At 55.9% G+C, this 223,958-nt stretch carries 242 protein-coding genes, 1 tRNA gene and 6 pseudogenes (1 of these 249 cut by a window edge); 132 read left to right on the forward strand and 117 right to left on the reverse strand.

Annotated features, from left to right (window positions below; translation table 11 throughout):
* Nucleotides 1-63: 63 nt before the first annotated feature.
* Nucleotides 64-660: an N-acetylmuramoyl-L-alanine amidase CwlD gene (locus THINI_RS10300; RefSeq protein WP_040839368.1), complete on the forward strand. Its 597-nt coding sequence runs from the start codon at nt 64-66 to the stop codon at nt 658-660.
* Nucleotides 661-931: 271 nt separating this feature from the next.
* Here the strand turns inward: THINI_RS10300 and ubiD are convergent, their stop codons facing one another.
* Nucleotides 932-2,395, reverse strand: a complete 1,464-nt coding sequence (gene ubiD, locus THINI_RS10305; RefSeq protein WP_002708535.1) for a 4-hydroxy-3-polyprenylbenzoate decarboxylase — start codon at nt 2,393-2,395, stop codon at nt 932-934.
* 131 nt (nt 2,396-2,526) lie between these two features.
* On the opposite strand from ubiD, the gene truD reads away from it, so the two are divergent.
* Nucleotides 2,527-3,573: a tRNA pseudouridine(13) synthase TruD gene (truD, locus tag THINI_RS10310; protein ID WP_002708536.1), complete on the forward strand. Its 1,047-nt coding sequence runs from the start codon at nt 2,527-2,529 to the stop codon at nt 3,571-3,573.
* On the opposite strand, the gene bioF is transcribed toward truD, so the two are convergent.
* Nucleotides 3,570-4,784 carry an 8-amino-7-oxononanoate synthase gene (gene bioF, locus THINI_RS10315; protein ID WP_002708537.1) on the reverse strand — a complete coding sequence of 405 codons (1,215 nt, stop codon included), beginning with the start codon at nt 4,782-4,784 and terminating at the stop codon, nt 3,570-3,572. The two genes, truD and bioF, sit on opposite strands and share 4 nt — an antisense overlap.
* A gap of 51 nt (nt 4,785-4,835) precedes the next feature.
* The gene (locus tag THINI_RS10320; protein ID WP_002708538.1) at nt 4,836-5,066 is read right to left on the reverse strand and encodes a sulfurtransferase TusA family protein; all 231 of its coding nucleotides are present in this window, start codon (nt 5,064-5,066) and stop codon (nt 4,836-4,838) included.
* Nucleotides 5,067-5,193: 127 nt separating this feature from the next.
* Here THINI_RS10320 and dapF point away from each other — a divergent pair, with 127 nt between their 5' ends.
* The 3 genes from dapF to xerC are packed head-to-tail and all read left to right on the forward strand — an operon-like array spanning nt 5,194 to nt 7,662.
* On the forward strand, nt 5,194-6,033 hold the full coding sequence (gene dapF, locus THINI_RS10325) for a diaminopimelate epimerase (protein WP_002708539.1): 840 nt from the start codon (nt 5,194-5,196) through the stop codon (nt 6,031-6,033).
* Nucleotides 6,030-6,752, forward strand: coding sequence for a DUF484 family protein (locus tag THINI_RS10330; RefSeq protein ID WP_002708540.1), 723 nt, complete (start codon nt 6,030-6,032; stop codon nt 6,750-6,752). The genes dapF and THINI_RS10330 overlap by 4 nt, the downstream gene beginning before the upstream one ends.
* Before the next feature lie 4 nt (nt 6,753-6,756).
* On the forward strand, nt 6,757-7,662 hold the full coding sequence (gene xerC / locus THINI_RS10335; RefSeq protein ID WP_002708541.1) for a tyrosine recombinase XerC: 906 nt from the start codon (nt 6,757-6,759) through the stop codon (nt 7,660-7,662).
* Here xerC and THINI_RS10340 read toward each other — a convergent pair whose 3' ends face one another.
* Genes THINI_RS10340 through THINI_RS10355 form a run of 4 tightly spaced genes read right to left on the reverse strand, consistent with a single transcriptional unit; the run spans nt 7,663 to nt 10,195 of the window.
* Nucleotides 7,663-8,259 (reverse strand): hypothetical protein, encoded by a 597-nt coding sequence (locus tag THINI_RS10340; protein WP_002708542.1) that lies wholly within the window; start codon nt 8,257-8,259, stop codon nt 7,663-7,665.
* Nucleotides 8,260-8,314: 55 nt separating this feature from the next.
* Nucleotides 8,315-8,656, reverse strand: a complete 342-nt coding sequence (locus THINI_RS10345) for a hypothetical protein (RefSeq protein WP_002708543.1) — start codon at nt 8,654-8,656, stop codon at nt 8,315-8,317.
* Nucleotides 8,657-8,675: 19 nt separating this feature from the next.
* The gene (locus THINI_RS23390; RefSeq protein WP_002708544.1) at nt 8,676-9,413 is read right to left on the reverse strand and encodes an ankyrin repeat domain-containing protein; all 738 of its coding nucleotides are present in this window, start codon (nt 9,411-9,413) and stop codon (nt 8,676-8,678) included.
* The gene (locus tag THINI_RS10355; protein ID WP_002708545.1) at nt 9,413-10,195 is read right to left on the reverse strand and encodes an ATP-binding protein; all 783 of its coding nucleotides are present in this window, start codon (nt 10,193-10,195) and stop codon (nt 9,413-9,415) included. The genes THINI_RS23390 and THINI_RS10355 overlap by 1 nt, the downstream gene beginning before the upstream one ends.
* Nucleotides 10,196-10,461: 266 nt before the next feature.
* Between THINI_RS10355 and THINI_RS10360 the strand changes: the two genes are divergently transcribed.
* Nucleotides 10,462-11,874: a hypothetical protein gene (locus tag THINI_RS10360; RefSeq protein WP_002708546.1), complete on the forward strand. Its 1,413-nt coding sequence runs from the start codon at nt 10,462-10,464 to the stop codon at nt 11,872-11,874.
* A 31-nt stretch (nt 11,875-11,905) separates the two neighbouring features.
* On the opposite strand, the gene THINI_RS10365 is transcribed toward THINI_RS10360, so the two are convergent.
* Both THINI_RS10365 and lipA read right to left on the reverse strand, forming a co-directional pair.
* Entirely contained in the window at nt 11,906-12,649 is a 744-nt protein-coding gene (locus THINI_RS10365; protein WP_002708547.1) for a YdcF family protein, read from the reverse strand.
* On the reverse strand, nt 12,646-13,605 hold the full coding sequence (lipA, locus tag THINI_RS10370; protein WP_002708548.1) for a lipoyl synthase: 960 nt from the start codon (nt 13,603-13,605) through the stop codon (nt 12,646-12,648). The genes THINI_RS10365 and lipA overlap by 4 nt, the downstream gene beginning before the upstream one ends.
* Before the next feature lie 235 nt (nt 13,606-13,840).
* Here lipA and THINI_RS10375 point away from each other — a divergent pair, with 235 nt between their 5' ends.
* The 9 genes from THINI_RS10375 to THINI_RS10410 all read left to right on the forward strand — a co-directional run bounded on the left by THINI_RS10375 (nt 13,841) and on the right by THINI_RS10410 (nt 21,652).
* Nucleotides 13,841-14,146, forward strand: a complete 306-nt coding sequence (locus THINI_RS10375) for a hypothetical protein (RefSeq protein ID WP_002708549.1) — start codon at nt 13,841-13,843, stop codon at nt 14,144-14,146.
* Nucleotides 14,147-14,271: 125 nt separating this feature from the next.
* Nucleotides 14,272-16,521 carry a hypothetical protein gene (locus THINI_RS10380; protein WP_002708550.1) on the forward strand — a complete coding sequence of 750 codons (2,250 nt, stop codon included), beginning with the start codon at nt 14,272-14,274 and terminating at the stop codon, nt 16,519-16,521.
* Between the two features lie 159 nt (nt 16,522-16,680).
* Nucleotides 16,681-17,235 carry a hypothetical protein gene (locus tag THINI_RS10385; protein WP_169314613.1) on the forward strand — a complete coding sequence of 185 codons (555 nt, stop codon included), beginning with the start codon at nt 16,681-16,683 and terminating at the stop codon, nt 17,233-17,235.
* Between the two features lie 13 nt (nt 17,236-17,248).
* Nucleotides 17,249-17,953 (forward strand): hypothetical protein, encoded by a 705-nt coding sequence (locus THINI_RS10390; RefSeq protein ID WP_002708552.1) that lies wholly within the window; start codon nt 17,249-17,251, stop codon nt 17,951-17,953.
* Nucleotides 17,950-18,468: a hypothetical protein gene (locus THINI_RS10395; protein WP_002708553.1), complete on the forward strand. Its 519-nt coding sequence runs from the start codon at nt 17,950-17,952 to the stop codon at nt 18,466-18,468. Before THINI_RS10390 ends, THINI_RS10395 begins: the two co-directional genes overlap by 4 nt.
* A complete protein-coding gene (locus THINI_RS25985) occupies nt 18,465-18,860 on the forward strand; it encodes a fimbrial biogenesis chaperone (protein ID WP_211206973.1) in 396 nt (131 codons plus the stop codon). The genes THINI_RS10395 and THINI_RS25985 overlap by 4 nt, the downstream gene beginning before the upstream one ends.
* Nucleotides 18,847-19,284 (forward strand): hypothetical protein, encoded by a 438-nt coding sequence (locus THINI_RS25990; RefSeq protein WP_211206974.1) that lies wholly within the window; start codon nt 18,847-18,849, stop codon nt 19,282-19,284. The genes THINI_RS25985 and THINI_RS25990 overlap by 14 nt, the downstream gene beginning before the upstream one ends.
* Nucleotides 19,284-19,931, forward strand: coding sequence for a hypothetical protein (locus tag THINI_RS10405; RefSeq protein ID WP_002708555.1), 648 nt, complete (start codon nt 19,284-19,286; stop codon nt 19,929-19,931). The genes THINI_RS25990 and THINI_RS10405 overlap by 1 nt, the downstream gene beginning before the upstream one ends.
* A 104-nt stretch (nt 19,932-20,035) precedes the next feature.
* Nucleotides 20,036-21,652, forward strand: a complete 1,617-nt coding sequence (locus THINI_RS10410; protein ID WP_002708556.1) for a flotillin family protein — start codon at nt 20,036-20,038, stop codon at nt 21,650-21,652.
* A gap of 10 nt (nt 21,653-21,662) precedes the next feature.
* On the opposite strand, the gene THINI_RS10415 is transcribed toward THINI_RS10410, so the two are convergent.
* On the reverse strand, nt 21,663-22,538 hold the full coding sequence (locus tag THINI_RS10415; RefSeq protein WP_002708557.1) for a fumarylacetoacetate hydrolase family protein: 876 nt from the start codon (nt 22,536-22,538) through the stop codon (nt 21,663-21,665).
* A gap of 98 nt (nt 22,539-22,636) precedes the next feature.
* Between THINI_RS10415 and THINI_RS10420 the strand changes: the two genes are divergently transcribed.
* Nucleotides 22,637-23,953 (forward strand): hemolysin family protein, encoded by a 1,317-nt coding sequence (locus THINI_RS10420; RefSeq protein ID WP_002708558.1) that lies wholly within the window; start codon nt 22,637-22,639, stop codon nt 23,951-23,953.
* A 3-nt stretch (nt 23,954-23,956) separates the two neighbouring features.
* On the opposite strand, the gene THINI_RS10425 is transcribed toward THINI_RS10420, so the two are convergent.
* Both THINI_RS10425 and THINI_RS10430 read right to left on the reverse strand, forming a co-directional pair.
* Entirely contained in the window at nt 23,957-25,138 is a 1,182-nt protein-coding gene (locus THINI_RS10425; protein ID WP_002708559.1) for a hypothetical protein, read from the reverse strand.
* A 48-nt stretch (nt 25,139-25,186) separates the two neighbouring features.
* On the reverse strand, nt 25,187-25,576 hold the full coding sequence (locus tag THINI_RS10430) for a FliH/SctL family protein (RefSeq protein ID WP_154724391.1): 390 nt from the start codon (nt 25,574-25,576) through the stop codon (nt 25,187-25,189).
* Nucleotides 25,577-25,789: 213 nt separating this feature from the next.
* Here THINI_RS10430 and THINI_RS10435 point away from each other — a divergent pair, with 213 nt between their 5' ends.
* Nucleotides 25,790-25,954, forward strand: a complete 165-nt coding sequence (locus tag THINI_RS10435) for a rubredoxin (RefSeq protein ID WP_002708561.1) — start codon at nt 25,790-25,792, stop codon at nt 25,952-25,954.
* Nucleotides 25,955-25,968: 14 nt separating this feature from the next.
* On the opposite strand, the gene THINI_RS10440 is transcribed toward THINI_RS10435, so the two are convergent.
* The gene (locus THINI_RS10440; protein WP_002708562.1) at nt 25,969-26,898 is read right to left on the reverse strand and encodes a phosphoribulokinase; all 930 of its coding nucleotides are present in this window, start codon (nt 26,896-26,898) and stop codon (nt 25,969-25,971) included.
* A gap of 185 nt (nt 26,899-27,083) precedes the next feature.
* Between THINI_RS10440 and THINI_RS10445 the strand changes: the two genes are divergently transcribed.
* Genes THINI_RS10445 through ruvA form a run of 3 tightly spaced genes read left to right on the forward strand, consistent with a single transcriptional unit; the run spans nt 27,084 to nt 28,979 of the window.
* Entirely contained in the window at nt 27,084-27,833 is a 750-nt protein-coding gene (locus THINI_RS10445) for a YebC/PmpR family DNA-binding transcriptional regulator (RefSeq protein WP_002708563.1), read from the forward strand.
* The gene (gene ruvC, locus THINI_RS10450; protein WP_154724392.1) at nt 27,808-28,383 is read left to right on the forward strand and encodes a crossover junction endodeoxyribonuclease RuvC; all 576 of its coding nucleotides are present in this window, start codon (nt 27,808-27,810) and stop codon (nt 28,381-28,383) included. Before THINI_RS10445 ends, ruvC begins: the two co-directional genes overlap by 26 nt.
* A complete protein-coding gene (gene ruvA, locus THINI_RS10455; protein WP_002708565.1) occupies nt 28,380-28,979 on the forward strand; it encodes a Holliday junction branch migration protein RuvA in 600 nt (199 codons plus the stop codon). Before ruvC ends, ruvA begins: the two co-directional genes overlap by 4 nt.
* A gap of 475 nt (nt 28,980-29,454) precedes the next feature.
* Here ruvA and mazG read toward each other — a convergent pair whose 3' ends face one another.
* Nucleotides 29,455-30,261, reverse strand: a complete 807-nt coding sequence (gene mazG, locus THINI_RS10460; RefSeq protein ID WP_002708566.1) for a nucleoside triphosphate pyrophosphohydrolase — start codon at nt 30,259-30,261, stop codon at nt 29,455-29,457.
* Between the two features lie 152 nt (nt 30,262-30,413).
* Here mazG and THINI_RS25995 point away from each other — a divergent pair, with 152 nt between their 5' ends.
* The 10 genes from THINI_RS25995 (at nt 30,414) to THINI_RS10510 (ending at nt 39,885) form a co-directional block, all read left to right on the forward strand.
* On the forward strand, nt 30,414-30,746 hold the full coding sequence (locus tag THINI_RS25995; protein WP_002708567.1) for a hypothetical protein: 333 nt from the start codon (nt 30,414-30,416) through the stop codon (nt 30,744-30,746).
* A 263-nt stretch (nt 30,747-31,009) separates the two neighbouring features.
* The gene (locus tag THINI_RS10470) at nt 31,010-31,603 is read left to right on the forward strand and encodes an OmpA family protein (protein ID WP_002708568.1); all 594 of its coding nucleotides are present in this window, start codon (nt 31,010-31,012) and stop codon (nt 31,601-31,603) included.
* Nucleotides 31,604-31,797: 194 nt separating this feature from the next.
* A complete protein-coding gene (locus tag THINI_RS10475) occupies nt 31,798-32,928 on the forward strand; it encodes a Re/Si-specific NAD(P)(+) transhydrogenase subunit alpha (protein WP_002708569.1) in 1,131 nt (376 codons plus the stop codon).
* The gene (locus THINI_RS10480) at nt 32,928-33,215 is read left to right on the forward strand and encodes an NAD(P) transhydrogenase subunit alpha part 2 (RefSeq protein ID WP_002708570.1); all 288 of its coding nucleotides are present in this window, start codon (nt 32,928-32,930) and stop codon (nt 33,213-33,215) included. Before THINI_RS10475 ends, THINI_RS10480 begins: the two co-directional genes overlap by 1 nt.
* Nucleotides 33,216-33,218: 3 nt before the next feature.
* Entirely contained in the window at nt 33,219-34,595 is a 1,377-nt protein-coding gene (locus THINI_RS10485) for an NAD(P)(+) transhydrogenase (Re/Si-specific) subunit beta (protein WP_002708571.1), read from the forward strand.
* Between the two features lie 370 nt (nt 34,596-34,965).
* Nucleotides 34,966-37,002, forward strand: coding sequence for a primosomal protein N' (locus tag THINI_RS10490; RefSeq protein ID WP_002708572.1), 2,037 nt, complete (start codon nt 34,966-34,968; stop codon nt 37,000-37,002).
* An 88-nt stretch (nt 37,003-37,090) separates the two neighbouring features.
* Nucleotides 37,091-37,747, forward strand: a complete 657-nt coding sequence (locus THINI_RS10495) for an SPOR domain-containing protein (RefSeq protein WP_002708573.1) — start codon at nt 37,091-37,093, stop codon at nt 37,745-37,747.
* A 42-nt stretch (nt 37,748-37,789) separates the two neighbouring features.
* The gene (locus tag THINI_RS10500; protein WP_002708574.1) at nt 37,790-38,500 is read left to right on the forward strand and encodes a Bax inhibitor-1/YccA family protein; all 711 of its coding nucleotides are present in this window, start codon (nt 37,790-37,792) and stop codon (nt 38,498-38,500) included.
* 70 nt (nt 38,501-38,570) lie between these two features.
* Nucleotides 38,571-39,431: a symmetrical bis(5'-nucleosyl)-tetraphosphatase gene (locus THINI_RS10505; RefSeq protein ID WP_002708575.1), complete on the forward strand. Its 861-nt coding sequence runs from the start codon at nt 38,571-38,573 to the stop codon at nt 39,429-39,431.
* Complete coding sequence (locus THINI_RS10510) at nt 39,397-39,885, forward strand: hypothetical protein (protein ID WP_002708576.1); 489 nt, start codon at nt 39,397-39,399, stop codon at nt 39,883-39,885. Before THINI_RS10505 ends, THINI_RS10510 begins: the two co-directional genes overlap by 35 nt.
* On the opposite strand, the gene THINI_RS10515 is transcribed toward THINI_RS10510, so the two are convergent.
* The 11 genes from THINI_RS10515 to THINI_RS10565 all read right to left on the reverse strand — a co-directional run bounded on the left by THINI_RS10515 (nt 39,877) and on the right by THINI_RS10565 (nt 50,736).
* On the reverse strand, nt 39,877-40,374 hold the full coding sequence (locus THINI_RS10515) for a chemotaxis protein CheW (RefSeq protein WP_002708577.1): 498 nt from the start codon (nt 40,372-40,374) through the stop codon (nt 39,877-39,879). The two genes, THINI_RS10510 and THINI_RS10515, sit on opposite strands and share 9 nt — an antisense overlap.
* A complete protein-coding gene (locus THINI_RS10520) occupies nt 40,371-43,703 on the reverse strand; it encodes a response regulator (RefSeq protein ID WP_002708578.1) in 3,333 nt (1,110 codons plus the stop codon). The genes THINI_RS10515 and THINI_RS10520 overlap by 4 nt, the downstream gene beginning before the upstream one ends.
* A gap of 35 nt (nt 43,704-43,738) precedes the next feature.
* Complete coding sequence (locus THINI_RS10525) at nt 43,739-45,514, reverse strand: FimL-related protein (RefSeq protein ID WP_154724393.1); 1,776 nt, start codon at nt 45,512-45,514, stop codon at nt 43,739-43,741.
* A 58-nt stretch (nt 45,515-45,572) separates the two neighbouring features.
* Complete coding sequence (locus tag THINI_RS10530; protein WP_002708580.1) at nt 45,573-46,709, reverse strand: methyl-accepting chemotaxis protein; 1,137 nt, start codon at nt 46,707-46,709, stop codon at nt 45,573-45,575.
* Nucleotides 46,706-47,236: a chemotaxis protein CheW gene (locus tag THINI_RS10535; RefSeq protein ID WP_002708581.1), complete on the reverse strand. Its 531-nt coding sequence runs from the start codon at nt 47,234-47,236 to the stop codon at nt 46,706-46,708. The genes THINI_RS10530 and THINI_RS10535 overlap by 4 nt, the downstream gene beginning before the upstream one ends.
* Complete coding sequence (locus THINI_RS10540) at nt 47,236-47,616, reverse strand: response regulator (protein ID WP_002708582.1); 381 nt, start codon at nt 47,614-47,616, stop codon at nt 47,236-47,238. The genes THINI_RS10535 and THINI_RS10540 overlap by 1 nt, the downstream gene beginning before the upstream one ends.
* Before the next feature lie 11 nt (nt 47,617-47,627).
* Nucleotides 47,628-48,110: a response regulator gene (locus THINI_RS10545; protein ID WP_002708583.1), complete on the reverse strand. Its 483-nt coding sequence runs from the start codon at nt 48,108-48,110 to the stop codon at nt 47,628-47,630.
* 174 nt (nt 48,111-48,284) lie between these two features.
* A complete protein-coding gene (locus THINI_RS10550) occupies nt 48,285-49,148 on the reverse strand; it encodes a metallophosphoesterase (RefSeq protein ID WP_002708584.1) in 864 nt (287 codons plus the stop codon).
* A gap of 15 nt (nt 49,149-49,163) precedes the next feature.
* On the reverse strand, nt 49,164-49,778 hold the full coding sequence (locus THINI_RS10555) for an NAD(P)H-dependent oxidoreductase (protein WP_002708585.1): 615 nt from the start codon (nt 49,776-49,778) through the stop codon (nt 49,164-49,166).
* A gap of 72 nt (nt 49,779-49,850) precedes the next feature.
* Nucleotides 49,851-50,312, reverse strand: a complete 462-nt coding sequence (gene dsrE2, locus THINI_RS10560) for a sulfur carrier protein DsrE2 (RefSeq protein WP_002708586.1) — start codon at nt 50,310-50,312, stop codon at nt 49,851-49,853.
* Between the two features lie 91 nt (nt 50,313-50,403).
* Entirely contained in the window at nt 50,404-50,736 is a 333-nt protein-coding gene (locus THINI_RS10565; RefSeq protein WP_002708587.1) for a rhodanese-like domain-containing protein, read from the reverse strand.
* 96 nt (nt 50,737-50,832) lie between these two features.
* Here THINI_RS10565 and THINI_RS23395 point away from each other — a divergent pair, with 96 nt between their 5' ends.
* The 5 genes from THINI_RS23395 (at nt 50,833) to soxA (ending at nt 54,527) form a co-directional block, all read left to right on the forward strand.
* Nucleotides 50,833-52,260, forward strand: a complete 1,428-nt coding sequence (locus tag THINI_RS23395; protein WP_002708588.1) for a M48 family metalloprotease — start codon at nt 50,833-50,835, stop codon at nt 52,258-52,260.
* A gap of 203 nt (nt 52,261-52,463) precedes the next feature.
* Entirely contained in the window at nt 52,464-52,853 is a 390-nt protein-coding gene (gene soxX / locus THINI_RS10575) for a sulfur oxidation c-type cytochrome SoxX (protein WP_002708589.1), read from the forward strand.
* A 38-nt stretch (nt 52,854-52,891) separates the two neighbouring features.
* Nucleotides 52,892-53,341, forward strand: a complete 450-nt coding sequence (gene soxY, locus THINI_RS10580) for a thiosulfate oxidation carrier protein SoxY (RefSeq protein WP_002708590.1) — start codon at nt 52,892-52,894, stop codon at nt 53,339-53,341.
* A gap of 18 nt (nt 53,342-53,359) precedes the next feature.
* On the forward strand, nt 53,360-53,668 hold the full coding sequence (gene soxZ / locus THINI_RS10585) for a thiosulfate oxidation carrier complex protein SoxZ (RefSeq protein WP_002708591.1): 309 nt from the start codon (nt 53,360-53,362) through the stop codon (nt 53,666-53,668).
* Between the two features lie 13 nt (nt 53,669-53,681).
* The gene (gene soxA / locus THINI_RS10590; protein WP_002708592.1) at nt 53,682-54,527 is read left to right on the forward strand and encodes a sulfur oxidation c-type cytochrome SoxA; all 846 of its coding nucleotides are present in this window, start codon (nt 53,682-53,684) and stop codon (nt 54,525-54,527) included.
* A gap of 77 nt (nt 54,528-54,604) precedes the next feature.
* Here soxA and THINI_RS10595 read toward each other — a convergent pair whose 3' ends face one another.
* The gene (locus THINI_RS10595; RefSeq protein ID WP_002708593.1) at nt 54,605-56,077 is read right to left on the reverse strand and encodes an oligosaccharide flippase family protein; all 1,473 of its coding nucleotides are present in this window, start codon (nt 56,075-56,077) and stop codon (nt 54,605-54,607) included.
* Between the two features lie 419 nt (nt 56,078-56,496).
* On the opposite strand from THINI_RS10595, the gene soxY (THINI_RS10600) reads away from it, so the two are divergent.
* The 4 genes from soxY (THINI_RS10600) to THINI_RS10615 all read left to right on the forward strand — a co-directional run bounded on the left by soxY (THINI_RS10600) (nt 56,497) and on the right by THINI_RS10615 (nt 58,816).
* Complete coding sequence (gene soxY / locus THINI_RS10600; RefSeq protein WP_002708590.1) at nt 56,497-56,946, forward strand: thiosulfate oxidation carrier protein SoxY; 450 nt, start codon at nt 56,497-56,499, stop codon at nt 56,944-56,946.
* An 18-nt stretch (nt 56,947-56,964) separates the two neighbouring features.
* Nucleotides 56,965-57,273, forward strand: coding sequence for a thiosulfate oxidation carrier complex protein SoxZ (gene soxZ, locus THINI_RS10605; protein ID WP_002708591.1), 309 nt, complete (start codon nt 56,965-56,967; stop codon nt 57,271-57,273).
* A gap of 141 nt (nt 57,274-57,414) precedes the next feature.
* The gene (locus tag THINI_RS10610; protein WP_002708594.1) at nt 57,415-57,957 is read left to right on the forward strand and encodes a DsrE family protein; all 543 of its coding nucleotides are present in this window, start codon (nt 57,415-57,417) and stop codon (nt 57,955-57,957) included.
* Nucleotides 57,958-58,057: 100 nt separating this feature from the next.
* The gene (locus tag THINI_RS10615) at nt 58,058-58,816 is read left to right on the forward strand and encodes a DUF4395 domain-containing protein (protein ID WP_002708595.1); all 759 of its coding nucleotides are present in this window, start codon (nt 58,058-58,060) and stop codon (nt 58,814-58,816) included.
* A 13-nt stretch (nt 58,817-58,829) separates the two neighbouring features.
* Here THINI_RS10615 and THINI_RS10620 read toward each other — a convergent pair whose 3' ends face one another.
* A complete protein-coding gene (locus THINI_RS10620) occupies nt 58,830-59,537 on the reverse strand; it encodes a hypothetical protein (protein ID WP_002708596.1) in 708 nt (235 codons plus the stop codon).
* On the reverse strand, nt 59,534-60,073 hold the full coding sequence (locus THINI_RS10625) for an RNA polymerase sigma factor (RefSeq protein WP_002708597.1): 540 nt from the start codon (nt 60,071-60,073) through the stop codon (nt 59,534-59,536). Before THINI_RS10625 ends, THINI_RS10620 begins: the two co-directional genes overlap by 4 nt.
* 135 nt (nt 60,074-60,208) lie before the next feature.
* Between THINI_RS10625 and soxB the strand changes: the two genes are divergently transcribed.
* Nucleotides 60,209-61,957 (forward strand): thiosulfohydrolase SoxB, encoded by a 1,749-nt coding sequence (gene soxB / locus THINI_RS10630; protein WP_002708598.1) that lies wholly within the window; start codon nt 60,209-60,211, stop codon nt 61,955-61,957.
* 93 nt (nt 61,958-62,050) lie between these two features.
* Here soxB and THINI_RS10635 read toward each other — a convergent pair whose 3' ends face one another.
* Nucleotides 62,051-62,350: a hypothetical protein gene (locus THINI_RS10635; RefSeq protein WP_002708599.1), complete on the reverse strand. Its 300-nt coding sequence runs from the start codon at nt 62,348-62,350 to the stop codon at nt 62,051-62,053.
* A gap of 111 nt (nt 62,351-62,461) precedes the next feature.
* Here THINI_RS10635 and THINI_RS10640 point away from each other — a divergent pair, with 111 nt between their 5' ends.
* The 3 genes from THINI_RS10640 to THINI_RS10650 all read left to right on the forward strand — a co-directional run bounded on the left by THINI_RS10640 (nt 62,462) and on the right by THINI_RS10650 (nt 65,142).
* On the forward strand, nt 62,462-63,121 hold the full coding sequence (locus THINI_RS10640; RefSeq protein ID WP_002708600.1) for a protein-L-isoaspartate O-methyltransferase family protein: 660 nt from the start codon (nt 62,462-62,464) through the stop codon (nt 63,119-63,121).
* Between the two features lie 2 nt (nt 63,122-63,123).
* Nucleotides 63,124-63,441 (forward strand): rhodanese-like domain-containing protein, encoded by a 318-nt coding sequence (locus THINI_RS10645; RefSeq protein WP_002708601.1) that lies wholly within the window; start codon nt 63,124-63,126, stop codon nt 63,439-63,441.
* Between the two features lie 81 nt (nt 63,442-63,522).
* Complete coding sequence (locus THINI_RS10650) at nt 63,523-65,142, forward strand: TolC family outer membrane protein (protein WP_002708602.1); 1,620 nt, start codon at nt 63,523-63,525, stop codon at nt 65,140-65,142.
* Between the two features lie 3 nt (nt 65,143-65,145).
* On the opposite strand, the gene THINI_RS10655 is transcribed toward THINI_RS10650, so the two are convergent.
* The gene (locus THINI_RS10655; RefSeq protein WP_002708603.1) at nt 65,146-65,550 is read right to left on the reverse strand and encodes a hypothetical protein; all 405 of its coding nucleotides are present in this window, start codon (nt 65,548-65,550) and stop codon (nt 65,146-65,148) included.
* A gap of 120 nt (nt 65,551-65,670) precedes the next feature.
* Between THINI_RS10655 and THINI_RS10660 the strand changes: the two genes are divergently transcribed.
* Genes THINI_RS10660 through THINI_RS10680 form a run of 5 tightly spaced genes read left to right on the forward strand, consistent with a single transcriptional unit; the run spans nt 65,671 to nt 74,990 of the window.
* Nucleotides 65,671-67,170, forward strand: a complete 1,500-nt coding sequence (locus THINI_RS10660) for a complex I subunit 4 family protein (protein ID WP_002708604.1) — start codon at nt 65,671-65,673, stop codon at nt 67,168-67,170.
* A complete protein-coding gene (locus THINI_RS10665; RefSeq protein ID WP_002708606.1) occupies nt 67,167-70,400 on the forward strand; it encodes a putative inorganic carbon transporter subunit DabA in 3,234 nt (1,077 codons plus the stop codon). Before THINI_RS10660 ends, THINI_RS10665 begins: the two co-directional genes overlap by 4 nt.
* Entirely contained in the window at nt 70,393-71,952 is a 1,560-nt protein-coding gene (locus THINI_RS10670) for a proton-conducting transporter transmembrane domain-containing protein (protein ID WP_002708607.1), read from the forward strand. The genes THINI_RS10665 and THINI_RS10670 overlap by 8 nt, the downstream gene beginning before the upstream one ends.
* A 9-nt stretch (nt 71,953-71,961) precedes the next feature.
* Entirely contained in the window at nt 71,962-73,497 is a 1,536-nt protein-coding gene (locus THINI_RS10675) for a complex I subunit 4 family protein (RefSeq protein WP_002708608.1), read from the forward strand.
* Entirely contained in the window at nt 73,497-74,990 is a 1,494-nt protein-coding gene (locus THINI_RS10680) for a complex I subunit 4 family protein (protein WP_002708609.1), read from the forward strand. The genes THINI_RS10675 and THINI_RS10680 overlap by 1 nt, the downstream gene beginning before the upstream one ends.
* On the opposite strand, the gene THINI_RS23400 is transcribed toward THINI_RS10680, so the two are convergent.
* Nucleotides 74,982-75,497, reverse strand: a complete 516-nt coding sequence (locus THINI_RS23400) for an Lcl C-terminal domain-containing protein (RefSeq protein WP_002708610.1) — start codon at nt 75,495-75,497, stop codon at nt 74,982-74,984. The two genes, THINI_RS10680 and THINI_RS23400, sit on opposite strands and share 9 nt — an antisense overlap.
* 291 nt (nt 75,498-75,788) lie before the next feature.
* On the opposite strand from THINI_RS23400, the gene bioD reads away from it, so the two are divergent.
* Nucleotides 75,789-76,472, forward strand: coding sequence for a dethiobiotin synthase (gene bioD / locus THINI_RS10690; RefSeq protein ID WP_002708612.1), 684 nt, complete (start codon nt 75,789-75,791; stop codon nt 76,470-76,472).
* Here the strand turns inward: bioD and THINI_RS10695 are convergent.
* From THINI_RS10695 to THINI_RS10705, 3 genes are read right to left on the reverse strand one after another with little or no spacing between them, the layout of a single operon-like run.
* Nucleotides 76,469-77,602: a PilT/PilU family type 4a pilus ATPase gene (locus tag THINI_RS10695; RefSeq protein ID WP_002708613.1), complete on the reverse strand. Its 1,134-nt coding sequence runs from the start codon at nt 77,600-77,602 to the stop codon at nt 76,469-76,471. The two genes, bioD and THINI_RS10695, sit on opposite strands and share 4 nt — an antisense overlap.
* Nucleotides 77,602-78,756: a PilT/PilU family type 4a pilus ATPase gene (locus THINI_RS10700; RefSeq protein ID WP_002708614.1), complete on the reverse strand. Its 1,155-nt coding sequence runs from the start codon at nt 78,754-78,756 to the stop codon at nt 77,602-77,604. The genes THINI_RS10695 and THINI_RS10700 overlap by 1 nt, the downstream gene beginning before the upstream one ends.
* A gap of 9 nt (nt 78,757-78,765) precedes the next feature.
* The gene (locus THINI_RS10705; protein ID WP_002708615.1) at nt 78,766-79,800 is read right to left on the reverse strand and encodes a type IV pilus twitching motility protein PilT; all 1,035 of its coding nucleotides are present in this window, start codon (nt 79,798-79,800) and stop codon (nt 78,766-78,768) included.
* Between the two features lie 106 nt (nt 79,801-79,906).
* On the opposite strand from THINI_RS10705, the pseudogene THINI_RS27250 reads away from it, so the two are divergent.
* Together THINI_RS27250 and THINI_RS10720 are read left to right on the forward strand one after the other, a co-directional pair.
* A pseudogene (locus THINI_RS27250) lies at nt 79,907-80,843 on the forward strand (IS1595 family transposase).
* A gap of 79 nt (nt 80,844-80,922) precedes the next feature.
* Nucleotides 80,923-81,603, forward strand: coding sequence for a YggS family pyridoxal phosphate-dependent enzyme (locus tag THINI_RS10720; protein WP_002708616.1), 681 nt, complete (start codon nt 80,923-80,925; stop codon nt 81,601-81,603).
* 24 nt (nt 81,604-81,627) lie between these two features.
* Here the strand turns inward: THINI_RS10720 and THINI_RS25165 are convergent, their stop codons facing one another.
* The 3 genes from THINI_RS25165 to THINI_RS10730 all read right to left on the reverse strand — a co-directional run bounded on the left by THINI_RS25165 (nt 81,628) and on the right by THINI_RS10730 (nt 83,502).
* The gene (locus THINI_RS25165) at nt 81,628-81,789 is read right to left on the reverse strand and encodes a hypothetical protein (RefSeq protein WP_002708617.1); all 162 of its coding nucleotides are present in this window, start codon (nt 81,787-81,789) and stop codon (nt 81,628-81,630) included.
* Between the two features lie 128 nt (nt 81,790-81,917).
* Nucleotides 81,918-82,211: a helix-turn-helix domain-containing protein gene (locus tag THINI_RS10725; RefSeq protein WP_002708618.1), complete on the reverse strand. Its 294-nt coding sequence runs from the start codon at nt 82,209-82,211 to the stop codon at nt 81,918-81,920.
* Nucleotides 82,204-83,502, reverse strand: a complete 1,299-nt coding sequence (locus tag THINI_RS10730) for a type II toxin-antitoxin system HipA family toxin (protein WP_002708619.1) — start codon at nt 83,500-83,502, stop codon at nt 82,204-82,206. The genes THINI_RS10725 and THINI_RS10730 overlap by 8 nt, the downstream gene beginning before the upstream one ends.
* Before the next feature lie 315 nt (nt 83,503-83,817).
* On the opposite strand from THINI_RS10730, the gene THINI_RS10735 reads away from it, so the two are divergent.
* The 9 genes from THINI_RS10735 (at nt 83,818) to THINI_RS10765 (ending at nt 87,887) form a co-directional block, all read left to right on the forward strand.
* Nucleotides 83,818-85,155, forward strand: coding sequence for a tyrosine-type recombinase/integrase (locus tag THINI_RS10735; protein WP_002708620.1), 1,338 nt, complete (start codon nt 83,818-83,820; stop codon nt 85,153-85,155).
* A 34-nt stretch (nt 85,156-85,189) separates the two neighbouring features.
* Entirely contained in the window at nt 85,190-85,489 is a 300-nt protein-coding gene (locus THINI_RS10740; RefSeq protein ID WP_002708621.1) for a BrnT family toxin, read from the forward strand.
* Nucleotides 85,479-85,763: a hypothetical protein gene (locus THINI_RS10745; protein ID WP_002708622.1), complete on the forward strand. Its 285-nt coding sequence runs from the start codon at nt 85,479-85,481 to the stop codon at nt 85,761-85,763. The genes THINI_RS10740 and THINI_RS10745 overlap by 11 nt, the downstream gene beginning before the upstream one ends.
* Before the next feature lie 4 nt (nt 85,764-85,767).
* Entirely contained in the window at nt 85,768-85,935 is a 168-nt protein-coding gene (locus tag THINI_RS10750; protein ID WP_169314614.1) for a hypothetical protein, read from the forward strand.
* A 104-nt stretch (nt 85,936-86,039) separates the two neighbouring features.
* The gene (locus THINI_RS10755) at nt 86,040-86,420 is read left to right on the forward strand and encodes a hypothetical protein (RefSeq protein ID WP_040839380.1); all 381 of its coding nucleotides are present in this window, start codon (nt 86,040-86,042) and stop codon (nt 86,418-86,420) included.
* Nucleotides 86,421-86,456: 36 nt separating this feature from the next.
* Entirely contained in the window at nt 86,457-86,822 is a 366-nt protein-coding gene (locus tag THINI_RS25170; protein WP_154724394.1) for a hypothetical protein, read from the forward strand.
* Nucleotides 86,823-86,898: 76 nt separating this feature from the next.
* A complete protein-coding gene (locus THINI_RS10760) occupies nt 86,899-87,147 on the forward strand; it encodes a helix-turn-helix transcriptional regulator (RefSeq protein WP_002708625.1) in 249 nt (82 codons plus the stop codon).
* Nucleotides 87,137-87,508 carry a hypothetical protein gene (locus THINI_RS25175; RefSeq protein WP_002708626.1) on the forward strand — a complete coding sequence of 124 codons (372 nt, stop codon included), beginning with the start codon at nt 87,137-87,139 and terminating at the stop codon, nt 87,506-87,508. The genes THINI_RS10760 and THINI_RS25175 overlap by 11 nt, the downstream gene beginning before the upstream one ends.
* 43 nt (nt 87,509-87,551) lie before the next feature.
* Entirely contained in the window at nt 87,552-87,887 is a 336-nt protein-coding gene (locus THINI_RS10765) for a hypothetical protein (RefSeq protein ID WP_154724395.1), read from the forward strand.
* 39 nt (nt 87,888-87,926) lie between these two features.
* On the opposite strand, the pseudogene THINI_RS27255 reads toward THINI_RS10765, so the two are convergent.
* Nucleotides 87,927-89,266: pseudogene (locus tag THINI_RS27255) on the reverse strand (ISAzo13 family transposase).
* A gap of 242 nt (nt 89,267-89,508) precedes the next feature.
* On the opposite strand from THINI_RS27255, the gene tnpA (THINI_RS25660) reads away from it, so the two are divergent.
* The 4 genes and pseudogenes from tnpA (THINI_RS25660) to THINI_RS10795 all read left to right on the forward strand — a co-directional run bounded on the left by tnpA (THINI_RS25660) (nt 89,509) and on the right by THINI_RS10795 (nt 93,282).
* Nucleotides 89,509-89,856: an IS66 family insertion sequence element accessory protein TnpA gene (tnpA, locus tag THINI_RS25660; protein WP_002706643.1), complete on the forward strand. Its 348-nt coding sequence runs from the start codon at nt 89,509-89,511 to the stop codon at nt 89,854-89,856.
* Entirely contained in the window at nt 89,856-90,224 is a 369-nt protein-coding gene (gene tnpB / locus THINI_RS25665) for an IS66 family insertion sequence element accessory protein TnpB (protein ID WP_002706841.1), read from the forward strand. The genes tnpA (THINI_RS25660) and tnpB (THINI_RS25665) overlap by 1 nt, the downstream gene beginning before the upstream one ends.
* 35 nt (nt 90,225-90,259) lie before the next feature.
* A pseudogene (gene tnpC / locus THINI_RS10790) lies at nt 90,260-91,887 on the forward strand (IS66 family transposase).
* A gap of 1,047 nt (nt 91,888-92,934) precedes the next feature.
* Nucleotides 92,935-93,282 carry a hypothetical protein gene (locus THINI_RS10795; RefSeq protein WP_002708628.1) on the forward strand — a complete coding sequence of 116 codons (348 nt, stop codon included), beginning with the start codon at nt 92,935-92,937 and terminating at the stop codon, nt 93,280-93,282.
* Between the two features lie 16 nt (nt 93,283-93,298).
* On the opposite strand, the pseudogene tnpC (THINI_RS10800) reads toward THINI_RS10795, so the two are convergent.
* The 3 genes and pseudogenes from tnpC (THINI_RS10800) to tnpA (THINI_RS25185) form a co-directional block, all read right to left on the reverse strand.
* Nucleotides 93,299-94,925, reverse strand: a pseudogene (gene tnpC, locus THINI_RS10800) (IS66 family transposase).
* 133 nt (nt 94,926-95,058) lie between these two features.
* The gene (gene tnpB, locus THINI_RS10805) at nt 95,059-95,328 is read right to left on the reverse strand and encodes an IS66 family insertion sequence element accessory protein TnpB (protein WP_154724396.1); all 270 of its coding nucleotides are present in this window, start codon (nt 95,326-95,328) and stop codon (nt 95,059-95,061) included.
* Nucleotides 95,264-95,674, reverse strand: a complete 411-nt coding sequence (gene tnpA, locus THINI_RS25185) for an IS66 family insertion sequence element accessory protein TnpA (protein ID WP_154724397.1) — start codon at nt 95,672-95,674, stop codon at nt 95,264-95,266. Before tnpA (THINI_RS25185) ends, tnpB (THINI_RS10805) begins: the two co-directional genes overlap by 65 nt.
* 371 nt (nt 95,675-96,045) lie before the next feature.
* Between tnpA (THINI_RS25185) and THINI_RS25670 the strand changes: the two genes are divergently transcribed.
* On the forward strand, nt 96,046-96,594 hold the full coding sequence (locus THINI_RS25670; RefSeq protein ID WP_169314615.1) for a hypothetical protein: 549 nt from the start codon (nt 96,046-96,048) through the stop codon (nt 96,592-96,594).
* Nucleotides 96,595-96,664: 70 nt separating this feature from the next.
* Complete coding sequence (locus THINI_RS25675; RefSeq protein WP_169314616.1) at nt 96,665-96,868, forward strand: hypothetical protein; 204 nt, start codon at nt 96,665-96,667, stop codon at nt 96,866-96,868.
* Nucleotides 96,869-97,099: 231 nt separating this feature from the next.
* Here the strand turns inward: THINI_RS25675 and THINI_RS27260 are convergent, their stop codons facing one another.
* Complete coding sequence (locus THINI_RS27260; protein WP_002708630.1) at nt 97,100-97,324, reverse strand: Arc family DNA-binding protein; 225 nt, start codon at nt 97,322-97,324, stop codon at nt 97,100-97,102.
* A 92-nt stretch (nt 97,325-97,416) separates the two neighbouring features.
* On the opposite strand from THINI_RS27260, the gene THINI_RS25190 reads away from it, so the two are divergent.
* The 8 genes from THINI_RS25190 (at nt 97,417) to THINI_RS10850 (ending at nt 102,608) form a co-directional block, all read left to right on the forward strand.
* Nucleotides 97,417-97,578 carry a hypothetical protein gene (locus THINI_RS25190; protein WP_002708631.1) on the forward strand — a complete coding sequence of 54 codons (162 nt, stop codon included), beginning with the start codon at nt 97,417-97,419 and terminating at the stop codon, nt 97,576-97,578.
* 125 nt (nt 97,579-97,703) lie between these two features.
* On the forward strand, nt 97,704-97,883 hold the full coding sequence (locus tag THINI_RS10825; RefSeq protein ID WP_002708632.1) for a hypothetical protein: 180 nt from the start codon (nt 97,704-97,706) through the stop codon (nt 97,881-97,883).
* Complete coding sequence (locus tag THINI_RS10830; protein WP_002708633.1) at nt 97,880-99,625, forward strand: replication endonuclease; 1,746 nt, start codon at nt 97,880-97,882, stop codon at nt 99,623-99,625. The genes THINI_RS10825 and THINI_RS10830 overlap by 4 nt, the downstream gene beginning before the upstream one ends.
* Nucleotides 99,622-99,747, forward strand: coding sequence for a hypothetical protein (locus THINI_RS27010; protein WP_281054672.1), 126 nt, complete (start codon nt 99,622-99,624; stop codon nt 99,745-99,747). Before THINI_RS10830 ends, THINI_RS27010 begins: the two co-directional genes overlap by 4 nt.
* Nucleotides 99,744-100,106 (forward strand): hypothetical protein, encoded by a 363-nt coding sequence (locus tag THINI_RS10835; protein ID WP_002707317.1) that lies wholly within the window; start codon nt 99,744-99,746, stop codon nt 100,104-100,106. Before THINI_RS27010 ends, THINI_RS10835 begins: the two co-directional genes overlap by 4 nt.
* Nucleotides 100,103-100,450 (forward strand): hypothetical protein, encoded by a 348-nt coding sequence (locus THINI_RS10840; RefSeq protein WP_002707316.1) that lies wholly within the window; start codon nt 100,103-100,105, stop codon nt 100,448-100,450. The genes THINI_RS10835 and THINI_RS10840 overlap by 4 nt, the downstream gene beginning before the upstream one ends.
* Nucleotides 100,451-100,461: 11 nt before the next feature.
* Nucleotides 100,462-102,282, forward strand: a complete 1,821-nt coding sequence (locus THINI_RS10845) for a hypothetical protein (protein ID WP_002708635.1) — start codon at nt 100,462-100,464, stop codon at nt 102,280-102,282.
* A 128-nt stretch (nt 102,283-102,410) separates the two neighbouring features.
* The gene (locus THINI_RS10850) at nt 102,411-102,608 is read left to right on the forward strand and encodes a hypothetical protein (RefSeq protein ID WP_002708636.1); all 198 of its coding nucleotides are present in this window, start codon (nt 102,411-102,413) and stop codon (nt 102,606-102,608) included.
* A gap of 327 nt (nt 102,609-102,935) precedes the next feature.
* Here the strand turns inward: THINI_RS10850 and THINI_RS10855 are convergent.
* From THINI_RS10855 to glnE, 3 genes are all read right to left on the reverse strand, one after another.
* Nucleotides 102,936-103,007 (reverse strand) — tRNA-Thr (locus tag THINI_RS10855).
* A 30-nt stretch (nt 103,008-103,037) separates the two neighbouring features.
* Nucleotides 103,038-103,562 (reverse strand): DUF4124 domain-containing protein, encoded by a 525-nt coding sequence (locus THINI_RS10860; protein WP_002708638.1) that lies wholly within the window; start codon nt 103,560-103,562, stop codon nt 103,038-103,040.
* A gap of 78 nt (nt 103,563-103,640) precedes the next feature.
* On the reverse strand, nt 103,641-106,409 hold the full coding sequence (gene glnE, locus THINI_RS10865) for a bifunctional [glutamate--ammonia ligase]-adenylyl-L-tyrosine phosphorylase/[glutamate--ammonia-ligase] adenylyltransferase (protein ID WP_342610127.1): 2,769 nt from the start codon (nt 106,407-106,409) through the stop codon (nt 103,641-103,643).
* A gap of 118 nt (nt 106,410-106,527) precedes the next feature.
* Between glnE and katG the strand changes: the two genes are divergently transcribed.
* From katG to THINI_RS10880, 3 genes are all read left to right on the forward strand, one after another.
* Entirely contained in the window at nt 106,528-108,708 is a 2,181-nt protein-coding gene (gene katG / locus THINI_RS10870; protein WP_002708640.1) for a catalase/peroxidase HPI, read from the forward strand.
* A 336-nt stretch (nt 108,709-109,044) separates the two neighbouring features.
* A complete protein-coding gene (locus THINI_RS10875) occupies nt 109,045-109,521 on the forward strand; it encodes a PAS domain-containing protein (RefSeq protein WP_169314617.1) in 477 nt (158 codons plus the stop codon).
* A gap of 108 nt (nt 109,522-109,629) precedes the next feature.
* Nucleotides 109,630-109,851 (forward strand): hypothetical protein, encoded by a 222-nt coding sequence (locus THINI_RS10880; protein WP_002708643.1) that lies wholly within the window; start codon nt 109,630-109,632, stop codon nt 109,849-109,851.
* Here THINI_RS10880 and THINI_RS10885 read toward each other — a convergent pair.
* The 6 genes from THINI_RS10885 to THINI_RS10910 all read right to left on the reverse strand — a co-directional run bounded on the left by THINI_RS10885 (nt 109,810) and on the right by THINI_RS10910 (nt 117,027).
* Complete coding sequence (locus tag THINI_RS10885) at nt 109,810-110,589, reverse strand: methyltransferase domain-containing protein (RefSeq protein WP_002708644.1); 780 nt, start codon at nt 110,587-110,589, stop codon at nt 109,810-109,812. The genes THINI_RS10880 and THINI_RS10885 overlap by 42 nt on opposite strands.
* Before the next feature lie 326 nt (nt 110,590-110,915).
* Nucleotides 110,916-112,709 carry an ATP-binding cassette domain-containing protein gene (locus THINI_RS10890; protein WP_002708645.1) on the reverse strand — a complete coding sequence of 598 codons (1,794 nt, stop codon included), beginning with the start codon at nt 112,707-112,709 and terminating at the stop codon, nt 110,916-110,918.
* 59 nt (nt 112,710-112,768) lie between these two features.
* Nucleotides 112,769-114,496 (reverse strand): ATP-binding protein, encoded by a 1,728-nt coding sequence (locus tag THINI_RS10895; protein ID WP_002708646.1) that lies wholly within the window; start codon nt 114,494-114,496, stop codon nt 112,769-112,771.
* Nucleotides 114,497-114,642: 146 nt separating this feature from the next.
* Nucleotides 114,643-116,247 (reverse strand): hypothetical protein, encoded by a 1,605-nt coding sequence (locus THINI_RS10900; RefSeq protein WP_002708647.1) that lies wholly within the window; start codon nt 116,245-116,247, stop codon nt 114,643-114,645.
* A 109-nt stretch (nt 116,248-116,356) separates the two neighbouring features.
* Nucleotides 116,357-116,734, reverse strand: a complete 378-nt coding sequence (locus THINI_RS10905) for a hypothetical protein (protein WP_002708648.1) — start codon at nt 116,732-116,734, stop codon at nt 116,357-116,359.
* Between the two features lie 5 nt (nt 116,735-116,739).
* Entirely contained in the window at nt 116,740-117,027 is a 288-nt protein-coding gene (locus THINI_RS10910) for a heavy-metal-associated domain-containing protein (protein ID WP_002708649.1), read from the reverse strand.
* Nucleotides 117,028-117,209: 182 nt separating this feature from the next.
* Here THINI_RS10910 and THINI_RS10915 point away from each other — a divergent pair, with 182 nt between their 5' ends.
* Nucleotides 117,210-118,886, forward strand: coding sequence for a hypothetical protein (locus tag THINI_RS10915; protein ID WP_002708650.1), 1,677 nt, complete (start codon nt 117,210-117,212; stop codon nt 118,884-118,886).
* On the opposite strand, the gene THINI_RS10920 is transcribed toward THINI_RS10915, so the two are convergent.
* Complete coding sequence (locus tag THINI_RS10920) at nt 118,883-119,230, reverse strand: FUN14 domain-containing protein (protein WP_002708651.1); 348 nt, start codon at nt 119,228-119,230, stop codon at nt 118,883-118,885. The two genes, THINI_RS10915 and THINI_RS10920, sit on opposite strands and share 4 nt — an antisense overlap.
* A gap of 104 nt (nt 119,231-119,334) precedes the next feature.
* Between THINI_RS10920 and THINI_RS10925 the strand changes: the two genes are divergently transcribed.
* The 4 genes from THINI_RS10925 to THINI_RS10940 all read left to right on the forward strand — a co-directional run bounded on the left by THINI_RS10925 (nt 119,335) and on the right by THINI_RS10940 (nt 124,655).
* Nucleotides 119,335-120,609, forward strand: a complete 1,275-nt coding sequence (locus THINI_RS10925) for a hypothetical protein (RefSeq protein WP_002708652.1) — start codon at nt 119,335-119,337, stop codon at nt 120,607-120,609.
* Nucleotides 120,610-120,620: 11 nt separating this feature from the next.
* A complete protein-coding gene (locus tag THINI_RS10930; protein WP_002708653.1) occupies nt 120,621-122,399 on the forward strand; it encodes a trypsin-like serine peptidase in 1,779 nt (592 codons plus the stop codon).
* 301 nt (nt 122,400-122,700) lie between these two features.
* Nucleotides 122,701-123,843 carry a ribonuclease D gene (gene rnd / locus THINI_RS10935; protein ID WP_002708654.1) on the forward strand — a complete coding sequence of 381 codons (1,143 nt, stop codon included), beginning with the start codon at nt 122,701-122,703 and terminating at the stop codon, nt 123,841-123,843.
* A gap of 26 nt (nt 123,844-123,869) precedes the next feature.
* Nucleotides 123,870-124,655 (forward strand): sulfite exporter TauE/SafE family protein, encoded by a 786-nt coding sequence (locus tag THINI_RS10940; protein ID WP_002708655.1) that lies wholly within the window; start codon nt 123,870-123,872, stop codon nt 124,653-124,655.
* A 13-nt stretch (nt 124,656-124,668) separates the two neighbouring features.
* On the opposite strand, the gene THINI_RS10945 is transcribed toward THINI_RS10940, so the two are convergent.
* The 8 genes from THINI_RS10945 to THINI_RS10980 form a co-directional block, all read right to left on the reverse strand.
* Entirely contained in the window at nt 124,669-125,418 is a 750-nt protein-coding gene (locus THINI_RS10945; RefSeq protein WP_245536614.1) for a LutC/YkgG family protein, read from the reverse strand.
* Nucleotides 125,408-126,817, reverse strand: a complete 1,410-nt coding sequence (locus THINI_RS10950; RefSeq protein ID WP_002708657.1) for a LutB/LldF family L-lactate oxidation iron-sulfur protein — start codon at nt 126,815-126,817, stop codon at nt 125,408-125,410. Before THINI_RS10950 ends, THINI_RS10945 begins: the two co-directional genes overlap by 11 nt.
* On the reverse strand, nt 126,814-127,560 hold the full coding sequence (locus tag THINI_RS10955; RefSeq protein WP_002708658.1) for a (Fe-S)-binding protein: 747 nt from the start codon (nt 127,558-127,560) through the stop codon (nt 126,814-126,816). Before THINI_RS10955 ends, THINI_RS10950 begins: the two co-directional genes overlap by 4 nt.
* Before the next feature lie 97 nt (nt 127,561-127,657).
* Nucleotides 127,658-128,554: a CoB--CoM heterodisulfide reductase iron-sulfur subunit B family protein gene (locus tag THINI_RS10960; protein WP_002708659.1), complete on the reverse strand. Its 897-nt coding sequence runs from the start codon at nt 128,552-128,554 to the stop codon at nt 127,658-127,660.
* Between the two features lie 12 nt (nt 128,555-128,566).
* Nucleotides 128,567-129,202 carry a 4Fe-4S dicluster domain-containing protein gene (locus tag THINI_RS10965; protein ID WP_002708660.1) on the reverse strand — a complete coding sequence of 212 codons (636 nt, stop codon included), beginning with the start codon at nt 129,200-129,202 and terminating at the stop codon, nt 128,567-128,569.
* A 12-nt stretch (nt 129,203-129,214) separates the two neighbouring features.
* Complete coding sequence (locus THINI_RS10970) at nt 129,215-131,425, reverse strand: hydrogenase iron-sulfur subunit (protein WP_002708661.1); 2,211 nt, start codon at nt 131,423-131,425, stop codon at nt 129,215-129,217.
* Nucleotide 131,426: 1 nt separating this feature from the next.
* Nucleotides 131,427-132,704 (reverse strand): CoB--CoM heterodisulfide reductase iron-sulfur subunit A family protein, encoded by a 1,278-nt coding sequence (locus THINI_RS10975; RefSeq protein WP_002708662.1) that lies wholly within the window; start codon nt 132,702-132,704, stop codon nt 131,427-131,429.
* Between the two features lie 258 nt (nt 132,705-132,962).
* Nucleotides 132,963-133,892 (reverse strand): histone deacetylase family protein, encoded by a 930-nt coding sequence (locus THINI_RS10980; RefSeq protein WP_002708663.1) that lies wholly within the window; start codon nt 133,890-133,892, stop codon nt 132,963-132,965.
* A 93-nt stretch (nt 133,893-133,985) separates the two neighbouring features.
* Between THINI_RS10980 and THINI_RS10985 the strand changes: the two genes are divergently transcribed.
* The 5 genes from THINI_RS10985 to THINI_RS26000 are packed head-to-tail and all read left to right on the forward strand — an operon-like array spanning nt 133,986 to nt 138,544.
* The gene (locus tag THINI_RS10985; protein WP_002708664.1) at nt 133,986-136,697 is read left to right on the forward strand and encodes a bifunctional acetate--CoA ligase family protein/GNAT family N-acetyltransferase; all 2,712 of its coding nucleotides are present in this window, start codon (nt 133,986-133,988) and stop codon (nt 136,695-136,697) included.
* A complete protein-coding gene (thiD, locus tag THINI_RS10990) occupies nt 136,691-137,497 on the forward strand; it encodes a bifunctional hydroxymethylpyrimidine kinase/phosphomethylpyrimidine kinase (RefSeq protein WP_002708665.1) in 807 nt (268 codons plus the stop codon). The genes THINI_RS10985 and thiD overlap by 7 nt, the downstream gene beginning before the upstream one ends.
* On the forward strand, nt 137,497-138,126 hold the full coding sequence (thiE, locus tag THINI_RS10995; RefSeq protein WP_002708666.1) for a thiamine phosphate synthase: 630 nt from the start codon (nt 137,497-137,499) through the stop codon (nt 138,124-138,126). The genes thiD and thiE overlap by 1 nt, the downstream gene beginning before the upstream one ends.
* 3 nt (nt 138,127-138,129) lie before the next feature.
* Entirely contained in the window at nt 138,130-138,366 is a 237-nt protein-coding gene (locus THINI_RS25195; RefSeq protein ID WP_342610128.1) for a UPF0149 family protein, read from the forward strand.
* Nucleotides 138,323-138,544 carry an SEC-C metal-binding domain-containing protein gene (locus tag THINI_RS26000; protein WP_050988031.1) on the forward strand — a complete coding sequence of 74 codons (222 nt, stop codon included), beginning with the start codon at nt 138,323-138,325 and terminating at the stop codon, nt 138,542-138,544. Before THINI_RS25195 ends, THINI_RS26000 begins: the two co-directional genes overlap by 44 nt.
* Nucleotides 138,545-138,571: 27 nt before the next feature.
* On the opposite strand, the gene THINI_RS11005 is transcribed toward THINI_RS26000, so the two are convergent.
* Nucleotides 138,572-139,477, reverse strand: a complete 906-nt coding sequence (locus THINI_RS11005; RefSeq protein ID WP_169314618.1) for an apurinic/apyrimidinic endonuclease family protein — start codon at nt 139,475-139,477, stop codon at nt 138,572-138,574.
* Between the two features lie 124 nt (nt 139,478-139,601).
* On the opposite strand from THINI_RS11005, the gene THINI_RS11010 reads away from it, so the two are divergent.
* From THINI_RS11010 to THINI_RS11035, 6 genes and pseudogenes are all read left to right on the forward strand, one after another.
* Nucleotides 139,602-139,916 (forward strand): hypothetical protein, encoded by a 315-nt coding sequence (locus THINI_RS11010; protein WP_002708668.1) that lies wholly within the window; start codon nt 139,602-139,604, stop codon nt 139,914-139,916.
* Entirely contained in the window at nt 139,903-141,030 is a 1,128-nt protein-coding gene (locus tag THINI_RS11015) for a hypothetical protein (protein ID WP_002708669.1), read from the forward strand. The genes THINI_RS11010 and THINI_RS11015 overlap by 14 nt, the downstream gene beginning before the upstream one ends.
* Before the next feature lie 3 nt (nt 141,031-141,033).
* Nucleotides 141,034-142,167 (forward strand): ATP-binding protein, encoded by a 1,134-nt coding sequence (locus THINI_RS11020; protein WP_002708670.1) that lies wholly within the window; start codon nt 141,034-141,036, stop codon nt 142,165-142,167.
* Between the two features lie 3 nt (nt 142,168-142,170).
* Nucleotides 142,171-144,576 (forward strand): DUF5682 family protein, encoded by a 2,406-nt coding sequence (locus THINI_RS11025; RefSeq protein ID WP_002708671.1) that lies wholly within the window; start codon nt 142,171-142,173, stop codon nt 144,574-144,576.
* Nucleotides 144,573-145,700, forward strand: coding sequence for a VWA domain-containing protein (locus tag THINI_RS11030; RefSeq protein ID WP_002708672.1), 1,128 nt, complete (start codon nt 144,573-144,575; stop codon nt 145,698-145,700). The genes THINI_RS11025 and THINI_RS11030 overlap by 4 nt, the downstream gene beginning before the upstream one ends.
* A gap of 83 nt (nt 145,701-145,783) precedes the next feature.
* A pseudogene (locus tag THINI_RS11035) lies at nt 145,784-146,825 on the forward strand (IS701 family transposase).
* Nucleotides 146,826-146,828: 3 nt separating this feature from the next.
* Here the strand turns inward: THINI_RS11035 and THINI_RS11040 are convergent.
* A complete protein-coding gene (locus THINI_RS11040; protein WP_002708673.1) occupies nt 146,829-147,881 on the reverse strand; it encodes a BRCT domain-containing protein in 1,053 nt (350 codons plus the stop codon).
* Nucleotides 147,882-148,205: 324 nt separating this feature from the next.
* Between THINI_RS11040 and THINI_RS11045 the strand changes: the two genes are divergently transcribed.
* Together THINI_RS11045 and THINI_RS11050 are read left to right on the forward strand one after the other, a co-directional pair.
* Nucleotides 148,206-149,384: an acetylornithine transaminase gene (locus THINI_RS11045; RefSeq protein ID WP_002708674.1), complete on the forward strand. Its 1,179-nt coding sequence runs from the start codon at nt 148,206-148,208 to the stop codon at nt 149,382-149,384.
* A gap of 168 nt (nt 149,385-149,552) precedes the next feature.
* A complete protein-coding gene (locus THINI_RS11050) occupies nt 149,553-149,804 on the forward strand; it encodes a hypothetical protein (RefSeq protein WP_002708675.1) in 252 nt (83 codons plus the stop codon).
* A gap of 33 nt (nt 149,805-149,837) precedes the next feature.
* On the opposite strand, the gene THINI_RS11055 is transcribed toward THINI_RS11050, so the two are convergent.
* The 3 genes from THINI_RS11055 to THINI_RS11065 form a co-directional block, all read right to left on the reverse strand.
* The gene (locus THINI_RS11055) at nt 149,838-150,251 is read right to left on the reverse strand and encodes a GFA family protein (RefSeq protein ID WP_040839392.1); all 414 of its coding nucleotides are present in this window, start codon (nt 150,249-150,251) and stop codon (nt 149,838-149,840) included.
* Nucleotides 150,244-150,642 (reverse strand): rhodanese-like domain-containing protein, encoded by a 399-nt coding sequence (locus THINI_RS11060; protein WP_002708677.1) that lies wholly within the window; start codon nt 150,640-150,642, stop codon nt 150,244-150,246. The genes THINI_RS11055 and THINI_RS11060 overlap by 8 nt, the downstream gene beginning before the upstream one ends.
* A gap of 72 nt (nt 150,643-150,714) precedes the next feature.
* Nucleotides 150,715-151,380, reverse strand: coding sequence for a Crp/Fnr family transcriptional regulator (locus THINI_RS11065; RefSeq protein ID WP_002708678.1), 666 nt, complete (start codon nt 151,378-151,380; stop codon nt 150,715-150,717).
* Between the two features lie 133 nt (nt 151,381-151,513).
* On the opposite strand from THINI_RS11065, the gene hcp reads away from it, so the two are divergent.
* Nucleotides 151,514-153,181 carry a hydroxylamine reductase gene (gene hcp, locus THINI_RS11070; RefSeq protein ID WP_002708679.1) on the forward strand — a complete coding sequence of 556 codons (1,668 nt, stop codon included), beginning with the start codon at nt 151,514-151,516 and terminating at the stop codon, nt 153,179-153,181.
* Nucleotides 153,182-153,280: 99 nt separating this feature from the next.
* Nucleotides 153,281-154,381 (forward strand): 2Fe-2S iron-sulfur cluster-binding protein, encoded by a 1,101-nt coding sequence (locus THINI_RS11075; RefSeq protein ID WP_002708680.1) that lies wholly within the window; start codon nt 153,281-153,283, stop codon nt 154,379-154,381.
* Between the two features lie 77 nt (nt 154,382-154,458).
* Here THINI_RS11075 and THINI_RS11080 read toward each other — a convergent pair whose 3' ends face one another.
* The 10 genes from THINI_RS11080 to THINI_RS11125 form a co-directional block, all read right to left on the reverse strand.
* Entirely contained in the window at nt 154,459-155,013 is a 555-nt protein-coding gene (locus tag THINI_RS11080) for a carboxymuconolactone decarboxylase family protein (protein ID WP_002708681.1), read from the reverse strand.
* Between the two features lie 24 nt (nt 155,014-155,037).
* The gene (locus THINI_RS11085; RefSeq protein ID WP_002708682.1) at nt 155,038-155,508 is read right to left on the reverse strand and encodes a cupin domain-containing protein; all 471 of its coding nucleotides are present in this window, start codon (nt 155,506-155,508) and stop codon (nt 155,038-155,040) included.
* Nucleotides 155,509-155,521: 13 nt separating this feature from the next.
* Entirely contained in the window at nt 155,522-156,076 is a 555-nt protein-coding gene (locus THINI_RS11090) for a YbhB/YbcL family Raf kinase inhibitor-like protein (protein ID WP_002708683.1), read from the reverse strand.
* Nucleotides 156,077-156,170: 94 nt separating this feature from the next.
* Nucleotides 156,171-156,959 (reverse strand): AraC family transcriptional regulator, encoded by a 789-nt coding sequence (locus THINI_RS23415; RefSeq protein ID WP_002708684.1) that lies wholly within the window; start codon nt 156,957-156,959, stop codon nt 156,171-156,173.
* Between the two features lie 40 nt (nt 156,960-156,999).
* The gene (locus THINI_RS11100) at nt 157,000-157,443 is read right to left on the reverse strand and encodes a protein tyrosine phosphatase family protein (RefSeq protein ID WP_002708685.1); all 444 of its coding nucleotides are present in this window, start codon (nt 157,441-157,443) and stop codon (nt 157,000-157,002) included.
* Nucleotide 157,444: 1 nt separating this feature from the next.
* On the reverse strand, nt 157,445-158,317 hold the full coding sequence (gene ilvE, locus THINI_RS11105) for a branched-chain-amino-acid transaminase (RefSeq protein WP_002708686.1): 873 nt from the start codon (nt 158,315-158,317) through the stop codon (nt 157,445-157,447).
* A gap of 184 nt (nt 158,318-158,501) precedes the next feature.
* Nucleotides 158,502-159,227 carry a hypothetical protein gene (locus THINI_RS11110; protein ID WP_002708687.1) on the reverse strand — a complete coding sequence of 242 codons (726 nt, stop codon included), beginning with the start codon at nt 159,225-159,227 and terminating at the stop codon, nt 158,502-158,504.
* A gap of 103 nt (nt 159,228-159,330) precedes the next feature.
* Complete coding sequence (locus THINI_RS11115; RefSeq protein ID WP_002708688.1) at nt 159,331-160,635, reverse strand: ABC1 kinase family protein; 1,305 nt, start codon at nt 160,633-160,635, stop codon at nt 159,331-159,333.
* Nucleotides 160,635-161,372, reverse strand: a complete 738-nt coding sequence (locus THINI_RS11120; RefSeq protein ID WP_002708689.1) for a TetR/AcrR family transcriptional regulator — start codon at nt 161,370-161,372, stop codon at nt 160,635-160,637. Before THINI_RS11120 ends, THINI_RS11115 begins: the two co-directional genes overlap by 1 nt.
* Nucleotides 161,373-161,653: 281 nt before the next feature.
* Nucleotides 161,654-162,214 (reverse strand): hypothetical protein, encoded by a 561-nt coding sequence (locus THINI_RS11125; RefSeq protein WP_002708690.1) that lies wholly within the window; start codon nt 162,212-162,214, stop codon nt 161,654-161,656.
* Between the two features lie 94 nt (nt 162,215-162,308).
* Between THINI_RS11125 and THINI_RS11130 the strand changes: the two genes are divergently transcribed.
* Together THINI_RS11130 and THINI_RS11135 are read left to right on the forward strand one after the other, a co-directional pair.
* Entirely contained in the window at nt 162,309-162,842 is a 534-nt protein-coding gene (locus tag THINI_RS11130) for a DUF2975 domain-containing protein (protein ID WP_002708691.1), read from the forward strand.
* 5 nt (nt 162,843-162,847) lie between these two features.
* Nucleotides 162,848-163,069: a helix-turn-helix domain-containing protein gene (locus tag THINI_RS11135; protein WP_002708692.1), complete on the forward strand. Its 222-nt coding sequence runs from the start codon at nt 162,848-162,850 to the stop codon at nt 163,067-163,069.
* 43 nt (nt 163,070-163,112) lie between these two features.
* Here THINI_RS11135 and THINI_RS11140 read toward each other — a convergent pair whose 3' ends face one another.
* On the reverse strand, nt 163,113-163,988 hold the full coding sequence (locus THINI_RS11140; RefSeq protein ID WP_002708693.1) for a LysR family transcriptional regulator: 876 nt from the start codon (nt 163,986-163,988) through the stop codon (nt 163,113-163,115).
* A 99-nt stretch (nt 163,989-164,087) separates the two neighbouring features.
* Between THINI_RS11140 and THINI_RS11145 the strand changes: the two genes are divergently transcribed.
* Entirely contained in the window at nt 164,088-165,035 is a 948-nt protein-coding gene (locus THINI_RS11145) for an NAD-dependent epimerase/dehydratase family protein (protein WP_002708694.1), read from the forward strand.
* Here the strand turns inward: THINI_RS11145 and THINI_RS25680 are convergent.
* Nucleotides 165,009-165,164: a hypothetical protein gene (locus THINI_RS25680; protein WP_169314570.1), complete on the reverse strand. Its 156-nt coding sequence runs from the start codon at nt 165,162-165,164 to the stop codon at nt 165,009-165,011. The genes THINI_RS11145 and THINI_RS25680 overlap by 27 nt on opposite strands.
* 4 nt (nt 165,165-165,168) lie before the next feature.
* On the opposite strand from THINI_RS25680, the gene THINI_RS27265 reads away from it, so the two are divergent.
* The gene (locus tag THINI_RS27265; protein ID WP_425358296.1) at nt 165,169-165,300 is read left to right on the forward strand and encodes a TfoX/Sxy family DNA transformation protein; all 132 of its coding nucleotides are present in this window, start codon (nt 165,169-165,171) and stop codon (nt 165,298-165,300) included.
* 84 nt (nt 165,301-165,384) lie between these two features.
* Here the strand turns inward: THINI_RS27265 and THINI_RS11155 are convergent, their stop codons facing one another.
* Genes THINI_RS11155 through THINI_RS11170 form a run of 4 tightly spaced genes read right to left on the reverse strand, consistent with a single transcriptional unit; the run spans nt 165,385 to nt 167,574 of the window.
* Nucleotides 165,385-165,990 (reverse strand): histidine phosphatase family protein, encoded by a 606-nt coding sequence (locus THINI_RS11155; RefSeq protein WP_002708696.1) that lies wholly within the window; start codon nt 165,988-165,990, stop codon nt 165,385-165,387.
* Entirely contained in the window at nt 165,980-166,603 is a 624-nt protein-coding gene (locus THINI_RS11160) for an FMN-binding negative transcriptional regulator (protein ID WP_002708697.1), read from the reverse strand. Before THINI_RS11160 ends, THINI_RS11155 begins: the two co-directional genes overlap by 11 nt.
* Nucleotides 166,604-166,637: 34 nt before the next feature.
* Nucleotides 166,638-167,051 carry a GNAT family N-acetyltransferase gene (locus THINI_RS11165; RefSeq protein ID WP_002708698.1) on the reverse strand — a complete coding sequence of 138 codons (414 nt, stop codon included), beginning with the start codon at nt 167,049-167,051 and terminating at the stop codon, nt 166,638-166,640.
* A 13-nt stretch (nt 167,052-167,064) separates the two neighbouring features.
* Nucleotides 167,065-167,574: an HPP family protein gene (locus tag THINI_RS11170; RefSeq protein ID WP_002708699.1), complete on the reverse strand. Its 510-nt coding sequence runs from the start codon at nt 167,572-167,574 to the stop codon at nt 167,065-167,067.
* 112 nt (nt 167,575-167,686) lie between these two features.
* Between THINI_RS11170 and THINI_RS11175 the strand changes: the two genes are divergently transcribed.
* Complete coding sequence (locus tag THINI_RS11175) at nt 167,687-168,244, forward strand: TetR/AcrR family transcriptional regulator (RefSeq protein WP_002708700.1); 558 nt, start codon at nt 167,687-167,689, stop codon at nt 168,242-168,244.
* Nucleotides 168,245-168,251: 7 nt separating this feature from the next.
* Here THINI_RS11175 and THINI_RS11180 read toward each other — a convergent pair whose 3' ends face one another.
* The 3 genes from THINI_RS11180 to THINI_RS11190 are packed head-to-tail and all read right to left on the reverse strand — an operon-like array spanning nt 168,252 to nt 169,433.
* A complete protein-coding gene (locus THINI_RS11180) occupies nt 168,252-168,548 on the reverse strand; it encodes an antibiotic biosynthesis monooxygenase family protein (protein WP_002708701.1) in 297 nt (98 codons plus the stop codon).
* A gap of 9 nt (nt 168,549-168,557) precedes the next feature.
* On the reverse strand, nt 168,558-168,983 hold the full coding sequence (locus THINI_RS11185; protein WP_002708702.1) for a PaaI family thioesterase: 426 nt from the start codon (nt 168,981-168,983) through the stop codon (nt 168,558-168,560).
* Nucleotides 168,984-169,004: 21 nt separating this feature from the next.
* Nucleotides 169,005-169,433, reverse strand: a complete 429-nt coding sequence (locus THINI_RS11190; protein ID WP_002708703.1) for a GFA family protein — start codon at nt 169,431-169,433, stop codon at nt 169,005-169,007.
* Nucleotides 169,434-169,800: 367 nt separating this feature from the next.
* Between THINI_RS11190 and THINI_RS11195 the strand changes: the two genes are divergently transcribed.
* On the forward strand, nt 169,801-170,331 hold the full coding sequence (locus THINI_RS11195) for a carboxymuconolactone decarboxylase family protein (RefSeq protein WP_002708704.1): 531 nt from the start codon (nt 169,801-169,803) through the stop codon (nt 170,329-170,331).
* A 33-nt stretch (nt 170,332-170,364) separates the two neighbouring features.
* Here THINI_RS11195 and THINI_RS11200 read toward each other — a convergent pair whose 3' ends face one another.
* Genes THINI_RS11200 through THINI_RS11210 form a run of 3 tightly spaced genes read right to left on the reverse strand, consistent with a single transcriptional unit; the run spans nt 170,365 to nt 172,028 of the window.
* Nucleotides 170,365-170,970, reverse strand: coding sequence for a transglutaminase-like domain-containing protein (locus THINI_RS11200; RefSeq protein ID WP_002708705.1), 606 nt, complete (start codon nt 170,968-170,970; stop codon nt 170,365-170,367).
* Nucleotides 170,971-170,986: 16 nt separating this feature from the next.
* A complete protein-coding gene (locus THINI_RS11205; RefSeq protein WP_002708706.1) occupies nt 170,987-171,586 on the reverse strand; it encodes a glutathione S-transferase family protein in 600 nt (199 codons plus the stop codon).
* 55 nt (nt 171,587-171,641) lie between these two features.
* Complete coding sequence (locus THINI_RS11210; RefSeq protein WP_002708707.1) at nt 171,642-172,028, reverse strand: tautomerase family protein; 387 nt, start codon at nt 172,026-172,028, stop codon at nt 171,642-171,644.
* A gap of 112 nt (nt 172,029-172,140) precedes the next feature.
* Here THINI_RS11210 and THINI_RS11215 point away from each other — a divergent pair, with 112 nt between their 5' ends.
* Nucleotides 172,141-172,995, forward strand: coding sequence for a LysR substrate-binding domain-containing protein (locus THINI_RS11215; RefSeq protein ID WP_002708708.1), 855 nt, complete (start codon nt 172,141-172,143; stop codon nt 172,993-172,995).
* Between the two features lie 9 nt (nt 172,996-173,004).
* On the opposite strand, the gene THINI_RS27015 is transcribed toward THINI_RS11215, so the two are convergent.
* The 3 genes from THINI_RS27015 to THINI_RS11220 form a co-directional block, all read right to left on the reverse strand.
* Nucleotides 173,005-173,136, reverse strand: coding sequence for a hypothetical protein (locus THINI_RS27015; RefSeq protein WP_281054673.1), 132 nt, complete (start codon nt 173,134-173,136; stop codon nt 173,005-173,007).
* A 217-nt stretch (nt 173,137-173,353) separates the two neighbouring features.
* The gene (locus THINI_RS24280) at nt 173,354-173,596 is read right to left on the reverse strand and encodes a hypothetical protein (RefSeq protein ID WP_211206975.1); all 243 of its coding nucleotides are present in this window, start codon (nt 173,594-173,596) and stop codon (nt 173,354-173,356) included.
* A complete protein-coding gene (locus tag THINI_RS11220) occupies nt 173,580-174,341 on the reverse strand; it encodes an arylamine N-acetyltransferase family protein (RefSeq protein ID WP_002708709.1) in 762 nt (253 codons plus the stop codon). Before THINI_RS11220 ends, THINI_RS24280 begins: the two co-directional genes overlap by 17 nt.
* Nucleotides 174,342-174,599: 258 nt before the next feature.
* Here THINI_RS11220 and THINI_RS11225 point away from each other — a divergent pair, with 258 nt between their 5' ends.
* Nucleotides 174,600-175,736 carry a Fic family protein gene (locus THINI_RS11225; RefSeq protein WP_002708710.1) on the forward strand — a complete coding sequence of 379 codons (1,137 nt, stop codon included), beginning with the start codon at nt 174,600-174,602 and terminating at the stop codon, nt 175,734-175,736.
* Between the two features lie 53 nt (nt 175,737-175,789).
* On the opposite strand, the gene THINI_RS11230 is transcribed toward THINI_RS11225, so the two are convergent.
* From THINI_RS11230 to THINI_RS11250, 5 genes are all read right to left on the reverse strand, one after another.
* Nucleotides 175,790-177,721, reverse strand: a complete 1,932-nt coding sequence (locus THINI_RS11230; RefSeq protein ID WP_002708711.1) for a hypothetical protein — start codon at nt 177,719-177,721, stop codon at nt 175,790-175,792.
* 14 nt (nt 177,722-177,735) lie between these two features.
* Nucleotides 177,736-178,383, reverse strand: coding sequence for a hypothetical protein (locus tag THINI_RS11235; protein WP_002708712.1), 648 nt, complete (start codon nt 178,381-178,383; stop codon nt 177,736-177,738).
* Complete coding sequence (locus tag THINI_RS11240) at nt 178,367-180,034, reverse strand: VPA1262 family N-terminal domain-containing protein (protein WP_002708713.1); 1,668 nt, start codon at nt 180,032-180,034, stop codon at nt 178,367-178,369. Before THINI_RS11240 ends, THINI_RS11235 begins: the two co-directional genes overlap by 17 nt.
* A 193-nt stretch (nt 180,035-180,227) precedes the next feature.
* Nucleotides 180,228-180,656: a type II toxin-antitoxin system VapC family toxin gene (locus THINI_RS11245; protein ID WP_002708714.1), complete on the reverse strand. Its 429-nt coding sequence runs from the start codon at nt 180,654-180,656 to the stop codon at nt 180,228-180,230.
* Nucleotides 180,653-180,889 (reverse strand): FitA-like ribbon-helix-helix domain-containing protein, encoded by a 237-nt coding sequence (locus THINI_RS11250; RefSeq protein WP_002708715.1) that lies wholly within the window; start codon nt 180,887-180,889, stop codon nt 180,653-180,655. The genes THINI_RS11245 and THINI_RS11250 overlap by 4 nt, the downstream gene beginning before the upstream one ends.
* 146 nt (nt 180,890-181,035) lie before the next feature.
* Between THINI_RS11250 and THINI_RS11255 the strand changes: the two genes are divergently transcribed.
* From THINI_RS11255 to THINI_RS11265, 4 genes are all read left to right on the forward strand, one after another.
* Complete coding sequence (locus THINI_RS11255; protein ID WP_040839394.1) at nt 181,036-181,233, forward strand: hypothetical protein; 198 nt, start codon at nt 181,036-181,038, stop codon at nt 181,231-181,233.
* A complete protein-coding gene (locus tag THINI_RS26010) occupies nt 181,220-181,429 on the forward strand; it encodes a PIN domain-containing protein (protein WP_211206976.1) in 210 nt (69 codons plus the stop codon). The genes THINI_RS11255 and THINI_RS26010 overlap by 14 nt, the downstream gene beginning before the upstream one ends.
* Nucleotides 181,430-181,630: 201 nt before the next feature.
* Nucleotides 181,631-182,692: a helix-turn-helix domain-containing protein gene (locus tag THINI_RS11260; protein ID WP_002708717.1), complete on the forward strand. Its 1,062-nt coding sequence runs from the start codon at nt 181,631-181,633 to the stop codon at nt 182,690-182,692.
* Nucleotides 182,680-183,171 (forward strand): PIN domain-containing protein, encoded by a 492-nt coding sequence (locus THINI_RS11265; RefSeq protein ID WP_002708718.1) that lies wholly within the window; start codon nt 182,680-182,682, stop codon nt 183,169-183,171. Before THINI_RS11260 ends, THINI_RS11265 begins: the two co-directional genes overlap by 13 nt.
* Before the next feature lie 189 nt (nt 183,172-183,360).
* Here the strand turns inward: THINI_RS11265 and THINI_RS11270 are convergent, their stop codons facing one another.
* The 11 genes from THINI_RS11270 to THINI_RS11320 all read right to left on the reverse strand — a co-directional run bounded on the left by THINI_RS11270 (nt 183,361) and on the right by THINI_RS11320 (nt 187,353).
* The gene (locus THINI_RS11270; RefSeq protein WP_002708719.1) at nt 183,361-183,744 is read right to left on the reverse strand and encodes a type II toxin-antitoxin system VapC family toxin; all 384 of its coding nucleotides are present in this window, start codon (nt 183,742-183,744) and stop codon (nt 183,361-183,363) included.
* Nucleotides 183,741-183,977, reverse strand: a complete 237-nt coding sequence (locus THINI_RS11275; protein ID WP_002708720.1) for a FitA-like ribbon-helix-helix domain-containing protein — start codon at nt 183,975-183,977, stop codon at nt 183,741-183,743. Before THINI_RS11275 ends, THINI_RS11270 begins: the two co-directional genes overlap by 4 nt.
* A 53-nt stretch (nt 183,978-184,030) precedes the next feature.
* Complete coding sequence (locus tag THINI_RS11280) at nt 184,031-184,258, reverse strand: PIN domain-containing protein (protein ID WP_050988034.1); 228 nt, start codon at nt 184,256-184,258, stop codon at nt 184,031-184,033.
* Between the two features lie 51 nt (nt 184,259-184,309).
* Nucleotides 184,310-184,564: a UPF0175 family protein gene (locus THINI_RS11285; protein WP_002708721.1), complete on the reverse strand. Its 255-nt coding sequence runs from the start codon at nt 184,562-184,564 to the stop codon at nt 184,310-184,312.
* 58 nt (nt 184,565-184,622) lie between these two features.
* Nucleotides 184,623-185,012, reverse strand: coding sequence for a type II toxin-antitoxin system VapC family toxin (locus THINI_RS11290; RefSeq protein ID WP_002708722.1), 390 nt, complete (start codon nt 185,010-185,012; stop codon nt 184,623-184,625).
* A complete protein-coding gene (locus THINI_RS11295) occupies nt 185,005-185,250 on the reverse strand; it encodes an AbrB/MazE/SpoVT family DNA-binding domain-containing protein (RefSeq protein ID WP_002708723.1) in 246 nt (81 codons plus the stop codon). Before THINI_RS11295 ends, THINI_RS11290 begins: the two co-directional genes overlap by 8 nt.
* Nucleotides 185,251-185,327: 77 nt before the next feature.
* On the reverse strand, nt 185,328-185,750 hold the full coding sequence (locus tag THINI_RS11300) for a type II toxin-antitoxin system VapC family toxin (protein ID WP_002708724.1): 423 nt from the start codon (nt 185,748-185,750) through the stop codon (nt 185,328-185,330).
* Entirely contained in the window at nt 185,747-185,977 is a 231-nt protein-coding gene (locus THINI_RS11305) for a FitA-like ribbon-helix-helix domain-containing protein (RefSeq protein WP_002708725.1), read from the reverse strand. Before THINI_RS11305 ends, THINI_RS11300 begins: the two co-directional genes overlap by 4 nt.
* Nucleotides 185,978-186,171: 194 nt before the next feature.
* Nucleotides 186,172-186,498, reverse strand: coding sequence for a DNA polymerase beta superfamily protein (locus THINI_RS11310; RefSeq protein WP_040839395.1), 327 nt, complete (start codon nt 186,496-186,498; stop codon nt 186,172-186,174).
* Nucleotides 186,489-186,782: a nucleotidyltransferase domain-containing protein gene (locus THINI_RS11315; RefSeq protein ID WP_002708726.1), complete on the reverse strand. Its 294-nt coding sequence runs from the start codon at nt 186,780-186,782 to the stop codon at nt 186,489-186,491. The genes THINI_RS11310 and THINI_RS11315 overlap by 10 nt, the downstream gene beginning before the upstream one ends.
* Nucleotides 186,775-187,353: a TetR/AcrR family transcriptional regulator gene (locus tag THINI_RS11320; RefSeq protein ID WP_002708727.1), complete on the reverse strand. Its 579-nt coding sequence runs from the start codon at nt 187,351-187,353 to the stop codon at nt 186,775-186,777. Before THINI_RS11320 ends, THINI_RS11315 begins: the two co-directional genes overlap by 8 nt.
* 77 nt (nt 187,354-187,430) lie before the next feature.
* On the opposite strand from THINI_RS11320, the gene THINI_RS11325 reads away from it, so the two are divergent.
* Together THINI_RS11325 and THINI_RS11330 are read left to right on the forward strand one after the other, a co-directional pair.
* Complete coding sequence (locus THINI_RS11325) at nt 187,431-187,859, forward strand: MAPEG family protein (RefSeq protein ID WP_002708728.1); 429 nt, start codon at nt 187,431-187,433, stop codon at nt 187,857-187,859.
* Between the two features lie 61 nt (nt 187,860-187,920).
* Nucleotides 187,921-189,357, forward strand: a complete 1,437-nt coding sequence (locus THINI_RS11330) for an aminotransferase-like domain-containing protein (RefSeq protein ID WP_002708729.1) — start codon at nt 187,921-187,923, stop codon at nt 189,355-189,357.
* A gap of 17 nt (nt 189,358-189,374) precedes the next feature.
* Here THINI_RS11330 and THINI_RS11335 read toward each other — a convergent pair whose 3' ends face one another.
* Nucleotides 189,375-192,920, reverse strand: coding sequence for a YhaN family protein (locus THINI_RS11335; protein ID WP_002708730.1), 3,546 nt, complete (start codon nt 192,918-192,920; stop codon nt 189,375-189,377).
* A complete protein-coding gene (locus THINI_RS11340) occupies nt 192,917-194,182 on the reverse strand; it encodes a metallophosphoesterase family protein (protein WP_002708731.1) in 1,266 nt (421 codons plus the stop codon). The genes THINI_RS11335 and THINI_RS11340 overlap by 4 nt, the downstream gene beginning before the upstream one ends.
* Nucleotides 194,183-194,475: 293 nt before the next feature.
* On the opposite strand from THINI_RS11340, the gene THINI_RS11345 reads away from it, so the two are divergent.
* The 5 genes from THINI_RS11345 to THINI_RS11365 all read left to right on the forward strand — a co-directional run bounded on the left by THINI_RS11345 (nt 194,476) and on the right by THINI_RS11365 (nt 199,755).
* Nucleotides 194,476-194,916 (forward strand): SDR family NAD(P)-dependent oxidoreductase, encoded by a 441-nt coding sequence (locus tag THINI_RS11345; protein WP_281054674.1) that lies wholly within the window; start codon nt 194,476-194,478, stop codon nt 194,914-194,916.
* A 69-nt stretch (nt 194,917-194,985) separates the two neighbouring features.
* Entirely contained in the window at nt 194,986-196,425 is a 1,440-nt protein-coding gene (locus THINI_RS11350; RefSeq protein ID WP_002708732.1) for a TldD/PmbA family protein, read from the forward strand.
* A 1-nt stretch (nt 196,426) separates the two neighbouring features.
* Nucleotides 196,427-197,743 (forward strand): metallopeptidase TldD-related protein, encoded by a 1,317-nt coding sequence (locus THINI_RS11355; protein WP_002708733.1) that lies wholly within the window; start codon nt 196,427-196,429, stop codon nt 197,741-197,743.
* 186 nt (nt 197,744-197,929) lie between these two features.
* Nucleotides 197,930-198,403: a hypothetical protein gene (locus tag THINI_RS11360; protein ID WP_002708734.1), complete on the forward strand. Its 474-nt coding sequence runs from the start codon at nt 197,930-197,932 to the stop codon at nt 198,401-198,403.
* Nucleotides 198,404-198,411: 8 nt separating this feature from the next.
* The gene (locus THINI_RS11365; protein ID WP_002708735.1) at nt 198,412-199,755 is read left to right on the forward strand and encodes a radical SAM/SPASM domain-containing protein; all 1,344 of its coding nucleotides are present in this window, start codon (nt 198,412-198,414) and stop codon (nt 199,753-199,755) included.
* Nucleotides 199,756-199,766: 11 nt separating this feature from the next.
* Here THINI_RS11365 and THINI_RS11370 read toward each other — a convergent pair whose 3' ends face one another.
* Nucleotides 199,767-200,396, reverse strand: a complete 630-nt coding sequence (locus THINI_RS11370; protein ID WP_002708736.1) for a hypothetical protein — start codon at nt 200,394-200,396, stop codon at nt 199,767-199,769.
* Between the two features lie 131 nt (nt 200,397-200,527).
* Here THINI_RS11370 and THINI_RS11375 point away from each other — a divergent pair, with 131 nt between their 5' ends.
* From THINI_RS11375 to THINI_RS11400, 6 genes are all read left to right on the forward strand, one after another.
* A complete protein-coding gene (locus tag THINI_RS11375) occupies nt 200,528-201,133 on the forward strand; it encodes a TetR/AcrR family transcriptional regulator (RefSeq protein WP_002708737.1) in 606 nt (201 codons plus the stop codon).
* Between the two features lie 67 nt (nt 201,134-201,200).
* Complete coding sequence (locus THINI_RS11380) at nt 201,201-201,431, forward strand: sulfurtransferase TusA family protein (protein ID WP_002708738.1); 231 nt, start codon at nt 201,201-201,203, stop codon at nt 201,429-201,431.
* Between the two features lie 11 nt (nt 201,432-201,442).
* Complete coding sequence (dsrE2, locus tag THINI_RS11385; protein ID WP_002708739.1) at nt 201,443-202,054, forward strand: sulfur carrier protein DsrE2; 612 nt, start codon at nt 201,443-201,445, stop codon at nt 202,052-202,054.
* Between the two features lie 204 nt (nt 202,055-202,258).
* Nucleotides 202,259-204,712, forward strand: a complete 2,454-nt coding sequence (locus tag THINI_RS11390) for a DNA topoisomerase I (protein WP_002708740.1) — start codon at nt 202,259-202,261, stop codon at nt 204,710-204,712.
* Between the two features lie 8 nt (nt 204,713-204,720).
* Nucleotides 204,721-205,284 carry an L-threonylcarbamoyladenylate synthase type 1 TsaC gene (tsaC, locus tag THINI_RS11395; protein WP_002708741.1) on the forward strand — a complete coding sequence of 188 codons (564 nt, stop codon included), beginning with the start codon at nt 204,721-204,723 and terminating at the stop codon, nt 205,282-205,284.
* Nucleotides 205,281-206,438 carry a GNAT family N-acetyltransferase gene (locus THINI_RS11400; RefSeq protein ID WP_245536615.1) on the forward strand — a complete coding sequence of 386 codons (1,158 nt, stop codon included), beginning with the start codon at nt 205,281-205,283 and terminating at the stop codon, nt 206,436-206,438. Before tsaC ends, THINI_RS11400 begins: the two co-directional genes overlap by 4 nt.
* A gap of 69 nt (nt 206,439-206,507) precedes the next feature.
* Here THINI_RS11400 and THINI_RS11405 read toward each other — a convergent pair whose 3' ends face one another.
* From THINI_RS11405 to THINI_RS11420, 5 genes and pseudogenes are all read right to left on the reverse strand, one after another.
* On the reverse strand, nt 206,508-207,767 hold the full coding sequence (locus THINI_RS11405) for an N-acetylmuramoyl-L-alanine amidase (protein WP_040839398.1): 1,260 nt from the start codon (nt 207,765-207,767) through the stop codon (nt 206,508-206,510).
* Between the two features lie 169 nt (nt 207,768-207,936).
* On the reverse strand, nt 207,937-208,350 hold the full coding sequence (gene tsaE, locus THINI_RS11410) for a tRNA (adenosine(37)-N6)-threonylcarbamoyltransferase complex ATPase subunit type 1 TsaE (protein ID WP_002708744.1): 414 nt from the start codon (nt 208,348-208,350) through the stop codon (nt 207,937-207,939).
* Entirely contained in the window at nt 208,347-209,819 is a 1,473-nt protein-coding gene (locus THINI_RS11415; RefSeq protein WP_002708745.1) for a bifunctional ADP-dependent NAD(P)H-hydrate dehydratase/NAD(P)H-hydrate epimerase, read from the reverse strand. The genes tsaE and THINI_RS11415 overlap by 4 nt, the downstream gene beginning before the upstream one ends.
* 98 nt (nt 209,820-209,917) lie before the next feature.
* Nucleotides 209,918-210,157, reverse strand: a pseudogene (locus tag THINI_RS27270) (ISAzo13-like element transposase-related protein); the annotation flags it as partial.
* Nucleotides 210,158-210,282: 125 nt separating this feature from the next.
* The gene (locus THINI_RS11420) at nt 210,283-211,659 is read right to left on the reverse strand and encodes a hypothetical protein (protein WP_154724401.1); all 1,377 of its coding nucleotides are present in this window, start codon (nt 211,657-211,659) and stop codon (nt 210,283-210,285) included.
* A 240-nt stretch (nt 211,660-211,899) separates the two neighbouring features.
* Between THINI_RS11420 and hemL the strand changes: the two genes are divergently transcribed.
* The 3 genes from hemL to THINI_RS11435 are packed head-to-tail and all read left to right on the forward strand — an operon-like array spanning nt 211,900 to nt 215,403.
* Nucleotides 211,900-213,198: a glutamate-1-semialdehyde 2,1-aminomutase gene (hemL, locus tag THINI_RS11425; protein WP_002708747.1), complete on the forward strand. Its 1,299-nt coding sequence runs from the start codon at nt 211,900-211,902 to the stop codon at nt 213,196-213,198.
* A 4-nt stretch (nt 213,199-213,202) separates the two neighbouring features.
* Nucleotides 213,203-214,459: a S1 family peptidase gene (locus THINI_RS11430; RefSeq protein WP_002708748.1), complete on the forward strand. Its 1,257-nt coding sequence runs from the start codon at nt 213,203-213,205 to the stop codon at nt 214,457-214,459.
* On the forward strand, nt 214,447-215,403 hold the full coding sequence (locus THINI_RS11435) for an FHA domain-containing protein (protein WP_002708749.1): 957 nt from the start codon (nt 214,447-214,449) through the stop codon (nt 215,401-215,403). The genes THINI_RS11430 and THINI_RS11435 overlap by 13 nt, the downstream gene beginning before the upstream one ends.
* 23 nt (nt 215,404-215,426) lie before the next feature.
* On the opposite strand, the gene THINI_RS11440 is transcribed toward THINI_RS11435, so the two are convergent.
* A complete protein-coding gene (locus THINI_RS11440; RefSeq protein ID WP_002708750.1) occupies nt 215,427-216,158 on the reverse strand; it encodes a 16S rRNA (uracil(1498)-N(3))-methyltransferase in 732 nt (243 codons plus the stop codon).
* Nucleotides 216,159-216,182: 24 nt separating this feature from the next.
* Nucleotides 216,183-217,220, reverse strand: a complete 1,038-nt coding sequence (locus tag THINI_RS11445; protein WP_050988036.1) for a trypsin-like peptidase domain-containing protein — start codon at nt 217,218-217,220, stop codon at nt 216,183-216,185.
* Between the two features lie 291 nt (nt 217,221-217,511).
* Here THINI_RS11445 and THINI_RS11450 point away from each other — a divergent pair, with 291 nt between their 5' ends.
* From THINI_RS11450 to THINI_RS11480, 7 genes are all read left to right on the forward strand, one after another.
* Nucleotides 217,512-218,363 carry an ABC transporter substrate-binding protein gene (locus THINI_RS11450; protein WP_002708752.1) on the forward strand — a complete coding sequence of 284 codons (852 nt, stop codon included), beginning with the start codon at nt 217,512-217,514 and terminating at the stop codon, nt 218,361-218,363.
* 6 nt (nt 218,364-218,369) lie between these two features.
* Complete coding sequence (locus tag THINI_RS11455; protein ID WP_002708753.1) at nt 218,370-219,071, forward strand: ABC transporter permease; 702 nt, start codon at nt 218,370-218,372, stop codon at nt 219,069-219,071.
* The gene (locus THINI_RS11460; RefSeq protein ID WP_002708754.1) at nt 219,068-219,766 is read left to right on the forward strand and encodes an ABC transporter ATP-binding protein; all 699 of its coding nucleotides are present in this window, start codon (nt 219,068-219,070) and stop codon (nt 219,764-219,766) included. The genes THINI_RS11455 and THINI_RS11460 overlap by 4 nt, the downstream gene beginning before the upstream one ends.
* A 19-nt stretch (nt 219,767-219,785) precedes the next feature.
* Nucleotides 219,786-221,054 carry a molybdopterin molybdotransferase MoeA gene (gene moeA / locus THINI_RS11465; protein ID WP_002708755.1) on the forward strand — a complete coding sequence of 423 codons (1,269 nt, stop codon included), beginning with the start codon at nt 219,786-219,788 and terminating at the stop codon, nt 221,052-221,054.
* Nucleotides 221,055-221,178: 124 nt separating this feature from the next.
* Nucleotides 221,179-221,427 (forward strand): AbrB/MazE/SpoVT family DNA-binding domain-containing protein, encoded by a 249-nt coding sequence (locus THINI_RS11470; protein ID WP_002708756.1) that lies wholly within the window; start codon nt 221,179-221,181, stop codon nt 221,425-221,427.
* Nucleotides 221,414-221,803 carry a type II toxin-antitoxin system VapC family toxin gene (locus THINI_RS11475; RefSeq protein ID WP_002708757.1) on the forward strand — a complete coding sequence of 130 codons (390 nt, stop codon included), beginning with the start codon at nt 221,414-221,416 and terminating at the stop codon, nt 221,801-221,803. The genes THINI_RS11470 and THINI_RS11475 overlap by 14 nt, the downstream gene beginning before the upstream one ends.
* Before the next feature lie 176 nt (nt 221,804-221,979).
* Nucleotides 221,980-223,074 carry a hypothetical protein gene (locus THINI_RS11480; protein WP_002708758.1) on the forward strand — a complete coding sequence of 365 codons (1,095 nt, stop codon included), beginning with the start codon at nt 221,980-221,982 and terminating at the stop codon, nt 223,072-223,074.
* A 67-nt stretch (nt 223,075-223,141) separates the two neighbouring features.
* Here THINI_RS11480 and THINI_RS11485 read toward each other — a convergent pair whose 3' ends face one another.
* Nucleotides 223,142-223,958: the 3' portion of a helix-turn-helix domain-containing protein gene (locus THINI_RS11485; RefSeq protein WP_002708759.1), read on the reverse strand. The gene runs 365 nt beyond the window's last position; 817 of the gene's 1,182 nt are visible here — the last part of the coding sequence; its start codon lies beyond the right edge, outside the window — the gene reads right to left on this strand; it ends in the stop codon at nt 223,142-223,144.

Raw genomic sequence — 223,958 nt, forward strand, 5'->3', positions numbered from 1 at the left:
TATATTTATCGCCCAGAATGATTTTTTTCGTGTTTTATTCGGATAAGGAATAGGAGAGTTGTCATGACAATGAAAAAAGCTGATGTTCTAATTCAGGCAGGACATGAAGGACGAACAACCGGTGCAACTGGGGCGTCATCAAACTGGGGTAGTGAATTGAAGTGGACTCCTATAGTTGCAGATTCTGCTACAAAAATTTTAAGAGGAGTTGGTGTTAATGTAATTAGAGAGGATGCTTATTTGGATGAAAGTAAATATCAAGTAAAAATTGCTATATTTATACATTTTGATGGCTCAAACCCTCCTGGAAGGAGTGGCCCATCAATTGGTTATAATGATGAGACTGACAAGCCAGCTGCCGATGCCTGGAAAAAGCTTTATGAGCAATATTGCCCCTTCGGATTTATGGAGGATAATTTTACAAATAATTTAAAAAATTATTATGGATATTATTATACAGTGACTTCTGATGCGGAATTAGTATTAGAACTTGGCGACTTAAGTAGTGCTAAACAAGCTATATGGTTAAGGCCACGTCTTGAATGGTTGGGTTTATTAATTGCACATTTTATTGGGGTGCGTCTTGGACTTAATAGCATTCCTGCTCCTGGGCGGTTCCATGCAGAAAAAGTTGAAAAGGAAAAGAAATTCAAATCTTAATTGAAAGTAATTCGAGTTCTATTAATTATGGCTTGCTTTAATAGTTGCCATTTTTTACAGCAAGTGTTAGCCATAGAATTGTGGGCTAATGCAAGTTATCAGTGGAGGAGTCTCTGTATTGGGAAGCGACTTTACAAGAGCTATTATCTTTTGCTCTATACCGTTGGCAATTCAGTTTTCGGTTATTCAATTGTTCAAAAAATTTTGACATCAATGGCTTGTGCATTTTAGTAGAATCGATCGATTCTTGAATTGCCTTGGGTATATTTTCCTATAGACCGAGCTTTTTCCACATGGTATCGACCTTTTCTTTGACCGCCGCATCCATCACAATCGGCGTCCCCCATTCCCGCGTGGTTTCCCCCGGCCACTTGTTGGTCGCATCCAGCCCCATCTTCGACCCCAGCCCCGATACCGGCGAGGCGAAATCCAGATAGTCAATCGGCGTATGCTCCACCAGCGTGGTATCCCGCGCCGGATCCATGCGGGTGGTCATTGCCCAGATCACATCCTCCCACTTGCGGGTATCCACGTCGTCGTCCACCACGATGATAAACTTGGTGTACATGAACTGGCGCAGGAACGACCACACGCCCATCATCACCCGCTTGGCGTGCCCCGGATACTGCTTTTTGATGCTGACCACAGCCATGCGGTAGGAGCAGCCTTCCGGTGGCAGGTAGAAATCGACAATCTCAGGGAACTGCTTCTGCAGGATCGGCACGAACACCTCGTTCAGCGCCACGCCCAGAATCGCCGGTTCATCCGGCGGACGCCCGGTGTAAGTGCTATGGTAAATCGGGTCTTTGCGGTGGGTAATGCGCTCGATGGTGAAAACCGGGAAGCTGTCGATCTCGTTGTAGTAACCGGTGTGATCGCCGTAAGGCCCTTCGGGAGCCATGTCATCCGGGTAAATATGCCCTTCCAGCACAAATTCCGCCGACGCCGGAACTTGCAAATCCACGCCGATGGCTTGCACCAGTTCCGTCCGCGAACCGCGCAACAGCCCGGCAAACGCATATTCGGACAGCGTATCGGGAACCGGCGTCACCGCCCCCAGGATCGTCGCCGGGTCAGTGCCAATCGCCACCGCCACCGGAAACGGCCTGCCCGGATGCGCCTGCTGGAACTCGCGGAAATCCAACGCCCCGCCGCGATGCGACAGCCAGCGCATGATCACGCGGTTTTTGCCGATCACCTGCTGGCGGTAAATGCCCAGATTCTGCCGTTTCTGGTTCGGCCCTTTGGTGATGACCAGACCCCAGGTAATCAGCGGCGCTGCATCCCCTGGCCAGCAATGCTGGATCGGTAGCCTGCTTAAATCCACCTTGTCGCCTTCCACCACCACCTGCTGGCAGGCTGCCTTGCTCACCACCTTGGGAGCCATGTCCAGCACCTTGCGGAAAATCGGCAGGGCACTCATGGCATCCTTGAAACCTTTCGGCGGGTCGGGCTGTTTCAGCAATGCCAGCAGCTTGCCGACTTCACGTAGCGCTTCAGTCGATTCCTCACCCATCCCCAATGCCACCCGGCGCGGCGTGCCGAACAGGTTGGCCAGCACCGGCACACCATGCCCCTTCGGCTTTTCAAACAGCAACGCAGGGCCACCGGCGCGCAGCACGCGGTCGGCAATTTCGGTCATTTCCAGATACGGGTCGACTTCGATGCTGATGCGTTTCAGCTCGCCCATTTTTTCCAGTTGCTGGATAAAGTCGCGCAGGTCGTGGTATTTCATGGGCAGGATGATAACGGAAATGCCCGTAGGGGCAAGCCCCCGTGCTTGCCCTTTTTTCGGGGTATCGGCAAAACAGGGCAGGCACAGGGGCCTGCCCCTACCGTATAATCCGGTATTTGCCCGGAAACCCCATGACCGATTACGCCAGCACCCGCTTCGCCCAAGCCTACCCCGCGCCGCTGACAGGCCAGTTCCGCACCCTGCCGGAAGATTTCATTGTCGATGAGCAGATGGAAATAGCTCTGAGCGGCACTGGCGAACATCTGTGGCTGCAAGTGCGCAAAACTGGCGCGAACACCGACTGGGTGGCAGGCCAGCTTGCCCGTTGCGCAGGTATCCCGGCCAAGGAGGTGGGTTATGCTGGCCTCAAGGATCGTCATGCCATCACCACCCAATGGTTCAGCCTGCAACTGCCCGGTATGGCCGACCCGGATTTTTCCAGCCTGCCGCCGGAAATCGAAATCCTCCAACAGCAGCGCCACGACAAGAAGTTGCGGCGCGGCGCGCTGGCGGCCAACCGTTTCATCCTCACCTTGCGCGAATGCAGCGGTGATTTCGTTGAGGCGCAAACTATTTGCCAGCAGATCGCCCAACACGGCATCCCCAACTACTACGGCGCACAGCGTTTCGGCCACAACTTCGGCAACCTGAAAAAAGCGGCAAGCTGGTTCAAGGGTGAATCCAAACCCAAACAGCGTAATCAGCGTAGCCTCTACCTCTCCGCTGCCCGTTCGTGGATTTTCAACCACATCCTTTCTGAAAGGGTGCGGCAAGGTAACTGGAACCAGCGCTTGCCCGGCGACGTGTTCACCTTCTCTGACGGCAATAGCTGGTTTGCCGACGATGCCAGTCCGGCACTGGAACAGCGGTTGGCAGTGCAGGATATTCATCCAACCGGCGCATTGTGGGGCAGGGGTGAGCTGGCGACGCAAGCACAAACAGGCGAGCTGGAAGCAGAACAAGCAGCGCTATTTCCGATCTTCTGCGCCGGGCTGGAAAAGCAGGGGTTGAAGCAGGAACGCCGCGCCCTGCGCATCAAGGTCGGGGAAATCGGCTTTGAAGTGGTGGACAACAGCACATTGCGACTGGCGTTTGAACTGCCACCGGGAGCCTACGCCACCGTATTGCTGGATCAACTGGGGACATTTCTTGTTCCTCCCCTGACAAGGGGAGGTTAGGAGGGGTTTCTTCCCAGCGCTTCCAACAACCGCTCTACATCCTCAACCGTATGCGCAGCCGATAACGTAACCCGTAACCGCGCCGTATCCGCCGGAACCGTCGGTGGGCGTATGGCGGTAACCAAAATGCCACTCTTTTCTAATCTGCTGCTCATGGCCATCGCCTGTTCACTGCTGCCGACCAAAATGGGCTGGATAGGCGTATCAGATGCCATCAGCGGCAAACCCAGCTGTTCCGCCCCCTGCCGGAATTGCCGGATCAGCACCTGCAAATGTTCCCGCCGCCAGCTTTCCGTCTGCACCAGATGCAGGCTAGCCAGCGTGGCGGCGGCTACAGCAGGCGGTTGCGCCGTGGTGTAAATCCACGTCCGCGCTGTCTGGATCAGGTATTCGATCAGGTCATGGCTACCCGCCACAAACGCGCCTGCCGTACCCAGCGCCTTGCCCAGCGTACCCATCAGGATCGGCACATCCATTTGGTTAAGACCTTCGGCTTCCAACAAGCCAGCACCGGTTTCCCCCAGCACACCAATGCCATGCGCATCATCCACCATCAGCCACGCATCATGCTCCCGCGCCAGCCGCGCCAATTCACGCACCGGCGCAACATCCCCATCCATGCTGAACACGCCATCCGTCATGATCAGCCGCGTGCGCGCAGCACTGCCTTCTTGTCCCTCCCCTGATAAGGGGAGGTTAGGAGGGGTTTCTTTCAACCGCTTGCCCAGCGAGGAGGTGTCATTATGCGGATAACGCACCAGTTTCGCCCCCGCAAGCAAACCCGCATCCACCAGAGAAGCATGGTTAAGCCGGTCTGCATAAACCACATCATGACGGCTGGCCAACAGCGCATTCGCCACCCCTAGGTTGGCCATGTAACCGGTGGAAAACAGCAACGCCCGTTCCCGCCCGGTAAATTCCGCCAGCGCTTCCTCCAGTTGCTGGTGTGGGCGCGAATGCCCATTAACCAGGTGCGCCGCCCCACTGCCAACACCGTAAGTATTGGCAGCCTGCTGAAAAGCGCGGATCATGTCCGGATGGTTGGCCAGCCCGAGATAGTCGTTGCTGCAAAACACCAGCATCGGCTTGCCGTCGATGGTCATATGCGGTTGTTGCGGGGAATCGGCTACGCGGGTGTGGCGGTAAAGATGCCGGGAGCGGCGGGAATCGAGTTCAGTGAGGATGCGGGAAAATTTGCGTTCGGAAGCCATGCAGGGCATTTACACGGGGGCGAAAGAGGGTATTTTCGCCCCCGCCGGATATTACGCTTTCTTGATCATGAAAGTGTATTCGCCGCCCGCTTCAGCGCTGCTGACCATTTCATTGCCAGTCTGCTTGCAGAAAGCTTCCATATCCTTGACGGAACCTGGGTCAGTGGCGATGACTTTCAGCACTTCGCCGGAAGCCAGACCATTGATGGCCTTCTTGGTGCGAAGGATTGGCAGTGGGCAATTTAGGCCACGTGCGTCCAGTTCCTGTTTAAAATCAGACATGTTTCCTCTCCTGATCTCAGATTAATGTGATGCGATCCAAAAATGTGAAGGGCTGTAACATATCATCAAAATTGCTGAATCGCCATATCTTTGTATACTGGCGTCTTTGCTTGACAGGATTTCGGGTATGACGGGCAGTGAGCTTCATTTCACCAAGATGCAGGGTATCGGCAACGATTTCGTGGTGCTGGACGGCATCCGCCAGCAAGTCCGGCTGGATGCGGCACAAATCCGCTGGATTGCCGACCGCCATTTCGGGGTGGGCTGTGATCAGGTGTTGCTGGTGGAAGCATATGCGGGTGAGGATGCTGATTTTCGCTACCGTATTTTCAATGCCGATGGTGGCGAGGTGGAACAATGCGGCAATGGCGCGCGCTGTTTCGCCAGATTCGTGTATGATCAGGGTTTGACGCACAAAACCACCATCCCGGTGATGACGGCGGCGGGGCGTATCCTGCTGCAAATCCAACCCGATGGGCAGGTCACGGTCAACATGGGTGTGCCGGAACTGGAGCCTGCGCGCATCCCGTTCATTTCCGAACGGCGGCAAACGCTCTATAATCTGGAAATGGCTGGAAAAACAGTGTCATTTGCGGCAGTTTCGATGGGCAACCCACATGCCGTGCTGCAAGTTGAAAATGTTGATATAGCACCAGTTACCATGCTTGGCTCCCAACTGGAATCACACCCGGCATTTCCCAGGCGGGTCAATGTCGGTTTCATGCAGGTCATGGGGCGCGACAGCATACGTTTGCGGGTGTTTGAGCGCGGTTCGGGTGAAACGCTGGCCTGCGGCACGGGTGCTTGCGCCGCCGTGGTGGCAGGCCGGATTCAGGGCTTGCTGGACGGGCAGGCAACAGTCACGTTGGCGGGCGGCTGTTTACAGATCGAATGGCAGGGTGAAGGGCAGCCGGTGTGGATGACCGGCCCGGCAGAAACGGTATTCAGGGGTACACTCACGATATGAGCACACAAGACGGACAGGGCAGCAAAGACATCAGCGCGGAGCAGGTGGCTGCGTGGTTGCGGACTCACCCTGACTTTTTCCGCAAGCATGAGGATTTGCTGGATCATTTAACCCTGCCACACCCTAATACGGGGGGAGCGGTTTCCCTGCTGGAACGGCTGGTGCAGCGCCAGCGCGACCGTTACCAGGAATTGCAGGAACGCCAAAGCGACATGCTGAAAGCCGCGCGTGACAGCGAACATGTGATCGCCCGCCTGCACCATCTGGCACTGGAGCTGATGACCTGCGACAGCCTGGATGACGTGGTGGGAACCTGCAACAACATGTTGCGCGGCGATTTCAAGGCCGATAGCGTGGTGCTGCGCCTGATCGGGCGGGGGCGCTCACGTGACGGGCTGCATTTCATTGACCCGGATGACAAATCCCTCAAGCAGCTGGCCACCCTGTTCCGCAAGCGCCTGCCAGTGTGCGGCAGGTTGCGCCCACGCCAGCAGATGTTTTTGTTTGGTGAGGATGGGGCTTCCATCAAGTCCGCCGTACTGATCCCACTGTACGAAGCGCGCGAAATTGGCGTGCTGGCACTGGGCAGCGAAAACGAAGCGCGTTTTTATCCGGGCATGGGTACGCTGTTCATCGGCCAGCTTGGCGATCTGGTGGCGCGGGCGCTGGCGCGCTACCTGGAGCCGCCACTGCATTCGGTGGATGAGGCTGGCGCCTGAGTTGATGGATACCCTCGATTCCATCCTGTCCCGCTACCACTACCATCTGGCCAGCGAAAAACGCTACTCGCCGCGCACGGTCACCAGCTACGAACGCGACCTGCACGACTTCATCCAGTGGCTGGAAAAGCAGGCAGCAGACGCCGATATTTCCCTCGACAGCGTACAAACCTGGCAAATCCGCCACTGGATCAGCCAGTTACACCGCAAAGGATTATCCGGCAAAAGCCTGCAACGCAAGCTGTCTTCCATCCGCCGCTGTTACCGTTTCCTGCTACGTGAAGGGCTGGTTGAACACAACCCGGTGGTGGATGTGCAATCCCCCAAACAGGCACGCAAGCTGCCGGATACGCTGGATGCCGAAACCCTCGACCGCCTGCTGGACATTGATGCCGATGATACGCTGGCGGTACGCGACCGGGCGCTGATGGAACTGCTGTATTCTTCCGGCCTGCGCCTGTCGGAACTGGCAGGGCTGGATGTGCAGGATGTGGACTACCGCCAGCAACAGGTGCGGGTACTGGGTAAGGGCAACAAGCAACGCGACGTGCCGGTAGGCCGGATGGCGCTGGACGCCCTGCAAGTATGGCTAAAGCAACGCGGCTTACTGGCAGCGTATGGTGAAACGGCCTTGTTCGTCAGCAAGCGCGGAACCCGCCTGCACCCACGCAGCATCCAGTTCCGCCTCAGCCACTGGCGATTACAGCAGGGGCTGGAACAGCACGTGCACCCGCACAAGTTACGCCACTCCTGCGCCAGCCACATGCTGGAATCATCGGGGGATTTACGCGCGGTGCAGGAAATGCTCGGTCATGCCGACATCAGCACCACTCAGATTTACACCCATCTGGATTTTCAGCATTTGGCTAGCGTATACGACCAAGCGCACCCGCGCGCGCGGAAGAAATAATCACTCCGCCATCAGCCAGATGGAATGGATAGTGGCGGAAGCCGACGCGATAGTCGTGGTGGTTTCGCTGTTACTGTAAACACCCGCCGTACCGTCGCCCCCAATAACCTGAAACACCATAGAAGCCGGCGCGTTGGCGAAAGTGGCGAATTCGCGGGACTCGATTTCAGTCCACTGAATTTCAGTCAGGCCACCCAGCTTTTCCCCCGCGCTTTGCAGGTTTTCGCCCACCTTGACGCCCTCTTCCGTGGTGAAACGCGGGCTAAGGACGCGGATCAGGCTGGCAGCGTGGGTATTCTTGTCCAGCATGACGTTCATCAGCGTTTCACCGTTCAGGCGCAGGGTCATCCATTCGATGCCTTCACCATCCAGCTCGACCCCCGCAGTGACTCCCGGCATGGCGGCCAAGATTTCAGGCGAAGGCATCCCGAGTTGCACCGGGCCAGCCGAACCAGAGGTAATGGTGTAATTGCTCAGGGCTGGCGCTGCCTGCTCGGCTAGAGGCGGCTGTTTATTGGCACTGCCATCCCTGTCACCGCACCCCATCAGCCACAAGGGCAACAGTAAAATACCAACGCATAATCCTGTGCGTAGCATGTCCTCCCTCCTTTTACCGATGTGCTGCTGGCGGCTGCTCCCGCCGCCCGTTTGCTCAGGCCGGATTTTCAAAGAACACATACGGTGTCGAGTAATCACTGAATTCGAAATAGACTTTCTTTTCACCCGCATCCACAACGCCGTTCAGGTTGGCATCAAGCACGCCATAGCCGAAACGGTAAGGCCGCTCGGCATTGCTGCCAGTGCCAGATGCGGTAGTCAGTTTATCAACCCTGATGAAACGCCTGACCAACTTGTCGCCAGCGTAGACTTCCAGTACGCCATTGACGCCCGTCCAGTTATTGATTTCGCGCCCGATCTTGTTTTGGGTTTCCTGTGTGCAGGCACCCAACCCCATCAGCAGGGCGAATGCCAGAAAAAGAGTCGTCCATTTCATGCTTGATCCTCAAAATTTATCAATAACCCAGGATACGCGCCGTGCGCAAGTCACCCTGATCCAGTGCCATCTGCACTGGCGTTTTAGGCGATGCCCCGCTGGTGGCCGCTTTGGGGTCAGCACCTTTCTGCAACAAGAAGTTGGCAATATCCGGGCGGCTGAAACGGGCGGCATGGTGCAAGGGCCTCCAGCCACTGCTGGTAGCGGCGTTGACATTGGCACCGTGGCTAACCAGCTGGTTGACCGTCGCCAGGGAACCCGCCGCAACGGCAGCGTGCAGGGCTGTTTCCCCAGAAACCGTTGCTGTCTGGGCATCAGCGCCTTGTAGCAGCAGACTGGCAGCCGTGGTGGCATCACCGGCGCGGGCGGCGTCCCACAGTTGTGAGTTCAGCTCGGCCTGGGAGGGAGCTGGCGCAGTTTCAGCCGATGCCTCCGGTATTTCGCTAGCGGTTGCCGGTGTATCTGTTGTTTCAGCTGGGGCAATAGATGCTGCTTCCTGTCGTGGGGCTTCCGCTGTGATTACATCCGACCCCAGCGTAGCCACCGCAGTAGCGGGCAGTTCTGCCGCTTCCGCCTGCGTGGCTGTCACAGCAGTGGCTTCTGCGCTGGCAGCTGGTTTCTCCGCCAGACTGCTTTCCTTTGCTGGTGTACTGGCACCGCAGCCACCAACAGCCAGACCCAGCAAACCTGCCAGCAAAATGTGGGGTAATGGGCCGGGCATGGCAATGCCCATGGTCTTGCTTTGGTATGTTGTCATTAGTTCAGACCAGTTTGACAATGGTTAAAAAAGTGCCGCGCTGTACGCCCACTGGTGCCGCCACGTTCAATGGCGAAGGTCAGCGCCTCCTGGTGCAGCAGTTCCTGGTCTTGTACCCGCCCCTTGAACAGCTTGTCCACGATGTCGAGATAAGTATCCTTATGCATGGGGCGGAAAGACAGCGACAGGCCGAAGCGGTCAGCCAACGAAAGCTTGTCCTCAACCGCTTCGCCGGGGTGGATTTCACCGTCTATGTAGTTGGTGGCGAGGTTATCGGACATGCGTTCCGGCATCAGGTGGCGGCGGTTGGAGGTGGCGTAAATCAGCACGTTTTCCGGCGGCTTTTCCAGCGTGCCTTCCATAGTGCTTTTCAACAGGCGGTATTCGCCCTTGCCTTCCTCAAACGTCAGGTCGTCGCAATAAATAATGAAACGGTGGTGGGAATCGACAATTTCATCGGTGATGTCGACCAATACGCCCAGGTCATCCTTGGAAATCTGGATCATGCGCAAACCATAAGTGTGGTAACGGCTAAGGACGGCCTTGATCAGGGATGACTTGCCAACACCGCGCGCACCCCACAGCAATACATGGCTGGCCGGCTTACCGCGCAGGAAATGTTCGGTATTGCGGAAGATGGCGTCTTTTTGCTCATCGATACCCAACAGGGTATCCGGGTTGACCAGATCCACGTTACGGATCGGCTTCAGAAAATGCCGGTTGGAACGCCATACCGCCGCGATGGTGCTACGCCAGTCAATCGTCAGTTTGCCAAAAGCCATTGTTTCTCCCTTGGGTCGTTGTGCTCGCAAGTCTGCTAGACTCACCGAGTTTAGCCGGTTCCGCAAAAATTTTCCGCTGCTTTGTGACGGCAGGCCCCTCTACCCGACCAGAACACGGGATGCTGGTTGACCCTAGCGCGAAATATGATCAATATTTAACCTGATTCTATCTATTCGCTTAAGGCTGTGGTAAATAAGCTAATTCGATTATTAGAAAATACTAATATTCAAAGCTGAATAGTAATACGCGAGGAAGGTTTGCAACCATGAAACAAAGCACCACACCTGAGGCGAGTTTCAAGCTTAAGGCCATCAGCCTGCTGATTGGCGTCTTCATCATTTTTCTGGCAGCGGCCAACGGTATTTTTACCTACTCGGGCGCTTACCTGTATCTGGAAGAACAGCTCTACGCCATCCTGTTCGCAGTGGCTGTCCAGTTTGCAATCGCCATTTCCCTGATCGCCCTGCCCTATGTTCATGGCATCGGCAAGCTGTCGCTGGCGATTGTGTATGCAGCTGCCTTGCTGCTGTCGACCCTGAGCGCCTACACCTATATCTACAACAGCAGTTTGCCGGGGTACAACACCGCCTTCACGGTCGACACCGGCATGAAGGCGACCCTGGGCACCGGCCTAAGCGACGTGCTGGCAGCGGAACAGCAGTTTTTACGTGATTCCGATACCAAAATAGCTGACACCAAACGCTTGATGGATGAGGAGGCCAGCAGCGGCGGGCGCTCTGGTCTGGGGCCAGGCAAAGGGGCGGAATATTACCGCAAGGTCGACGCTTACGAACAAGCACTGGCTGCTAACGGCGTGGCGCAGGAAAATTTCCAAGCATTACAAACACAATTGGCAGCGGTCAACCATCAGCTGGCGACTGCCAGTGACGAGCAGTTGCGTGACAGCCTGCTGGTGGAATTATCCAAACTGCGCTCATTCACCAACACGGAAAACAGCCGTGAGGCGCTAACCAGCCTGATCAAGCACGATCTGGGCGACCTGCAAAATCCGGTGGAAAAAGCCATGGCGACCCTGCTGAACCACGGGGATTATTCCATTTCCGTGATTGTTGGCGTGATCTGGGCGGCAGTATTTGACCTGGTGGCGCTGTTCCTCGGTATCGTGCGTTACTACTTGCTGCGCCCCGGCAAGCCGTTTTTCCAGAGCATTTACGACGGCTTGCTGGGCAGTGCCGTATTTGTGATGAAACTGCTCCACCTGCGCAAGGAAGCGGCCTTCCAGTTCAACAAAGCGCCCGGTTACCAGCAGCACAAGCATGAGATCCCGCTCAATTCGCCGGAAATGCAGACCTTTGCCACCCGCTTGCTGGTCGGCAGCCAGATGGCCTCACAGGATGATGCAGACCCTGCCGAACCCTTGCGCACCCTGATCAGCCACATCCAGCCCTTGCATATGGAAGGCGAAGAACATCAGGTTGGTATCCCGTTCACCGTGGTTGAGGAAGAGTCCCGCCTCAAAACCTTGCTGGCGATGCTGATCCAGAGCGGGGTACTGCTGCATCGGCGCGATGCCGACTGCTACGTGCTGAATCCGGCGGAAAACATGGCACAGAAAGTCATGGTTTTCATCCGCATGGGCTTGCGTAATAGCCCGGAAGACCTGCTGTCGCCAGCAGCTTTCCTGCTCAGCCCGGAACAGCGCCAGGCTTTGGCGTGATCCTGTAGGGGCGTATTGCATACGCCCTGCCTCAATGCCGCCACTCATACGCCAACAGCCCCAACCATTCGTGCAGGGCTGTCTGGCTGCGTGAAAGCGCGGTCGCTTGCGGAACCCACCACATCCATTCATGCCGCCAGAAATTGCAGCAGCCGTAGGTGGTGGAGGCAGGAAAATACTGCACCTGCCGGTTGCTGAAAGCCTGCATGGCACGCGGCATGTGCCACGCCTGCGTCACCACCCAGGCGGAACGGATACCTGCCCGCGTCAGAATCCGGTCGGAAAACTGCGCGTTTTCCCAAGTTGTGTGGCTGTCGCTATCCTGCCAGCGTACCGGAACCTGAAAGGTATTCTGCATCACTTCCAGCATGAAGGCCGCCTCCCGGTCAGTGCCTGACACCAGGATGGGCAAACCGGTTTTGCGGTGCAGGAAAGCGGCGTAATTGAGGCGTTCCAGTTCGACGCTGGCGCTCATCCTGCCTTCATACTCCACTGCCTCTGGGTTACGCCCTGCCCCCAGCACCACGATGGCTTCGGGCAGCGGCTGCTGAAGCCAGAGATTGGGAACCGGGGGATATTGCCGCCCCAACCCGCCCATCAGTTTTTCCGCCACCACCGGCAGGCTGAAGGCAGCACCTTGCAAAATTCCCATGACCAAGATGGCCAACATGGCGCCGCGCCATCGGTACAGCAACAATGCCAACAGCAGGAATGCCAGCAGGTTGCCGGGCGGGAACAGCAGGAATTCGAGCGTGCGGCTGAGTGCAGCGCTCATTCGCCGGACAACACGCCTGCCGCCTGCTGGTCAGCGTGGTAGGAAGAGCGCACCATCGGCCCACTGGCCACCTGGGTAAAGCCCATGGCCTTGCCAATTTCCGCCAGTTCGGCAAACTCATCCGGGGTCACGAAACGGTCTACCGGCAAGTGGTGGCGGCTGGGTTGCAGGTATTGCCCCAGCGTCAGCATATCGCAGTCATGGCCGCGCAAGTCCCGCATGGTGGCGATAACTTCTTCCTTGGTTTCGCCCAGCCCCAGCATCAAGCCAGATTTGCTGGGAATGGCCGGAAACAGCTGTTTGAATTCGCGGATCAGGTTGAGCGAATACTGGTAATCTGCGCCGGGGCGGGACTGTTTGTAGAGGCGTGGCACGGTTTCCAGGTTGTGGTTGAACACGTCTGGCGGCGCGGTTTCGAGGATTTGCAGGGCAATTTCCATACGGCCACGGAAGTCGGGGGTAAGGATTTCGATCTTGAGGTCAGGGTTGAGCGCACGGGCTTGCTGAATGCATTTGACGAAATGTTCTGCGCCGCCGTCGCGCAAATCATCGCGGTCAACCGAGGTAATGACGACGTACCTCAGCCCCATGGCACGGATGGTTTCGGCCATGTTGATCGGCTCGTTTTCATCCAGCGGCAGCGGCTTGCCGTGGGATACGTCACAGAACGGGCAGCGGCGGGTACAAATGTCGCCCATGATCATAAAAGTGGCAGTACCGTGGGTGAAGCATTCGCCAAGATTGGGGCAGGCGGCCTCCTCACACACCGTGTGTAGTTTTTGTTCGCGTAGAATGGCTTTGAGGCGTTTGACTTCCGGCGTGGTGGGCGCTTTGGCCTTGATCCAGGCAGGTTTGCGGCGGAATTCGGTGGTCGGCTCGACCTTGATGGGGATGCGCGCTACTTTGTCCGCGCCGCGTTCTTTGTGACCGGGTTCTCTGCGTTCCATAATCGGCATTGTGTCTCTTCTGGTGGATTGTCGACACATTATATGCCTGATTTCGTCCATTTGTATCAGGCGTTTGTCCGTACAGGTCTTTGCTGGCTATGCAGCTTTATTAGGATTGACCCATGTCAAGAAAGGGTAAACCCACATTTACTAAAAAATGACATCCGCTCTATTTAATGGTAACATATATTAGACAATTCCAAAGAGGGGCGTGAAGGGCTCATTAATATAGAGGAATTGCGAAATGAACAGCAGTTTTCAAAATTTCCTTTCGAGTATTTTTGTTGTTACGTTTCTGCTTGGTAGTACAAATTTGATGGCGGAAAGTTCAGGTAAGCACAGCCTGAGAGAGGATAAAGCCAGTACTGCCGCGAGTGTCAAAATTAAAGTTATGATTCCCGTCAGCATCTCCCTGAGTATAACTGCCGACGGCGTTTCCAGTCAGGCCAATGTTGAAAGCGGAGCCTTTGTTGACCTAACCAGTTGTGATGATGAGCAAATAAATTATGCCTGCGCGGGAACAGATACCGTTACCGCAACCGCATTATAAAATCCGTTGGTTACCTCTACCTGCCTGATGGGGTGATGTTTTTTGCCGTTAGGGTGACTAAGCTGCCATTAAGTATTAATCGCTAGAATGGCTGCCTTGACTGGTTAAAATCAAGTGAATTCAAAATGTTCACATGGGGCTACAAGCATTTCAGGGGCGACGCCCGCCGGTATGCGCGGGGGGATTGTTTCCTTGCGTCCGGCATTTTTTTATTGTCGCTGCCAGCCATTGCCAAGCCGCCGGGTGACGGCAAGCTTGTGGTAGAACAGGAATCCGTAAGCGCTGAAATTGAGGGGCTTGATTCCTTTCAGGCTGAGCAGGAGCGCCTGAAACGCCTGTTGGCGGATAAGCCGAAAGCCTATCAGGACAAATTCATGGACACCAACCAAGCTCCGGCTATAGATTTTATCCGCGAAGAAAATCCTGAACCAGAACCTGAGGGCTTAAGGACTTTCTCCCTGGAAAGCCGGGTAGATGTTGCTGATTCCACGGCCACCAATACAGAAGGGAGCAAGGTTTCCACTGGCGGCATCCGTACCGAATACCGGTTGGAGACCGCCAATCATGGTGAAATTATCTTTCAATTGGACGCCAGAGGGCGGAACACGACGGACACACCAGGCAGCTTCACCGTTCTTGAAACGGAAGGTAAGCAAAAAAATGCCAAGGCTACCGTCCGCAACCTGGGTTTACCCGTCACAACCGAGATCCAGGCAGATACTTCCGCAGGCGTCATTAACAGCGAGATAACGAATTCTCTGGGGCGGAGTTACCGTCTCGCCTTGGGAACCAGCCCAGTACAGGGCGTGGGAACGCGGGTTTACAGCAAGGGCTTTGATTTACGGGCGGGTTACGGGCAACTGGGGGAACTAAGGGGCAGCCCTTACCCCGGATTTGAAGCGACGGGGGGCAAGCTGTCCTGGTTGGGTTATAGCCATAAAATTGGCGACAACATGCAGGCGGGCATCCAGCTCAACCAGGCGCAGGATGTCCCGGTGCTGAACTTGGATGATGATGCTTTTTCGGGTGAAACGGAAAATATCACCAGTTTGGCCGCATCATTGGGATATGGGCAGGAACAACTGGATCACGATGGCTTGAAAGTGCGGGCAACCGCCATTGGCAGCAAGGTTTCAGGCAAGTCAGCCGAGCATGGGCAGAATGCAAACGGGGTATTCCTTGAGGCTGGTTTTCGCAAGGGGCGTTACCGTAACGAGCTGGGTACGTATGCTGCTGAACCCGGTTTGCATTTTGGTGACGGTTTGTTACTGGCCAACAACCGGGGAGCATACTGGCGCATCGACCGGGAAGGCTCCCGCTTCAATGCCGGTGGGGGCGTGGACATTGAACAAACCAATCCGTCAGAAAGCTCAGGGGAGATTGCCTCCAAACGTATTGGCATGAATGCCAATGCCCTTTACCAGTTCAACGCTGACAGGCAATTGGGCGGCAACATCCACGTGAGCCATACTGGTACTTCCACGAACCCAGCCTCTGATGAAAAAACAAGTAAATCCCGTAGCACTACCGCCAGCCTCAATTACCAGACACGTTTTAGCAACATGGGGCACAGCCGCTTCAATGCCATTTTGCGGCGTAATGAATCCCTGGTAAGCAACGGGGTGACTGCAACAGGCGACGAAATCCAGTGGGAGCAGGAGTGGGTCACCGGCAAATACGAAACCATGCGTCCGGAGCTGACAACCACGCTGGGTGTTGCCCATGACCGTAGCGCCGGAAACACACAGACTTACCCGACAGCGGCCATTAATGCCCTTTACTGGCTGGATGCCGACTGGAACATCAGCGGTAACCTGCGCTACACCTCACGTGATGGCAACCTGTCCACCAGCCAGGGGTTGGCAGGCACCGTAGCGACTGAATACAAGCTTGGCAAAGAGTGGCAGTTGGGGGCTTCCGCGAGTGTCAATGAGGCCCAGGTAAACTACCAGGGAAGCTCACTTATGGAGCCGGAATTGTTCCGGACTCAGGATAAACATATGTATGCCTATCTCCGTTGGCAAAAAACCAGCGGCAAACCTTATAGCGTATTGGGAAACAAAACACCGGGGGTTGCTGGCAGCGGTGACATCAGCGGGGTGGTATTCTTTGATGAAAACCGGGATGGAGTACAACAAGCCAGTGAAGCGGGCGCCCCCAGTGTAGAAGTGTTGCTGGATGGGCATTACCAGATGGCAACCGGAGCCAAAGGGGAATTCCGTTTTGCCCAGGTGGCTACAGGCTCCCATCAGTTAGGGCTTAACCTGGATAGCATTCCTTTGCCATGGGGCGTATCGGATACAGCGGGGCAGGAGGTAAATGTACCTTTGCGTGGACAAGCCAGGTCAAATATCCCCCTAATTAAAATAAATTGATAAATGGTTGACTTTGGAACTATTATCGATAAATGAAATCTATGATAATACCAACTTGGTTGATCCATTTAATCATAAAAAAAGAGGTCTATTATTATGATGGTCAGAAAAATAACAATTGCTACGGCAATTGGCCTTTTATTCATCGGCAGTGGCGTCTTGGCTGAAAGCCAATACGGTTACAAGGATGACGCCACTGGTAACGTAACAGCGACAGCACAAGCTAAAGTGCAGGTCACTGTCCCCAAGCTTATTCTTCTGCGGGTAGGTACGGCGGGTACAACGGTTGACCAATTGACATTTGATGCCTCCCCCACCGTCAACTCGGCTCCCGGCAGCACGCTGGCGGATGGCAGTAATCAGGAAGCCACGTGGGATGGCGTAGCCCCATTATTTGCGGATACCGGAGGCCAGGATTTGAACGCCTTTGTCTGGACTAATGCCTTAAATGGCGCCAACCTGACATGCGCGACAACAGCAGACGCCATGTTTACCGCAGGTGAAGGCTTGACATCCTCTAATGTGGAAGTTGCCCGTAGTGCCGGTACCCTGAATCATCCGGGCGCAACTACTGCCTGTGGAACAACAGTCCCTGTCACCAGAAATACCCTGATGACTGCCACTTGGACATACTCCATTAAGGGCACTACCTTGGCCCAGGCGGCGGCAGGCGTCCATACACAGACAACCACCTATACGGCAACTACCCTGTAATACCGGGATTATGATGAAACAGCGTACACGTCACTTACCCTACATCAGTTGGTTTTCCACAAAGTTGAAGTGGCGTGTATTGCTAGGAGCGGTGCTGGCCTCCTCCAGTGGAGGGGCCAGCGCCGTTTTCACTTTTACCAGTAATCTGGGCAATAACGACCCACGAGTTATCACCATGACCGTTGGCTCCCCCTTGTCTGGGGTTGTCAACCGGGTGACATTCGATGTTTCTGGCAGCAATGTCAGTTCCAGCAGCTCATCCATAACAGGGTCAACAGACGCCCCTGCCACTTCGGTGGCCGATGGCGTGCTGGTCGAAGTGGCTACCTTGTCCCCCAAGGTAACGGGCGGTGGCGGGGGAAGTGGGGTAACGGTTACGCTGGTGGCTAATTCATCAGCAGGATTTACCTGCGTCGCTGGCAGTGGCTGTGGCGCAACCATCATTCCGGCTACCAGCGTCAGTTGGGTGTCCTATTTGCAGGAAACCAGCTCACTGGCGGGCCAGGATATTCAGGATGGGGCTTTTACGGGTTCCGGTTCCCAACTGTTGGCCCAATTCCAGACAGGTACGCCCGGCAATAATGGCAATGGCTCCTCCTCCAACAGCAAGGGAAGCGCCACCCTGTCCAACATCCTGGTGTTCAGTTATGACAACGCCACCCTGTATCCGGCAGGACAATACAGCGGGCGGGTTACTTTTACAGCGACTATCCCATGAACGATACATTTACACGACGCAGGTTGTTGCTCTGGCTGGCATTGTGCATATCCGCGCAGGCTTGCCCTGTGCATGCAGGGAGTGAGCGCCTGGATGATTCAACATCACCGAGCAGCCGGGTCGAGGCTCCGGTAGTGTTGGGCAATAACGGTGGCTTACTGGCGGACAGCCCGGATGCAACCCAGGCAATTGTGAAATTTGGCCGGGTTGATTACCGCTTGGCGACCGCACCGTATGTGGGTAAACAGGCGCGTATTTATTATGTGGCGCCTGCTGCTATCCCCGGTCTGGTGTCGCCGAGTGGGCTGCGGCTGGAATGGCGCGGTAACGGGCTATTTTCTGATGGAAGCGCCCGCCCTGGCGAGCGGGTACTGGTCTGGTCTGGCAAGGTTGATGACGCCTGGATGAGTGAGGGGCTGGATTTGACGCTCTATGTTGAACTGGCTTCCATCCGCTTGTCACCGGGGGAAAGTTTTGGCTTTGAATCATGGTTTGAAATTGAGGTGTTACCGTGAAATATAAAAATAAATGGCTATGGTCATGCCTGCTATTGCTGGCGGGCTTGGCTTCCACAACAGCAATGGCGAAATCTTTTGAAATTGCGGTCAGCCCGTCACGATTTGAAATTTCAGGGGATGGCGGCAAGCGGATTGGCCAGTCCATCGAGATCCAGAATGTTGGTTCTACCGCCACGGAAGTAACTTTGCGGACACTGGACTGGAGTTATACGCCAGATGGCCGCATTACCTATTACGATGAGCTACGCCCGGGCAGCTGCCGCCCCTGGATTACACTGGAACGCAGTTCCGTCAAGATTGGCGCCAAAGGCAAGAAGTCTTTCCGGTTTCAGGCGGAAATCCCCCCCCAACACGCCACGTACCGAGTGCCGTTTCATGCTGGCAGTTGAGGGAATTGAGCCAGCCCACAAAACCATTGTCGAATCCGGCGGGGCAAGTCTGAGCCTACCCGTCAGTGGGCGTATTGCAGTCGCGGTCTACCTGGCTGTTAATGGGGCTGAACCCAAGCTGGGCATGACCCAGGTTGCGATGCAGGATGTGGGTGGAAAGCGCACGCCAGTTGTCACAGTCAACAATACCGGCGATGCCCATGGGCGTTTGGGGGGTAGCCTGGAGGCGGTAGACAGCAACGGGCAGGCATTCGAATTGGTTCCGGAGGGTACACCAATCATGCCTGGGCAAACCCGTGTTTTACCACTTTCCGCCCGCGCGATTGGTGGGGGGAAAACGCCACTCATGGCTTTTCCGGTCAAGGCGACAGGCGCTATTGATTGGGAAAAGGGCAGTTTCAAAGTGAACGCGGAGTTCCGGTGATGCCGTCCCCTAGCCTGCGGGTGGGCATGGTGCTGTCTTGCGCGCTTGCTGTTGCAGCAGGCACAAGGCCAGCCATGGCTGATAGCCAGACAACCACAGCACCGCTTTCTGCCCCGGAACAAACGGTTTCGGCCAGTGCCGCACTTGACTTCAACATCAATATCGGCAAGTTCATCTTTTTTCGGGTCGGTTCCGGCGCTTTTCCCGTCGCCAGCGGTACAGTCGATACTGTGACGCTCGATACTTCAGCCTCGTTTCCCGCCAGCGTGACGAATGGCGCTGCCATGCCGCTAAGCTGGGATGGCAGCGTGCCGCTCTTTGCCTCCACGGCAAATGCGACGCTGCCAGTGGAAGTCAGGAGCAATGCCGGGCAAATAGCCTTACGCACTACAGTTGTCAGCCCCCTAAGCAATGGCTCGGCAAGCATACCGTTCTCTGCTATCCATATTGTTTCCAGTGACAGCAATTTGCCTGCGCCGCCGGTGCCAGATAACGGCACTGGCGCAGCCGTCAATGTAACGGGGACAGCGTTCGCCAACTTGGTAACGGAAAGGGCGGCTGACTGGACGTTCTCCTATGCCGACAGCAGTGATTCAACTGCCGGTTCCTATACGGGGGTACTTATGTTTACGGCCAGTGCTTTGTGACCCTGTTGGCCGCACGCTTGGCTGGACAGGGAAGAGGGCTTTAAGCGTACTCGCAAAATTTTGCGTATAATCACCCCTATACACGTTTCGCATGGGGTAAATTCATGCCGTTGAACCTTTATATCTACCTGTCCATTGGCATTCTGGCGCTGGTGCTGCTGGGGGGCTTCCTGTTTTCCGCCTTTTACAAGCGGGCGCAGAAGGATACTTCCTACGTCCGCACCGGTTTTGGCGGGGAAAAGGTCATCATGGGGGGTGGTGCTTTTGTCCTGCCCATCCTGCATGAAGCCTTGCCCATCAACATGCAGACCATGAAAATCGAAATCGCCCGCGAACAGGAACTGGCGCTGGTGACAAAAGACCCGTTGCGGGTGGATGTCACGGCAGAGTTTTTCCTGCGGGTCGCGCCGGACGGAAACGCCATCAGCACCGCTGCCCGCGCCTTGGGCCGACGCACCATGGGGCAAGACCAGATCAAAGAATTGTTTGAAGCCCCCTGCGTGGCCGCCCTGCGTTCGGTGGCGTCCGGCATGGAACTGGACGAACTGCACCAGAAACGCGCCGATTTCGAGCACAACGTGGAAGAAGCCGTCAACGCCGAATTCCGCAAAAACGGCTTGGAACTGGTATCCGTTTCCCTGACCCGCCTTGACCAGACCGACAAAAGCTATTTCGACCCCAACAACTCGTTCGACTCGCGCGGCCTGACCATCCTGGAGCAGATCGTTTCCGAAAACGAAAAGCGCCGCAACAACGTCGCCCAGGAAACCTCGATCGCTATCAAGCAAAAAAACCTGGAAACCACCATCAAGAAAGAGGAGATGGAATACAAGGAAACCGTCGCCCAAAACGAGCGCAAGCGCCAGAAAGCCGAAAACGAAGCCGAAACCCAGCGCAAAATCGAAGAAATCAACATCGAAAAGGAACTGCTGATCGAACGCGCCCAGCAGTCCATGAACATCCAGCAGGCATCGATGGAACGCGAAGTCTCGCAAGCCTGGATCGAAACCAACAAGGTCAAGGCTGAATTCGAGAAGATTTCCGAAGAAATCCGCACCGCCCGCGAACGCGCCGAAGCCGAACGCGCCCGCATTGTCGAGCTGATCAGCGCCGAAAAGGAAGCCCGCCGCCAGCGCATCATCGCCGAAGCCAATGCCGATGTGGAAAAACTGGCCGCGCAGGCCGCGCAAATCCGCTACGAAATCGAAGCGGCAGGCAAGAAGGCGCTCAACCAAGCCTCCAACCTGCTTTCCAACGAACAGATCGCCATGCAGGTTAAGCTGGAAATCGTCAAGCAACTGCCCAACATCATCCGCGAAAGCGTGCGCCCGATCGAAAACATCGAAGGCATCAAGATCATGCACATCGACGGCCTCAACAACGCCATGGGTGGTGGGCGCAACGGTTCCGGCGGCAATGGCGGCACATCATCTGCTGGTGGCGGCAACGGCGGTGGTAGCAGCCTGGCGGATCAGGTGGTGGACAGCGCCTTGCGTTACCGTGCGCAAGTGCCACTGATTGAAACCCTGCTGGGTGAAGTCGGTTTAAAAGGTGGCTCCATCCACGACATGACCCGCGAATTGCGTGACGACATCCGCAGCGAGGAGCAGCGCAAGCAGGCCGCATCCAGCAGCAAACCCTCCCCTAACCCCGCCCGTGAAAGTGAGCGCCCAGTGATGGAGGAGGAGGATGACGGCTATTACCGCGATGGCCGCGAGTAAGGCTGGGCGATCAGACGATTTTGTTGCGTAACACACCAACGCTTTTCACCTCGCACTCCACCACATCCCCCGGCAACAGGAATTCCGGCGGTTCCCGCACAAAGCCAACCCCGCTGGGCGTGCCGGTAGCAATCACGTCCCCCGCTTCCAGCGTCATCCCGCGCGATAACCATTCGATAATGGTACTAACGTCGAAAATCATGTTGCAGGTGTTGGAAGCCTGCTTGGTCACACCATTCACCCGACAGCTAATATCGAGATTCTGCGGATCAGCGATTTCATCCGCCGTCACAATCCACGGCCCCATTGGGCAGCCACCATCCAGGCTTTTTCCCAGAAAATACTGCTTGTGGTTGAGCTGGATGTCGCGCGCGCTCAGGTCGTTGATCACGGTATAGCCGAATACGTGTGACAGCGCCTGATCGCGGGAAATTTTCTTGCCGCCCTTGCCCAACACTAGGCCGAGTTCCGCTTCCCAGTCCAATTGCGAACAGGTGTCCGGGTCAAACGGGATTTCAGTTTCATGCCCGGTGACGCTGGTGGGGCATTTGGTGAAAACAATCGGGTATTGCGGCGCCTTGCCGGTGCGCCCAATCTGGTTGGCAGTTTCTTCCGCATGTTCCAGATAGTTGAGGCCGAGGCACATAACGTTTTTGCGCGGGCGCGGAATCGGGGCAAGCAGGGTAATGTTGGCGGCATCCACCCGCATGGCATCCGTTGCAGCAGCCTGCACGACAGTAAGATCGGTTCCGCTATCGATCAGCGTCAGCATGTCACGCCATGCCGGTTGGTCAAAACCCGGTTCCAGCGCCGGGATCAATACCCCGTCACCTTCAGCGATACAGACATAGGTTTGGTCGTTATACAAACAGGTTCCAAGTTTCATACGTTCCTCAAAACGGGTAATGGCAAGGTAACTCCTCAATAGCGCGGCTACTGATAGTACAATGCTCGCGTGTTTTTCAATAACAGGATTTTTCAAGCGTGGATATTGCCATACTGTTTGGCCTGATTTTGCTTAACGGATTTTTCGCCATGTCGGAAATTGCGCTGGTTGCCGCCCGCAAGGCGCGCCTGCAAAACCTGGCCGAACAGGGGGATAGCGCCGCTGCCACGGCCATCCGCCTGCGTGAAGACCCGACCTTTTTCATGTCCGCCATCCAGATTGGCATCACCTCCATCAGCATCCTCAACGGCATCGTGGGTGAAGCGGCTCTCAGCCCGCCCTTGAGCGTCTGGCTGCAAAGCTGGGGTATGGAAACCCATTACGCAGACCTGCTTGCCACTGGACTGGTCGTGGTCAGCATCACCTATTTTTCCATCGTGTTGGGCGAACTCGTACCCAAGCGCATGGGGCAAATCCACCCCGAAACCATTGCCCGACTGGCCGCCCGCCCGATGCTGTGGTTAGCCGTGATCGCCAAACCGTTTGTGGTGCTGCTGGCCGCCTCCACCCGCCTGTTGCTGCGCTTGCTGGGCATAAAAAACGACAAGCTGGTGAGCGTCACCGAGGAAGACATCCACCTATTGCTGAACGAAAGTTCCGAAGCTGGCGTGATCGAAGCACAGGAACACCAGATGGTACGCAACGTCTTCCGCCTCGACGACCGCCAGATTGCCTCCTTCATGGTTCCACGTAGCGATGTGGCCTATCTGGATGTGGAAAAATCGCTGGAAGACAACCTTAGCCACATCGAAAACCACCGCCATTCGCGCTTCCCGGTAGTGCGCGGCAACTGGAAGGAAGTGCTGGGCGTCGTCAGCACCAGCCACCTGCTCAACCAGATGCTGCGGGATGAAAAACCCAACCTGACAGCAACCCTCAAACCGGCGGTATTCGTGCCCGAATCCCTCACTGGCATGGAACTGCTGGAAAACCTCAAGGACTCCGGCGGGCAAATGGTGTTCGTGATCGACGAATACGGCGAAGTGCAAGGCATCGTCACCCTGTATGACCTGATGGAAGCGATTACTGGTGAGTTCAAGCCACAACGCCAAGAAGACGCCTGGGCAGTCAGGCGGGATGACGGCAGCTGGCTGCTGGATGGGCTAATCCCTGTCCCCGAACTGAAAGACCGGCTGGGTTTACGCACCGTCCCCGAAGAAGACAAAGGCCGTTACCACACCCTCAGCGGCATGTTGATGCTACTGCTGGGGCGCTTGCCGGAAACCGCCGACACCTGCGAATGGGAAAACTGGCGGCTGGAAGTGGTGGACATGGATGGAACCCGCATCGACAAGGTGCTGGCTATGCCCCTCCACGCTGTTACAGACGCAGAGGGCACAGAAACAGAGGGATAAGGTTTAACGGCAGGACTGGTAACGCCCGTTCGGCCAGCACGGCGCTGACAGCGACTCACCCAGATTGGCCGCCTGCAAACGCGCGCGCGCTTCCAGCAAACGGCTGACCAGCCCCTCTTCCACCGCAGCATAGGCATCGGAATCCACCTGACGCTTGACCACGATCCCCAGCAACTCGGTGATGGCGTTACCCACCGAGTTCTGAGAAATCGTCACCACCAGACGCCCCTTGTCGTCACGGAACAGGATTTGCTTGTAGGCAGGCCGCCAACGGATGTCATTGGCAAACTGCGGGTCTTGAATGACTTTTTCCCGCAAATCCCGCGCTACCCGCTGGAAGCGCTGATTGCCCAGTAGCACATCGTCAATCTGATTGGGGAAATTGGCGCTTCCCGGCACCCGCGCTTCCCCGGTCGCCACCAGCGAGAAGAAGGTCTGGTAGAAATCCAGGAAACCACGCAACACCTGCTCGTATTCGTACCAGAAATACTGGTCTTTCAGGCGCTCCGCCCCACCCAACACTTCCCAGCACGGCAAGCCTTGCGGGTAGCCGGTCAGATTCAGCGCCGCCTCTTCCGCTGGCAGCAACTGGAGAATCTGCAAATCCAGCACTTCCAGAAACTTGCGGTAAGACTCGCTCAACTGGCGCAGGAACAGGGTGTTGTGGCCGCTGTCAGTCAGGTTCGGGTTACTGGGGTCGGCCTCTTTGGCATCACGCAGCAATTCCATCGGGAAGGCCATGAAATGGTTGTGGATCATGCGGATACTGGGCACGCCCGGTTTGTTCAGCGGCCAAGTGGAATCGAGGCTGGCCTCCCCGCACAGGATCAGGTGATCCGCCGGGTCGGGGTATTTTTCAAACATGTAATCGCACAGGATTTGGGTCATTTTCGACCAGGTTTTCTTTTCCTGCCGCTTCATCTGGTCACGGCGCACCGGGCGGCCTAGAGGATCAAGGATGCGCCGCGAAGTGTCGAGGATGATGGAGGTGTCGAATTCCACGCTATGCCCGACCAGCTTGCGGTACATCAGCAAGTCTTCGGGGGTGCGGAACAGGCCGTTTTCTTCCGCCAGGTTTTTCAGGTTGGCCGGGCTGTTGAAGAATTCCACCTGGGTCATGCCTTCGGGAACCTTCAGCGACATTTGCGGGCAAGGGGTAGCGATTTCGCGTGGTGCTGTTTTCATGGGGCTAGCTTCTGTTGGTGTTGTGGGAAGGAAAATACCACAGCTTTTTTACCCTGATCGGAACAGGTATACAAGCAGCAATACGAACCCGAGCACCAATACCCAACCGCCGTACTCCTGCCACATCGTCGACATAAAACTGGTCTTGGGCAGAGCCGAGGGTTTCGCCGCCGGTTTGGTATTGAGTACCTTGAGGATTTCCTCACGTGCCTGCTGGTGCAGGTCGGCGTGGATGCCGGGGACTTCGGGAATTTCTGCCAGCGTGCTGATCATGTGCTCCTTGATGCCTGCCTTGAGGCCCGCTTTCATGCCGTCCTCCTTGCCCTGTTTCAGCCCGGCTTTTTCGCCAGTGTCGTAACCCTCCTGCCAACCCTTGCTGAAACCGAGCTTAAAGGCCGCCCAGCCAACGAACACCACCACCATTGCGAATATTAACAAGATACTTCCCATGCTACGCCCTGACACGCTTGCTGCTATACCGCGATTTTAACAAACGCCCGTCCACGCGCCCCAGTAATTAATCAGCAAGCACCCTGTTTCTGATTACTGGTGGCCAATACCCGCAGGATTACTGGCATTGATTGAGCAGGAAAACCGGCTGATCGGATAATTAAGAACCCTTCATGCTCAACAAGAGGAGTCAACCGTCTCATGAAACAGTGGATGTGCCTGGTATGTGGCTGGATTTACGACGAGGAACAGGGCTGGCCGGAAGAAGGCATCCCCCCAGGCACGCGCTGGGAGGATATACCCGACGGCTGGCGCTGCCCCGAATGCGGGGTCAGCAAACAGGATTTCGAGATGATCGAAGTTTAACTGCCAGGCAAGGCTTACGCCAGCACCCCCAGCACGCCCGCGCCCCGCTCTTTGGGTACGTCGGTGATATTGCGCAACTGGCGGCTACGCTGGATCAGGTCATGGATCAGCGGCAGCAGGATGGTCTCAACCGCCAGCAGCATTTTCTTTCCCGGCACGATCAGGGTGCTGCGGCGTGACATCACCGCCCCGGGGATCACTTCCAGCAGACTCGGGAAATGAGGCAACTTCACCCCCTGCTGGAAGTGGATGACCAGCGAACACTCATCCACGCTGGGGGTTAGTTCCGCCCCGAAAGGGTCTGACGTATCCACCAATGGGATCATCTGGAAATTGATATGGGTGCGGCTGAACTGCGGGGTAATGTAATCCACGTAATCACGCAGACGGCTGAGGATCATTTGCATGACCTCTTCCCGCGAATACCCGCGCAACTGGCTGTCGCGGTCAATTTTGCGCATCCACTCCAGGTTGGCGTTGGGTGCCATGCCGATATGCAGATCCGGGTACTGGGCGATGTTGATGTCCCCGGCCAGCACCGCGCCATGCAGGCCACGGTACAACAGCAGGTCGCTGTCGCTGTCCATTGGCTCCCAGGCGGTGAAAGTACCCGGCTCCTGCCCCCAATGCCCTGCCTGTTCACAGGTATGCAGGTAATGGCGCGACAAGCCAGTACCGGTAGCGCCGTACTGGAAAAACAGCGTTTCCAGCTTGTCGAGATGATTGCCCTCTGGGCCGAAATGGGTCAGGTTGCGCCCCGCCTCTTGTGCCTTGCGCACCTCCTCCCGCATGGTTTTGCGGTCGTAACGGTGGAAGGCGCTGCCCTCGACATACACTGCCTTGACCCGTTCGCGCCAGAAAATGTGTTCCAGCGCCGTGATGACGGCAGAAGACCCTGCCCCCGAAGAACCTGTAATAGCAACAATGGGATATTCTGCCGACATCTGTGTTTCTCCTCAAAAAAACGTGGTGCGTGTATGGCGTGCTCATCATACGGTAATCTCCAGCCATATCAGAGCATAAAGCAAAATTGGGGCAAGAAAAAAGGGGCTGGACGTATCAGGACAGGCAGCTTTTTTCCATGCTAAACTACGCCGCATTTTTCAGGATAAACTGACGAGAGTTCGACATGGCCGGTCATAGTAAATGGGCAAACATCAAACACAAGAAAGCTGCTGTTGACAAAAAACGGGGCAAAATCTGGACTAAACTGATCCGTGAAATCACGGTGGCGGCGAAGGAAGGCAAAACTTCCGACCCCAACGCCCACCCGCGCCTGCGCCTGGCGGTCGACAAGGCGCTCGGCGCGAACATGCCGAAAGACACCATTGACAAGGCGTGCAAGCGCGGCGCAGGCGAAACCGGTGCGGAAAACTACTCCGAAGTGCGTTATGAAGGTTACGGCCCCGGCGGCATTGCGGTCATCATCGAAACCATGACCGATAACGTCAACCGCACTGTCGGTGAAGTGCGCCACGCCCTCACCAAACATGGCGGCAACCTCGGCACCAACGGCTCGGTCGCATTCCAGTTCAAAAAAATAGGCGTAATGAACTTCGCCCCCGGCATTGATGAGGAAAAGCTGATGGAAGCCGCCCTCGAAGCTGGCGCGGAAGACATCCAGATGGATGATGACGGTTCCGCTGAAATCATCACCGCGCCGGAAGATTTCACCGCAGTCAAGGATGCCCTGATCGCCGCCGGTTTCACCCCGGATCTGGATGAAGTCACCATGCGCGCAGACAACCTGACGGAAGTGGAAGGCGAAGTAGCCGAAAAATTGCTGAAAATGATCGACATGCTGGAAGACCTCGACGACGTGCAGGAAGTCTTCACCAATGCCGATTTCAGCGATGAAGCCCTGGAGGCGCACGGTTAAGGTGGCGCTGCGCCGCATCCTCGGCATAGACCCCGGCTCCCGCCAGACGGGCGTTGGGGTGATCGAAACCGATGGCCAGCACACCCGGCATGTTTTCAGCACTTGCCTGCGCTTGGGCGATGCCCCCCTACCCGAACGCCTCGGCGTCATTTTCCGCGAACTGACCCACATCATCTGCCAACACCAACCGGTGGAAATGGCGGTTGAAGACGTCTTCGTCTCCAATAATGCCGCTTCCGCGCTAAAATTGGGGCAGGCGCGCGGTGCAGCCATTTGCGCGGGTGTTACCTGCGGCCTGCCGGTTGCCGAATACAGCCCCAAGGAAGTCAAGCAGGCCACCGTCGGCAAAGGTGGTGCTGACAAGACCCAGGTACAGCACATGGTAAAAATCCTGCTGGGGCTGCACGGGCGCTTGCAAGCTGATACGGCGGATGCGTTGGCGGTGGCGCTGTGCCATGCGCACGCCAGCCATTTGCAGAGCCGGATTGCGCGGGCGATAGAATTTTCCCCCGCCCCCCCCCTGGGAGGGAGTCAGAGGAATCCACCATGATTGGACTGCTGCGTGGCAAACTGCTGGTTAAACAGCCCCCCGACCTGATGCTGGATGTGAATGGCGTCGGTTATGAAGTGCAAGCGTCCATGACCACGTTTTACGACCTGCCGGAATTGCAGGCAGACGTAACCCTCTACACCCATTTTGTGGTGCGGGAAGACGCTCAACTGCTGTTCGGCTTCAGTTCCCAGACCGAGCGCGAACTATTCCGTCACCTGCTGAAAGTGAACGGGGTCGGCCCCAAGATGGCGCTAGCGATTGTTTCCGGCATGAACCCGCTGGAATTCCGTCAGGTCATCCACGCCAGCGACATTGCCCGCCTGAGCCGCATCCCCGGTGTTGGCAAGAAAACCGCCGAACGCTTGGTCATCGAATTGCGTGACCGCCTGCCTAAAAGCGAAGGCGGCAACACCGCCAGCATCCCGGCAGCCACCAGCGCCCCTGCAACCTCCGCCAGCGACGAGGCCATCAACGCGCTATTGGCGCTTGGCTACAAACCCGCGCAAGCCAGCCAGATGATTGCGGCTTACGAGAACCAAGGGTTAGGCGTGGAAGAGATGATCCGCCAGGCACTGCGTGCCAGCCTCAAGTGACAACCGACCGCCCCAAGATTGTCACCTGCCCCCCCCGCCTGTCACGCCCAAACTGTCAATACTGTCACTTTTTGACAGCCTAGCCAGTTATTACCCCGGTTCGTCCCATTAGCAAACACTCGATATTAATTAATAAAATTAATTATATAGAGGCACGATTAATCGTTTGGCACAGGGGTTGCAACTACCATAGCACAGGCTGAGACGGCATGAAGACCTGAATGTCTGCAAGGGACGACAAAAACAACAAGAAAGGGTTAAGGAAAGCATTTACCAGCAAGCCCCAAGAGGTAGAGAGCAGGCATAAGCATTAACAACAATAAAGCGCCTGGCCATACCTCGACTCTTCTGCCCCCCGCGGATAACGCGGGGCGCTTTATCCGGAGTCAGGTGGTTGAGAACAATAATAACAATAAATCCATAATAATAATTTTAGCCCGTGTTGACTGCCCCCGTTCATCGGGGGCGTTGTTTTTCATGCGGTTTTACCCGCCGCTTGTCGCTTTTCTTCCAGCTTGGCCATATTCCACGCACTTTCCATTTGTTCCAGACGCGCATCCTCAAGGGTAAACCCCTGCGCCAACAACAGGCTTTCCACCCGCTGGAAACGCTGCTCGAACTTACGGTTGGAAAGGCGCAAGGCATTTTCCGCATTTACCCCCAACAGGCGCGCCAGATTGGTTGCCCCCATCAGTACATCACCCACTTCTTCCTCAATGCGGCTGAAAGGATCGCCGGTGTCCACAGCATCCACGACTTCATCGAGTTCCTCATGAATTTTGGGGATTACCTGCCGCCAATCATCCCAGTCGAAACCCACCCTGGCAGCCCGCTGCTGGATTTTCTGGCTACGACGCAAGGCTGGCATGGCTGCCGGGATACCGGCAAAAAAACCGGATTCCGACTCTTTGCCGGAGCGCTCATCCTGCTTGATGCTTTCCCACGCCTGCTTCTGCTCGCCTTCATCGGCAAACACCGCATTGCCAAAAACATGCGGATGACGCCGGATCATCTTGTCCGTAATCCCTTGCGCCACATCGTTGAAATCAAATAAACCCTGCTCGCTGGCAATTTGTGCCATGAACACGACCTGGAACAGCAAATCGCCCAACTCGTCGCGCAAGGCGGCAGCATCACCCCGATCCACCGCATCCGCCACCTCATACACCTCCTCCAGCGTATGCGGCAAAATGGTCTGCCAAGTTTGCTTAATGTCCCATGGGCAACCCGTCTGAGGGTCGCGCAAACGTACCATAAGATTCAGCAATTCATTGATACCCATATAACTTCATCCGTTTTTGCCTTGCATCACATTAACCTGTAGCGTATTGTGCGTTTGTCGTGCAATATACACAATTGTGGTATGAATGCTACGCTTAAAGATAAAGCACAACCCGACTTATTGAACTCAAAACAGACTTGAAGGAGCTCAACATGACTCTGAAAACAATTATTGGCAGCAGCATGGTTGCTATGATGATGACAACAACTGCCCAGGCTCACGATGGCAAATACCTCCAGAACGGTGATGGCCAAGCCGTCAAAAACAGCGTGGAAGAAAGCTGCGTATTGGCCATGTATGGCAACATGGTAGACGGCTGCGAAGCCGCCCCAGCAGCCCCAGCACCTGTGGCCGCGCCAGCGCCAGTGCCAACCCCGCGCGCGCATGTGCCTGTAGTCCCTAAAGTCAAGGCAAAAGGCAACTACAAAGGCAGGGTACAGATGGATCCGGCTTCCCGTGCCACCATGCAACAGTACCAGAAGTAATAAACCTGTCGGATATTCCGTTATTTACGCAGGGTTCCAGCCCCTCTCCACCGCACAGGGGGAGGGGCTGTTTACCTGTTCCAAGAAAAATCCTGCCAAACTATGGTCACTTAACACCAAAGTAACCTATAATCGGGGCGGTTGTTGTATATTTAAGACACTCTGTCACGAATTAGCTTCCTGCAATCAGAATCAATATTCCGGGCTTGCGGAAGCATTAAGACTCAACAATGTAAACCATAATTAGGCTTAAGGAGATCACAATGACTCTGAAGAAAGTTGCAGGCATCAGCATTGCTGCCCTGATGGCAGCCATGATGGCCACCACTGCATACGCAGAAGACGGCAAATACGTCCAGAACGGTTCCGGCGAAGCCGTCAAGAACAGCGTTGAAGGCACTTGCGTCAAGGCTCAATACGGCAGTATGCCAGAAGGCTGCGAAGCGGCTCCTGAGCCAGCCCCAGCTCCTCCGCCCCCCCCACCTCCTGCCCCGGCTCCTGCGCCAATCCAGCGTTTGAGCCTGAGCGCTGACACCAACTTCGACTTCGACAAGGCAGACCTGAAACCAGCCGGTAAAGCCAGCTTGGATCAGTTCCTCGGTAGCCTGGCAGGCGCGAAAGTGACCGGTATCAGCGTGGTCGGCCACACTGACAGCGTTGGTTCCGACGCTTACAACCAGACCCTGTCTGAAAAGCGCGCTGCTTCTGTCGCCAACTATCTGGTTAGCAAAGGTGTTCCGGCTGCTGCCATCCAGGCATCTGGCCGTGGCGAATCCCAGCCAATTGCGGACAACAGCACCAAGGCTGGCCGCGCTGCCAACCGCCGTGTTGACGTGACTGCTTCCGGTACTCGCTAAGCACCATCATCAATCAGTTTCTATATGAAGCTGCATTGATGCAAAAAAGTCGGGCTTGACCCGGCTTTTTTGCGCCCGCATGAAACATTTCATTCTTTTCTAATATTCAGCTAATATACTTGCCTTTATTTTTTGGCCGGGTCGCGCTTTTTCCCGTCCGCATGTTCACCACATCCTTCTGGAGAAGATACATTATGTCAATCAAAGTGGCTGTGCCCAGGGAAACTGCCGAGGGCGAGCGCCGGGTTGCCATGGAATCCAGTGTCATCGCCAAGCTCGGCAAACTGGGGGCGGAAGTCCTGGTCGAAGCCGGGGCAGGCAGTGCGGCGCACATTCCTGATGCTGCCTTCACGGGCGCAACCATTGTCCCTTCCGCTGCGGAACTCTACCAACAGGCGGACATCGTGCTAAAAGTACAACCACCTTCCGCCGAGGAAATCGCCCTACTGAAAGAAGGCGATGTGCTGATCGGTTCCTTGCAGCCGTACAAGTTCCCGGAACTGGTAGCGGCGCTCAAAGCCAAAAACATTACTGCCTACGCTATGGAACTGATCCCGCGTATTTCCCGCGCGCAGGCGATGGATGTGTTGTCTTCCCAGGCTGCCGTCGCCGGTTACAAAGCGGCCATCATGGGTTCAGACCTGTGCCCACGCTTTTTCCCGATGCTGACGACCGCTGCCGGCACCATCCGCCCATCCAAGGTGATCGTGATCGGGGCAGGCGTGGCAGGCTTGCAGGCCATCGCCACCGCCCGTCGTCTGGGCGCAGTGGTGGAAGGCTATGACGTGCGTTCCGCCACCAAGGAACAGGTGCAATCGCTCGGCGCAAAATTCATCGAACTGGGCATCAAGGCCGAAGGTGCAGGCGGTTACGCCCGCGAACTGACCGCCGAAGAAAAACAGCAGCAGCAGGATGAACTGGCGAAACACATTGCCACTGCCGACGTGCTGATCACCACGGCTGCCGTGCCGGGCCGCCCTTCGCCGAAAATCATTCCGGAATCTACCGTTGACGGCATGAAATCCGGCGCGATCATCATTGACCTGGCGGCAGAAGGTGGCGGTAACTGCACCCTGACCCAGCCGGGACAAACCATTGTCCATAACGGCGTCACCATCCATGCCCCCTTGAACGTACCCAGTCAGGTGCCGGTACATGCTTCCGAAATGTACGCCAAAAACCTGTTCAATTTCCTCAGCCCGATGCTGAAAGACGGCCAATACCAGCCGGATTTCGAGGATGAGGTCATTGCAGGCGCACTGCTGACGCATGGGGGCAAAATCATGAACGAATCCATCCGCCAACTGGTTGAAGGAGCAGCATAATGGACGGTTTTATCGCGCTTTACATCTTCATGCTGGCGGCTTTCACCGGCTATGAAGTGATTTCCAAAGTACCGGTCATCCTGCACACCCCGCTGATGTCGGGTTCCAACTTTGTCCACGGCATCGTGCTGGTCGGCGCAATGGTAGTGCTGGGGCAAGCAGAAGATGGCATGGAGCAACTGGTCGGTTTCATCGCCGTGGTGCTGGCGGCAGGCAACGCCGTCGGTGGCTACGTCGTCACCGAGCGGATGCTGGACATGTTCAAAAGCAGCAAGGGGGAGAAATAAGCCATGAACCTGTTTGTGGAAATCTTTTATTTCGCCGCTGCGGTGTTGTTTATTATCGGCCTGAAGCAAATGTCCTCACCGGTTACGGCGCGGCGCGGCATCGTCTGGGCAGGCGTGGGCATGGTGCTGGCCACCTTGATTACCTTCGCCCACCCACATGTCAACAGCAACTACCTGCTGATTTTCCTCGGCATCGCCATTGGTGGCGGGCTGGCATGGAAAACCGGCAAGGAAGTCGCCATGACCGACATGCCGCAGATGATTGCGCTCTACAACGGCATGGGCGGCGGCGCGGCGGCAGCGATTGCGGCGGTGGAACTGATCAAGCGCGAACCGATGGATCCGCTGGTGCAACTGCTGGCCATTTTCGGCGCGCTGATCGGTTCGGTGGCCTTCTCCGGCTCGCTGATCGCATTTGGTAAACTGCAAGGTATCAAACAGTTGCGTGGCGCTATCCGCTTCAAAAACCAGCAGCGTATCAATGCCGCCATATTCGTGGTAGTCGCGTGGATGGGTTTAGGCATTGCCACCAGCGGCACGGATTATGGCATGTTCACCCTGTTCCTGTTCTTCGCGCTGGCACTGGCTTTCGGCGTAATGATGACGCTGCCCATCGGGGGCGCGGATATGCCGGTGGTCATTTCCCTCTACAACGCCTTCACCGGCCTTGCGGTTGGCTTTGAAGGCTTCGTACTGGAAAACCCTGCCATGATGATTGCTGGGATCGTGGTCGGCTCCGCCGGTACGCTGCTGACGCAACTGATGGCCAAAGCCATGAACCGCCCGATTTCCAACGTGCTGTTCAGCAACTTTGGCGAAGGCGGCGGCGAAGCCCAGGAAGTCACCGGCAGCATGAAAGCCATCGAAGCGCCGGATGCCGCCATCATGATGGCGTTCTCTGAAAAAGTCATCATCATTCCTGGCTACGGCATGGCGGTCGCGCAAGCCCAGCACAAGATTTGGGAAATGACCAAGCAGTTGCAGGAACGCGGCGTCACGGTCAAATTCGCCATCCACCCGGTCGCAGGCCGTATGCCGGGTCATATGAACGTATTGCTGGCGGAAGCGGGTGTGCCGTATGACATCATCTATGACCTCGACGAAATCAACGAAGAGTTCAAGACTGCTGATGTGGCACTGGTCATCGGCGCGAACGACGTGGTGAACCCGGTAGCACGTACCGACCCCAGCAGCCCGATTTACGGGATGCCGATCCTCAACGCTGATTACGCCAAAAACGTGATCGTGGTCAAGCGTGGCCAGGGGGCTGGTTTCTCCGGCATTGAGAACCACCTGTTCTTCGCCGACAACTGCCGGATGCTGTATGGTGATGGCCAAGCAGTTGCGAACGAATTGATTACAAATATTAAGGAATTATGAACGTCAAGTCTTGACAATCAGGAAAAAAGCCCGGTTTATCCGGGCTTTTTTATGAGTTGTCCACACCATAACCGTATATTCATATTTTTCTTATAGCCATTCATACACACCCGGGCATTAATAAATAAATTATTGATTTTAAAATATAAATAGTAACTGATTAATAATTAATCAATTCGGAAAAGTGCTTGCCACACAAGGGCTACAGGCATCTTTCCGCAGTTCTTCCACAGAGTTATCCACAGGTTCTGTGTATAACCGGAATTTCTACTGATACAGCAAGGGTTTGTTAAGGTTTTGCCTAAAACGCGGCAACTTCTACCCACAAAACCCCCGCCCCTCCCATTGGCAATTCCGTTACACTTGAGGCATGAACCAAAACCACCTTGTTGCACAAATTGCTATCCCGCGCCCACTGCCCTCCCTGCTCACGTATTCGCTCCCAGACGGGCAAACCCTGGCTCCCGGCATCCGCACAGTTGTGCCACTGGGAAAGCAACAGGTCGTTGGCATGGTCATCAAGACAGAAACATGGGAGGAACCAACCGACAACGCTTTCGCACTTAAGCCCATCACCGCCACCCTTGACCAGCTCCCCTTACCCGACACACACTTGCTGGAATTGCTGCAATGGGCTACCCGTTATTACCATCACCCGCCAGGCGAAGTGATCTTCAACGCCCTGCCAGTTGCCTTGCGCAAGCCCAAGCCGCTGTCCAGCCGGATGCAGAAACTCCTGCTCCCCGCCGCACAAAAGCCGACAGCCATCGCCGTGCCGGAAAGCGTTTTCCCCCTCACCAATGAACAAGAACAGTGCCTGCTCAGCATCCAGCAATGGAACCAACACAAAAAGCCGTACCCCGTTCTGTTACACGGCATCACCGGTAGCGGCAAGACCGAAATCTACCTGCGCCTGATCGCGCCCCTGGTCACCGCCGGCCAGCAAGCGCTGGTAATCGTGCCGGAAATCGGCCTGACCCCACAGCTGCTGCTACGCTTCCGGCAATTTTTCGGTACGCTGCCACTGGTTTGCCTGCATTCCGGCCTCAGTGACGGCGAGCGCCTGCAAGCCTGGCTGCAAGCGCGCAGCGGGCAAGCACGCATCATCATCGGCACACGCTCAGCCATTTTCACCCCAGCGCCCCAACTCGGCCTGATCGTGATTGATGAGGAACACGACACCTCCCTCAAACAACAGGAAGGCTTCCGCTATCATGGCCGCGACCTCGCCATCAAGCGGGCGCAAATGCTCGGCATCCCCATCATTCTCGGTAGTGCCACCCCCGCGCTGGAAACGCTTTACAATGCCCAGGCGGGGCGCTTCCATTACATCCGCCTCAACCAACGCCCCGGAGCCACGCTCACACCGGAACTGCAAATCCAGGACACGCGCCCGTTTGAACTACAGGCTGGGCTGACGCCAGCCAGCTTGCAGGCCATCCGCCAAACCCTGGCACGCGGTGAGCAAGCCATGGTGTTCCTCAACCGGCGCGGTTTCGCCCCCGCGCTGTTCTGCCCCGCCTGCGGCTGGCAGGCCAGTTGCAAACATTGCAGCGTCAACATGACCTGGCACGCCCGCCGCAACAAGCTGGTTTGTCACCATTGTGGCGCGGAACAAGCCACCCCGGCGCAATGCCCGACCTGCCACAACCCCAAGCTCACCACCCAGGGGCAAGGCACCGAACGGCTGGAACTGAGCCTGCAAAGCACGTTCCCGGAATTCCAAGTGGTACGCATCGACCGCGACACCACCAGCCGCAAGGGCGAACTCGAAGACAAGCTCGCCACCGTGCGCGGCAATGAACCGCTGATCCTGGTGGGAACCCAGATGCTGGCCAAGGGGCATGATTTCCCCAACCTGACCCTGGTGGTGATCCTCGACATCGACCATTCGTTGCTCAGCACTGACTACCGGGCGCTGGAACGCCTCGGCCAGTTACTGGTACAAGTCGCCGGGCGGGCCGGGCGGGCGCAAAAACCGGGCAAGGTCATCCTACAAACCAGCCAGCCGGACAACCCCCTGTTGCACCAACTGATCGGCCACGGTTACACGCCTTTCGCCCGGCAACTGCTGGAAGACCGTAAACGCTGGCATTTTCCGCCGTTCGGCCATCAAGCATTGATCCGCGCCAGCAGCACTGCCAGCATGGAAAAAGCCTTGCAATTCTTGGAACGGGTCAGCCAGTTGCTGACTGGTACTGACGTTTCAGGTGTGCAACGGCTAGGGCCAATACCTGCTCCGGTCGAGAAACGCGCCAACCGCTATCGCGCCCAGTTACTGCTCACCAGCCGCCAGCGGGCGCGGCTACATACGGCCTTGCAGCACCTGCTACACGCAGAAGGCAATATTCCGGGCCGTTCCAGTGTGCGCTGGTCTGTAGACGTTGACCCCATTGATTTTAGCTAGATATTACTTAAAAGTTATCACTTAAGTTATTAATACTTAGAGTTTTTGCTATACTGGCAAATATACTCCAACGATCGAGGCTCCGACGATGACCAAAGATTTCAAAAAACAGGCGGTATCCGAAAGCGTTTTTGGACAATACGGCATGGGCTGGATGGCAGGCGGCATAGCCATCGGCCTGCTGGTTGGCGCAGGCATGTATGCCCTTGCCCATAAAGAAGATGCGCCCACCACAACCGCATTACAACCCAGCGCCGATATGAGTATCGCCGCCGCTGACGCGGGTTCCGGGATACAACCTGCCCAGCCTGGTGAAACCAGCCAGATGGACACACCTGCCACTGCTGACGAAGCAACCACAGATGAAATCCCCGGTTTCAGCTACCATGCCGTGCTGCCGCAGCTGGAAATTGACATTCCCGCGTCCGTGCAGGCCGAACAACAGGCTGCCGCCAAACAGGCCAGCAGCAAGGCGGATAAAAAAGCGGAAAACCAGCCTGCCCCGGCAGTTCCGACCGGCTTCAACGGCTTCCAGATCGGCTCCTACAAAACCGCTGATCAAGCCAGCGACATACAAAAACGCCTGAAACGCAGCGGCCTCACTACCCGCGTGGAACAAGCCAGCGTGAATGGCACTGTCTGGTTCCGGGTACGCCTTGGCCCCGCCAGTTCGCCTGACATGATGCAGAAATGGCAACAAACCCTGTCTGGAATGGGAATTAGCCCGATGGCCGTGCGTATGTAATCATGTTACCCGTGATTTGAACAACTTCAAGGGAGTCAAACAATGGCGCATTTGGACATCCATTCTGGCGTAGTGGTCGCCAATGCAAGCGAAAGCGAACGCGCGGGCTTCATCCGCCGCACCTATCTGCACCTGGGCGGTGCCATCCTGGCATTTGTCGGGGTCGAAACCCTGCTGATCCAGTCCGGCATCGCCGAATCCTTCACGCACCTGCTGAGTGGCAGCATGTGGATGTGGCTAGTGGTAATGGGGTTGTTTATGGCGGTTTCCTACGTCGCCAATAACTGGGCACATTCCGCCATCTCCAAAGAAATGCAGTACGCCGGGCTGGGTCTGTTCGTGGTGGCGGAAGCCGTTGTCTTCATGCCGCTGATTTACATCGCCCTCGCCAGAGCGCCTGATGTGCTGAGCCATGCCGGCTTGCTGACGCTGATGCTGGTCGGCGGCCTCACCTTCACCGCTTTCACCACCCGCAAGAACTTCTCGTTCCTGGGGCCGGCCCTCAGTATCGGCGGCTGGATTGCGCTGGGTGTCATTGCCACCAGCATCCTGTTTGGTTTCACCCTCGGCGCGCTATTCTCCGGCATCATGATTATATTTGCCGCTGCATCGGTGCTGTACACCACCTCCAACATCATCCATGAATACAATAGCGGGCAACACGTGGCCGCTTCGCTGGCGCTGTTCTCCAGCGTCGGTTTGATGTTCTGGTATATTGTCCAGTTCCTGATGAGCCTGACAGGCCAAGAATAAATATTCTCCATTGGACATTTATTGATTGACAGGCATCCTTCGGGATGCCTTTTTTATTTGGAAAAGCACTATGGCGATTTACGCAATTGGCGACCTGCAAGGCTGTTACGACCCCTTCATGCGCCTGCTGGACAAGCTGCGCTTCGACCCCTTCCGCGACACCCTGTGGATCTGCGGCGATCTGGTCAACCGTGGCAAGCAATCGCTGGAAACCTTGCGTTTTGTACGCTCCCTGCGCGATGCCGCCATCTGTGTGCTAGGCAACCACGACATCAGCCTGATTGCCGCCTTTTACGGCTTGCGCAAACCACACAGAAGTATGCAAACGCTGGTGGAAGCCCCCGATTACGCCGACCTGATCCAGTGGCTGCGCCAACAGCCCATCTTTTACGTCGACCAGACGCTGGGCTATGCCATGAGCCATGCCGGCATTCCACCCGTGTGGGATTTGGCCACCGCACAAGCCTGTGCACGGGAAGTCGAGCAGGAACTCCGCAGCCCCACTGTCGCCACCTGGCTGCCCCAGGTTTACGGCGACCAGCCAGATGACTGGAGCCCAAACCTGTCTGGCCATGACCGCCACCGCTACATCCTCAACGCCTTTACCCGTATGCGCTACTGCCGCCCGGATGGCAGCCTGGAATTCCAGGCCAAGGGCAGGCCACCTGCCCAAGAAGGCCATGCCATACCCGCCACGGAACTTATTCCCTGGTTCCAGTATCCAAACCGATACGACTTAAATTTGACCACAATCTTTGGACATTGGTCTACATTGGGTTATTATCAGGCAAATCAAGTCATTGCGCTGGATACTGGCTGTGTATGGGGTGGCCAGTTAAGCGCCTTCAGAATCGATAGCAATAACAACCAACTTATCTGTATTGAATGTGACGACTATGGGCGAGAAGAAAGAAACAAGCCTTCCGGGTAATTACGCTGGCACTGTCAAGGTCACCGTGCGTGACAGGGACTATTATGTCCATTCCAGCGCCCCGATGCCGATGATGCCGCTGGATGATTTGCTGAAAGCCCTCGAAACCAACCGTGCCATCCTCAAGACCTGCCAAGAAAAACTACGCGAAAATTTTATCAAGGAAGCTTTTGAATACGCCGCCCCCTGGTTACTCAATTACGATAGCCCTACCCAGGACGCCATCCAGGCTCACCTCAACATCAATATGCTGATCCCGCTGATCAACCTGAAAGGTGGTGAAGCCCACTTTGAAAAGCCCGAAACCCTCAATGTCCAGACCCGGGTGGAACTGATGCGCAACATCGCCGAAAAAAGCGCGTTCATGGATCAGCTTTCCACCCACAACAGCTTCCACACCGGCGTCGCTATGAGCTTTATCCTGATAGTGCTACTGGCGCTGGTGTTACTCTGACAGCAACGGCTCCCGCTGTTCCGCCGTCAGTTGCAGCACTTCCGCCACCGCCGCCTCAATCGCGGGCAAATCCGGAATAAAGCACAGCAGATGCGAAGCCCTCACTTGCCTCGCTACGTAAGGGCAGCGTTGCACATTGCCACTGTGGTCATCACGCAAGGTATCAGGCAGGATTTCCAGCGTATTCAGCCCACCCTGTACCCGCAAGGCGATGAAAGGCAGACCCGGCAAGGCTGACACCGTATGCAGGATCAGGCACTTGCCCTCATCCGACTCCCCCGCCTCCTCCGCCATGCACAGGGACTCCAGCGACACCACCGGAATCTGCCGGTTACGCCAGTGCAGCCAACCCTCCACCCCCGGATGCATGGATGGGGCCAGCTCGCTGCCTGTCACCAGTTCCGCCATCAAGTTGAGGGGCAACACCAGATTACCCTTATGCAAACGCACAATCAGGCTCTTGATGGCCGGTTCGTAGCTGTGTTTCATGCAGTAACATCCTCCCAGGCATGTGAATTGTCAGGCTCATGGCCGCTTGCCAGCACATCCCCGATTGCATCCAGCAGCACCTCGTTCTGGTAAGGTTTGCCGAGGAAACCGGTAGCCCCCAGCGCGCCCGCATGTTCGCGGTGCTTCTGCGCAGTACGGGAACTGATCATGATCACCGGCAAACGCGCCCACTGCGGGTCGCGCCGCAAATGCCCCAGCAGTTCAAACCCATCCATGCGCGGCATTTCAATATCCAGCAACACCACATCTGGCTGGAATTCAGCCATCCTCTCCAGCGCCTCCATGCCATCTTTGGCCGTAAAGACCTGATATTCGCGGCTACTGAGGAATTTTTCCGTCACCCGCCGCACGGTAATGGAATCATCCACCACCAAAACCCGGGGAGGCCCTGATGGCTCCTGCGGCTCTTCCAGCACAACCGTCTCCTCCGGTGGGGTGATTTGCTCGTCAGTGCTCAGGCGCGCCAGTTCCGCCATATCCGGTACTAAGAAGACTCTACCATCCGGCGCAACCGTGGCCGCCGAATACAGGCGGCAGTCCTTGAACAGGCCACCCAACGGCTGCAACACCACCTCGCGTCGCCCACGGATGCGGTCGATCACCCAAGCCACCGCCTGCCCCTGCATTTGCACAAACACTGTCGGGAAGCGCTCATCCACTGCCCAGGGCTGATCCCCGTGCGGCGTCCCCAGCCAGTCGGCCAGATGGCGCAACCGATATTGTTCGCCAGCAAACTCCAACGTGGCATCTTTCGCCTGCAACGCCGCCTGAACCTGCTGGCCTGACAGGCGCGCCAGACCCTGCACGCCATTGATGGGCAAGGCGAACACCTGTGCTTGTGCTTCCACCAGCAACACCGGGTTTACCACCAGCGTAAATGGCAGGCGCATAACAAACTCTACCCCCTCATTGGGGTGGGACTCGATTTGCAGGCTGCCGCCCAAGGCTTTCAGTTCCGAATACACCACATCCATGCCGATACCGCGCCCGGCAATCTGGCTGACCGTTGGCGCAGTGGAAAAACCAGGACGCAGGATCAACCGGTGCAACTCCTCATCCGGCAGCTCCTGACCAGCATCGGCAATGCCCATGGCGACAGCCTTTTCCAGCAGGCGCTGCCGGTTAAGACCGCAGCCGTCATCGCGGAAGCGGATCACAATTTCGGAATCATCGCGGCTTACGCTCAGGGTAATGTTGCCGGTGCGCGGCTTGCCCTGCTGCTCGCGTTGTTCCGGCATTTCGATGCCGTGGGAAATGGCATTGCGGATCAGGTGCTCCAGTGGGGCTGTCATGTGCTGTAGCAGATTGCGGTCTAGCTCGCATTCTTCACCCTGTACCTCCAGTGTTACTTGCTTGCCCAATTCACCTGCCACCTGCCGGGTGAGGCGGCGCAAGCGCGGCACCAACATGGTCACAGCCACGAGTCGGGTATTGAGCAATTCCTGTTGCAACTTGCGGGTGGTGCGCATGTCCCCTTGCAGCAATTGCTCGCCCTTGCGTACCTGCCCGGCCAGATCCGCTTCCAGGTTCACCAGATCGTTCAGGCTTTCCGCCAATGAGCGGGAAATACGCTGGACTTCGGCGTACTGATCCATTTCCAGCGGGTCGAAACCATCCCTGGCTGCGCGGCTCTGCAAACGTTTGCTGCGCCCGTCGTGAATCTGCGCTTCACTTTCCAGCTCCAGTGCACGGACTTGCTGGCGCAAACGGGCTACTGTGCGCACCAGTTCCTCCACATCCATACCCATGCTGCTGAGGTGTTCGGACATTTGCACCTGTTGCACATTGAGTTCGACCACCCGGTCAATCAGGCCATCCACAAACAGCGCTGACAGGCGGATAGTTTCGTGGCTGCCCACACTGGCTGGGCTGGCAGGTTCGGCTGCTTCACCAGCAGCAGATGGGCGGACGGCACTGTCGAGAACCGTGATATCCGGCAAGTTTTCCGCCTGTTCCAACAATAATTGTTCCAACATGCTGCCGGATTCGGTCTGGCCTGACCGCTGGCGTGCCCACGCCTCTGCCACCGGAACAGGCCCTTCAGCCTCCACGCCAGGTGCACTACTTTCTTCGGTATCATCCAGCGGTGGCCATTCAACCTCCTCAAGAATCGGCAGGTCGGCAGCGGGTACTGGTTTTGGTGATGGCGGTGCGGTTTGCTGCCGGTAACCATCTGCAAGGTTGTGTAACTGGTCAACTGCTTGCTGCAATTGCTCAATATCTGCAAAACTGACCTCCTGCCCCGCACCAGCCAACCCACACAACAGGTTTTCCGCTTCATGGCTGACATCCGCCATAACGGTCAGTTGCGCCATGCGTGCCCCACCTTTGAGGGTGTGGAATTCGCGCTCCAGCTCGCGGATCACCTCCATGTCATACGGTCTGTCACGCAGATTTTGCAAGTTCAGGTCGAGGGACTGGAGCTGTTCAGGCGCTTCCTCCCAGAACAATTGCCAGATGAGGCGTGATTCCGTGTCATCCTCTGGCTCTGGCTCTGGCTCTGGCTCTGGCTCTGGCTCTGGCTCTGGCTCTGGCTCTGGCTCCGGCTCCGGCTCCGGCTCCGGCTCCGGCTCCGGCTCCGGCTCCGGCTCCGGCTCCGGCTCCGGCTCCGGCTCCGGCTCCGGCTCCGGCTCCAGGGTGAAATCCGGCTCAATGGCTGGCAAGACTGCCGGTTCCTCAGCGACTGGCGAGAGAAAATCAAATACTTCCTCATCCTCGGCGGGCACTACCGGTGCAACAGCAGGCTCAAAATCCGCTGAGTTTTCGTCAGACAAAGCAACAACCGCGAAATCCGGCATTGCTATTTCCACCCGGTCAGCCGTCGGGGCAGCAGGCGTAACCGGCTCATCGGGCAGTGGAGCCAAAGAGAAATCCAGCACTTCCGGATCATCCGACCCGGCCATCTCTGCAAAATCGGTGATTTCCTCTCCAGCATCAGCGATGACCGCCTCGGCCTCCGCGATCAAGGCGCTAACCTGATCGGTTTTCTGCTGGGCCTGCAGGAATAAAGGTAACTGCGCCCGGAGTTCAGCGACAGCCTTGCCAATCTGCCGTGATACCCTGTCAGTGGCGGGTATCCCCCCCGACAGCACATGATTCAGCAAATCCTCGTGCACCCAGGCAAAATCGCCTAGCGCAAATGCGCCTGCCATCCGACCGCTACCTTTGAGGGTGTGGAAAGCACGCCGGATTTCAATCAGCAAGTTACGGTTTTCCCGCGCCTTATCCCACTGCGGGTGAAGAATTGTCAGATTCTGGCAAATGTCGGTCACTTCTTCTGTGAAAATCTCGAAGATTTCCTCCCCCAACGCATCACGCAGACCGGGAGAGGTATCCTCGGCAATCAGACTGTTGCCAGACTGGAAAGGTTCGGGTTCCGGAAGCGTTGGTAAAGGTTCGTCGACATCGACTGTTGCGCTTTTTTTTTTGCTTCGGCCTCGGCTTCCACTTCGTCCAGATCCACGTCGGCCAGCAAATCCAGTTGGCTAAACCCATCAAGTTCACGCAACTTGGCGAAACCGGTGGGCAACAACGACAGATAGTCTTCATTTTGCAGGCGGGCAGAAACCGATGCCTCAAACAAGGTTAAAATATCCGCAAACGTGGACAATTCTTCCTGTGACGGCTCCCGGTTCTGAGCCAGCAGATCCTCCCTGACGTAGCGTAGGGCGGTATCAACCATTGGCAGTAACTCGTCGGTATCAGCCACTTTTAACGCGCCACTGATATTTTCCAGCGAGGCAACCACCTCTTCCAGACAAACAAACGCCCACCCTTCCTTGTAGAAAGCCACCGTGCGTGACTGCGCCTTACCCAGCTCGGTCAGGGTGGTGCGTAACAGACTGCGCTCACCGGAAGGATCCTGGGTGTCGCCGTCCTGACTGAATACATTGTCGGTCAGGTCATGGCCGGTTTCTGCGTATTCAGCCAAAATTTTCTCCAGCTTGGCGTAGTGGGTACTGATTTGCAGCATGGCGTCAAAATCCTGCGCCTGGCCACTGGCCGCTTTGGCCTGCAAGGTTTCTACCAGGTCAGCCGTCAGCTCGGCAGCACGTCCCAAACCCAGCATCGCCAGGGTGCTGGTCAGGCTACCGGTCTTGTCCGCCAGTTTGCCCAACAGTTCCGGTTGCCGCGTTTTATCCTGCATACCGTCAAGAATGGTTTGCAAACCACGTAATTCATCTGTTACCGAAGTGGATACCGCGCGCCACAGATCACGCCCAGGTGTGGTGTAATACTGGCGCAATTCCGACAGGGTTTCACCACGGGGCAAATAGACATCCAAGTGGTAAGCAGCCTTGACCTGATCGGTGACCTCTTCGCCACTATCCGCCAAACCGATGTAATACAGCAGGTTTTTAATCAACTCATCCGGCAGGCCACGCTCATAACGCTCTTCACCCTGCTCGCCAAAACGGCGGATTTCCCGTTCCAGACGACCCATCAGCATCTTGACCGCCACACCGTGCTCCAGCCGCCCGTTTTCCAGCGCCGCGGCCAGACCAGCACTGATCCACCACAACGAACGCAAGCGCCGTGACTGGTTCAGGCGGATCATGTTATCGGCAACCTTGCCCACCGCTTGTAACATGCGCTGAGGCTGATCATTACGGAACCAGCCCAACAAGGCTTTTTGCAGGAAAAAGCGTAACTTGGTGCTGACCTGCTGCCGCTTTTCAGGTGGCAAGGCAATATATTCATCCGTGCCAATCAGGTCATTCCCGGCGTGCCCGCCTTCCGGCAGGAAAACCATGTGCTCGGACAATAACTCAACATCACGGGCAGCGCGCAGGTTGTTCAGCGTAGGCAGGATAATGACAGGCAAATCTGCATAGCCTTCCTGCAAATGCTTAAGGTATTCGGATAACTGCAACATGCCTTCGGCGACAGCATCCCTGGCGGCTAGCAGATTTTCCACCCGATCCTGGATCAATGCATCCAGCAGGCTGACGATTTCCTGGCAGAGTATATGCGCGCCATTGGCGCCCAACACTTCCAGTACGCCCTTGAGCTGGCGGCAGGTCTCACGGCTGGCGCTGAGTTCGCTTTTGTCTTCAGACTCTGCATAACGTCCAAACGCTTCGCGCCCACGCTCGATGGCCTGCTCAATATCAGCCATGATCCATCCGAGGCGGCTAGCCAAACTTGATTTGTCCGAAATCATATTTCACCTGTCGTTATTGTTTTTCTTCGGCCAGATTGAAGTCCGCGATTGCACCGCGCAAATCGGCAGCCGTTGCGTTCAGGTCAGCGACCAACGCCCTGGTTTCCTCACTGTAACGGGCGGTCTGTTGGGTAATTTCCTGGATGGCGTGCATGGTGGAACCCACCTTTTCCGCCATCCCCGCCTGTTTACCGGCAGCATCAGAAATATTGCCGATCAGGCGCGCCAACCCGACGCTTACATCTTCCACTTCATCCAGCGCAGCACCCGCAGATTCGGCATTGCGGGCACCATCGACCACCTTGGCCGTGGTTTCTTCCATGGAAGCCATGACCTCGCTGGTATCCGCCTGCATGGTGCGGATCAGCACATCAATCTTGCGTGATGCCTCCCCTGCCTGCTGGGCAAGTTGCTGCATCTCGTCCGCCAAACGCCGGAAACCACCCTGGCTGCTGCTGCCCGCAGCCACCTGGCTGGAGCCGCTCTGGATGGATGCATTCAGCGCCAGGATGTTGGTCTGTTCCGCGATGTCGTTCATCAAACGCACAATGTCACCCACTTCCTGCGAACTTTCCCCCAGGCGCTTCAGGCGCTTGGAAGTGGCCTGGATTTTTTCGCGGATAGCCACCATATCGGCAATCGCAGCTCGCACCGTATGCGCCCCCGCCTGCGAAATTTCCAGCGACTTGCGCGCCACTTCCGCCGAACTGGAGGCATTGCGCGACACCCGCTGGATGGATTTGGTCATGGTCGCGATTGCTGTTGTAGCCACCGCAATTTCATCGGCCTGACGCGAGGAGGAACCCGCCAGACTACTGACCCTGGTATCGGCATCCTGGGCAAAACCGGTCAGGCGGTTGGAGGTCAAATCCATCCGCACCACCAGGGTGCGCAGCGCATCCACCGCGTAATTGACAGCATCGGCAATCGCGCCGGTGACATCTTCGGTGACAGTCGCGCGCATGGTCAGGTCACCATCCGCCAGTGAACTCATTTCATCCAGCAGGCGCAATACTGCCTGCTGTTGCTGGCGGGCATTCCCCGCCATGCGGGTACTGGCTGCGCGTTTCATGCGGAACAACAGCCCCACCAGCACCAATACTGTCAGCAGCAACACCGCAACCACGATTTGGTAGATGAGCGGACTCATGGCCGGATCTCCCCGACTTCCAGCGCGCTCACCAGTTTGCCAGCATCCAGCACGGCTACCGGTTGGCCATCCAGCAGCAACCACTGGCGGATGTAACGCACCCAGTCACCAGACGTATCTTGCGGCGGGTCACAGGCAGGTGTATCCGACCAGATATGCCGAACCCCTTCAAACTGGCCAGCCTGCAAGCCGAACCATTCTTCGCTGCCGCGTACCACAAATGCCCGCCCCGGCAGGGCCGTTGCCCCCTTCCCCAGTAGCAGCGCAGCCATATCGACCAGTGTCACCAGTTGGGCTCGGCAGTAGATGACGCCACTGACCCAAGCTGGCACGCCCCGAACACTGGCGATGGAAGCCGGTGTCACCACCTCCTCCACCTGCCCACTGGGAATCAGGCAGGTAAACTTCCCCACCTGCACCTGGAAGCCTGACCATTCCTGCAATTCCAGATGGCTGTCCTGGTGGGCACGGCGTTTCTTTTCCCGTAACAGCGCAAGGCCAGCCAATAACTCATAAGGGCTTGCCATTACCGACGCGCCCCGGGCACAAACTGCTCAATCGTGCTGAGCAGCACCCTGGAATCCACCGGCTTGACCAAATAGGCTTTGGCTCCTTGGCGCAACGCCCACACCCGGTCAGTTTCCGTTGACTTGGAACTGCACACAACAATTGGGATATGCGCCGTCTCGGGTGCGCGCGTCAATTCGCGGGTAGCCTGAAAACCATTCAGCAACGGCATGACCACATCCATCAGGATCACGTCTGGTTGACGCGCCTTGGCGACCTCTATCCCTTCCTGACCGTTACAGGCAACACTGACTTTGTAGCCTTTCTTTTCCAGCAGGACAGTAAAAATGCGGGTCTCCGCCAGGGAATCGTCAATAATCAGCACGTGCGGCTCTGCCATATGTCCCCCTTTCAGTCATCCACAAGGTCGATCGGAGGGAGAGCCTGCTTGATCGGGGCATCTTTGCTTGGCTTGGCGCTGACTTCCGGAATCACGACGTGCGTATGGATAGCCGTCAGCAAATCTTCCTTGGTGAATGGTTTGGTAAGGTATTTGTCGGAACCGGCCAGACGCCCCCGCGCCATGTCGAAAATGCTGTCCTTACTGGACAGCAGAATGACCGGGGTATCCCGGTATTGCCGGTTGGCCTTGATCAGGGCGCAGGTCTGGTAACCATCCAGCCGTGGCATCATGATGTCGACGAAAATGACATCCGGCTTGAAAGAGGCGATTTTTGCCAATGACTCAAAACCATCACCTGCGGTCACGACCCAACAACCTTCCTCACTGAGCAAAACCTCAGCAGTACGCAGGATAGTCTTGCTGTCATCCACCACCACGACTTTCAGGCCGGTCAGGTCGCGTTTGGGCACATTGTTCTGGGAATCGGACATAATTTTTCACAGCTCGTTGTTTTTCTAATTATTTTCAGAGCATCCGGGCGACCGGGCAAGGGTGTGCTTACAGAAGGTGTGGAAGCCACGACGGGAAGCCTCCCTCAATGCTCTTAATCTACACACACAGTTTACTGAAACGGCGGCAATAGCCAAACCCTTTCAGATAAAACGTCATGCCGCCAGCGGATAATAATCGCCTGCCACCAGCGTGACATGGGTAATTTCCGGCGCGCAATTGCGGCGGATCGGTAAACCGGTAGAACCAATACCTCGGCTGGTGTAAATCCACGACTCATTGACCCGGTGCAAACCCTGCACGTATTTGCGGCCAAGATAGGGGCGAATGAACGGTTTGCCCGGCTTGATCTGTACCTGCCCACCGTGCGTATGCCCAGAGAGTTGCAGGGAAATACGGGTATCTCCTGCATACCAGTCAATCATGTCTGGCTCGTGCGCCAGCAGGATGACCGGCTTGTCGCCACGTAATTTATCCAGCGTTGCCCGGATGTCGGGCTTGCCCAGCCAGCCATCATCAATCCCGGCCAGATGTATGACGCCACTGCCGTGCTGGATATCCAGACCTTCATTGCGCAATACCGGAATGTCGTGCTTGACGAAGGTTTCCTCAATCAGCACAGGGTCAGTCTTGATGTCGTGATTACCCATGACGGCGAACACGCCATAACAGGCATTCAGCTTCGCCAATACCGGCACCAGATCAAGAATATCCTCTTCGTCGTGCCAAACGTAATCACCGGTCAGCACCACCAGGTCAGGCTTGAGGGCATTGGTTTTTTCCACAGCCCGTTCAATGTGCTCCACCTGGGTGTAAGGCCGCAGATGCATGTCGGTAAGCTGTACGATGGTAAAACCTTCCAGCGCAGGCGGCAGGTTTTTCACCGGAATTTCCACAAACTCCTCTACCAACCAGCGGATTTCGTTAGCCCGTTCGGCATGACGGTCATCGTGGAAATAGTTCATACGCCCAATTCGGTTCAATACCCGCTGTGGCGTCTTCGCTGCCGTTTTCAACATGTTGTTAGCCTCGTTTTACATGCCATTCCGGAACATTTCCGTATGGGTGACGCCACTGGCGCGCACTACCTTCAGCGCTTCGGCATAAGCACTCAAGATCCCCCCAGCATAGACAATACGCTGACGAAAATAATTGTCTGCATCCGGATTGTTCTTGTCTGTATCCGCATTTAGAACCGACTCTACATTGCGCACGATAATATGTTCAGGGATATAACACAGGCGGTTATTCTTGTAACTGCTCATTCGCAATTCCGCGACCGGATATGCACCGCCATCGCCGGAAGATACCGTCACAATCAGGGCAGGCTTATGCGCCAGTTCGCCTGCTCCCCACAACAAAAAGAAATTTTTCAATCCCGCCGGGACTTGCCCATGCCACTCGGGGGAGATAATCACGAAACCATCACTGGTGGCCAGTTTTTCCGACAAAGGGTTGAGTAGCGCTTGCCATTGTTCATCACCATTCCAGATGCCTTCATCCCACAACGGCAGTGGATTGCCTGCCAAGGTAAAAACTTCGGTTTCAGTCGCCTGCTGGTTGTCCAGCAATGACTGGGCAATATGGCGAGCCACTTTTTCACTTTGCGAGCTTTCGCGATGGCTGCCACTGATAAGCATGATTTTCATGATTCGATCCCTCCATGTAAAAAGCCGGGGTATACCCGGCTTTTTACTGACTGTCCAATAAGCCTTGCGGAATCAGATGAACAGGCAGATGTCAGATTCACCGGCGAATTCGAAGAATGCCGCAGCACCTGCGTATTCAACGCCATCAATGAACTCCTTGTGATCCATTTCGAACAGATCCACCGTCATCTGGCAAGCGATGAATTTGACATCAGCTTCCTGACACAGATCACGCAACTCTTTCAGGTCGGCAACGCCTTTGTCAGCCATCTTCTTTTTCATCATGGCGGTCATCATGCCCTGCATACCTGGCAGCGCCTGCAACAGGACTGGCATCGGCATCGGCATCGGCATACCGGGGTTGCCGAGGGAAGTGACTTGCAGGTCAGGCTCTTTCTTCAACAGTTGCAGGCCGTAGAAAGTGAAGAAAATCTGTACGTCATAACCAAGCGCCGCCGCTGTAGAGGCCAGAATAAATGGAGGGTAGCCCCAATCCAGGGTACCTTTGGTTGCGATGATAGCCAGCTTTTTCATGCTTCGTGTCTCACGGATAATTTACAATTCACAGGCCAGCGTAGGCCCACCTCTCTCAAATAGCGCCATCACTATATCAGAATTATCTGAATTAGGCAGCGTTCGGCAGCACAACCTTCATGCCGGACTGATACCAACCAAAAATGCCGCCACGCAGGTTGATGGCATCAATCCCGGTATTTTGTTTCAGGAACATGCACGCCTGCGCGGAACGCGCGCCACTGCGGCAATAGAAGACGATAGTTTCATCTTTCGGCAGATCATTCATTCGCATCGGCAGGGTGTGCAGGGGCATGAACTCGGAACCCTCAATAATCCCCTGCGCCACTTCAGAAGCGGAACGCACATCAATCAGACGCACTTTTTCATCCGAATCCAGCAACTTTTTCAAACCGGCGGCATCAACTTCACGAATCCCAAACATAAGAACCCTGCATCCCAATAAATATTAAAACTTGCTTATATTCTAATTGAGATGTATCAACTGTCAAGAACCCATGGCATGTAATATAGTGAATGCATGAAATACATCACCTTCCACAGCCTTTTGCTTTCCGGCCTGACCGCAGGCTCCTTGACAGTTGCCTCCGCTGGCCTTGACCTCAATATTCCGGACATGAACATCCCCGACCTCGGCGACCCGGCCAGCAGCACGCTCAGCAGCTCGGAAGAGTCTGCGCTTGGCTTAAAACTGCTGCGGGAATTGCGTGGCAGCCAACCTGTAGTAGAAGACCCGGAGCTGAGCGGCTGGTTGCGTGCGCTGGGCAACCGTCTGGCCACCCACGCCCCCGGCGGCGGCAATTACTATTTCCTGATCGTTAAAAACTCTGAAATCAATGCTTATGCCATGCCCGGCGGGGTGATCGTCATCCATTCTGGCTTGATCCTCAGCACCAGTTCTGAAAGCGAGCTGGCTGCCGTCATTGCCCACGAAATCGCCCATGTTTCCCAGCGCCACATTGCGCGGATGCTGACAGACCAACGAGGCAGCCCGCTACTGACCGGCCTTGGGGTACTGGCCGGGGCAGCCGCCGCCAGCAAAAGCCCGGATGCCGCCCAAGCCATCATTACCGGCACCATCGCCAGCCAGGCACAACGGCAACTGGCTTTCAGCCGCCAGATGGAAACGGAAGCCGACCGCAGTGGCCTGCGCATCCTTGCCGCCGCCGGGCTGAATCCACAAGCCATGCCTGCTTTCCTGGAAAAGCTTGACCGACGCACTTCCGACCTGCACGGCGACATCACCCAATACCTGCGCTCCCACCCATTAAGCATTGACCGGCTCAGTGACACCCGTTCCCGCGCCAACCAACTGGGGCAACGCGCGGCGCGCGAAGACAGCGACTACCTGTATGCCAGGGAAAAATTACGCGCACTGACTGCACCCGGCTCAACCGCCGTGACGGCAGACGATACCCAACTGGCGCAATACGCCCAGGCAATCCGCTTGTTGCGCAAAGGCAACAGTAATGCTGCCTTGCAAACGCTGGGGACGCGACCACGCCCACTACCGGCAACCCTCGCGCTGGCGGAAGCGCTGAATGCCGCCCAACGTCATGCTGAGACCGAAAAGCTGCTCACGCCACTGGCCAGCGCCTATCCGGGGCAGGAAGCCATCCTTGTCCTGCTGGCAGAAGCTTTGCTGGCCACCCAAAAGGCTACACAAGCCTGGCAATTGTTTAGCCGCAGCCATTTTTCTGAACAAACCAGCCTCGAATTTCTGGATATGCGCCAACGCGTTGCCGAACAGGCGGGCCAACCCGCTGAAGCTTACCGCTCCGCCGCTGAGCGCAGCATCCGTATGGGTGAATACAAGCACGCCCGTGCCATTCTGGAACAAGCGTCGCGGCTACCCGGCATTCCGGCACAAACAGCTGCCCGCCTGCAAGCCATGACCCTCGACATCAAGCGGATGGAAACTCAGGAAAAGCAGCTCGACAAATTTTGAGCTATTTGATAAATATCAATATATTATTATATACTTATAAATAGTTGGTTTTATTAAAGTTTTTTTGCGTGATTTACCACAATCGGTTAAGCTGCATGTCCGGCTATTGATATATCTCAAGACTCGGGGAGTGCGCCTTGCGCATTTGCCCGCAGTGCTTGAGCCATGTTTTTAGAGATGTTTCTGTTAGAGAGGAGGTAACCATGCGGAAATTTTTTCGCATCCTGGCGATTACTGCGTCAGTCTCGGTACTGGCGGTAAGCGCCGGTTTCCAGTCTGCTTACGCGGCTGATGACGCCAAGCAAGAAGAAAAGAAAATGACCCCGGCTGATGAGGGCAAGGAAATTGCGTTCGACCGCAAGCTGGGTAATTGCCTTGCCTGCCACATGATCGCTGGCGGTGACATGACTGGCAATATCGGCCCACCGCTGATTGGGATGGCCGCCCGTTTCCCTGACAAGGAAAAACTGCGTGCGCAAATCTATGACGCCCGCGTCGCCAACCCCGACACCATCATGATCCCGTTCGGGCCGATGGGCGTACTGAACGACGAACAGATTGACAAGGTCGTTGAATACATTTCAACACTTTAACGGACGAACTTGCCAATAAAATTCTGGAGAGAGGAACTATGAAACGCAGAACATTCTTGCAAGGCAGCCTGGCAGCAGGTGCTGCCGGCATGGCGGTCAGCGCAGGCTTGCTGACCCCGCGCATGGTGCTGGCCGATGGCAGCGCATTTGACGCCAAAACCCTGGATGACACCCTGAAAGCCATGGCCATTACCCCGGAAGAGTCCGGTGACGTCAAGATCAAGGCGCCGGAAATCGCTGAAAACGGCGCGGTTGTACCTGTCACCGTCACCGGCCCGGAAGGCACCACCGAACTGAGCATCCTGGTTGAAAACAACCCCAACCCGCTGGCCGCCACCTTCATCCTCGGTGAGGGCGCGAAGCCGGAGGCGTCCACCCGCATCAAGATGGGCAAGACCTCCAACGTCATCGCCCTCGCCAAAGTGGGCGACAAAACCCTTTCAGCCAAGCAGGAAGTCAAGGTCACCATCGGTGGCTGCGGCGGTTAACCACGGGAGAAATCATCAATGTCTAGCATTAAACTGAAAGCCAAAGCCGATGGCGACACTGTAGAAGTCAAGGCGCTCATGACCCACCCGATGGAAACCGGACAGCGCAAGGACAAGAAAACCGGCGAACTCGTCCCCGCCCATTTCATCAGTGAGATCGTGGTCACTGCCGGTGACAAGACCGTCATGACCGCCAACTGGGGGGCGTCCGTTTCCAAGAACCCTTACCTCGCCTTCAACTATGCAGGCAAGGCTGGCGACAAGGTCAAGCTGACCTGGAAGGACAACAAGGGCGAAACCGATTCCGCTGAAACTGATGCGGCTTGATCAGGAGGTTTTCATGAAACAAACAATTCTGGCAGGCACACTTGCGCTGTCACTGAGCGCATCTGTAGCCTACGCGGCTCCCGCTGAAGACCTGAAAGCCTTCCAGGACTACTTCGCCAAGCAGTTCAAGGATGTTCCGGCAGCCGACTTCAAGGATGGTGCTTATGCGCTGGACGCTGGCCTGAAAGAGCAATGGGAAGCCATGGAAGAATTCCCGCCGTATGAGGGCGACGTTGACGCAGGCAAAGAACTGTGGGAAACCGCGCTGAAAGATGGCAAAACCTACGCTGACTGCCTGGGCGATGTCAAAGGCGTGCGCACCAAGTTCCCACATTACGATGCCGAGAAAGATGATGTCATCACCCTGGAAGGCGCGCTGGAAGCCTGTAAGAAGGAGCATGACGGCGAAGGCTTCGTCAACAAGGATGGCAAGCCACAACTGGACAAAGGCAAGATCGTGCAATTGGCGGCGTACATCGGCATGGAAGGCCGTGGTGGCAAGATTGACCTTCCCGCACCAGAAGGCAAGGCCATGGACTGGTATGACATGGGCAAGAACTATTTCTACGCCAAACGCGGCCAGTTGAACATGTCCTGCGCTGACTGCCACGTCTACAACGCTGGCAAGAATATCCGCGCTGACCTGCTCAGCCCTGCCCTCGGCCACGTGACTCATTGGCCGGTATACCGCTCCGCCTGGGGTGAAACCCGTTCGCTGCACAACCGCTTCGTCGGCTGCAATGAGCAGGTACGTGCTGCCGGCCTCAAGCCTGAAAGCAAAGAGTACAAGGCGCTGGAATACTTCCTGACTTACATGAACAATGGCCAAGAATGGAACGGCCCTGGTTCACGCAAGTAAGCACCGTCCTTAACTGCGCATAAAAAACCCGGCTCTGCCGGGTTTTTTATTGACGGGGCATCATTGCAAAACTGCCGTCATTCCGCAGACCGCCGCTCCCGCAACCGTGCAAAAAACCACCCCAAAAATACCACCATCACCACAGCAGCAACGGCACCATTGGCAAAAATATGCATAAGCCTGCTAGTAATATGGCTATTCATGTAAGCCAGCAAATAAACAGCCAACGCCCCTAGCACAAATGTCAGTAACAAACCCAGCAAATATTGATGAATCCGGTGGCCAATATGGCGCGACACCCACATGAACAGCAGCGGGAATGGCAACAAGCCCAAGTACAAGGCAACCGCCACCCCGTTATAAGAGTAACGCTCACCCAAATAGAAAATCCCAAACCCATATGCAACCGCACTCAATACAATCACCAGCGCTGTCAGCTTGGCCTCCCCTGCACCCTGCGCAGCCCAATAAGCCACCACAAGATTGGAATTGAAGAAAGAAAACACGGCAATCAGCTGCAAGGTGATGGCAGTCTTCGCGGCAAACTCGGGGGAGATCCACAAACTCAGGAAGCTCTCCCCCGTCGTCACCAACATCACGGCGATAAATGCACTGATGAAAAACACCACGTGAGTTGCGTTTTTATACAGCCTTAGCAACTCCTGCCCACTACCAAGACTGGCCAACTCACTGAAACGCGGGAACATGATATGCACCAGGGTATTGACAATGCCATTCAACATCTGGGCAATCGTGAATGGAATCTGGTAATACGTGACTGCTTCTGTGCCAATAACCCCGCCAATCAGCAGCTTGTCAGCCCGGGAAGTTAAAGCAATGACGGAATTGCCAATAAACGTATACACACTGAAAGAAATCATGGCAGCAAAAATGCCGGCATCAAACGACAAGCCAAAGCGCAACCCCTCTGGCAATACCTGCCGACTAAACCAGAAACCACAGATCAGGGCAATGGACTGCACCAGCACATACCCCCACAGGACTTCCCTAAGCGAATACCCCATCACCAGCAAGATGGTCGCCAATACAATACCACCAATATTGGCCGAATTATGGATAAGGGCCGGAATGTCGAAACGGTGGTACGCACGACACACATTCAGGAAAAACTGGTTAACATAGCTCAGCAATAACGCCAGGCTGGTTATCCTGAGCGCTGCCTGCGCCATTTCGCGATTTTGCAGGTTATTGTCGTAAATAAAAGCACTCAATGCAGGCGCAAACCCATACAACAGCCCAACGGTCAATAACCCCAGCACAATATAACTCAGCAGCCCAATATCCAGCACCGGCTTGACTTTGTGGCGCTCACCGGTGACCTCGTATTCCGCTACGTATTTTACAATGGCCTGACCTACACCCAGGTCAATAAAATTCATGAACCCGATCAGGGATATGCAAATGATGTACAACCCATACACATCCGTCCCGAAATGCCGCAACATCAATGGAATGGTCAATAAGGACGCCAACAACGGCAGCACATAGCCGATGCCGGTAAAAATCACATTGCGTTGGATATTTTTCATTATCTTTTCTTTAAAAAATGACTACATATCTGGGCTGCCTGATTTTACATAGCCCACCCTGCCAATGCCACACAACCGCGCGCATTGGTTAATTTTTAAACCCAGCATAGTGCCGGAAGCATTATCTGATGGATTAGGATACTGGTGGGAAAGATTCCTCGGCGACCACAAAAGCAGGATATAATTATAGCAGCTCATTATGAAAGCAAATAACTAATTGATCGGCGGATAACCATCACAGACAAACCCGCCAGCGGGATAAAAAAATTTCCGAAAAATGGAATATTCCGGCCTTCCCAAGCGTCATACCCTAGCACGGGCAACTTGCCATGGCTGTGCCGTATAGCCGGAATCGGTACAGGCCAAGGCATCACCTGTTGCCCCTGAATGACAAAATACCCAGCTTATTGAGAGGAACTATGAAACGCAGAACATTCTTGCAAGGCAGCCTGGCAGCAGGTGCTGCCGGCATGGCGGTCAGCGCAGGCTTGCTGACCCCGCGCATGGTGCTGGCCGATGGCAGCGCATTTGACGCCAAAACCCTGGATGACACCCTGAAAGCCATGGCCATTACCCCGGAAGAGTCCGGTGACGTCAAGATCAAGGCGCCGGAAATCGCTGAAAACGGCGCGGTTGTACCTGTCACCGTCACCGGCCCGGAAGGCACCACCGAACTGAGCATCCTGGTTGAAAACAACCCCAACCCGCTGGCCGCCACCTTCATCCTCGGTGAGGGCGCGAAGCCGGAGGCGTCCACCCGCATCAAGATGGGCAAGACCTCCAACGTCATCGCCCTCGCCAAAGTGGGCGACAAAACCCTTTCAGCCAAGCAGGAAGTCAAGGTCACCATCGGTGGCTGCGGCGGTTAACCACGGGAGAAATCATCAATGTCTAGCATTAAACTGAAAGCCAAAGCCGATGGCGACACTGTAGAAGTCAAGGCGCTCATGACCCACCCGATGGAAACCGGACAGCGCAAGGACAAGAAAACCGGCGAACTCGTCCCCGCCCATTTCATCAGTGAGATCGTGGTCACTGCCGGTGACAAGACCGTCATGACCGCCAACTGGGGGGCGTCCGTTTCCAAGAACCCTTACCTCGCCTTCAACTATGCAGGCAAGGCTGGCGACAAGGTCAAGCTGACCTGGAAGGACAACAAGGGCGAAACCGATTCCGCTGAAACTGACGCGGCGTAACCCGCCCTACATTACCCTCCTTCTGCTGGAGGAGGGTAAACCAAACAATACCAACAAGAGGCATCCAATGCCCTAGAGCAACCGGCAAGCCATTGCCATTAAAGCACAAGATCAAAACATCCATCCGAGGAGGATACCCCCATGTTAAAACCCGTCATGCTCAGTTTCGCAATCATGCTCGGCAGCCTGGCAAATCTGGCGATAGCGGAAGACGCCAAGCCTGCTGAGGCTGCCGCTCCCGCCGACGCCAAATTTGACCCTGGCGTTCCCGCCCCCAAAGTAGCCGACAATTATTACGACGGCGCTGAAAAAGTCGTCGTGCATGTCAGCATGGATGGTGACGAAAAGAAATACATGGGCATCCTCGGCAATGTCAGCAACTATATCAAGGCACTCGACGCCACCGGCAAGAAAACCGAAGCCATCATCGTGATGAACGGCGATGGCGTTAACCTGCTACGCCAAGCCAAGGAAGTGGAAATGAATGCCGATGCCAAGCTGCCCGGCAAAATCACCGAACTGAAGGAAAAAGGCGTCAAGTTCGATGTGTGCTACAACACGCTGGCTGGGCGCAAAATCAAGTTTGAGGAACTCTACGATGCCAAACCGGAAGATGTCATCCCATCCGGCGTAGCTGAAGTAGGTCGGCTGGAATCACAAGGCTACCGCCTGCTGAAGCCCTGAAAGAGATAACAGCCAACAATCTTGCCCCTGAGTCGGGTAAGTAGTCACCCAAGACAGGGGCTTACCCGACAACCGCCGTTCACCGCTGGAGAAACTCAAGATGCCTACGCCTACGCACGGGGGAAACACCGGGATAGCCGCCATCATCAGCACCTGCAAAAACCTCTGGTTCCGCGACCTTGCTGAAACGCCAACTTACATCAATGACACCGCCGTGCGTATCCGCGCCGGATTATTGCTGGCCATCCCGATCTACATGGGCTTTACACTTTTCAACGCCATTTATGGCTCAAAGTGGGAAGTCACCGGGGAAATGATTCAGGATACCCTGGAAACCGACTGGGACGGGCATATCATTTACAGCGTCGAAGCCATTCGCCGTACCCTGGATTTTTCCCTCCAAACTCACCTGCTGTTTTACGCCTTATTTGAAATGCTGGCTGGCATGTTTGTGCTGACCTCACGCTTCTCCCCTACCATCCTGCTCAGCTGCTTTCTGGCCAGGGGCAAACGCCCAGTATGGAAACCGCTGGTTCCCAAACGCTTCGCTTGGTCTATTGGCGCAAGTTTTATCATCACCTGCCTGATTTTCTTTAACCCCGAAGTGTTTGCCGGTTGGGTCAACGCGCTGGTTGGTCACCCGGAATGGCTGCCAACCACCGAAAACTACATGCCACGCTGGATACCGCTGGTCATGGTCTGGGTCTGCTTTGGTTTCATGTGGCTGGAAACGGTGCTCGGCTTTTGCGCCGGCTGCAAAATACATGCATTGCTGGCATGGCTCGGCGTTTTCAAGGAAGAGTGCGAAGCCTGCAATAATATTGACTGGGAAGAAATCGCCCGCAAACAACAAATCTGAGGGCGACAACCCTTCAGATCGCAATATAGCGCCAGCCTTGGCGCAGGTGCTGCACCACGAATTCAACAGCGGAGGGCGCAATTTCAGTCCCGTCCACCAGTTCCACCATTTCACCACGCTGTTTGAAATTATACAGCGTATTGCTACAGGCCACGAAGCGCAGATGCGGGTATTCCTGGCTCATCTGGAAAATACGCCCCTCGTACTTGGTCGTACCCAACCTTAACAGGTCAATACCTTCCGAACTGGCAACCACGTAGACACTGCCAGCCTTGCTCTCAACCTGTTCCGCCAGATGTTCAGCTTGGCTCAATGCCCCTTCCAGTTTGGCGGGTTCGTGTGAATCAATAAACACGATGAAACGGTTGTCGTCAGCTGCCGCTGCATTATTCAGGGTAATGCCTTCACCAGCATGACGGTGGGACAGGTAGTAATCATTGCCTACCGCGCCCGCCACCAGAGTCAGGGAGAAGGCCAGCACATAACCGGCAGCATGACGCCACCCTGAGGACATCTGCCGTACAGGAGCCTTCCTGGCAGATTCAGGCTGCGGGTAAGCTATCTGCACCATATGCTTGATGCGCTGGATTTCACACAGCTCTTTTTGCAAGCTCAGGTCATTTTCCAGCAGTGACAGCACATGACGGCTCTGCTCCACGTCCAGCTGGCCATCAGCGAAGGCATGCAACACGTCAGAGGCGGAATACTGTTCCGGGTTCATTTCACTCTCCTCAGATAGTGAACGTTATCCATATTACGAACGCCTTGCAGGCGTTTTTTCATCGCTTCACGGGCGCGGCTCAAGCGGCTCATCACTGTGCCCACCGGAATATCGAGAATGAGGGCAACCTGTTCATAACCACAGCCTTCCAGATCAACCAACGTCATCACTTCCCTCTGCCCCAGGGGCAGGGAAGCAACGGCAGCCTGCACCTGTTCCACCAGTTGGTGTTCGGCAAATTTGCGTTCGGGGCAATCCGTACAAGTCAGTTCAATATCGTCAATGTCCATTTCAGGTTTGCGGGTGCGCAGGTACTCCATCCAGCAGTTATGCAGGATTTTGTATAACCATGCGCCAAGACGTTCCTCATCGCGCAATTGATCCTGTTTTTCCAGCGCCCGCGCCAACGCATCCTGGACCAGATCATCGGCCAACGCATGATCACCACACCACGCCAGAGCCATCCGGTGCAATTTCGCCCGCTGCTCTGCCAATTTGTAACCAAAACGATTGAAACGAAGATACTGGCCTAACATGCTACCCTCAGCTTGCTGTTACGGACGATGATGCAAAAAAACCGGAAAATATTCCAAAAAAATGGAATATTTCTGTTTCAGCTCCGTCACCTGACTTTGTGAGAGAAACATTGTACCGCACTTGAGGAGAGAAGAATGAGCCTAACCCGCCGTGAATTCATGCAAATGCTGGCGGCAGCCAGCGTCGCCGGCTTCAGCCTGAACAATGCCTTCGCTGCCGATGACGCCAGCAAGGAGGGTAATAAAACTGATACCAAAGCGCCGTCCAACCCCTATGAACTGCCTGCATTCGGTAATGTTTCCCTGCTGCATTACACCGACTGCCACGCCCAGTTGCTGCCGATCTATTTCCGTGAACCGAATGTCAATATTGGCATCGGCAGCATGAAAAACCAAGTTCCACATCTGGTCGGCGAACACTTCCTGAAAAAGTACGGCATTGAGCCGGGCACAATGGACGCTCACGCCTTCACCTATATCGACTTTGCGGAAGCCGCCAAAAAATACGGCAAGGTCGGCGGTTTCGCCCACCTAAAAACCCTGGTTGACCAAATCCGCGCACAACGCCCTGGCTCCCTGTTGCTGGACGGTGGTGATACCTGGCAAGGCTCCTGGACTTCCCTGAAGACCAACGCACAGGACATGGTTGACGCACAGCTGGCACTGGGCGTGGATGTCATGACCCCGCACTGGGAAATGACTTTCGGTGCTGACCGCGTAAAAGAAATCATCGAGAAGGATTTCGCCGGCAAACTGGATTTTGTTGCCCAGAACGTCATCAGCACCGACTTTGAAGAACCGGTATTCGACCCTTACGTTATCAAGGAAATCAACGGCGTGCCGGTCGCTATCGTCGGCCAGGCATTCCCGTACACCCCGGTCGCCAACCCGCGCCATCTGGTGCCTGACTGGAGCTTCGGCATCCGCGACGACCGTATGCAGGAAATGGTCGACGAAGCGCGTGGCAAAGGCGCGCAAGTCGTTATCGTCCTGTCCCACAACGGCATGGACGTTGATCTAAAAATGGCCAGCAAAGTCACTGGCATCGACGCCATCATGGGCGGCCACACCCACGACGGCGTGTTCCAGCCAGTCGTGGTAGAAAATGCCGGTGGCAAAACCCTGGTCACCAACGCAGGCTCCAACGGCAAGTTCCTCGGCGTGCTCGACCTCGACGTGAAAGACGGCAAAATTGCTGACTACCGTTACAAGCTGTTGCCGGTGTTCTCCAACCTGCTGGAAGCCGACAAGGGCATGACCGATCTGATCACCAAAATCCGCGAACCTTACAGCAAGGAACTGGCGGAAGAGCTGGCCGTGTGTGACGACACCCTGTACCGTCGCGGCAACTTCAACGGCACCTTCGACCAATTGATCTGTAACGCGCTGATGGAAGGGCTGGATGCGCCACTGGCATTCTCGCCGGGCTTCCGTTGGGGGACATCCGTACTACCAGGCCAGCCGATCACGTTTGAACACGTCGCCGACCAGACCGCCATCACTTACGGCACTGTTACCCGTAACGAAATGAGCGGCGAAATGATCAAGACCATTCTGGAAGACGTGGCTGATAACCTGTTCAACCCTGACCCTTACTACCAACAAGGTGGTGACATGGTGCGTGTAGGTGGCCTGAAATTCAGCTTCGACCCGACTGCCGAAATGGGCAAGCGCGTTTCCGATATGGAGCTGGACGGCAAACCACTGGACGCCGCCAAAAACTACCCGGTTGCAGGCTGGGCAAGCGTGCAGGAAGAGGTTCCGGAAAACAAACAGATCTGGGAAGTGGTCGCTGACTACCTGCGCGACAAGAAAACCATCGGCAAGGTCGAGCTGAACACGCCGAAGCTGAAAAACGCCGATGGCAACGAAGGCATGGCGTAAGCCTTAAACCATTCCTAACTCCTGCCGGGCGCAAGCCCCAGCAGCTTGGGCGGATTCCTCACCGAATCCGCCTTTTTTGTACCTACATCGCGCTTACGGGCATTGCCCCTTCACAAACCCCTGCACCTTGGGGTCAGCACACGCCTTACAATCATTGGCGTAAGTTGCCTGTATGTCGGAAGGGCACGGCGCTGTCACACAGCGGATGGTGGGATCCTGCAAGGTCGCACACACCGGCGCAAATTGCTCGTAGCAGATTTCCGGCCTTGGCTCCCTGCATGGCTGGAAGGCCCCCGCCATGACAGCATTTTCCCCTGCATCCGAACGGCTACACCCTGACAGGGCGGTGGCCAGCAACAACCCGCCCCCCAACAGCATTCCTGACATTTTCATAAAAACCTCGCACCAGATTGTTTTTGACAGTACTCAATAACTTGCGGCAACCCGCCTGAATCCGTACTCTTATCGCATTCTTAACGTCATTCCATCGTCAGGAGCCTGTACATGAACCTGGAACAAGCCCGCTTCAACATGATCGAACAACAGATACGCCCATGGGACGTACTGGATCAGACAGTTCTGGAAACCATTGGTTTTATCCAGCGTGAACATTTTGTTCCAAAAACCCACCGGGCACTGGCGTTTGCTGATGTGGAAATCCCCATCGGCCATGGCGAGCACATGATGTTCCCCCGCATGGAAGCCCGGATGCTGCAAACACTGGCCATTACCGCCGACGACACCTGCCTGGAAATCGGCACCGGCAGCGGCTATGTCACCGCCTGCATGGCCCATCTTAGCAAACATGTCGATAGTGTTGACATTTATGAGGATTTTACCCGCCAAGCAGAAGAACGGCTATTGCCCCTCAAGCTACGCAACCATACCCTGCATACCGGCGATGCCCTGCGTGACTGGACACCCGGCAAGCGTTATGACGCTATTGCCGTCACTGGCTCTGTGCCGGTTTACCTGAACCGCTTTGAAGAATGTTTGGCACCGGGCGGGCGCTTGTTCATGGTTGTCGGCCATGGCGCGGTGATGCAAGCAGTTCTCGTCAAACATGAAGAAGACGGTGAATTCAGCCACACCAAGCTGTTTGAAACCAGCCTGAAGCCCCTAGTCGGGGCAGACTCCGGGGCTGAGCACGCTTTCATTTTCTGAACATGCGTCAATGGACTCCCCAGGAACTGGCTGATAACCTGAAAAACCCCTTACAACCTCTACAAATACTGGATGTTAGGGAGCAGTGGGAATACGATATTGCCCATCTGCCAGGGTCATACCTGATGCCATTGGGGCAACTGGTGCACAAAATGGGCGAACTTGACACATCAATCACCTGGGTTGTGGTATGCCATCATGGCATCCGCAGCGCCCATGCGTGCTATTATCTGGAACGAAATGGCCTGAATGTGATCAACCTTTCTGGTGGCCTGGATCGCTGGGCCAAGGAAGTTGACCTTGATATGCCGCTTTACTAACCGCAAACGGGGCTATAATTTGCGGCGAATACCTGGCGAAACTGACGTATTGACAAATTTCTATCGTGGAACCGTTTTTTTATGAAACAACAGACACTGGCAATCCTGATTGCCGCTTCCCTGACACTGGCAGCCCAACAGGCGAATGCCGAAAACCTGTTGCAGGTATACCAGCAGGCCAAGGGCTATGATGCCCAGTTCAAGGCGCTGGAAAACAATTACCTGGCGATCCTGGAACGCAAGCCCCAGGCGCTGGCCGCGCTCAAGCCGCAGGTGTCCGTTTCCGGCTCAGTCACCGAAACCCGCCAACGTACCGAGTATGATGCCTCCCTGACCGACCCCAAGGACATCGGCAACGGCAGTAACGCCACTTACACCCTGGGCTTGAGCAAATCCCTCTACAACGGTGCATTGAACGCCCAGGTCAAGCAGGCCGATGCCATCATCTCCCAGGCCAGCGCAGGTCTGGAAGCAGAACGCGAGAACCTGATCCTGCGTACAGCGGAAGCCTATTTCAATTTCCTGTTGGCGCAGGACAACCTGGAATTTGCCCGTACCGAAAAAGACGCCATCAGCCGCCAACTTGAGCAAACCCGTGCCTACTTCGAGGCAGGCCGCTCCGCCATCACCGATGTCAAAGAAGCTGAATCCCGCTACGACCTCGCGATTGCCCAGGAAATCAACGCCATCAACCAACTTGACCTCAGCCGTGAACAACTGCGTGTACTGACCGGCGGCTTTTACCAGACCCTCAATGCTCCCGCAGCAAACATGCCCTTAGCCATGCCCGCCCCCGCTGACATTGAGCAATGGGTAAACACAGCCAAAGCCAACAATAAACAACTGACTGCCAGCAAATACAGCCTGGATGCCGCTCAGACCGAAATTGACCGTCAGCGCGCCGCCAAAAAGCCGGTGGTTGACCTAGTTGCTAAACAAACCGGCAGCAATACTGAAAGCAATGCGCTGCTGGATCCTCAAACCTACGGAGCCAGTGTCGGCGTACAAGTCAGTATGCCCCTCTACACGGGCGGAGCCATCTCTTCCAAAATCCGTGAAGCGCAACACAGTTTCCAGCAGGCGCAACAGCAATACGAATTTCAAGATCGCACCACCGAGCAGCAAGCCCGTAATGCTTTCCTGACCGTGCAATCCAGCATCAGCCAGGTCAAGGCCAACCAGCGCGCGCTGACTTCCGCCGAAACCGCCGCCGAAGCCACCCAGGCGGGCTTTGAAGTGGGCACGCGCACCGCTGTGGACGTGCTGACTGCACTGCGTAACGTGTTCAGCGCCCGCCGTGACTACGCCAGCGCCCGTTACACCTACTTGCTGAACACCCTGACACTGCGTCAGGCCGCTGGTACTTTGTCCGATCAGGACATTGCCAACATGAACCAATTCATGACGTCCACGCCCAAACAGCTTGCCGCCACCCTCCAAAAGGATATGGCTGCCTCTGGCGAAAAGCTCCCGGCGCAAACGGATAACGCAGACCAAGCGGCGCTTGAAGCCAACGACACCTTCCAATCCTATGCAGCGCCGGAAACCCTCAAGCCTGGCAGAACCGGCCAGCCCCTGAAACTGCCTGCCGCCGAAGAAGCTACCCAGCCAGCCAGCGCGGCGACAGCAGCAAAACCTGCCCCACCACAAACGGGCCAGCCACAATACTTCGTTATCCCCAGGGATGTTGGCAAGAAATAAGCCTCAACGCCGATAGGCGTATTTCCAGCGGCAACCGGATGCAGCTTCCAGCGCCTCAAACAGGGCTGTATCCGGCACCGCTTCCGCCTCATGGATATTACCGATCACCACCCAGCTTGCCGTGCTGACCACAGGCTTGCGGATCAACTGAAACGTGGTGGGCGCATCGGATTGCGGCAATTGCACATAGCAAAACGGCTTGCCTACCTGCGGCTCCAGCTCAATATCCGGCGAACACCCCAAAAAACACACCAGTGACAGGAAGGCATCCCCCGTCGCATACCTACCCTCCTCCAGCGCTATCCCCAGCAAGCCCAATGCCTGCAAACAAGCCGCCAGACGTTCCTTTACCAGACCGTTATCAGGCTGGGCCGGATAGAGCACCAGTTGATGGTTTGAAAACTGCATTTACTCACCCCAACATGCCCCAACAGCGGGCAATCAGCCAGTATAACACCTACACAATCCAGGGAAATCCCTGTATTCTCAAGCGCCAATTCCGGCTCAACTTAAAGGCGCAGCGGATACATGGCTCACCCACTCATCCTGCTTTTACTTTTGCCCATTTTCGGTGCCCTGGCCATAGCCCTGCTTCCCAACAAGCGCACTGCCCTCATCCGCAATACGGCCATTCTGGCTGCCGTATTAACGCTTGCTTATGCCGCCTTTCTTGCCACACAGGTTGATTTTTCCAGTTCAGCCATCCAGCTCAAAACCAGCATTGTCTGGAACAAGCAGTTAGGCACATCCTTTTCCCTCGGGGTCGACGGCCTCGCCTTCCCGCTGGTGCTACTGACCACCCTGCTGGTGCTGATGGCCTTGCTGGCCTCGCACATGATTACCCACCACATCAAAGGCTATTATTTGCTGATGTTGCTGCTGGAAGCGGCCACCCTGGGCGTGTTCATGGCGCAGGACTGGGGCTTGTTCTACGTATTCTGGGAACTGGTGCTAATCCCACTGTTCTTCCTGATCGACCGTTGGGGCGGCAAAAACCGGCAGACGGCTGCGCTCAATTTCGTCCTGTATACCATGGGCGGCTCCATCTTCATGCTGCTGGCACTACTGGTGCTGTTTGATGCTACCCCAACGCATTCCTTTACTTTCGAAGCAATGGCGGCTGGGGCGAAATCCGTTGGCCCGACCGAACAGATACTGATCTTCCTCGGCCTGTTGATCGGTTTAGGGGTGAAAATGCCGCTGTTCCCACTGCATGGTTGGCTACCGCTGGCGCATGTGGAAGCGCCTAGCCCGGTCAGTATCCTGCTGTCCGGCATCCTGCTGAAAATGGGCTCGTATGGCTTGCTGCGGGCGATTGAAATCCTGCCTACAGCGGCACTCGCCTTACAGGGCGTGCTGTTTACCCTGGGTACAATCAGCCTGCTGTACGGCGGCTTGCTGGCATGGCGGCAGAGCGACATGAAAAAAATGATCGCCTATTCCTCCGTCAGCCACATGGGGGTGGTGGTGATCGGCATTGCCACCCTGAACGTGTACGGCATGACTGGCGCGGTCTACCAGATGGTGGCACACGGGCTGGTGGCGGGCGCGACCTTCATGCTGATTGGCCTGCTGTATGAGCGTACCCATACCCGCGACATCAACGACTACGGCTCGCTGATCAAGGTGACGCCACGGTTCGCCTTCCTGATCATCCTCGCCTTTGTCGGCGGGGTAGGCTTACCGGGTACAGCCGGTTTCATTGCGGAACTGCATGTGCTGATTGGCGGCTTCAACGCCTGGGGCTGGGCCATCGTGCTGCTGTCACTGGGCGTGCTGGTAACAGCGGCTTACAGCATCCGCACCATCAAGCACCTGTACACCGGCCCGGTACGGCTGGACATGCAGCAGGTGGAAGACCTGCGCCTGCTGGAACTGGTGGCGGCAGGCAGCCTGATGACAGGTACCCTGCTGCTGGGTTTCTACCCCTTACCACTGCTGGATATGATGCATACTGCCGTACAGCAACTGGTCAGCCACTTTCCGCCTGAAACCAGCGCGCCACTGTCCGGAGGGTTCATGCCGTGAATCAGACACAGGCCGAGCAGCGTGAGTACCTGCGTGCAGCCATTGCCGGGCTGGAGGCGGTGCTGCCGATACAAGCGCCATTGCAGGATTTTGTCCATTTCAATCCCCTGATGCATTACGAGCACCTGCCGTTTGCGGAAGCACTGCGGCTGGCGCATAAGCACAGCGGTTCGCTGGGCTATTTGCCCGCCAGCGAATACCGGCGGTTTTTCCGTGCCGGGCGCATCACCCAACACGATGTCTTCAGCGTCCTCGCCAGCGAGCCGGACACATACGCCGACCGCGACATTTACCTCACCGCGCTGGCCAATGACATCAAGGCCATCAGCTTCCAGCAGATGCGCTGGCAAGTAGAGGAAAACCGCGCGCTGGAACGTTTCCAGTCCGACGTTGCCTACGAACAACGCGAAAAACTGCTGGCCAGCACCGGGCAGGATGAAACCAGCGCCATCCACAGCCTGTGGGAAGCCTGTCTGGTGAAGCTGGAATTGCATTACGACCTGCCTCATCCGGAAGCCCTGCTCAACCTGCGCCTGGCCGATGTCAACGAAGTCTGGGAACACATCCGCCAGCAGGGGCAAGCCGGTGAGGGAGTAGCAGATGCGGAAAGTTTCATCCACGCCGAAAGCCGCCACTTACTGCACAACCTGCTGGATCAGGTCGGTGAAACCCTCACCCTGCGTAGCCTGTTGCTGAGACTGACCAACACCGACGTGATGGAACAGGTATTGCCACTGCTGGAGCGTTATCTGGCCAGCTGGCTGGATCAAGGCATCGCCGCCATGCGTCCGGTTACGGCGGAAAATGAAGGCTTTTACCACTTCTGGCGCGCAGCCGTACAGCACGACCCCACCCCCTGGCTGGCTGGCATGGAAGACTGGGGCGATTACCTCGATTCCCTGCCTGATGACCCGCTGGAAATCATCCATCAGGAAATGGTACGCATCGGCATCCACAAACAGCACTGGGGCGGCTACCTGCGCGTGCTGGCGCTGGAACTGCCCGGCTGGTCGGGCATGTTCAACTGGCGCGCCAGCAACCCGCATTACCTCGGCATCCCCCGTCAGGCCAGCCTGGAAGACTACCTGGCCGTGCGGCTGGTACTGGAACACCTGTATTGCCGCCAGATCAGCAGCCGCCTGTGGCAAGTCAACGCCACCCTGCACACCATCCGTGGCTATTTCCATCACAACCAGGACGAATTCTTCGTCCGCTACCATGTGTGGAACACCAACCTGCCAGAACACCTGCAACAGCTTGCCCTGCAATTCCTGGATAGCCAGGAAGATGTGCAACCACCTGAATGGCATCAGCTCGCCCACCAGATCCTCACCTGGAACCTCGCCCCCGAAACCGTCATCCCGGTCGGCACCGACATTTACCGCAAGGCATGGCGGCTGTTCCACCTCGCCCAGCATCTCGGTATGGGCGCGCAAGCCTTCAGCTCGTTGGAACGCGGGCGCATCGACCGTCTGTTGGCCATCATGCAGGCACTCGACGACCCCAATACCAGCGGCTATTTATGGTTACGGGCGTATGAGCACCACTATCAGGAAGAAATTTTCAGCGCGGTGTTGAATAAAGGGGTTTCTCTTTCAACCCCTCCCGCCGCCCAACTGATTTTCTGCATGGATGACCGCGAGGAAAGCATCCGCCGTCATCTGGAAGAAATCGCCCCCGACCTCGCAACCCTGGGTGCTGCGGGCGTGTTCGGCCTGCCCAACAACTGGCGCGCGCTGGATGCCGACGGCCCGCTCAAGCTGGCGCAGCCGGTTGTTACCGCCGTGCATGAGTTTCGCGAGGTTCCGGCTGCTGTCGCAGCCGAGGGCGTATTCAATACGCCCCTACAACGACATCAGCAGCGGCAGCGCATTTTTAGGTGGCTGAAACGCCTGAAAAACCACCGGATGCGCCACAATATTGCCACCACCACGCTGGGCTTGCCGCTGCTGGCTGCGTTCGGCCTGCTGGAAATGCTCGGGCGCGGCCTGTTGCCTTCCACTTACCAGCGCTTCATCGGCAACATCCAACACAAACTCAGCGTGCCGCTCAAAACGCGCGTGGCTTACACCGCCAGCGGGGTGCTGGAATACCCCAGCAAGGAACACAACCAGATCGGTCTGAGCCAGGATGAAAAAGTAGAAAAAGTGGCAGCCTTCCTCAAGCTAACCGGCTTGACCAGCGGGTTCGCGCCACTGGTGGTGCTGATGGCGCACCGTTCCCGCCAGCTCAACAACCCGCATATCCTGGGCTACGGCTGTGGGGCGTGCAGCGGACGGTTCGGCGCACCCAACGCGCGTGCTTTCGCCAGCAGTGCCAACGAGCCAGCAGTACGCACGCGGCTGGAGGCTGAACACGGCATCCACATTCCGGACGGTTGCTGGTTCATGGCGGCTGACCACGACACCACCAGCGATGATGTCGACTGGCTGGATACCGACCTGATTCCAACCAACCATCACGCGCTATTCCAACGGGTAAGCCAGCTTACCGAGCAGGCGGCGCGGCAATCGGCGCACGAACGCTGCCGCAAGTTTGCTTCCGCCCCCCTGCATCTGACGCCAGAGCAGGCCAAGCGTCATGTGGAAGGCCGTGCCACCTCCCCCGACCAGACCCGCGCGGAACTGGGGCATCAGGGCTGCGCGGTCGCCTTCATCGGGCGACGTAGCCTCAGCCAAGGCGTGTTCTGGGATCGGCGTTCCTTCCTGATTTCCTACGACCCTCACCATGACCCGGATGGCAAGCTGCTGGAAGCGCAGTTGCAAGGCAACGGCGTGGTCGGGGTCGGCATCCAGATGGACTACTACTTTTCGCGGATGCAAAACGGCTATTTCGGCTCCGGCAGCAAGGCCACCCACAACCTCACCGGCCTGTTCGGGGTGATGGAAGGCGGCTCCAGCGACCTGCGCACCGGCTTTGCCCAGCAGATGGTGGAACTGCACGAACCGATGCGCCTGCTGGTCGTGGTTGAAGCCGGGGTCGACACGCTGGTGGCAATTTACCAACGGCACGCTTACCTACGGCAACTGCTCGACAACGGCTGGGTGCTGCTGGCGGCGAAACCACCCGAGCACAATGAAATTCACCTGTTTGAACCGGGCAAGGGTTTCGTGCAATGGCAGGGTTCCGTGCATCCGCTACCCCAGGCGGAACACTCGCTGGACTGGTACGGCGGGCAGCGGGGGTATTTGCCACCGGCGTGGATACAGGGGGATAAAACCCATGCCTGACATACTGCTACTCCTAATCCCCGCCCTGCCGCTACTGACAGCGGTTCTTATTGCCCTGCTGACGCTTTCCGGCTGGAACCGTGGCGATGGTGGCGAACGTTTCACCGCATGGTTGACGCAAACGGCGTGCTTCCTCAGCCTGCTGCTAGTGCTGGCGGCGGATGCAACTTACCTGCTGAACGGGGCTACCGAGCGGCATGTCATGCTGTTGCGATGGCTGCACAGTGGCATGTACAACGCCAGCATCAGTTTCACCCTCGATACCCTGAGCCTGAGCATGGCCACGCTGACAGCTCTGGTGGCGCTGTTGGTGACGCGCTTTTCGGTCAGTTACCTGCACCGCGAACCGGGTTTCCAGCGTTTTTTCATGGTAATGATGATATTCACGGCGGCGATGCAACTGATCGCGCTGGCAGGTAGCGCCATGCTGACTTTTATCGGCTGGGAACTGGCCGGGGCAAGTTCCTACCTGCTGATCGCTTACAACTGGCAAGGCAAGGTGGCGACCAACAACGCCACCCGCGCCTTCGTCACCAACCGGATTGGCGACGCCGGGTTCCTGCTGGGCATGTTCATGGCCTTCGCCCTGTTCCGCAGCACGGAATGGGATGTGCTGCTGGTTCCGCAACCGCAAGCTTCCGGCATGTTGGTCGGGGTAACGGCGCTGGGTTTCATGGCCGCAGCGCTGGTGAAATCGGCGCAGTTCCCGTTTTCAGCCTGGATCACGCGCGCGCTGGAAGGGCCAACCCCTTCCAGCGCGGTGTTCTATGGCTCCCTCATGGTACATGCCGGGGTTTACCTGTTGCTGCGTATCCAGCCACTGCTGGAACAGGCTCCGGCACTGCAATACCTGCTGCTGGCAGTGGGTGGGCTGACCCTCCTGTACGGCTGGCTGGGCGGGCTGGCGCAAACTGACATCAAGACTTCGCTGCTGTTTTCCACCCTGGCGCAAACCGGCTTGATGCTGGTGGAAATCGCCCTCGGCTGGTACACGCTGGCGCTGGTTCACCTGCTGCTGCACGCCGTGTGGAGGGCTTACCAGTTCCTGCATTCGCCGTCATTCGCGCTGCACACCAACTGGCAAACCGCACCTGCTGCGCCACGCTGGCTCAGTAAACGCCGTTGGCTGCACAATGCCGCCTTGCAACGCTTCTGGCTGGATCCGCTGGCCGACTGGCTGTTCGTCAAACCAACCATGGCGCTGTCACAGGAAGCGCAGGTATTCGACGGGCAAATCCTGGACAAGCTCAGCGGTACACCCTCTCATCACGGTGGCATTTCCACCCTGGCGGACATGCAGGCATTGCAACAGGGCAAACTGCGGCTGGAAAGCAGCATCGGACGTGGTTCCGGCCTGTTGGGCAAGCTGATGCAATGGGCTGCGGAACAACTGGAATGGTTGGAAGAGCGCCTGTTGCTGCAACAGCAAGGCGGCAACGCCACGGCCATGCTCAGTCGGCTGGGCCGTTATCTGGACCGGATTGAGCGCCTGCTCAACCAGCCCCGCTATCTGGTGCTATTGATAGCGGCCACCCTGGTGGTGATTTTTTAGGATGCCCACATGACCTTCAGCGAAATTCCAGCGCATTCACCCTTACTGGCCGTCTTGCAATGCCTGCCATTGCTGGCCGGGTTACTGCTGATCAGGGTACGTGGTGACGCCGCCGTCGCGCTGGCCAGCGTTGTTTCCCTGGCGCAACTGTTGCTGGCCGTGAACCTGTACTGGCAATTTGACCCCCACCAGCCAGCGGGCGTGATGCAGTTTGCGGAACGTTTGCCGCTGCTGGGCGCGTTCCATTATCACGCGGCGGTGGATGGCATCAGTGTCCTGTTCGTATTGCTGACCACCGTGGTCAACCTGTTGAGCGTGGCGTTCGTCCTGGTCAGGCAATTACACCAATCCTCCATGCTGGCAGTCATGATGGTTATCCAGGCGGTCATCATCAGCCTGTTTGTCACGGTGGATTTGCTGTGGTTCACCCTCATGTCGCTGCTGGAAATCCTGCTGGTCGGCTATTTGACCAAACGCTGGCCCACTTATCATGACATCCAGCCAACTTTGGCGCGTTACCTGCAATTCATGGCGGTAGGGCTGGGGTTAACCCTGTTCGGCACGCTGCTGCTGGGCTGGAATTATGCCGATGCGCACGCCGGGCGCTGGAGTTTCAACCTGTATGAACTGGCTGGCATGGAATTCGGGCAAAACAGCCGGGTGGCGACGCTGGTGTTTTTCGCGCTGTTCTATGGGCTGGGGATACGCACGCCGCTGTTCCCCCTGCATGGCTGGCTACCCAGTTTCATGCTGCATGGCAATGTAGCGACTGCGCCCATTTATCTGCTGGGGCTGAAAGTCGGGGTGTATGGCCTGTTGCGTTTCGTGTTTCCGATCGTCCCTCATGCGGTGTGGGAATGGCACACGGTCGCCACCATCTTTGCGGCAACCGGGGTGTTTTACGCCGCGTTTCTGGCCATGCGCCAGCAAACCCTGCGTGAACTGCTGGCGTTTGCGGTCATCAGCCATACCGGCATACTCACCATCGGCCTGTTTAGCTTGCACCGCATGGCCTTGCAAGGCACGGTGCTGCTGGCGCTGAATTTCGGGCTGGCGATTACCGGCCTGCTGCTGATGACCGGCATGGTGTGGCAGCGCACCCGCACCACCAACCTGGGTAAACTGGGCGGCTTACTGGATTACATCCCGATCGTAGGGCTGGCGTTTCTGGTGGCTGGCCTGGCGATTGTGGGGATGCCGGGGACCCCAGGGTTCGATGCCGTGCACTTTGTGCTGGAGGGTTCCATCAAACGTTTTGGGGCGCTGGTGACGGTAGCGGCGGCATTGGGCAACCTGGTGGCGGCAGGCTTCCTGCTGCGGGCTTTCCAGCGGGCATTCCTGGCGGAGCCGGGCATCGATACCCGCCGTTGGGACAAACACCCCGCTTATCGGGCGGAACAGGTGATGGCGGGAATCGTCATACTGGTCACGCTGATGGTGGGTTTCTATTCCGCACCGTGGATTGAGCTAATCAGCGAACCTGTCAATGGCCTGGGCAATCTGTTCACGGCATATACCGACCCGATGCAAGGGGGAAGCCACTGATGCAAGCTCTGGTAAACCTGAATTTTCCCTGGTTGAGCCTGATACTGCTGATGCTGCCCATGGGAGCCGTGCTGACAGCCCTGTTTCCAGGCAAGGAGGCGCGCTGGGCAGCGTTGACGACCGCCATCCTGACGCTGGGTGTGTCGTTGGTGGCAGTGGCAGGTTTCGACTCCGCACAGACCGGTTTCCAGTTGGTGGAAACCACGCCGTGGATGCCGGATCTGGGCATTGCCTACCGGCTGGGCATTGACGGCCTGTCGGTGCTGTTCCTGCCATTTACCGCACTGTTGTTCATTGGCGTGATCCTGGCGTCATGGAATGCGATCCGCACCTTGCCACGCCTGTATTTTGCGCTGCTGCTGGTGCTGGAATGCACCATCATGGGCATTTTCACCGCGCTGGATACCATCCTGTTCTTCCTGTTCTGGGAGCTGACGCTGCTGCCGCTGTTTTTCCTCATCAGCTTGTGGGGCAGTGGCGCGAACCGGCGTTATGCAGGGGTGAAATACAGCCTGTTCATGCTGGCGGGTGGCTTGCCGTTGCTGATCGGTTTTGTGGTGTTGGCGATCCATCATCCGGGCGGGATGAGTTTTGCCTACGTCGACCTGTTGCAGGAAAGCCGGGATTACGGGGTGCAGGTGACGGTGTTTTTCCTGTTGCTGGTGGGTTTCGGGGTGAAGATACCGCTGTTTCCGCTGCATACCTGGCTACCGGTGGTGGCGCAAGAAGGGCCGGCCACCACGGTGGCGCTGCTGACGGGGTTGAAAGTGGGCGCGTATGGCTTGCTGCGTTTCGCCTTGCCACTGGTACCGCAAGCAGCGCATGAGTTCCAGTGGGTGCTGGTGGGGCTGGGCATGATCGGCGTGCTGTATGGCGCGGTAGCGGCACTGAGCCAGACCAGTTTGCGGCGGATGCTGGCGTTTGCATCACTGAGCCATGTGGGGATGGTGGTGCTGGGGATGGCGTCATTCAGTCAGCAAGGCTTGCAAGGAGCCGTGTTCCAGTTGCTGAATTTTACGCTGGTGGCGGGCGGTTTGTTCCTGATCACCGGGTTCCTGCACCAGCGTACTGGCTCGACCGAAATCCTCAGTCTGGGTGGAGTGGCGAAATCCATGCCGTTGCTGGCATCGCTGTTCTTCTTTTTGGGGCTGGCGGGGATCGGGATGCCTGCCACCAGCGGTTTCCCGGCGGAATTCCTGCTGATCATGAGCGTGCTGGAAACGCATACCGGCGCGGGGCTGGTGGTGCTGTTTGTGGTAGTGCTGGGTGCTGCGTATTTCCTCAATTTCTACCGCAAGGCGTTTCTGGGGGAGGCGCGCCACGCCATTATCCGTGATGCGCCTGACCTGAAGCGGCGGGAACTGGGCGTCCTGCTGCTGATGGTGATACTGGTGCTGGTGTTCGGCTTCTACCCACAGGGGATTCTGGATATAACCGAAACCAGCAGCCAGTATTGGGTGAGCCTGATGCTGCCGGTGGATGTTTCACCGTGAGCTGCGCACCAAGCGAACATACTTGCCACCAACCTTGAGGTTCTGGTAAGAACGGCCTTTACTGAAATCCATGCTCCACGCTACCGGGTCGGACTGGTTGGCAGACCAGAGGCCAGCGGCGGGCATACTGGGGAAGACTTGCAGGTTGACTGCCGGTTCCTGGCAACTGGCATCGACGATGCTTTCCAGTTCCGCCAGGGTCGGCAAGCGCCAGCCAGGGTGGCCAGCAAACTTATCACCGCTGGCAAGCTGGGCGTAATTGGCCGCCAGCTCCCATGGCATCAGGTCGGGATGCCCGAAACAGGCGCTGCCTTCCTGCCCTTCCAAGCATTTTTTCCACATTAGATCAGTACGGGTATCCGTCACCGTGCCATTGCCGTGATCAAAGAAACGCTGGGATGGCGTCGTCGACGCCAGATTGATATTGCAGCTTTGCGCCATTGCCCAATTGGCGCAGACAAACAGCAGGCCACCGCCCATGATGAGGGTTATCGTTTTTTGATGCATATTTTTATACCTTCAAGCCCTATATTTTTGCAAATATCTATTATCAAAATTTATTAAAAAACTATATGATCTCTCTAATTAGATGAAAAATTAATCAATTTTATTCATACTTAATTAATTTAATTTATCATACTTTTCTTTCCATGGAAGTATCATTTGCCGCGTTACCTTCAACAATAAGTTAAAACTTATTCAACTGTTTTTTGTTTCCTTATCCACACAAGACTCTGCATGATGTCAAAAATATCCTAGACTTGGGTCACGTATCAAAAAGTAACAAAGGAAACTCGGATGGGAATGATCATTTCCGCGCTCGCGCACTGGCTGGAACATTCAGGCATTGGCAATGCGCGTGGCGTCTTCGTCACCGGTACCGACACCGGCGTAGGCAAAACCCGGGTTGGCGTCCAGCTAATCCAGACCCTGCGGGCGTTGGGGCATGAGGTCATTCCCCGTAAACCGGTGGAATCTGGCTGGCATGACAACCTCAGCCAGACCGACGCTTGGCAACTGGCGTGGGCGGCTGGCCTACCGGTAGCCCCTGACCAACCTACCCCGGCGCTCGATAGCGTATGCCCGCACCGCTTCAAGGCAGCGCTTTCCCCACCCCGGGCGGCGGAACGGGAAGGCAGGATACTGAAAATGCTGGACGTGGCCTCCGCCTGCCCCACCCGGCTAAAAGATCGGCAATATTTGTATGTGGAAGGCGCAGGCGGTTTCTATTCCCCGCTGGCGCATGACGGGCTGAATGCCGATCTGGCGCAAACCCTGGGGTTGCCCGTGGTGGTAGTGGCGGAAGACAAACTGGGCTGCCTGAACCACACCCTGCTGGTGGCAGAAGCGGTCAAACAGAAAGGCTTGAAACTGGCGGGTGTCATCCTCAACCAACGTCACCCCGCCCCGGAAGGCATGGATAACCTCGGCGACTTGCGCAAGCACCTGGATGCGCCTACCTTGGGTTACCCATTCCGCTAGCTGACTTCAGGCAGGGCATTAGCAGACGCTTCGGCGTTTTCCCGCTCCACCCCGCCGAAATTCATCTGCCATTCGAGATCGTTGCGTGAACCGGCATATTCCAGCGCCACCTGCTTGCTGATATGGCCGTTGGCGTAAAGCTGGTACAGCGCCTGGTCGAAGGTTTGCATCCCGTCCGCCGTACCTTTGGTAATGATTTCTTTCAGTTCACCAAACTGCCCTTTGCGGATCAGCTCCGCCACATAGGGGGTATTGATCAACACTTCCGCCGCCAGATGTAGACCATTTTTGTCATCCGGAATCAACCGTTGGGCGACGATGCCGCGCAGGTTCAGTGACAAATCCATCAGGATGCGGCTTTTGTTTTCACTCGGAAACAGGTACAGCATCCGCTCCAAAGCCTGGATCACATTGGTGGCGTGCAGGGTGGACAGCACCAGATGGCCAGTATCGGCAAAACCCAGCACTGCATCCATGGTTTCAGTGTCGCGCACCTCCCCGACCATGATCATGTCAGGTGCTTCGCGCATGGCCTCGCGCATGGCGTTGGCGTAACTGAGGGTATCAAACCCCACTTCGCGCTGGCCGATAATGGACTGGCCATGCCGGAAGGTGTATTCAATCGGGTCTTCAATGGTCAGGATATGCCCGCAGTGGCGTTGGTTACGGTACTGGATCAGCGACGCCATCGAGGTAGACTTGCCGGAACCGGTAGAACCCACGAATAACAGTAAACCTTCTTTGCCCATCACCAACTTTTTCAGCACTTCCGGCAGTTTCAGCTCCTCTGGCGAACGGATGTCGGAACGGATGTGGCGGATCACCATGGACACCTCCCCACGCTGGAAGTAGAAATTCATCCGAAAACGCCCCACCCCTTTCAGCGAAAACCCCTTGTTGAGTTCGCGGTCGGCAAAAAAGGCTTCGATCTCGGTTGCGGTGAGGATCTCTTCCGCCAACTGACGGATATTGCCCGGCTTCATCGGGTCGCGGCTGATGCGTTTCAACTGCCCACGCACCTTGATGGTGGCGTGCGCCCCCGTCGTCAGGTACAAATCTGAGGCAAGCTGTTTAACCATCATGTGCAGCAGCGGGGTGATGCGCATGTCGGTTTCGGTAATCGTGGTCATCAGCGCCCGTTCTCCATGGGTTCAATTGCCATATTGTCCAGCCCCTTGAAGAAATCATTGTCTTTGGCAAAGCGGCTTTCCAACTTAAGACGCAGGCGCAGGTCGTTTTGTGAATCGGCGTGGCGCAAGGCTTCGTGCACGGTAATCTGGCGGGCTTCGATCAGGTCGAACAGCGCCTGGTCGAACGTCCTCATGCCGTGTTCGCGTGACTTGGAAGTCAACACCTTCATGCCCGGTACGTCGCCTTTGTAGATCAGGTCAGCCATCAACGGTGTATTGATCATGACTTCCACCGCAGGCAACCGCCCTTCCCCCTTGGCCTTGCGCACCAGCCGCTGGGAAACTACCGCCTTCAGGTTGAGCGACAAATCCATCAGCAACTGCGGGCGGCGCTCTTCCGGGAAAAAGTTGATCACGCGGTCTAACGCCTGGTTGGAACTGTTGGCGTGCAGGGTGGACAGGCACAAATGCCCGGTTTCGGCATAAGCAATAGCGTAATCCATGGTCTCGCGGTCGCGGATTTCCCCCAGCAGGATCACGTCAGGTGCTTGCCGCAAGGTGTTTTTCATCGCAATCTCGTAACTGGCGGTATCCACGCCGATTTCACGCTGGGTGATCAGACAGCCCTTGTGCTGGTGGACGAATTCGATCGGGTCTTCGATGGTGACGATATGGCCTTTGGAATGATTATTACGGTAATCCAGCATCGACGCCAGGGTAGTGGATTTACCGGAACCGGTCGCACCCACCATGATCACCAACCCACGCTTGGTCATGGCAATGTCACGTAACACCGGCGGCAAACCCAATTCCTTAAGGGCAGGAATGTGGCCGGGAATGTGCCGCAACACCATGCCGGAACAGCCGCGCTGGGTGAAGGCGTTGACACGGAAACGCGCCTTGCCGGGCAGGCTGATGGAAAAGTTGCACTCCATCTCCTCCTCAAACTGTCTGAGCTGGCGGTCATTCATGATGGCGCGCACCAACATGCGCGAATTCTGCTCGTTCAGCGCCTGACCTGACAGCGGCACCATTTCGCTGTTGACCTTGGCGGAAGGGGGCGCGTCTGCCGTGATGTAGAGGTCGGATGCCTCCTTTTCCAGCATGGTGGCCAGCAGTTTGTGCACGTAACTGACGGCGGAATCACGATCCATACATCACCTCTAAATACTGTCCGGGTTATCGGCCTTGCGGCGGGCGGCTTCGCGGTCAACCACGCCTTTCACCACCAGGCTTTTCAGTGACTGGTCAAGAGTCATCATCCCATCCGCTTGCCCGGTCTGCATGGCGGAACGCATCTGCGCAATCTTATTTTCGCGGATCAGGTTGCGGATGGCGCGCGTACCGATGAGGATTTCGTGCGCGGCCACCCGCCCGCCACCCTTCTTTTTCAGCAGGGTCTGGGAAATGACCGCTTGCAGAGATTCCGACAGCATCGCCCGCACCATTTCCTTTTCCGCCGCCGGGAACACGTCGACGATACGGTCGATGGTTTTGGGCGCTGAGGTGGTGTGCAGGGTGCCGAAAACCAAATGGCCGGTTTCGGCGGCGGTCAGGGCGAGACGGATGGTTTCCAGGTCACGCATTTCCCCGACCAGAATCGTATCCGGGTCTTCACGCAGGGCAGAACGCAGCGCGGCCTCGAAACCCTTGGTATCACGGTGCACTTCGCGCTGGTTGACCAGGCTTTTTTTGCTTTGGTGGACGAATTCGATCGGGTCTTCGATGGTCAGGATATGCCCGTAATCGGTGTCATTCTTGTAGTCGATCATCGCCGCCAGCGTGGTGGATTTGCCGGAACCGGTCGGCCCCGTCACCAGCACCAGCCCGCGCGGGTTTTCGGCAATCTTGCGGAAACTGGCGGGGGCATCCAGTTGCTCCAGCGTCAGCACCTTGCTGGGGATGGTACGGAATACCGCGCCCGCCCCCCGGTTTTGGTTAAAGGCATTGACACGGAAACGCGCCACGCCGGGGATTTCAAACGAAAAGTCGCATTCCCAGTTTTCCTCATAACCCTTGCGCTGATGGTCATTCATGATGTCGTAGACCAGCGCGTGCACCTGCTTGTGGTCCAGCACCGGCAGGTTGATTTTGCGCATTTCGCCATCCACGCGGATCATGGGCGGCATCCCGCCTGACAGGTGCAAATCGGATGCGTTGTTTTTGACGCCAAAGGCGAGCAGTTGGGTGATGTCCATTTTTGTTATGGCTCAATATGCGTTTCAGGGTCTTGTTTTCCCCGGCATTGCAAACGTGATGGATAGCGGTAAAGTTAGTCATTTCCGATAGCCAAGGAGAGGCTTTATGACCTCGCTCATCAGTATTTCCAGCCTGACCAGTGATGCCGCCTGTTTCGAGCAAGTCCGTTCCGTGCGTTGGCCTAATGGGGTGATTTGTCCGCACTGCGGTTCACAGGACACTATCCGTCGAGGCAAGGATGACACCCAGCAGGAACGCCAGCGTTACCAGTGTAAGGATTGCCAAAAGCGTTTTGATGACCTGACGGGAACGGTGTTTGAAGGCCACCACCAGCCGCTGAAGGTGTGGGTGTTGTGCCTGTACCTGATGTCGTTGAACCTGTCCAACCAACAAATCGCCCGCGAATTGGGGTTGAACAAGGATGATGTTCAGGCGATGACGGAACAGTTACGGCGTGGTGTCGAGAAAAAAAACGCCAGTAAACCTGTTTGGGAATGTTGAATTTGATGAGGTTTATGTCAAGGCTGGACACAAGGGAAACCCCGAAGCCGTCGCGGATGCTGGGCGTGAAGGTCGCCGCCGCGCCCTGAAAGGTGCGCCGGGGCGTGGGACACTGGAAAAGGACAAACCACCCATTTTCGGCATGATCCAGCGTTCCGGGGAGGTCGTGATCCGTATGCTGGCGAATGTGAAACAGACGACGATCAAGCCGTTGATTGTGGAAACGGTGGCAGCAGGCACGCTGGTCTACACCGATGAGTACAACATTTACAGCCGATTGGAAGAATGGGGCTATGCCCACAAAACCGTCAACCATGGCGCAGGCGAATATGCCCGTGACGAAGATGGTGACGGTTTCCATGAAGTCCACGTCAATACGATGGAAGGTTTTTGGTCACTGTTACGCTCATGGTTACGACCTCATCGGGGGATCTCACAAGAAAAGCTACCGTGTTACCTTGCATTCTTCGAGTCTCTTCACAACATCAGGAAACGGGGGCAAGCTGCCTTACAGTCCTTGCTTTCGCTGCTGTTGGGATAAGACCCTGAAACGCATATTGAGCCTTTGTTATTATGCCGAGGATGCATTGTTTTACATTACTGGAAAACTACCACAAGCCATGACAATCCGTGACAATCTCCAGACAATCGGCGGGCGTATCCGCGCTGCGGAACAGCGTTACGGGCGGGAACCCGGTAGCGTGCGCCTGCTGGCCGTCAGCAAGAAGCACCCCGCCGCCGCCATCCGCGAAGCGTTAGCCTCGGGGCAAACCCTATTTGGTGAAAGCTATGCCCAGGAATTGGTGGAAAAAGCTAACGAACTGGCCGGTTCCAACATCGAATGGCATTTCATTGGCCCGATCCAGTCCAACAAGACCCACCTGATTGCGGAAACTGCCCGCTGGGTGCATTCGGTTGATCGCCTCAAAATTGCCCAGCGCCTGAGTGCACAAAAACCAGCCGATGCGCCAGACCTCAATCTGTGCCTGCAAGTGAATATCAGCGGTGAAAGCAGCAAATCCGGCGTGCAACCAGAGGCATTAGCGGAACTGGCGGAACAGGTAGCGGAGCTGCCCGGTTTACGGCTGCGCGGGCTGATGGCAATCCCCGCCCCCGAGGACGATTTCGCACTTCAGCGCGCTGTCTTTGCGCAAGTGCGGACATTGCAGGAAGTTCTGATTGCGCGCGGTTTCGCGCTGGATACGCTGTCGATGGGCATGACCGACGACATGGAAGCGGCGATAGCAGAAGGCGCGACCCTCGTGCGGATTGGCACGGCGATTTTCGGCTCCCGCCAGTAAGAAACCTGATAATCCCTTACCGATTCACTGGCAAGAAGCCGAATTCTTGATGGCGAACCATTCGGCCAGCAATTTCGCCAGATACTCACTGCGGTTAACGCCAGCTTTTTGCGCTTCGGCCAGTAACCGCTCGTAGACCTCCGCCGGTAACCGGAACTGCGCCATGTAGTTGAATGACTGTTTCATGATGATTGCCCATTTCGTTGTTGATTATTCATCCCTACCCATTATATTGGACACAAATAATCCGCAAAGGTTTAGCCGAAAAGGAAGCAACGGTTTGCTTGAGGAGCTGACCGGTTGTTTATGGCAACCTACCCGCCATCCACAGCAACGGACACCACCCCCAATCGCAAACCAAACGGCTGCAATAGCTTGTTGACCGTATTCATGGAAGGATTGGCCGCCCCAGCCTCAATACCCTGAATGGTTCGGGTGGCCACCCCTGTCAGGCGCGCATATTCCTCCACCGTCAGATACAGTCCTGTGCGCAGTTGGCGCACGACCTGCGCCAGCGGCATATCCGGTTGTTGCCTGATCCGCTCCAGTAAGGCAATACGCTGCTGGAGTTGTTCCGTGGGCGAAAGCGGTGTATAGCGCCTATCCATGACAACAAGCCTCCAGTTGCCTGCCCGCGGCAAGGCTCAAGGGGGCAAAGCGTCCTACCAGTTCCACCGGGACACCCGCCTGCCTCATTTTGTCAGGCAACGCAGCCAGCGATTCACCCAGTGGTTGCAACGCCGCTTGCAGAGCCTCCAGCGGTAGCCGCGCCGCCGCCGCCGCCTGACACATGGCCGACGCCCAATCCGGCACACCGTAATCATCCTGTTCCCAGCGCATCCGGCGGGCAATCCCATCCGGGTGCAGCGCCATAGGGGAAAAGTCAAACAGGGGAGTCAGGCCAATCCAGCCATTTTCCTGACGCTGGATCGCCGTATTACGGCCATGATTGTCCTTGTTACCCAACACCACATTGGCAATGTCGCGCCTGAGATATTCAGCAATTTCAGCCAGCGGATCACTGACCGCAGACGCTAATACCTTGCAGGCGGTATTGTGGCTGAGCTTTGCACCAAAACCACCGCACTGGCAGAGCGCGTACAGGCTTTCCTGGGCGTAACGTTGTACGCCAAGTGCCGTTACTGCACGGTCAAAGCGAGGAATGAACAGGGCGCGCTCCCGCAATAGCAGTTCACCATGCACCCTCAGCCCCAAAAAACGCGCCAACTCCACCCAGATGTTTTCCAGTTGCAGAATGGTGTTTAGGTATTGATCCTGCCCGCGAGCAAACTTGACCAGCCAATGCCGTTTGGCTTGCGCATCCGGCAACGTATGGTCAAGGAAAAATTGTCCCGAATAGTCTTCGGTCAGCAACAATTTCGGCCATTCCCCCTGCACCCCAGAAGAACCTGCGACGAACAGGCCATAATCCGCCAGATATTCGGTAAAATGCTCCCCACGCCACGCCACCTCAGCCAGAGGAAAACCTTGCGGCTGCCCCACGCTGCGGGTTTGTAACCACTCGTGAGCTTCCCGGATCCGGCAGTTGCCGATGGGATTGGCGGCTCCGGCCAGTAGTAGGCTCCAGTCTGCGCTGGCTTCTGCCCGTTCTGGCAAACCCAACTGGCGCAACAGCTCCAGCCGCCCGTACCCCTGCGGCAACAAATCCAGGACAAAACCCGGCCAGACAGCAGAGCGCTGAGGGGCAAGACTGACCGGAAATGTCCAAGAAAGCGCGGGGGCATCACACCGCCCGGCATAGTGGATGGCATGGTCAACGGCATAACCCAGATAAGCCGACCCTTGCCACCCTTTGTCAGGGGATTCCAGCAAGGCCATACTGCCAGCGCCATGCCATGCGCCGTCAAGGAACAACTCGAATGTGCAATCGGTTTTCATTACCGCATTATAATGCGGTTTAGGAATATTTTCAGGACATAGTTACGCAAAAGGATGCGTAAATATGCCGGTGAAGAGAATCGAACTCCCGACCCCATCATTACGAATGACGTGAATTGAATAAATCAATGACTTACATTAATCAGGATTGGACAAGCCAAGTCAAGAAAGAATGCGGGTTACAGAAGGTTTGGGGGAAATAACTTGTCCATTACTGCCCAATGCTCACCAATCCTAGCCAGCAAACCGCGTGACTAAGCGAGTGACTAAGGAATAGAATGATGTGAATTGACCACAAAACGGCGGTTTAGTCACATGGCTTTCACTATCAAATTGCTTGATTCACTCACCCCACAAGCAAAACCTTACCGCAAGTTTGAGGGTGGGCAGCGTCCCGGCTTTGGGATGCAGGTATCACCCGGCGGCAAGGTCACATTCATTTACCTGTACCGTGAACCAGTAGCCAATAAACAGCGTGTCATGACCCTGGGGGGCTATTACGGCGTAGACCGTGACGGTCAAGCCAGGAATGGCGGCTTGACCCTGAAAGAAGCCTATTCTGCGTATGCGGATGCAAAGCGTATCCGGGAAGAAGGCCGCGACCCGCAAATAGTCCGTGATGAAACCTTGCTGCTGGAAGAAGCAGGGCGACGCACGGAACGCGAACTGCGCAAGCGTGAAGCCTCTATGGGCAGCATCCAGCAATTGCTTGATGCCTACGTGGCTGACCTGAAAGCAGACGGAAAACGTTCATGGGCTGACGTAGAGCAATGTCTTACCGTGAATGTATATCCTGTCATTCCGCAGGCAACCAAGGCCAAGGACGTTACCCCGGCAGACATCCGGGCAGTGTTGGCGGCAATCATCCAGCGGAAAGCCATGACCATGGCAAACAAGGTACGGGCTTACCTGAGTGCGGCTTTTGCTTTCGGTATCGGCTGGGACAATGACCCAAACCGGCATTTTGAGCCGTTACGCTTTGGTATCAGTGCCAACCCCGCGCGGGATGTGCCGAAGCCTGACAAGCAAACCCATACGCGGAATAGGGCGTTATCTGCCGGGGAAGTGAAACAGCTTTGGGACTTGCTGGATGATTGCGGCCTGCACCCCAAAACGGCGGCGGCTATCCGGCTGCTGTTTGCCTTGGGTGGGCAGCGTGTTGAAGAAGTGCTGGGGCTTCATGCTGATGAAGTAGATATGCAGAATCGCTACGTGACCTTGCTCAATACCAAAAATGGCAGCACCCATGTAGTGCCATTCGGCGATGTGGCTGCACCGATCCTGCAAGAGCGGCTCGCGGCGGATACCAGCGGCCTGTTGTTCGACAAGGTGAGGGGTAGCGGCGAAATGGGCTACCACACCATCAGCAAGGCGATAAACCGCACCTGCCAGCGTACCGACATGCAGTCGTTTGTGCCAAGAGACATCCGGCGCACAGTGAAAACGTTGATGGGCTATGCCGGTATCAGCAAGGAAGATAAAGACCGCTTCCAGAACCATGCGCTGCATGATGTATCCAGCAAGCACTATGACCGTTACGACTACCTTGCAGAGAAACGGCAAACTATGGCGGTCTGGGATGCGTACCTGCAAACCATCCTCACAGGCGAACCACAAGCAACCGTGGTGCAGTTCCGGGCAGCAAACGCATGATGTGTATTTACAAATTAAATACGAAGGACTATAAATGATGGATGTAATCTACGCCCTGAACGGGATTACTTTTATCTGGAATGCTGACAAGGCGAACCGTAACAAAAACAAGCACGACGGCATTACTTTTGAACAGGCTGCACAAGCATTCTTTGACCCATTCCTGAAACTGGTGGACGCAAGCCGCAACGATGAAAGCCGGGACGCGATCATCGGAATGGATAAGGGGTGGAACCTGCTGTTTGTAGTACATATCCAGATTGAAGATGACCGCATCAGACTTGTATCGGCACGCAAGGCCACCAAGCAGGAACAGAAATATTATGAAGATTGACCAACTGAAAGCACGTCTCAATAAAGACCGACCCATGACCACTATCACCCTCAGAATGCCGGTGGACGTGGTGGAAGACCTTAAACGGGTTGCCCCAGTGCTGGGGTTCAGCGGCTATCAGGGCTTACTGAAAGCATACGTGGGGCAAGGGTTGCGCAGTGACCTTGAACGGCTGGATAATGACGCTGTGACCGCTCTTGTGTCCAGTCTCAAGCGGCATGGTGTGAGTGAAGATGTGATTACCGAAGCACTCAACGAAGTAACGCATGGGTGAAGACATGACCGAAAAGGCACTGATTGAACGCGACTCCAAGCGCGACCTTGGGGCGGAACTGCTGGAATCCATCCGGCAGATGAAAGCAGGCCAGAAAGGTGCTGTTCATCAAGTTGCAGTTTCAGAGGTGGTGGAGGAACGGCAAAAAGCAGGTTCTTCACAAAGACAATGACATGACCAGTTTTCCCGGCATCTACTCCGACGGGAGGAAAAGCGGACTCTTCAACCGCCTGATGCTGGGTTCTTATTTGAGGGAAGCACAGTGAAGGTGTGTTTATGGAGCTATTACCTCGATACAGCTTGAGTGAGGCTGCATATCATTTAGGAATGACAAAAGATGAAATAATAGGCTTCATTTCAAATGGTAGTTTAAGTATCGCTATTGATATTTCTTCTTTCTCTTTCGGCTTTCGTCATATTGCAACACGGCAGAAGTTCCAGCCAGATGATTGGCTTTGTGATTTTGAGGATGCCGTAGATGGTGATAGCACTGCTTACGCATATGTGTTGCTGACTGAATTGGAAAGATACGCGGGTTTCACAAACAAAAGATTCATAGTTGCAGAAAATGTATATCTTGGTGATGTAAAGACATTTTGCAAATACCCGTCTGGACATGAGTACGGTTTTACTTATGAATATTTTTATGAAAACTAGTGGTTTAGTGAGCGTCGGTTTCAATTAAATCAAGAAATGTCAGAGGATAATCTTAGAAGCTTTTATTCAGTTACAACTTATATAACAAGGGAGGCATTGTTAAATAGCAAGATAACGAAACATATTCCATTGTCACATTTAGACGATTTCTCTCAGAGAGAACTGGCGGCGGCGGAAAGGTTTATAAAAGCATTACGAGATATTTTAGGCGAAAATAATAGTATTCAAGTATCAGGACACTCGCAGATTATTCGCAATCTGTTGATTAGAATTTACCATCACCAAGATTTAATACCAAAAGCACCAGCGATCAAAAAAATGCTTGAAATAAGAGCGAATTGTTACATGGATGAAAAAACAATCAGGAATATTTTAGCTCGCTGCTTACCCTCAAAAAAATGAACTTCCCGATAACTTCCCTTTTTTGCTAGCTCCTGATTGCTAATCTGTGTCCATAATCAATCACACAGGATTAGTTATGGACAATCAGTCAGTTATCTACCAGGTCACACAGCAGCCAACCCGCAAAACGGGCATAGCCAACGTGCATCAGGCTATGGCACACGCTGGCGTATCCAGCCGCACCACATTGATTGCCTGGGAGCGTGAGGGCAAATTCCCCCCGCGTGTATCGCTGGGTGGTAATCGTGTCGGCTGGCGCTGGAGTGATCTGTATGCCTGGGCGGATAGCTTGACGGCAAAGGAGGGCACAAAAAATGGACAATAAAAAAGCCGACCCCGCCACAGGGTCGACTCCAAGTAATGCACCCGCCAATGATAGCAAAGTCCCATTAACATTGACACCGGAGCAGACGGCAAAACTTGTTAATCTGCTACCGCCACGTGCAAATACAGCGCGTCGCATGGTTAAGTTATTGGCGGAGCATCCCGATAGTATTACCGGCGACATTAACCGCGTATCCAGCGTTAATTTGGGTCATATTAAGCGCGTATACAACCCGATATTAAGTCAGGCAGGGTATATGCTGGATTGGCGTTATCCGCCAACGCCAATTAATAATGCCTATGGTGAGCCGTCAGGACAAGTATTATGGGGGATTTATCCGGCAGACGATAATTATGGGTAGACGGGCATATTATTGTTACCGCAACGAGTATGAGCTAACACACATGGGATTATTGACAATGGAGGGCGGTTTATTTGCCCTCTTATCTGATGATGCTGATTTTGACAATATGGTGCATTTGACCAAAGCCAAAAAGCTGGCATTTATGACCAAACTTGGCAGTAAATCAAAAAATCCTGATCGTGTCTGCAATAATGCTTTAGGTAAGTTGCTGGACAAAAACCTTATTGTCAGGGTTGGCACAAATGCCTACATGCTCAATCCGCAATATCGGGATAAGCAAAATAGCTCTACTTCGCAGGGAAAATTGATGGATAAATTCACCGGATACCGTGAAAAACATCACTCACCAGATGATAATTTATCATCCGTGGGGTGATAATCTGACACCTAGCTTAGGTGATTTACCTCAAAGACATTACCCAAAAACAGGGCGAATCAGAATGTCCCATTTTGGTAAAGCAGCATTTCTTTCCAGCCTCGCCTCAACAGCCTCCATAGCTTTTTTGCTGAGGGTCACACCCTTCTCATAAACCTTGCGACTGAATTCGACCATGGGGTTGATGCCTTTCCAGGTCATGGTTTTTGCCCATTCCAGCAGGGTTTCGGCATCCTTGAGCTGGGTGCCGTTCCAGTGTTGTTCCAGAATCCCCCAGCAGCGTTCAATCGGGTTGTACTTGCTGTGGTAAGGCGGGTAGTACAGCAGGTGGACTGTCTTACCGGTATGGTTGGCGAATTCCACCATGCGCTTGAGGAATTGCGTCCTGATCCCGCTGCTTTCCGGGCCATTGTCCGCTTTGATCTGGATGCACTGGCAGGCGTCCTTGTCAGCAGAAGGCATCTGTTCCCATACCCGGCACAGGGAATCCACGATGAAGTCACTGGTTTTGCTGGAACTGCCGAAGGTCAGGTAAACCTGCCCACTGTCCTCATCCAGTACGCCAAAAGGGATGTATTTCTCTTTGCAGCCCATCTCATGGTCAGCGGCTTTATTGTCACCCCGTGTTTTCCCGCCCCGTGAGTAGTCACCGATGTTGACGGTCGCCTTGCAGTCCATGCTCAGGCGTTTGACCGCCCCATCGGCAAACTGCCCATCGTTGGCCTGGATATTGGCGAAGATGGCGTCGGTTTCTGGAATTTTTTTTGCGGCTTGGCTTTCTCCACCTTGCGCAGGCGGTAGCCATTCCGGTTGAGTATCCGCGCCATGGTGCTGGGGGCGGGCACTTGTCCACCGCTGAAACCCATGGCCTGTAACTGCCGGATGGCTTCCGCCGCCGTCAGGCGGGTGTAGGCGATGCTGCTGCGGAATGTCGGGTCTTGCTGGCTATGTGCTTCCGCCAGCGCCAGCAAGGCGGCTGCCGCTTCCGGCTGGGTTTCCTCCCAGCGCTTCTGGCCACAATACGCCGCCTGCGCACCCACGCAAACCATGCCGCTGCGCTGTTCCTCCAAACCCAACTGCACCCCCTCCCGACCCCAGCCAAAACACCTTTCAGTCTGGCGGGCGTTGCCTGCACAATATTTCCGGCTCATGTCCGCCTGGAACGCACGGCGGGTGCTGCCAGACATTTTCGAGGCCGCCAGTTTCAGGTCGGCTATCTGGGATTCACTCAGGATCGGGTTAGCTGTTTGGGGTTCGGGGGGCATGGGGATAGGGACTCCGCTTGTCGATAAGACAAGTGTAGCCATTGCGGGGGAATCTTTCAGGGAAATCCCCTTAGATGGCAAATTATCACCGCATGGGTGATACTGATTTTTCATTAAATAACTGTTTATTAAGTGATTTTCAGCAAATTGATTGCAAAAAGTGCTTATATAAAACAATACACATAAACCTCTCTACGGAGTGGGAATGCTTTGAGGCAAAAAACCAATGACCAAACCACCAAGAAACCTACCGCCTGAATTGAAAGACGGTAAGCGCTTCTAAATCCCCCTCCTTTCAGCGCCCACGTAATCCCGGACACTCAGCCCATCAGCAACAGATTGCATGGGAGAACACGATGAATCCAGGTCAAGATGGGCGTCTGGCGTACTGGCAAGCCCAGCTCCAACGCTTCCAGTCCTCCGGCCTTTCCGGAGTCCAGTATTGTGAACAGGAACAGTTGAGTTACCACGGCTTTGTCTACTGGCGGCGCAAATTATGCGGTACGGCGGGCAAGCCGCCCGGGGATGGCAAACGCCCGGTATTGCCAGAGCCTTCCGGTTTCGTGACTGTCCGCCCGGCGCAGCCGGGGACAGACGCCCGGACGGGCGATGGCCTGGAGCTGTCCCTGCCGAATGGCCTGGTGATCAGGAATATCCACCCCGGCAATGTGGCCTTGCTGCGCCGGTTGCTGGGGCAGTTGTAATGGCCCGTTATTTCCGCCCCGCCGGGGAGATGCCGGACATTTACCTTTACCGCCCGCCCATTGATTTCCGCAAGGCCGCCCAGGGGCTGGCGGCGATCGTGGCGCAGGAATTGGGCCACGACCCGTTTGCCGGGGCGCTGTACGCCTTCACCAACCGCCAGCGCACGAAAATCAAATGCCTGTATTGGGAAGACAATGGCTTTGTGCTGTATTACAAAGCCCTGGCGGAAGAGAAGTTCCATTGGCCGCAAACGGGGGATGGCGGGGTGATGGCGCTGACGGCCCAGCAGATCAACTGGCTGCTGGACGGTTATGACATCAGCCTGCTCAAAGGGCATAAAAAGTTGTGCTACGGGGCGCTGTTTTAGCGACTTATCCTGATGATTTTGTTATCATTTAACCCATGGATTTAGCACCGCCGCCAGCCCCCAAAACCACATCCCATAGCGACCTGGACGCTGCCCGCCTGCGCCAGTTGCTGGCGCAGCAAGAGGCGGAATTTGCCGCCGTCCTGAAACAGCGTGACCACCATATCCAGCTCCTGGAAGAAATGCTGCGCCTGGCCAAAATACAGCGGTTTAGCGCCCAGTCTGAAAAGCTCCCCTTCCAGATTGACCTGTTTGATGAAGCCGAGTTGGCAACCGCGCTGGAGGACATCGCCGGACGACTGCCGGAGGCGGAACCCGCCAGGCCCCGCCCCAGCCAACGCCAGCGCGGCTTCCCGCCCGGGCTGAAGCGCCAACGGGTGGAGCTGTTGTTGGGTGATGCGGAAAAAGCCGGGGCGACCCGCACGTTTTTCACCAAGGTCAAGGAAGAGCTGGACTACATCCCGGCGCAACTGGTGGTGCTGGAATACTGGCAGGAAAAAGCCGTGTTTGCCGCCGGGGGCCAGCCAGGATCCCGCCCCGGCAACGGCAGATGGCGGGCCAACGCTGGTCGCCGCCGCCCGTCCGCCCCCATCCGTTGGGCAAATGCCATGCCAGCCTCAACCTGCTGACGCAGGTCATCATCGCCAAATACGCCGATGGCCTGCCCCTGTACCGCCTGGAGGGCATTTTCAAACGCCACGGCGCGGAACTCAGCCGCAGCAGCATGGCCCACTGGATCATCCGTCTGGAGGACAGCTTCAAACCCCTGCTCAACCTGCTGCGCGAAACCCAGAACAGCGGCGCTTACCTGCAAGGCGATGAAACCCGCATCCAGGTGCTGAAGGAGGACGGCAAAACCGCCCAGGCCGACAAATGGATGTGGGTGGTGCGGGGCGGCCCGCCGAACCAGGTGGCGGTCTTGTTTGAATACGACCCCAGCCGGGCGGGGAGCGTCCCCGAACGCCTACTGATGGACTTCCACGGCATTTTCCAGGCCGACGGCTATTCCGGTTACGCCGCCGTGTGCCGCAACAACGCCATCACCCGCATTGGCTGCTGGGACCATGCCCGCCGCAAGTTCGTGGAGGCCGTCAAGGCGGCGGGCGGCAAACAGGCCCGTGGCAAACCCACCCTGGCGGATATTGCCCTGGGCATGATCCGCAGGCTCTACCGCATCGAGGACAACATCAAGGGTCTGGACACGGCGGAGAAATACCGCCTGCGCCAGCAGTTGAGCGTGCCCCTGCTCAACGAACTGAAAACCTGGCTGGAAACGCAGGTCGGCAAGGTGATGAAAGGCGGCCTCACCCGCAAGGCGATGGAATACTGCCTCAACCAGTGGGAATACCTGAGTGGCTACTGCCAACGCGGCGACCTGCATATCAGCAATGTGCTGGCGGAGAACGCCATCCGCCCCTTTGCCGTGGGCCGCAAAGCCTGGCTGTTTGCCGACACCCCGCATGGCGCGCGCGCCAGCGCCGCCTGTTATTCCCTGATTGAAACCGCCAAGGCCAACGGCCTCGAACCGTATGCCTATATCCGCTATCTGCTGGAGCATATCGCCCAGGCCGACACCCTGGAAAAATGGGAGGCCCTCCTGCCATGGAATGTGCCGCTGGAGAAATGTGCGAAAAAAGTCCCTTTTTTTGACAAGGGCAAGTAGGGCGATTTAACGGCGCTTACGAAAGACGCATGGATTCAAGCAACGGAATCAGCCTTTCAATCTGGCGTGGAGAAAACTCTTTTGCGTCTGATCAAGCAATTAGGACGCAATCTAAGCGTGAATGTTGATGCTGAATTTCTTGCGAATATGAACACTGAACAGAAATCACCACAAGTTCTGTTTCTGGATGACTTCCGGTAGGAATCCCACTGGGATTCCCTCAAGTGCAATGCAAATGTCCCGTGGCTGTCCCGCTTCTGTCCCGTGGCTGTCCCGCTTCTGTCCCGTGGCTGTCCCGCTTCTGTCCCGTGGCTGTCCCGCTTCTGTCCCGTGGCTGTCCCGCTTCTGTCCCGTGGGACATCCGCATCTTGTCACTGTGACAGGTGCGTGACCGTATGAGTAAAAACACTCGAACCCGTCAAGTCCGAAGTGAAAGCGAAGCGGAAAAAGCGTTAGCTTTTTTTCACGTAGCCGAAGGGAAGACTTGTTTGCACGATCTCACCCCGCAACCAACGGGCGCGGCTGTAGAACCTTAATACGGCTGCTGAAAGAAATAAGCTAGGCATGAGGGGCAAAGGCTATTCCGCCGCCTGCCCCTCTGCCATGTGGCGAACATCGCCGAAGGCATTAATTACCGTTTTGAAACCTTCCGCCGATTTGCCTACTCAATGGTAGCAAGCTTCATCACTGGTCAGGCTGGCTATGCTGATCAAACTGCCCATATGGCTCCCTCACTGGCTTGTCGGATGCTTATCAGTTGGGGATTCTACCAGCGCTTTCAAGGTTCATGGGGCAAGACCCCGAAACACATAATGAGCCTACAATGATTAACACATTGTAAATTAATGGAAATTTACGATTATTTGCCGGAAAACCTTGTCGGCCTAAATGCATAGTGTTGTGCTGGCTTTTGTTTGTCGGTAATTGTGAGGAAAAGCAGGCATTCAACACCCCAACGGCGAACCCGCACACATCAAAACCCACCTATCAAAGATTGATTACGAAAATTGTTGAACAATCCGTTTAACGAATCATCCAGAGGTATTAATGCAAAACTCGATCATCGGCTTGCGACTTCCGCCAGATTTGAAACGCGAATTTGCCGATATTGCCAGCCAACAAAACACCACGATGTCAGTATTGACCCGTGGGCTTATAAACAATTTCATCAAAAACACAGGAAACAGAACCGTGAAACAGCTAATCCTTAACTTGACCGACGCCGAATACGACCTTTTGACTGTAAAGGCTGGAAATGGCGACTTGCAGCAAATCATGCGCATCGCAATCGATAATTATTTCTGCACGCACCGTCACACATCGACAAACACCCCGCCCCTTGACTTGAGCGGAAGAATGGCAATTTTGCGCAAACTGGCAACGCCAGAAATGTAAGCGCCGTTAAATCGCCCTACTTGCCCTTGTCAAAAAAAGGGACTTTTTTCGCACATTTCTCCAGCGGCACATTCCATGGCAGGAGGGCCTCCCATTTTTCCAGGGTGTCGGCCTGGGCGATATGCTCCAGCAGATAGCGGATATAGGCATACGGTTCGAGGCCGTTGGCCTTGGCGGTTTCAATCAGGGAATAACAGGCGGCGCTGGCGCGCGCGCCATGCGGGGTGTCGGCAAACAGCCAGGCTTTGCGGCCCACGGCAAAGGGGCGGATGGCGTTCTCCGCCAGCACATTGCTGATATGCAGGTCGCCGCGTTGGCAGTAGCCACTCAGGTATTCCCACTGGTTGAGGCAGTATTCCATCGCCTTGCGGGTGAGGCCGCCTTTCATCACCTTGCCGACCTGCGTTTCCAGCCAGGTTTTCAGTTCGTTGAGCAGGGGCACGCTCAACTGCTGGCGCAGGCGGTATTTCTCCGCCGTGTCCAGGCCCTTGATGTTGTCCTCGATGCGGTAGAGCCTGCGGATCATGCCCAGGGCAATATCCGCCAGGGTGGGTTTGCCACGGGCCTGTTTGCCGCCCGCCGCCTTGACGGCCTCCACGAACTTGCGGCGGGCATGGTCCCAGCAGCCAATGCGGGTGATGGCGTTGTTGCGGCACACGGCGGCGTAACCGGAATAGCCGTCGGCCTGGAAAATGCCGTGGAAGTCCATCAGTAGGCGTTCGGGGACGCTCCCCGCCCGGCTGGGGTCGTATTCAAACAAGACCGCCACCTGGTTCGGCGGGCCGCCCCGCACCACCCACATCCATTTGTCGGCCTGGGCGGTTTTGCCGTCCTCCTTCAGCACCTGGATGCGGGTTTCATCGCCTTGCAGGTAAGCGCCGCTGTTCTGGGTTTCGCGCAGCAGGTTGAGCAGGGGTTTGAAGCTGTCCTCCAGACGGATGATCCAGTGGGCCATGCTGCTGCGGCTGAGTTCCGCGCCGTGGCGTTTGAAAATGCCCTCCAGGCGGTACAGGGGCAGGCCATCGGCGTATTTGGCGATGATGACCTGCGTCAGCAGGTTGAGGCTGGCATGGCATTTTGCCCAACGGATGGGGGCGGACGGGCGGCGGCGACCAGCGTTGGCCCGCCATCTGCCGTTGCCGGGGCGGGATCCTGGCTGGCCCCGGCGGCAAACACGGCTTTTTCCTGCCAGTATTCCAGCACCACCAGTTGCGCCGGGATGTAGTCCAGCTCTTCCTTGACCTTGGTGAAAAACGTGCGGGTCGCCCCGGCTTTTCCGCATCACCCAACAACAGCTCCACCCGTTGGCGCTTCAGCCCGGGCGGGAAGCCGCGCTGGCGTTGGCTGGGGCGGGGCCTGGCGGGTTCCGCCTCCGGCAGTCGTCCGGCGATGTCCTCCAGCGCGGTTGCCAACTCGGCTTCATCAAACAGGTCAATCTGGAAGGGGAGCTTTTCAGACTGGGCGCTAAACCGCTGTATTTTGGCCAGGCGCAGCATTTCTTCCAGGAGCTGGATATGGTGGTCACGCTGTTTCAGGACGGCGGCAAATTCCGCCTCTTGCTGCGCCAGCAACTGGCGCAGGCGGGCAGCGTCCAGGTCGCTATGGGATGTGGTTTTGGGGGCTGGCGGCGGTGCTAAATCCATGGGTTAAATGATAACAAAATCATCAGGATAAGTCGCTAAAACAGCGCCCCGTAGCACAACTTTTTATGCCCTTTGAGCAGGCTGATGTCATAACCGTCCAGCAGCCAGTTGATCTGCTGGGCCGTCAGCGCCATCACCCCGCCATCCCCGTTTGCGGCCAATGGAACTTCTCTTCCGCCAGGGCTTTGTAATACAGCACAAAGCCATTGTCTTCCCAATACAGGCATTTGATTTTCGTGCGCTGGCGGTTGGTGAAGGCGTACAGCGCCCCGGCAAACGGGTCGTGGCCCAATTCCTGCGCCACGATCGCCGCCAGCCCCTGGGCGGCCTTGCGGAAATCAATGGGCGGGCGGTAAAGGTAAATGTCCGGCATCTCCCCGGCGGGGCGGAAATAACGGGCCATTACAACTGCCCCAGCAACCGGCGCAGCAAGGCCACATTGCCGGGTGGATATTCCTGATCACCAGGCCATTCGGCAGGGACAGCTCCAGGCCATCGCCCGTCCGGGCGTCTGTCCCCGGCTGCGCCGGGCGGACAGTCACGAAACCGGAAGGCTCTGGCAATACCGGGCGTTTGCCATCCCCGGGCGGCTTGCCCGCCGTACCGCATAATTTGCGCCGCCAGTAGACAAAGCCGTGGTAACTCAACTGTTCCTGTTCACAATACTGGACTCCGGAAAGGCCGGAGGACTGGAAGCGTTGGAGCTGGGCTTGCCAGTACGCCAGACGCCCATCTTGACCTGGATTCATCGTGTTCTCCCATGCAATCTGTTGCTGATGGGCTGAGTGTCCGGGATTACGTGGGGCGCTGAAAGGAGGGGGATTTAGAAGCGCTTACCCAGAAATCGACCCGCGCAAGCCTGTACCACCAAACCGCGCAGAAACCACAGTGGAGGGGCGCTACCGCTGGGAAGCTGATGATGACTTTGAGCGGGCTATGCATGGTTATCGCTGGAATCTGGCTCGCTGGGAATCAGACCAAGAGCAAAAAGAGCGCATCAAACAACAATCACTTGAACGTAGGGCATCTAGCCCGATTTGGAATTGATTTAAACCTGACAAAGCCTTTTAAACTCATAAGATTGAAAGGCTTTCTCTGATATGAGAGATTTTGAGATTGTATGACTGATTCAAGCATAGAAACCGTAGGATTTGATCCGGTATTTAATCACTCACAGACTAGAAAAAAATGGTCGGTTAATAAGCTTGAGAATGGCTTTAGCGGAGCGATGCGCCAAACAACTGAAGCGGTTTCCAATATAGAAAACGGTGATCTTTCTATTATCGACAGCATATTAATATCACAAGCACTTACTCTGGATAGCATATTTCATAACTTGAGTGAAAAGGCGGCGGTGCGTATTGACTCTGGGCAAAGTAATTTAAAGGGTGCGGAGATTTACTTGAAGTTTGCCCTAAAAGCTCAACAACAATCTGCTACAGCTTTAAAAATTCTTAGCGAACACAAGCAGCCGCGCCATACAGTGTTCACCAAGAATGCAAACATTTCTCAGAACCAGCAAATAAACCATAGCGTTCAATTACCCAGACAATCAGGAGCACTACCACATGCCGCGTTGGACACCGGAGTCACGGAAACAGCAGTCACAGTTAATCAAACAAACCCAGCCTTGGCTAGAATCGACAGGTGCAAAAACCGTCGAGGGTAAGGCTAAATCCAGCAAGAATGCCACTAAGCATGGTGCGCGAAGCAGGAAAAATGCGTGGTTTTTCCGTGAATTGGAGAAAGAGAAAAGGAAATTAAAAGAAATTGAAACCATGCTGCGCGGAAAGATTGGTGAAGAAGGTTATGACGCTCTAAGTCAGATTGGCTTAGAGCCAAGGGACATTATGACCATTAAACTCAATAAACTGTTGGATACTGAAGTGCCCATTTCTACGCACGCGGAAAATTCAATTGCGCGTTTCTTGGAGAAAAAATAGCAAACGAACTGAACAACCGGAATGCCGACCATTGCCGTTACCCTGAAATCGGGTAACGAACCCCAAAACTCATGAAGTCGGGATTTCGACAGCTTAAAGGGCGGCATTCCGACACATTGAACATTAGCGCGAACCGCAGTTTTGCGCATCGTGGGTGATTCTTTGGGGCGCAAAGTCGGGCTATCTTCCCCGACACTGGCAAGCATAGGGAACATTTGAATATACAGGATATTAATGTTGGTCAAATTTTTTTGACAGTTCTTCGCGTATCAGTTCCCGCATACGCGCCTCACTGTAACAACAGGTAGCGGAACCTTCGGCAAACGTAGATTCAAGACGCGCGGTTATCTCTGCATTCAGCGTCCTGTTGTTCGCTTTAGCAGCTTCATCAATTCGGGCTTTCAGATCGGGAGAAAGCCGGATTTTCATTTGAGGGTAGTCATGCACTTTAGTCATAACCGGGATTATGAACCATAGGGGTGTTTACAACAATGCACCCGTATGGTTCAATATGGTTAAACCCGAGGGGTTTATTATTTGAGGTACACATGGAAGAAAATAAACGTTTCAGTATCGGCCTCTCTGCAAGCCTGTACGCATGGCTAAAGCAGCAAGCCGACAAGAACCACCGTTCAATGAGCGGCCAAGTTAATGATTTTCTGGAAAAGATGAAGGAGGCAGACGAACAGAAACAGCAGAAAGCAACATAGCCAGGAAGTAAAAAGCCCCTGAGCATCTCACTTCTCAAGGGCTTAGTGACTGAAAGAGCATCTCACCTCTCTGCCAGTCGATTTCTGAAAACCCGTAACCTACTAAAATCAAAGGATTCAGAACCATGAATCATACCAAAAATACGCCCCCAGCGGACAACACCAACGATCTAAAAAGCAGTGAAAGCCATCTTTCTGACGATGAAGTGCAGGCTTTAGCGCTGTTCCAGCAGCTTACCCCGCAAAATCGGCAAACCATCCTTGTCGTGCTTCGCGCAATTGTAGGCGTGGAGGTGCAGCCATGATGCAGCCAACCATGCACCACCACCCGCAAGACGGCGGATTCATTGCCTCACAACTGGCGCAACTGCCCGAAGGCTACCACCAGCAGATAGGGCGCGAATATTCGCACCGTTACCAGACAGCAGGCCAGCACGACGGCGAACGGCGGCGCAATGCCAACCTGTTCATGCTGGACTTGACCGGACAGGCAGGCGGGCGCGTGTTCACCCTCTCCGATGAAGAGATCAGGCGCAAGGCTGACCGGCTGGCGCTGGAATGCCGACGCCTGATGAAACTGGCAGGCGACCAGGACAAGGCCGTTACTGTCGGGCTGGGCTTCTTCCAGTCGGCAGGCTTTGACCCGCAGGGCATGGCAGGCTTTGACGCCACCGGCATCACTGCCCGCCTTGCTGACCCGCAATACTGGAAGCGCAAGCTGTTACGGCGGCAAGACCGGGAACAGGAAGCCTTTGCCATCCGTTTGGGCGTGGTGCACCGTGGCCGTGGCCTGTACGTGTCTGACGCCATGTTCAACACCGTGCAAACCCGCATAGCATCCAGCATCAAGGCATTGGCCGCGCTGGAAGCCGTGAACGAGGAAACCGGCGAAACCGTGGACATGCTGACCGTGATGAAAGGTAGCGTGGCGAATCCCGAAGTACGGCGGGTTGAACTCATGGTGCGGATGCGCGGCTTTGAGGAGGCGGCGAAACAGGCCGGGCATGTCGGCACGTTCTACACCATCACTTGCCCGTCAAAGTTCCACCGTTTCACCACCGATGAAAACGGCAAGCCAGCGGATAACCCGAACTACCAGGGCGCAACCCCAAGGGATGGGCAAACCTACCTGAACGCCATCTGGCGGCGCATCAGGGCGAAGCTGAAACGCGACGGGTTGACCGCCTACGGATTCCGTGTGGCCGAGCCACACCACGACGGTTGCCCGCACTGGCATTTGCTGCTGTTCACGCCCCCGCACCAGTGCAAGGCGGTTACGGCCATCTTGCGCGCTTACACCATGCAGGAAGACGGCAGCGAAGCGGGCGCGGCCAAATACCGATTCAAGGCCGTGGAGATTGACGCCAGCAAAGGCAGTGCCACCGGCTACATTGCCAAGTATGTGAGCAAGAACATCAACGGCTATGGCGTGGATGAAGACTTTGAAGGCGGCATAGATGCTGCTGACAGTGCGCAACGTGTGCGGGCGTGGGCTTCCCTGTGGGGCATCCGCCAGTTCCAGCAATGCGGGGGCGCACCCGTGGGCGTGTGGCGCGAATTACGCAGGCTGCAAACTGCCCCTGATGGCTTGCTGGAAGAAGCACGGCAGGCGGCGGACGCGGGCGACTGGTGCGCCTACCTGCAACTGCAAGGCGGCGTGTCTGCCCTTCGCAAGGAACAGCCATTACGGGTTTACACCGTGGAGCGCGTGGACACCGCAACCGGCGAAGTCATCAGCAACAAATACGGCGAAATCACCGGCAAGGTGGAAGGCGTAGACCTGCTGGGAATGGCACAAGTGCAAACCCGCCTGCATGTATGGCGCATTCAGGCCAAGGCCAACCAGCCACAACCAGAAACCGCATTCGACCAAGCGCATTACGTGGACGGCTTCGACATCCTGACGCCAGCCACGCCAGCCCCTATGCCAGTGTCGGGCATCCGGTTTCCTGCCTCTTCAAGCGGCGCAGCCGCGCCCCCTCGGAGTCCTGTAAATAACTGTACGCAACCATGGCAGGAAGGTCAGGTATGGGGGGTGCAGCCATGAGCAACAAGCACGTACTGAGCCACGCTGAATACATCGCCGTGTTTCTGGCTGGCTTCATGGCTGGCGTAGGCGCAGCAACCATCTATTGGCTGATTGTCATTGCACGGGGGATTGCGTCATGAAGCACATAATCCTCCCTGCCCTACTGCTGGCCACGAATGCAAACGCTGGCCTGATTGAGGGTTATGCCGGAACTGTAGCTGCCTACTATGGCCTTGCTGGTGTCAACATCATCAAGGCCGATATTGACCGGCTGCATAAGGCTTGTGGCGTCTACCAGCAACACGCCTGCACCAACACAGACAATAGCCGGGTAATGGTTAACCGCGCGTTGGAAAACCACCCGGCACGGCTACTGCACGTCCTCTGCCATGAGGCTGCACACGTCCTGCAATTGCGCGACGGCTTGCCACTTGGCGAGGTTGACGCAAACAACCGTGCCGAGGGCTGTGTCGCATACGTTCAGGGGGTGCAACCATGAGCAATACCGACACCAGGCCGCAGGAAATCATGCAGGCAGCCATGCAAGGCCACCCTGCACACTCCCCTGCCCAATCCGCTGCGAATATCGACTGGCAGGCACTCCACCGGCTTATCCCGTGGCTGGCAGTTATCGCAGCATGGGTTATGTGGGCGATGTTCCTGCTGATCCCCACCCTATTCGGCCTGCATTACGCGGGCATGTTCCCGGCTGCATCCAATTGGCTGTATGTGGGCATGGGCTTGACCCTATGCCTTGCCGCCACCGTGGCGGCGCAAGTGCAGCACGGGGCGCGCGCGATCCTGTTCACCTTCAGCGTCCTGCTGCTTTCCTACTGGTTCTGAGGGCTATGACAATGCAACAACAATCCTTCAACGCTGGGCTGGCGTACAGCGATTTCAAACAACGCCAATTCTTCTACATCCTCGCAGCGTTCGTGGCCTTCACCATGTCCAGCTATTTCGTTATCGGCTACCTGGCGGGCAACCTGCACCCCTGGACGTGGGATTCCGGCCAATGGATGAACGCCTTTGTCGCCATGGGCATTACCGGCGTGATGACAGGTTACCAGTTCGTGCTGTACTCACAGGGCAATGTTGAGGGCGGCAAGAAAGCCACCATCATTGCGGTATGCGTCGCCGTGGGCTTTTCCCTGCTGTCAGAGATCGGGCAGGGCATGGAACGCGACAACATCCGCATGGAAACCAAAAGCCAGGAATCCCCCACCTACAAGGCGGCTGTGGCGGCGCTGGGCAGGTTGTCCGGCAGTTCCAGCATCGGCGCAAGCCCCTACGCGGCTGACATTGCCAGCGCGCAGATGAAGTACAACCAGTGCATGGAACGGCTGGCCAAGGGCAAGGAACCGCACTGCGAAGGCAGCAAGGGGCGGCTGGAATCCTACCAGCAACAGGAAGCGGCATGGGCTGAACGCGCATCAGCCACCAGCACCAACACCGCCAGCGCCCTGCTCTCACAAGCCAAGGGGCTGGAAAAGGACGAAACCAACTACCACCCATTGGTGAACCTGATCCGGGAAACCTTCGGGGCGTCCGGCACGGTCGGCAGCTTCCTGTTGTCGCTGGTGCTGATTTCCTTCTTTGAGTACGCCTTCCACTACCTGGGCGGCCAATATGCGCGGGCGCGTGAATACCTGATGCAGAATGGCTATGACGTTACCCGACGTTTACGCCAGCCACCGCGCAAGCATGACGGCAGCATCAGCACCTATTCCGACAATGCCCCTGCCCCATCGGCAAGCCCTGTAACGCCATTTCAGGCCATGAAACAGGAATTCAGCAGCATGGTTGAATCTGCCCCGGAAGTTATCGCCAACGAATACGCCAGGGCGCAACAGTCACGCCAGCAAGTTTATTCCAAGGCAGCGGATAAGCTGGATGCAGTTCAGGACGATCTGAATAAATCAGCACAGGCTAAAACATTGCGCCAAGAATTGAACGCGGGCGAAAAGGTTTATTCTGATTCACCACTGGATAAGCCGCGCCCTGCCCCACATTTGAGTGTGGCGGACACCGTGAAGCAAATCCAAGCCGACGTAAAGGCCAGCGGCGCAACCTCACCAGACGCGGTTCAGGCGGCTGTGTTTGATGCGTTTGCAGCCATGCCCAACCCTGCCCCACTGAATGATGTTGCCCTGAATAAGATTGCCGACAAGCTGGTAATCAATCGGGCGCACACTACCGCGCCTGCCCTGCCATCCAATCAAAAAGCGGGCAGAACCGGCTTGCAGAATCCGGCCTTGGGTAGCGAGGAAGAACACTATCCCCTCCCCCTGGACAATGAACGCGCTCATTCCGGCAATGAACAGGCATATGTTCATTCAACCAATGAACGCGCCCATTCAGTAGACCGGGAATTACTGGCAGCGCTCAAGGATGCGCAGGGCAAAATTGATGCTGATGTGCTGAAAGAAGGGTATGGGCTGTATGAACAGTGGAAGGCCGAAATACTGGCAGGTAACACCAAGCTAACTACGCGGGATGGGCGTTCATTCATCAGTGCTCATTTGTGCAGGGGAAAAAAGCGCACGATTACCCCGGATGGAATGAACGCGCTCCTGGAAGTCTGGCAGGTCAGGGCAGTGAAGGAAGCGGCGCTTGTCCTGAACCCGAAATACACCGGCAAGCCCCCCTTCCCCAAGTATTTGCTGGCTGTATAAAAGGCGGGAAGCAATGAACGCGCTCATTGGAACCAATGAACAGTTCATCAATGAACGTGGCAATGAACAGGGTGGGCGCGGTAATGAACGCGCCCATTCACAAGTACTGACAACTGAGGAAATGAAGCATGGACATGACAAGCGAAAAAGCACCCACACAGAAAGTTGCCTATTGGCCGTCTGGCTTGTGGTGCGATCCTGAAACCGCAGCACTGGCGGCAGAGTTGGGGGAGTTCCCGGCTGATTACCAGATAGCGGAATTCCCGGCTGATGCTGACCCGGCATTGATCGACAAGGAAGTGTTGCAACTGGTGGAAGGGAAGTAAAACTTTATGGGCTATTGGGCAGTAGCAGCATTCATCCTCATTCCACTGGCAGGTCATGCCGTGTGGCGGCTGTTCTCATACACCAACGATCTGGTGAACAAGCAGATCAGCAAACAGCGAAGACGATAGGGGAGGGAAGTAACACATAAGAGCCGGGCAAGTTCCCGGCTTCTTATTTTTGGGGAAAGGGAAGCGGGGAGTTTGTCCAGTCTTAGCCATTCCTAGCAAGCAAATTGCGTGACTAAATCCGTGACTAAGGAAGAATAAAAAGTAAGCAACTAAGAAAATACCGTTTTCACAAAATCACTAACTTATTGTTTTTAAATATTCCGGTGAGAGGAATCGAACCCCCGACCCCATCATTACGAATGACGTGCTCTACCAACTGAGCTACACCGGCGTTGCAGCCCAAATCATAGGCCGCCAGTATCAGTTGTTCAAGGCGGAATGGCGCAGCAGGCTGAACTTGACCGCTTCAGTATTCTGGATGATGTTGCCGTCGGCGTCATTCAGCACTGCAAACACGCTGTGCTCGCCCCGATCCACTTCCGTCAGGGCAAACGACAGCGATTCACCGGCAGCAACCTGTTTGGAATCCAGGTACAGGGTTATGCCGTCACCTGCTTTTAGGTTGGGTTTCAGCGATAACTCGACCGTTACGTTGCCCTCATTGGCGCGGATAGTCTCATCAGCTGCGGGTGCCGTAACCTTAAAATCGGAATAAGCCTCTTCTTCCTGCGGAGCCTGCTCGCGCTCTGGCGGTTTGGGGGTAAAACTGTCCGCCACTGTCAGTAATGGCAAGTCCACAGCCTTGGCAGCACTCTGTTTAGGCGGGTTATCGCCGTACACAACATTGCCCGTAGCATCCACCCAACGGAAGATTTCCGCCTGCACGGAAACACCGGACAAACCGAACATCAGGAGCAGAAACAGCCAACCGCTACGCATAGTCATCACACATGATCTGGTTAATACCTCCCTGATTCTACTCAAAATGACGCCCACCATAACAGACAGGTGGATGAACGGTGGCTATTGGCTGCCCTCCACCAATACCTGCCATGCCTGCCGCACGTAATTGCGTTCGCGGGCAAATTGTTCCGCCGGAACTTTGGCCTGCTGCTCCTGCAAGGAAAGCGCATGGATGCGGTCGCGCAGGGTACGGTAAATGTCAGCCAGCGTCTCAGCCTGCCCTGCCGTCAGGATGCCCGCCTGCCGCAGGGAATCGAGCTGGCGGATATTGTCGCTCCAGCGGATCAGTTCCGGGTATTTGTGCGCATGGGCGAGAATCAGGAATTGCACCATGAATTCGATATCGGTAATGCCCCCGGGGTCTTTTTTCAGACTGAAAATGGCCGGGTCTTTGCTACCGAGCGCATCCCACATTTTCTGGCGCATGGCCGTCACCTCCCGGCGCAATTCGGCCTGGTCACGCTCACGGCAGAGTATGTCGTAGCGGATTTGGGCAAAGGCGGTGCGCAAGCTTTCCGTGCCGGTAATGGCGCGGGTGCGCAGCAGTGCCTGGTGTTCCCATACCCAGGCTTTGTTCTCCTGATACTGGCGGAAGGCTGCCAGACTGCTGACCAGCAGGCCGGAAGATCCACTGGGGCGCAGCCGCATGTCGGTTTCGTACAGGCGTCCTGCCGGGGTGAACGTACTCAGGGTGTGGATAATTTTCTGGGCGAAACGGGCGTAGAAGACGGGGTTTTCCAGCACTTTATTGCCATTGGTTTGCTGCATCTGGCCGTGGCTATCATGCAGGAAAATAATGTCAAGGTCAGAGCCGTAACCCAATTCCAGCCCGCCAAGTTTGCCGTAACCGATGATGGCGAAACCGGCTTCCCGCAAACTACCATCATCTTCCTTATACATCGGCACACCCGTCTGCGCGGTCATGGTTTCCCACACATGCCGCTGACTTTCTTCCAGCACCGCCTCAGCGATCCAGGTAAGCTGGTCGGAGACCTTCATCAACGGCAATACGTCGGTAATGTCCGCTGCTGCTACCCGCAGCACCTGTGCCTGCTTGAACTGGCGCAGGCGTTCCATCACCTGTTCGGTGTCGCCTTCGTCGATGCGTTCCAGTTCCAACCGCAGTTCCGTACCCAGCTCTTCCCTATTGAGCAGGGTGTAAAGCTGTCGGGAATCAAGCAACTGGTCCAGCAGGATCGGGTGCTGGGTCAACTGACTGGTGATCCATAAGCTATCACTGACCAGCCGCACGAACTGGTCGAGCGCGTCGGGGTGGTCGGCCAGCATGGCGATGTAGCCGGAACGCGGGGCAATTTTCTGGACTACCTTCAGGCTGCGTTCCAGCGCCTGCTCCGGCTCAGCCACAGCGTGGCAGGCATCCAGCAGCGCGGGTAGCAAGCGGTTCAGGCGGCTACGCCCGGTGTCGGTCAGGGTGTTGTAGAGGCGGCTGTGGAGCAATTCCTGGATGGCGGGATGTTCCGGCATCGGCTGGGTTTCACGGGTTTCGAGGGTAAAAATACGTTGGAAGATGTCGGCGACAGCCTGCTGGTAGCGGTTGAGTTCGGCGTGGAAACGGCCCCAGCCACCGAAGCCCATCGTAGCGGCAAGGCTCGCCTGTTGTTCCGGCTTGCCGGGCAGGGAATGGGTTTGCTCGTCATTCCACATTTGCAGGCGGTTTTCGGTACGGCGCAGGAAAAGGTAGGCGGAGCGCAGGATGTCGTATTCAGCATCCGTCAGCAGTTGTTGCGCCAGCAGCACATCGAGGGTTTTCAGCAAGTTGCGTTCGCGCAGTTCGGGGATGCGCCCGCCGCGCATGAGCTGGAATACCTGCGCGGTGAATTCGATTTCGCGGATGCCGCCGGTGCCGAGTTTCACGTCGTTGAATTTGCCACGGCGTTCGGCTTCGCGGTTAATCATGGCCTTCATGTCGCGCAGTTGCTCGACCGCGCCGTAGTCGAGGTAGCGGCGGTAGATGAAGGGGCGCAGCCGTTCCATCAGTTCCGCGCCGCGTTGCCTGTCGCCCGCCATCACCCGTGCCTTGATCAGAGCGTAGCGCTCCCATTCGCGCCCGTGGGTTTCGTAGTAATGCTCCATCGCATCGAAGGAAAGCACGAGTGCGCCGACTTCGCCGAATGGGCGCAGACGCATGTCGACGCGGTAGCCGAAACCATCAGCAGTGGTTTGCCCGAGCGTGCCAATCAGGCGCTGGCCGAGGCGCACGAAAAAGCTCTGGTTGTCGAGCGGGCGTTTGCCATCGGTGTCGCCTTTTTCCGGGAAGGCAAAAATCAGGTCGATGTCAGAGGAAAAGTTCAGCTCGCGCCCGCCCAGCTTGCCCATGCCGAGGATCACCAGTTGCTGCGCTTCACCTTCGTGGCTGCGGGGTATGCCATGTTTGGCGGTGAGTTCGGCGTAACACCAGTGGAGCACGGCATCGGTGAGCGCGTCGGCGAGGTCGGAGGTGGTGCGGATGGTTTCCGCCGTTTCCGCCATGCCGGAGAGGTCGCGCCAGGCAATGCGCACGGTTTCGCGGTGGCGGATTTGGCGCACTACGCGCAGCAGGCTGTTGTGGTCGGGAATGTTGCGGATTTCGTCGGCCACTTTCTGGAACAGTTCGCCGTCGGCGTAGGGCTGGCTGGTTACACAGAAAGCTTGCCAGTCGGGATAGCGTTCGAGCTGGCGCTTGAGGTAGGGGCTGGCGGAGAGGATGGCTTCGACGGGCATTGTTGTTCTCGCATGGCTGGTTTGCCGGTCATTATATGCCCCGTTTTGGGGCGTGGGGAATGCTGCACTGGCTTCCAGAAAAGAATACCCAACAACAAACCATAAAATATTTCATTTCCAAAATATCAATCATGAAAAGCGAAAATAAGAATTGGCTCAGTTATTTCCGAAGGCGTAAAAATGGGATCACACGTAACACAATGTTGCACATCAGAGGAGAGAAATCATGTCAGCAAGCAAATGCCCGTTCCACCCATCTGCCGGTGGTGGCACATCCAACCGTGACTGGTGGCCGAACCAGTTGAATATCGACATCCTGCACCAGCATTCCGCCAAGTCCAACCCGATGGGCGGGGAGTTCAACTACGCAGAGGCATTCAAAACCCTTGACCTGGAAGCAGTGAAAAAAGACCTCACCGCCCTGATGACCGACTCGCAGGACTGGTGGCCTGCTGACTACGGCCATTACGGCCCTCTGTTCATTCGCATGGCCTGGCACGCCGCCGGTACTTACCGCATCGCTGATGGTCGTGGCGGCGCAGGTACAGGCCAGCAACGTTTCGCCCCGCTCAACAGCTGGCCGGATAACGTCAATCTCGACAAGGCACGCCGCCTGCTATGGCCGATCAAACAGAAATACGGCAGGAAATTGTCCTGGGCCGACCTGCTGGTGCTGACCGGCAACGTCGCGCTGGAATCCATGGGTTTCAAGACCTTCGGCTTTGGTGGAGGGCGCGAAGATGTCTACGAACCCGAAAAAGACACCTACTGGGGTGCGGAAACCGAGTGGCTGGGCGACAAGCAGCGCTACACCGGCGAACGCGATCTGGAAAACCCGCTGGCCGCCGTGCAGATGGGGCTGATCTATGTGAATCCGGAAGGCCCCGGCGGTGAACCCGACCCGCTTGGCTCTGGCCGTGATGTACGCGAAACCTTCCAGCGCATGGCCATGAACGACTATGAAACCGTCGCCCTCACCTGCGGCGGCCACACCTTCGGCAAATGCCACGGAGCAGGCGACGCTGCTTTGGTCGGCCCCAACCCCGAAACTGCCGGTATCGCCGAGCAGGGTCTGGGCTGGATTAGCAAGCACGCCAGCGGCAAAGGCGGCGACCAGATCGGCAGCGGTCTGGAAGGCGCATGGACACCTACCCCGACCCAGTGGGACATGACCTATCTGGAAATGCTGTTCGACAACGAATGGGAACTGACCAGAAGCCCAGCGGGTGCATGGCAGTGGACACCGAAGGAAGCCAATGACAGCAATATGGCTCCTGCTGCCGAGGATGCTCTCCAGAAACGTCCGATCATCATGACCACCGCCGACATGTCGATGCGCATGGATCCGGTCTACGAACCGATCGCCCGTCATTTCCGCGCAAACCCGGACGAATTCGCCGATGCTTTCGCCCGCGCCTGGTTCAAGCTGACCCACCGTGACATGGGGCCGCAAGCCCGTTACCTTGGCCCGGAAGTACCCGCCGAAGCGCTGATCTGGCAAGACCCGATTCCGCCAGTGGATCACGAACGGGTGGATGACGCGGATGTTGCCGCACTCAAGGCCAACATCCGCGCTTCCGGCCTGTCGGTAGCGGAACTGGTTGCCACTGCCTGGGCTTCTGCTTCCACCTTTCGCGGTTCCGACAAACGCGGCGGCGCAAATGGCGCACGAATCCGGCTGGAACCGCAGAAATACTGGCAAGCCAACCAGCCTGAACAACTGGCCATCGTGCTGACAAAACTGGAAGGCATCCAGCACGAGTTCAACAGTAGCCAGTCAGGCGGTAAGAAGATTTCCCTGGCCGACCTGATCGTGCTGGCCGGTTGCGCTGGCGTGGAAAAAGCGGCGCAGGATGCCGGTATCGATGTCACCGTTCCATTCACACCGGGGCGCATGGATGCTTCGCAGGAGCAAACCGATGTGGAAGCCTTCGCGGTGCTGGAACCGCTGGCGGATGGTTTCCGTAATTTCCTGAAAGGCAAATACAGCGTTTCCGCCGAAGAAATGCTGGTCGACAAGGCGCAACTGCTGACCTTAAGCGCGCCGGAAATGACCGTGCTGATCGGTGGTATGCGCGTACTGGATGCCAACGTCGGCCATTCACAGCACGGTGTGTTCACTAACCGCCCCGGCGTGTTGAGCAACGATTTCTTCGTCAACCTGCTGGACATGAGCACCCACTGGAAACCAACTTCAGCGGATGAAGAGGTGTTTGAAGGCACTGACCGTGCAACCGGCGCAGTCCGCTGGACGGGGACGCGTGTTGACCTGATCTTTGGCTCTAACTCGCAATTGCGGGCGATTGCCGAAGTCTACGGCGGCGCGGATGCGCAGGAGAAATTCGTGCATGACTTCGTGAAAGCGTGGGAGAAGGTGATGAATCTGGACAGGTTTGATCTGGCTTAACCAGATCATTGTCTGAACCGGGATTACGCTGATTGTTGTGATTAAACATGATTTTTGTCGGTAGCACCGTTCAAAATCACGGTTAATCAGGCAAATCTGTGCAATCCCGGTTCAGACAGGCCACCAAAGAAATGCTGGCCGACAAGCTGCAACTGCTTACCCTGAGCATCCGCCTGTCGGTTAGTAAGCCACATTTGTACCGTCAGACCCCATATCATGCTAAATAAGTTGGGCTAACAGGATTTCCAGCCAGCCTTTCGGCGCATGGAATCCGCAATGCTAAAAATAACTGATTTTCCACCCCAATTTATGGAGATAGCCCCTATGAAGCTTTCAATGTCCCAAGCTGTGTTGACCCAGGCATGGGAAAGCGTTGAGCGCATGTTCGCCGTCATCACATTTGACCCCCAAGGTCACATACTGGATGCCAACCCACTGTTTTTAGACACCATGGGCTACAGCGACAAGGAGGCAGTCGTTGGCCAGCACCATCGCATCTTCTGCCAGGAAGCCTACGCGGCATCTGCTGAATATGCCGAATTCTGGCAGAAACTTGCCGCAGGCGAGCGGGTCAGTGGTGCCTTTCGGCGTGTCCGTCAGGATGGCAGCGAAATCTTCCTGTATGCCGAATACGCCCCCATTCACGACGAGCAAGGTAAGGTCATCGAAGTGCTTAAGGTTGCCCAAAATGTGTCACGCATTGCCGAAGGTGTGGCCCGGCAGTTGGGCATCAATGCCAAACTGGCTGACCGGTTGATGAGCCTGGAACTCCAGCGGAACCCGTCGGCGGTGGGAGGCGCCAACAACCGTTAAAGCCACTGGCACAGCAGAATAAACAGCAGTCTGTCCATGACAGGATCGAGATCAATGGGTAAAGTATGCAAATGTTTTTTCACTCACTGTTTCCTAAGGAGAAACAACATGCCCAAAAAGCAGCGGCACTGCCGCATCAACCCAATCGCACGTGCGCCTATCTTGCGCAAGGGCGGTGTGCATGAAAAAAGCAACTCTGCCAAACGGCAGCAACACAAGCAGCAACTGCGCAGGTTGCTGGACAGGGCTGGAGCCGGGTTTTCCGGCTCCGCCGACCTGCTGAAAGCCTTACTGTTTCCAACACAACATATGCTGGTAGCGCGCCAGTGAACGCCACGGCTCCTGCCGTGAATATTCCCGCTCCAGTGGAATAACCTCCCCCAGATCGGCCTGTTTACGGACACTGTAATGCATGTAGTCGTAAAAACAGCGTATCCCTGACCACGTTTCCACCTGCATCCCCATATCCCGCAACCACTGATGGACTTCCTCCGGCTTTAACGGCGAAATGGGCGCAAGCCCCTGCTGGCCATGGTCGGCCACTACCCCCTGGCGCAAAATATCGAAATCCCCCGCGATCAGGCGGCGCATCACGGTCGAATGGTGGTTAAAAAACATCAGCGACAACCAGCCGCCCGGGCGCAAGCAACGCAGCAGTTGCTCCAGCACTTCGCGCGGCTTAGCCAGCCACTCCAGCACAGCGTGGAAGACGATCAGGTTGAATGGCCCACCCCCCTGCGCTGCCAGTTCCTGCACACTGTTCTGCACCAGATGGATGGAATCCTGCAAGCCCTCCTGCTCAATGGCGGCTTCCGCCCGCTGCAACATTTCGGCGGAAGGTTCCGCCAACACCACCTGATGCCCCTGCCGCGCCAGCCAGATGGACATTTGCCCCAAACCACCGCCCGCATCCAAGATTTGCAGGGGTTGCTTTGCCTGCAAGACCAGCGGCTCCAGATCGTCTTGCAGGATGGCCAGACGGACCGCACCACGCGGGTCATCGTAAATTTTCTGCTGAAAGCGCTGGGCAAGCCCGTCAAAGACCCTGTCCTGCTTATTGTCTGGCATGTCATTCATCCTCCATTTGTACTAATGCTGCATCAAAAGGCCAGGGCTGGCAAATTAGAACCTCTACACAATAGTCAACCTATGGTGATTACGAGGGGAAGCCATCATTTTTTTGATAAAAGCCAGTAAAAAAAGTTTGCAGTGTAAACCCCCATTTACCTATTGTTTGTTAGGATAGTGTTCAGGTTGCAATGATTAAGAACAAGAGTACTCCAGCAAAAGCACTTGTTTGGCAATTGCATCCGTGCGTCAGAAGACCCCTCAACTGACCATATCAACTGGCGTACCATTCACCGGCTTGTACTGGAGTGTGCAAGTCGGTTTTTTTATACCCGCTGCTCCAACGCTTCCCAACGCACAAATGCCTGTTCAAGGTCGGCTTCCAGCTTTGCCAGCTCGGCCTGTTTGGCGGTAATGGTGGCGCTATCCTGCTGGTAAAATTCTGCCGTCCCCATGGCTGCCTGCAAAGCTGCAATGTCAGCCTCCAGTTGCTCCAGACGGACAGGCAATTGCTCCAACTCGCGTTGCTCCTTGAAACTGAGCTTTTTCTTGCCAGCAGGCTTGGCTTCGGTCTTGGGTTTTTCCGCCGGTTTATCGGGCTTGGCGACAGACTTTTCCACCACCGGTTCAGGGCGTTGCAACAGCCAATCGTCGTAGCCGCCTGCGTATTCGCCAACCGTACCGTTTTCAAACACGATGCTGCGCGTCACCACGCTGTTGAGGAAACTTCTGTCGTGCGAAATCAGCAGCAGGGTTCCCTGATAGTCAATCAGCAGTTCTTCCAGCAATTCCAGGGTTTCAGCGTCGAGATCGTTGGTGGGTTCGTCCAGCACCAGCAGATTGGATGGCTGGGCGAACAGCCGTGCCAGCAACAGGCGGTTGCGTTCACCACCGGATAGCACTTTCACCGGCTTCTGGATTTGCAACGGGGTGAACAGGAAATTTTGCAAATAGCTGATGATATGCTGCTTCTGCCCGCTGATGTCGACGAAATCGGAACCGGGGGCAAGATTGTCGCGCAGGTTTTTTTCATCGTCGAACTGGGCGCGGTGCTGGTCGAAGTACGCCACTTGCAGGCGTGTGCCCAGTTCAAGTTTGCCGGAGTCGGGCTGTAACTGCCCCAGCAGCAGCTTGATCAGGGTAGTTTTGCCCACGCCATTCGGGCCGATGATACCGATCTTGTCACCACGCATGACCGTGGTATTGAACTCGCGGATCAGCGGCTTGCCCTCCCAGCCGTAGCTGAGGTTGGTGGCATCGATCACGATCTTGCCGGAAGCGTCCGCCTGGCCGATCTGTGCCTGTACCTTGCCTTGCAGGTTGCGGCGTTGCTTAAATTCCTCGCGCATGGCTTCGAGGCGGCGCACTCGGCCTTCGTTACGGGTACGGCGCGCCTTGATACCTTGGCGTATCCACACCTCCTCTTCCGCCAGACGCTTGTCGAACAGGGCGGCTTGCTGGGCTTCAGCCTCCAGCGCAGCCTGTTTACGTTCCTGATATTGCTGGTAAGTGCCGACCCAACTGGTCAGCCTGCCCCGGTCGAGTTCAATGATGCGGGTCGCCAGTTTCTGGACGAAAGCACGGTCATGCGAAACGAACAGCAGGGTTCCCTTGTAGCTGAGCAGGAAGTTTTCCAGCCATTCGATGGCGGGGATGTCGAGATGGTTCGTTGGCTCATCCAGCAACAGCAGGTCGGGTTCGGACACCAGCGCGCGCGCCAGCAGGGCACGGCGTTTCCAGCCACCGGAGAGGCTGTCGAATGACACGTCGCCATCCAGTTGCAAGCGCGAAAGTACCGTGTCGACTTTCCATTGCACCTGCCATTCGTCTTCCGGGTGCAAATCCGTCAGCCCCTGCGCCACGATGTCGAACACGCGGGCGTCACTGCCGTGTGGCACGTCCTGCTGCAAACGGGCGATTTTCAGGTCGGGGGGATGGATGGTTTCGCCGTCATCCGCAGTCACTTCGCGGCATAACAGTTTCATCAGGGTAGATTTGCCGGTGCCATTGCGACCGACCAGACACAAACGTTCGCCCTGCTCAATGCTCAGGTCGATGCCGTCAAACAGGCGATTGTCGCCGTTTTCCAGATGGATATTGCGCAGATGCAGTAAAGCCATGGTTCCTTCAGGCAAGAGTGGGCAAGAAACTGTCACCGAAGCGGGACAGTTCCTGTTTCTCAGGCATCTGTCCCGGTTCTGGAGGGGGAATAGTGCACGGATTGCACGTCTTTATCCAGTTGCCTGACGCATTTCTGGAATTTTTTGGTGCGGATTTGCAGCATTTGCAGGGATTTCTGGTAGTACTCCAGTTGCGCCAGCAATTTGTTGACTTCGGCCAGTTCGCGGCTCAACGACACCGGTTTTCCAGGGAAGTGCAAGATTTTGGCCACGGCGGGTTGAGATGAGGCAAGCGGTTGCGCCTGGTTTGCACTTTCATCTACCTGGGTTTTAGGTTCTTCAGCTGGGTGTTGCGCCATAGTCGGCTCAGCCGCGAGGGTTTCAGGCACTTCAACACTAGCGGTGAATGCCTCCTCTGGCTGGGGAACAGCCTGGGCTGGCGGCATTGTCTCAGCTACGGCTGAGATTTCACGCGCTGCGGCGGCAGACGCCATAGCCTCGGTCAGCTTGGTCGCCACCCTGGGCTGCGGCAAGGTAGCAAGCAATGGGCTAATGTCGGGCAGTTCCGGCTCCTTGGGCAGGGTGGAATGGAACAGCATCAGCCGCCGGTTGGTTTCCTTCCAGGTGATGGGCCAGTCGTACTTAAGCTGCCGCTGGTAGGTTTCCCGCACCCATTGCGACAAGCAAAAGCAACCGCCCGACAGGGACACTAACCCCAGTTGCCGGAGTTGCAGGACTGCCGCATATTGCTTGCGTTTGTTCAAACGCCCAAATGCACCAATACGGCTGGCATAGCTATCCTGCCGTTTCTTTTGGAACCAGCCGAAAGGCCAGCTGCGGCTTGCCTCAATCAGGTTTGCCAACGTATCCATGCGGGTGGGGCGGTACAACATGCTGAGCAGGTAGAGCAGCGCTTCCTCCGGGGTATCCGCCAGTTCAACGGCATTGGCCATTAGCAAGCGGCGTACCTGACGCCCTTCATCCACGTGATCCAGCAGAATCGGGATCTGATCCATCCTGCGCCAGTCGCCCTGATGCCAGACTGCCAGATACCCGCCCAACAAATTGAGGGTCAGTGGGTTTTGCCCGAAATCCACCGCCATTTCCCGGAGCTTGTCGTCTTCGCCCGTAACACCATTATAGCGCAGCAGGCGGACGCCATCCTCCACGGGCAACATCTCCAGTTCGTGCCGTTTGACGCCTGGCTTACCGCTGAAATTGCCCAGCAACGGTTTGCGGCTGACCGCGACACAGAGCCCCGGGCTGTGTTCGGCCAGACATTCGAGCAGGGAGTTAAGACGGGGATCCACGAGTCTGCCGATACTGCTCCCCCCTTGCGATTGCAGGATCTCCAAACCATCCAGTACCAGCAGGACGTGATGGGTTTGTACCAGTTTCGCCAGCACCTCCCCTTGCAGGAGCTTGGGGCTATGCGCAGCTTCCTTACCCCCAAACCAGCTCAGGGCATGCTGGAAAAATTCCTCAACCGGGTCTAGCACAGAATGGGCCAGGTCAGGCGGATAAAAAGACCAGACGTAGACGGCTTCCGCGTCGTGCCAACCCTTTTGTTGCAGGGAATGCAGCCATTTGTTCAGCAGCGCGGTCTTGCCAATACCGGTAGGGCCGTGCAGGAGAAGCAGGCGCGTTTGGGGGTTGGCCCAGGCAGTGCTTAACAGCCCGGCATCACGGCTGCGGCCAAATATTCCCGCCATTTGTTGCTGCTTGATGCCCGCCCCTGTATCTGCCGCGTTACAGCCGTCTTCGTCCCGGATAAAGATCTTGGTCATGGCTTGTTCCCCAATAGCCCCTTTAACTATTTTTTATGACAAGGTAACAAATCACCTGATGATGTCAAGCAGCTTGCCCCCCAACGGCAGCGTACTTGCCCCCGTCATTGCTTAAGGCCGGTTTTTGTCGGGAAAGTTCAGCCGCTTTACGCGCTCAAGCGCGCGACGGAGGTTTCCACCCCACAGATGTCGCGGGCGCGTTCCAGCAAGTAGGCCGCTTCAAGTGCCCCGCCAGTCAGGCGCAACATACGGGTCAGCAGTTTCATGTTTTGCAGCAGGCTGGGGCGGTCGTGGCTCAGCTCGGCGTAGGCCACGCCACGGCGGGCGCAGTACATGGCTGCGGACAGGTTACCCAGGATCAAATGGTGTTCGCACAGATGGTTGGCGATGATGGAGGCACGATACCAGTGCTTGTGCAGGGCGGCCTTTTCCAGTTTGACGCCCAGCGAACGGGTAGCGGTGACGGCTGACTGCATGTTGGCGAAACCCAGCCGCGTGGCGGCATCAGCACCGGGTAGCGCGGGTGCTTCGGGTGGCAAGATGGCCTCAAGGGTCTGGGTACATTTTTCAAGCAAGCTTTGCAGGCGTTCGGGCACGTCCGGAAACCGGGCAAGCACCCGCTCGCGGAAATAGGTACGCAACAGGGAGTGGACATCCAGCGCCCCGGTGTCTGGCGCGGACGTAATCAGGCGCAACTTGTAGAGACGGCGCTGCACCCGATGGAAATCGCGCAGGCTAAGTTTGCTCAGCGGTGTCAGGGCTTGCAGGGTTTCGTCAGGTTTCAGCCAGCGTTGGAACCAGGCTTGCCGCTGGCTGTGCAGCAACAGGTACAGTTCCTTTTGGGTAACCGGGCGGTCAAGCAGGCTGATCAGGTACAGCATCAGCAATTCGGGGCTTTTCCATAGCCAGTGTTCGAGCACCGCCAGCACCCGCCGGGTTTGCAGCCCTTCGCGTTCCTTATCACGCCAGGTCAGGATCGACTGTACGTTGTTCAGGGAACCGCCATTGGCCAGGTAAGAACCCAGCAGTTCCAGGGTAAGTGGGTGGCCACAGAAATCGTGGGACAGTTTTTCCAGGCTTTCCGGCCTCAGCATGACGCCGCACTGGCGTAGCAGGTCAGCGCCGGTTTCTTCGGTCAATTCCGGCAAGCGGTACTGGGTGATGAGGGGTTGCAGCATTTCGCAGACAGGCAATGGCTGGCGGCTGGCGATTACGCACAAGCCGGGGTTGTAAGCTGCCAGGGAATTCATCAGCATACCCAGGGGATGACTGCCCGCCGCCGCCTCCACTGCGTCGATTTCAAAATCAAACACCGGGAAGTTATCCAGCAACAGCAAGGTACGGTGGCGCTGGATCAGCTTGCAGAGCAGGCTGATGCGTTCTACCGGGTGACGGGGCGCTTGCAGGCCATTGCCAAACCAGTTCAACGCATGGTCGACAAACTCATCGGCCAGCTTGGCCAGTTCCGTTTCGGTGGTAACGTCGGGGAAAGACCAGCCATAAACATGGTCGGCACCCCGCCAGTCATGCTGTTCCAACTGGCTCAGCCATGCCTGTAACAGGGATGTCTTGCCTGTGCCGCCTAAGGCATTGAGCAAGAACAAGTTGCTGGTTTCATCGTGCCATGCATAATCCAGTGCAGCCAGCGCCGGTTGACGCCCGACCAGATGATAACCACTGGCTTCCTGTAAATTATCTTGGCTATTTTTTGACTGACAACGACGCCAGTAGGTAACGAATACCCCAATCATTATAGATCTCTGCCCGATAAGTTAATCGAATATATTTATTTATTAGTAAAACGGGAGAATAAGTAAAATAAAATATTTAAATGGCTGAATTTTTATATGTATCACTGATTTATTTTATAGCATCCAGTTGTTCCGCTGCCGGGTCAGGGGTTTCCACCAGTTCATTTTGTACCAGCTTTTCGGGGCTGTTGTTGACCTGTGAAGAGGCTGGGGAGGTGGCAGCTTCACCGGTTTCTTCAGACAGCAGCGGCATCTCTTCCTGCATGGCTTCGCTCAGATCCGTCATGTTATTGAGGCAGTCCGCCACATAACCATTTTTTTTGTCAGCAGCGATACCATCCTCTTCCGCGTAGGTAGTGCATAACCCGCTCAGCACTAAGCTGTTATTCTCATTGATTAATTTCTGTCCAGACGCTGTATCCTCCGCCCACAGCGGCAGACAAAATATCATGCCAGCCATGGCTAACAAGGCAGGAAACTGTTTCATGGGGTTTAACCTTGTTTGGGCATGTCGATGCGGCCAATCGCACAGCTGACGACGGATTTAGCCTTTTCCTTCAGGGAAGCCAGACCCTCCACCGAGCCACGCTCCGGATACCCCAGGCCAAACAGGGTTTGTACTGCTGCCTCGCGCACATCCGCATCGCTGTGCAGGATAATGACCTGGTTCTCAATATCGACATCCACTGTCTGGATCTGTGCATTTTCCAGCAATTTTTTGCTGATGGTGTTGGCACACCCGCCGCAGCGGATATTTTCAACTTCAATACGGGTTTCCACGCTTATACCTCCGTGACTGACCGACACTCTGTCATCCTGTCCCGTCAATATGAGACCAAGCAGGCAGAAACACAAGAGGAAAGGGGTTATTCGGAGGTATCCAGCCTTTTTGGCCTACACTTTCAGAGTTCCCAAGTGTGGAAATTGGCGCGGCCTGGCACAGGCGGAGGGTGCGGAAAGCGATGTGGAGCAATGATTATGCAGGCGTGCATATCCCTGCTGAATGCGCATCCACTATTGGTGGTGTCGCCGCCTTCATTTTGTTGGCAGCATTACCGTTGGCGGTATTGCTGACTTGGCTGACGGTGGTGTTGTACCGGCGGAGAGTGCTACAAGCCATGCGCAGCGTTTCCCCTCAGGCAGATACTGCGGAAACCACTGCCGGGTCATCCGTTACCGTGCAGCCACCTGCCGCTGCCTTGCACTTCAATATTGGGCAGGCTGCGGATGCACCCGCACAGCTCTCCTCCCCGGCAACCGCTGGTCTTGCCTGGCGTGCAGGTGTTGCCTATACCATTGCCGGATGCGCCCATGCATCCATTGCAACCCTGCTGACTTTCGTATTCGCTGATATGGAATTATTGCCAGTACGTTTGTTGGCGGTGTGGCTGCTGTATGCCTGGCCAGTAATTCCTGCCTTGTTACTGACCAGTGTTGAAGACCCCCGCCAGAAATGGGGACTCATGGCGGCTTATTTTGGCGTAATACTGGCTCTGGACTGGAGCCTGTCTGCTTTTGGCATACGCGACACTGGCGCTGGCACAGGTAGCCTGCTGATCGTATGGCTGACGTGGATGGGGCCGCCGTCGTTGCTGTTATGGGTGTTGAATAACCGGGCGTGGCGCTCGGTGGGCTTGCCCGCTTATCTGGTGGCCATCGCGCTGGTGGCAGGCTGGTTGCTGGCAACCCAGGGGTTGGCTTGCCTGGCCATTGCCCTGGATGATGTGGGAATCTGGCTCCGTTACCGCTACACCGTGTTGGCGGCCATGCTGGTGTTGCTATTCAGTGGGGTCTGGTGGTTCTTGCAGCGCACAGCCCGCCGTTACCGTGAAAAGCGGATGAGCAGCCTGTCGTTTACACTGGATAGTTGGTGGCTGGTGGTCACCTTGGCTGATATGGTCATCCAATTCGATACCACCCACGGGGCAAGTGCCAGTTTCATCCTCGCCTACCTGCTGTATAAATGGCTCAGTCGGGCTTTACAACCCTCGTCTGAGCCAGGAGCCAGACCCGCCGAGCTGCTGTTGCTGCGGGTGTTTGGGCATCGTCAGCGTAGCCGCCACCTGCTCGACCAGCTTGGCCAGCGCTGGAATTTTAGCGGCCCGATCAGCCTGATTGCTGCTCCCGATCTGGCGGCCACCAACCTGGAACCTGATGAACTGCTCCAGTTCTGGCGTTTGCGCCTGCGCAGCCTATTTGTTGCCAGCGCGGCAGACCTTCGGCAGCGGCTGGAAAGTTTTGACGCCAGCCCTGACCCCGATGGGCGCTACCGGGTCAATGAATTTTTTTGCTACGACAATACCTGGCGGGCAACCGTCCATGCCCTGATCCAGCGGAGTGACGCCATATTGATGGACTTGCGTGGTTTTGGTGAGGAACATCGCGGTTGCCAGTTTGAACTGGGCTTGTTGCTGGCGCAAGCGCCGCTTCCCAGCATTGTACTGCTGGTTGACGGCAGCACCAAGCTGGATTTGTTGACCAATTTATTGGCCAAGCTGTGGCGACAATTACCCCTTGATAGTGCTAACCGGCAGCTGGAACAGCCATGCATACGCCTGTTCCATGCCCCGAATGCGCTGTATTCCGTAACACCCTTGTTGAATTTGCTGACAGCAGCAAGCACTAACCCCAAACCCTAACCAATTTTCAGGCCGACGAAGAACCCGGCTACCCCGCTGACACCCTTGCTGGTGATATGTGACAAGCGTTCCACCAAGAACCCCCCGGACTGTTTGGCAATGCCGGTAGCCGCGTTGGCAGCGTTTTGCAACTTATCATCCGCCATGTCAGTGATGCCGTAATATTCGGTCACAAACAGTAGCACGATAGCCGCGCCGCCCAGAAACAAAGCTAGCCGCAGCATTTTTTTGGCGAAATATCCAACTGCCAGGCCAATGACAAATGGCGCACCCACGTTTCCGAACAGGAAAGCCGAGGAAAGGATGTCGGTTGAGGATTCCGTATTAATGGGATAGTCGTTCATTATTTACTCTTTATATACCGTTTAGACGCTTGGCGTTTTATTTTTCCGGAAGGTTCTGCTAGGTTTATCACAATCATAAAAAATAACATGGATAACCCCTAAGGATGAAGCGTTCTGTCCCCTTGGCAAGCGCCGTGTTGTGGTTAGCTATGCCCGTTCATGCGGCCCAGATTGTTACCCCTGCGCAGGCCAGTGTATCAGCCAGCAGTGGCGGTGTCATAACATTCAGCCCGGTTTATACCGTTTCAACACCCCAGGACGGAACGGTAACAGGGCTGGGCATACGCATACATTTCAATTCCAGCGCCTTGCAGTTCAATGGCGTGAGCAAACGTTTTGCCTATGGTTTGCTGCCTGCCGGTGACGTCAGCACTGATACGGAAAACTACGACGCTGATGCCACCACCGACAAGTATTTCATACTTCCGTGGGTGGATGTCAGCGGGCAGTGGCCGGGGGGAAGCGAGTTACCGCTGACCCTGGCGAGCGTTTCGTTCACCGCCAAGGCTGGTTTTACAGGTTCCACCATGATCCGTGTTAGCGCTTCCGGCACGGTCGACGGGGCTGCTTTCCAGACAACGCCAATGACGGTCAGCGTGGCTACCGGTAATGCCAGCCTCAAGCTAAAAGGTTTCCTGCAAGGCGCTTACAACAGCACGGACGGGCAGATGCGCGACAGCCTGCGCAACGCTGGCTTGCTGCCGCTGGCACAACCGTATGGCTATCTTGGCCATCAGGGCGCAGAAACCACGACCGCTACCCTGTTGAACACCACCGGTGTGGATGCGCCGGTTGACTGGGTGCTGGTGGAGTTGCGCGACAAGGCCAACGCCAGCAACCGGCTGGCCGCCAAGGCGGCCTTGCTGCAAAGCGATGGGGATGTGGTGGATGCGGCCACGGGTAGCAGCACCCTGACGTTTGCGGATACTGCACCCGGCAGCTATTACGTCGCCTTGCGCCACCGTAACCATCTCGGCGTCATGACCGCCAGCCCACCCAGCCTGACCACGACGCCAGTGCTGGTGGATTTTACTGCCAGCGCTACCGCCCTGTATGGGGCGGATATCCGCGCCCAGCAGGGTTCCACCCGGCTGTTGCCCGCTGGCGACGCCAGCCTCGACAACAAGCTGATCGCGGCTGGCCCTGACAATGACAAAAACGCCATCCTTGCCATTGTGCTGGCTGACCCCGCCAATACCGGCCCCCACACCAATTTCCAGTCGGCTGGTTATCAGTTCACTGATCAGAACATGGACGGCAAAACCCTGTATTCAGGGCCGGATAACGATGTCAACGGCTTGTTGGGCAATATCCTGCTAGCACCAGGCAATAGCACCAACAGCACCAACTACATCCTGCCCGGCAGCTTGCCACAGTAAGGTACACCAACATGAAAGCCCTTATTTTTACCTGCCTGTCCCTGCTGTTACCCGCTATCGCGCAAGCCAATGGCACTGACGCGGCGCGGGCTGAGCCAGAAACCTTTCAGGAACCTGTGACAACGCAGTTGGGGCCCCTGCCAGCCTTGCGCCTGCCACCGGCAATACTGGCGGCGCGCGCAGTTTCAGCCTTTGCCGCAGCGGCAGCTACGTCATCCCTCACCAACGCTATCACCCTGCCAGCATTAAGCGACAGTGAAATCCAGTCCCTGCGCAATGCCCCTAACCAGAAGGCTTTCCAGGTTGGGATCGGGCGCGACCTGCCTGATTATTTAAGGCAGCCCATCCAGCTGGACAGCTGGCAGTGGACAAACGTTAGTGGCGGCAAGGTGGCACATTACACCCTGACTTCTACCGACGCGGTGCGGGTAAGGGCGCAAGTGCAACTCAGCCAGGCTCCCGCAGGTGTGGAGCTGCGTTTTTACTCACCGAACGATACCTCGGTGGTGTTTGGCCCCTACACCGCAACCAGCGAACCCTTTTGGTCACCCACCGTGGAAGGTGATACGCTGGGTCTGGAGTTGTTCCTGCCCGATGGCGTGGCCACCAGTGAAGTCAGTTTTGCCATTGCCCGCCTGTCACATCTGGTGGTAAACCCCGCCAACAGCCAGATGAAAAGCGACCTCAATACTTTCAGGGAGGAATACGCCAGTTGCCAGCAGGATATTGCTTGTGCCGACCCCTCGTGGCAGGAAACCGGTAAGGCCGTGGCACGTTATGTGTTTACGGATATTGATGGTTACAGTTATATCTGCTCGGGAACCGTGCTGACGGACAAGGACGTTTACACCCAGATCCCCTATTTTTTCACAGCGGCACATTGCGTCAGTAACCAAACGGCGGCCAGCAGCATGGAAATGTACTGGCTGTATGCCAATTCAAGTTGCGGCGGAAGTGGCGCGGTCGCTGTCCGGACGACTGGCGGGGCGACATTACTCGCAACCAAAACGGCACTGGATACGACTTTGGTGCGCCTGAACCAGAACCCGCCTTCCGGCACTACCCTATCCGGCTGGACGGTGACCCCGCTTACCAGCAATCAGGCGGTGACCGGTATCCACCATGCCCTGGGCGACCCCCTGAAATATGCGCAAGGGAATTTCGTGAGCTTTGCAAGCGTCACCACCAGCAGTGGGGGGTATACCGTTGCCAACGATCCTAACGGGGATTTTTCCAAGGTGGTGTGGCATACCGGCATCACAGCACCCGGTAGCAGTGGCTCAGGCGTGTGGGTGAATCAAGGCGGGGTGCATTATCTGAACGGTTCGCTGCTGGGTGGTTCTTCCGAATGTTCAGCTATGGATGCGCCGGATGAATACAGCCGTTTTGAGCGCACCTGGCCGTATGTCAGCGCCTGGCTGGGGTCTACCGGCACACCACCTTCCCTGCGGCTGTTTGACGCCAACCAGCCTGCGACGGCGCTGCTGGATGGAATAGTCATTACCCGTTACCTGCAAGGTGCTAGAGGATCTGCATTGCTGGATGGCGTCACCACCCGGACGCCGGATCTGGCTGCGCTGGAATCCCAGCTGGCGTCAGTTATGCAGGTAATGGATGTAGACGATGATGGTGTCAGGGAAGCGGGTACGGATGGCGTGCTGCTAATGCGTTACTTGCTGGGGTTGCGTGGCGCACCGCTGCTGCAAGGGCTGGATGTTGGCACTTCCACGCGCAATACACCAACGGCAGTTTCCACCTATCTGGAATCCATCCTGAACCCCGCCAGTTGAATAAAAAAAGCCCGGTCATTGACCGGGCCTCCCGCTCAGACCATATGCAACCTAGCAATACTGCATATGGCGACTACCCTCACTAGCGGTTTGAAACTGTTGAAATCTGGTTATCGGACGCAATATTTTGCGATTTCTCAATTTGCATAAAAAAACCGGTTTTGTCAACAAGTAGTTGATCTTAAATATATAATTAAAAACTTACTTTGCAGCGCACAAATCCGCGCCCTACCAATCGGAAATAGATTAATTCCTGTTTTGCCGTACAATCATTGGCATTGTTTTTTATGCAACGTTTCCAATGTTTGAATACATCGACAACAACCAGAAACTGGCTGACCTGCTGGCGCGCCTCGACAGCGCACCGTGGATCACCCTGGACACCGAATTTATCCGCGAAAAAACCTATTACCCCCGTTTGTGCCTGGTGCAGATTGGCAGCGCTGATATACTCGCCTGCATTGACCCGCTGCAAATCGACAACCTGCAACCCTTGCTGGACTGGCTGGATGAACCCAAACGGCTGAAAGTATTTCATGCTGCGTGGCAGGATCTGGAAATTTTCCATCATCTCGGCGGCAAAGTCCCCACACCGGTATTTGATACCCAGGTGGCCGCCGCTGTGCTGGGCATGGGTGACCAGTTGGGCTACGCCCGGCTGGTGGAACAATTATCAGGGGTGACGCTGGATAAATCCCAGTCCCGCACCGACTGGGCGCGCCGCCCGCTGACCAACAAGCAACTGGAATACGCTGTCGATGATGTACGCTATTTACGCGACGCCTACCTGCTGCTGCGCCAGCAACTCGAACAGCTTGGCCGCCTGAAATGGCTGGAGAAACCCTTCCAGAAACTGACTGACCCGGCCAGTTACGAGGTCAACCCCCGCACAATCTGGCAACGGGTCAAAGGCGTGCAAATCCTCAAACCCCGCCAGCTTGCCATCCTGCGGGAACTGGCCGCTTGGCGGGAAGAGCGCGCGTTGCACAAAAATATCCCGCGCCGCTGGATCGTTTCCGACGAAATCCTGCTGGACATGGCGAAAATGCAGCCCAAAAATGCTGCCGCTTTCCAGCAAATACGCGGGCTGGGCGGCGAACAGGTTGAGCGCAACGCCGACGAATGGCTGGCCTGCATCGAATGCGGCCAGGCCCTGCCGCAGGAAGAGTGGCCGCAATTGCCGCGCCGCCGCAAGCTGGACGCCAACATGGGCGTGATTGCCGACCTGTTGACTGCCCTGCTCAATCAGGTCGCCAACGAAAACGGCATTTCCGCACAGATGATCGCCACCCGTTCCCAGCTTGAAAAAATGCTGGAGGAAGGCCGCACCACGCTCGCGGATGACTGGCGTGGCGCGTTGGTCAATGACCTGTTCACCGAGGTATTGAATGGCGCGGCCAGCATCCGTGTGCGCAAACAGCGCATCGTCGTGGAAAACGGATAGGAGGGAACGGTCTGGACATTACATTTTTGCTGATATTGCTGGCGCTCGGCGCGGTAGTGGGTTTTTTTGCCGGGCTGTTTGGCGTTGGCGGCGGCGGTATCATGGTGCCTGCACTGACAACCCTGTTTATTGCCAAGGGGTTTCCTGCTGATCAGGTGGTGCATCTGGCGCTGGGAACCTCGATGGCGGCGATTGTGATGACTTCCGTTTCCAGCCTGCGCGCGCATCATGCCAAGGGTGCGGTGCTGTGGCCAGTGGTGCGCTCCATTACGCCGGGCATCCTGCTGGGGACGTTTGCCGCCACCTTTGTGGCAAGCTACCTGTCTTCACGGCATCTGGCGATATTTTTTGCCTGCTTCATGGGCTATGTATCCCTGCAAATGATCCTGAATGTGAAACCCAAGCCGCACCGGGAACTGCCAGGTGCTACGGGGCTGGCGTCAGTCGGTGGGGTGATCGGCGCGGTATCGGCGCTGGTGGCGATTGGCGGTGGCTCGCTGACCGTGCCTTACCTGACCTGGTGCAACATCAACATCCGCAATGCGATTGCCACCTCCGCCGCAGTCGGTTTGCCGATTGCGTTGGCGGGTACGCTGGGCTACCTGCTGAATGGCTGGGGGCAAGCAGGGTTGCCGGATTATACGTTGGGGTATATTTACTGGCCTGCGGTGGTGCTGATTTCCGCTATCAGTTATTTCATCACGCCGTTTGGGGCGCATCTGGCGCATTCCCTGCCGGTTGCGACCCTGAAAAAAGGTTTCGCGGTACTGCTGATCCTGCTGAGTTTGAAAATGCTGCATTCCGTGCTGTAACCCTTCTTACAGCTTACACCAGGATTACAACCAATTCTTTGGGGCCGTGCACCCCATACGCCAGTGTCTGCTCAATATCCGCCGATTTTGATGGGCCGGAAATAAGCAGTGCGTTGGTCGGTAAACCCTTTTCCACCCAGCCCTGTTCCTGCACCGCTTCGGCGAAGGTGGTGTAGAGCTGGTTGGTATCCAGCACGGCGATGTGGATAGGCGGAACCAGCGACATCTGGCGTGGTTCTTCCGCATCCGGCCACAGGATCAGGGTGCCGGTTTCAGCGATGCCGCCCAGTGTGCCGGTGAAAGCGGCGTCAATACCGTAGAACATCTCCTGTTTCCAGCCGTCAATGGGTTGGTCGTAGTGGCGTAGTGGCGGGAAGCGTGCGGCTTGGATGCTGATGGCTTGCCCCCAGTCGGTGTTGGGGGATAGCAGCAGGTTGTTCAGCCCTTTTTTGCGGCAGATTTCGGCCAGTTTATCCAGCCAGGAAGTGCGGTCGGCGTGGCGGATTGTGGCACGGACAGCGGTCATGCGCTCGGTGAAACGGCGGATGCGTTCGGCTTTGTCCCAGTTGTGGGAAGAAACCGCAGAAGAGGCCCCTCTCGGCCTCCCCTTATCAGGGAAGGGGCGCTCTGGCACAGCAGTGGTGGAAGCGTCTTGTTCCTCCCCTGATAAGGGGAGGTTAGGAGGGGTTTCTTTGCCGCAGGTAGTCGGAGCTTCTCTCCTCAACCGCTGCAAAATATTGTCACGGGCAGAATTACTCATCATCGACTCCCATTTCCTTCATGCGTTCGTGCAGGGTCTTGTCGGCCAGCTGGGGGGCGGAACGCACCGTCGTCCACGCGCTCATGTTCATGGGCAGCACCCCGCGCAAACGCGAGGCGGCTTTCGCGCCGAAGTTGTAGAAAGTGGGGTGCGAGGCTGACCACGACCAGCTTTTCCAGGCGGCGGCTTCGCCGGTGCTGCGGCGGCTGCCGGTGCCGGGCGTGGTGCTGGCATCCTTGCGCACGCCTTCGTAACGCAGGCGGTTGATCAGGGTCGGAATTGGAATTTTCACCGGGCAGACTTCCCCGCACGCGCCGCACAGGCTGGATGCTTGGGTGAGTTCGCCGTGTACGTCCAGCCCGGCTTTTTGCGGTTCCAGAATGATGCCGATCGGGCCGGGGTAGACCGTGCCGTAGCTGTGCCCGCCGATGCGGGTGTAGACCGGGCAGTGGTTCATGCACGCGCCGCAGCGGATGCAGCGCAGGGTGGCGAGCAATTCCGGGTCGCTGTAGATGTTGGAGCGGCCATTGTCGAGCAGCACCATATGGACTTCTTCGGGGCCGTCCTTTTCGCCCGGTTTGCGTGGGCTACTGATCATGTTGAAGTAAGTGGTGATCGGCTGGCCGGTGGCGGAACGGGTGAGGATGCTGAGCAAGGGCGGGATGTCGCTGAACTTTTCCACCACTTTTTCGATACCGGTAACGGCGATGTGCACCTTGGGCACGGTGGTGGACATGCGCCCATTGCCTTCGTTTTCGACCAGACACAAGGTGCCGGTTTCTGCAACGGCGAAGTTGACGCCTGAGAGGCCGACATCGGCGCTGTAGAACTTGTCGCGCAGGATGGTGCGGGCAGATTGCGTCAGTTCGTCGATGTTTTCGGTGTAAGGGATGTCGGGAAACTTGTCGTTGAACAGCTTAGCCACATCCTGACGGCTTTTGTGGATAGCGGGGGCGACGATGTGCGAGGGCGGCTCGTGCGCCAGTTGCAGAATGAATTCGCCGAGGTCGGATTCCAGCGCGTCAATGCCGTGTGCTTCGAGGAAATGGTTGAGGCTCATTTCTTCGGACACCATCGACTTGCCCTTGATCAGGGTCTTGGCGTTGTGCTTTTGCATGATGGAAAGCACGATCTGGTTGGCTTGTTCGGTGGTTTCGGCCCAGTGGACGTGGATGCCGTTTTCGGTGAGTTTCGCTTCCAGTTGTTCCAGTAATTCGGGCAGCTTGCTTAATGCATTCGCGCGGATGGCTTGTGCTTGGGTGCGGATGCGTTCCAGCTCCTCCGGGTCGGGGAACTGGTCGAGGCGGCGTTGCATCAGGCCATCCATTGCCTTGCGGAAGTTAGCGCGCACGTTGGGTTTGGCGAGGTTTTCGATAACGTGCTGGCGGAAGGTGCTGATCATGGTTTGCCTCCGGTGCGCTCCCACAAAAATTCGGCAATGTGCTGATGTGGAATCGCATCCCCCTGCTTTTCCATCGTGCCGCCGATATTCAACAGGCACCCTGCATCCTGCCCGATCAGCCGATCAGCGCCGGTAGCGCGGATAGTGTCGACCTTTTCCAGCACCATCGAGGCGGAGATTTCCGGCTGTTTGACCGCGAATGTGCCGCCGAAACCACAGCATTCGGCCTTGCGGATTTGTTCCAGCTTGGTGACATTACCGAGCTGATCCAGCAGGGATTCGATCTTGCTTGCCACGCCCATTTCGCGGCGGGAGGAGCAGGAGGTGTGCACGGCCACTTTCACCGGCCCACCCAAATCTTGCAGCTCGAGTTGCAGTACGTCGACCAGAAATTCGGTGAGTTCGTAGACGCGGCTTGCCACATCCAGCGCTTGCGCTTCATCCGGCTGCCCGGCGAACAGTTCGGGGTAATGCACTTTCATCATGCCAGCGCAGGAGCCGGAGGGGACGACGATGGGGATTTTCTTCGGGAACAGCGCAATCTGGGTGCGGGCAACAGCGCGGGCTTCGTCGCGGTAGCCGGAGTTCCACGCCGGTTGGCCGCAGCAGGTTTGTGCCTGCGGGAAAATAACCTTCACGCCTTCGCGGCGGATCAGTTGCACAGCGGAGACACCTGCGTTCGGGTAGATCAGGTCGATCAAGCAGGTGCCGAAGAAGTAGACGGTATCGGGGTGTGTCGCCATAAACCTGTTGTCCAATCCAGTAGCGGAGTAGCCAACAAGTATAATGAAAAAGGGGCATGAAGCCCCTTTTTCATTAGCAGATTATTGCAGCAGGTATTTACTTGTCCGCAATCTCGCGCAGTTTCTTGGAATGGATGATATTGCCATCCAGCGCCGCATCTTTGGCATTGCGCCCGAATGCAACGTCCATCAACTGGCTGTAGTACATGACCGGCATGTCGAAATTGGTCTTGTAACGCGCGTTGATTTCATCCTGATAGATTTCGACGTTGGCCTGGCACAGCGGGCAAGGGGTGACGATCATGTTCGCGCCATTGTCGTAGGCGGATTCGATGATGTCCTTGACCAGCGCCTGACCTTTTTCCGGTTCGGAGAACATCAGCGCGCCGCTACAGCAGGCAACCTTTTTCTCGTACTTGGTCAGCGGTTCGGCACCCAGAGTTTCGACCATCTTGTCCAGATACATCGGGTTCTCGAAGGATTCACCATCGATGCCGAACGGACGGTTGGTCTGGCAACCGACGTAACCGGCAATTTTCAGACCTTCCAGCGGCTTCTTGACCTTTTGTGCCAATGCGTCGTAACCCACGTCTTCAATCAGCACTTCCACCATGTGGCGGACTTTTTTCTTGCCACTGAATTCCAGTTTGACCGCTTGCAGGGCAATGTTGGTCTCTTCCTTCAGGCGTGGATTGTGGTTGAGGCGCTCGTTGACTTCACGGGTGTTCAGCCAGCAGGCAGCGCAGGTTGCCACGATGTCCTGATCCGGGTGATGCTTTTCCGACAACGCAATGTTGCGCGCGGAAAGGGTCATGCGTGGCAGTTCACCACCACCCGCGTAACCGATGGAAGCGCCGCAGCAGTTCCAGTCCGGAATCGGGTTGAGCTTGATGTCCAGCTCTTCGCACAGGGTTTCCACCGACTTTTCCAGGTTGGAGGAAGAAGCCCCCTTTTGGGAAGAACAGCCGGGGTAGTAAGAATATTCTTTAGCCATGTTACCTCATCCTCATTTCTTGTCGGTGTTTTCGCCAACACGCGCCGCTTCCAGCTCTTCAGCCTTTTTCAGCATGGCGTGGAAACCGGCGAGGTCGCTGACACCGTGGCCGCCCAGCATCTCCATCGGGGACATGCGCTTGGCTTTCATCATGTTCATGCCCAGCTTCTGCTTGCTCAGGGACACTTTCACGCCTTCCGCGAAACCGTCCTTGAAGTACAGGCCCAGACCCAGTTTCAGCTCGTTGACACGACCTTTCTTGGTCAGGTTGTCCCAGAACATCTGGCCAAACTTTTCGGTTGGCTGGTTCTGCGGCTTCAGGCCGAGGCGCTTACTGTAGTGCGCCAGACCGTGCATGATATGGGTGATCGGCAAGCCACGTGGGCAGCGGGCGATGCAGTTGTAGCAGGAGGTGCACATCCACATGGAGGTGGAAGACAGCACTTCCTCACGCTTGTTGGCGCGGATCATCATGAAGATTTCCTGCGGCGGATGATCCCAGTGCGGACCCAGCGGGCATGAGCCGGAGCACACGCCACACTGCATACACATCTTGACCCAATCGCCTTCCTCAACGTTGTCCACGACTTCGCGCAGGAAATTGCCCTTGTATTTTTCAATCATTGCCTGATTGACTGCGGTACTCATTGCAATTCCTCCTTAGAACTTGAACGGGCTGAGGCCGACGCGGTTGATGGTTTCGACCATTTCATCCAGCAGCTTCGGCGCGCGGTTGATGTCGGTAATGGCGACTTCATGCACCGCCACGCGCTCGGACTCTAGGTTCATGGTGGACAGCGTGTCACCGATCTTAGCCATGCGAACATGCGCCATTTCAGAGCCTTTTACAAAATGGCACTGATAATCTACGCCTTTTTTACAGCCCATCATGACCACGCCGTCGTAGCCACTGCCCAGCGCATCCTTGATCCAGATGGTGTTGGTGGAACCGAGACAGCGCACCGGAATCACGCGGATGAACGGGCTCATTTCGCTACGCTTCATCGCCGCCATGTCGAGCGACGGATAAGCGTCGTTTTCGCAAGCCAGTACCAGAATACGCGGTTTTTCCTGGAACTCGTCCGGTACATCGACCGCCTTGAGCTGCGCGCCCACGGTTTCGATGGAGTAGTTCTTGAAGGAAATGACCTGTACCGGGCAAGCGCCCATACAGGTACCACAACGGCGGCAGCGTGCCTCGTTGTACTGCGGATAACCCTTTTCGTCTTCGTTGATGGCACCGAACGGGCATTCCACCGTACAACGTTTACACTGGGTGCAGCCTTCCTTACGGAAAGTCGGGAAGCTCAGGTCGCCGGAACGCGGGTGCGCTGCACGGCCAATCGCCGAGTTTTCGATTGCCTGAATGGCTTTCATCACCGCGCCCATCGCATCGGTCTGCGCCTGACCACCATCCATTGGGCGGCGAACCGGGCCAGCGGTATAGATACCGGTACGGCGGGTTTCATACGGGAAGCAGATGAAGTGGGAATCGGCGAAACCGTTGACCAGTTGCGGCACATCCGGCCCTTGGCGGTATTTCAGGTTGAGGATGGATTCGACCGGAACCGTGACTTCGCCTTCCGCCGGTTTTTCGGCTTCGATGTTGACGCCAGCGTTTGGCACCATGCCGGTTGCCAGTACGACCAGATCAGCGCCCATGTGCGCATCTTCGTTGAGGATCAGATCCTTGAAGTTGACCTTCAGATCAGCGCCAACAGCTTCGACCGTGGAAACCTTGCCCTTACGGAAAGTCACCATCTTGTCCTGGGCGCTACGGTAGAAGTTTTCACCGCCAGCACCCGGCGTACGCAGGTCATCGAACAGGATGGTGGTTTCAATTTCAGGATTGGTGTCCTTGAAGTACATCGCCTGCTTGATGCTGGTGCCGCAGCAGTGGCCGGAACACCAGGACAGGTGGCCTTCCTTCTCGCTGCGCTGGCCTGCGCACTGGACGAATACCACGTTCTCGACTGCCTTGCCGTCAGCACGCTTGATCGGGCCACCGTTGGCTGCTTTCGCCATGGCTTCCAGTTCCAGCTGGGTAACAACGTTCGGGGATTTGCCGTAGCTGAATTCAGGCAGGTTGTTGGCGTCGTAAGGTTTGAAACCGCTGGCCTGCACGATGGCACCGAATTCCACCATGGAGCCTTCGCTCACGCTGGAGGCAATCACCACGCTGAAACGACCCGGTGCGCCGCTGGTGCTGGCAACCGTGGAGTTCAGGTAAACGGTGATCTTGTCGTCGGCTTCCACCGCTGCAATCAGTGCGTCAACGCCGGTATCCTGCGTTTCCTGATACGGGGAACGCTGTGGCTGGCGCTTGTGCAACTGCCCCATCACGCCGCCGAGGCGGTCGGACTTTTCGATGATGCTGGCGTAGTAACCGGCTTTGGAGGCTTCCAGTGCCGCAGTCATACCCGTGACACCGCCACCAACCACCATGATGTGATTGTTTTTGCCTTGCTCACCGCTGGAATCGGCCTGATTCATCGCCTTGACTTCGGCGCAACCCATGCGGATGTAGTCAGCCGCCATTTCCTGGGTTGTTTCGTCGTGCTCGCTGCCTTCCGGACGAATCCAGATGACACCCTCACGCAGGTTAACGCGGGAGGTAGGCACAGCGCCGAAATTGAACGCTTCGGTCTTGGCACGGCGTGAACACGCCATGATCACGACCTTGCTTACCTTGTCATCGCCTTCAGCGGCGATGTCGGCATTGATCATGTCCACGCCTGCCTGACTGCACAGGAAGTCGTGGGTTTTGCAGAAACCGATGCGGCCTTCGCGCACGGCTACGCTTTCCAGCGATTTAGTATCCAGACGGTCGCCGATGCCGCAACCTGTACACAGATAACCACCAATCTTCATCTTATGCTCCTGCTACCTGGTTGACGACCTGTACTGCACGCAGGGCTGCGGCAGTGGCGTGTTGCACGGCGCGGTTAACATCCATCGCGTCGGCGGCAACCCCGGCAGCGAAAATGCCGCCATTGGCTTCGTCGTGTTCAATAAAGCCTTCTTCGTTGACCGCGATCTTGATCGGCAGACCTTTGAAGTCAACGCTCGGCTCCATACCGGTTGCCAGCACCACCAGATCGTAGGTGTCAGCGTAACGGTGATAACCTTCGGTATTCACGCCGTGCAGCACCGGGTTGCCTTCCTTGTCTGCTTCAACCTTGGCGACCTTGGACTTGATGAAACTGACGTTCGCATCGTTCTGCACGTTGCGGTAGAAATCTTCAAAGCGGTCAATCGAACGGATGTCGATGTAGTAGATCGTGGACTTGCCTTCGTCACCGTATTTCTCGGTCACATACTGGGTCTGTTTCAGGGAAGCCATGCAGCAGAAACGTGAGCAGTGGCGCAGGTAGTTGCGGTCACGCGAACCGGCACACTGGATGAAGGCGATGTTTTTCGCTTCCTTGCCGTCGGATGGGCGCAGCAGTTTGCCACCGGTCGGGCCGTGCGGGTCCATCAGACGCTCAAACTCAACGTTGTTGATGACGTTGGCGAAACGGTCATAGCCGTAAGGCTGAATCTTGTTGGCGTCGAACGGTTTCCAGCCCGTAGCGAACACCACCGCACCCGCTTTCAGTTCGATGGTTTCTTCCTTCTCATCGAGGTCGATTGCACCGTATTTGCAGGCTGCTTTCGCTGCTTCCGCTTCGGCAGTGCCGATGAGGCGGGAGTCAATCACGTATTGCTGCGGGTAAGCCATCGCGTTGGGCAGGTAAACGCCCTTGCGCTTGCCCAGGTTGTAGTTGAATTCGTCGTCGAATTCGCTGGTCGCGGCCTTTTCACATTCACCACAAGCGGTGCAGTTGCTGTTGACGTAGCGCGGGGTGAGGGTCACGGAAACGGTGTAATCGCCCTTGTCACCACTGATGTTGGACACTTCCGCCTGGGTCAGCACGGTCAGGTTCTTGTTCATCTTGATACGGCGCTGGTTGATTTCCTGGCCGCAGGTCGGGTGACACATTTTCGGAAAGTATTTGTAAAGCTGGCTGACGCGACCACCCAGATAAGGGCGTTTTTCCAGCAGAATGACCTGCTTACCGGTTTCAGCAGCTTCGAGCGCAGCGGTCATACCGCTGATGCCACCGCCGACGACGATAATGGTCTGGTTGGTTGCAACGACATCCGTCATTGAGGCTCCTCCGTCAAAGACAGTATTTTGGAATCCTGTGTGAAGCACCCGAGATCAGCCGAGGGTGTTCAGGCCGGCGGGAGGGCGCTCCCTTAAAAATGGCTGGCAGGATACTATATTTTGTGCGCCACATTCCAGCGAGTACCCTAATGGGGATACGTGCTTTTATTGATTTGCAAATCAATAAATTCGATTAGATTTAAAAAATCTGATAAATATCAATTATTGATTATATTCTTATAAGTTCATGTGCACTGGTTAATGAAATTCCGCCAGTTCCTTGATATGCGCCGTCACGCTGCGCCCCAGCGGCGACAACTCATAGCCACCTTCCAGACAGGAAACCACCCGTCCGCCGCAGTGATCCTTGGCAATCTGGCACAGCTCACGGGTAATCCACACGTAATCGCGTTCCACCAGATTGAAGCCGCCCATGTCATCCTCCAGATGGGAGTCAAACCCGGCGGAAACCATCACCAGTTCCGGTTTGAAATCGCGCATGGCGGGCAACCAGCTGGCTTCCACCGCTTCACGCCATTTCGCGCCGCCGGTGCCGGCAGGCAGGGGCAGGTTGAAAATATTCGGCACGTCCGTATCCGCCCCCGTGAACGGGTAGAACGGATGCTGGAAGGAAGAACAGAACATGACGCGCGGGTCGCCGGAAAAGATTTCTTCAGTGCCATCGCCGTGATGTACGTCAAAATCCACGATGATGATCCGCTCCACACCGTAGACTTCCATGGCGTGTGCTGCGCCCACCGCTACATTGTTGAAAATGCAGAAACCGGCAGCACGGCTGCGTCCGGCATGATGGCCAGGTGGGCGGATGGCACAAAAAGCGTGCTTGTGCGTCCCCGCCATCACCAGATCAACGGCCATCACCGCCGCACCTGCGGCGTGCAGCGCCGCATCCAGCGAATGTGGGTTCATCCCGGTATCGCCATCCAGGTTGGCAAAACCGTCCTGCGGCGAAGTGGCAAACACCCGCTCAACATAGGCGGCGTCATGCACCCGCAGCAAATGCTCACGTTCCGCGCAATGGGAATCGTAGTGGCGTGAAATCCAGTCTACCCCCGACATGATCATGCGGTTGTTGATGGCGTCCAGACGATCCGAGCACTCGGGATGATAAGGTGTCCCGTTGTCATGCAGATGGCAATGTGAATGGGTAATTACGGCGACTGTCATGTTCTTTTAAAAAAATTGGGAGTAGAATATGTTGCATTGCACAAAAGATAATGTTCTTACGTGCTGCAACTGCATATAATAGAGGTTTTGGCCATGAGCCACCATTACTTAAATCAACTATTCGCCCCGCAAAGCATCGCGGTGTTCGGGGCCAGCCACAGGGAAAACGCGGTTGGAACCTTGGTGTTCCAGAATCTGCTGACTGCCGGGTTCAAGGGCGCGATTTACCCGATCAACCCCAAACACGCCGAAATCCAGGGGCATCAAGCCTGGCCGAACCTGACCGAGCTGAACAAGCCGGTGGATCTGGCCGTGATTGCCACGCCTGCCCGCACCGTTCCCGCCATTATCCAGCAATGCGGTGAAAACGGCGTCAAGGGCGTGGTAGTCATTTCCGCCGGTTTCGCCGAAGCCGGCCCGCAAGGCAAACGTCTGCAAAAAGACATCGTGGACATTGCCCGCCAGCACAATATCCACATCATCGGCCCCAATTGCCTGGGCATCATGCGCCCTTCCGTCGGCCTCAATGCCACCTTCAGCCGCAATCAGGCGTTGCCGGGCAACCTGGCGTTGGTGTCACAATCCGGCGCGATGTGCACCGCCATCCTCGACTGGGCGGCCAGCCAGCAGATCGGCTTTTCCACCATCGTCACGCTGGGGGATACGGCGGATGTCGACTTTGGCGATGCACTGGATTATCTGGCGCTCGACCCCAAAACCGACAGCATCCTGCTGTATGTCGAAGGTATCCACGACGCACGCGGTTTCATGAGCGGCCTGCGTACCGCTTCACGCATGAAGCCGGTGATCGTGCTGAAAGCAGGGCGCTACGAAGAGGTTTCCCATGCGGTGACTTCCCATACTGGCGCGATTGTCGGCAGGGATGATGCGTTTGAAGCCGCGCTGGAACGCGCAGGCGTGGTGCGCGTCAACTCGGTGTCGCAACTGTTCGCGGCGGCGCAGGTGTTGTCTTCCGGCATCCGCGTGCAGCAGGATCGGCTGCTGATCCTGACCAACGGCGGTGGGCCGGGCGTGATGGCCACTGACCGCGCAGTGGAAACCGGCGTGCGCATGGCCGAACTCAGCCCCGCCACGCTGGAGGCGCTGAACAAGATACTGCCCTTCACCTGGTCGCACGGCAACCCGGTCGACATCCTCGGTGATGCCGACCCGGAACGCTACACCGCCGCGTTAAAAATCTGTATGCAGGAAGAAAACCTCGATGGTGTGCTGGTGATGCTGTCACCGCAGGCCATGACCGACCCGGCAGGCGTGGCGCAAGCCGTGGCCGAAGTCTGCAAGGAAACCAAAAACCGCAAGCATTGCAAGCCCATCCTCACCTGCTGGATGGGCGAGGAACAGGTCGCTACTGGCCGCAAGATCCTGGCTGATGCGGGCGTGCCGCATTTCCGAACCCCGGAAACCGCCGTGGAAGCCTTCGCTTACCTCACCCAGTACCGCAGCAACCAGAAACTGCTGATGCAAGTTCCCCCCTCGGTCAGGGAACAGGCGCGCGAACCGGACGTGGCAGGCGCGCGCCTGATCATTGAAAGCGTGCTGGCGGAAGGTCGACGTTCACTTTCCACCACTGAATCCCGCGCCATCCTGAGCGCTTTCCGTATCCCCTCCATGCCCACCATCCTCGCCCGCAGCCCGGCAGAAGCACTGGTGGCGGCGGAATCGCTGGGCTACCCGGTGGTGATGAAAATCAGCTCGCCCAACATCACCCACAAATCCGATGTCGATGGCGTGCGCCTTAACATCGCCAGCGCCCACGACGTGCGCAGCGTCTACCAGGAACTGACCGAAGCCGCCCAGCGCATCCTGCCCGAAGCCCATATCGAAGGCGTGACGGTGGAGAGCATGTACCACAGCAATTCCTCGCGCGAACTGATGGTCGGCGTGGTGCGCGACCCGGTATTCGGCCCGGTGATCAGCTTCGGTACCGGCGGCACTTCGGTGGAAGTGCACCGTGACCGTGCCGTGGCATTGCCGCCGCTGAACGATTACATGATCAAGAAAACCGTGTGCCGCACCCGCATCGCCAAGCTATTGGGCGACTTCCGCAACATGCCGTCGATTAACTTTGAAGCCTTGTGGAAAGTAATGCAGCGCGTGTCTGAAATGGTGTGCGAACTGCCGGAAATCGTCGAGATGGACATCAACCCGCTGGTGGCCGACGAGCACGGCGTGGTAGCGGTGGATGCGCGTTTCATCATCAATTACCCGCCCGCCACAGCGCGGCGCTATGACCACATGGCGATCCACCCCTACCCCAACGACCTGGTCAAACGCCAGCAGCTGGCGGACGGCACCGACATCACCATCCGCCCGATCCGCCCGGAAGACGCCGAAATCGAGCAGGCGTTCGTGCGCAACCTGTCCAAGGAGTCGCGTTACATGCGCTTCATGCAGGCGTTGCGGGAACTCACCCCTGACATGCTGGTGCGTCTTACGCAAATTGATTACGACCGTGAAATGGCGTTTCTGGCGCTGAGCAAGCAGAATGGTGAGGAACTTGAAATCGGCGTGGCACGTTACGCCATTAACCCCGACAAGGCCAGTTGCGAATTCGCGCTGGTGATTGCGGATGAATGGCAAAACCGTGGCCTCGGCGGGCTGATGATGCAGACCCTGATCGACACCGCCCGCAGCCGTGGCTTGCGCACCGTCGAAGGCGAGGTGCTGGCGCACAATACCGGCATGCTCAAGCTGATGCAGCGCCTGGGCTTCGACAAGCACCGCAGCGAAATGGATGATAATATTGTCATTGTCGTCAAACGTCTGGGAGACAACTGTTGCTAGAAGAACCAACCCCCGCACCGGCAGCGCCGGTCATCATGACGCTGGCGGGGCACGACCCCACCGGCGGCGCCGGCATCCAGGCCGATATTGAGGCGATTGCCAGCCAGGGATGCCACCCCGTTTCAGTGATCACCTGCCTGACGGTGCAGGACACGCGCAATGTGCAACGCATTGAGCCGGTTGCCGATTACCTGATCGAACAGCAGGCCGAAGCGGTGCTGGCCGACATGCCGGTTGCCGCATTCAAGATCGGCCTGCTGGGCAGCGTGGCGGCGGTGGAAGCCGTCCACCGCATCCTGCTGCAAGCGCCGGATGTGCCGGTGATCCTCGACCCGGTGCTGGCAGCGGGCGGTGGCAAAAACCTTTCCTCTGATCGTCTGATCGAAGCGATCCGCGAATACCTGTTGCCCCTGACCACCCTGCTGACCCCCAATGTGCCGGAAGCCGCCAACCTCGCCATGACGGGCACAACGCCGGACGAACAGGCGCTCTCCCTGCTGGATCAAGGCTGCGCTCACGTGCTGCTGACCGGGACTCATGCCGCCACCGAGCGGGTGGAAAACGCCCTCTTTGGCGAAGGCAAGCGCCTGCGCACTTGGGCGTGGGAACGGCTACCGGAAACCTACCACGGCTCCGGCTGCACGCTGGCTTCGGCCTGTGCAGCCAATCTGGCCAAAGGCATGGAAACCAGCAAGGCGGTCGCGGCGGCGCAGGCGTATGCGTGGGGGAGTTTGCAGGCGGGGCGCAAGCTGGGCAAGGGGCAGTGGATTCCCGACCGGTTCTACTGGAGACAAGCGTAATGCGCGGACTTTACGTCATCACCGACGGCTCTATCGGCAACGAACTGCTGGACAAGGTTGAACAAGCCCTGCGCGGCGGCGCAGCCATTGTCCAGTACCGCGACAAAAGCGCGGATACTGCCCGCCGGGAACAGGAAGCGCTCGCACTGCAAGCCCTCTGCCGCCAGCACAACGCCCTGTTCATCATCAACGACGACGTGCAACTGGCCAAAGCGGTGCAGGCGGATGGCGTGCATGTCGGCAAGGATGACGCAGCGCTAGCCACTGCCCGCGACTATCTGGGCAAGTCCGCCATCATCGGCGTTTCCTGCTACAACCGGCTGGAACTGGCGCTGCAAGCGGCGCAACAGGGCGCGGACTACATCGCCTTCGGCAGCTTTTTCCCCTCCCCCACCAAACCGCACGCGCCACGCGCCACGCTGGAATTGTTGCGGGAAGCCCGTAGCCAACTGGAAATCCCCATCTGCGCCATCGGCGGCATTACACTGGAAAATGCGCCGGATTTGCTGGCAAACGGAGCCGACATGCTGGCGGTAATTACGGATATATTCAATAATCCGGATATTACCCGTCAGGCCACCCTGTACCAGGCACTGACCCGGAAGCAGGCAAAGCACTATCCGGCATAAAAGATTGCCAGATACAACCGGACGTTTGCCGCCATGTTCACCGGCCAGCCTGACCGCCCGAAAGTGGCTGACTGGTGCTTTGGCTATACCTGCGGCGTCGAGCTGGATGAGGAAGCCTGGGATGCGATGCCCGATGACCTGCAAGACCTGCTGGATTTGATCTTATGGCCTGCTGGAGGAAGCGGAGCCACACCGCTTGCCAGCCCACGAACTTCAGGAACGCGCCAACCAGGTCATTGACGCCGCCACCCGCTTACATGCTTACTGGCTGAAACAGCGCACGCCGATGAGGATGCCAACCAACTTCAGCAAACCACTCCCGCCTGCCCAGCCTGCGGTTTCGCAAAAACTGGTGGGGCGCAATGACCCTTGCCCTTGCGGCAGCGGCAAGAAATACAAGAAGTGCTGTTTGCACTGAGCGGGACAGCGCCCTATCGCATACGGTTCAGACAATCTCAAGCCGCCCCATAACCAGGGTCATGTTCTCCAGTGCCAGCACGGGCTTGACCTCAAACACCTTGCGGCTGTCCGGAAACTGCTGATGCAAGCGTGCAATAGCCACGAAGTAATCCCCCGCCTGAATGTAGTCATCCGCCCTGTTCAGGCCAAGGCTTTCACTTTCAACAAACGCCAAATGCTGGTCGGCAAGCCCATTGTTGGCGTGCAGGTGGAAATGCAGCCGCACGCCTTTGCCCTCCAGTTCATGCAGCCATTGCAGCCACTGCGGTAGGCTTTCCTGCGACCAGATTTTGGCGTGGCCAATGTCGAAACAGCAGCGGATATAACGTAATTCCAGCCGTTCCACCAATGCGAACAGCCATTGATAAAACGCCAGCGGGTGAAAGGTGTTTTCGATGTGGACTGGATGGTCGTATTCGGCACAGAAGCGTTCCAGCAACAGCAACTGCCGGGTCAGGTGTTCCGCCAATGTCTCCCGGAAGGCAGGGCGCAGGCTGACCGGCCATTTGTGGACGTGGGTCACGGAATAATCCGAGCCGAGCGCGCGGGCATCAGCAAATTGCTGGTGCAACTGCTCTTCCTGACTGCCCAATTCAAACAGGGTGCTGTGGTAGTGGTTAAAATGGGTGTTGACGGGGATGGGGTGGGCAGCCTCGCGTAAGGTTGCGCCGATAAAGTCGAGGATTTCCGAATCACCCGTATACAGGCCGACTTCCAGCGGGCGCTGCTGGGCAATAGCGGCGTGGACGACTGGCATTTCTTCCGCCAGATTCTTTTTCATGATTTTGTAGCCAAATTGCTGCATGGTGGTATTCCTGTCGTTACTGCCCGCCCACACCGGGAACAGGGCGCTGATACGGGAAGTATAAAGGGGTGGGTCAAGGCAGGACAAAAACCTTGCGGTGGGGGCTTGGGCAAATGCCCACCATGCTGGACAAGGATGCTGGCTATATCCCCTGCCGACTGCTACCATCCTGAAAATATATGTCTAATAAAAATAAACTGATAGCCATAATATGTATGACACCACTACCCAGCAGGACGTTGTTAACACCCTGATTTACCTGCGCAGCCTGCTTGAGCGCCTGCCCCTGAACGGGCTAGCCACCGTCCGGGAGGAAGACCTCCGCCTGCTGCAACAGGCCAGGGAATTATTCGCCCAACACGGAGCCAATTATCTGACGGATTGCCTGCAACAACTGGAGGATGCCATCCAGACGCAACAACAGGCAGGTGTGAAATTTCTACAGTTGCAAACCGCCCTATTCCTGTTCGAGCGCCTGTTTACCCGAGATGTCTGTCGAGAAGAAACCGCCGATGCAATTGACTGATCTAGATGCTGCTGCCCGGCAAAAGCTGTTGAACACCCTGCGCCAGCTCAGCCTACACATGGAACAGCTGTTGCAGACCGGCATGAGCACCGCTTCCGAACATACCGTGACGCAGTTCATGCAGGCTTTCCAGACCGCTTCCGGGCTGGGGTTGAACCGGCTGGGTTCCACTCTTCGCCTGCTGGGGCAGGAGATACAGCGGTATGTGCGCAAGGATGAGCCATTCTCCCCCCGCCGTCTGGCCTTTTTCCTGAACCGCAATTGGCTGACGTGCCAGGGTTTGCAGGAAGCCATCCAGCAGCAAGACCACAGCCGCTGGCAAAGCATGAATTTGATCCAGCCGCGTACCCTGCTGGATGAACTCACTGTCGTCACCCTCGGCGTAGGCAAGAAACTGGTGCCGGGCGTGTTCGCCGCGTTTGAATTCCGGATGCGGGTGATTGACCCACAACATGTGCTGGCCGGTAAAAGCCTGCTGTTCTCGTTGGTATTTCCGCTCAACCCGCAGCAGCGCATCCACCCCGAAGCCTTTCTGGAATTCGACCAGAAGCAGAAATACCGCCCTGCCATCCTGCTGGAGCAAGTGGTGCGGATGCGGCAGGTGCAACTCGTCCACGAAAGCCCCTCGCGGGTACGGCTGAACCTGTTGCCGGAATCGACCGTAACACCCCAGCACCCGGTTAGGGAACTTCCTGATTGCAAGGCATTAGCCATGCGCGACCCTGCACTTGATCAGACGCAACTGGCCAGCTACCAGCCCACCCCGTTCGACCTGGAAATCGACCTGCAAACCGAAATCCTGCTGGAAAACTGGACAACCGGTGACCTGCGCCACGACCCCGGCTTCCCCGACCGTTACGTGCTGGACATCAGCGCCGCAGGCAGGGACTACCTCGCCCTCATCAGCATAGCGGAGGAAGGAAAAGCGTTGCTGAAAGCCATGCAGGCGCAAATGCAGCGCGAACACCGTGACCCGCTGTTCGCCATCCTGCACTACGAACTGGGGCGGCGCATTCTGCAACCGCTCAGTCTGGTGGAACAAGGCCAGTTCCGCCATTTGATGCTGGGCGAAGACAAAACCGATTACCGACAATTACTCAAACAGGCAGGATAAGCCATGGCAAGCACCACCCAAGACACTGTATTACGCGCACCTCTGGAACAGCAATATGCCGACCAACTAGCCGCCCTCAAACAGAACGATAACGAAACCGCGCCGCCCTCCTGGCAGTTGTCACCGCGCAAGGTGCTGGACTTCATCCTCGGTGGCCAGACCCTGCCGCTGAAACAAGGCCGCAAAACCGTTGACGTGCCGATTACCCGCAAGTTCTTTGGCGACCGGCGGCTGGTGGAACGCGCCATCGTCACCCTCGCTTCCGAACGCGCCCTGCTGCTGGTCGGCGACCCCGGCACGGGCAAAAGCTGGCTGTCGGAAAACCTGGCGGCGGCCATCAGCGGCCATTCCACCCTGACCATTCAGGGCACTGCGGGCACGACCGAGGAGCACATCAAATACACCTGGAACATCGCCAAAGTGATTGCCGAGGGCTACCACAGCAGCAACTGCGTGCCCTCGCCAACCATGACCGCCATGCGCCAGGGCAGCCTGCTGCGTTTTGAGGAAATCACCCGCTGCGTGCCGGATGTGCAGGACTCGCTGGTCTCCATCCTCTCGGACAAGTCCATCGCCATCCCCGAACTGCCGGATGCCAACATGGTATGGGCCAAACCCGGTTTCAACGTGATTGCCACCGCCAACGCCCGTGACCAGGGGGTGAATGAACTTTCCGCCGCGCTGAAACGGCGTTTCAACTACATCCACATCCCGATGGTAGCCGACAGCGCCACCGAACAGGCCATCGTCAAGCAGCGCATCGGTGAACTGAGCCAGCAGTACCAGCTAACCGTCGAGCTGCAACCCAGTATCATCGAACTGCTGACCACCGTGTTCCGCGAACTACGCCACGGGCGCACTGTCGAAGGTGTCAAAATCAAGGAAGTCGCCAGCACCCTTTCCACCGCCGAAAGCATCGCCATGTTGCTGGATGCCTCCCTGCATGCCCAGTACCTGGGAGCCGGTCAGGTACAGATGGAAAGCCTCGCCGACAATCTGATAGGTGCGGTTGTCAAGGACGACGACAATGACCGGCTGGCGCTGCGCGAATACCTCGATCTGGTCGCCAAACGCCGCGCGGAAGAGCAGCCGTTGTGGAACACCTTTTACCAGTCCACCCGTGCAGCGTTGGCCTAAATCATGGAAGACAATCCCCTTTGGCAACAGGCCGGACTCACTGACGAACTGATGGCCACCCTGCAACAGCAAGTGCAGGGTTTGCTGGACGGGGTGCTGTATTGGTTTCCCATCCGCCACCATTCGCCCACCTGCGCTTGGCAAGTGCGGCAAAGCCTGTTGCAACGCCGCCCACGCCAGGTGTTTATCGAAATCCCGGCACAGTTTCAGGATGTGCTACCCTTGGTCACGGCCAGCGACACCCATCCGCCAGTGGCGCTGTATTCCAGCTTTACCGACACGCACAACGGCTTGGGGCTGGCAGGCATCACCACGCCGTCGGCAGACATCATGCCCAGCATGGGCAGCTGGTTTCCGCTGCTGGCCTATTCGCCGGAATACGTCGCCCTGCAAACCGCTGCGGAAATCGGCGCGGAAGTCATTTGCATCGACCTGCCTGCCTACGCCCGACCCAGTTTCCGCGAGCCTGACACCGACAGCATCAGCCAGGACGAATACATCACCGCCAGCCGTTTTTTCCATGCACTGGCAGACGCTGGCGGATACCACAGTTGGGACGAGTGCTGGGATACCCTGTTTGAACACATGGGTATGCAACAGACAGCCTCAACAGAGGAATTCCGCCACCAGCTGGCCAGCTTCTGCGCGGCAGCACGCTCTACCACAAAGCTGGATGAAGACACCTGGGAACGCGAGCAATTCATGTGGCGGCAAATTCAGGCTCACATCCACAAGCCGGAAGAAGCCATGGTGGTGTGCGGCGGCTTGCATGTGTTTATGGAGAAAGGGAATGCCCTGCCGCCTGATCTGCCCCCATCAGACGGAACGGAATACCACACTCTGGTTCCCTATACCTACGAACGCCTTTCCACTGCCAGTGGCTATCAGGCGGGCAACCGTGCGCCGTATTTTTACCAGTTGCAATGGCAGGCGCGGCAGCAAGGCATGTCGCCGCATGAAACGGTTTACCGGATACTTCAACACCTGATCAGTTACGCCCGCCAGCGTGGGGCCGTACTGTCTTCGGCGGATACGGTCGCCAGCGCCCAGCACGCCCTGATGCTGTGCCGCCTGCGCAACCGCGCGCAACCGGTGCTGGATGACCTGCTGGACGCCCTGATCACCTGCTGTTGCAAGGGCGACCCTCAACATACCTGCATTTCGCTGCAACAAGCGCTGCAACAGGCGCTGACCGGCCAACAACGCGGCCAGGTCAGCGCCCAAGCAGGCCAGCTAACGCTGGTGAGAGATGTGTACCAGTGGCTGCAACACTACGGCTTGCAGGCCAATAACGGCTATGCCCGCACGTTGAAACTGGACAAACGCCAGCCGGAACAGCGCCAGGCAGCAGCGTTCCTGCACCGGCTGGCATTCCTGCGGGTTCCCTTTGCCGAATGCAGGGCTAAGGACGTGGATCACGGGCTGGTATTCCAGGAAAACTGGAGCTGCCTGCAAAACGTGGGCATGGAAGAGCGCCTGATCGAACTCAGCCCGTTTGGCGACAGCGTGGAAGCCGTCGCCCTGCGCCAGCTGGAACTGGCACTGTTCACTGCCCACGACATGGCGAGCATCAGCCAGCTGCTGTTACAAGCCCTGAAAATGGAACTGGTGACCGTGGTCATGAACGCCCGGCAACTCGCACGGCAAGTCTTACTGGACGACCAGCGTTTCGTTTCACTGGCGCAAGCCGTCGCCAATCTGATACTGTGCCGCCAGTACCTGACGCTGGAAAACTACCACCCCGGCTCGCTCGACCCGCTGATCGCCGATTGCTTTATCCGCACTTCCCATAGCTTGCTGACCTTGCATCACGCCCCGGAACAAGAAGCCGAACAGATTGTGCAATGCCTGTTGCACCTGTTGCAGATTCAGCGCGGCGACGAGCTACCGGAGCTGGATCGGGCGCTGTTCAGCGATTACCTGAATCAGGCCGAAGCAAGCAACCCACCACCGTTCCTGCGTGGTTGCCTGTGGGGCATCCTGCTGGAAATCCGCCAACGCACACCCGCCCAACTCGCAGGCGAAATCAGCCAGTGGCAATACGCCCCGGTGGATCAGGTGGAGGCAGGCTGTGAGTTCATACGCGGCGTCATGCATACCGCACAGGTTTCCATCCTGCTAGGAGCTACCGATCTGGTCATGGCGCTTGACCAGCTGCTGCAACAGGCCGACGCGGAATTGTTTGATGCCATGGCGGTACACCTACGCGCCGGGTTTGAACAACTGGGGCAATCGCAGCGGCTGCGGTTTGCCGATGCTGTCGCCCGCCACTACGGCCTGCGTGAAGCCGAAGACCTCCAACTGGAAACTTCCGTGCAAGGCGCACAAATCTTTGCCCAACTGGACCAACAGGTGGCCGCCATCATGCAGGGCTGGGCCTGCTTCCGCCACGAGGAAACCACCCCATGACAGCATGGCATGAACTATCCGCCCGCCAACGCCAAACCCTCAGCCGCTGGCGGCTGATCCTGGGGCCGGACGCCGAACAGGAACACATCCGCACTGATGACAGGCATTCCACCCAACAGGCTGCGGTACTCGATTACCTGTTCGCTGACCAGCCGAGGAAACGCGGTGCAGGCAATGGCAAATCCACCTTCACCATTCCCCAATGGATCACCGCCGTTGACGAGCTGTTTCCACGTCAGGTGAAAGAAGTGCTGGAACGTGAACTGATTGCCCGCCGAGGCATTGAACAACTGCTCAAGGAGCCTGACCTGCTGGAAAAGGTCGAGCCGAATGTGGAATTGGTCAAAACCATCCTCACCTTCAAGAACCTGCTGAATGAAGACACCCGCATCCTGGCGCGCAAGGTAATTGAAAAAGTCGTCAATGAGCTGAAAGACAAAATCAAGCAGGAAATCATCCACGGCATTACCGGTGCCATCAACCGCAACCGCCACGCGCCTGCCAAAGTCTTCCGCAACCTTGACCTGAAAACCACCTTGCGCCGCAACCTGCACAACTGGGATGCGCAGCAGCGGAAACTGATCGTGGATCAGACCTACTTCTACGCCAGCGAACGCAAGCAACGCCCGTGGCACATCATTATCGCGGTCGACCAGTCCGGCTCCATGCTGGAATCTGCGGTGTTTTCCACCATCATGGCCTCCATTTTTCATGAGCTGCCAGCAGTGCGCACGTCGCTGTTCCTGTTTGATACGCAAATTGCCGACCTGTCCGGCCAGGTTGGGCAGCCGGTGGATGTACTGTTAAAAGTGCAACTGGGCGGCGGCACCAATATTGCCCTGGCCATGCAGTACGCCCTGCAACTGATCCGCGAACCACGCCGGACGATTGTGGTGCTGATTACCGACTTCTACGAAGGCGGCAGCCAACAGACCTTGCTGGAAACCACCCGCGCCATCACCCTGGGGGGCTCGCGCTGTATCGGGCTGGCGGCGTTGGGGTATGGCGGCAGGGCTGCTTACGACCGCACGCTGGCAAGCAAAATGGCCAAACAGGGGATGGACATCCTCACCACCACCCCTGAACAGCTAAGCGCCTGTATTGCGCAGATTATGCGCAGCTAGAACGCGTAATTAGGACTTACGCATTGACGAAGCAGCCCTGTCTGTGTCAGGAATAAGTTTTTCACGCGACATAAAAGCCAATGATAAGAAGGCCCAAACGCCCACCGACAGCCAATTGCACCCTGCCAATGTACATGGGGTTTCTGATGAGTGAACCGAAATCAAGCACCTGCACCCGCCTGTCGGAAGTGATGGGCATCTCGCATGACAGTGTAAACCGCTTCCTGTTGCGGGAAGCCTATGAGCCAAAAGACCTGTTCAACGAAGCATCGCGGCTGCTGAACCTGGTGGGCGGGACATTGAATGTGGATGACAGTACGCTGGACAAACCCTACAGCCAGCATATGGAGCTGGTTGGACACTTCTGGTCAGGCAAGCACCACCGGGTGGTCAAGGGGCTGAACCTGATCACGTTGTATTACAGTGACCCGCAAGGGCGCAGCCTGCCGGTCAACTACCGGGTGTATGACAAGGCAGAGGGCAAGACCAAGAATGATTATTTCCTCGACATGCTGGAGGACGTGTTGGCATGGGGGCTGCAACCCGCCTTCATGACCGGGGATAGCTGGTATTCCTGTGTGGGCAACCTCAAAACGGTAAGAAACCACCGCATGGGGTTCCTGTTCGCTGTGGAAAGCAACCGCCGGGTATCCACCGAAAAGGGGTCATGGGTGCAGGTACAGAAACTGGACATCCCTGCTGACGGGCTGAGGGTCTGGTTACGCGAATTTGGCGAGGTAAAGCTGTTTCGGACGCAGTTAAAGACCAACTGCGCCATTACGTGGTTTCCTCCCGAATGCTGACGCCTATGACACCTTCCAGCAAGCGGATTTCCAGACCCTGCATGACCAGCATTGGCAGATTGAGCAATACCACCGCATGATCAAGCAGGTCTGCCATATCGAGAAATTCCAGGTACGCGGCAACGTCCCGATACGTAACCATATCTTTGCCGCCTTGTGCAGCTATGTCCACCTGCAACAGATGCAGTTTGTTGACATCATCAGCAACGCCTACCAATGGCAACGCGACTTGTACACGGATGCTGTGGCTGCTTTTGTCAGCCGCTTCATGCAAGGCAAGCAGCACCTCAACCCACAATTTCAGGCCGCCGTCAATGCGTAAGTCCTAGTAATAATCTTCCGGGATGGTTTCCATCGGCCGCCAGTCGATTTCCCCGGCCTCCATGCCCTTGTAACGCAGCCAGGTTTTCGCCAGTTTGTCCTTGGTGGTGTCATCCTTGCCTGCCCGATGCTGGGTGCTGGCCACTACCCAGCGGAATACCCGGTTGGCGTCCAAACCGCCGCTATTGACCAGCCCAAGCAGTAATGCCAGCGTATGTTTGCAAATACCCCTGCCATACATATTGTCCATACCCATACACTTGTTCAGCCCGTCATCACAGCAAGAGTAGCTGCCCTCATGGTCCAGCAGGCAGGAATAAGCTGTGCTGTAACCGCTTTGGCTACTGATGATGCCGGTTATCTGTAAATCATCATGGTCTGAATACAGGTTGAAGGAGTCGTCCTGTAGCATTTGCAGGGCCTTGCGCAAACGGCTGGGGTCGATGGTGCGTTGCAGCTTGATGACCAGCGACTGGAAATTGAGCTTGTCCGGCGCGACCTGATTGCCGATCAAGTCCAGAAAGGCGTCTTCCGTCAGGATGCTGACCTTATGTTTTTCCGCCAGTTTCTGCGCATCGGCCTTACCCTTGGCACGTTTTTCGCCCAGCACCAAATAATCGGTCGCTTCCGTCACCTTGAGGTCATGTTCACAGCCAATATCCGCCAACACCGAATAGCCCTGCTGAGAAGTCAGGGAAGGCGGCAGAAAATCAAAACCACCGGCAAAGGCAAAACGGGCGCGTTCCAGCCGGGGGCGGGTCAGATACAGCAAATCCACCTGATCCAGCACCTTAACCCCAAACTTTTGCGCTCGGCGCAAGGCATCGGCCTTGCCTTTCTGGCGCTTGGGGCCAATGATGATGAAATCCAGCTCCTTGCAAAAGGCATCTGCCTGGATGGCGTCATGCGCCTGCAACAGGCTGGCGGGATCACGCTTGGGGTAATAACTGGGCCAGATGGAAAAGTCGCCGAACTGGGCAAACTGTTTTCCGGCTACGTCTTTCAGAAAGGGGTTATCGGCAAAACGTGCTGATGAGAACAGGTTATTGTTAATCATAGCGTCTTCTTTTTATGGATTGGATCGATGGGGTGAACCCCGATGCTAACACAGGCAATCCCCAAACTTTATCCGTTCCCGACGACTTAGCTGGAACAAGAAAAAACCTTGACCCTGATGGATTCCCCGCAGCATACTGCCGCCATGATCAAGCCAGTTTTCACAACAGCCAGCCCCATCCTGCGACGCCGTCGCAACGCCTGTGCCTGTGTGGAGGTTGCCGACTGATCGTTTGATTTTCATCCGCCCGTAGAGGGCAACCTTACACAAGCCACAGGCTCACCTCCTGTGGCTTTTTTTATGCCTGCAATCCAGGAAACACCCATGCAGACCGAAACTAAAAACCCGTTCCACAACGTCATGCAGGTCGCCCCACGGCCTGGCAGCATCTTCGAACACGGCAGCGGCAGTTGGCTGACCGACAACCATGGTAAGCGCTACCTCGACTTCGTGCAGGGCTGGGCGGTCAACACGCTGGGGCATTGCCCGGCTGCCATCACGCAAACCCTGACCCGGCAAGCCACTCGTCTGATCAATGCCAGCCCGGCTTTCTACAATCGCCCGATGCTGGAATGCGCTGAAAAACTGGTGCAGCACTCGGTCTTCGATCAGGTGTTTTTCGCCAACAGTGGCGCGGAAGCCAACGAAGGCGCGATCAAGCTGGCGCGTAAATGGGGTCAGGTACACAGGGATGACGCATGGAAAATCATCACTTTCCACAACAGTTTCCACGGGCGCACGCTAACCACCATGGCAGCCAGCGGCAAGCCTGCATTTGCGCCCATGTTCGAACCGAAAACACCCGGTTTTACCAAGGTTCCATTTAATGATGCGGAAGCAGTACGGGCAACCATTGACGCCGAAACTGTCGCCATCATGCTGGAACCGATCCAGGGCGAAGCAGGTGTCATCCCTGCCACCCTGGAATTCATGCAGGCGTTACGGCAACTGGCCGATGAACACAAACTGCTACTGATCTGTGATGAAGTCCAGACCGGCATGGGCAGGACAGGTGAACTGTTTGCCTATCAGGGCTACGGCATTGAGCCGGACATCATGACGCTGGGCAAGGGGCTGGGTGGTGGCGTACCAGTTTCCGCGCTACTGGCGAAAAGCCATGCCTGCGTATTCCAGCCGGGTGAACAGGGCGGCACCTACAACGGCAACCCGCTGATGACGGCAGTCGCCAGCACGATACTGGATGCCCTGCTGGAGCCGGATTTCCTGCCGCAGGTGCAGGAACGCAGCAGGCAATTACGCGCGGCGCTGGAAGACCTTTCCCGACAATTCGGGCTGGGCGAGGTGCGGGGCAAGGGGCTGTTGCTAGCATTGAATACCGGTACGCGGGATACCGCCGCCATTGCCAAAGCCTGTTTTGAACGCGGCTTGCTGATCAATGCACCGCAAGCGCATACCCTACGTTTCATGCCTGCACTGAATGTCAGTGAAACAGAAATTGGGCAGATGGTGACAATACTAGCCACAGTACTATCGGCATGTTAACCGCACACTGGTAGCACCCAAATTCCCCATACACTTATCTGAATTTTGCTGCATTGCAGCAAAATGTTATGGTTACTTTGAACTTCCTGTCCTGAAATACAGACAAAGACACTATTGCTGCATCGCACAAATTAGGCAGTTTGTTTATTAATCAAGGGTATATGCACCATGAAAAACTATCTTGTCATCGGCGAAAAATGGGTGCGCGCCATCGTGTTCTCTGACGAAATAGGCGCAGAGCTTTATATCGCCAAAAATTGTGCCGGTATCGAATACCAGCGCTATTCCGAAGCGGAATTCAATGAAACCTATGCGGATGCGGACATGCGCGAGATGGAATACGGGGTCAACGATTACATGGCCCGTCGCCTGATCGTTATATGCTACGACAGGCCAGGCAACCGCTTGTCCGATTGCTGACGGGTTTTCTATCGCCCAGGCGGGGTGATTATCTCACCTTTGCCCATGCAATTGCTGGTTCAATTTCGCCACCGCTTGTTCCCAGTTCTTCCCATCAAAATAAATGACTTCCGGCAATGCTGCTGCAAGCTCAACATCATCCAGACAGCGCACGTTGATGCTGATCATGTCGGGTGCGGCACGCGGGTTGCTGAACGGGTGAATGCCACAATACTTACAAAACCAGTGTTTCGCTTCCTTGCTATCAAACTGGTAAAGCTGCAAGGCATCCTCCCCCTGCAAGAGCTGAAACTGCTCTGGTGGAACCCGGTGGTGCAACACGCCCTTTTTGCTACAAATGGAGCAATTGCATTGCACCACCTTATCCAACACCGTGTTGACGGTGAATCTGACCTGCCCACAGTGACAGCTTCCGTGCAGGGTGGTTTGAGGTTTTTTTTCAGTCACAGCCACAATCCCCGGATAACACAACACCGGGTTCCGCCTCGGAAGCAACCGGATGGCCGTCACGTTTCCACCAGTCCAGCCCACCTATCAGTTCCTTAACCCGGAAACCCAGCTGAGCCATGGCTAACGCCCCCTTGGTGGAGGCGTTACAGCCGATGCCATCGCAATAAGTTACAATCAAAGCGGACTTGTCCAGACGTGCAGTGCTGGCTTCATCCATCTGCCGGTGGGGGATATTGATAGCTCCGGGAATATGCGTGGCAGCAAAAGCCTGTGGGGAACGGGCGTCAATCACCACCACGTTTTCCCCGGCTTCCAGCGCCACCTTCAGATCCCACGAATCGGTTTCGTAGGCAAGTTTGTTGAGATAATGCTGTATCTGTTCCTGCATAAAATGTTCTCTCCTATTAGTGGATGCAAACCATGACGGGGCGAAGGATCAGTAACGCCCTTCAGGCCAGCCTTATCCATCCCGCAACTGGCGCAACCTGCCCAGCTCCAGCACCACGAGCTGCGTAGGTTCCTCGCGGATCACGCCCTGCTCCTTCATCCTGCCCAACACCCGTGAAAAGGTTTCCGGCTGTAAACCCAGCCGGGATGCCACCACTGCCTTGGAAGATGGCAGGTGCAGGCATTGCTCATTGCCCTCCTCTTCCATGAAAGCCAGGAAATAGCCCGCGACCTTCTGCTGCGCAGTAGCCATGCTCAACATCTGGATGTCATTCACAAACCGGTGCACCCGCCGACTCAGGTTGGCCAGCATCTTGATCGCCAAATCGCTGTTCCGGCGGATTTGCTCCCTGAGCACCACCGCCGGGATGAGTACCATCTCAACCACGTCAATCGTGCAGGCATGAACAGGGTAAGGCTTGTCCAGCAGAGCCACCGATTCGGCAAACGTTTCCCCTGCCGGAATGATTTCGATCACTTTTTCCCGGCCATCCGAAGTCAGGCGGTACAGGCGTACACTGCCTTTGAGCACCAGAAAAAAATGCACGGAGGGGTCGCCTTGGGCGAAAAGCTGCTGCCCTGTAGCACAGGTCATCTTACGGGACGCATTGGCGATGGGTAACAGTTCAGCTTGATTCAGATTGTGGAAAGGCGGTGCAACACGCAATAACTGCTCCATGCTTCATCTCTTGAACGGGGGTAATACTATTCCTGAGCGTAATGGAGGGACTTGACGGCGGTCAAGGCAAACCTGATCTGGAATACCCAGAATAACCGACGCCGCTACTCAATTAAAGGAAGGAGGAGACCCCATGTTTTGCTATCAATGCGAGCAAACCCTACGTACCGATACTACTGCCGGATGCGCCAGCGACAAAGGCGCCTGCGGTAAAGATGCCACCACGTCCGACCTTCAGGACATCCTGATTTACCAGATCAAGGGCATTGCCCAGTATGCGCAACTGGCCCGCAGCGTGGGCGTGGTCGATAAGGCGGTGGATGACTTCATCCAGTACGGCTTTTTCACTACCCTGACCAACGTCAACTTCACTGCGACCCGTTTCGTCAACATGATCCACGAAGCCGCCAGAATCCGCGACAGCATCAAGACAAAATACAGCGAAGCTGCCACCGATCAGGGTAAGCCCGTCGAGGAACCCGACGGCCCGGCTCAATTCCAGCCTGCCAACAACATGGATGACATTCTCAAACAGGAATCCGTGGCGGTGGTGAACAAGGATCACGACATTGTTGGCGAAGACGTGAATGGCCTGCGGGTGCTGATCACTTACGGCATGAAAGGCGTGTGCGCCTATTCCCACCATGCGCGGATGCTGGGCTATCAGGAAGATGCGATTGATGCCGAAGTCGAGCGCATTCTGGCCTACCTGACCACTAACCCTACCGATATTGAAGAACTGCTGGGGCAGGCGCTGGCGGTCGGCCAACTGAACCTGCAAGTCATGGATTTGCTGGATCGCGCCAACAACGGCACGTTCGGCGACCAGGAAATTACCCAAGTGCGCGTCACCCCGGTGGCGGGGAAGTGCCTGCTGGTCAGTGGGCACGATTTGCACGACATGGGGCAAATCCTGGAGCAAACCAAGGATCAGGGCATCAACGTCTACACCCACGGCGAAATGCTCCCCGCCCACGCTTACCCCGGCCTGAAAAAATACCCGCATCTGGTCGGCAACTACGGCGGCGCATGGCAGGATCAGCAGCAGGAATTCGCCGACTTCCCCGGCCCGATCGTACTGACCTCCAACTGCATCATTGAACCGGCCAAAAGTTACCGCCAACGCATCTTCACCACCGGCCCGGTAGGCTGGCCGGGTGTACGCCACATCGACAACGGCAATTACGCACCCGCAATCCAGGCCGCCAAAGCGCTGCCGGGTTTCAAGGAAGATTCTGAAGCAAAATTCATTACCACCGGTTTTGGCCACAAGACCGTGCTGGGCGTAGCCGACAAAGTGGTGGATGCGGTCAAATCCGGTGCGATCCAGCACTTCTTCGTGATTGGCGGCTGCGATGGCGCCAAACCGGGGCGCAATTACTACACCGAACTGGCGGACAAGACCCCGGCAAACAGCATCATGCTGACCGTCGGCTGCGCCAAATACCGCTTCAACCAGAACGACTACGGCGACATCGGCGGCATTCCGCGCCTGCTGGACATGGGGCAGTGCAACGACTCCTATTCCGCCATCAAGGTAGCGTCGGCGCTGGCCGGGGCATTTGAATGCGGGGTCAATGACTTGCCGTTGTCGCTGATGGTTTCCTGGTTTGAGCAGAAAGCGACTGCCGTGTTGCTGTCCCTGCTGGCGGCAGGCGTGAAAGGCATCCACCTCGGCCCCAGCCTGCCGCCTTACCTGACGCCTAACCTGCTTGCTGTACTGACAGAACGCTTTGACCTGCGGGTGAACCATACGCCGGAAGAAGATCTGCAAACCGCCCTTGGTCAGGCCGCCGCCTGATCCACACCCGTTGTAGGGGCAGGCCCCCGTGCCTGCCCTCTCATGGCAAATATTCGGAAAAATGGCAGACACGGGGGTCTGCCCCTACGGGAATCAACCATGCCAGCCTACCAAATCCAGTTGACCACCAGCGACGCGCAGACCCTTTCCTTCACCTGCGATGAAGGCGAAGACCTGATCACAGCAGCGGAAAAAGCCAATATTTTCCTCGCCGCCCAATGCCATATGGGCTCTTGCGGTGCGTGCATTGCCCATTGCGATACGGGCGAATACACCTTGGGCGAATACAGCCGCGACGCCCTGAACGACGCTGACCGCGCCCAGCAACAGGTGTTGCTGTGCTGCACGTTTCCGCACAGTGACATGAGCCTGCGCCTGCCCTACACCTACAATCTGGTGCGGTTTGAAACCTTGCCGGTGCGTGAAGCCGAAATCGTCGCCAAAACCTACCTGACCGAAGATACCGTCAAACTCAACCTGCAATTGTTGCCGGATGAAGACGGCAACCCGACCCTGGATTTTGAACCGGGGCAATTCGTGGAACTGTTCATTCCCGACACCGACATCAAACGCGCCTACTCACTGGCGAACGCACCCAACTGGGATGGCTCGCTGGAATGCCTGGTCAAACTGCGTGCTTTCGGCAAATTCTCCACCTTCCTGCACGAAACCACCGTTCCCGGCATGAAACTGCGGCTGGAAGGCCCACAAGGCACTTTCGTGTTGCGGGATAATGGTTTGCGCCCACGCTACTTCGTGGCAGGCGGTTGCGGGCTGGCGTCGATCATTTCCATGCTGCGGCGCATGGCCGAATGGGGGGAACCGCACCCGGCCAAACTGTTCTTCGGCGTCTGGAGCACTGAAGAAGTCTTTTTTCAGCAGGAATTACGCGATCTGGCGGCGACTTACCCGAACCTGGAGTACCAGATTTGCGCAACACAGGCAGAAGATGGCTGGGAAGGATACCGGGGATCAGCGGTAGCTGCGTTTGCGGAAGCGCTGAAGGCCGCCGAGGTCAGACCTGATATTTATATCTGCGGCTCCCCCGGCCTGATTGAGGCGGTGATCGCTGTTGCTGAAGCGCAGGGCTTCAACCGCGATGAACTGATGTATGAACGCTATCTCGCGCATGAGAAGCCCGAGGCGGCGACCCGTTGCGAGATCAACGCGCCACCGCCAATACCCTGGACAGCTGAGTGAAGCCATCCAGGAAGAAGAGGTTCTACACGTCCGGTAAAACCTCTCCTCCCATCGCTGCCTGTGAAGGCCGATCAGTTTCAGGAAAACACACCCTGATGCTCAACCTTGAAGGTTTTCAGGACATAGTTGAACGCACGGTTATTACCTGCCTGCACAACGACATCGAAAAGATCACGGTCAGTCCAGCCCTCGCCTCGTGCTGCGTCCAGATCAGCCTGATTCACGCCATCCGGATCGTTAACTGCTTTAAGCGCCAGATTGAGCAACACTTTTTCATTGTCAGGTAATGGCGCTTTGCTGGCATCTTCACGAGCGGCACGTACCTCATCCAGGTCAGCCCCCATCTGCACCAGAAAACCTTCGTTCATGTCGATGCAGAACCGGCAGCCAGCCTGCGCCGACCCCAGATAACGGATCATGGCCAGCAGTTGGCCACTCAAGGTGGGATGCTGACGGAAATAGCCAACATAGGCCATAAAGGATTCCAGCAATGGCGGGCTGATGCTGTACAGGCGCAAACCGTCGGGCACAAGCCCCATGGCACTTTCCACCTGCTTGAAAATAGCATCGATACGGGCTTCATCCCCGGCGGGTGGAACCGGGTTCAGCAGGGCTTGAGTCATTTCAGACATGCCACTGATATGACAATAACCCGCTCAGTCATACAGCGAACCATCCTTATGGGTGAATTGCCACTTGCCATCAACCAGCGTTGCCTGAAGGTCATCATCCGGGTAACTGGCTTCATCCCCCGGCGTCCGGTCACCGATTTCAAGATAGAGCACGTCGCTATCGGTGTCGTTGCTCAGGTTGGCCGCATTGCCTGCACCTGCCGGAAAACCGGCGCACATGCCGGGTTCAAGATGGATCGCCCCCTCATTGGTATGCAGGGTGGGATTACCCTGCACAACGTAGACAAACTCATCCTGTTTGGTATGCGAATGGCGCAAGGCTGAAATAGCGCCGGGAGCAAGGCGAGTCAGGTTAACACCAAAATTGTTCAGCCCGAAAAAGTCACCCAACTGGCGTTTCTCGCGCCCGGCCATGCGTGAGGCAAAGGGTTCCGGGTAAACGGAAGGCTTGATGCGTACCGGAATGTCAGTCGCATGGATGGCAATGGTTTTCATATCACTGTCAGGCTCAACGTTGGTAAGTCGTTTCCAGACTCGCCTGCCCGATAGCATTGGCGTGTAGCATGAAACCCACCATCGCTGGCATGGTGTCTGCCGCCAAATCCAGCTTGTCGGTTCTCAATGCGTGCAAGGTAAACTGGTAACGGTGTGGCTTGTCACCTTGCGGTGGGCAGGCACCGCCAAACCCTGCCTTGCCGTAGTCGGTCAGGCTCTGGCTTGCCCCTTCCGGCAAACCCTTGCCCGAGGCATCAATATCCGCAGGCAGGCTGGTCGTGTCTGCCGGAATGTTAAACACCACCCAATGCCACCAACCACTGCCGGTGGGTGCATCCGGGTCATACACGGTCAGGGCAAGACTTTTGGTTTCCGGCGGAACGCCTGTCCAGCTCAGCGCCGGGGAATGGTTGCCACCATCACAACCGAAACCGGCTAACTCCTGCGCCTTGCCCATCGGCTTGCCGTCAGTAATATCCGGGCTTTGCAGGGTAAACGCCGGGGTTTCGGCAAAACTGCTACTGGCAATACCGAAAGCAAACAGGGTGGCAGTGATGGAACGGATCATGGGTTACTCCCTTGGTGAAAAATCAGGAGTACAGTGTCGCCGCATGATGCATCCAGACGGTATCGTCAAGTGCTCAAATACCTGTTCCAGATGCTCATTCCTGTTGGGTCGCGCGTAATTCCGTCGGGCTGACCGCAAAATGTTTTTTGAACGCATGGCTGAAACTGGTGGGGGAGTCATACCCGCATTGCCAGGCTATCTCGTTGATGGCGCTAGGGGTAGTCAGCACTAGCCCCAACGCCTGCGCCATGCGGCTTTCCTGCAACAGGGTGCTGAACGATGTCCCCTCCGCCTGCAAGCGGCGGCGCAAGGTGGCCGGGCTCATGTTGAGCTGCTGCGCAACCTTGCCCGCCTGCCACTCCTGACTGGGGGCATAACTGATCAGCTCACGCAGACGGTCTGCCAGGGGCTGGTTGGATGTCTGGAAAAAAGCCGCAGCAGCCTGCAAGCGAATCAATTCCAGCAAGACCTGATGCCAGGCCAGTTCCAGCCGGGCGGATTGCCATGCCGGGTTTGTTCCACCCTCCGTTAGTGGCTGGCGGCATTGCTGCAAAGCGCTTTCCAGCGCCGGATCAGGAACAAAGCTGGCCTGTCGGGCGGGCAAGTCTGTCAATAATTCGCCGTATTGCTGACCAAAATTTTCCTGCCAACGGCGTGGGGGCGAAAACAAATCAGCAGCGTAACGCCCGTCGGCGGGAATGTTTTCCATCTCAGGTGCAATACCGGCGGGCAGGACAACCGCCCTCCCCGCAGGCAGGCGCAGTTCATCGCGCCCGTTATAGATGCGTTTTTCCCCTTGCTTCACCATAATCAGGGTCGGGCTGGGAATTGGCACCTGATGTAACGACTGTTTCTGGCAGGCTTCAAAGCAGCTATGGATCATGTTGCTAAGAAAGTATCGATTTGAAACAAGGGAATGGTTTTCATGCATCCTCCAGACTGTTGATTTGCAGAAATTCCTGCCAGACCTCATCCGCCTCCCATTCCGGCAGCATCACGGTTTTAGCTTCTGCTTCCGGCAGACCTAACACCAAACGGTGATACTGGAAAAGAAAGGCAGAAACCCGGTGATTGAGCGCGCAATGCACCCATACCTTGCGGCCTTCCAGCATCTGCATCAGGGCGCAGAAGCGTTGCAGGTGGGCGAGTGTCGGCTCCTCCCACGGCACGGGGATGTGGTAGTAATCCAGCCCCAGGCTGATGACGCGAAAACCTTCGTCTTCCAGCACATTCGGCGAATACGGCATCGCCAGATTGATCACGGCCTCGTAGCCTGCGTCGGCAATCGACTGGATTTCATCCGCCAGCGGCTGGCCTGAACTGGCAAGCTGTTCGTTGATGTAGCGGTAGTTGAGGATCGTGCTCATATCAGTCTCCGGTTTCTTGCTGGATCAGGGCGGAAAATGCCTGCGTCAGTTGTTGATAGCGCGTTCCGGGGCATTCTGCAATCTTTCTGCCGTCGATTTCACGCACCGGGATCAGTTTCGCGCCCGTGCCGGTGAGGAAACATTCGTCGGCGTTGTACAGGTCGTAAGGCGTGAGCACCGCTTCCCGTGCCGGGATGCCGTTGGCTGCCGCCAGTTCCAGCACGGTTTGGCGGGTGATCCCTGCCAATGCGCCTTCAGTCGCGGGTGGGGTGAGCAAGATGCCATCGCTGACGATGAACAGGTTGTCCGCCGTGCCTTCCGCCACGCAGCCACGGTCGTTGAGCAGGATCGCTTCTTCGACACCCGCGTGGTTGGCTTCCATCCGCGCCAGGATGGCGTTGAGGTAGTTGAGGCTTTTGATGCGCGAATCCAGCCGGTCGGGGGTAAGGCGACGGGTGGAGGCAATGATTGCCCGCACGCCTTGTTCACGCTGTGCATCACTGACCATCTGCAACTGGTCGGCAATAATAATCACGCCCGGTTGCATACAGGTTGCCGGATTAATGCCAAGTACCCCGACCCCACGCGTGACAATAATGCGCAGATAGCCATCGGTCAGTGGGGATACGGCAATCGTTTCCGCCACCGCCTGCACCACCTGTTCGCTGGAATACGGAATCGTGAGCTGCAAAGCCGCCGCCGAGCGCTGCAAACGCTTCAGATGCAAGGGCAGGCGGAAGGCTTTGCAGTTGTAAAAGCGCACACCTTCAAACACGCCATCGCCATACAAAAAGCCGTGGTCGAATACCGAAACTTTTGCTTCTGATGCGGGCGTGATACTGCCGTCGATCCAGCAGCGAGCTTGCTCAAACATGATGGAATTCCTGTGATTACGGAAGACCAGCTTATGAGGCTCAATCAAACCAATACAGATTCAGATTTTTCTTATTTGATCAGTACAGATATTCATCGGCAGGCAACTGTATTGCTGTGTGTTGAGGGAAACTGTGATTGCAAGGAAGCCGGGTAATGCCCATCGATATAGCCCCCTGTCGAACCTAAATGATGTTGCGGTTGGCGTCCAGCAGCTGGAAGTTGTGCACATCGATGTCAATCAGGACTGGCGCGGGCAGGTATTTTCCATATCCCGTTCCCGGCGTTACCCTGCGTCTGGAGGTAAACGGAATCCCGTTGCTATTGCCATGTTCCTGCACAACATTAGCGGCGTTGGCGAAACGGCTGATGATCCGCGCTGTATAGTCATGCTGGGACAGCAGCCCACTTGCCTCGTCAAAACGAAAATACTGCACCCTGCTATGAGTCGGGATGCTGTCAGGAAACGTCGCTTTCAGCACACTGCCGGATTGCTCCCCCCAAATGATCGCCTGATTCATCAGCAAGGCTGGCAGCGTAAAGTAATTCCAAAAGGCGTAGTTGGCGAAGTAAGCCATGTCCAGATCGTCCCAATACAGCAGGCGTCGCCCCCAGGTGAAGTAGTTCCGGGCGTTTTCCCTGCTGGCGATAACGTTACCTTGGGCATCTTCCAGCCGGACAGCCAGCCCGTCCAGTACACCGCTGACACCTTCCTGCTTGCCGATAGGCGTGATCCTACAGAGCGGGCGGGCGACCTCCATGAACATTTTGGCATGATTGAAATACGGGCGGCCTTTCAGGACGAAAGCCAGCCCTTTGGCGCTGACTTCTGCTTCGATGTATCTGGCACGCGACCAGACTTCTCCCCCACCGTAGGCATCAATAGCGCGTTGAATTAATTTTGTCTGCATAGAACCCTCCCACTGGCCGCATATCAATCAACCACAATCCAGACACTACCATACAATACAGCACTACCGACAAACACAAAAAACAGTAACGAATCCGCCAGCGTCATACGATTTCCTCCCGCTCCTCACCAAACCAGTGCTGGCGGATACGCACTTCTGCCCCCATGCGCTCGAAAATCTTGCACAAGCCATGGATAGTACGATCAAAGAAAATGAATTCATCCGCCACTGCATCCAGACCGCCAAAACGCGCCAGTTGCTGGATCAGCTTATGGGCGCTACTGGTGTAATCGCCATGTTTGCCAAAATCGAAACTCACCTCCCTGAACGGCATGGCTACCCACTCCCCAAATGGGCGTAACACTTCCTCGTACAATTTTGAGTCAGGGTCGGCATGGTGCATACCTAACTGCCGGTAGTGGGAAAAAATGGCCTCGGCATCATCATCGTGATAAGCCTTGAGCAAACCGGGCAATACGCGGACAAAGTGGCCTGACATCTGTTTGACGCAGCCGAAATCAAGCAAAGTGAGCGAACCATCGGCATGGAACAGGTAGTTGCCGGGGTTGGGGTCGGCGTGTAACCGGTGCAATTGATGGAAAGAGTAGGCAAACAGGTCATACAGATTTTGCGCAGCGAGGTTACGCACTGCCTGCGAAGGGTTTTCCGCCAGCCATGCTTGCAGATGCTTGCCGCCACTACGCTCGGTGGTCAGTACCCGTTCCGTGCTGTAATCGCTAAACACGCGCGGCACGCTGACGCTTTCTAGTTGCAGGTGCTCCCGAAACCAGCGGGTATTTTCCGCCTCCAGCGTGTAATCAACTTCCTCCAGCAAGCGGGCGTGGATTTCATCCAGTGACTGTTTGACGACCGGTGAATTGGGCAGACCACGGGTGAGCTGGCGTAGCAGCTTCATGTCGTTATCCATCGCCACGTGGATGCCGGGGTACTGGATTTTAACCGCGACTTGCGTGCCATCCGGTAATACGGCGGCGTGTACCTGCCCGAGGCTGGCGGCGGCGAAGGCGTGCGCGTCGAATTCGGCGAACAGGGTTTCGGGCGGCTGGCCGAACTGTTCCTGCAACACCTTGCGCACCAGCACGCGGTTGAGCGGCGGCACCTGATGGTAGGATTTTTCCAGCTCCTTGCGGTAACGCTCCGGCAGCAGTTCCACTTCCATGCTGAGCATCTGCGCGGCCTTGAGGGCGGTGCCGCGTAGCTGGGTCAGGGCGTTGAACAGCAGGCGGGCGTTCTGGTCTTCCAGTTCCTCTTTGGCTTCAACGTGGCGCTGCTTGGACAGAAACGGGCGTTTGGCCGTGTGCTTGAGCTGCCCCAGCCCGAGTTTGACGGCGGTGGAACCGACAATGCCTGCCCGCGCCCATTTGCCTTCGGGGATGCCTTCGTTCATCACTTGCCCTCCATGAAACGCCGTTTGGCGTTAGCCAGTGCGGGTTCCTCGCGGATGCTTTTCCAGCTATCCACATGGCTCATGATGTGAGTGCGGAACAGGAAGGAAGCCAGATCGAGCAGCTTGCCGACCATGCCCTGCTGGAGGATGTTCGCCACCAGTCCCATACTGCAGTCGACCACCTGGGTGGTGTTGGCGAAACCTTCCGACGTGTCGCGCAGCCAGTAGCCGAGGATGCCATTCATGTAGTCCCAGAACAGGCGCGGCAACAGTTCGCGGTAAGGCTGGTCGGGAATTTCTCCCGCTTCGATGGCCGCGTCCAGCATGTCCACCACCATGTCGGTGAACAGCCTGCGGGTTTCCTCCAGATGGTTGTAACCGGCCACCGGCATGGCGAAGGTCAGTTCAAACACCTGTTGCAGAAATTCGCGGGCGGGCAGCCACACGCGCAGTTCGGTTTCCACCAGTTGCTGCAACTGTTCGTGCAGGCTGTATTGGTGGAAATCGCTGATGTCCTTCAACTCCAGCATCACCTGCTGCTGCACGTATTCGCAGTAGCCGTACAGCAGTTTTTCCTTGGTGGGGAAGTAGTTGTAGATGGTAGCGTCACCAACTGATGCGCGCTTGGCGACCTCGCGCATGGTGGCGGATTTGAAGCCTTTTTCGGTGATCACATCCGCCGCCGCCTCCAGCAGACGGATGCGGGTGAGTTGCTTGTCCTGCTCGTTGATCTTCATGGCGGGAATCTCAATAGTGAAAACACTATCTATAAATAAGGTTATTTTTGTATTTTTTCAATACTAATTTTGTTATTGGATAATCGTGTGAGACCTACCTACAAGGCAAGAGAGCAGTTAATCGGCATTTTGCTTATTTCAGCGGCAGGTAAATATCCGTCATCTGCTCATGCTCAGGAATAGGGAAATCCACAATTTTTACGTTCATTGGGGTGCTCCTTGGTCGTTCCGGATGTTGCAGGCGCTCGCTCCACAGCTGCCACTATCCTGACCGAAAGTGCTCAGCAGGGTGGAATCAGTTCTGCCAGACTCTTGCCTTCCACCGGTTTTTTGAGGTCGTAATCCACCACCAGCGGCAGATAGCCGGATTCCGTATCCAGCCGCAGATAGGTGGTGGCTGGAATTTTACCCTCCGGTAACTCGGTCTTGCGGCAGGCATCCACGCCCACACCCAATGAACCCTGGGTCTTCTTGCCGCTTTCCGCCTTTTTCGCTTGCAGGGTTGTGCGAAAAGCCTCGAAGCGCGGGATGTCCGCTGGCGGCAGACGATAGGCGTAGAGCTGATAGCCGGGCTTGGCTTCCGCCGCCAGCGACTTGCCTTCCAGCGCGGCGGGGATGGATTCAAGGGTGAAGCGTTCGGTGACTTGTTCCGCGCCCTCCTGTTGCATACCCAGTTCCAGTTTGACGCCAGCGGGGCGTGGGGCAACCCAGTCTGGTATCCGCACCCCGACCCGCAGGACTCCCGGGTCAACCGCCATCATGTCAGTGGTCGCCAGTTTGTAGAGGGTTTTTACCGGGATGGCGGTGCAAGCACCAAGCAACAAGGCGGCGGTAGCAGCCATAATTGTTTTTCTCATCATCGAATACCGTTCTGGTTGAAATAATTATTGTATAGCATTAATATTTTAACCTGTAAACACAATCCAGGAGTTCAATATGACTCTCATATCCACCCGAATGGGGCGCTGGCTGGCTCCGTTTTCACAGGCACTGGCAATCCTGTTCCTGCTGATCAATGTGTTGCTGTGGGCTGTACCGGAGTGGGCGGAATACGTGGCACGTAGCCTGTCTGGCCTGCCAACATCCACCCCGGTGACGCTGACTGCCGGAACCAGGTTGGCGGGTGGCGCGCTTTCCACCCTGCATCTGGCGGTACTGGTTTATGCATTATTTGCGATTGCGGGGATTTTCCGCATGTTTGCGGCGGGCGAATGGCTGCATCCGCGTATCAGCACACACCTGCACCGTTTCGGGCTGGCGCTGTTAGTGTTCGGTGCCACCACTCCACTGGTGCGCGCCCTGATGACAGTAATTGTGACGTTACAGAATCCTGAAGGGCAGAGGATGTTGGCGATCGGCTTTTCCAGCAACGATTTTGTGATCGCGCTAATCGGCGTACTGATGGTGATGCTGGGCTATGCGCTCAGTGAAGCCGCCGCTATCGCCGAAGACAACCGCCAGATTGTGTGAATGCCATGCCGATAATCGTTAATCTCGATGTGATGCTGGCCAAACGCAAAATGCGCTCCAAGGAACTGGCCGAACGTATCGGCATTACCGAGCAGAATGTCTCCCTGCTCAAATCCGGCAAGGTGAAGGGCATCCGCTTTGAAACCCTGGCGAAAATCTGCGAGGTGCTGGATTGCCAGCCGGGGGATTTGCTGGAGTTTACGCCTGATCGGGAAGATCAGGTCTGACCCCGATACTGCGCGGTTTAACTGAATAGAATAATAGTTCTTGTCACAAGACCAGCGGTTGCAAAGCTTCGGACAAGAAATCCATCACACGCCGAATCCGCAGGCTGGTGCGCAGTTCCTGATGCACAGTTAACCACATTGGCAGAGGCGGAATATTGACCTCCGGCAGGATACGCACCACATCCGCTGCCTCCCGCGCGAGAAAAGCAGCAGCAAAACCGATTCCCGCGCCTGCTTTCAGCAATTCCCAATAAGCTACCTGATCATCGGTGCGCAGCGTGAACATGCTGCGTTCTGCCCCGATGCCAAACGCTTTCATGCCATTGATGATCTGTTCGTCGCGGTCGTAACCCAGCAAGCGGTGGTGCGTCAGCTCTGCCATGCAAGATGGAACGCCAAACTGTTCCAGATAGCGGCGCGCCGCGAAAATACCCAGAGACAATTCATTGACCTTGCGCGCAATCAAGTCACCCTGGGTGGGGCGAAACATCCGCACCGCAATGTCTGCGTCACGCGCCAACAGATTTTCAACCGTATTGCTGGCAACCAACTCAATGCCAATGCTCGGCTCCGCTTCTTGCAGGCGCGCCAGTATCGGCGGCAGCAGGTAGGTCGCGACCACTGTGCTGGCGGTAATGCGCACCGTACCGGCCACGCTTTGGCTATTCCCGGCAACTTTGAGGGCAAATTGCCCAGCCTGTGCCTGCATGGCGCGGGCATGTTCCACCAGATTCAGACCCGCTTCGCTCAGTTCCATCCCGGAACGCCCGCGCACAAACAGCGTCAGGCCGGTAATCTTTTCCAGACGATTGATCTGCCGCCCCAGGGTCGGCTGGCTCATACCCAATGTTTGACCGGCTTTCGACAGCGAACCTGCGTCTACTACCGTCAGAAAAATGCGTATTAAATCCCAATCCATTCAATTATGAATCCAAAGCATTCACTTTTCGCCATTTAACAAATAGAAATGAACCGATAAAGTTACCTCATCATTCATTGACAGACAAGGCAGCAGATCATGCAAACCATCAGCATCCTCGGCGGCAAGGGCCGCCTGGGGAATACCGCCGCCCGCGCTTTTCATCACGCTGGTTACAAGGTCATCGTCATCAGCCGCGACGCCAACGCGCCACGCCTGCCCGAGGGGGTGGAACAGCGGGCTGCCGATGCCATGCAAGCCGCCGAGCTGATTAAAGCCACTGAAGGTTCGGATTTCATTTTCAACAGCCTCAATCCCCCCTACTCACAATGGCGGGGTAAAGCCATGCAACTGGCGCGGAATGTGGTGGTGGCAGCGCGGCAACATGGCGCAGTGCATCTGTTTCCGGGCAATGTTTATAACTATGGAACCCGCATCCCGCCCGTCTGTGATGAACACACGCCGTTTCAGGCCGATACTTCGATGGGGAAAATCCGCGTGGAAATGGAACAGCATTTCGAGGAGGCTTCCCGACAAGGCATAAAAACCATCGTGTTGCGTGCCGGTGATTTTTTTGGTGATGGCAGTAGTGGCGCATGGTTTGACTTTGCCATTCTCAGTAAGCTCCACAAAAACCGTCTGGTCTATCCGGGAGCCTGGGATGCCGTGCATTCCTGGGCATATCTGCCCGATCTGGCGCAAGCCTTCGTCAGTCTGGCTGGGCAAGCGGATAAACTGGACGGGTATGAAAGTTTTCTGTTTGAGGGCCATCACCTGACCGGCAACACGCTGTATGCAGCGCTGACCGAAATCGTTGGCAGGCCGTTGAAGAAGCAGACCGTACCATGGTGGTTGTACCGGGTTGCCAGCCTGTTTTCCCCCATGGCGCGGGCAGTGACGGAAATGTCGTACCTGTGGTTCCGCCCACACCAACTGGATGGCCGACGACTGAATGCTGTGGTGGGTGAATTGCACACAACACCTTTGCAGGAGGCGCTCAAGCAAAGTCTTGTTGCTACATCAGCTTTCCACGACCATGCGCGGTGAACGCAGGGCATAGACAATCAACCCCAGCCCGATAACAAAAAACGGTACGCTCAGCCACTGCCCCACGCTAGTGTTTGTAATGGAGGCAAGCATGTTTAGCGATATGCCCAATTTTGGTAAAGCATCCATCCAGATGTTCCTGAAAGCAGGCATACAGTCCGAAGCGCAACTACGCGAGATGGGGTCAATCGCAGCCTTCGTGGCCGTAAAACGTGCTGGCTGCGCGCCAAGCCTTAATTTGCTATGGGCAATCGAGGGGGCATGAACTAACCGGCACTGGAGAGAAGTTTCCAAAAGCGACCGGACATCTCTGCTATTCCAGCTTGATGATTATGAACAGGGCGCAGGATCATCTGTATCCTGCCGGGTATTCATAGACACCGAATGACCAGTGCTTGCTGCCGGGAGCCTGGGTTTCCTGCCAACCTTGCTTGCGCAAAGCCTTGGCCAGCAAGCGGTTCATGACGCCGTGCCCGACCAGCAATACACTGCCGTGTTCTGCTGCCAGACCTGCCAGATGGTGCGTAGCTTTCTGCGCGCGTTGCCTTGCTGCCTGGAATGACTCGGCGTTGCGGGAATACCCCAACAGCCAGGAAATGCGCAGCAAGACTGCCCATGCCGTCAGGGATAATCGGACTGCGCCGGAGTCGGGGTATGGCAGCGGCGATTCCCGGAACAAAGGGCTGGTCAGGGCAATATCTTCAAGCCCCAACGCTTGGGCTGAAAGCGCTGAGCGGATCAGGTCGCTGCACACGATTGCCTGGCATTGCCGGGCTATGCTGATGGCCGCAGCGGGCGGGGTATCCGCAAGCCGGGCAATGTCATATTCGTGGGCAATACGGGCAAAATCCACCGCATTAATCCTGCGGGAAAAATCGAAATCCGGTTTACCGTGACGCATCAGTACGATTTTCATGCGCGGTTGCGTTGCGGGTAAGCGAAATTCAGCCGTCATGCCGCTCTCCAACCTGCGCAAGAAAGCGCTGTACCAGACTGGCCACTTCCCGCTCATTTTCGGTAGTGCCTGTTTGCAGTGAGCGGATCACGCCTTGCCGATCTTCCAGGCTGCGGTTCTGGCTGAGTTTGTATTTCGCCTGCACTTCATCCACTTCCATGACGAAGCCGACAATGGCATTCAGCATTTTATCCGGGTAAGCGGGAACCCATGCCTGCTCCCCTTCGCCCTCGAAATGCCGACTCATCCGGTTAACCAGTTCGCCCAAGGCATCAGAGTCATGAATCAGGCGGATGCGCCCGTAAACATGCACGGCGGCATAGTTCCATGTCGGCACGCCCGCTTTTTCATACCACGTTGGGGAGATGTAGGCGTGTGCGCCGTGGAAAATCGCCAGGGTTCGGGTGTTGGCCTCGAAGTGCCGCCATTGTGGGTTGGCTTTCGCCAGATGCCCGGTCAGACGGAGGTTTTCCTCGCCATCCAGCAGTAAGGGTATGTGGCTGGCGAATGGCTCACCCTCGGCTACTGTCACCAGCGTTGCAAAGGCATTCGCGGTGATGAAACGGCGGATTTCGTCCGCATCCTTCTGTTCAAAGTGTGGGGGTAGATACATTCACAGCCTCCATTTCAATCTCCATCATTCCTGTTTAATCCTGCAAGCCCTGATCCCTATCCAACACCCAGCAACGTGGCAGATTCGTATAGCCGAGATGCCCGTAATACGCATTCGCCGCCGGAGCCGCAATCAGTATCAGCTTGCAATGCCTGCCCAATTGCTGCTGGGTGAGGATTTGCAGTTGCCTGCCGATGCCCTGCCGCTGATAGTCGCAATCAACTGCCAGATCAGACAGGTAACAGGCGTAATGGAAGTCGGTCATGGAGCGTGCCACGCCGACCAGTTTGCCACCATCCCATGCTGTCACCAGCAGGTTGCTGTTGCTCACCATACCTTCCATGCATTCATGATCATCAATGGGGCGTCGTTCCCCTAGCGTGGAGCGGCGCAGCACATCAATGAACTGCTCTGCGGAAATGGGCATGTTTATCTGGTACTGGATCATCAGGGAAATCCCCTTAAACCCAATATTTCGGATATGCCTGCCCTCTAGGCAGATTATTGAAAACAAGTGCCACGATCACCAACGCAACCGCCCCCAGTAAGGTTGGCGTCAACAGAAATTGCCAAGCCGGAGCAGTCAGCATCACGATTACCGGATTTGAACCCGCAGGAGGGTGTACTGTCCGGGTAAGTAACATCAGGGCGATGGCTGTCCCGGTCGCCAATGCCATACTCCACCAATGCGCCCCGAGTAGCGTCAAAAACACCAGCCCGGTCAGCGAAGCCAGAAAATGCCCCGCAATCACATTGCGTGGTTGCGAAAACGGGCTGTCAGGAAACCCAAACAGCAAAACACAACTCGCCCCGAACGAACCCAGCACCAAAGGCACATGGCTGACATCGGCAAGGGCAGCCACCGTCCCAATCGCCAGTACACCACCTGCCCAGGCAAGCATCACCTGTTTGAAACTGGCTCGTGGATGGCATGTATCGCCCCCTTTCATTTTTGCAAAATAGTGGCGCATCAGTAACTCCTCACAAACAATATAGACAGGTCTGTATACTAGCAATCAAAAACGAGGCATGGCAAGCTAAGAGTAGACAAACCGTTCTATCTAATAATTGAGAAACACCTGCATGTCAAACAAGCGAGCAGACCTGATCGCCAAAGCCACCGAACTGTTTGCCCAGGGTGGCTATACCGCTATCGGCATCGACCGCATCATTGCCGAAGCCGGTGTCGCCAAAATGACCATGTATAAACATTTTCCATCCAAGCAACACCTGATCCTTGCCGTATTGAAGCAGCGTGACGAAGCCTTCCGCGCATCGCTGATGGCGTATGCAGAACAGTACAACGCACCGTTGAACAAGCTCAAGGCTGTCTTTGAATGGCATCATGAATGGTTTGGGGAAGCAGATTTTTCTGGCTGCATGTTTATCAATGCCTCCGCCGAATTTCAGGATACCAGCACGGACATCCATCAGGCTGCTGCCCGACACAAGCAATTGCTGACCGATTATCTGGAATCCCTGCTCATTGAACTACACCCGTCTTCCGCCAAAAAGTTGGCCGTACAGCTCAACCTCTTGCTGGATGGTGCTATTGTAGCCGCCCAGGTGACAGGCAACTGCAATGCTGCGAAGGAAGCGTGGGAAATTGCCGAATGCCTGCTTAGACAAAGCTCACGTTAAATACACACTACTTTCCTGTAACCTGGTATTGTCGGGAAACCTGCGCTATTTCCACTGAGTAGGACTCATACCAGCGTTCACGCCCCCGTTGTTGCGCCAACAGGTGTTCCGGGTGATTTTTCCATGCCCGGATGCTGGCTTCATCGGGCCAGTAGGACAGGGAAATCTCTTCCCTGCCTTCACAAACGGAGTGGAAATCAAGGCAGCCGAACTCCTGCATCGCCAGTTCACGCATCCGGGCAGCCGTTACGCTGTATTCCGCATCCAGTTCGCGGGTGGTAGCACGGAAAATAACGATAAACATAGCAACTCCTTAACCATCTGCCCTGCTGGTGACAAACCACTCAACGGATGCTGACAGCACCACCACGCCATCAGCATCCACCACCTGCATCGGGATCGCTGCCGACAGGCGTTTGCGGGATACCAACTCGGCTTTCCAGCGTTCAACCTCTCCCGGCTTTACCAGGCAGCGGGCAAATAGCTGGCCGGAAGCCGGTTTGCGGAATCTGGCCTCCACCTTACGCACTACCGGAATAAAACCTGTACCATCGCCGAATTGCCGCATGAGGAATGCACCGGAACCCGCCTCCGCTAACGCTAGCAATGCACTGCCATGTACCGTACCCAGGTGGTTGGCGTATTGCGTACCGGCAGGCAGGCTAAGTAAAAAGTTGCTTTCCGGGTCTGTTGCCTGCAAGCCAATCAGTTGGTTGAAAGGGATTTGGGTAATGTCCATGTGTTTATTTTTCAGTTGCGGTTACTCAAGCACTTTCTGCACCAAGACCGACAAATTATCTGGCACGTCCTGATGCTGCGTGGCCGTTCCGCCAATGTCATCCCAGGCAGCCTTGGAAGCAACAAAGACGTGATTGGCTACCTTGACGGGCAATTCATCATCCATCAAACCGGCGGGAACCCACATAAACCGGGGGAACCTGTTTATCGGGTTGGGCACGGGGCTGCCACAGTTCCCACAAAAATGCACCCGGAAACCGGAGTCTTTCAGGAATGTCCTGATGAGTTCTTCACCCTGGAGCCAGCGGAAATTCTCTTTAGCCAGAATCAGGCCAGCACTGGCGGCAGCACCCGTTGTTTTACGGCATTCCGAACAATGGCATTGGTAGACATCGGGGAGTTCCCCGGCAATGTCAAAGGCAATACTGCCGCAAAAACAGGAACCTTTCATCGACGTTCATTTCCTTTCTGTTCAATGGCATTTTCAAAGTAAACTGGAGTGAATGTCATGCAAACGTATTGCGCCAGCAAAACCAGTTGAGGTTTCATCTGCATGGGTATTCCCGAAAGCCAGTATTTGTATCATCAGTATGTTTTACTCAACAAGTTTGATTAGTACAAGTTTTTATCAAATCGAGGGTCTCACCTCATCATCACCTTGTTAACAGTACGTCGTGGTTTGCTGGTATATCTCACCTTGCCCACCCCAGAAGCTTACGCTGGCAAAAAGTATAAAATCATTCCAACCCCTGACACCATGCTGTCAGCAGACCAGTGATAAGCTAACGCCATCCTAACATCCACCCAAGGAAACCAGCATGAGCCTCCTGCAAACCGTTGAACCCGAACAGGCGCAAGGCGAAGTCGCCGAAGTCTACCAAATCCTGACCCAGGCGATTGGCCTGATCCCCAACGCCATGAAAATGCTGAGCATCAACCCGATGGCCTTGCGCCATACCGCGGAAGCAGTGGGCTACGCTATGCACCACCCCAGCCTGTCACCCATGCTGTTTACCATGATCCGGCAGTGTGTTTCCTCCCATGTCGGGTGTCAGTACTGCATCACCGTCAACCGTGGCCTGCTGCTGCAAATGGGGCTGGATATGGATGCCGTACTGGCGCTGGAAAACAACCCTGCAACAGCCCCGCTGGATGACAAGGAAAAAGCCCTGTTGCTGTACACCATCCGCGCGGTCAAAAACTCCAATCAGGTTGGCGAAACGGACGTGGAAACCCTGCGCAAACTGGGAATCAACGATCTGGAAATATTCGACGCCCTGAATCATGGCGCACGACAGGTCGCGGCAGACATTATGATCAATGCGCTCAAGGTTGAATCAGACTTCTAATCCAGCAGCCAGCAACAACGGCGGCGGCAGTCATCAGCCGCTGCCGGAATCCATAGGGTCAATATCCGGCAAGTTTGCATAAACCTGCTCAACCGTATCATAGCGCTCCAACACTTCCACCACGGCGGGATGCGGTTCCACCCAGATTCCCGGTAAATCCTGTTCGTGCGAGTTCAGCAACGGAAATGCCAACCTTTCAACGGGTGGGCAAAATTCAGCAGATACCCCCGCTTTGTTACCACGTGCATCGACCCGATACCAGCCGTATTCAGGCAGGTAAACCGCATTCAGGCCATGCAGGCAAAAAGGCGGCTCATCGGTAATGGTCAAACGCTGGTAACACAAGCCCGCCGGAATGCCGTTTGCCCGCAACAATGCCGCCAGCAAGTGGCTTTTGGCATAACAATAGCCTGTGCCAAAATGCAGTACGTCGGATGCCTTGCATGTCACCGGATTCAGGCGGTAATCCCAACTGTGCCTGATGTGATCGCGGACAAACTCAAAGCAGGCTTGGGCAACACCTTTCGACGTGGCGTGACCAGTAGCCAAGGCTTGTGCCTTCGCCAATACGGCTGGATGTTGCCAGTCAATGTGAGTGCTGTGCGCCAGATACGCGTTGAAATCAGGGGTATTCATCATGGAAACATCACGCGGTTCATGAACTCATCGCTACCCAACCCGGCAACGCTTCCACCCGCGCCAGCCACTGCCGCACATTAGGGTAAGGTTCCAGACTCACCTCACCCATCGGTGCGAGCAGCACGTAAGGGTAACAGGCAATATCGGCAATGGTCGGTTTGCCCGCCGCCAGCCATGCGTTTTCAGCAAGATGTTGTTCCATCACCGCCAGCCCGGCCTTGCCCTCATTCTGGCATTGCTCCAGATTGAACGGGCGTTTCAGCAGCAGGGTTGAACGCGCCCGCGCCAACCCGTACAGCAGCTCATTCTCGGAAACCGCCAGCCATTGCATGACCTGCGTTTCGCCCATGATGTCGCCCGGCAGCCATTCGCCCTTGCCATGCTGCCGGGCGAGGTAGACCAGAATCGCCAGGGAATCCCACACCACCACATCACCATCCACCAGCACCGGAACCTGCCCGCGTGGGTTGAGGCGCAGGAATTCCGGCGTCTGGGTGTCACCCGCCTTCAAATCCACATTGACCAGTTCGTACTCCAGCCCCAGCAGGGCCAGCAGCAGCCGTACCTTGTAGGCATTGCCGGAAATGGGGTAACTGTAGAGTGTGAGTTGAGTCACTGCGTGTTTCCTCCTGCCTTCGTTCTGATCATGGGATGATTTGTATCAATGCCCTTCAGCCTTTCCGGCTGGCGGGTGTCCTGCCGCCGTAGCCCCAATCAGTTGCGGGCAGGCAATCCAGCACAATATAACTGGCTTCCGCCAGAGTTCCCAGCACTTCGCCAAGCAGGGTGTAAATGGCGGCGATGGCTTGGGCTTTTTCCTCAACCGTGTTGGTTCCTTCGGTAATTTTGGCGGACACAAAGGCGGTTGTTTCGGTTTGCTCCGCCATGTTCTGCCCGCCGATAAACCATTGGGAGGCAGGAAGCGTTTCCACCGACACCGATACCAGCGACTGCTTCTTGTGCAGGATGGTGGTCATGACATCAGTGATGCCGTCTGCCAGCCGCAGGGTTTCAGTCGGGGAAACGGGTTTGCCGAGTTGTACGCGGATGTAAGGCATGGTGGTTCTCCTGGGTGTTGATTGATAGGCGCTACTGTAACGGCCACCATGATTCGTGTATAACGATTATTTTTAGTTAAACCAATCGTAATTCACGATTATCGACGACAACATGAAACAGCCCAATATCAGCACTGAACTGTTGCAAACCTTTATCACGGTGGTGGAAGCGGGGGGCTTCATCCGCGCTGCCGCGCAGTTGTACAAAACGCAATCCACCGTCAGCCAGCAAATCCGCAAGCTGGAAACCGAACTGGGAACCGAGCTGTTCGCGGCAGATGGCAGGCGGCGGGTGTTGACGCCCACCGGTGAGCAATTCCTGAACTACGCCAAACGCTGGCTGGCGTTACAGGATGAAGCCGTATTCGCCATTGCCCGCGCCAGTCAGGCGGCAGAGATCCGTCTGGGCGTGTCACACAGCCTGAGCGAAAGCGTGTTGCCGGAATTGCTGGCACGTTTTTCCCGCGCCTACCCGCAAGTGAACATGGTGGTGGAAGCGAATTATGCGACGGAGTTGATTCAAGCCTACGAACGAGGCGAATACGACCTGATCCTGACCCTGGAACGTCAGCCAAGTGCCGGACAAATCCTCGGCACGGCAGAAATGGTCTGGATCGGCAAAGAAGGCAGTAACTGGCCAACGCTACACCCCGTCCGGCTGGCGGGCTATCAGGGCGCGTGTGAATTTCGTCAGGCTGCTACGCACGCGCTGGATCAGGCGGGCATCCCCTGGCAAATCGTATACAGCGCCAACAGCCTGATGGCCCTGATGGCGGCGGTACGGGCCGGTTTGGCCGTCACGGTGCGGGCGCGTTACGCCGTGACGGAAGGGCTTACAATCCTGCCGCCGCCAGCAACCCTGCCAGCATTACCCAACGTGCATATCGTGCTGCGTAACCGTTCCCTCAACCAGGCCAGCGAGTGGCTGGTTGAGGTGTTGCAGGCAACAGGTTTACAGGCTGCATAAGCAGATGCATTACGTTCCCGAATAAACAGGTTGCCTGCGGGCAATCCACGCATCCAGACCTTCCCGCACGTCATTGCTTGCCGCCATCCGCCCGAACTGTTCCTTCTCTATCGCTAACCCTTCGTCAATCGTGGCATTCACGCCCCGCGTAACGGCAACAGCAATTCCCGGTCAAGAGTCATATAATCCATTGATTTTAAAAGAAGATTGCTTTCATGTTGCACAATTGCAAACAATTGAATTTCTTTGAAAATCATGATATTAGGCCATGACCGGGAATTGCTGATTGTTCATATCCAGCAGAATAGCCTGTTTGTTTTGCAGGTAAGTGGATTTCAACATCCTTGATAACGCCTCGTCACTTGCGCAATCTCCACAGTATAAGACGCATACCAACGTTGCCGCTACCGGTCACGTTCAGCCACGCCACGGTGGAATCGTCCAGCACCCGCAGCGAATCCATGCCCTTGGGGGAAACATTGATACGCCCATCCGCCGGAGCCGTGCCCACAAAATAGATTTTCTGCTCACGGATGAACCGGGTCAGCCGTTCCGTTGAGGGTGTCGAAACGTTGCGCCCTTGCCTATGCCTCCAGGCCAAAATGCTCAGCCAGTATCATAGCTTGTTCGTCAGGGGTAATGCTGCGCTTGCTGACGGTTTGCCCGGAAACCTGCTTGAAACTGTCACCAAACAGGATGTTGCGCCCGTTTTCAGTAAAGCGCACGATCAGTGGCTTTTGGGTAAACACCGCATCCGGGTGGGTGGAATTCATCCAGTTGGCTGGGGCAAAATCCACCCATTCCACCGGGCACAGGTTGAAACCGTACTGGTTTGCCCATTCGCCTTCCACCAGCGCCTTGAGGACGAAATCGCCGTTTTCATGGCTGAGCATGAAGGTGTCGGAGTCCTGCATGACCGGAGTATCCAAGACTGCCAGCGATAAGGGTGCACGGATGCCATAGCTGCCGAAACCCAGGTCACACAGCCATTCCTTACCCTCCAGCTTGACCACCAATGCGGCATGGGTGCGCGGGCGTTTGACCGGGTAAAACATCGGGCGGGCAGCGACGAATTGCCATTCTACCCCGAGCGCGGTCAGCGCCATGGCGAACAGGCCGTTGATTTCGTAGCAATAGCCACCGCGTTTGTTGCCGATAATTTTCGCCACGATGTCGTCGGGGTTGAGAGATATGGGTTTGCCTGCCAATACATCCAGGTTTTCAAACGCAACCGCGCGTAACTGGTACTGCATCAGTGCCTGTACGGTAGCGAAATCGGCGTGTAATTCACCAGTGAAACCAATGCGTTGGCAATAGGCGGGTAGGCTGAATGTGTCGGCGAGCATGGCAATACCTTGTCCTGTTTTACAAGCAGGCAGTATAGGGCGGGGCGGTGGAGCGATACAGATGCAGTTTGTGATTATGAGGGCGGTACAGTATTTCCCGAATACTGGATATGGAGCCGTACAAAGACGCAGCGGAATTTGCAATATGGATTTTCTTATTGCAGAAAGTGATGCAGTTTCTGAAATAATTGCTTTGCCAGGGTAGAGAATCTGCATTATAGTTTTTCTTATTTCAGAAAATAGGCGACTTCCTGACATATGAACCTGTCTGACTACCAATCCGGGCGCTATGAAGCGCAATACGAATACCAGAGTTTCCTGCCATCCCTGATCAATCATCCTTGGGTGATTGCTGATCCTGCCTTGCTGCAACTGCTGAGTCAGGCTGACCGCGCTTTGGGTGAACTGAATGCGTTCGCGCAACTGGTTCCTGATGTCGACTTTTTCATCCAGATGTATGTTGCCAAGGAAGCAACCTACTCAAGCCGTATCGAAGGCACGCAAACCAATGTTGAAGACGCTTTTAAAAATGCTGATGATGTCGCGCCGGAGAAACGTGATGACTGGGCGGAAGTGCAGAACTACATTCAGGCGCTGAACCACGCAGTGGCGCGGTTGGAAACCCTCCCGCTCTCCAACCGTTTGTTGCGGGAGGCTCACGCCATCCTGTTGCAAGGTGTCAGGGGTGAGGCCAAACAGCCCGGCGAGTTTCGCACCAGTCAGAACTGGATTGGCGTCAGCCTGAAAAATGCGGTGTTTGTTCCCCCGCATCATGAACGGGTTGGGGAACTGATGAGTGATCTGGAGAAATTCCTCCACGATGACACGCACTATGTCTCACCACTGATCAAGATTGCGATTGCGCACTACCAGTTTGAAACCATTCACCCGTTTCTGGATGGCAATGGTCGTCTGGGGCGTTTGCTGATTCCGTTGTTTCTGGCGTCCGAACACATTCTGGCAAAGCCTGCCCTCTATTTGTCGGATTATTTCGAGCGCAACAAAACCGCCTATGTCGATCATCTGATGGCGGTCAGGTGGGGCAACCACCTGCGTGAATGGCTGTTGTTTTTTTTGCATGGCGTGGCGGAGACAACGCAATCCTCCATTGCCGTGTTCAAAAGTATTTTGGCACTCAAGGAACGTATCGAAAGGGAAATATTGCCGCGTTTCAGTGTGCGTCGGCAGGATAATGCGCAGCAGCTCATGCGCCACCTCTACCGGAAGCCCGTCGTTGACGTGAAAACTGTTACCGATATTTTGGGGATTACGCCCAATACGGCGGGTTCTTTGGTTGAGGATATGGTTAGCTATGGGGTGTTGGCTGAGATTACCGGGCAGCGGCGGAATCGGTTGTTTGTGTTTAGGGAGTATCTTGCTCTGTTTGCAAGATAAACAGTTTAGTGTCGGAGTATTGCTTATCACCTTAATGCATTGGCTAAGCAGTTTTACATCGTATTTTTTATTTCGATAAATTGACGTAACGATGAGAGCATCGCTGTGTTGAGAGGATAGTGTTTTGCACTAATTTGGTTGAGTCTCGTTGCCTTATCAATGACTTGCTTGATTGAAATGCCAGCATCCGTAATGTGACCTTTAATAGTTGAAGGCATTACGTTGTTTCTTAGTGCTGAGTTAATTAGTTGGATAGTCTCTAATTCTTGGTTTTTTTGAGATTTTAGGAAATCACTGAATTGAGGTCGATCTTCTTTGTTGAAGACAACATATCCTTGATTGTTCGTCTCCGCCTGTTCTTCCCAAAGCAAGCGCCTTACTGCCAGTAATTCAGGCATTAGCCGCCACTTCTCGCGATTTAGTGTATCTACAATCACTATCATTTCTTGCAGTGATGTATGCAGGTGCTGGAATAGACTAGCCAAATCGCGGGCAAGGTCACTATTTGCTGAGCTGGAGTGTTGTGCTTTCAAGTCAAATAATGCAAAACCAACTTGCCACAGAAAGAATAATAATTCGCTGGCTTTTGAGCGGTTATCATAGCTGTCATGTCTTGTGCCGAATTCTGTTAGTTCACGTAAATAAATTGCAGAATCCCAAGTTTTGTACCAATCATCAATTTCACTGATAGGATAAGCCAGCAAATACGCAAGGTCTGAGGGAAAACGGGTTTGATTATATGTGCTGATGAGATGCTCTGAACTATCCCTCAGTTGCTGCCCTTTGTCCTCATGCCAATCATCAACGGATAAATCCCATTCATTCAAAAACACCTGATAGTTACTAACGATGGCTGTTCCATTTTGTGCCCAATATGAGCAGCTTGCTAGATTGCACCACGGTTCCCAGCGCATGGCATCTGGTGGTATCTCGGATGAATTGAATGTTTTTCCTGTAAGTAAGTGACCTATTGCTGTGAGTAACGTGGCATCGATGAAAGCTGGTGATGTTGCGTCATCAGCTTTGTCTCCCCCTTCGACTAATAGACGATACATTAACCATGCTGACCAACGCTTTAACAATGGAATAGCATCCTGCCTTTGTTGAATGATCGGGATATTATCTGAGACCCATTCCTCTATTTGTTTTTTGCATTGCTGTTTTTCTTCTGGTGTGCTGTCGTAGTTTGTGTTGTGCCGTAATAGGTAATGTCGAAACTCAACCAAAGTTATAGGAACAAGTAAATGGCCATTCCAGACACCATTTTCTTCAAAGGCGACGGGAGCTTTCTGTATAAAGTATTTCCAGTATTTTGACTTGTCTCCCTCCTGTATTGTTACCCTTACAATGAGTTCTTGTAGTAGAAAAGGGTTTTTGATGATAGAGAGTGTTTGTGCTGCTTGTTCTTTGTCTAGAGTGACTAGCAATTGAAACCAATCACTGATTCTCCCGTATGATGATTGTGAGTGTCTGTCGACTCCCCACCAAATTTGTTCCAGCGGCTTGCTTTGATGCTGCCAGAAAAGCTTTTCCTGTATCGGCTGTGTTTTTTGATTGCTTTCACTGGGTTCTTGTAAAAATAAATTATTTGTTTCTATGAAAATTGTTTTTGCTAACTCCATGAAGTTCTGTTGTTTCATAGGTTGATGTTCTACAATGACAAAAATGACTGGATTCAGCCAATTCTCTATTTCCCATGAGTTGTATTGCAGTTTCTGAACGGTTTTCCATGTTTCCCACTGAGGTGATTGGTGCAATGATTCAGCACAACACCATGTTGCAAGCATGTTAGTTAGATCAGTTGAACCAAGAGTGGGAAGTTGATTTAGTTTTTCTTGAACTTGCTCAAGTAACGCCTTTGTATCATTACCACCGCTGATAATCCACTGAATCGGATCAGCCAATAGCTCAAGTAAGTTGTAGGCTGGAGTATCCAGTAATTGTTTGAGTTCAATGGCTGGGTCGAAAGTGCGATCCATTATCATACAAAGCTTCCTTTTTATAAACGCCAAATGTTATGGAATAGGGCATCTGCCCCATATTCAGAGGCTCGCCATCCCCGACTTGCTACACTAAACTGTTTCTCAAAGCCACCTACAGTACCTCCGAAATGCCATAATTCATCATCAATAATGGCGAATCGATCATGGATCAGCCTGTCTGGTAAGATTTTGTATTCAATACTGATGGAAGGGTTTCCAATAGGACGGGGGAGTTGGCTGTTTATGCGATCAACCTTGGCTTGCAATTTTGCCTGCAAGCTCCTTTGCGTTTCACTGGCATCGCATCCTGAAATAATTTTCACCTCACTTGCTTGAAAACTGCGTGACTCCATAGGTAGTAAAAGTATGTCTATGCGATCATCGATCTTTTCATCTTCATTATCTCCCTTTCCTTCATGGGGTTTGAAGAAGTAATTGTCTACAATGAGCACCCGCTCTAGTGCATGAGAGATTGCCTCAAAAAATACGTCGATTAAAAAATCATGAGTATTGGAAGCGTTACGGCGAGAGTAAATCTGGTTTGTATCTGGAAACAGGCTGGAATCATCACCTTGATAACAGGGTGGACGAAATATTTGCTTTTCTGGCAAAGGTCGAAGAGGACGCTCACTCGGCTGTATTGAAATACTAGGTTTGGGGATCATCATCATCCCCTTCTGGCTTAACTTCCGGGTAGTATTCGCGATATTGAATTTTATAAGGCACGGCGTTAGCGAGTATGTCTTGTAAAGAGGTGCTTACTGGCTTTGGATCAGGCAGCTTCATCATTATGGCAGCACGATCACCGATTGCGTTAAGAGAGCTGCCAATTAGCCAGATATTATCGTCAATACACAAAAAACGATCATGAAGTTTCGGAGGTTTTCCCGTCATGACCAGAACCTCACAGTCTGGATTGCCGAGTTCCTTTAGCTGAACTACTGAGTGATCAAGCATTGCCAGTTTTTGCTTTAGAGTTTGCGTAGACTGCTTCGTTTCATCACAAATTTCTTTGCTGGTTTCAAAGGCTAAGCGAGAAGTTAACACGGTGATTTTTACCTGACTCATCCTTACCGCATACAGAAATTGTGGAACTTGCAATGCCCCAAAGTAAGGGTCAGCAATAAGTAGTTTCTTTTGCGCCTTGCCGATTAACTCACGGAGTAGCTTTGCAGCGATTTCACGTTGACCCGGTTCAAACCAGTATTGATGGTAACGTTTTGCCTCGACAAGGATTTCTCGATTACGTACAGCCTGACCAACTCTGGCATTCACATTTTGTATCGATGTCTTCCCAATAACCCGTTTGGACATTGGATGACTTCGAGAGACTGTATAACGTGTATTGGCGGCTTTTGGGGAGTCACTTTCTGGAGCAATAACTTCACGGTGCTCTGTAACAATATGGCTTTGAAAGTGCATTTCCCGTAGAAATCCTTTTGGGGCAGAGTAATAGAGAATGCCATGTTGTGGATGGGTTATAGCATAACCATACTGCCCCGTGCATCTACCTTTATCTATATCGATGATGCCATCTTCAGGGACGTCTATCGTGGTAAAATTTGAGAGTAAGCCTGCTTGTTTGTCGAAAAAAGTAATTTTCAAACTGTCCAGGGTTTGATTTGGATATGGCGTAATGTGGTGAAAAATTCTTTCTCCTGTTGTTTCTGTTGCTGGAATCATGAAATTGTTGATTTTCTGGATGATCGGAGAAGGTACCACAAGTACTGCACTACCCAGGTATTCAGGATAATCTTTCAAATCAATATGTAGTCGACGTTCAATAAATGTGAGTGCTTGGGCATCATCAAGAAAAAGTTCAAATCCTGAGTCATTCCCAAAACGACGATGAACACGTGAGAATACTGTTCCTAGGAAGGGGCACGGATTGGTTTCATCAAAGATATTGCTGGAAAGCCATCCTTTTAATGGGAGACCTAATTCTGGCCAGAGCGGGTCATCGATTAAATCAGGAGTTTTGAGTTCGATGTTATCAAGCTTTTTATTTTGGTGGTTTACCAAACTAGGTAGTGGTGTTTTTGAGCTTTCGTTATTAAGTGATCGATACCATTCTACGGCTTCTGAAGCCTTTAAAAGAACAGAGCGAAAGAACACCGTTCCACCTTTATTTTTGAGTGGTTGTTTGTCCAAAGGTTTTTTGGGCATCAGTTTTGTAGGAGGCGGGCGCTCTGGTGTTAATAATGTAACGGTAGCGAAGAGTAAGCGTCCTGGTTTATTTTTCTCACATTGAAGTGAGGCAAGCCGAATGACAGCCCAGTCAAAAGGTTCGACGAATATTGGCTGATGGGAAGGCATGGCTCTTTTCTCAGAAGAAATGCTTAAAATTATATCAGGAAGTCCTGGGAGCGGCTATAGTTACCCTTAAATAAGAATGGCTGGAGCAACTTACTACATTGCAGGAACACTATCTGGGATCCCATTTGAAAGGATGCCCAATGGGGATTGTATGGCAAGTACTGAACCCACCCTCAGGCTGATTGTGTATCGTTTAAGTATTTGACAATACATCCTCAATCCACAACAAATGCCCTGACCATTCAGGATGAGTTTCGAGCGCCAGATACAGTTTCTTGTCCGCTGTAACCACCCGGCCTTCCAGTTGCCGCGCCAGCACCAGATAAAGGCAGTCGTAAACGCTGCGGTAAGTGGCGTGGGCGATGTCGCTGGCTTCCAGCAGCAAATCCTGCCACGGGTAAAGTTGCACCGGCAGATACAGCAGGTTTTGCTGGATTTCATCGGCAAGGTCGCGGGGGATTTCCTTGCGGCGGACTTTCTTGCTCAGGATGTTGGCACATTCCAGCAGCATGAAGTCGGGCGTATACAAATCGGGGGCATCTTGCAGGCGGGCGGCATGTTCCCAGTAAATTTCCGGCACGAACCATTTGATGGCGACGCTGGCGTCAACGATCAGGTTCATGCGTCACGATCTTCCCGCACCAGTTCCGCGCTGTCGGAAAAGGTTTTGTGGGTGGACTGCAAACGTGCGCGAATCCTGCTGGCATTTGCCCAGAAGTTATCAGGCTGGATTTTGGCAGCATTTTCCAGAATCCATTGCACCTCAGCCTGTAAGGAACGGTGGTTGATTTGCGCACGGCGTTTCAGGCGGTTGACGGTTTCTTCTTCAAGGTTGCGGATGAGTAATTGCGGCATGGTGAGCACCTCCGGTTGCTTGCATTATGATAGCACTGGCAAGGTGAGGCACGGCATTTTTTCGCTAGAATGACACCATGATCCTGATCGGGGGGACAGCACATTCCATGCTAGAATCCATAAATGCCATACACGGGGATAAGCCAATGAACATGCCAATCCAAGCCAACCTGCCCGAAAATCTGCTGATAAAAGCCCAGCAATTGGTATCCGCTGGCTGGGTCAACAACCTTGACGACCTGCTGGCTGACGCTTTACGCCGCTATCTCGAATCCCACTCGGAAGAGCTTGCCGAAAAATTTATTCGGGAGGATGTCCAGTGGGGATTGTATGGCAAGTACTGAACCCGCCATCAGACTGGTTGTTTGTGATGCGGGGCCGGTTATCCATCTGGATGAGTTGGGCTGTCTGGCGTTATTGAGCGATTTCGCAGCCGTGCTGATACCCGACACTGTTTGGGAGGAAGTTCTGCACCAACGGCTACAAGCCATTGACCACTGCCAGCCTTGCACATTCGAGCCTCCTTGCTGCAAGAGGTGATTGAGCAGGTTGAAGCCTTTCGGCAAACCTGAAGTTCCGGGTAAACAGAGGATACATTGACTCTGTGTGTTCCCGGCCAGAGTTATTCAGGACCCTATCCGCAGTTTTTCGAATAGTTCAAAATGCGCCACACCATCCAGCAAAGGTTTACAAAATATATTAAGATACTTAAAAGTGTAAACCTTGCAATCGGAGATCGCCATGTACCCCGAACGTCTGAAACGCGCCCGCGAAGCGGCAGGTTTGTCGTTGCGTGCATTGGCTGAGAAGGTGGGTGTTTCTCACGCAGCCATCAAGAAATACGAAGAAGGCGTCAACACGCCCGACTCTGCCCAGTTGCTCAAACTGGCGCGGGCGCTTGGCGTGCGCAGTGAGTATTTCTTCCGCCCGTTTGAGGTTCATCTGCAAGGCATCGAATACCGCAAACGTGCCAACACGACCCAAAAACTGCTCAAGCGCATTCATGCCGATGTGCTGGAACAGGCCGAACGTTGGCACGAACTGGCGAACCTCTACCCGCAATTCCCGGTCAAGCCGTTTGCCGTACCCGCCGGTTTGCCGGGGCAGGTTGCCAGCATGGACGAGGTGGAGCAGGTAGCCGAATTCGTCCGCGCTTACTGGAAACTGGGCGAAAACCCGCTGCCCGATCTGGTGGACGTGCTGGAAACCCAGGGCATTCTGGTCATTTTCACCACGCTGGAAAATGCAACCAAGTTCGACGGTCTGGCCGCCCATATCGGTGCACAGCCCGTCATCATGGTGTCGCAAACATGGTCAGGCGACCGCCAGCGTTTCACCCTCGCCCACGAACTGGGGCATCTGCTGCTGCACGGTCGACTGGCGGATGCGCTGGACGAAGAAAAAGCCTGCCACCGTTTTGCGGGAGCCTTCCTGCTGCCAGCTTCCGCGCTACGCCAGCAACTGGGGCAACAGCGCCGCATGATCGAATGGCAGGAACTCTACCTGCTCAAGCACGAATTCGGCCTGAGCATGGCGGGCTGCCTGTTCCGCGCCCGCGACGCCGGGTTGCTGGACGCCGCCACCTTCGACAAGATGTGGAAGGTGTTCTCCATGCGCGGCTGGCGTTCCTGCGAACCCGGCGATGCTTACCCGCAGGAGCAAACCATCCTGTTCAAGCAATTGGTGTACCGCGCACTGGCGGAAGACTGGATCGGTGAATCCAAGGCAGCGGAATTGCTGGGCATCCCGGTCTCCCGTTTCCATCAGGAACGCAAGCTGGAGGCTGCCGGGTGCAATTGCTGATCAGCGACGCCAATATCCTCATAGATATGGAGGAAGGGCAGTTGCTGCAACCAATGTTCAGGCTGCCGTTCCAGTTTCAAACCCCCAACCTGTTGTTTTTCGACGAACTGGTGGAACAGCATCCCCACCTGCTCGAATACGGTCTGGAACTGGGCGTGCTGGATGGAGCCAGCATGAACCGCGTTTCGCAACTGGCGATCAGGTACAAAAAGACCGGGCGTTACGACTGCATGGCGCTGGCCTTGGCACAGCAGGAACAATGCCCGCTGCTGACCGGCGATAACCATTTGAAAGAAGCCGCCACCGCCGAAAAGGTAGAGGTGAAAGGCACGCTCTGGCTGGTTGAGCAAATGGTTGTGCACGGAATCATTACTGTCCAGACTGCCCGCGACAGCTACCGGCTGATGGAAAGTTGTGGCCGCCGGTTGCCTTGGAAAATTGCGCGGCAGCGTCTGGATGCTTTGGAAGGGAGTGAGTGATTGTTGGTTAATGCAGTTTATGCCACCGTATTCGTGTGAATTTCCCGAAAGGTCGCGGAATTTGCCATATGGATTTTCTTATTTCAGAAAGTGGGTTTGTTTCTGAAATAATGGCTTGGTCATTGCTCATCCCAAAGTGCATTACGATATATTTGATACCACACCCTCAATCCACAACAAATGTCCTGACTATTCCGGATGGGTTTCAAGCGCCAGATACAGCTTCTTGTCCGCCGTAACCATCTTGCCTTCCAGTTGCCGCGCCAGCACCAGATAAAGGCAGTCGTAAACACTGCGGTAAGTGGCGTGGGCGATGTCGTTGGCTTCCAGCAGCAAATCCTGCCACGGGTAAAGTTGCACCGGCAGATACAGCAGGTTTTGCTGGATTTCATCAGCAAGGTCGCGGGGGATTTCCTTGCGACCGACTTTCTTGCTCAGGATATTGGCGCATTCCAGCAGCATGAAGTCGGGCGCATACAAATCGGGGACATCTTGCAGGCGGGCGGCATGTTCCCAGTAAATTTCCGGTACGAACCATTTGATGGCGACGCTGGCGTCAACGATCAGGTTCATGCGTCACGGTCTTCCCGCACCAGTTCCGCACTGTCTGAAAAGGTTTGGTGGGTGGACTGCAAACGTGCGCGAATCCTGCTGGCGTTTGCCCAGAAGTTATCAGGCTGGATTTTGGCAGCATTTTCCAGAATCCATTGCACCTCAGCCTGTAAGGAACGGTGGTTGATTTGCGCACGGCGTTTCAGGCTGTTGACGGTTTCTTCTTCAAGGTTGCGGATGAGTAATTGCGGCATGGTGAGCACCTCCGGTTGCTTGCATTATGATAGCGCTGGCAAAAGGATCGGCACTACTCGCCCACACTCTGCGCCAGTTTCCGCACCAATTCAGGGTGATAACGGATACCAGACTGCTGCATGGCGCTGACCGCATCCAAAAACGAATCAATCCAGCCCTGCTGTCTGGCTTTCAACAAAATGCCCAACGTCCCCGTTACCCGCAACCCGAGGTATTCCGCCAGATTGCGCCCAATTTTTTCATCAATAATGACCCAATCCGCCTGCTGGCGTTTCGCCATGTCAATGGTGTGTGTTGATGATGAAAGGCGTGGTGTTGCAGAAAACGATGCTCATAGCAGGGCAGTTTCCCGCATCAGGTCATCACTGGAATCTTCCAGAAAAACCGCCCCGGCATCCCACGCCAAGTGCAGGAACTCAACACGGGGAATGTCCAGCCAGCTTGCCGCCGTACCCGAACTGATGCGGCCTTCCTTGAACAGGCTGACCGCCGCCTGCCGTTTCAGGTAATCGGCAAAACGTTCAGCGTTCAAATGCAGTCCCATTAACAATTCCGGTGGGCAATCAATCTCAATGGTGCGCTTCATCGTAAAATTCCCGTATGTATCTGCCACTCTGTGCATTGTAGCAGAGGCGTTTATGCTTTCAGCGAATACATTGAAGCTGCACTTTTTCGGCCAATGCCATCCAGACCCTATCCGCAGTCATCATCGGCAAATCCATAGCTAGCCCCAACCCCAGACAAGCCCTGTCCCCCAACGACAAACCAATCGATTTACTGACAGAACGTAATTCCCCCGTCAGCCGCGCCTGCTGTTCATCCTGCGGAATAAACTCAAGTTCCAGACTGCTGATAACCGCCAGAATTTCCTCCATCGGCATGTTTTCGTCGACCAGTTTGGTCACTAGCTCGGCATAGTTGGCGCTGCCAATGACACCGCGCCCTTCTTCAAGGATCGGCGCTACCTTGTCGGAGCCTTCTTCTTCAAACAAATAAGCGAGCAGGGCGGAGGTATCCAGAATAACCTTACTCATCTGCCGCCGCCTTGCGCCGTTCCTGAATCAATTCGTCCACGACCGAACCCTCTTTGCGGGCGTATTTCCGTACCAGGTCGCGGGCGTGTTGCAGGCGTTGCTTGCGGGTGAATACCCGTAGTTCACGGGTTTCCTCTGACCAGTCCAGCAAGACCTGATCGCCGATTGCTATGCCCATCTTCTGGCGAATTTCAGCCGGTATGACGATTCTGCCGCCTTGCGAGACATTGGCTGCCATGGATGTCACTCCTGTCTCCTTGTGTCATATTTACACGTTAATGGCATAAGTCTAGCAGATGTGCAATCTGAAGTGCATTACGACATTTTAAATGGATTGATCAACTCCACCCCACACCGCTCAAAATCCTTGGTATTCCGCGTCGCCACTGCAAAATGATGCGCGCTGGCAATCGCAGCAATCTGCCCATCCGCCATACTCATCGGCAGGCCTGTTTTTCGGCGATGCGCCATGATGTCCGCATAACGGCTGGCAGCGTCTGCGGTGAAATCCAGAATGCGCCCTTCAAACGCCTTGTCAACGTAGGCTTCAAAACGGTTGATGAGACGCTGCTTGCGTTCTCCATCCGGCAGAATGCCAAGGCCGTAACGGATTTCAGCCAGGGTAATCGTGGTGAGATAGAGGTGAGCCGTTTCCTGTTGATCCAGCCATTGAATGGCAGCGGGGTCAGGTTGCGGGCGCATCACTTCGGAAATGATGTTGGTGTCGACCACGATCATGCATCAAAGCTCATCGGCTCGTAGATTTCGCGTTGTGGTAACTCCAGGTCGACACCTTCCTCACCAAAATAGACGGCGGCCAAAGAACCCAAACGGGCAGGTGGCATGACGGCCTGGCGTAAAATGCGCCGCGCTTCCTCCTCCATGGAAACCTGATGATGGGCGGCGCGAATACGCAGGCGTTGCAGCGTCTCGTCTTCCAGTTTGCGGATACTCAGACTTGCCATATTGCGATCTCCCATTGCTGGCAAATGAAAGCATTGTAGTCGCCTGATGGCATCTTGCAAGTTATATTGTGGTTATGTGAATCTTGGTGATTAACGGATACATTGCATCCCTGTATTGCTTATGTATTTGACAATACATCCTCAATCCACAACAAATGCCCTGACCATTCGGGGTCGGTTTCAAGCGCAAGAACCTATTCCCGGAACGCTAGCAGAATACGCAAGTCGTCATTGCTCAAGGCATGTTGTCGTGGCGGCAACCCCTCCAGCTTCGCCCCTTCCATCTCCCGATACGCCTCCCGCACAAACGCCACACACAATGGATCAACCACCCCCGTTTCCGCCTCAGTCTTCGTCGCCTTATCCCGAATCTGCCGCTGAAATGCCTCCAGTACCGCCGCATCATCCGTCAACCCCCGCAATAAATCCGGGAACACGATGGGCGGCATACTGTGCTCACGCGCAATCCACAAGGCGCTCAAGGTGGCGCGGGCAATGTAAAAGAATCGCTTCAACCCCACGAACGGCTACCACTTTCGATCGCGCTGATAATTGTCACCTGATGCTGGTACTGCTCGAATGGCGGCGAATAGGTGTCAAAACCCAGAATTTCCCCACGCAAATGCGGAAACATCAGGGTTTTGGGCGGAATCGCGAAACCGTAGATGTCCATGTCCGAGCTGTCGTTGCTGACGCCATAGGCCACCGAACCCATGATGACTTCGTACTGCACGGCGTCAGCCAAGAAAGCAGGTGGGGAGGGCAATAGTTTTTTGTGCTGGAGTGCTTGAATGTGACTACCCATTTTCTTCCTCCTCCAACAGCACCAACCCAAACTTGCGGCAGGCCGCCAGCAGTTCATCCACCGTTTCCGGGTCATCCAGCGCCCGTGCAATCGCCACGCCGCCGATCATCATCGCGGTCGCCGCCAGCCGGTTTTCCCGCTTGCTTTGCGACAAGCCATGTTTGCCAATGCGCTTCACCATGTTCTGGTAGACGCGGGTGTAGGTGTTGCGCACCAGCGGGTCACGATGGCCGACATCCGTCGCCAGAAACGCCAGCGGGCAAGGGAACGCTTCCTGACCGACATGCTGGTGGCTGAGGTACACATCCAGTAACGCCTGCAAGCGGTTCTCGCCGGGTGAAGCCGGTTTGTATTTCACTAACTGGCTGTGCAAGGCGGCGTAACTGATCGCCTCCGCATACAAGGCGCCCTTGTCACTGAAATGGCTGTAAAACGCCCCGCGCGTCAGCCCTACATCCGCCATCACCGCATCAATCGACACATTGTCGAAGCCGTGCCAGGAAAACAGCCGGGCGGCGCTGTGCAAAATCTTTTCGCGGGTTTTAGGCTTGTGGGTATCGGGGTAAGGCATGGCGGCGCACTCAGAATATGATCTTGAACATATTTTGTATCCTATTAGCATCAGGCGGAAAACCCAAGGAGAAACGCATGCCGCAAATACTCGTTCTATACCCTGCCTTCGCGATGGCCTTACTAACTTTTGTGGCCGCTGCGTGGTTGCTGCGTTGCCGGATCAAGGCCGTCAAAAGCGGTTTGGCACCACTCTATTTCAGGCTCAACCACGGCGCAAAACTGCCGGATTATGTGGTGCAGGCCACCCAGCATTACGACAACCTGTTTGAAATGCCGATGCTGTTTTATGTGGTCGTGCTACTGGCTTACGTGACGCAGCAAGCAGATTGGGCGTTGATGTGGCTGGGCTGGGGGTATGTCGGCACACGCCTTGCCCACACCCTCATTCACCTGGGTCAAAACAAGCTACGCCAGCGGATGCGGGTATTTTTGTTCAGTTATGCGTTGCTGGTGTTGATGTGGGTGTGGCTGTTTGTGTGCTTGGTGACAAGTAACCAAGCATAACGCTTGCCCACAATGCCATACAGATTTAGAGTGATCGCCAACATGATCAATCTGTACTGCCATGACCCTCTACCACGACATCGCCGCCAAAATCCGCGACCATATTGATGCTGGCGTCTACCCGCCCAGCTCGCGCCTGCCCGGCGTGCGCCGCCTTAGCCAGCAGTTCGGCGTCAGCGTTTCCACCGTGGTGCAGGCGCAATGGCAACTGGAAAACAGTGGCGTGCTCGAAGCCCGCCCCCGCTCCGGCTACTACGTCAGCCAGCGGAACTGGCCGCAGCCGGATACGCCCGCACCTTCCCAACCAGACACCAAACCTACCCCGGTCACCGGTCAGGAACTGGTATTGCAACTGGCGCAGGCTGCCAACCAACCCGGTTTCGTGCAACTCGGCGCAGCCGTGCCGGACGCTTCCTTCATGCCCATGCGCGCCTTCCAGCGCAGCATGACCAAAGTTGCGCGGCTGCACGGGATGCGCGCCGCCAACTACGCCTTCCCACCCGGCCTGCCGGAATTGCTGCAGCAGATCGCGCGGCGCATGTACCTTGCCGCCAGCCGCGTCACCGCCGGGCGCATCCTCATCACCAACGGCTGTCAGGAAGCGCTTGCCCTCGCCCTGCAAACCGTGGCACAACCCGGCGACATCATCGCCATCGAATCGCCCACCTTCTATGGCCTGCTGCAAGCCATCGAATCACTGGGCATGAAGGCGCTGGAAATCCCCACCGACCCGCAAACCGGCATCAGCCTGCCCGCCCTCGAACTCGCGCTGGAACAATGGCCGGTGCAAGCCTGCGTGCTGATCCCCAATTTCGGCAACCCGCTCGGCAGCCTGATGCCGGATGCGCACAAACAACAACTGGTGAAACTGGCCAAACGCCATCGCCTAATGCTGATCGAAGACGACATTTACGGTGACCTTGGCTTCAGCCACGAACGCCCGCGCAGCCTGCACAGCTTCGACGCGGAAGGCGTTAACGTGATCTATTGCTCCTCCTTTTCCAAGACCATCGCGCAAGGTCTGCGCATCGGCTGGATGGTGTTGCCGGAAACGTATTTCCCGCGTGCCGAATACCTCAAATACGTCACCAATCTCGCTGCACCCACCCTCCCGCAGCTGGCAATTGCTGATTTCCTCGCACACGGCAGTTACGAACGCCATCTTAGGCAAGTGCGGAACCGTTACGCGCAACAGGTCAGCCTGTTTACCCAGGCCATTAGCCAATATTTCCCGGCAGGCACGAAAGTCACCCAACCCAAAGGCGGCTTCGTGCTGTGGGTGGAACTGGCGGAAGGCGTCGACACCCTGCAACTCACCCAGCGGATGCTGAAGCAGAAAGCCAGCATCGCGCCGGGGCAAATATTTTCCGCCACGCAGAAATACCGCAACTGCATCCGCCTCAGTTGCGCCCAACCGTGGACGGAGGAGCTGGAGATAATGCTTAAGGAGCTGGGTGGTTGGTTACAACAAACCCAACAAGAGCCATGCAAACAGTAAAAAGGCCAAACCTCGCCTCACAATACGGCAATTTCAGTACGGTTCCCATACCCTAACTCATGGGTATAAATGCCCGCCCGAGCTGTAATGGTGGCCGCTAAATCAATCACCCGCCGATGATGGGTAAAAAGTAGCACCTGGGTTTTTTCCGCCACCTCAGCGAGAACTTCAAGGCTTGCCTTGGTACGGCGGTCATCAAAATTGATAAGAATATCATCCACCACAAAAGGTACCGGCTCACCATTGCGCAAGTGCTGTTCAAGCGTAGCCAGACGAAGTGACAGGTAAAGCTGGGTGCGAGTCCCATCACTCATCTTGTCGACCAATACTTCGGTATTATCTGGGCGCACGCCCAGCAATATCGGTTTGTCACCATCACCTAATTCGTCCCGCAAACCTGCATAAGACCCCAACGTTAGCCTAGCAAAGAGACTGCCCGCCCTGGCCAACACCGGAGCCTGGTTTTGTTTCCGATAGGCTTCAATTTGTTGGCCAAGAATCAGTGCTGCAATTTTTAAGCGCAGGTATTGCTCAGCCCCGGCAGCAATACTGGCAAGATGTTGTTCTGCCTCTTCAGCAGCATTAGCGGCGGCAGCGTTACCATCTTTGGCATCAATTCCGTTTTGCAGGGTTTGGCGTTGATCACGCCATTCATCACGTTGTTTCAATAACTCGCTCAAATCTATCGAAACCTGCTGTATCCCGCCTTCTACTGCATCAATATCAGAGCTATCAGCCTCTTGTTCCAATGCTTCAATCGTCAAGCCATCGCCGTTGCGGGTAAGCTCCTGTTCAAGCGCTTCCAGTTTTTGTTGTAACCCACGTTTTCTTCTGGATTCCTCTCCTGCCTTGACCAATGCGACATCATCTGCAACATTTGCCTGTTTCTTCAGGGCGGAGAGCTGTTCACTGGCGGTTGAAAAGCTAATGTCAGCATCCCGAAAAATAGCCTTTTCCGCCTTTTCTGCATCTTTTATTTTTTCCAGTTTAGCCCTTGCTTCGCGCGCTTCATTCAAGTTTTGGTGAAGCTGTTCAGCGATAATACTTGCACCTTGCCCATAGTGTCCAAACGTGATGCCATCAACGAAGGTAAATACTTTTTTATCAAATTCTTCCTTTACCTTATCAATGCCATAGATGCGCCGCCGTTTTTCCTCTGAGGCATCTAACTTGTCAAAAAACATCACTAATTGTTCCAAGGTTTCGACTGCGTATTCAGGGTGGGCATCAGGTTTCACGCCTAAACCCTCTATAGCCTGATTCCATTCCTGAACCCAGACAGCCAAGTCATCCTCAACCAGCTTAATGCTTTCTTTCGCCTTACTGATACGGCTTTCAGTATCCTGTAATGCCTGCCTTAGTTCCTTTTCCTGATTGAGCATCTGTTCTTCCTGGGCAAGCCGTTGCTCACACATTTCAAGCAAAGCCTCAAGCCCCATGCCCTGTAGCTCCGCTGCGGAAGTAAATGTGGCGATTTGGGTTGAGATAGCTTGTCGGTGGGCTTCATACTCTCTGGCGAGGTTTGTTGCACCCTCATTCATGGCATTGGCTGACTGGAAGCTGGATAATAAGCTTTCCAGCCGGGCGGCCCATTGTTTCATTTCACGGGGTGTCCCTGCCTCTATGCCCAATGGTGACCAGGTATTTTCCCATGCCTGTTGTGTGTGCTGCCGCAAGGTATTTGCCTGATCCAGCCTTGTCAGCAATTGGGCAAGGCGTGAATCCAGCATTTGCCCCTTGGCTTCAAGTTCTGCACGCTTGACTACCTGATCCGCTTCCAGGCGTAACCTGTCTGCCAGGTGGTCTGCATCGTCAACCTGCTGTTCATACAGTATGGGGATTTCCGCACCCGCCGCGTGCCAATCAGAATCAGCCCGGGTATCGCCATCAATATAGTGCTGTTTAATGCTATGCCACAGTTGATTCCGTGAAGCACGGGATTCTTGCAGTTGTGCCAAGGTAGGCGCATCGCTTTTCAGTAATAGCGCATCCAGATCATGCGCGGCTTGCGCTTTTTCTGCCTCCAGTTCCTTGTATTGGCGGGAATAATCCCGGATGTTTTCGGTGATTTCCTGAAGCTGCTTTTCAAAATGATCCAGCGTTTCAGGGACAGGCATCGCTGTGTGCAACAGTGTTTCAACCGTCCCGGTAAAGCGCCCCAGCCGGTGGAACGCATTGTCGGCAGTGGCCTTGCTGTCAGCAGCCCGCTGGCGTGCTTCCGATAACCTGCCCTCAATATCCCCTGATTTGCGCGTGGTCGCCACGGCTGTTTTCAACGCCCCAACCTCCAGGGTGGGGCGCGGATGTTGCCCAGCCAATTGCACAAGGTTAGCCTGCTTATCATCTTCCGCATTCTGACGGTTCCGGTTGGCCGTTTCCATTCGCTGGATTAGCAGCCCATGTTTTTTGGCCAAATCCGCCACCCAATTCTTTTTCTTGAGGAGGGGGCGTAAAAGATTATCGGCGTCATCAATGCCAATGTCGGAGCGTACCGCTTTGAGCAAATTGCTTGCCTCGTTACGCAATAAACGGCGCTGCCCATCCTGGCCTGGCCTGTCCTGAATGGCGGTTTCGACCGCCCCCAGATTTTTGTAGATGTCCAGTATCTCCGCCTCCCTGGCAAGCAATTCGTCACGCACATCCAAAGAGCGGATTTCCTCCTGCAACACCGTTAGTTTGGCGGCTGCTTTTTCCCGGGTTTCACGGGCCACCTGCAATCTGTTGTTAACCGTTTTGCATTGCTCCTCAAAATTTTCAGGCAGCAGCAAGACATTCTCAGCGTCCTTTAACTGGTTGAGGGTAGCGCGGCGTTCGGCCAATGTACCCTTGACACGGTTCAAGCGCTCCAGACGGCTTTTTTCCTTGTTTTTGGCGTGGATCTGTTCCTCAACTTGCCGGATATGCCCCAGCGTATCTGCAAGTTCGGTTTTCAGGTAGTTCCATTCCGTCACCGGCAAACTGAATTCTTTCACTCGCTTTTTGGCATCCCGGAAATCAGCAACAGCCTGATTGACCCGTTTGGTCGAAGCACGCGACTTGAAGAGTTCATCCGCTTCAGCCTGTAAACCAGCCAGTACGGCACGGGGGCTACCAATACCAAGGGCGGCGCTAAACAAAGCTTGACCCACGTCTCCCGACTGGTTGAGCAGCTCCTTACCCCCTTCCTCCAGTCTGGCATGATCAATCCCATACATTGTCTTGAATAAGGTTTCATCCAGACCTTCCGGCAAAAACGGCAACAAAATGTCATCTGCCAAGGTGTCATTACCGTCGATGCCCAGAAGCGTGCCTTTGGAACCTTTTCGCCTTATGAACTCAAGCATCCCACCATTTGATAAGCTGAGCTTCCCACCAATACGGAGTTGGGTGTGCGTATGCAGGTAATTATCCGTCGTGCGGGCAGGAATCCCGAATAGCCAGGCAATAATGGCACGCAGTGATGTGCTCTTACCCGCTTCGTTGTCGCCATAAATCAGATGCAGCCCCGCCGCACCGGCGGACAAATCCAGGCAGGTATCCGTAAATGCCCCGTAAGCCATTAAATCAAGACGCTCAATCCTCATTGTATTCCCCCCACCGTCAACAACCTGCCAATCAACATATGTTTGGCTTCGTTGATCAAGCGTCCGGTAACTTGTCCGTTATTCATATCCAGGGGCGTTTCAAGCTCCAATACTTCGCTGGGGAGTTTTTGTCTCAGTTCCGTGATAATATCCTGAAGACCTTCAATTTCATCAGGGTGATCGGGTATTGCCAATATAGTACCGAGCAAGTCTTTCAATACCCCGTCATCAGCCAAGGCAGTAGCCATATCCAGTTTTCCAGTGACGGCATTCTCAACCCGCTCTATCCATACATCATCGCCAGCCAGTTCGGCCCCCAATGCCTTGATTTGCTGTTCCAGTTGTTCCGGGTAAGCAGATAATCTATCGGCCAAATGACTTGCCCCCTCCAGGCGGATGCGCATGGCGACGATACGCCCTTCTGCTGAAGCCAATTCGTCGGCAATAGCACTGCGGATGCACGCCATAATAGCGGGCATATCGGCCATATCATGCAAGCCAATGCGGCAATTTGCCCAGCGCACCACATCCAGCGGGACAGTTTCCACCTCACTGATGCTGCCATCTTCAACCGTTACCAACACACAGCCTTTTGCGCCCGTCTCACGGCTATGACGCCCTTGAATACAACCGGGAAAGACAATCCACGGGTCGCGTAATACGAATTCCTGCTGATGGACATGACCCAATGCCCAATAATGGTAGCCTTTTACACAAAGGTCATCGACGCTGCAAGGTGCATAAGGGGCGTGCCCTTCACGCCCATCCAAGCTGGTGTGGAGCAAACCAATATTGAACAGACCTTTTTCAGCGTCAGGAAAGCCACTCGCCAGATTGTCATGAATATGTTGCGTACCAAAACTACGCCCATGAATGGCGAGTTCCAAATCATCCAGCTTAACGGTTTCTGCTCGACGGGATGACAGGATCTGCATGTTGGCCGGACTATCCAGCGCTTTGGTCATCCGGTTGGCCGCGTCATGGTTGCCAGCCACAGCAAACACCTTGATATTGTGTTTGCCAAGCCGCCCAACCTGATGGCTGAGGAATATTCCCGTGCTGTAATCCTTCCAATCGCCATCGTAAATATCACCTGCCAATAAAACAAAAGAGACTTTTTCTTCGATAGCCCGGTCGACAAGATTCTCAAATGCTTTTCGGCAAGCACCACGAATAGCCTCTACCGGGGCTGACTCATGCCGGGATAAGCCTCGTAACGGGCTGTCCAGGTGAATATCGGCTGCATGTATGAATTTAAACATTTGACTATCACCTCTGCTGCATTCGAATCAATGGATTTACGTGTCTAGTCCCGATAGGTCATAAACTTTCTTTGCAAACAATTTACACTGCTTCTCGTCTGGAGACTATCCATGCTCCGCCTCAGCGCGCTTCTGCACCCAAGAAGGAGTTCCACAATGACCGATCTGACCGTGTGGGATACGCTGGCAATACTGGAATATCTCTCGGAAAACCACCTACACGGCAAAGGCTGGCCCGCTGATGCCAAAGCCCGCGCCATTGCCCGCCCGGCAACCTGTCTTCCGCCAACACGTTGGAAACCGCCTGGCGGGAAATGGAAACCAACTTCTTCGGCCCCATGCGACTCACCTTGGCGCTGTTGCCGCTATTACGGCAGTCCAAGCAGGCCGCCATCTTCAACGTCTCCTCCATCGCCGGGATCAGTCATTTCCCTTCCGTGGCGCCGTATTCGATCAGCAAGGCGGCGCTGCACTCATACACCCAGGGCTTGCGGGCGGAACTGGCGGGATCAGACATACAGGTCGTCGGCGTCTACCCCGGCCCGGTGGATACCCGCATGACGGCAGGTTGGGAAACAGCCAAGGCCAGCCCCGCCCAGATAGCCGCCAATACATTGGAAGCCTTCAGTAAGGGAGAAACCTACGTTTTGCCTGATGACTTTTCCGCACAGATGTATACGCTGTTCCGGCAAGACCCGCACGAACTTGAAAAGGCATTTGCCAGGATGTTGTAAACAGCATCAATCAGAATAAACATGACATTCATGCTATGCTGTTTCCCTGAAACTACAGGCATTTAAGTCATGATGAACTTTCAAACCATCATCAACACCTTCAAACAAATCGCACCCAAGGTAGATTTCTGGTCGTTACGTCTGGTGCTGGAGCAATCTGAATACCTCAGTGTGCGGGAAAATATCGTGCAACCACCGCACATTGGCCAGGAACTTGGTGCTCACATCACCTTGATCGACGGCGACGGGTCTGCCTATGCCGCCACCAGTGACTTGAGCCGTAATGGCTTCGCCCGCGCTTTGGAACGCGCCCTGCTCTGGGCGCGGCTCAGCGCAAAGCACGGCATTCTGCCAGCCGCCACTATTCCAAGGCCGCAGCAATCCGGCCACTACCAGTCCCCAGTGGCGCAACCCTGGCAATCCACCCACATCGGCGACAAGATTGCCTTGTTGCAGGACGTTAACCGCGCCCTGAATATTGATGAGCGCATTGTTGACTGGCAGGCGTCATTAGGCCACCGCGACATCCAGTCCCTGCTGATAACTAGCGATGGCATAGAGATCAGGCAGGAATTCCATCATGTCATGTCGGGCTTCGAGGCTGTCGCGAACAAAGGCAACCAAACCCAATACCGCACCGGTGGCGGGTCGGGGACGGCCCGTCAGGGTGGGCTGGAGCAACTGGCGGCGCAACACTTTCCGGAGGGCGCGCAGCAGGTGGCGGAAGAGGCTATTGCCCTGCTCGATGCGCCGGACTGCCCAAGCACCACCGCCTCCCTGTTGCTGCTGCCCAGCCAGATGATGTTGCAAATCCATGAGAGCATCGGCCATCCGCTGGAGCTAGACCGGATTCTGGGTGATGAGCGCAATTATGCGGGAACCAGTTTTGTCCGCCCGGACATGTGTGGTCATTACCAATACGGTTCGGCGCTGCTGAACATCACATTCGACCCCAGCTTACCGACGGAACTGGCCAGCTATGGCTTTGATGACGAAGGCACGCCGACAGAGCGGACATACCTGATCCGCAACGGCATTCTGGAACGCTTACTGGGTGGCGCATTATCCCAAACGCGCAGTGAGCTGCCGGGTGTCGCCAACGCCCGCGCCAGCAGCTGGAACCGGCCACCCATCGACCGCATGGCCAACCTGAATCTGGAGCCGGGCAAGCAAACACTGGATGAGCTGGTCAGCTCCATCGAACATGGCGTGCTGATGGACGCCAACCGTTCCTGGTCGATTGATGACAGCCGTAACAAATTCCAGTTTGGCTGTGAACTGGGGCGCATCATCGAGGATGGTGAAATCAAGGGGCTGGTAAAAAACCCGAACTACCGGGGCATTTCCGCAAATTTCTGGCGCAACCTCGCCGCTGTTGGCAACGCATCCACGTTTGAAGTATGGGGCACACCCAACTGCGGCAAAGGCGAACCCAATCAATTAATCCATGTGGGACATGCCTCCCCGGCGTGCGTCTTTAACAACGTCGAAATCTTCGGGGGCGACTGAGATGCAGAACTACTTCCGCGAGCTGAGTGAAAAAATCTTTGCCCTGTTAAAACCTCATGAAGCGCTCCTGCTGAATTTTGCGGGCGAACAGTCGGATTTTGTTCGCTTGAATAAAAATCGCATACGTCAGGCCGGTCATGTTGCCCAGCAAACCCTGGCCATGACGCTGATTGCCGATCAGCGCCAGAACGGGGCTTCGTTTGATCTGGCGGTTGCTCTTGAAACCGATGTTGCATTCGCCGGGGCAATGCTTGTGCAATTGCGTCAGCAACTGCCTTTCCTGCCAGAAGACCCTTACCTGAATTATGCCACTGCCATACACAACACCCATGACGTGGCGGAAAATCGCTTGCCGGTGGCAGATGCGGCGCTTGAAGAGGTGATGGCGGCAGCCAAAGGGTTGGATTTGGTGGGTCTGTGGGCCAGTGGTGAAGTCTCGCGTGGCTTTGCCAATTCCCTGGGGCAGTTCAACTGGCATGTGAATTACAATTTCAATGTTGACTGGAGCATCTATTCCCAAGAAGACAAGGCCATCAAGCAAAACCATGCGGGCTTTCAGTGGGATGCGGAGCATGTGCGCAAAGAACTCGACTATGCCCGCCAAACCCTACCGTTACTGGCAAAACCGCCACGTAGCATCCGCCCCGGAAATTATCGCGTTTTTATCACGCCAAGTGCGATGCAGGAACTGACCAATTTGCTCAGTTGGGGTGGTTTTAGCCTGAAGTCGCATCGTACTGCCCAGACGCCATTACTGAAAATGATTGAAGCGGGCATGACTTTAAACCCCAAAGTAAGCCTTATCGAAAATCATCGCGCTGGCCTGACCCCACGCTTTACGGATGCGGGTTTTATCAAGCCTGATCAGGTCACCTTGATTGAGCATGGCGTTTATAAGCAATGTTTGGCGGATTCGCGTAGTGCCAAGGAATATGGTTTGCCCGTTAATTGCGACAGCGAGGCTCCTCAGTCATTGCATATTTCAGGGGGGGGTTTGCAGCGGGATAATATCCTGCCCGAGCTGGGCACGGGGATTTTTATCAGCAATCTCTGGTATTGCAATTACTCTGACCGCAATCACTGCCGTATGACCGGCATGACCCGCTTTGCGTCGTTATGGGTAGAATCCGGCGTACCGGTAGCGCCGCTGAGCGTGATGCGCTTTGATGAGAGCCTCTACCATATTTTTGGCGATAAACTGATGGCACTGACGGCAGAACCTGAAGCCCTATTCGATGCCAGCAGCTACGGTGGCCGCTCACAGGCAAGCTCCCGTTTACCGGGAGCCTTGGTGGATGATTTCCGCTTGACGTTGTAAAAGGAAAGCAGGTGGCATCTACCACCCACGCCAAGTAAATTCAATGTGCACCCTCATTGTAATGGTGTGGTGAGACTTCGCCGGTTGAACAATTCCTACCGTTTATCCTGCCATTCCGGGATGCGTAAAAAGAATTTTCATATATTCAGCGGGTTATTCATCGTCAGACAAAGGAGTGTTACCACCATGAATATCAATGGTTCCAACAGCTCCCTGTTCCCGCGCCAGCCACAGGGAGACCAAAGCAGCGCAGTGCGCCGCGCCAATAATCAAATCAGGCAGTCTTGTGGTGGTTCCCGTAATGCCGGAGGCACAGCTTCTGGGGGAGGCTCAGACAATCTGTTCACATCCATACAGAACCTGATCGCAAAGCTGCTGGAGAAACTGGGAGGCAAGACTTCGCCTCCACCTGATGAAGGTGTCAGAGGCGTCTATGGCGCACCCATCGGGGAAATCACCCCGCCGGAAGATGAAGGTGCACGGGGCGTTTATGGTGGAGCTGTCGCACCTCCTCCCGAGGATGAAGGAGCCAGAGGCGTCTATGGCGGCGCTATCGGCTATCCTCCCGAAGATAACGCTCCGCCGGATGGCGATGTCAGGGCGATCTATGGTGCACCTGTTGCTGTTCCAGCAGAAAACGTCACGACTTCAGGGAACTGACCCCACCCATGAGCACCCAACTCCGGCAACGCCGCACTTACGCCGTCTGGGAAATCACCCTGAAATGCAACCTTGCCTGCCAACACTGTGGCTCACGGGCGGGGGAAGCACGGCAGGATGAGCTAAGCACGGCGGAAGCGCTGGATCTGGTGCAGCAAATGGCCGAGGCAGGCATTGGCGAAGTCACCCTGATTGGTGGCGAGGCTTTCCTGCGCAAAGACTGGCTGGAGATTGCTGCCGAAATCAACCGCTGCGGCATGATCTGCACACTGACCACAGGCGGCTATGGCATATCTGCGGAACTGGCCCGGCGGATCAAACAAGCCGGGCTGGCTTCCGTATCGGTTTCCATTGACGGTATGGAAGCCTCGCATGACGCCCAGCGGGGCAAAGCCGGTTCGTGGAAGTTCGCCTTCGAGTCCTTGCAGCATTTACGTCATGCTGGCGTGCCTATCACAGCCAACAGCCAGGCCAACCGCCTTTCCGCCCCCGAGTTCCCGCTGTTTTATGAAAAGCTGGTGGAAGTCGGCGTTGGCGGGTGGCAAATTGCCATGACCGTGCCGATGGGCAATGCAGCAGACAATTCTTGGCTGCTGTTGCAACCTGCCGAACTGCTGGTGTTGCACCCCATGTTGGCCTATCTGGCCAGGCGTGGCCGCCGTGAAGGCTTGATCATGCAACCAGGTAACAATGTGGGGTATTACGGCCCTTATGAGAAATTGTTGCGCAGTTACGGCAGCGACAATGACTGGGCTTTCTGGCGTGGCTGCAAAGCCGGGCTGGCGCTGATCGGCATCGAGGCGGATGGCACCATCAAGGGCTGCCCGTCCCTGCCGACCAATGCCTATGCCGGGGGCAATATCCGTCGGCATAGCCTGCGCGACATCGTGCTGAACGCTGAGAAAATGCAGATCAACATGTCTACCGGAACCGAACAGGGAACCGACCATATGTGGGGCTTTTGCAAAAGCTGCGAGTACGCGGAACTGTGTCGGGGCGGCTGTAGCTGGACTTCGCACGTATTTTTTGACAAGCGTGGCAATAACCCTTACTGCCATTACCGCTCACTGGTACACGCGGCGCATGGGATACGTGAAGACCTACGCATCAAGCGCAACGCCTTTGGCCTGCCCTTCGACAACGGCGAATTTGAGATCAGCGAGAAAGCACTTGGCGCTGCCTGGTCTGGCAATGAGGAGCAAAGGCTAACCCCAGACCGTATCCAATGGCCGGAGCAGTGGCTGCAAGAAGACTCCGAACTTAAAGGGTTCATTCAGAACGAGATTGACCACAATATTGGCAACATGCGCAACTATCTTGGCCTGACGCGGAAACACAAACTTGCAGTCTGATTTGGTGACGACTAAATCGTCCACGACCCATGCGCCAGCCCAACCAGCGTCCACTGGTTGCCACCGCCCACATCTTTCAGGATCACCATCAGGCTAGTCCAGTCCAGGCCACCGAAAGCAGGGTCAGTTCCCGGCTGATGATATTCCACGATCCGGTACTGCGGCATCGGGAAACTCGCCAGCAGATTGTTGATCAGGTTACCTTGCGACTGGAAATCGCCATTGCTGTTGATCAACGTGACGGTTGCGTTGTTATGGTAAGGGAAATCCGCCACATACTTGCTGAAATAGTTGCGAGTACTCAGGCTGATCGGGTCGCCGGAGCCGTCCTGCGTTCCCCATACCCGTGGCGGCGGGTTCTGTGGGATGAAATCACTTTCAAACCCATCAGCCGTCAGGGTGACATCGCTGGGTTCCATCCGGTAATAGGGCATGAAACGCACACCCGCCGGATCAAACAGGCTGGTAAACGGCTGCAAGCCACCGCCGCCATTCTGCAAACCATCAATAGCCTGCACCACCGTATTCGCCACCTGCAACGGCGTGCCGGTCATGGTCTGAGGGGAAGGGTTAACCGGCCCGGTTTCGACACAAGCCCCCAAAAAGCTGGTCAGGAATAACAGAAAGATTGCCCGCAGCATAATCGCCTCCTCGCACTGGCATGGATGATGGCCGTTCTCATTCACCAGTATAGGCCACTATTCCATACCACTTTGGCAAGTGGGGAAATAAGGCACTTGCCATTGACCGACCGGTCAATTAGTATTGGCTTATGAACCAAACCAGCAACACACGTGACCGATTGCTCAAAAGCGCCCGCGACCTGTTTTACGCGCGCAGTTACGGCCATGTCGGCGTCAAGGAAATCTGCGATACGGCAGGGGTGCAGAAAGGCAGCTTTTACCATTTCTTCCCCTCCAAGCAGGAACTGACGCTGGCCTTGTTGGAAGAATATTTCACCGAGCTGAAAGACAATATTTTTGCCCGTTCCTTCCTGCCGCAACTGCCCCCCATGCAGCGGCTCAGCCTGTGGGTAGAAAATATTTACGAATTCCAGAAAATGACGCGGGAACAAACCGGTAAAACACTCGGCTGCCCCTACGGCAACATTGCCTCGGAACTCAGCACGCTGGACGAACCCATCCGCAAGGGTATCGTGGACATGTTCGCCCGGGTGGAAACCGAACTCCGCGCCACGCTGGAAGAAGCCGTGCGTAACGGCGACATCCCGCCCTGCGACACTGCCACTACCGCCAGCGCCATGTTTGCCTACATCGAAGGTTTGATGTTGATGGCAAAGACCAATAATGACCCTCAAATCGTGCGCCAGCTGGGCAGCGCCATGCTGGGCATCCGTATCGGGGAAACACCGCCGTAAAAAATTTTGGCTGCAAACTTGACCGACCGGTCATATAACCCAACCCTCACAAACAGGAGAGAAGACGATGAGCACAGCAACCCAAACCCTCGACGCCCGCGGCCTCAACTGCCCGCTACCGATCCTGCGCACCAAGAAGGCACTGAATAGCCTGCAAACCGGCGACACATTGCAAATCCAGGCCAGCGACCCCGGTTCCGTCAAAGACATGCAGGCATTCTGCCAACAGACCGGCAACGAACTGGTGTCGTCCAACGACAGCAACGGCGAGTTTTCTTTCCTGATCCGCAAAGCGTAAGGAGGCAATCCATGACCGCAGCCGCACAAACCACACCCGCCAGCCTCGACAAGAGCGTATTCGAGCAATGGTTCGACGAACGTTTCGAGCACAAAATGGCGGAACGCGAAGCCAACCATACCCCCTCCATGACCATCATCGCCACCAAGGGCACGCTGGACATGGCCTACCCACCCTTCATCCTCGCCTCCACCGCTGCCGCTCTGGGTTGGGATGTCTCGGTGTTTTTCACTTTCTACGGCCTGGAATTGCTGAAAAAGGAACTGGATCTGAAAATCAGCCCACTCGGCAACCCCGCTATGCCGATGAAAATGCCGATAGGGCCGGAATGGCTACGCAAGGCCAATATCCCGGTTCCTAACCTGCTGATGGCGGGCATCCCCGGCTTTGAAAACGCCGCCACTGGCCTGATGAAACAGACCATGAGCCAAAAAGGCGTGGCCTCCATCGAGGAACTGCGCGAACTGTCGGTGGAAGCCGATGTAAAATTGGTCGCTTGCCAAATGACAGTTGAGCTGTTCGGCTATGAAAAGGATGATTTCATCCCCGAAATCAGCGGCTGGATTGGCGCTGCCAGCTTCCTGCCACAAGCGCAAAAAGCGGATGTGAGCCTGTTTATCTGAATGTTTCCACCCTCTGTTTTTTGTAGGGGTGCACCCCTGTGTGCGCCCTGATTTGGGCAGACACAGAGGTCTGCCCCTACAAAAAGCACCGCCCTTTTTTACGCTTTTGCCACGACAAACCTTTACTTTCCCCCCAATTACCAGCATAAAATGCGCCCTTGTGACCAATCGAAATACAGGCGGTTCCCGCTTGAAGCATAAGAAATGAGCGAAAATCTGGTAATTGTAGAGTCTCCGGCAAAGGGAAAAACCATCCAGAAGTACCTGGGTAACGGTTTTGAAGTGCTGGCATCTTATGGGCATGTACGCGACCTAATCCCGAAGGAAGGCGCTGTCGACCCCGACAACGGCTACGCGATGCGTTATGAAATCATCGACCGCAACCAGCGTCATGTCGACGCCATTGCCCGCGCGCTGAAAAAAGCCGACAACCTTTATCTGGCAACTGACCCGGACAGGGAAGGCGAAGCCATTTCCTGGCACTTATACGAATTGCTGAAAGAACGTGGCGCGTTGGAAGGCAAGAATGTGCAGCGTGTAGTGTTCCACGAAATCACCAAACGCGCCATCCAGGACGCCATCCAGCACCCACGCGACCTCGCCCACGAACTGGTGGATGCGCAGCAAGCCCGCCGCGCGCTTGATTACCTGGTCGGCTTCAACCTTTCCCCGCTACTGTGGCGCAAGATCAAGCCCAGCCTGTCCGCCGGGCGCGTGCAAAGCCCCGCCCTGCGCCTGATCGTGGAGCGCGAGGAGGAAATCGAACGCTTCGTTGCCCAGGAATACTGGACGATGACGGCGCAAAACGAAAAGGATGCGCAAGCCTTTTCCGCCCGTCTGCACACCCTGGACGGCAACAAACTCGACCAGTTCGACATTAATAATGAAGCGCAAGCCACCGCCGTGCGCGGGCGTCTGCTGAAAGCCTCCAACGGCAAACTGCTGGTCAGCAAGGTGGAAAAGAAACAGCGCAAGCGTTACCCCGCGCCGCCGTTCACCACTTCCACCCTGCAACAGGAAGCGGTGCGCAAACTGCGCTTTTCCACCCAGCGCGCCATGCGGGTCGCCCAACAACTGTACGAAGGTATCGACCTCGGCAGCGGTGGCCCGGTCGGCCTGATCACCTACATGCGTACCGACTCGGTCACGCTGGCCAACGAAGCCATTGCCGAACTGCGCGACCTGATCGGCCAACGCTACGGCCAGGACAAAGTGCCGGAAACACCCAATTTCTACAAAACCAAATCCAAGAATGCACAGGAAGCCCACGAAGCGGTACGCCCGACTTCCGCCCTGCGCACCCCGGAGCAAGTCAAGCAATACCTGAACGAAGAACAGTTCAAACTGTATGAGCTGATCTGGAAACGCACCGTCGCCTGCCAGATGATTTTCGCCACAATGGATACGGTGTCGGCAGATCTGAGCGCCGAAGCTGGCAGTTTCTTCCGCGCCTCCGGCTCCACCATCCGCGACCCCGGTTTCCTGCTGGTGTACGAAGAAGGGCTGGATGACCGCGCCAGCGAAAAGGAAAGCCCGCTGCCGCCACTGACCGAAGGCGAAACCGTCACCCTGCACGACATCAACGCCGAACAGCATTTCACCGAGCCGCCGCCACGCTACTCGGAGGCATCGCTGGTCAAGGCGCTGGAAGAATTCGGCATTGGCCGCCCCTCCACCTACGCCAGCATCATTTCCACCCTGTTGTCGCGCGAATACGTGGAACTGGACAGCCGCCGCTTCACTCCCACCGACATCGGGCGCATCGTCAACCGCTTCCTGACCGAGCACTTCACCCAGTACGTCGATTACGATTTCACCGCCAATCTGGAAGACCAGCTGGACGCGATTTCACGCGGCGAAAAGGCATGGGTACCAGTGATGGACGATTTCTGGCAACCGTTCCACAAGCTGGTCGACGAAAAGATGGAAAGCGTCAACCGCAGCGACGTGCTCCAGTCACGCGAACTGGGTATCGACCCGAAAAGCGGCAGGCCAGTTTCCGTGCGTCTGGGCCGCTACGGGCCAATGGTGCAAATTGGCACGCGCGATGATGAGGAAAAGCCCGAATTCGCCAGCCTGCGCCCCGGCATGAAACTCGACACCGTGACGCTGGAAGAAGCGCTGGAACTGTTCAAGCTGCCGCGCCATCTGGGCGAAACCGAAGACGGCAAGGCCATCAGCACCAACGTCGGGCGTTTTGGCCCCTACGTCAAATTCGGCGATCAGTTTGCCTCGCTGAAAAAGGAAGACGACCCGCACACCATCACCCTGGAACGGGCGCTGGAACTGATTGCTGAGAAAAAGCAGAAAGACCTGGAAAAGATCATCCGCGAATTCGACAACGGCATCCAGATCCTCAAAGGCCGCTGGGGGCCATACCTGCAACAGGTGGTCAAGCGCAGCAAGGTGCAGGCGCGCCTGCCCAAGGATTGCGACACAGACAAGATCACGCTGGAAGAATGCCTGACGCTGCTGACTGCCGCCGCTGAAGCCAAAAGCAGCAAAAAGGCGGCGAAAAAGGCCGATGCCGCCAAAGCTGACGGGGAGCCAGCCGACAAGCCTGCCAAGGAAGCCAAGCCCAAAGCTACGCCGAAAAAGGCTGCAGCCAAGAAACCGGCGGCCAAGAAAACAACCGGCAGCAAGAAATCGACGAGTTAGAGGTTACGTTGGCTAAGGTAGCAGAAGGCATCCCCTCCGCCATCCACGCCGTCCAATCTGGCGGCGTCATCGCCTACCCCACCGAAGCCGTCTACGGCCTCGGCTGCAACCCTGCCGACCTTACTGCGGTGCAACGCATCCTCGCCCTCAAACAACGCCCCGCCGACAAGGGGCTGATCCTGATCGCCGCCGACCTTGCCCAACTGGAGCCGTACCTGCTGCCGTTGGGCAACGCTTTGCTGGAACGCATCCTGCCCACCTGGCCCGGCCCTGTCACCTGGCTGCTGCCGGTGCGCCCGGAGGTTTCCCCGCTGATCCGCGGCAACCACGACACGCTAGCCGTGCGCGTCACCGCCCACCCAGTCTGCCGGAAACTGTGCCAGCAACTCGGCCACCCACTCATATCTACCAGCGCCAACCTCAGCGACCAGCCACCTGCCCGCAGTGCGCAGGAAGTCCGCCAGCAATTCGGCATGCAACTGGATGACATCCTCGATGCCCCGCTCGGCGAACAGGCGCAACCGACCGAAATACGCCACGGCCTGACTGGGGAAATTGTCCGGCCAGCGTGAAGCGCCTACTATCCGCCTTCATGCAGATACAAATCCTCAACAATCTCGACGCCATTCCCGCTACCCAGTGGAACGCACTGGTACAGGACGACAATCCATTCCTGCGCCACGAATTTTTGGCAGCGCTGGAACATCATGGTTGTGTCGGTGAGGCATTCGGTTGGCTGCCGCACCACATCGCCGTTTACGAGCAAGGCTCATTGGTTGCCGCCATGCCACTGTACGAAAAGTACAATAATTACGGCGAATTCGTGTTCGACCATGCCTGGGCGGAAGCCTACAAACAACATGGGATGCGTTATTACCCCAAGCTGCTGTCAGCCATCCCCTATTCGCCGGTCAGCGGGCAGCGTGTACTGACACAAGCCGGGCGTGAGGAAGAGCTGTTTCCCCTACTGCTTTCTGCCGCCATGCAACTGGCCGAAGCCATGCAAGCCAGCAGTTTCCATTGCCTGTTTCCGCCTGCTTCACAGCTGGACTGGCTGGCGCAGCAAGGGTTGACCATCCGCCACGACTGCCAGTTTCATTGGCACAATCAGGGCTACCAGACATTTGACGACTTTCTGGCAGCACTGCAACCCAAAAAGCGCAAGAATATCCGTCAGGAACGCCGCAAGGTGGTGGATGCAGGCATTACCCTGCGGCAATTGGATGGCAACACCGCCACCGACGCCGACTGGGAACGTTTCGCCTTTTTCTACCAGCTCACATTCGAGAACAAATGGGGCATCCCCACCATGAACTACGGTTTTTTCCGTGAAATGGCGCGGGCGCTAGGGGAGCAGGTGCTGCTGGTGATGGCGGATAACCGCGAGGGCGAATGCATCGCCGGTTCGCTGATGTTCCGTAGCCGCACCCGTCTGTACGGGCGGCATTGGGGATGCACGGAATATTTCGACAGCCTGCATTTCGAGGCGTGTTATTACCAGGGCATCGAGTACTGCATCCGCCACAGTTTGCAGGTGTTTGAGCCGGGCGCGCAGGGGGAACACAAGATACCGCGTGGCTTCCTCCCTACCCTGACCCGTTCGGCGCACTGGTTACGCGAGGACAAATTCCGGCAAGCCATTGAGCGCCATGCGGCGTATGAAAAGAATTCGGTGGCAGATTACATGCGTTCGGTGAATAAACATTCGCCTTACCGCCCGGAATAAAGAAGCCGGGGACTTACCCCGGCAACAGAGAGATCCAACACTCTGGCAAAAATCGGTAAACCTGTGTAATCAGGTATTCATGCGGCCTTCGTCGGCGTAGGCAAGCTGGTAGCGCTTGACGCCCTGGAACATGGCGGAAGCCAGTTTTTGCTGGTAATCAGCGGTGCGCAGGCGCTTTTCTTCGGTCGGGTTGCTGATGAAAGCCGTTTCCACCAGCATGGAAGGAATGTCCGGCGAACGCAACACCACGAAACGGGCGCTTTCCACCCGGCGGCGCAACGGATTGTTGACCTTGGTCAGCTCACCCAACACGCCTTTGGCCAGGTTCAGGCTACGATCCATCATCGCGTTCTGGCTCAGATCCAGCAGGATGGAAGCGACTTTGCTGCTGGTATTGCTCAGGCTGCGGTTGCCAAATCTTACTTCGTAAGAGTTTTCGCTTTCCGCCAGCAGACGCGCTGCTTCGCTGGATGCGCCATTTTCCGACAGGATATAGACGGAGGAGCCGCTCACCCGCGAACTGGGGTTGGCGTCAGCATGGACGGAAATGAACAGGTCGGCTTTGTGTTTATGAGCCAGATCCATACGGTCGCGCAGTGGGATGAACTTGTCGCTGTCGCGGGTCAGGATGGCTTGCATGCCCTTTTCCTTGTCGATGCGACTTTTCAGCTTGCGCGCGACCTGCAACACCACGTCTTTTTCGCGGGTTCCACTAGGGCCGATTGCACCAGGGTCTTTGCCGCCATGGCCTGGGTCAATAACGACAATAAATTTGCCACGGGATGGTTCGGAAGTCACCGGTTTCTCGGAGCCGCTGGATGACTTGGTTGGGCTTTGCTTGCCCGCAGGCTTTTTCCTTGGTTCCGGCTTGTTAGCACTGCCGGTGCTGCCTTTGCCGGTAGGCTTCATGGTGACACTGAGGGTGTTACCACTGCCTGACGCCTTCATGGAACCCTTGGCAGAAACCTGTTCTTGCATATCCAGCACCACCCGCAGGCGGCCATCTTCACGCGCGGCATAGCGGATGCCCTTGAGTGGAGCGCGGTCATGCGCGCCCTGTTTGAGCTTACCTGCCATGCTGGTGTTGATCAGGTCAATGACCACACGGTCAGGTGCATCCAGGGTAAATACCTTGAAATCCACCGGCTCATCCAGTTGCAGGGAAAAGGTCAGGTTGTCTGTCCCACCGCTCAGGTTTGCGCCGGTCAGGCGACCCGCTCGGGCGTTGGCAGCAAACGCGCCTTGCGCAGTCACTCCACTGGCAATCGCCCCCGCCAACGCGCCCAGTTTCATGATGAAAGCTCTTCGCGTCAGATTTTTTGTGTTCATGGCCAAACTCTCAGGCAATACTCACCGTCAGCAAGGAACCCGCCTTTACTGGACAGTTTTTGAAAACGGATAAATTAACGCTCTTTCCTAATAGTATTAGACAAGCACTGGATTCTTTTCAAGTAGTTTTTTATTAAAACATTACAAGTTTATGATTTTAATCATAAATTCATTCAAGCAAAATATCGCGGGCTGCACCGCAGTGCCTGATGTGGATGCGCAAATCCGCCTTAGGCAGATACCCTGCGGCCTTCTCGGGCCACTCCACCAGGCACAAGGCATCAGGACGCAGATAGTCGCGGATACCCATGTATTCCAGCTCTTCCGGCTCCCCCAGACGATAGAGGTCGAAATGGTAAATGTCGCGCCCAGCCAGATAATAGGGTTCGACCAGGGTATAAGTGGGGCTTTTGACGTTGCCGGTATGCCCCAATTCACGTAACAGGCCGCGCACCAAGGTAGTTTTGCCTGCCCCCAAGTCGCCGTGCAGCGTAATCAGCCCACCGGAGGGAAACTGCCGCGCCAGACTGGCACCGAAGGCCAGCATGGCGGTTTCATCGTCTACCCGTTGCCAGTTGCTCATGCGTTGATTGCTTCCCGTAAATGCGCCAGCACATCGCTGGCCAATAAACCACGTTCACCTGCGGCAGCGGCCAGGTCAGCAGCGTGGGCGTGCGCCCAGACACCGGCTTCCGCTGCGGCTTGCAGCCCCAACCCTTGCGCGAGCAGGGCGGTAATGATGCCGGTCAAGGTATCACCCATGCCACCAGAAGCCATGCCGGGGTTGCCCACGGGGCAGAATGCTACGCCTGCGGCAGAAGCTACCAGCGTGCCTGCGCCTTTCAGGACAATAACGCCACCGTATTCGCGTTGCAAGCGGCTGGCGGCGGCGATGCGGTCTTGCTCAACGTCCGTTGTTTCGCAAGCCAGCAGGCGGGCAGCTTCGCCGGGGTGTGGGGTCAGAACCCAGTCGTCGCGCTGGCTGCGGGTTTGTGCCAGCAGGTTAAGGGCATCAGCGTCCAGTACCTTGGGCAGGCCGACAGTTTGTACCATGGTGAGCAAACCCCGGGACCAGGCGGTTTGCCCCATACCGGGGCCGATGCCGATGGCGTCGATACGTTGCAACAGCGGGCGCAGGTGAACGGGCGATTCAACCGCGTTGACCATCAGTTCCGGGCGTAGCAGATTGAGGACGGGCGCATGTTCGGGATGGGTGGCAACTGTCACCAGCCCGCTACCAGCGCGCAGGGCGGCTTCCCCCGCCATCCGCACCGCGCCGCTCATGCCAGGCGCACCGCCAACCAGCAGGGAGTGGCCGCAGTCACCCTTGTGGGCAGAACGGCGGCGCGGTGGCAGATATTCACGCAGGGTATGCAGGCCGAGCAGGCGCATGTCGGTGGGGACTTGCGCGTAGACTGCATCCGGCACATCCAGCCGGGCGAAATGCAGGTTGCCGCAGTAATCGCGCGCTTTGCCGGTCAGCAGCCCGGCTTTCCAGCCAATGAAAGTGACGGTCAGATCGGCTTCAACCGCGCAGCCACAGGGCTGGCCAGTGTCGGCGTGCAGGCCGGAGGAGATATCCACCGCGACGACTGGCGCATCTTGCTGATTGAGCAGGGCGATGGCGTCGGCGTATGCGCCTTCCACATTGCGGTCCAACCCGGTGCCAAGCAGGGCGTCGACCATCACGTCAGCAATTGGCAACAGCCCCTCAAATGCTTGGGCGCGACCACCGGCAGCCATGAAATTACGGAATGCCTGCTCGGCGGCATCTTGCAGACGCAAGACATCCCCAAGTGACAGCAACGTAACCTGCCAACCAGCCTGTATGGCCAGCCGGGCGATGACGTAGCCATCCCCACCATTGTTGCCGCCACCACACAGGACACAAAGGGATCTGGCATCAGGCCACACAGTACGGATGCGGTCGAAAGTGGCCTGCCCTGCGCGTGACATCAGGGTGTAGGCGGGAATGCCGTGTTCCTGAATGGTGATTTGATCGAGTTGGCGTACTTGGGTGGCGGTATAAACGCAGTGTTCGACTACCGTCATAATAAGGGTTCCTTGGTGTTGGGGTTATAGGGAGTTTATGCCAGGATGGAAAAAAGTGGAAATTTAATGGCACATATCTATGGAGAAAATTAAGCAAATCAGGACAACGCAGGCGGCGGTGAATATTCAAAACAGCCATTTCCTAGGAGATGGTGGGCGTTGGGATAAGCCGCAGACCCAAACTGCTGCCACCAGCGTCGGATGGAGGCCATGGCAAAGGCCGGTGTCACCGCGTTGATGCCGACGTTGACGAAAGCCCGGTTGCAGGCAGAGCCGTAAATGCCATAAGGCGTGGCTTTGTAATCCGTTTTACTGGGGAAGTCATAGGCTTTGACTTCATCGGCTTGTCGGCAGTCACCGAAACCCTACCCAGACGGGCAGCCAGGGGGCGCAGGCTGCTACGGGTGTAGCGGCGATGCCCCTCCGGATCCCCGCCCGTTTCCGGTTCCACCAGCCTGAATATTCAATACCCTGACTCTTGCCCATCAGCTGGCGCTGTATCGGGTGTTGTACCAGTCTCAGGTGAGCCATCCGGTGCAAAGGTTTCCTGGGTATAGGTGGTATTGCCGTATTCATCAACCGACACGTCGGGAGGTTCTGGCGCGTATTGTGCGGAACCGTTCAGCAGGTTAATCCCCTCGTCCAGCAACGGGTACATCTCCGGCGCAAGGCCGGGCTGTTGCAAGCGGGCTTCCAGCTTTTGCAGTAATGGCTGGTTTTGCTGCAAACGTTTCATGACCGCTTCGTTGCCGGTGGGTGTCATCAGCAGCATCGCCAGTTGTTCCACCAGCGACTGGCTGCCGATGATTTTCTGGTAGAAAGCGTCAGCAGCCCCCGCCTGGCCATTGCGCAGCAGTTCAATCGTGTAAAGCTGGTCGCCATATTGGTACAGACTGAAACGGTCTTGCAGCTCAGGCGCTGGCAGGTTGGTTTCCAGATAGCGCAGCAGCAGTTGGCGTTGCGGCTCGGGGATTTGTACCGGCGGTGTGCTGCCGTTAAATTCGGGGTTGAACAGCGAGGAAATACTGTTGCTGAGGGCAAACAGCAGATCGCGCCGTTGCTGCCGGGTCATCTGGGTCGTGTTGATGCCGCGCAGCAGGCTGGTGTAATCCACATTGGGGTCAAGCGGATTAAGCGCTTGCAGGTGGTAGCGGAAGTAAGCATCCGGTGTGAGTTGCCCGCGCAGGCTTTCCAATTGCTGCCAGAATTGGGCATCAGAAATCAGGGCAGGGTTTTCTTGCGAAAGCGAGTAATAAATATCCAGATAACTTTCCAGCATGACCGGTTCTGGCTCCTGCTGGAGGCGCTCTTCCAGAAACTGGCGGATGCGCCGCTGGCGCGGGCTTACAGCGGTGTTGGGAACCAGCTTGCCTTCGTTGTCGTAAGCCCCCGACAACGATGACATCAGGATGGAATACGTCAGCGATTGCCGTTGCTCTACGAGGTAGGCGCTGTTGGTCAGGAATGCCAGCATTTCCTCGAACAGGGCATCGTCTTCCACATCCCCCATCACGTTAATGATGGTATAGCCGGTATCGACAGCGAAGCCGACTGTTAGCGCCTGTTCCCACAGGAAACGTTGCAGGCGGCGCTGGGATAGGTCACGAGCCTGACGCGCCAATTCCTCAAACTGGCGGGTGAGGGCATCAACGCGCGGCTGCCAGGTTTGCTGCATCAGCTCGTCCGGCATCGGGTAAGGGTCTGCTGGGTTTACCATCATCGACTGTAAACTGGCCAGTTCCCGCAGGACAGTTTCCATCCGTTCCAGCAGCGGTTCAATCTTTCCGCCAGGCTTACCGTCAGCGGTCGGGGCGCTTGGGGAGAGGGGTGCTGGCGACACGACCATGCCCCTTCCGGTTGTCGGCCATGGCGCAGGAAAATTCCCCGCCCGTGGTTCGGGCGTTGTTGGTGCAGGCGAAAATGGTGCTGGTGAGGGTGGCTTGCCGGAAAAATAAAGCGCAAAAACGATCACCCCGGCCAAAAGCCCTAACCCCAGTTGGTATCTGTTCAAGTGGATGCCTCTCACGTAAGATAGCAGGCTTTTATCGTCCGTAAAATTTAACAGCCAAGGATGTCAGCCGTGACCCGTTCCGAATCCCTCTTCGAGCAAGCCAAACAGTCTATTCCCGGCGGGGTCAATTCCCCGGTACGCGCGTTCCGCAGCGTTGGGGGTACGCCCCGTTTCATCGCCCGTGCGCAAGGCGCTTATATGTGGGATGCCGACGGCAACCGGTTGATTGATTACGTCGGCTCCTGGGGGCCGATGGTGGCGGGTCATGCCCACCCGGAAGTGGTTGCCGCCGTGCAGGCTGCTGCTGTCGATGGTCTGAGTTATGGCGCGCCAACGGAAATTGAAATTACCATGGCGGAGAAAATTTGCTCTATCATGCCTTCCATCGAGCTGGTACGCATGACCAGCTCCGGTACCGAGGCCACCATGTCTGCCATCCGGCTGGCGCGGGGCTTTACCGGGCGCAATTACATGGTCAAGTTCGAAGGCGGCTACCACGGCCATGGTGACTCGCTGCTGGTGAAAGCCGGTTCCGGCGCGCTTACGTTCGGCCAACCCAGCTCCCCTGGTGTCCCGGTGGAACTGGCGCAATACACCCTGACGCTGGATTACAACAATAGCACACAGGTGCGCGAAGTGTTCGCGGCGCGTGGGCATGAAATCGCCTGCATCATCGTCGAGCCGGTGTCCGGCAACATGAACTGCATCCCGCCCGTGCCCGGTTTCCTCGAAACTTTGCGCGAAGTGTGCGACGAACACGGCGCGGTGCTGATTTTTGATGAAGTCATGACCGGTTTCCGCGTGGCGCTGGGCGGAGCGCAGGCGGTGTATGGCGTCAAACCTGACCTTACGACGCTGGGCAAGATCATCGGCGGCGGGATGCCGGTCGGCGCATTCGGCGGCAGGCGCGACATCATGGAACAGCTTTCCCCGCTGGGGCCGGTGTATCAGGCGGGTACGCTCTCCGGCAACCCGATTGCAATGACGGCTGGCCTGAAAATGATGGAAATCATTTCCCAACCCGATTTTTATGCTGGCCTGACCAGCAAGACCCGCTATTTGCTGGCAGGCTTGCAACAAGCTGCTGATTCTGCCGGGGTCGCATTCATCACCCAGCAAGTGGGCGGCATGTTTGGCCTGTTCTTCACCGCCGAAGCGCGGATTGATACGTATGCACAAGTAACGGCCTGCAATATCGGGCAGTTCAACCAGTTTTTCCACGGTATGCTGGATTGTGGCGTTTACCTCGCCCCTTCCGCTTACGAAGCCGGTTTTGTTTCCAGCGCCCATACCCAGGCTGATCTGGATGAGACCATTGCCATTGCCACCGACGTTTTCGCTGCCCTGCAACCCAAGGCCAAGGATTAACCCAGTGTTGACAAGGCTCCTACTCCTGCTTGCTTGCCTGCTGGCCGTGCCGCTTGCGTGGGCGGAAAGCAGTTCGTCATCGATTTATTCCGATGTGGAAAGCTCGGTCTATCAGGTGCGGGTCATTAACCAGCAGACCGGCAAAAAGACCACCATCGGTTCCGGTTTCGTGGTGATGCAATCCGACATTATCGCCACCAACTACCATGTGGTTAGTACCTACATCAACAACCCGGGCGGTTTTGAACTCGATTATCTGTCCACTACGGGCAATACCGGTGGGCTGGAATTGCTGGCGGTGGATGTCCTCCACGACCTGGCGGTGTTGCGTGCCGAACGCCCGTTGGGCAACCCCTTACAAATCACCAAAGTGCCGCCCAAGGGCGAACGCCTGTATTCGTTGGGCAACCCGATGGACAAGGGTTTTTCGATTGTGGAAGGTACCAACAATGGGGTCATGAAATACAGCGATGACAACAACATCCTGTTTTCCGGCAGCCTCAACCCCGGCATGAGTGGCGGCCCGACCCTCAACGGCAACAAGGAAGTGGTGGGGGTGAACGTGGCCACCTCCGGCAACGGCATCAGTTTCCTGGTTCCCGCGCAATACCTCGCCATCATGTTGGAACGCCTGAAACTGACCGGTTTCCAGCCGGACAAAGATATTCTCCTGCGTATCACCGAGCAGTTACGCGCCAATGCCGACAAATACTTGCAGCGTTTGCAAGATGATAACTGGACTAGCCTGAAAATCGGCAATTTTTCCGTGCCTGCTGATATCGAAGGCGCTACCCGCTGCTGGGATAACAGCCAGAAACCCGACCCAGACGACCTGCTGCGCACCACCTATACCCAGTGCAGCAATGAGAACAGCATTTACCTGGATGAAAACCTGGAAGTCGGCAGCTTGGCTTATGAATATGTCTGGCTGGAAACGGACAAGACCGTACCGGCACGTTTTTACCGCCAGTACGAGGCCAACAATTCCAGCGTGCCCAACAGTGACGCAGGCAAGCAGGATGTCACCAATTTCGAGTGCTTCACCGATTTTACCGTGGTGGCGGGGCAGGAGTTCAAGCTCACCACCTGTCGCCGCGATTACCTCAACTATACCGGCCTGAGCGACCTGCTGATCAGCGCCGCGCTGGTGGGGCACAAACGCGAAGGCATGTTGTTCAACCTGGATTTGACCGGCACCACGTTTGACAGTGGCATGGCCTTGCTCAAGCGGATGCTGGAGGCGTTCAAATGGCAAAAATAATCCTCGAAATCCAGACCCGTGGCCTTAACCAGTACCATCGCCTGGAAAGCTTTCCCGTCACTATCGGGCGGGCGCTGGATAATGACATTATCCTGTCTGACAACTCGGTATCACCCTATCACCTGCGGCTGGAGCAGGATGAGACAGGCCAGATTTTCATCCACAACCTGTCGGATGAAAACGGTATCCGCCTGAACAGCCACAAACTGGGGCAGCAGCCGGTATCGGCACCGGTTCCCAGCCAATTGCTGCTGGGCAACCGCAAGGCAAGGTTGGTGTCGGCGGGAATACCGGTGGAAATGACCCATGTCAGCCGTTGCAGCGGTATTTTCTCACCGTTGTGCAAGCCGTTGTGGGCTGGCATGTTGCTGCTGCTGACCATCGTTTCCCTGCTGGTCAATGATTATCTGGATGTGGCGATGCAAAAGGACGCGCTGTTTTACATCAGCGGCCTATTGCCCAGCCTACTGTGGATACTGCTGTGGACGTTGCTGATCGGCGGGGTTTCGCGGTTGGTGACGCACCGCTGGGAGTTTGTACCTGCTTTGAGCGTGGTATCGCTGTTCACCCTGATACCACTGATCTTGCAGGAGGCGGGTGACTGGCTGGATTATTTCTTCACCTCCGATTCGCCCAGCAACTGGCTGGTGATCGGGGTGGGTGATTTCCTGTTGTTGCCCATCCTGTTGTATGCCTACCTGCATTGGGTGCTGAGCCAGAAACACCGGCATTCGCTGGGGATTGCGCTGGTGCTTAGTGCTTTGCCGCTGGGTTTGCGTGGGATGAATTTGCTCGACCAGATCACGGCGGATAGTGAGTTTTCCAGCGAACCGTATTACCAGCAGACCTTGAGTTCGCTGAATATGCACGCCAGACCGGCGTTGTCGCTGGAGCAATACTTGAAGCAGGCAGCGGAGGCATTGCCTTCGCAGGTTGAGGAGTAGTTGGGTTTATCCCCCAAGCCACCTCAGAGATCGCCGTAGCGTTGCTGGAGCAGGGCGAGCGCGGCGATGCTGGCGGTTTCCGCCCGCAGGATGCGTGGCCCCAACGCGATTGCCATCATGCCCGCGTGCAGGCATTGTGCCACTTCCTCATCCGTAAACCCGCCTTCCGGGCCTGTCAGCAAGGAAATGGGGGTTGGTAAGTCAGCGGGCAAGGCATTGATGCGCGGGTAATCGCCGGGAGCGAGGATCAGGCGCGTGCCTGCCGTCGGGGTTTCCAGCCAGTTTGCCAGTGTTTGCGGCGCGTCTACCATCGGCAGGCGGGTGCGCCCGGATTGTTCGCAGGCGGCTTGTACGATACCTTCCCAATGCTGGGTTTTTTTGTCGGCTTTTTCCTTGCCAACGCGGATGACACTGCGCTGGGTGATCAGCGGCTGGATGCAGGCCACGCCCAGTTCCACCGCTTTTTGCAGGGCGAAATCCATTTTGTCGGGCTTGATAATGGCTTGCGCCAGCGTCAGTGGCAGCAGGGATTCGGGGTTGCCAGGGGAAAAGCTGTCGATGCGGGCAGTGGCGGCGCGTTTGCTGACGGTTTCGACCCGTGCCAGGTATTCGCCGCCTGCGCCATTGAACAGGATCAGCGGTTCGCCCGCATTCAGGCGCAACACCTGGATGGCATGGCGGAAGGTTTCCGGCGGTAGTTCCAGCACTTGCCCGGCGTGCAGTTCCAGTGGCAGGTAAAAGCGGGGGATACGCATGGCGGTTGACCCTTGGCTGTTGCCTTACGGCAATTGCCCGATTTCCACGCTGAGCGTTTGCGGTTTGCCGTTGCGCAAGATGCCAATTGGCTGGCGGCTGCCGGGGCTGGTGGCGGCTACTTGGTTGCGGAACGCGCCCAGATCCCTCACTGGTTTGCCTGCATAGCTGACGATGACATCATCCAGCCTGAAACCGGCCTTGGCCGCAGGCGTACCGGGTTGCACCTCGACTACCAGGATGCCGGTTTGCCCCGCTGGCAGTTGCAGGCGTTGGGCGGTTTCGCGCGTCAGCGTCTCAATCAGCACGCCCAGTTGCCCACGCACCACGCTGCCCTGCTGGATCAATTGCTCGGCGACTGTTTTGACGAAATTGACCGGAATGGCGAAACCGATACCCATGTAACCACCGCTGCTGCTGAATATGGCCGTGTTCATACCCACCACTTGCGCATCGAGGTTGACCAGTGGCCCGCCGGAATTGCCGGGGTTGATGGCGGCGTCGGTCTGGATGAAATCCTCATAATCGTTGATGCCCAGCGCCGTGCGCCCCTTGGCGCTGACCACCCCGGCGGTGAGGGTGTGTTGCAGGCCAAACGGGTTGCCAATGGCCAGTACCCATTCACCCACGTCCAGTTGTGCCGAATCCCCCAGTGCCAGGGGCAAGGTATCACCGGTGGGGATTTCCAGCACCGCGATGTCGGAGTGCGTATCCACCCCTTTGACGGATGCTTCAAACTCTTTCCCGTTCAGCAACATGACGCGGACGCTACGGGCATCCTGCACCACATGATAAGTGGTCAGGATGTAGCTACGGCTTTTTTCTGCCCGGAACACAAACCCTGAACCCTGGCTGGTTTCCACCTGGGCTTCCGGCGGCAGGTCGGTGGGGGGTAGCAACCCTTCCGGCAAGTCGCCAAACAGGCGTTTGAACAAATCCTTGTCAAAAGGGAATTGCATGGAGGCCGGGTCAACCGGAAACTCCGCCTGTACCGACACCACCGAGGGCGAAACCTGGCGGGTGACTGCCGCAAATGCCTTGCCTGATTCGCGCGGGTTCAACATGCTACCTTGCTGACAGGGGATGAGCGAGCAGCCAGATAATGACAGCGCAAGCAAACAGATGGAGAGGAGTTTCAACATTCGGCGGCCATGAGTGTGGATAAATCGTGGGACAACTTATACCTTGTTTGTTGCGTGCGCGCCACTAACGATGAGAAATGACGTATTAATGCCTACCCTTTATTAGCCATTGCTAACCAACCTTCAGCCAACCTTTTTAAAATAGATTGGGAACCTATGGCTTTACCCTGCCATAGCCTTGCCATAACTATGCCACCCTGTTGAGGACAAGCCATGAAAAAGTTGCTATTGACCCTGCTGCTGACACTGCCCCTGCTGTTGGCCACCGCCCACGCCGATGATGCACCCGCCAACAAGGTACTGAAAATGGCCACCACTACCAGCACCGAAAACTCCGGCCTGCTGAAAGATCTGTTGCCCAAGTTTGAGACAAAATCCGGCTACGAAGTCCAGGTCATCGCCGTCGGCACCGGCAAGGCGCTGAAGATGGGCGAGGATGGCGACGTGGATGTGGTGCTGGTACATGCCCCTTCCTCCGAAAAGGAATTCGTGGAAAAAGGTTTCGGTGAAAAACGCTACCCGGTCATGTACAACGACTTCATCATCCTCGGCCCGGATGCCGACCCGGCAGGCGTGCGCGACACCAAGACCGCCCCCGAATCGCTGGCCAAAATCGCCGAAAACAAGGCCGTGTTCGTTTCCCGTGGCGATGATTCCGGCACCCACAAGAAAGAGCTGAAACTGTGGGAAACAGCAGGCATCAAGCCGGAAGGCGACTGGTATCGCGAAGCTGGGCGCGGCATGGGCGAAGTCATCCAGATGGCGGGCGAACTGGGCGGCTACACCCTGGCTGACCGTGGCACCTGGCTGGCCAGCGAGGAAAAATCCCCGCTGAAAATCATCCATGAAGGCGACAAGGATCTGTTCAACCAATACGGTGTCATCGCCGTCAGCCAGACCCGTTACCCCGACATCAACCACGCAGGCGCACAGGCACTCATCGACTGGATCGTTTCTGCGGAAGGCCAGCAGGCAGTTGCCGACTTCAAGATCAATGGAACCCAGTTGTTCACACCTAATGCCGAGGAAAACGCCACGGCTGAAGCACCCGCAACGGCCAAATAAGGGTGTATGGATGCCCTGATCGATGCCAGCACCCAGGCCCTGTACCTGCTGTTCAGCGGCGATCGGGCGCTGTGGGAAATCGTTGGCATTTCTTTCCGCGTTTCCCTGCTGGCCTTGCTGATTGCTACCCCGCCTGCCGTATTGCTGGCATTCGTGCTGGCGTATGGAAAATTTCCCGGCAGGCGGCTGGGGATTGCGGTGTTCAGCACCTTGCTATCGGTGCCGACCGTGGTAATCGGCCTGACCCTGTACCTGCTGCTGTCGCGGCAGGGGCCGCTGGGGGAATGGCGGCTGCTGTTCACCCAGACCGCCATGATCATCGGCCAGATTGTACTGGCTTTCCCAATGCTGGTGTCGATCGGCCATTCGGCCTTGCAGGCGGCTGACCGGCGGGCATGGGAAACGGCGCGCACCCTTGGCGCTTCCCATCTGCGCGCCTTGCTGACCATCCTGTACGAAGTCCGCTTCGGCCTGCTGGCAGCGGTGCTGGCTTCGTTCGGGCGTATCATTTCCGAAGTGGGCGCATCGATGATGCTGGGCGGCAACATCCTGCATCACACCCGCAACATCCCGACCGCGATTGCGCTGGAAACCAGCAAGGGCGAATTCGCCCAGGGCATCGCGCTCGGCATGGTGCTGCTGGTGATGGCCGCCACGCTCAACATCCTGCTGCACCATTTCCAGGGCAAAGGCTATATCGGCTCATGAATGAACTGCATTTTCTCAACATCCGCAAACGTTTCCGCCTGAATACGATTCTGGATGGATTGGAACTGAGCCTGTGCGCGGGGCGCTGCACCCTGCTGACCGGCGACAATGGCGCGGGCAAGACCACCCTGTTGCGCATTCTCGGCGGTTTTGAAAAGCCTGATAATTTTCAGGTAGATACTGGCTTTTGCGTACTTAACTGGCGGCAATACCGCAAAACCCTGCAAGGCAGCGTGCTGTACCTGCACCAGCAACCCTACATGTTTGAAGGCAGCGTGCGCGCCAATCTGGCCTATGCCTTGCCGCACGCATTACCCAAAAGTGAGCAGGTGGAACGCATCCGGATGGCGCTGCATTGGGGAGGGTTGGAACGGATTGCCGACGCGCCCGCCAAGCAGCTTTCCGGCGGCGAATGCCAGCGGGTAGCACTGGCGCGCGCCTGGCTACGCCAGCCCGGTATCCTGCTGCTGGACGAACCCACCGCCAACATGGATAAGGAAGCCCGCCTGCGTACCGTCAGCCTGCTGCGCCAGTTACGCGACGAAGGCAAGACCTTGCTGATCGCCAGCCACGACCCGGATTACTTTTCCTCGCTGGTCAACGACCACCTGCACCTGCACACCGGTAAGCTGCAAGCGGTTACAGGCGCGCCGCAATTCGCTAACATAATGCCGTTACACCACGCCGCCACCTGACCAGAACGGGAATTACCGCATGGATACACCACACACCCTTCAATCCGCCCCCAGTTGCGCCGATGACCGCGACCCCGCCAGCCTGAGCGTGGAGGAAGCCCGTAGCCGTATCATGGCTGACCTGCAACCGGTCGGCCCTGCCCTTAAACGTCCGCTGCGCGGCGCGCTCGGGCAGGTGCTGGCGGAAGATGTGGTTTCCCCCATCAACGTGCCTAACCACGTCAACTCGGCGATGGATGGTTATGCCCTTGGTGGCAATGACCTGCCGGACGATGCAATCCACGAATACCACGTGATCGGCACGGCCTACGCGGGCGTTCCCTTTACGGCGACCTGCAACAAGGGCGAATGCGTGCGCATCATGACCGGCGCACCCATGCCCGCCGGAACCGACACCGTGGTGATGCAAGAGCAGACTGAAATCGCCGGGGAAAATACGGTTCGCATCGGTGCAGGCCACCGTAGCGGGCAAAACGTGCGCCAAGCCGGGGAAGACATTGCCAAAGACAGCGTAGTGCTGACTGCCGGACGGCGCATCAACCCAGCGGATCTGGGCGTGCTGGCTTCGCTTGGCGTCAGCGAAGTTGGCGTGCATCGCCCGCTACGGGTAGCGTTTTTCTCCACCGGCGACGAATTGCGTTCCATCGGCGAAACCCTGCGCGACGGCGAAGTTTACGACAGCAACCGCTACGCCCTGTACGGCATGTTGCAACAGCTCGACGTCGACATCCTCGACCTGGGCGTGGTGCGTGATGACCCGGCAGCACTGGAAACCACTTTTATGCAGGCTGCTGCCGTTGCCGATGTGGTCATTACCTCGGGCGGAGTATCGGTCGGTGAGGCTGATTACACCAAGCTCATCCTCGACAAGCTGGGACAGATCAATTTCTGGAAAATTGCCATCAAGCCGGGACGTCCACTGGCTTTCGGCAAGCTCGGCAATGCCTTGTTCTTCGGCCTACCGGGAAATCCGGTAGCAGTGATGGTGACATTCCTGCAATTCGTCCAGCCTGCGCTGCTGAAACTGGCCGGACAGCAGGATTATGAGCCGCTGCTGGTGGATGCCATTTGCCAAAGCCAGCTGAAGAAAAAACCGGGGCGCACCGAATTCCAGCGCGGCACGGTAAGGCGCACGGCGGATGGCAGGCTGGCGGTGGAAAAATCCGGTTATCAGGGTTCCGGCGTGCTGAGTTCCATGAGCAAGGGCAATTGCCTGATCATTATTCCACAGGAATCCGCGACGGTGGAGCCGGGGGATGTGGTGCAGGTACAGCCGTTCGGGTGGTGATCTGTATACACCAAGCAAGTATTGGAGCAGGAACTTTACTCCACCCAATAATGGCTAGTACCTTACCTTGTGATTATTGGGCGATAGTGAAACAATACTACTTACCCAATGCCGAAGGTAAGTAATGATGAACGCGCAGCAACATACCCTGAAAATTTCCAAAAAAGGCCAGATAACCCTACCTAAATATATCCGGCAAGCACTTGGCAGCGAACGTGTCCGCCTCACACTGGTGGATGGTCAGGTTCGTCTTGAACCCATCAAATCCGTTGCTGGCAGTTTGAGTGCTTATGCTCGTAAAAATATTGATATGGAAAAAGAAACTGAGCTGGCATGGGATGCGGTGATTGAAGAAAAATATGCAGCTCATTGATACCAACGTTATCCTGCGTTATCTGCTGGCAGATAATGAAACCTTGTATGAACGTGCCTGCGCCATTATTGAGCCGCTGAAACAAGGCAACGCAGACGCTATGATTACCGAAGGCGTACTGATTGAGTGTGTGTATGTCCTGTTGAAAGTGTACAACATACCGCGCCCGTTGATTGCTGGGAAACTGACTGATGTGTTGAGTTACCCCGGCTTCTATCAGCCTCATTACGGTCATTACTTACACGCATTGGACATTTTCGCTGTCCATAACGTCGATATTGTTGATGCTTTGTTGTTCACACGTTCGCAGGACGAAGGTTGTGAAATCCAGTCATTTGATAAAGACATCCAGAAACTGATCCGGCGGCCGGGTTAAACCTCTACGATCCCTTCCCCATCATGGTTTACCTGTACATCACATCAGGGAAGGATTCCGACGTCGACGGGTGTGACAAATTTTGTAATGCAATAAAAATAAAATTTACTAATAATTGGATACCGAGTGTTAGCCCCCTAATGCTCGATCCTTTATCACATTGCGAGGAAGCTACAATGACAACCCCCAATAAAGTTGCCCTGTCCATCGCCTTGTCCGGCATCCTGTTACTGGGCATCCAGACGGAGGCATCCGCCAACTATAATGGCAGCACCTTTACCGGCCTTGACCTGATCGTCGATATTATCAACCGGGATCCTGGTCTCCAAAAGCGCGTCACTGCCGAGCACCGCGATGAAGCGGCCATGGCAGCGGATTCCATGAACCACATCATTGTTGAGGCTATCCGGACGACCGGCACGGCCAACGACAAGGTGATTTCAACGGCTGATACCCGCGAACTGAACGACTATATTTTCTTTAACCATTACGCCGAGTGGATGCAGTACCACGGTGATGACGAAGGCAATGAGGAAACCGGCTTCCATCTGGTGCAAGCCGACGGCGCTAAAACCAAGCTGTTTGGCAAGAATGCGATTAACAAGGTGGCGGATGGTATTTACCACCTGGGTTTTGAAACCCACCGTAAAAACCGCCTCATGAACGAAGACGGCAATACCAATGCCTCATTCGCCACTGTTGGTGGCTGGCTGACCGGCTTGTTGTCGGCTGATCTGGCAGCCGGAACCCTGACCAACCCGACTATCCAGGAAGTGGTCGGCAGTACCGGTACAGGGCTGGATACTTTTATTGGCATCATCTACAGCGACCCCGGTCTACAGAAAAAGATTTCCACCGGTGATATGCGCGAAGGCGCGGCGGCGGCTGATGCCATGAACAAGATCATCGTGGAAGCCATCAAGGCAACGGGCATTGCTGCCGACAAAACTATTTCCCCCGCTGATGTCCAGACCCTCAGCAACTACATTCAGGCTAACCATGCTGCGGAATGGGCGGTTTACCATGGTGACGATGAAGCGGGTGAAGAAACCGGCTTCCATTTGGTACAAAGCGACGGTGCTAAAACCAAACTGTTTGGTAAAAATGCCATCAATAAGGTGGCGGACGGCATTTACCACCTGGGTTTCGGCCTGAACAACACCGGCAAGCGCCTGATCAATGAAGACGCCAACCGCAATGTGACCATCAAGAATGTCGCTAACTGGCTCAACAACCTGTTGGCGATAGACATGCAGAACGGGAAAATCTGAGTGCTAACAGCGGACGTATAGCACTATAACAAGGCAGGATGTCAGGCGATGTCCAGCATCCTGCTCATTAATCATCCCCTTGCCCGGCCAGTTCCAGCAACCGCTCCCGCACCCGTTCACTCCCCTGCGAACCCTGCGTCAGGCTCGCCAGCAACACCTCGGGGTCACGGCAATCCGCCACGACCTGTTCCATCACCACCTCGATGCAATGACGCCATTCCTCCAGTTCCGGCGAAACGGAATTGGGCAGGAATGCCCCCCGATACAAACCCAGCGCCTTGTCAGCCTGCTGATCCTTCAGCATCTGCCAGAGAATCACGAAATCAGCCCAAGTGGAAACCAGCAGCCGGTAAGGCCGCGAACCAATCTGCCCACCCAGGATGTGGCGCAGGTGGGAAAGCTCCGCCTTCAGCGAGGCTGTGGTCACAGGCGTATCGCCATACAGCGAGGAATGCAGTTCCGCCAGCGGTAAGCCTTGCGGGTTCAGCACCAGCAGGCAGAGGATTTCCATCTGCCGCAAGGAGAGGTGGATTTCCTGCCCACGGAACAGTACGCGCGCCACGCCCATGGCATGGATTTGCAATTCCGCCTGCCGCTGGCTGGCGGGCAAGTGCCGCCGCAGGGTGTGGGCAAGCTCAGCCACTGCCCGTTCCCCCAGCGGCGTGTGCTTGTCCCAGGTCGTGCCGATGCAGAGCACGCCGATGGTTTCAGCCGTTTGCGGATGCAGTACCGGCGCGGCATAACATACCCAGCCATGCAGGCAACGCAGGTAATGTTCGGCGGCAAACACAATCAGGGGGTGACGGTGACGTAACGCCAGGGCGATGGCGTTGGTTCCCGCGGAACGTTCATCCCAGCAGCTGCCGGGCACAAAGTGTGCGTCA

The sequence above is a fragment of the Thiothrix nivea DSM 5205 genome, assembly GCF_000260135.1.
In the GTDB taxonomy this organism is placed as follows: domain Bacteria; phylum Pseudomonadota; class Gammaproteobacteria; order Thiotrichales; family Thiotrichaceae; genus Thiothrix; species Thiothrix nivea.

Bases quoted from the DNA above. Each gene is read 5' to 3' on its own strand.
- THINI_RS11335 (WP_002708730.1), bottom strand. From the start codon at position 192,920: ATGAGGATTGAGCGTCTTGATTTAATGGCTTACGGGGCATTTACGGAT.
- THINI_RS10825 (WP_002708632.1), top strand. From the start codon at position 97,704: ATGAATCATACCAAAAATACGCCCCCAGCGGACAACACCAACGATCTA.
- THINI_RS10415 (WP_002708557.1), bottom strand. From the start codon at position 22,538: ATGAAACTTGGAACCTGTTTGTATAACGACCAAACCTATGTCTGTATC.
- THINI_RS10500 (WP_002708574.1), top strand. From the start codon at position 37,790: ATGGCGCATTTGGACATCCATTCTGGCGTAGTGGTCGCCAATGCAAGC.
- THINI_RS10390 (WP_002708552.1), top strand. From the start codon at position 17,249: ATGAAACAGCGTACACGTCACTTACCCTACATCAGTTGGTTTTCCACA.
- THINI_RS10610 (WP_002708594.1), top strand. From the start codon at position 57,415: ATGTTAAAACCCGTCATGCTCAGTTTCGCAATCATGCTCGGCAGCCTG.
- THINI_RS11475 (WP_002708757.1), top strand. From the start codon at position 221,414: ATGCAGCTCATTGATACCAACGTTATCCTGCGTTATCTGCTGGCAGAT.
- THINI_RS11045 (WP_002708674.1), top strand. From the start codon at position 148,206: ATGCAGACCGAAACTAAAAACCCGTTCCACAACGTCATGCAGGTCGCC.
- THINI_RS11375 (WP_002708737.1), top strand. From the start codon at position 200,528: ATGAACCAAACCAGCAACACACGTGACCGATTGCTCAAAAGCGCCCGC.
- THINI_RS11165 (WP_002708698.1), bottom strand. From the start codon at position 167,051: ATGATCCAGTACCAGATAAACATGCCCATTTCCGCAGAGCAGTTCATT.
- THINI_RS10365 (WP_002708547.1), bottom strand. From the start codon at position 12,649: ATGAGCGCTGCACTCAGCCGCACGCTCGAATTCCTGCTGTTCCCGCCC.
- THINI_RS10955 (WP_002708658.1), bottom strand. From the start codon at position 127,560: ATGGCGACACACCCCGATACCGTCTACTTCTTCGGCACCTGCTTGATC.
- hcp (WP_002708679.1), top strand. From the start codon at position 151,514: ATGTTTTGCTATCAATGCGAGCAAACCCTACGTACCGATACTACTGCC.
- THINI_RS10485 (WP_002708571.1), top strand. From the start codon at position 33,219: ATGAACCTGTTTGTGGAAATCTTTTATTTCGCCGCTGCGGTGTTGTTT.
- THINI_RS10355 (WP_002708545.1), bottom strand. From the start codon at position 10,195: ATGGCTTTTGGCAAACTGACGATTGACTGGCGTAGCACCATCGCGGCG.
- THINI_RS11065 (WP_002708678.1), bottom strand. From the start codon at position 151,380: ATGGAGCAGTTATTGCGTGTTGCACCGCCTTTCCACAATCTGAATCAA.
- THINI_RS11230 (WP_002708711.1), bottom strand. From the start codon at position 177,721: ATGATAATGGATCGCACTTTCGACCCAGCCATTGAACTCAAACAATTA.
- THINI_RS11210 (WP_002708707.1), bottom strand. From the start codon at position 172,028: ATGCCTTACATCCGCGTACAACTCGGCAAACCCGTTTCCCCGACTGAA.
- THINI_RS11350 (WP_002708732.1), top strand. From the start codon at position 194,986: ATGATGAACTTTCAAACCATCATCAACACCTTCAAACAAATCGCACCC.
- THINI_RS10880 (WP_002708643.1), top strand. From the start codon at position 109,630: ATGCCCAAAAAGCAGCGGCACTGCCGCATCAACCCAATCGCACGTGCG.
- THINI_RS10960 (WP_002708659.1), bottom strand. From the start codon at position 128,554: ATGGCTAAAGAATATTCTTACTACCCCGGCTGTTCTTCCCAAAAGGGG.
- THINI_RS11100 (WP_002708685.1), bottom strand. From the start codon at position 157,443: ATGAGCACGATCCTCAACTACCGCTACATCAACGAACAGCTTGCCAGT.
- THINI_RS10975 (WP_002708662.1), bottom strand. From the start codon at position 132,704: ATGACGGATGTCGTTGCAACCAACCAGACCATTATCGTCGTCGGCGGT.
- THINI_RS25990 (WP_211206974.1), top strand. From the start codon at position 18,847: ATGCTGGCAGTTGAGGGAATTGAGCCAGCCCACAAAACCATTGTCGAA.
- THINI_RS11295 (WP_002708723.1), bottom strand. From the start codon at position 185,250: ATGGCAGCCAATGTCTCGCAAGGCGGCAGAATCGTCATACCGGCTGAA.
- THINI_RS10655 (WP_002708603.1), bottom strand. From the start codon at position 65,550: ATGCAGTTTTCAAACCATCAACTGGTGCTCTATCCGGCCCAGCCTGAT.
- ubiD (WP_002708535.1), bottom strand. From the start codon at position 2,395: ATGAAATACCACGACCTGCGCGACTTTATCCAGCAACTGGAAAAAATG.
- THINI_RS11180 (WP_002708701.1), bottom strand. From the start codon at position 168,548: ATGTTTATCGTTATTTTCCGTGCTACCACCCGCGAACTGGATGCGGAA.
- THINI_RS11010 (WP_002708668.1), top strand. From the start codon at position 139,602: ATGTATGACACCACTACCCAGCAGGACGTTGTTAACACCCTGATTTAC.
- THINI_RS10745 (WP_002708622.1), top strand. From the start codon at position 85,479: ATGAAGATTGACCAACTGAAAGCACGTCTCAATAAAGACCGACCCATG.
- THINI_RS10620 (WP_002708596.1), bottom strand. From the start codon at position 59,537: ATGAACCCGGAACAGTATTCCGCCTCTGACGTGTTGCATGCCTTCGCT.
- rnd (WP_002708654.1), top strand. From the start codon at position 122,701: ATGTTTGAATACATCGACAACAACCAGAAACTGGCTGACCTGCTGGCG.
- THINI_RS10380 (WP_002708550.1), top strand. From the start codon at position 14,272: ATGTTCACATGGGGCTACAAGCATTTCAGGGGCGACGCCCGCCGGTAT.
- lipA (WP_002708548.1), bottom strand. From the start codon at position 13,605: ATGCCGATTATGGAACGCAGAGAACCCGGTCACAAAGAACGCGGCGCG.
- THINI_RS10475 (WP_002708569.1), top strand. From the start codon at position 31,798: ATGTCAATCAAAGTGGCTGTGCCCAGGGAAACTGCCGAGGGCGAGCGC.
- THINI_RS11235 (WP_002708712.1), bottom strand. From the start codon at position 178,383: ATGATCCCCAAACCTAGTATTTCAATACAGCCGAGTGAGCGTCCTCTT.
- THINI_RS25170 (WP_154724394.1), top strand. From the start codon at position 86,457: ATGTCAGAGGATAATCTTAGAAGCTTTTATTCAGTTACAACTTATATA.
- THINI_RS11170 (WP_002708699.1), bottom strand. From the start codon at position 167,574: ATGCGCCACTATTTTGCAAAAATGAAAGGGGGCGATACATGCCATCCA.
- THINI_RS25680 (WP_169314570.1), bottom strand. From the start codon at position 165,164: ATGGATGCTTTACCAAAATTGGGCATATCGCTAAACATGCTTGCCTCC.
- THINI_RS10490 (WP_002708572.1), top strand. From the start codon at position 34,966: ATGAACCAAAACCACCTTGTTGCACAAATTGCTATCCCGCGCCCACTG.
- THINI_RS10835 (WP_002707317.1), top strand. From the start codon at position 99,744: ATGAAGCACATAATCCTCCCTGCCCTACTGCTGGCCACGAATGCAAAC.
- THINI_RS11075 (WP_002708680.1), top strand. From the start codon at position 153,281: ATGCCAGCCTACCAAATCCAGTTGACCACCAGCGACGCGCAGACCCTT.
- THINI_RS10550 (WP_002708584.1), bottom strand. From the start codon at position 49,148: ATGTTGAAAACGGCAGCGAAGACGCCACAGCGGGTATTGAACCGAATT.
- THINI_RS11370 (WP_002708736.1), bottom strand. From the start codon at position 200,396: ATGCTGCGGGCAATCTTTCTGTTATTCCTGACCAGCTTTTTGGGGGCT.
- THINI_RS11250 (WP_002708715.1), bottom strand. From the start codon at position 180,889: ATGCCGCAATTACTCATCCGCAACCTTGAAGAAGAAACCGTCAACCGC.
- THINI_RS11200 (WP_002708705.1), bottom strand. From the start codon at position 170,970: ATGATGAATACCCCTGATTTCAACGCGTATCTGGCGCACAGCACTCAC.
- THINI_RS10970 (WP_002708661.1), bottom strand. From the start codon at position 131,425: ATGAAGATTGGTGGTTATCTGTGTACAGGTTGCGGCATCGGCGACCGT.
- dsrE2 (WP_002708739.1), top strand. From the start codon at position 201,443: ATGACCGCAGCCGCACAAACCACACCCGCCAGCCTCGACAAGAGCGTA.
- THINI_RS27260 (WP_002708630.1), bottom strand. From the start codon at position 97,324: ATGACTAAAGTGCATGACTACCCTCAAATGAAAATCCGGCTTTCTCCC.
- THINI_RS11240 (WP_002708713.1), bottom strand. From the start codon at position 180,034: ATGCCTTCCCATCAGCCAATATTCGTCGAACCTTTTGACTGGGCTGTC.
- THINI_RS10510 (WP_002708576.1), top strand. From the start codon at position 39,397: ATGGGCGAGAAGAAAGAAACAAGCCTTCCGGGTAATTACGCTGGCACT.
- THINI_RS25995 (WP_002708567.1), top strand. From the start codon at position 30,414: ATGACTCTGAAAACAATTATTGGCAGCAGCATGGTTGCTATGATGATG.
- THINI_RS10360 (WP_002708546.1), top strand. From the start codon at position 10,462: ATGAAACAAAGCACCACACCTGAGGCGAGTTTCAAGCTTAAGGCCATC.
- THINI_RS10435 (WP_002708561.1), top strand. From the start codon at position 25,790: ATGAAACAGTGGATGTGCCTGGTATGTGGCTGGATTTACGACGAGGAA.
- THINI_RS10900 (WP_002708647.1), bottom strand. From the start codon at position 116,247: ATGATTGGGGTATTCGTTACCTACTGGCGTCGTTGTCAGTCAAAAAAT.
- THINI_RS10735 (WP_002708620.1), top strand. From the start codon at position 83,818: ATGGCTTTCACTATCAAATTGCTTGATTCACTCACCCCACAAGCAAAA.
- THINI_RS11145 (WP_002708694.1), top strand. From the start codon at position 164,088: ATGCAAACCATCAGCATCCTCGGCGGCAAGGGCCGCCTGGGGAATACC.
- THINI_RS23395 (WP_002708588.1), top strand. From the start codon at position 50,833: ATGAAATACATCACCTTCCACAGCCTTTTGCTTTCCGGCCTGACCGCA.
- THINI_RS23400 (WP_002708610.1), bottom strand. From the start codon at position 75,497: ATGCATCAAAAAACGATAACCCTCATCATGGGCGGTGGCCTGCTGTTT.
- THINI_RS11360 (WP_002708734.1), top strand. From the start codon at position 197,930: ATGAATATCAATGGTTCCAACAGCTCCCTGTTCCCGCGCCAGCCACAG.
- THINI_RS11160 (WP_002708697.1), bottom strand. From the start codon at position 166,603: ATGTATCTACCCCCACACTTTGAACAGAAGGATGCGGACGAAATCCGC.
- THINI_RS10950 (WP_002708657.1), bottom strand. From the start codon at position 126,817: ATGATCAGCACCTTCCGCCAGCACGTTATCGAAAACCTCGCCAAACCC.
- THINI_RS11225 (WP_002708710.1), top strand. From the start codon at position 174,600: ATGAACCTGTCTGACTACCAATCCGGGCGCTATGAAGCGCAATACGAA.
- soxZ (WP_002708591.1), top strand. From the start codon at position 53,360: ATGTCTAGCATTAAACTGAAAGCCAAAGCCGATGGCGACACTGTAGAA.
- ruvC (WP_154724392.1), top strand. From the start codon at position 27,808: ATGAAGCCCTGGAGGCGCACGGTTAAGGTGGCGCTGCGCCGCATCCTC.
- THINI_RS10660 (WP_002708604.1), top strand. From the start codon at position 65,671: ATGGCTCACCCACTCATCCTGCTTTTACTTTTGCCCATTTTCGGTGCC.
- THINI_RS11190 (WP_002708703.1), bottom strand. From the start codon at position 169,433: ATGAAAGGTTCCTGTTTTTGCGGCAGTATTGCCTTTGACATTGCCGGG.
- truD (WP_002708536.1), top strand. From the start codon at position 2,527: ATGACCGATTACGCCAGCACCCGCTTCGCCCAAGCCTACCCCGCGCCG.
- THINI_RS11020 (WP_002708670.1), top strand. From the start codon at position 141,034: ATGGCAAGCACCACCCAAGACACTGTATTACGCGCACCTCTGGAACAG.
- thiE (WP_002708666.1), top strand. From the start codon at position 137,497: ATGCGCGGACTTTACGTCATCACCGACGGCTCTATCGGCAACGAACTG.
- THINI_RS10640 (WP_002708600.1), top strand. From the start codon at position 62,462: ATGAACCTGGAACAAGCCCGCTTCAACATGATCGAACAACAGATACGC.
- soxB (WP_002708598.1), top strand. From the start codon at position 60,209: ATGAGCCTAACCCGCCGTGAATTCATGCAAATGCTGGCGGCAGCCAGC.
- THINI_RS11245 (WP_002708714.1), bottom strand. From the start codon at position 180,656: ATGAACCTGATCGTTGACGCCAGCGTCGCCATCAAATGGTTCGTGCCG.
- THINI_RS10505 (WP_002708575.1), top strand. From the start codon at position 38,571: ATGGCGATTTACGCAATTGGCGACCTGCAAGGCTGTTACGACCCCTTC.
- THINI_RS27265 (WP_425358296.1), top strand. From the start codon at position 165,169: ATGTTCCTGAAAGCAGGCATACAGTCCGAAGCGCAACTACGCGAGATG.
- THINI_RS10545 (WP_002708583.1), bottom strand. From the start codon at position 48,110: ATGTCCGATTCCCAGAACAATGTGCCCAAACGCGACCTGACCGGCCTG.
- THINI_RS11300 (WP_002708724.1), bottom strand. From the start codon at position 185,750: ATGATCGTGGTCGACACCAACATCATTTCCGAAGTGATGCGCCCGCAA.
- THINI_RS10885 (WP_002708644.1), bottom strand. From the start codon at position 110,589: ATGCCAGACAATAAGCAGGACAGGGTCTTTGACGGGCTTGCCCAGCGC.
- THINI_RS23390 (WP_002708544.1), bottom strand. From the start codon at position 9,413: ATGACAACATACCAAAGCAAGACCATGGGCATTGCCATGCCCGGCCCA.
- THINI_RS10645 (WP_002708601.1), top strand. From the start codon at position 63,124: ATGCGTCAATGGACTCCCCAGGAACTGGCTGATAACCTGAAAAACCCC.
- THINI_RS25190 (WP_002708631.1), top strand. From the start codon at position 97,417: ATGGAAGAAAATAAACGTTTCAGTATCGGCCTCTCTGCAAGCCTGTAC.
- THINI_RS10535 (WP_002708581.1), bottom strand. From the start codon at position 47,236: ATGGCAAGCCCTTATGAGTTATTGGCTGGCCTTGCGCTGTTACGGGAA.
- tnpA (WP_154724397.1), bottom strand. From the start codon at position 95,674: ATGAATCCAGGTCAAGATGGGCGTCTGGCGTACTGGCAAGCCCAGCTC.
- THINI_RS10405 (WP_002708555.1), top strand. From the start codon at position 19,284: ATGCCGTCCCCTAGCCTGCGGGTGGGCATGGTGCTGTCTTGCGCGCTT.
- THINI_RS10410 (WP_002708556.1), top strand. From the start codon at position 20,036: ATGCCGTTGAACCTTTATATCTACCTGTCCATTGGCATTCTGGCGCTG.
- THINI_RS10750 (WP_169314614.1), top strand. From the start codon at position 85,768: ATGACCGAAAAGGCACTGATTGAACGCGACTCCAAGCGCGACCTTGGG.
- THINI_RS11220 (WP_002708709.1), bottom strand. From the start codon at position 174,341: ATGCTCGCCGACACATTCAGCCTACCCGCCTATTGCCAACGCATTGGT.
- THINI_RS11260 (WP_002708717.1), top strand. From the start codon at position 181,631: ATGTACCCCGAACGTCTGAAACGCGCCCGCGAAGCGGCAGGTTTGTCG.
- THINI_RS11470 (WP_002708756.1), top strand. From the start codon at position 221,179: ATGATGAACGCGCAGCAACATACCCTGAAAATTTCCAAAAAAGGCCAG.
- THINI_RS10895 (WP_002708646.1), bottom strand. From the start codon at position 114,496: ATGACCAAGATCTTTATCCGGGACGAAGACGGCTGTAACGCGGCAGAT.
- THINI_RS23415 (WP_002708684.1), bottom strand. From the start codon at position 156,959: ATGATCCATAGCTGCTTTGAAGCCTGCCAGAAACAGTCGTTACATCAG.
- THINI_RS11390 (WP_002708740.1), top strand. From the start codon at position 202,259: ATGAGCGAAAATCTGGTAATTGTAGAGTCTCCGGCAAAGGGAAAAACC.
- THINI_RS10375 (WP_002708549.1), top strand. From the start codon at position 13,841: ATGAACAGCAGTTTTCAAAATTTCCTTTCGAGTATTTTTGTTGTTACG.
- THINI_RS10530 (WP_002708580.1), bottom strand. From the start codon at position 46,709: ATGAGTCCGCTCATCTACCAAATCGTGGTTGCGGTGTTGCTGCTGACA.
- THINI_RS11120 (WP_002708689.1), bottom strand. From the start codon at position 161,372: ATGAAGATCAACGAGCAGGACAAGCAACTCACCCGCATCCGTCTGCTG.
- THINI_RS10425 (WP_002708559.1), bottom strand. From the start codon at position 25,138: ATGAAAACAGCACCACGCGAAATCGCTACCCCTTGCCCGCAAATGTCG.
- THINI_RS10965 (WP_002708660.1), bottom strand. From the start codon at position 129,202: ATGAGTACCGCAGTCAATCAGGCAATGATTGAAAAATACAAGGGCAAT.
- THINI_RS11340 (WP_002708731.1), bottom strand. From the start codon at position 194,182: ATGTTTAAATTCATACATGCAGCCGATATTCACCTGGACAGCCCGTTA.
- THINI_RS11175 (WP_002708700.1), top strand. From the start codon at position 167,687: ATGTCAAACAAGCGAGCAGACCTGATCGCCAAAGCCACCGAACTGTTT.
- THINI_RS11355 (WP_002708733.1), top strand. From the start codon at position 196,427: ATGCAGAACTACTTCCGCGAGCTGAGTGAAAAAATCTTTGCCCTGTTA.
- THINI_RS11135 (WP_002708692.1), top strand. From the start codon at position 162,848: ATGCCGATAATCGTTAATCTCGATGTGATGCTGGCCAAACGCAAAATG.
- THINI_RS11255 (WP_040839394.1), top strand. From the start codon at position 181,036: ATGAACATGCCAATCCAAGCCAACCTGCCCGAAAATCTGCTGATAAAA.
- THINI_RS25175 (WP_002708626.1), top strand. From the start codon at position 87,137: ATGGACAATAAAAAAGCCGACCCCGCCACAGGGTCGACTCCAAGTAAT.
- THINI_RS11155 (WP_002708696.1), bottom strand. From the start codon at position 165,990: ATGACGGCTGAATTTCGCTTACCCGCAACGCAACCGCGCATGAAAATC.
- THINI_RS10345 (WP_002708543.1), bottom strand. From the start codon at position 8,656: ATGAAATGGACGACTCTTTTTCTGGCATTCGCCCTGCTGATGGGGTTG.
- THINI_RS10675 (WP_002708608.1), top strand. From the start codon at position 71,962: ATGACCTTCAGCGAAATTCCAGCGCATTCACCCTTACTGGCCGTCTTG.
- THINI_RS10985 (WP_002708664.1), top strand. From the start codon at position 133,986: ATGAGCCACCATTACTTAAATCAACTATTCGCCCCGCAAAGCATCGCG.
- THINI_RS11415 (WP_002708745.1), bottom strand. From the start codon at position 209,819: ATGACGGTAGTCGAACACTGCGTTTATACCGCCACCCAAGTACGCCAA.
- tnpB (WP_154724396.1), bottom strand. From the start codon at position 95,328: ATGGCCCGTTATTTCCGCCCCGCCGGGGAGATGCCGGACATTTACCTT.
- THINI_RS10850 (WP_002708636.1), top strand. From the start codon at position 102,411: ATGGACATGACAAGCGAAAAAGCACCCACACAGAAAGTTGCCTATTGG.
- bioF (WP_002708537.1), bottom strand. From the start codon at position 4,784: ATGGCTTCCGAACGCAAATTTTCCCGCATCCTCACTGAACTCGATTCC.
- THINI_RS10470 (WP_002708568.1), top strand. From the start codon at position 31,010: ATGACTCTGAAGAAAGTTGCAGGCATCAGCATTGCTGCCCTGATGGCA.
- THINI_RS10830 (WP_002708633.1), top strand. From the start codon at position 97,880: ATGATGCAGCCAACCATGCACCACCACCCGCAAGACGGCGGATTCATT.
- THINI_RS10650 (WP_002708602.1), top strand. From the start codon at position 63,523: ATGAAACAACAGACACTGGCAATCCTGATTGCCGCTTCCCTGACACTG.
- THINI_RS11305 (WP_002708725.1), bottom strand. From the start codon at position 185,977: ATGGCAAGTCTGAGTATCCGCAAACTGGAAGACGAGACGCTGCAACGC.
- THINI_RS10740 (WP_002708621.1), top strand. From the start codon at position 85,190: ATGATGGATGTAATCTACGCCCTGAACGGGATTACTTTTATCTGGAAT.
- THINI_RS27010 (WP_281054672.1), top strand. From the start codon at position 99,622: ATGAGCAACAAGCACGTACTGAGCCACGCTGAATACATCGCCGTGTTT.
- THINI_RS10860 (WP_002708638.1), bottom strand. From the start codon at position 103,562: ATGACTATGCGTAGCGGTTGGCTGTTTCTGCTCCTGATGTTCGGTTTG.
- THINI_RS10845 (WP_002708635.1), top strand. From the start codon at position 100,462: ATGCAACAACAATCCTTCAACGCTGGGCTGGCGTACAGCGATTTCAAA.
- THINI_RS10395 (WP_002708553.1), top strand. From the start codon at position 17,950: ATGAACGATACATTTACACGACGCAGGTTGTTGCTCTGGCTGGCATTG.
- THINI_RS11215 (WP_002708708.1), top strand. From the start codon at position 172,141: ATGAAACAGCCCAATATCAGCACTGAACTGTTGCAAACCTTTATCACG.
- THINI_RS11080 (WP_002708681.1), bottom strand. From the start codon at position 155,013: ATGTCTGAAATGACTCAAGCCCTGCTGAACCCGGTTCCACCCGCCGGG.
- THINI_RS11480 (WP_002708758.1), top strand. From the start codon at position 221,980: ATGACAACCCCCAATAAAGTTGCCCTGTCCATCGCCTTGTCCGGCATC.
- THINI_RS11320 (WP_002708727.1), bottom strand. From the start codon at position 187,353: ATGCCTTACCCCGATACCCACAAGCCTAAAACCCGCGAAAAGATTTTG.
- THINI_RS11275 (WP_002708720.1), bottom strand. From the start codon at position 183,977: ATGCCGCAATTACTCATCCGCAACCTTGAAGAAGAAACCGTCAACAGC.
- THINI_RS10595 (WP_002708593.1), bottom strand. From the start codon at position 56,077: ATGAAAAATATCCAACGCAATGTGATTTTTACCGGCATCGGCTATGTG.
- tsaE (WP_002708744.1), bottom strand. From the start codon at position 208,350: ATGAGCAACTGGCAACGGGTAGACGATGAAACCGCCATGCTGGCCTTC.
- THINI_RS10760 (WP_002708625.1), top strand. From the start codon at position 86,899: ATGGACAATCAGTCAGTTATCTACCAGGTCACACAGCAGCCAACCCGC.
- THINI_RS26010 (WP_211206976.1), top strand. From the start codon at position 181,220: ATGGCAAGTACTGAACCCGCCATCAGACTGGTTGTTTGTGATGCGGGG.
- THINI_RS11315 (WP_002708726.1), bottom strand. From the start codon at position 186,782: ATGGGTAGTCACATTCAAGCACTCCAGCACAAAAAACTATTGCCCTCC.
- THINI_RS11460 (WP_002708754.1), top strand. From the start codon at position 219,068: ATGAATGAACTGCATTTTCTCAACATCCGCAAACGTTTCCGCCTGAAT.
- THINI_RS10320 (WP_002708538.1), bottom strand. From the start codon at position 5,066: ATGTCTGATTTTAAACAGGAACTGGACGCACGTGGCCTAAATTGCCCA.
- THINI_RS11090 (WP_002708683.1), bottom strand. From the start codon at position 156,076: ATGATCCGTTCCATCACTGCCACCCTGTTTGCTTTCGGTATTGCCAGT.
- THINI_RS10565 (WP_002708587.1), bottom strand. From the start codon at position 50,736: ATGTTTGGGATTCGTGAAGTTGATGCCGCCGGTTTGAAAAAGTTGCTG.
- soxX (WP_002708589.1), top strand. From the start codon at position 52,464: ATGCGGAAATTTTTTCGCATCCTGGCGATTACTGCGTCAGTCTCGGTA.
- THINI_RS10840 (WP_002707316.1), top strand. From the start codon at position 100,103: ATGAGCAATACCGACACCAGGCCGCAGGAAATCATGCAGGCAGCCATG.
- THINI_RS11290 (WP_002708722.1), bottom strand. From the start codon at position 185,012: ATGAGTAAGGTTATTCTGGATACCTCCGCCCTGCTCGCTTATTTGTTT.
- THINI_RS10705 (WP_002708615.1), bottom strand. From the start codon at position 79,800: ATGGACATCACCCAACTGCTCGCCTTTGGCGTCAAAAACAACGCATCC.
- THINI_RS10515 (WP_002708577.1), bottom strand. From the start codon at position 40,374: ATGAAACACAGCTACGAACCGGCCATCAAGAGCCTGATTGTGCGTTTG.
- THINI_RS10765 (WP_154724395.1), top strand. From the start codon at position 87,552: ATGGGATTATTGACAATGGAGGGCGGTTTATTTGCCCTCTTATCTGAT.
- THINI_RS10680 (WP_002708609.1), top strand. From the start codon at position 73,497: ATGCAAGCTCTGGTAAACCTGAATTTTCCCTGGTTGAGCCTGATACTG.
- mazG (WP_002708566.1), bottom strand. From the start codon at position 30,261: ATGGGTATCAATGAATTGCTGAATCTTATGGTACGTTTGCGCGACCCT.
- THINI_RS10890 (WP_002708645.1), bottom strand. From the start codon at position 112,709: ATGGCTTTACTGCATCTGCGCAATATCCATCTGGAAAACGGCGACAAT.
- THINI_RS11185 (WP_002708702.1), bottom strand. From the start codon at position 168,983: ATGGACATTACCCAAATCCCTTTCAACCAACTGATTGGCTTGCAGGCA.
- dsrE2 (WP_002708586.1), bottom strand. From the start codon at position 50,312: ATGAAAAAGCTGGCTATCATCGCAACCAAAGGTACCCTGGATTGGGGC.
- THINI_RS11270 (WP_002708719.1), bottom strand. From the start codon at position 183,744: ATGAACCTGATCGTTGACGCCAGCGTCGCCATCAAATGGTTCGTACCG.
- THINI_RS10540 (WP_002708582.1), bottom strand. From the start codon at position 47,616: ATGGCAGAGCCGCACGTGCTGATTATTGACGATTCCCTGGCGGAGACC.
- THINI_RS10695 (WP_002708613.1), bottom strand. From the start codon at position 77,602: ATGACCACGATTACCGAAACCGACATGCGCATCACCCCGCTGCTGCAC.
- THINI_RS11085 (WP_002708682.1), bottom strand. From the start codon at position 155,508: ATGAAAACCATTGCCATCCATGCGACTGACATTCCGGTACGCATCAAG.
- THINI_RS10915 (WP_002708650.1), top strand. From the start codon at position 117,210: ATGTGGAGCAATGATTATGCAGGCGTGCATATCCCTGCTGAATGCGCA.
- THINI_RS10795 (WP_002708628.1), top strand. From the start codon at position 92,935: ATGCAAAACTCGATCATCGGCTTGCGACTTCCGCCAGATTTGAAACGC.
- THINI_RS11050 (WP_002708675.1), top strand. From the start codon at position 149,553: ATGAAAAACTATCTTGTCATCGGCGAAAAATGGGTGCGCGCCATCGTG.
- THINI_RS10725 (WP_002708618.1), bottom strand. From the start codon at position 82,211: ATGGATAGGCGCTATACACCGCTTTCGCCCACGGAACAACTCCAGCAG.
- THINI_RS10625 (WP_002708597.1), bottom strand. From the start codon at position 60,073: ATGTTAGGCCAGTATCTTCGTTTCAATCGTTTTGGTTACAAATTGGCA.
- THINI_RS10340 (WP_002708542.1), bottom strand. From the start codon at position 8,259: ATGCTACGCACAGGATTATGCGTTGGTATTTTACTGTTGCCCTTGTGG.
- THINI_RS11325 (WP_002708728.1), top strand. From the start codon at position 187,431: ATGCCGCAAATACTCGTTCTATACCCTGCCTTCGCGATGGCCTTACTA.
- THINI_RS11015 (WP_002708669.1), top strand. From the start codon at position 139,903: ATGCAATTGACTGATCTAGATGCTGCTGCCCGGCAAAAGCTGTTGAAC.
- tnpB (WP_002706841.1), top strand. From the start codon at position 89,856: ATGGCCCGTTATTTCCGCCCCGCCGGGGAGATGCCGGACATTTACCTT.
- THINI_RS11405 (WP_040839398.1), bottom strand. From the start codon at position 207,767: ATGAACACAAAAAATCTGACGCGAAGAGCTTTCATCATGAAACTGGGC.
- THINI_RS10980 (WP_002708663.1), bottom strand. From the start codon at position 133,892: ATGACAGTCGCCGTAATTACCCATTCACATTGCCATCTGCATGACAAC.
- THINI_RS11110 (WP_002708687.1), bottom strand. From the start codon at position 159,227: ATGCAGACAAAATTAATTCAACGCGCTATTGATGCCTACGGTGGGGGA.
- THINI_RS10730 (WP_002708619.1), bottom strand. From the start codon at position 83,502: ATGAAAACCGATTGCACATTCGAGTTGTTCCTTGACGGCGCATGGCAT.
- katG (WP_002708640.1), top strand. From the start codon at position 106,528: ATGTCAGCAAGCAAATGCCCGTTCCACCCATCTGCCGGTGGTGGCACA.
- THINI_RS11140 (WP_002708693.1), bottom strand. From the start codon at position 163,988: ATGGATTGGGATTTAATACGCATTTTTCTGACGGTAGTAGACGCAGGT.
- THINI_RS10920 (WP_002708651.1), bottom strand. From the start codon at position 119,230: ATGAACGACTATCCCATTAATACGGAATCCTCAACCGACATCCTTTCC.
- THINI_RS10440 (WP_002708562.1), bottom strand. From the start codon at position 26,898: ATGTCGGCAGAATATCCCATTGTTGCTATTACAGGTTCTTCGGGGGCA.
- THINI_RS11115 (WP_002708688.1), bottom strand. From the start codon at position 160,635: ATGAACGAAGGCATCCCCGAAGGCAAATGGGCGCGGGCAGGCATTGTC.
- THINI_RS25670 (WP_169314615.1), top strand. From the start codon at position 96,046: ATGACTGATTCAAGCATAGAAACCGTAGGATTTGATCCGGTATTTAAT.
- dapF (WP_002708539.1), top strand. From the start codon at position 5,194: ATGACGGGCAGTGAGCTTCATTTCACCAAGATGCAGGGTATCGGCAAC.
- THINI_RS10925 (WP_002708652.1), top strand. From the start codon at position 119,335: ATGAAGCGTTCTGTCCCCTTGGCAAGCGCCGTGTTGTGGTTAGCTATG.
- soxA (WP_002708592.1), top strand. From the start codon at position 53,682: ATGAAACAAACAATTCTGGCAGGCACACTTGCGCTGTCACTGAGCGCA.
- tnpA (WP_002706643.1), top strand. From the start codon at position 89,509: ATGAATCCAGGTCAAGATGGGCGTCTGGCGTACTGGCAAGCCCAGCTC.
- THINI_RS11195 (WP_002708704.1), top strand. From the start codon at position 169,801: ATGAGCCTCCTGCAAACCGTTGAACCCGAACAGGCGCAAGGCGAAGTC.
- xerC (WP_002708541.1), top strand. From the start codon at position 6,757: ATGGATACCCTCGATTCCATCCTGTCCCGCTACCACTACCATCTGGCC.
- THINI_RS11125 (WP_002708690.1), bottom strand. From the start codon at position 162,214: ATGGCTGCTACCGCCGCCTTGTTGCTTGGTGCTTGCACCGCCATCCCG.
- moeA (WP_002708755.1), top strand. From the start codon at position 219,786: ATGGATACACCACACACCCTTCAATCCGCCCCCAGTTGCGCCGATGAC.
- THINI_RS10555 (WP_002708585.1), bottom strand. From the start codon at position 49,778: ATGAAAATCATGCTTATCAGTGGCAGCCATCGCGAAAGCTCGCAAAGT.
- THINI_RS11455 (WP_002708753.1), top strand. From the start codon at position 218,370: ATGGATGCCCTGATCGATGCCAGCACCCAGGCCCTGTACCTGCTGTTC.
- THINI_RS10755 (WP_040839380.1), top strand. From the start codon at position 86,040: ATGGAGCTATTACCTCGATACAGCTTGAGTGAGGCTGCATATCATTTA.
- THINI_RS10720 (WP_002708616.1), top strand. From the start codon at position 80,923: ATGACAATCCGTGACAATCTCCAGACAATCGGCGGGCGTATCCGCGCT.
- THINI_RS11445 (WP_050988036.1), bottom strand. From the start codon at position 217,220: ATGTTGAACCCGCGCGAATCAGGCAAGGCATTTGCGGCAGTCACCCGC.
- THINI_RS11060 (WP_002708677.1), bottom strand. From the start codon at position 150,642: ATGCAGGAACAGATACAGCATTATCTCAACAAACTTGCCTACGAAACC.
- THINI_RS10700 (WP_002708614.1), bottom strand. From the start codon at position 78,756: ATGGATCGTGATTCCGCCGTCAGTTACGTGCACAAACTGCTGGCCACC.
- THINI_RS10635 (WP_002708599.1), bottom strand. From the start codon at position 62,350: ATGAAAATGTCAGGAATGCTGTTGGGGGGCGGGTTGTTGCTGGCCACC.
- THINI_RS10615 (WP_002708595.1), top strand. From the start codon at position 58,058: ATGCCTACGCCTACGCACGGGGGAAACACCGGGATAGCCGCCATCATC.
- THINI_RS11435 (WP_002708749.1), top strand. From the start codon at position 214,447: ATGGCAAAAATAATCCTCGAAATCCAGACCCGTGGCCTTAACCAGTAC.
- THINI_RS11365 (WP_002708735.1), top strand. From the start codon at position 198,412: ATGAGCACCCAACTCCGGCAACGCCGCACTTACGCCGTCTGGGAAATC.
- THINI_RS10330 (WP_002708540.1), top strand. From the start codon at position 6,030: ATGAGCACACAAGACGGACAGGGCAGCAAAGACATCAGCGCGGAGCAG.
- bioD (WP_002708612.1), top strand. From the start codon at position 75,789: ATGGGAATGATCATTTCCGCGCTCGCGCACTGGCTGGAACATTCAGGC.
- THINI_RS10930 (WP_002708653.1), top strand. From the start codon at position 120,621: ATGAAAGCCCTTATTTTTACCTGCCTGTCCCTGCTGTTACCCGCTATC.
- THINI_RS11285 (WP_002708721.1), bottom strand. From the start codon at position 184,564: ATGAAGCGCACCATTGAGATTGATTGCCCACCGGAATTGTTAATGGGA.
- THINI_RS10445 (WP_002708563.1), top strand. From the start codon at position 27,084: ATGGCCGGTCATAGTAAATGGGCAAACATCAAACACAAGAAAGCTGCT.
- soxZ (WP_002708591.1), top strand. From the start codon at position 56,965: ATGTCTAGCATTAAACTGAAAGCCAAAGCCGATGGCGACACTGTAGAA.
- THINI_RS25165 (WP_002708617.1), bottom strand. From the start codon at position 81,789: ATGAAACAGTCATTCAACTACATGGCGCAGTTCCGGTTACCGGCGGAG.
- THINI_RS11330 (WP_002708729.1), top strand. From the start codon at position 187,921: ATGACCCTCTACCACGACATCGCCGCCAAAATCCGCGACCATATTGAT.
- THINI_RS10495 (WP_002708573.1), top strand. From the start codon at position 37,091: ATGACCAAAGATTTCAAAAAACAGGCGGTATCCGAAAGCGTTTTTGGA.
- THINI_RS10300 (WP_040839368.1), top strand. From the start codon at position 64: ATGACAATGAAAAAAGCTGATGTTCTAATTCAGGCAGGACATGAAGGA.
- THINI_RS11450 (WP_002708752.1), top strand. From the start codon at position 217,512: ATGAAAAAGTTGCTATTGACCCTGCTGCTGACACTGCCCCTGCTGTTG.
- soxY (WP_002708590.1), top strand. From the start codon at position 52,892: ATGAAACGCAGAACATTCTTGCAAGGCAGCCTGGCAGCAGGTGCTGCC.
- THINI_RS11030 (WP_002708672.1), top strand. From the start codon at position 144,573: ATGACAGCATGGCATGAACTATCCGCCCGCCAACGCCAAACCCTCAGC.
- THINI_RS11380 (WP_002708738.1), top strand. From the start codon at position 201,201: ATGAGCACAGCAACCCAAACCCTCGACGCCCGCGGCCTCAACTGCCCG.
- THINI_RS10525 (WP_154724393.1), bottom strand. From the start codon at position 45,514: ATGGCTGATATTGAGCAGGCCATCGAGCGTGGGCGCGAAGCGTTTGGA.
- THINI_RS11440 (WP_002708750.1), bottom strand. From the start codon at position 216,158: ATGCGTATCCCCCGCTTTTACCTGCCACTGGAACTGCACGCCGGGCAA.
- THINI_RS11130 (WP_002708691.1), top strand. From the start codon at position 162,309: ATGACTCTCATATCCACCCGAATGGGGCGCTGGCTGGCTCCGTTTTCA.
- THINI_RS10875 (WP_169314617.1), top strand. From the start codon at position 109,045: ATGTCCCAAGCTGTGTTGACCCAGGCATGGGAAAGCGTTGAGCGCATG.
- soxY (WP_002708590.1), top strand. From the start codon at position 56,497: ATGAAACGCAGAACATTCTTGCAAGGCAGCCTGGCAGCAGGTGCTGCC.
- THINI_RS10480 (WP_002708570.1), top strand. From the start codon at position 32,928: ATGGACGGTTTTATCGCGCTTTACATCTTCATGCTGGCGGCTTTCACC.
- THINI_RS10670 (WP_002708607.1), top strand. From the start codon at position 70,393: ATGCCTGACATACTGCTACTCCTAATCCCCGCCCTGCCGCTACTGACA.
- ruvA (WP_002708565.1), top strand. From the start codon at position 28,380: ATGATTGGACTGCTGCGTGGCAAACTGCTGGTTAAACAGCCCCCCGAC.
- THINI_RS10945 (WP_245536614.1), bottom strand. From the start codon at position 125,418: ATGATGAGTAATTCTGCCCGTGACAATATTTTGCAGCGGTTGAGGAGA.
- THINI_RS11280 (WP_050988034.1), bottom strand. From the start codon at position 184,258: ATGGCGAAACGCCAGCAGGCGGATTGGGTCATTATTGATGAAAAAATT.
- THINI_RS11025 (WP_002708671.1), top strand. From the start codon at position 142,171: ATGGAAGACAATCCCCTTTGGCAACAGGCCGGACTCACTGACGAACTG.
- ilvE (WP_002708686.1), bottom strand. From the start codon at position 158,317: ATGTTTGAGCAAGCTCGCTGCTGGATCGACGGCAGTATCACGCCCGCA.
- THINI_RS10905 (WP_002708648.1), bottom strand. From the start codon at position 116,734: ATGAAACAGTTTCCTGCCTTGTTAGCCATGGCTGGCATGATATTTTGT.
- THINI_RS11040 (WP_002708673.1), bottom strand. From the start codon at position 147,881: ATGATTAACAATAACCTGTTCTCATCAGCACGTTTTGCCGATAACCCC.